Genomic DNA, 196,679 nt, shown 5'->3' on the forward strand with positions numbered 1-196,679 from the left:
GTCGAGGTGCTCGTCCTCGTCGAGGGCGTTGACGGCCAGGTCGAGCAGCCAGGAGCGGATGACGGTGCCCTCCTGCCAGGAGCGGAACACCTCGCGCACGTCGGTGACCGAGTNGACCTTCTCCAGCAGCTCCCAGCCCTCGGCGTAGGCCTGCATCATGGCGTACTCGATGCCGTTGTGGACCATCTTCGCGAAGTGGCCGGCACCGACCTTGCCCGCGTGCACGGAACCGAAGTTCCCCACCGGCTTGAGGGCGTTGAAGACCGGCTGCACCTTCTCGACGTGCTCGGCCTCCCCGCCGTACATCAGCGCGTAGCCGTTCTCCAGGCCCCAGACGCCGCCGGAGACGCCGCAGTCGACGAAGCCGATGCCCTTGGCGGCCAGCTCCTCGGCGTGCTTCTCGTCGTCCGTCCAGCGGGAGTTGCCGCCGTCGACGACGACGTCGCCGGGGGAGAGCAGCTCACCGAGCTCATCGATCGTCGACTGGGTCGCGGCGCCGGCCGGCACCATCACCCACACCACACGCGGGGCCGCGAGCTTGTCCACAAGTTCCTGCAGGCTGTGGACATCGGCGAGATCCGGGTTGCGGTCGTAGCCGATGACGGTGTGACCGGCTTGGCGGATGCGCGTGCGCATGTTCCCGCCCATCTTGCCGAGACCGATGAGACCGAGCTCCATCGTTGATCCTTCGTTCGAAGCCTGCCTGACCTACGTCGAGCCTACGTCGGCTCCCGCAGGGCGACGCGACCGGACAGGCCTCGCGTCAGCCGGACAGCCGGACGGGCATGATCAGGTACTTGTACGCGTCGTCGGCCTCGGCGTCGATGGCCGGACGGCCGCTGAGCAGCGCGGGCTTCGTCGAGGTGGTGAACGACAGCTGCGCCACCGGCGAGTCGATCGCGCTCAGGCCGTCCAGCAGGAACGTCGGGTTGAAGGCGATCGAGATGTCGTCGCCCTCCAGCTTGGCGTCCACCCGCTCCACAGCCTGTGCATCGTCGCTGGAACCGGCCTCCAGGGTCAGCACGCCCTGCTCGAAGCTCAGCCGGACCGGCGTGTTGCGCTCGGCCACCAGGGCCACGCGCTTGACGGCCTCGACGAAGGGGGCGGTCTCGATCACCGCGACGGAGTTGAACTCGGTCGGGAAGAGCGTCCGGTACTTCGGCAGATCGCCCTCGAGCAGGCGGGTGGTGGTGCGGCGGCCCGCGCCCTCGAAGCCGATCAGGCCCTCGCCCGCGCCGGAGCCGGCCAGGGCGATGGCGACCGAGTCGCCGTTGGTGAGGGACTTGGCGGTGTCCAGCAGCGTCTTGGCGGGCACCAGGGCCACCGCGGAGATGTCCGGGGTCTCCGGCTTCCACAGGAACTCGCGGACCGCGAAGCGGTAGCGGTCGGTGGCGGCCAGGGTGACGGTGTCGCCCTCGATCTCGATCCGCACACCGGTGAGCACCGGCAGGGTGTCGTCGCGGCCTGCGGCGATGGCGACCTGGGCGGCGGCCGCGGCGAAGACCTCGCCGGGGACGGTGCCGGAGGCGGTCGGCATCGCGGGCAGTGCCGGGTACTCCTCCACAGGCAGGGTGTGGAGTGTGAATCGCGAACTGCCGCACACGACGGTGACCCGCACGCCGTCGGTGGAGATCTCCACAGGCCTGTTGGGAAGTGCGCGCGAGATGTCGGCGAGCAGCCGGCCGGAGACGAGGACGGTGCCGTCCTCCTCCACGTCCGCCTCGACGGACACCCGGGCCGAGACCTCGTAGTCGAAGCCGGACAGGCTCAGCTGGCCCGACTCGGCCTTCAGCAGCAGGCCCGCCAGGACCGGCACCGGGGGACGGGCCGGGAGACTGCGGGCCGCCCAGGCCACTGCCTCCGCGAGTACATCGCGCTCCACCCGGATCTTCACCGGAACCGCCTCCTGCTGTTGCTGGCTGTCTGTGGCCGACTCTCTTGGCCCTGCTGGCCCTCTTGCCGGGAACAGTCTGACAGCCGCCGCGGACATGCGGTGCGGGTTGGGGTCAAGCCGGGGGGCGGGGAGGCCGGCGGCCCGCGGCTCGGTTGTGCACAGGACCCACTTCGAAGCAGATTCCCCGGTAACTATCCCTGGTCGTAGTAATAGGGGGTGTGGATACCGTGGATAAGTGGTTCCGATGCAGGTCAGGCCCTGTTTTTTGTCCACCGCGCCTGTGGGCGGAGCCCGTGGACAACCAGCCCGATCTGTGGACGGCCGAAAGTTGTGCACACGCGATGCACAGGAGACCCCCGGTTCTCCCCAGCGCTGTCCCCAGGAATACCCGGGTTCTCCCCAGCCCAACCCACCACGTTGGTGTGATGCGGTTCACTCCGACCGGTGAGCGGGTGCGTTCCGTTGCCGAACAGTGGACAGGACTGTGGAGAAGCGGCCCCCGGCTGGGGACAACGTGCCCCATCCTGTGGGCGAGCGGTGGACAACCGGGAGGGCGGCCATGTGGGCGGCCGGAACGTCCACAGTCTGTGGATCCCTGTTGCCCACAAATCCACATGGCCCCCAGCAGCCCGAATGCGTGTCCGCCGGCCTCGCCTGTGGACACGTTCTGGACAACTCGGGCATCCCCAGGCTGTGGACGGGGGAAAACCGCCCCGTCCTGTGGAGAGACGTTCCTGTCCCCAGGTCGCGGCCGGCGCTATCGAACAACGAGAAGCGCCCCGGGAGTTGGCCCGGGGCGCTGTGGACGGACGAGAAGGCGTGCGGGAGGGCTCCGCGTCAGCTCTTGATGCGGTTGGTGAGCTCGGTGACCTGGTTGTAGATGGACCGCCGCTCGGCCATCAGGGAGCGGATCTTGCGGTCCGCGTGCATGACGGTCGTGTGGTCGCGTCCGCCGAACAGGGCGCCGATCTTGGGCAGCGACAGGTCCGTGAGTTCACGGCACAGGTACATGGCGATCTGCCGGGCCGTGACGAGCACCCGGCTGCGGGAGGAGCCGGAGAGGTCCTCCACGTCCAGTCCGAAGTACGAGGCCGTCTCCGCCATGATCGCCTGCCCGCTGATCTCCGGGACGGAGTCCTCCCCGCCCGGGATCAGGTCCTTCAGCACGATCTCGGTGAGCTGCAGGTCCACCGGCTGCCGGTTGAGGCTCGCGAAGGCCGTCACCCGGATCAGCGCGCCCTCCAGCTCGCGGATGTTCCGCGAGATCCGGGAGGCGATGAACTCCAGCACCTCCGGCGGGGCGTTGAGCTGCTCCTGCACCGCCTTCTTGCGCAGGATCGCGATCCGGGTCTCCAGCTCGGGCGGCTGGACGTCGGTGATCAGACCCCACTCGAACCGGTTGCGCAGCCGGTCCTCCAGCGTCACCAGCTGCTTGGGCGGCCGGTCCGAGGAGAGCACGATCTGCTTGTTGGCGTTGTGCAGGGTGTTGAAGGTGTGGAAGAACTCCTCCTGCGTCGACTCCTTGCTCGCGAGGAACTGGATGTCGTCGACGAGCAGGATGTCCATGTCGCGGTAGCGCTTGCGGAACGCGTCCGCCTTGCCGTCGCGGATGGAGTTGATGAACTCGTTGGTGAACTCCTCGGAGCTCACGTAGCGCACCCGCGTGCCCGGGTAGAGGCTGCGCGCGTAGTGCCCGATCGCGTGCAGCAGGTGCGTCTTGCCGAGACCGGACTCCCCGTAGATGAACAGCGGGTTGTACGCCTTGGCCGGGGCCTCGGCGACGGCGACCGCCGCGGCGTGCGCGAAGCGGTTGGAGGCGCCGATGACGAAGGTGTCGAAGAGGTACTTGGGGTTCAGCCGCGCGGTGGGTTCGGCCGGTCCGCCGGACCCGCCCGTCCCCGTCCCGGCGCCCGAGGGGGAACCGGCACCACTGCCGCCGCCGGTGCGCGGCGTCGGCATGGTCGGCATCTGCGGCGGTGCCGGCTCCGGGCGGGCGGGGGCCTGGTGGGCCGGGGGCATCTCGTAGCGGGAGGCGGGCGGCTGGTAGGGCTCGCGCTCCTGGTAGTCGCCGAACCGCTGCTGCTGCCAGCGGTCCTCGGGGTCACGGGACGGCCAGCCGCCGGCACCGGCGCCGGGCCCGGCCGAGTGCTCGGGGTAGGCCGGGCGCATCCGCGGGACCTCGCCGTAGCCGTGCGGCCGCTCGCCGTACCGGGGGGGCTCCACGCCGTACCCGAGGGGCTGCGGCTGGGGCTGCGGTTCGGGGGCGACCGGGGCCGGCGGCGCGGGGGCCGCCTCCGGTTCGGCGCCCGAGGCGACGGCGATGGCGATGCCCACGGGGTGACCGAACTCACGGCTGAGGACATCGGTGATCAGCGGGAGGAGCCGTCCCTCCAGCACGCTCTTGGCGAACTCGTTGGGGGCCGACAGCACCGCCGTGCCCGCGACGAGTGCCAGCGGCTGGGTCCGCTGCAGCCACTCCGCGTCCTTCGGCTTGATGTCGTCGCTCTCGGCGAGCAGTTTCTGCAGGACCCTGGGCCACACTGAGGCAAGATCGGCAGTTACGTCAGCCACAGTGCACGCTCTCTCGGTCGCTGGTTGGTGCCGATGGGTCCCACGAAGGTGTGGTTCTTGGGACGGACGGGAATGTTTCGGAGTTCAGCCACGGTAGTCAGCGCGGCCTGCCTGGTTCAAGTCGTTGTCCACAGGGTGTGCAAAACCACGTCCGGATGGCGGCGCTCCACGTCCGTCGCCGGTGCTGGTTTGACCTGACGGCGCGGCCCCGCGTACCGTAACCAGGTCGAGTTGTCGATGGCTGCTGCCGCCTGCCTACCGATGGGCGAGGATCACTCAGGTGATCGTCAAGCGGTGCACACCTGAATGTTCCGCGAGTTCTCTCGTGGGCGCACGGTGACAGCCAGGCGACGCCCACACACGATTCATCCTGGAGCCCCCGAGTGAGCAAGCGCACCTTCCAGCCGAACAACCGTCGTCGCGCCAAGACCCACGGCTTCCGGCTGCGTATGCGTACGCGTGCCGGCCGCGCCATCCTCGCGACCCGCCGCAGCAAGGGCCGCGCCCGCCTGTCCGCCTGATCGCACCGAAGCGCGAGGTGTGAGTCGTGCTGCCCACCGAGAATCGGCTGAGGCGGCGGCAGGACTTCGCGATCGCGGTGCGTCGAGGACGCCGGGCCGGACGTCCACTCCTGGTCGTCCACCTGCGCACCGACAGTGACACAAGGGACCCGCACGCAGCGGGGGGGACTGCCTCCCCGGCGCGTGCGGGTTTCGTCGTGAGCAAGGCCGTCGGTGGCGCGGTGACCCGGAACCTGGTCAAGCGTCGGCTTCGTCACCTGGTCCGCGAACGTCTGTCCGTGCTGCCCCCCGGTAGCCTGGTAGTCGTACGAGCGCTGCCCGGTGCGGGTGACGCAGACCATTCACAGCTGGCCCGAGACCTGGATGCCGCCCTCGGGAGGCTCCTGGGGGTGGCGCTATGAAGTACCCGTTGCTGGCCTTGATCAAGATTTACCAGTGGACCATCAGCCCGTTGCTCGGTCCGGTCTGCAAGTACTACCCCTCGTGTTCGCACTACGGGTATACGGCGATCGATCGGCACGGCGCGATCAAGGGCACTGCCCTGACCGCGTGGCGGATCCTGCGTTGCAACCCGTGGTCGCTGGGCGGTGTGGACCATGTTCCGCCGCGCAAGCGCCCGCCGTGGCACGCTCGCCTGCGCGAAGCCCTCCGGGGTGACGCACCGGGCGGGTCCGTTACTCCCGAGCCCGTCGAGACGCCTCATGCCCAAGGAGCCTGACCGTGGGGATCTTGAACCCCCTCTACGATGCCGTTTCGTGGATCATTGTCCAGTTCCACTCGCTGTACGGCCTCGTCTTTGACAAGGACGGCGGCCTGGCCTGGGGCCTGTCGATCGTCTCCCTGGTGGTCCTGATCCGGATCTGCCTGATCCCGCTGTTCGTGAAGCAGATCAAGTCGACCCGGAACATGCAGGCGCTCCAGCCCAAGATGAAGGCGATCCAGGAGCGCTACAAGAACGACAAGCAGCGTCAGTCCGAAGAGATGATGAAGCTGTACAAGGAGACGGGCACCAACCCGCTCTCCTCGTGCCTTCCGATCCTGGCGCAGTCCCCCTTCTTCTTCTCGCTGTACCACGTGCTGAGCTACATCGCTCAGGGCAAGCAGGTCGGCGTGATGAGCCAGGACCTGGTCAACAGCGCCCAGAAGGCGCACATCTTCGGTGCCCCGCTCGCCGCGAAGTTCACCGACAGCGCCGACAAGCTCGCCTCGCTGGGCGCCTCGGTCACCGACGTCCGCGTGGTCACGGTCATCATGATCGTCCTGATGTCGGCCTCGCAGTTCTACACGCAGCGCCAGCTGATGACGAAGAACGTCGACATGACGGTGAAGACGCCGTTCATGCAGCAGCAGAAGATGCTGATGTACGTCTTCCCGATCATGTTCGCTGTCTTCGGTATCAACTTCCCCGTCGGTGTCCTCATCTACTGGCTGACCACCAACGTGTGGACCATGGGGCAGCAGATGTTCGTCATCCGCCGGAACCCGACCCCCGGCAGCCTCGCCTTCAAGCAGCGCGAAGAGCGACTGAAGGCCAAGGGCAAGCTGAAGGTCGAGCCTGCCGCCGCCCAGGAGCCGCAGGACGCGGCGCCGGTGAAGCGTTCCCAGCCCAAGCGCCAGACCAAGTCCCAGCGCCAGACGGGCGGCCCCGCGCAGCCGGCCGGTGCCGGTGGCACCAAGCCCAAGCCGGGAGGCGGGGCGGCCGCGAGCACCAAGCCCAAGCCGAGCAGCGGCGCGGACAAGCCGAACCTGTCGAAGAAGAAGTAGCAGAGGAGTCCCGCCGTGACGGACGGCAACACCACGGACGCGCTCACCCGCCTCGAGCAGGAGGGCGAGATCGCGGCCGACTACCTCGAGGGGCTGCTGGACATCGCCGACCTCGACGGTGACATCGACATGGACGTCGAGGGAGACCGGGCCTCGGTCTCCATCGTCGGCGACTCGTCGAGCCGCGACCTGAACAAGCTCGTCGGCCGGGACGGCGAGGTGCTGGAGGCGCTCCAGGAGCTGACCCGGCTCGCGGTCCACCGGGAGACCGGCGACCGCAGCCGGCTGATGCTGGACATCGCCGGCTTCCGGGCGCAGAAGCGGGCCGAGCTGACGGAGCTGGGCGAGAAGGCGGCCGAGGAGGTCAAGGGCTCCGGCGAGCCGGTCAAGCTCAAGCCGATGACGCCCTTCGAGCGCAAGGTCGTCCACGACGCCGTGGCCGCCGCGGGGCTGCGCAGCGAGTCCGAGGGCGAGGAGCCCGAGCGCCGGGTGGTCGTTCTCCCGGCTTCCTGACCTCCCCCGGTCTCAGCGGTACTCACTCGGCCCCGTCTGTTCGCAGGCGGGGCCGAACCTTGTCAGCCTGGTGAAAGCCCGTAACAACGGAAGGACGGTTCTCGTGACGGAGGCAGCGGCGGAGCTTCCCCCGGCGCCGGAGGCGGCACGTGAGGTGTTCGGGGAGCGCTTCGCGGACGCGGTGCGGTACGCGGAACTGCTGGCCGACGCGGGCGTGCGCCGCGGGCTGATCGGTCCGCGGGAGGTGCCCCGGTTGTGGGAGCGCCACCTGCTGAACTGCGCGGTGCTCGCCGAGGTGATCCCCCAGGGCGTCTCGGTCTGCGACGTGGGCTCTGGCGCGGGGCTTCCGGGCATTCCGCTGGCACTGACCCGGCCGGACCTCAGCATCACCCTGCTGGAACCGCTGCTGCGCCGGACGACCTTCCTCGAGGAGGCCGTGCGGTTGCTGGGGCTGTCCAACGTCGTGGTGGTGCGTGGCCGCGCCGAGGAGATGGTCGGCAAGGTGCCGCCGGTGGACGTGGTGACGGCGCGTGCCGTGGCGCCGCTGGAAAGGCTCGCCGGCTGGGGGCTTCCGCTGCTGCGTCCGCACGGGGAGATGACGGTCCTCAAGGGGGACACGGCCGAGGAGGAGCTGAAGGCCGCGCGTGCCGCACTGAGCCGCCTCGGGGCGGTGGAGACCTCAGTGGTGCAGGTCGGCGAGGGGATCGTGGAACCGTTGTCGACCGTGGTGCGGGTGCTCGCGGGGGAGAGCCCCGGAGGTGTGCGAGGGGCGACCCGGCGGGCCAAGGCGGCCCGGGCGAGCCGTCGCCGCCAGCGCTGACCGCGGCCCGCTGTGCTCCATACAAACGGCCATACGTACATAATCCGGAGTGTCGTGTAGGAAACGGTCGCGGCGCTGCGCATCGTGTTTCACGTGAAACGGCGCTTTCTGCTTCCAGGAATCCTTGGCCGGGCCCGTGCCGCGGCCGAATCGCTCTCTCATCGGACCGCCGAGATGACCCATTCGGTGACTCAACCGGTGGATTCATCCACAGGAGAACGGTCCTCACTGGTTCGCGACCCCGAAAGCATGGCAGGCTCTGTTCATTGCGAGCTTGTAGTCGAGGAGAGTGAATCCTTGCGGTCCGACGCCAACATCGCGGGACCGATGACCGATCCGGTCCCCGGTCCCCGTACCGAGCCGTTCGGGGACGATGTTTCACGTGAAACACCGCCCCCGATGGACGACACCCCCATCGGCCGCGCCGCCCAACTGGCCGTGGAGGCACTGGGGCGGGCCGGTGAAGGACTCCCCCGCCCACCCCAGACCCGAGTGGTCGTGGTGGCCAACCAGAAGGGTGGGGTCGGCAAGACCACCACCACGGTCAACATGGCCGCCTCCCTGGCCCTGCACGGGGCCCGGGTGCTGGTCGTCGACCTCGACCCCCAGGGCAACGCCTCCACCGCCCTCGGGATCGACCACCACTCCGAGGTCCCGTCCATCTACGACGTGCTGGTGGAGAGCAAGCCGCTCTCCGATGTCGTCCAGCCGGTGCCGGACGTGGAGGGCCTCTTCTGCGCTCCCGCCACCATCGACCTGGCGGGTGCCGAGATCGAACTGGTCTCCCTGGTGGCCCGGGAGAGCCGGCTGCAGCGGGCCATCGAGGCCTATGAGCAGCCGCTGGACTACATCCTCATCGACTGCCCGCCCTCGCTCGGTCTGCTGACCGTCAACGCCATGGTGGCCGGCGCCGAGGTTCTCATCCCGATCCAGTGCGAGTACTACGCACTGGAGGGCCTGGGACAGCTGCTCCGCAACGTGGAGCTGGTCCGGGGCCACCTCAACCCCAAGCTCCATGTCTCCACCATCCTGCTGACCATGTACGACGGCCGGACCCGGCTCGCCTCGCAGGTCGCCGAGGAGGTCCGCACCCACTTCGGCAAGGAGGTGCTGAGCACGAGCATCCCGCGCTCGGTTCGCATCTCGGAGGCCCCCAGCTACGGTCAGACGGTGCTGACCTACGATCCGGGTTCGAGTGGAGCGTTGTCGTACCTTGAAGCGGCACGCGAGATGGCCATGCGTGGCCTGGGACGCACCCAAGAGCTCAAAGAGCTGAACACCTCGGAGGGGAACCAGTGAGTGAGCGACGCAGAGGACTCGGCCGTGGTCTCGGCGCGCTGATTCCCGCCGCACCGAACGGTGCCGACGCGGCAGCCGCGACCGCGGTGGCGACGGCGGCGACCGCCACGCCGGTCCTGGCGCCGGAACGAGGTGTCGCCGCCGCCAAGGTGGCGGCCCTGGTGGATCAGCAGGGCCGTGAGGGAACCGCGACGATCCCGGTTTCACGTGAAACGCCGGAGGCCATCGCACCCCAGGAGCCGCCCATGGTGGCGGGGGCGTACTTCGCGGAACTGCCGCTGGACGCGATCATCCCCAACCCGCGGCAGCCGCGAGAGGTCTTCGACGAGGACGCGCTGGCCGAGCTGGTCACCTCCATCAAGGAGGTCGGCCTTCTGCAGCCGGTCGTCGTCCGTCAGGTCGGGTCGGAGCGCTACGAGCTCATCATGGGCGAGCGGCGCTGGCGGGCCAGCCGCGAGGCGGGCCTGGAGGCCATCCCCGCGATCGTGCGGGCCACCGACGACGAGAAGCTTCTCCTGGACGCCCTCCTGGAGAACCTGCACCGTGCCCAGCTGAACCCGCTGGAGGAGGCGGCCGCCTACGACCAGCTCCTCAAGGACTTCGCCTGCACCCACGAGCAGCTCGCCGACCGCATCGGCCGGTCTCGCTCCCAGGTCTCCAACACCCTTCGCCTGCTGAAGCTCTCCGCGCCCGTACAGCGGCGTGTGGCGGCCGGTGTGCTCTCCGCCGGGCACGCCCGCTCCCTGCTCGCCCTGGAGGACGTGGAGGACCAGGACCGGCTCGCCAGCCGGATCGTGGCCGAGGGCCTCTCGGTGCGCGCGGTCGAGGAGATCGTGCATGTGATGAACTCCGAGTCCCAGCCTGCCCGGAAGGCGCCCGCGCCCCGGGCCGCCAAGCGGATGTCCCCGGCCCTGACCGATCTCGCGCTGCGGCTCTCGGACCGCTTCGAGACCCGGGTGAAGGTGGACCTGGGACAGAAGCGCGGGAAGATCGTCGTGGAGTTCGCCTCGATAGAAGATCTGGAGCGCATCCTCGGCTCGATGGCACCCGGCGAGGGCACGGTCCTCCAGCGGTCGCTCACCGAGGAGACCGACGAGGAGGAGTGACCGCCGAGCTCCTCACCGTCCTGTGACGGACCACGACTTCGGAGCGGGTCGCATCCCGAGAGGGATGTGACCCGCTTTTTGCTGGGCCGTTCGCGTTGCTCCGGTGTCGGACTTGTCCGCCCGCGGATACGATGCGTACGGGATGGAGCACTACCTCCGAGGAGGGGCTCATGCGATCGGTGCGGCGCGTTGGAGTGGAGCACGATTGGCAAAGGGCCGCCCTTCTCGCAGCGGGGCTCGGGCTGGGCGCCGTGGGTGGCTTCGTCGGCAGTTGGGTCCACGACAGAAACGAGGGTCAGACCTCATGGGCCGTCGGCTCGTTCCGCTCACGCTGGACAACCTCCCGGATCTCCCCAACCGCTGCCGTGCGTGCGTCTTCTGGGAACTCGACCCGGTAAGCGGAGAAGCCGCCGTCCAGGCCGGCAAGCCGGAGCTGGAGAAGGAGGCCTGGATCTCCGCGGTGCTGCTGGAGTGGGGATCCTGCGGCCGTGTCGTCTACGTGGACGAGGTGCCCGCCGGCTTCGTGCTCTACGCTCCGCCGGCCTATGTGCCGCGCTCGACGGCCTTCCCCACGAGCCCCGTCTCCGCCGACGCGGTCCAGCTGATGACCGCCAGGATCCTCCCGGGCTTCCAGGGACAGGGTCTGGGCCGGGTGCTGGTGCAGACGATGGCCAAGGACCTGGTGCGGCGGGGCTTCCGGGCGATCGAGGCTTTCGGTGACGCGCGCTGGGAGGAGCCCGCGTGCGTCCTGCCCGCCGAACACCTGCTGGCCGTCGGCTTCAAGACCGTGCGGCCGCACCCGCGGTTCCCGCGGCTGCGGCTTGAACTGCGGACGACGATCTCCTGGAAGGAGGACGTCGAGATGGCGATCGACCGGCTGCTCGGTGCCGTGCAGAAGGAACCGGCGCTGCGCCCCCTGTGAACGACGAAGGGCCCGCCCCTCACGGGGGCGGGCCCTTTCGCATCCGTCTGCGGTGCTCAGCCGATGAAGTCGGCCAGGTCGCGCTCGATGGCGGCCTTCGGCTTGGCGCCGACGATGGTCTTCACGACCTCACCGCCCTTGTAGACGTTGAGGGTCGGGATCGACATGACGCCGTACTTGGCGGCGGTGACCGGGTTCTCGTCGATGTTCAGCTTGACGATGGTGATCTGCTCGCCGTGCTCCGCGGCGATCGCCTCGAGGGACGGGGCGATCTGGCGGCACGGACCGCACCACTCGGCCCAGAAGTCGACGAGCACGGGCTTGTCGCTCGACAGGACCTCCTCGTCGAAGGTCGCATCGGTCACGGTCTTGGTGTTGCCGGCCACGGCTGTCTCCTCGGTGTGTAGGACGGGTAGTTGATTTTTCGGTGCGGTCAGACGACCGCGGCGGCGGTCTGCTCGGGCTCGCGGGTGTGCTCGCCGCCCGCGTCGCTCAGAGCGGCGAGGTAGCGCTCGGCGTCCAGGGCGGCGGAGCAACCGGTGCCCGCAGCGGTGATCGCCTGGCGGTAGGTGTGGTCCACGACGTCACCCGCGGCGAAGACACCGGGGATCTTCGTACGGGTACTGGGCGACTCGACCTTGAGGTAGCCCTCCTCGTCCAGGTCGAGGACGCCCTTGAACAGCTCGGTCCGGGGGTCGTGGCCGATCGCGATGAACAGTCCGGTGACCGGCAGCTCGGAGGTCTCGCCGGACTTGGTGTTCCGCAGGACCAGGCCGGAGAGCTTGCCGTCACCGTTGATCTCGGCGACCTCGCTGTCCCAGAGGAAGGAGATCTTCGGGTCGGCGAAGGCACGCTCCTGCATGGCCTTGGAGGCGCGCAGGGTGTCCCGGCGGTGAACCACCTTCACGCTCTTGGCGAAGCGCGAGAGGAAGGTCGCCTCCTCCAGGGCGGTGTCGCCACCGCCGATGACGGCGATCTCGTGGTCCTTGAAGAAGAAGCCGTCACAGGTGGCGCACCAGGAGACACCGCGACCGGAGAGTTGGTCCTCGTTGGGGAGCCCGAGCTTGCGGTGCTGGGAACCGGTGGCGACGATGACGGCCCTCGCCCGGTGGACGGTGCCCGCGGAGTCGGTGACGGTCTTGATGTCGCCCTCGAGGTCGACCTCGACGATGTCGTCCGGGATCAGTTCGGCACCGAAGCGCTCGGCCTGGGCCCGCATGTTCTCCATGAGGTCGGGGCCCATGATGCCGTCACGGAAGCCCGGGAAGTTCTCCACCTCGGTCGTGGTCATCAGGGCACCGCCGGCCGTGACCGCACCTTCGAAGACCAGGGGCTTGAGGGAGGCGCGGGCGGTGTAGAGCGCGGCTGTGTATCCCGCCGGCCCGGAACCGATGATGATCACGTTTCGGACGTCGCTCACGGGTTCTTCCTCGTCTCTGCTGTACCGATTCGCCGGGTGCCTCGGCGGCGGGACCATTGTCATCCCGCCTAACGGATCCTACGGTCCGGGCATTCCCGTCGGCGTGGCGCTAGCGAGGGTATGTCTCCTCACGGAGGAGGGTGCCCGTGGCGGGCGGCTGTGCGCTGGTGCACGAGGCGTCCACGACGTAGGCGTCCACCAGTGCGGGGTCGCCCTTGTGCGGCAGCACGACAAGATAGGAGTCCATGCTCTCGTACCTGCCCCGTTGGACGGCGATAGGGGCCTCCCGGCGGTCCACGGCCTCCAGTACACAGGACGGCGTGGCGCTCTCCATACCGACCATCGGGGACTGTTGCGAGGGCTTGCTCTCCGGGCGGCTGCTCGTGCCGCGTGTCAGCAGATCGTGTACCTGCACGCCGAGCGTGTCGGCGTCAGCCTTGGCACCCACGCCGGAGTCCGCCGACGACTGACGGTCGGCCGTTCCCCCGGCGTCCCAGGTGGACTGGGCGAGGAAGGAGCCGAGGCCGACCACGACCGCCGCGGAGGCGGCGACGAGGACCGCCTTCCCCCAGCGGCGGCGGGATCGGGCGCCGGGGCGGCCGGGGCCGCTGGGGCCGGCGCCGCGGCCGGAAGGCCGTCCGGCGACCGGCGCGGATGTTTCACGTGAAACGCGAGGAGGTCCCGCGGCTTCTGTTTCACGTGAAACATCGGCATCGCGGGACGAGGCGAGCAGCGCCTCCGCGGCGAGCGCGGCATCGATCCGGCCGGCGATGTCGGCGGGCATCCGCGGCGGGCCGGGCAGCGTGCCCAGCAGCCCGCGGATCTCGTCCAGTGAGGCACGTACGTCGGCACAGAGCGCGCAGCCGTCGATGTGCCCGCGGACGTCGGCCGAGCGCTCGGGCGGGAGGATGCCCTCGGTGAGTGCCGAGATCTCGGCGACCTCGGGGTGCTCGTCCGTACCCGTCGTCGACGTCATGGGTGTCCACCTCCGCCCTGTGTGAAGCCGTGGCCCGGCCGGGCCTCCGTCTCTGGGACGGATGCGTTCTCCGTCCGGTTCCTTCCCCCTGCCTGATCTCCCCTACTCCCCGGCACGTCCCGCAGGTGGGACAGGAGCGGCAGCAGCCGTGCTCTGCCTCGGGCGCATCTGCTCTTGACCGTCCCCGCCGGCACGTCGAGAACGGCGGCGGCCTCGGCCACGGGGTATCCCTGCATGTCGACCAGAACCAGGGCCGCCCGCTGTTCCACCGGGAGCGTCGCGAGTGCCCGCAGCAGTTCCCGGTGCAGCTCGCCCCGCTCGGCGGGGGCGGCGGCGGACTCGTGCGGTTCGAGCAGTTCCTCGAACTGCTTCTCGTCTGTGACCGCGGCGGTACGGCGCGAGGCGGCCTTGCGGGCCCGGTCGAGGCACGCGTTCACGGTGATGCGGTGCAGCCAGGTCGTGACGGCCGACTGCCCGCGGAAGGTGTGGGCGGAGCGGAAAGCCGAGACGAGCGCGTCCTGCACGGCGTCGGCGGCCTCCTCGCGGTCCCCCAGGGTCCGCAGCGCCACCGCCCAGAGCCGGTCGCGGTGCCGGCGGACGAGTTCCCCGAACGCGTTCGGGTCCCCCGAGACATGGCGGGCGAGGAGGTCGCTGTCGCTGATCTCCCCGCCCGTGCCCTGCGTGGCCACCGTCCCCCTCCCCGCGGGGCTACTGCCCCTCGAACCTCACATTGGTGATGGCTTGCTTGTGGCCGGCGCCGGAGTATCCGTCGGTCTCCGAATAGGGGAGAGCGGTCAGCCAGACCACGACGTAACGCGTCTCCACGGGTGCCTTCAGCGTCAGCTTCGCCGCCTTGCCGTCGGTGCTGACGGTGGCCAGTTTCTTCAGCTGGCCCGGCTCGGCCGTGGAGGCCAGCGAGTCGGCCGCGTAGAGGGTGACCGTCGTGTGGTCGCCGCCGTAGTAGAACTCTATTGACGCCTGGCCGAGCTTCCTCGCCGCTCCCAGGTCGTAGGCGATGCCGACGCCCTTCTTGACGGAGGGGGCGAATTCGGGGCCGTCGGCGAAGCTGTTCGTGCGCCAGTACGTGGACGTCTTGTTGTCGTACGTGGCATCGACGTCGTTCGGGTGTTGGGCCCCGCCGTAGGGCGCGTACTCGGCCGCCCCCTGGACGGGGAGCGGCTTCAGCGTCACCTGGTTCGCGCCGCCGTTGTCGCTGCCCCCGTCGCCGCCCGTGTTGTGGGACGTGGAGGTGCCACCGGACTTCGCCTGGTGCTCGCGGTCCATGAGCGTCTCCGCGAGCTGCCAGCTGCCGAGGCCCAGAGCGACGATGAGGAGGGCCGACACGGACCACTTGAGGGCCTTGCCGGTGCGGCCGGGCAGGGCCGGCGGCGGTGGGGAGGGGAGGACCGTCGTGACGCCGGGGGACGTGGGCCCACCGGAGTTCTGGCGGTAGGAGCCCTGCTGGTACGTGGTGCGCGAGAAGGACGTCATGGTCGGCTCGGGTGGCCGGATCTTTGGGATCGCGGCGACGGCCTTGGCCAGTTCCTCGGGGGTGGTGCAGGGCTCCGGCTCGCGGGAGGCCGTTGCCCCGTCGTTGACGAGGGCGCGCATGGCGACCTCCGACAGCCCGCGGTGGACGCCCGCCCGCACCTGGTCGGGTGCGACGAGGCCGACGTCCTTGGGGAGGCCGGTGAGCCCGTGCTCGTCCTTCGGGTACGGCCAGCGCTGGGTGAGCGAGGCGTACAGGAGGGCCCCGATGGCCTCGGTGTCCTCGCGCTGCGGGCGCTCCGAGGAGATGCCGCGCAGCGCGGCGGCGACCGCCAGACCACGGATGCGGTACTGGCCGGCCTCGGTGCGCAGGACCGCGTCGGGGCCGAGACGGAGATGGGCCAGGCCCTCGCGGTGGGCGGCGGCCATGGCCTGGGAGATCTGGTTGACCATCTGGTGGGCCTCGTGCGGCTCCAGCGGGTCGGCGGCGATCAGAGTGGTGAGTTCCCGCGCGTCCGGGAGCCACTCGTGGATCACGTAGACGAGGTCGTTCTCCTCGACCGCGTCGAGGACCTGCACGAAGCGCGGGTCGCCGAGGAGGGCCGCGGAGCGGGCCGCTGCCAGCACCGAGCGGGCCCGGCTGTGGTCGGCGGGCAGGGTGTGGATGCCCACGGCCCGGCGCAGCTTCTCGTCGACGGCCCTCCAGCTGCTGAAGCCGTCAGCACGGGTGAGGCACTCCTCCAGGCGGTAGCGCCCGGCGAGCTTGTGGCCGCTGTGGAGCTCGGGCGGCTCGGAATTGGTCGGTGCTGTCTCCTCCGGGGGGGTCTGCTGTGGCGCGTCCTGCTCTTCGCTTCGGTCCGTCGCCTCGTCGGCCGTGGCACTTTCCGCTTGGGCGGCGAGCTGCTTGTCGCCGCCCTCGTTGGCCACTCCGACGGCAGCCGTGCTCCGTTCCGCCACCGTCGTTCCTGCCTCCCCATCCGTTGCAAGATCTGACAACACAGCCGAGGACAATTGTGCCAACAGTCCACCGCTATGCACGACACACGACGGCCCCCGAAGGTTGCGCGGTACGCGCCGTCAGCGGCCCAGCCGACCCCTGACCATGCCGACCATGGCCGTCATCTCCTCGACGCGCATGCGCTTGGCGGCGATGAAGAAGATTCCGCCCAGCACAGCGGCGCCGAGCACCAGCGACAGCAACGAGGCGGCAGCGCCGTGACCCAGCGAGTGCCAGACACCGTAGACGACGGCCCCGGCACCCGCTGCGGCGGGGATGCACGCGCCGAAGAGCCTGGCGTAGGTGCGGACGACGCGCTTGCCGTCGATGTCGCCGCCGAGGCGCCTGCGCAGCCGCTTGACCGCCACTCCGACGCCGATCGCGTAGGCCAGTCCGTAGCCGGCTGCCATGCCCACCACCGCCCACCGGGCGGGCAGCAGGAAGTAGCAGGCGGCGGCCGCGGTGGCGTTGCAGATCGCGACGATGACGGTGTTGTAGAAGGGGGTGCGGGTGTCCTCGTACGCGTAGAAGCCGCGCAGGACGATGTACTGCACCGAGAAGGGAATCAGGCCCAGCCCGAAGGCCATCAGCACGAAGCCGATGTTCACCGCGCCCTCGCCGGAGCTGCTGTAGAGCAGGGTGGCGATGGGGAGGCCGAGTGCGAGGAAGGCGAAGGCGGCGGGCACGATGGCCACGCCCGAGGTCCGCAGGCCGTAGGAGAGGTCGTCGCGGACCGCGGCGGCGTCTCCGTCGGCTGCCGCGCGGGAGATCCGCGGGAGCACTGCCGTCATGACGGAGACGGTGATGATGGCCTGCGGCATCTGCCACAGGAGCAGCGCGTAGTTGAAGGCGGTGATGCCGGTGCCCTCGTGGCCGCCCTGCTCGGCCGTCGAACCGGCCGCCGTGGCGAACTGGGTGAGGACGATCAGGCCGATCTGGTTGGCGAGGACGAAGAAGAAGGTCCACTTGGCCAGCTTCGCCGCGTGTCCGAGGCCGTGGCCGCGCCAGTCGAACCGCGGCCTGATCCGGAATCCGGCCTCACGCAGGTAGGGGACCATCGCCAGGGCCTGCACGGTCAGGCCCAGCAGTGTGCCGAGGCCGAGCAGGCGGACGCCCTCGGGGGTGATGGTCTGCGAGGAGACACCGGTGCTGGTGAACGAGCCGAAGGCCCAGACGAAGGCGCCGAAGGTGGCGATGATGACGACGTTGTTGAGGACCGGGGTCCACATCATCGCGCCGAAGCGGCCGCGGGCGTTGAGGATCTGCCCGAGCACGACGTGCACCCCCATGAAGAACATGGTGGGGATGCAGTAGCGGGCGAAGGTGACCGCGACCTCGAACCTGACCGGGTCGGAGGCGATGTCGTGGGACATCGCCCGGATGAAGAGCGGTGCGGCGACCACACAGACGGCGGTGACGGCCGCCAGACCGACGGCGACCAGGGTGAGCAGACGGTTGGCGTACGCCTCCCCGCCGTCCTCGTCGTTCTTCATGGCGCGTACGAGCTGCGGGATGAAGACCGCGTTGATCGCGCCGCCGCCGACCAGGATGTAGATCATCGTGGGCAGGGTGTTGGCGACCTGGTAGCCGTCGTTCAGGGTGCCGACGCCGATCGCGGCCGCCATGACCAGGGTGCGCAGGAATCCGGTGACCCGGGAGACGAGGGTGCCGGCCGCCATGAGGGCGCTGGACTTGAGGATGCTGCCGGCCCGTCCGCCGGACTTCCCGGCCGAGGGCGCCGCCGCGGGCTCGGGCTCCGGGGGGGCGGTCTCCACCGGCTCGTCGCGGAAGAGGTGGGCGTACTCGTCCGGCCGGGCGGGCCTGCCGTCCTCGTCCGGCGCGTTGGAGACCAGCTCGTCGACGCCGACGTACCGCGTGTTGGCGTCGTCGGCGTACGGCATGCGGTACGGCTCCTGGTGAGCGTACGGCGGCCCGTAGGCATGCGGCTGGGCCGGCGGATGCGCGGCGCGGTCGTAGAGCGCCTCGCCCACCGGGTCCTCAACGGTCGGATCCTGCCGCCGGTACGGATCGCGGGCGTAGGTGTCCTGCAGGTACGGGTCGGGCGCGGCAGGGTGCTGCTCGGGGAACCGGTCCCCGGCTTCCCGTTCGCGCTCACCGTCGTACGGTGCGTTCATCTCTGCCCCACCTCATCGGCCATGGCTCGCTGGCTATCGGTCCACCTTCTCACCCGTCCCGGACGGGTCCGTACTTTCCGGGGAGGTGTCCGGCGCCAGGTCACCCGGCTGCTCGTCACGGACGCCGTCCCGGTCACCCATGGTGCCTTCACCGGCGTCGTCCTCGTCCTCGCCCGTTTCCCCGTCGTCCGACGGGTCGGCGTCGTCCCCGGAGGGGTCGGCGTCGTCGTCCCCGCCCCCGGACGCCGCGCGGCGCTTGCGCTGGTGGTACATCCGGGCACCCGCCAGCACGAGCAGCAGGAGCCCGGCGGCGATCACCAGCATGACGGAGGATGTGATGGAGGTGACATCCACCTGGAAGGTGATGGGCGTGCTGAACTTGGCGCCGTCGGCCGTGTAGAGCTGGGCCGTGATCGTGTTCAGGCCGTTGCGGGCGGCGGTGCCCTCGAACTTCAGGGAGCGGGTGTGGCCGCCCTCGACGGTCACGGGCTGCGCGTCGCCCGGGTTGAGGCTGTTGCCCTGGCTGGAGGTGAGACGCAGCTCCAGGCCCTTCACCGTCTGGCCGAGTTCGTTCTTCACGGTGACCGGGATGGTGCCGCTGCGGCCCGAGAGCGTGAGCGTCCCGGTCTTGGGGAGCAGGTACACCAGGCTCATCAGGTCGGACAGGTAGTCGGAGATGGCCGTGCGGTAGGCGGCCGACCTGTGGGAGGAGCCGCGCCACTCGGTGGACATCGAGCGCATCAGCGCGTTGCCGAAGGGGGTCCGCACCCGGTCGGGCTTGCTCAGCAGGGCCATGAAGTCGTCGAGCTCGCCCTGGGTCGCCTGGATCTGGCGGAAGGCCGCGGTGCTCAACTCCTGCTTGCGCAGGCGCTTGGGGTAGGCGCCGGTGCCGGGGACCTTGCGGTTGGCCTTCGGGTCGGGGGTGGCCTTCGCCGCCGCGGAGAAGTCCGCGGTCTCCGCCCAGCCGCTGCCGGCGACCTCCGTGATGGCCTGGGCCATGGCCTGGGCCTGCGAGGCCCTGGCCATCCGCTGCGGGGCGACGACGACGCTGCGCTGCCGGTCGGGCGCCTGCAGCGTGATCATCAGGGTCTGCGCCAGGTACTTCTGGATCGCGAGGGTCGAGGAACCGGCCGACGTCATGTCGCCCCGGAAAGCCTTGGAGAGCCCGGAATCGGCGACGACCGCCGTGGTGCCCCCGCCGATGGGCCGCGCCGAGGTGGGGGTGTAGTTGAGGTCGCCGGGCTCGCCGAGGCTGTCGCTGCTGGCGATCACCTTGTCGGCGCCGGCTGAGGTGGCCACGGCGACGATGGAGCGGTCGACGGCGCCCTCGACGGGCCAGGAGACGTCCGTGTCCGGGATGACCTGGCCGTTGAGGACGACCTCGACGGTGGTCGTCGCGAGTTCCGTGGCGGTCTTGAGGTGGTTGAGGGTGCCGGGGACGCTCTTGCCGCGGTGGGCGATGGAGGCGATGTCGGGGTCGGCGAAGGGCAGCGCGACGACCTCCTTCCCGACCACGGCCTCCTTCAGGCTGCTCAGCCAGCGCTTCGCGTTCTCGGTGCCGGTGCCCGCCGTGGTGTGATCGAGATCACCGCCGGGCCCGGCGACCTGGTACCGGCGCGTCATCGCGTCGACCGTGGAGAGCAGATCCGGGTCGATGACCCAGGTGACGGGCAGATCCCGGCCGAGGGCCACCATCTGCTGCAGACGGCCACCGGGCGCCAGGTCCCCGGCGAGGTCGTCGTCGAGGAAGATCGGGCTCTGCTGGTCGTCGCTCTCGCTGCGCACGGCGAGGTGCGGGCGGTCGATCAGCGGCCACAGGAAGGTGTAGCGGGTCGGCTTGGCATCCCCGTCGGGGTACCAGGGGAGGAAGGTCCGCTCGATGCCGAGGTACTCGTCGTAGCCGCGGTCACGGGTCTGCCCGGTCAGGGAGACCCCGAGCTGGTAGACGCCGTCCGCGCCGAGGCCGAGATCCTTGACCGGCACCTTCAGGGTGAAACTGCGGCTGATGCCGGCGGGCAGGTCGTCGACCGGGACGGTGTGCCCGGCGATCTCCCCGCCGTCGGCCAGGGTGTGGGGCGCACTGGTGGACACGTCGTTGATGGCGCTGCGGCTGTCCAGCGGGCCCTGGGGCGCGATCTCCACACCGACGTGGGCGCCGCTGACGGTGTGCTTGCTCCTGTTGGTGACGGTGCCCGTCACCGTGAGGGTGTCGCCCTTGGCCGGGGCGGTGGGGGACAGCGAGTTCACCGACACGTCCACGGTCCGGCCGCTGGAGGTCTCCGCGTACGCCGCGGGGGCCGTACGGGCCTGGACCAGGCCGGTGAAGAGGGTGGCGCCCACGAGCAGCGCCGTGGCCCGGCGCAGCCTCGAACGGGCCGGAGTTCCTCCGGGGTGCTGTGCCGCCTCGCCCACGCGCTGGCCGTCCCTCGTCGTCATCGGATGTGCGTCCTGGAATGGTAACGATGCTCGATGACCCTAAGTGCTGTGAGTGGGCCACAAGATCGATACAGTCCGGGGGCGAGAAGGCCTCGGCCATGATCACGGGAGCCGGTAAACCGGTCCGCCGCGGGGCGCATGGGCACGTACCCTTTTCTGTTGTGCCGAATGCCAACAACGCCCCCCAGACCCTGAAGTCCGCGCCCGTGATCGCGCCGGTGGCCGAGGACCTCGGTCGCCGCTTCCAGGACGCCGGATTCCGGCTTGCCCTCGTCGGCGGCTCGGTCCGCGACACCCTGCTCGGCAGGCTCGGCAACGACCTCGACTTCACCACCGACGCCCGGCCCGACCAGGTACTGAAGATCATCCGCGGGTGGGCGGAGGCCGTCTGGGAGGTGGGCATCGCCTTCGGCACGGTCGGGTGCCGCAAGGGCGGCTACCAGATCGAGGTGACCACGTACCGGTCCGAGGCCTACGACCGGTCCTCGCGCAAGCCGGAGGTCTCCTACGGGGAGACGATCGAGGAGGACCTGGTCCGCCGGGACTTCACCGTCAACGCGATGGCGGTCTCGCTGCCGGAGGCGGAGTTCGTCGACCCCTACAGCGGGCTCGGCGACCTCGCACAGCGGCTTCTGCGTACTCCGGGCACCCCGGAGGAGTCCTTCTCCGACGATCCGCTGCGGATGATGCGTGCCGCGCGCTTCGCCGCCCAACTGGACTTCGAGGTGGCACCCGAGGTCGTCACGGCGATGACGGAGATGGCCGACCGCATCGAGATCGTCTCCGCCGAGCGCGTCCGGGACGAGCTCAACAAGCTGATCCTCTCCGACCACCCCCGCAAGGGCCTGCAACTGCTGGTGCAGACCGGCCTGGCCGCACGGGTCCTCCCGGAGCTGCCGGCGCTGCGCCTGGAGCGGGACGAGCACCATCGCCACAAGGATGTCTACGACCACACGCTGACCGTCCTGGACCAGGCGGTGGCGCTGGAGACCGAGGGGCCGGACCTCGTCCTTCGCCTTGCCGCCCTGCTGCACGACATCGGCAAGCCGCGCACCCGGCGGTTCGAGTCCGACGGGCGGGTCTCCTTCCACCACCACGAGGTGGTCGGCGCCAAGATGACCAAGGGGCGGCTGACCAAGCTCAAGTACCCCAACGACATCATCAAGGACGTCGCCCGGCTGGTGGAGCTGCATCTGCGCTTCCACGGCTACAGGACCGGGGAGTGGACCGACTCCGCCGTCCGGCGCTACGTCCGGGACGCCGGACCGCTGCTCGACCAGTTGCACAAGCTGACCCGCTCCGACTGCACGACCCGCAACAAGCGCAAGGCCGCGGCCCTGGCGAGAACCTATGACGGGCTCGAGGAGCGGATCGCGCAGCTGAAGGAGCAGGAGGAGCTGGACGCGATCCGGCCGGACCTGGACGGCAACCGGATCATGGAGATCCTGGGTATTTCCCCGGGGCCCGAGGTCGGCAAGGCGTACAACCACCTGCTGGAGCTGCGTCTGGAGAACGGCCCGCTGGGGGAGGAGGCCGCCGTGGCCGCGTTGAAGGAGTGGTGGGCCGCGCAGGTCTGAGGGCACTCCGTCCGGGCGTCGGACGCACCGAGGGGGTCATGTTTCACGTGAAACATGACCCCCTCGGCCATAACGGCGACCCCATTACTTGGTGATGCTCTGCAGGCAGAGCACGACGTTGTTGAAGTCGGTCCCGGACAGGCCATCCGCCGGGGCGGTTGTTTCGTGTGAAACAGGTGGAGTCGGATTTATCTCCATGTTTCACGTGAAACGTCACGGGGTTCTGGCGGTGCCGAACGCCACCGCGGCGTAGATCGCCGAGAGTCCGAGAAGGAGGCCTGCGGAGCGGCCGTCCGGTGGGAGGGCCAGAGCGCAGATGGCCGCGGCGCCGACGAAGGCGACATTGAACAGCACGTCGTAGATGGAGAAGATCCGCCCTCGGTAGGCGTCGTCGATCGAGGACTGGACCACCGTGTCCGTGGCGATTTTGGCCCCCTGGGTGGCCAGCCCCAGAACGAAGGCCGCCGCCAGTACCGGGGCCGGCTCGAAGGGCAGCGCCAGCGCGGGGAGCAGGACGGCCGCCGAACCCGCGCAGACGGTGATCCATCCGAAGGTGCCGAAGCGGCCCGTGGCCCAGGGGGTGACGACGGCCGCCGTGAAGAAGCCGGCACCCGAGACGGCGACCGCCAGGCCGAGGAGCGCGAGGCCGTCCGTCGTGCCGTGATCCGTACCGTCGGACCCCGACCATGCGTAGCGGCACAGCATCAGCACCGTCACCGTGAGCCCGCCGTAGCAGAAGCGCATCGCCGTCATCGCGGCCAGGGCGCGCGCCGCGCGGGGTCGCCGGCGCAGGTGCCTCAGGCCGTGCGCCAAGCCGCGGAAGGTGCTGAGCAGCGCCTCGCCCACCCGCGGCTGGACGCGGGACGGATCCGGCCCCAGCAGGTCCCGCCCCAGGGTGAGCGCGGTCAGCCCGGCACAGAGATAGAGGACGGCGCCCAGCACCACGACCATGACGTCGGAACGGACGCCTTCGGGCACCACCAGGTGCATCAGGAAGGCCGCCCCGCCGCCCGCCGTGGCCGCGAGCGTGCCCGCGGTCGGGGAGAGCGCGTTCGCCATGACCAGACGTTCCCCGTCTACGACGCGGGGCAGAGCGGCCGAAAGGCCGGCGAGCACGAAGCGGTTGATGCCGGTGACCGAGAGGGCGGACAGGTAGAAGAGCCAGTCCGGAACGTGCAGCAGCATCAGCACGGCCGTGCCGAGGGAGAGCGCCGCCCGCAGCAGGTTGCAGTGGAGAAGGACCTGCCGGCGCCGCCAGCGGTCCAGCAGGACGCCCGTGAACGGCCCCAGAAGCGAGTACGGCAGCAGCAGGACCGCCATCGCGGAGGCGATGGCGGCCGGTGAGGCCTGCTTCTCCGGGGAGAAGACCACGTAGGCCGCCAGCGCCACCTGGAAGACCCCGTCGGACAGCTGGGACAGCAACCGCACCGCCAGCAGTCGGCGGAAGTCCCGGAAGCGCAGCAGCACACGGAGGTCACGGACAACGGGCATGCGCACAGCCTCACATGACGCGCAGGCCCCCGGGTGTCATACCCGGGGGCCTGCGCGGTCGCGTCGTACGACGAGTGGTGACGGGGGTTAAGCCGCTGCTCAGCGCTCGACCTCGCCGCGGATGAACTTCTCCACGCTCTCGCGGGCCTCGTCGTCGAAGTACTGCACCGGCGGGGACTTCATGAAGTAGGAGGACGCCGACAGGATCGGGCCGCCGATGCCGCGGTCCTTGGCGATCTTCGCCGCGCGCAGCGCGTCGATGATGACACCAGCGGAGTTCGGGGAGTCCCAGACCTCGAGCTTGTACTCCAGGTTCAGCGGGACGTCGCCGAAGGCACGGCCCTCGAGGCGGACGTACGCCCACTTGCGGTCGTCCAGCCAGGCCACGTAGTCCGAGGGGCCGATGTGGACGTTCTTCTCACCCAGGTCGCGGTCGGGGATCTGGGAGGTGACGGCCTGCGTCTTGGAGATCTTCTTGGACTCCAGGCGATCACGCTCGAGCATGTTCTTGAAGTCCATGTTGCCGCCGACGTTCAGCTGCATGGTGCGCTCGACGATGACACCGCGGTCCTCGAAGAGCTTGGTGAGTACGCGGTGCGTGATGGTGGCGCCGACCTGCGACTTGATGTCGTCACCGACGATCGGCACACCGGCCTCGGTGAACTTGTCCGCCCACTCCTTGGTGCCGGCGATGAAGACCGGGAGGGCGTTGACGAAGGCGACCTTGGCGTCGATGGCGCACTGCGCGTAGAACTTCGCCGCGTCCTCGGAACCCACGGGCAGGTAGCAGACGAGCACGTCGACCTGGCGGTCCTTGAGGACCTGCACGACGTCGACCGGCTCCTCGGCGGACTCCTCGATGGTCTCGCGGTAGTACTTGCCGAGACCGTCCAGGGTGTGGCCGCGCTGGACGGTCACGCCCTTCTGCGGCACGTCGCAGATCTTGATGGTGTTGTTCTCGCTGGCACCGATGGCGTCCGCGAGGTCGAGACCGACCTTCTTCGCGTCGACGTCGAAGGCAGCGACGAACTCGACGTCACGCACGTGGTAGTCGCCGAACTGCACGTGCATGAGGCCAGGCACGCGGCTGGCCGGGTCGGCGTCCTTGTAGTACTCGACACCCTGCACCAGCGAAGCGGCGCAGTTGCCCACGCCAACGATGGCTACGCGAACCGAACCCATTCCGGTTGCTCCCTGTTTGATCGTCACGCGGGTCCCCGGCGCGTGCCGGGTCCGCCGTTTTCCTGTTGGTTGTCCTGCTCGGCATCGGCGGACGGAGCGGCCGGGGGCTGCTTGCCGCGCCCCGCCCGCTCGGTCTCGATCAGCTCGTTCAGCCAGCGGACCTCGCGCTCCACCGACTCCATGCCGTGCCGCTGCAGCTCGAGCGTGTAGTCGTCGAGCCGCTCACGGGTACGCGCGAGGGACGCGCGCATCTTCTCCAGGCGCTCCTCGAGGCGGCTGCGCCGCCCCTCGAGGACACGCATCCGTACGTCCCTGGACGTCTGGCCGAAGAAGGCGAAACGAGCCGCGAAGTGCTCGTCCTCCCACGCGTCAGGCCCGGAGTGGGCGAGGAGCTCTTCGAAGTGCTCCTTGCCGGCCGCCGTCAACCGGTACACGATCTTGGCCCGTCGGCCGGCCAGCGGCGCGGCGAGCGGATCGGGTTCAGGGCCGGTCTCCTCGACCAGATAGCCCTGGGTGACCAGTGTCTTGAGGCAGGGGTAGAGGCTGCCGTAGCTGAACGCGCGGAACACACCGAGCGAGGTGTTGAGCCGCTTGCGCAGCTCGTAACCGTGCATCGGGGATTCGCGCAGCAGGCCCAGGACGGCGAACTCGAGGATGCCGGAGCGTTTGCTCATGCCCTCGTCTCCCTCCCGTCCGTGCCGTCGTCGCCTCTTATCTCGCCGTGATGTATCGACTCGATACATCGAGACGATAGAACGAGTTCCGGAGTACGGCAAGACGGCTCACGGTGACCGGCGTCACATCACGAAATCTGTTCACCGTCAACCGCCCGGAATGTGATGAACATCTGGCTAGAACCTCTTTTGACCATGCGTACTCTGTTCGCCATGCAGAGCACCGGGAACCGTGTGACCTCAGTGAGCGTCCTTGTCCCTGGTGCAGTGCGGGTATCGCACGCCGGGGGGACCGGAAATCAACTGCCGCTTTCAGGCGATTCCGCCTGTCCTAGGAGTAGCTGTTCATGAGCGAGCACCGTCGCAAGCCGCCGCAGTCGCCCGGCGACGGCCGGGCAGCCGCCCGGCGCGGCGCGCAGCAGCAGCCCCCGCCGCCAGGCGGTCGGCGGGCCGCTGGGCCGCCGAGGCCGCAGCCGCATGGAACCGGTTCGGGGCAGGGCTACGGCCCGCGCCAGGGAATGGGACAACCCCCCCGCCAGGATGCGGGGGCGGGTACGGGGGGCCGCGCGAGCACCGGCGGCCGGGCCCGGGGGGCCGAGCCGCCGTACCAGGGGCGTGCCGCCGCACGCCGTGCCGCCCAGTCCTCGCAGAAGGGCGGCCGCCGTCGGTCCGCCACGGACGCGCAGGGCGGGCGTGGCGGGGGCCAGCCCCCGAAGAAGCGCATCGTGGACTACCCCCGTTGGGGGAAGGACGGATGGCGTCGCTGGATGCCGTCCTGGAAGCTCGTCTCCGGACTGTGCCTGTTCTTCTTCGGAAGCCTGGTCGCCGTCGCCGGCGTCGGGTACGCGATGGTGGGCATCCCCAATGAGAACGACGCCGCCAAGTCGCAGAACAACGTCTACTACTGGGCCGACGGCTCCCGCATGGTGGCGACGGGCACCGGCGCCAACCGGCAGAACGTGGGGCTCGCCGAGATCCCCAAGGCGATGCAGAACGCGGTCATCTCGGCGGAGAACAAGACCTTCGAGACGGACTCGGGGGTCGACCCCATGGGTGTCGGCCGCGCTCTGTTCAACATGGCGAGGGGCGGCCAGGCGCAGGGTGGTTCGACGATCACCCAGCAGTACGTCAAGAACACCTTCCTGAGCCAGGACCAGACGGTCACCCGTAAGTTCAAGGAGCTCTTCATCTCCATAAAGGTGGGGACGAAGCTCGAGAAGGACGACATCCTCCAGGGCTACCTGAACACCTCGTACTACGGCCGGAGCGCCTACGGCATCCAGGCGGCGGCGCAGACCTACTACGGCGTCGACGCCTCCAAGCTCACGCCGAGCCAGTGCGCCTTCCTGGCGGCGCTGCTCAAGGGCCCGACGTACTACGACCCGGCCGGGGCCACGAGCATCGACTCCACCGCGACTCCCGAGTCGAACCGGAAGAACTCCGAGCGCCGGTGGAAGTGGATCCTCGGTGAGATGTACAAGGACGGCAAGCTCAGCAAGGACGACTACACCGAGGCCGTCAGCGAGTACCCGGAGCCGCAGGGCCTCAAGGCGACCAAGGGCATGACCGGCCAGATCAGCTACCTGGTCGACACCGCCCAGAACTACGTGCTGGCGCACTCGGACATCAGCCGCGCCGAGCTCGACCGGGGCGGTTACGAGATCCGCACGACCTTCGACAAGAAGAAGGTCGACGCCCTGCAGAAGGCTGTCAAGAAGGTCGAGAAGGCGAACATCAACCCGAAGAAGGAGAAGGACAAGTACGTCCAGTTCGGTGCCGCGTCGGTGAAGCCCGACGACGGAGCGATCGTCGCCATCTACGGTGGCGCGGGCTTCGAGAACAACCACTTCACCAACAACGCCGACACCAAGGGTGTCCCCGTCGGCTCGACCTGGAAGCCCTTCGTCCTGGCCGCGGCCATGGAGTACGGTACGTACCGCTCCGACGGCGAGGGCATCTCACCGCTGAGCCAGTACAACGGCAACGACCACATCAAGATCAAGAACAACGACGGCACGTATGTCCTGAAGAAGGACAACACGCCCTTCTTCCAGGAGAACGAGAGCCCGAAGCCCTGGGGATTCATCACGCTGCGCAAGGCGATGGAGCAGTCCGTCAACTCGCCTTTCGTGCAGCTGGGCATGGACGTCGGTATGGAGAAGGTGGCCGACGTCGCCGAGAAGACCGGCATCCTCAAGGCCTCCATGGCCGGCCGGAACGCCTCGTTCGCCCTCGGTACGTCCACCCCGAGCGCCATCCGCATGGCCGACGCCTACGCGACCTTCGCCGCCTCCGGCAAGCACGTGGATCCCTACTCGGTCGTGTGGGTGAAGAAGAACGGGACCGAGGTGGACGGCTTCGACAAGCCCAAGGTCTCCCGGGTGATGCCGGCGGAGGTGGCCGACAACGTCACCGACGTCCTGGAGAACGTGATCCAGAACGGCACGGGTTTCCGCGCCAAGGAACTCGGCCGCAAGGCGGCCGGCAAGACCGGTACGACCGACAGCAACAAGTCGGCGTGGTTCGTCGGGTACACCCAGCAACTCTCCACGGCCGTGGCGATGTTCCGTGAGAACCCCAAGACCCACGGTCTGATGTCCATGAACGGCACGGCGGGCGTCGAGTCCATCCACGGTGGTGACATCCCGACCGAGATCTGGACCGCCTACATGAAGGGGGCGGTGACGGGCCCCGACACCGGCTTCCCCGACGCCCCGAAGATCGGCGACATCCACAACGGGGAGGGCGCCCCGTCGCCGACCCCCTCGGTCTCGGTCACCCCGAGCGAGACGCCGTCCTCGACGCCGACTCCCACCGTTTCGCGGCCGCAGGCACCGCCGACCCCGACCGAGTCCGGGAACTGCAAGCCCTGGCAGTGGGACTGCCAGGACGGCGGCGGTTCCAACAACGGCGGCACCACGGACGGCGGCACGGGCGGGACCCCGTCGTCGAGCCCGTCGTCCAGTACCACCGGCAAGAGCAACGGAGGCAACGGCAGCAACGGCGGGCTCCTCGGAGGCCCGGGCGGTTGACCGCCCCGCCTTGAGCAGAGCAGTCGGTCCGCGGCCGCGGAGGGCATCGTGCCCTCCGCGGCCGCGGCCGTTCCCGGGCGGCTGGGAGGCGCCGTGGGGATCCGACGCTCCGCGCACAAGGATGTAGGGCAGGATGTGGCCCATGACGATCGTGCGCGAAGACCCCCACCACGAGGCCTCGGAGGCCGAGGCGGTCGTGCCCCCGACCCGCGAGGATCCGGTCGCGGTGGCCGGGAGCGAGGTCATCGGCGGCCCGCTCGGCCGCTTCGCGGCCGTGGGGCGGCGGGGCTGGTGGAACCCCCTGCGCGTCGTCGTGCTGGTCGCGATCGGGATGTTCGCGCTGGGCATGGTGCAGAAGGTGCCGTGCTACGACAGCGGCTGGTTCTTCGGGGCGAACGCCCAGTACAGCCACGCCTGCTACTCCGACATCCCGCACCTGTACTACGGCCGGGGCTTCGCCGACGACCTGGTCCCGTACTTCGACCGCATCCCGGACACGGTCTCCGGCGGCATGGGCTACCTGGAGTACCCGGTCCTGACCGGGCTCTTCATGGAGGTCGCCTCCTGGCTGACCCCGCACGGCGGCACGATCCAGCACCGGGAGCAGGTGTACTGGCTGGTCAACGCCGGAATGCTGCTGGTCTGCACGGCCGTCATCGCGGTCTGCACGGCCCGGACCAGCCGGCGCCGCCCGTGGGACGCGCTGCTGGTCGCGCTGGCGCCCGCGTTCGCGCTGACCGCCACCATCAACTGGGACCTGTTCGCGGTCGCCCTCGCGGCGGCCGGGATGATGCTCTGGTCGCGCAACCGGCCGCTGGCCGCGGGCATCCTGATCGGGCTGGCGACGGCCGCCAAGCTCTACCCGCTGCTGCTGCTGGGGCCGCTGTTCCTGCTGTGCCTCAGGGCCGGGAAGCTGAAGGCCTGGGGCGCGGCCGTGGGCGGTGCCGCCGCGGCCTGGGTCGTGGTGAACCTTCCGGTGATGCTGCTCGCCTGGGACGGCTGGGCGAAGTTCTACACCTTCAGCCAGGAACGGGGCGTCGACTACGGCTCCATCTGGCTGATCATCTCCCAGCAGACCCACAGCAGCATGGACGCCGCGAACACCTACGCCATCGCGCTGATGCTGCTGTTCTGCGCGGGTATGGCCGGACTGGTCCTGTACGCCCCGCGACGCCCGCGCTTCGCGCAGCTGGCCTTCCTCGTCGTGGCCGCCTTCATCCTGACGAACAAGGTCTACTCGCCGCAGTACGTGCTCTGGCTGGTGCCCCTCGCGGCGCTCGCCCGGCCGCGCTGGCGGGACTTCCTGATCTGGCAGGCCGCCGAGGTCATGTACTTCCTCGGGATCTGGTCGTACCTGGCGTACACGACGGGCGGCAACAGCAAGGGCCTGCCGCAGGACGGCTACCACCTGGCCATCGCGGCGCACCTGATCGGGACGCTGTACCTGTGCGCGGTCGTCGTCCGCGACATCGTCCTCCCCGAGCGCGACCCGGTCCGCCAGGACGGCTCGGACGACCCCTCCGGGGGCGTGCTGGACGGGGCTCAGGACGCGTTCGTGCTCGGGCGGCCCTCGCACCAGCCGCGGCACGCCGCGCCGCTGCAGGGCGGGCCTGAGGACGGCTACGGCGAGGGCTACGGCGAGGGCTACGGCGAGGGCTACGGCGAGGCGCGCCCGGTGCAGTGGGGCGTGGACCCGGCGCCGCCGGCCTCGCCCCACTGACCCCGGGAGGGGCTCAGCGGTCGACGACGCGGTCGTACTGCGTCGTCGTGTGCCGCAGGTGCGCCACGAGCTCGTCGCCGACCGCCGGGGGCGCCACGTCGCCCGGCAGGAAGAGGATCGACACCTGCATGTGCGGGGGCTCGGCGAACCAGCGCTGCTTGCCGGCCCACACGAAGGGCGACAGGTTGCGGTTGATGGTGGCCAGGCCGGCCCTGGCGACGCCCTTGGCGCGCGGCATGACGCCGTGCATGGCCTTGGGGGCCTCCAGGCCCACCCCGTGCGACGTGCCGCCCGCCACGACGACCAGGTGGCCGTCCTCGGACGCCTTGTTCTGGCGGTAGCCGAAGCGCTCGCCCTTGGCGATGCGGGTGACGTCCAGGACGGCGCCCCGGTACTCGGTGGCCTCGTGGTCGCCGAGCCACAGCCGGGTGCCGATCCGGGCGCGGAAGCGGGTCTGCGGGAACTGGTTGCGCAGCTGGGTCAGCTCGCCCGCCTTCAGGTGGCTGACGAACATGGTGTGCAGCGGGAGCCGGGCCGCGCGCAGCCGCTCCATCCAGCGGTGGACCTCCTCCACCGCGTCGGAGCCGTCGGTCCGGTCCAGCGGCAGGTGGATGGCGAAGCCCTCCAGGCGGACGTCGTCTATGGCCGAGTGCAGCTTGACCAGGTCGTCCTCGCCGACGCCGTGGCGCTTCATGCTGCTCATGACCTCGATGACGACCCGGGCGCCGACCAGGCCGCGCACGCCCTCCACGGAGGACACGGAGCGGATGGCGCGGTCCGGCAGCGGCACCGGCTCCTCGCCGAGCCGGTACGGGGTCAGCACCAGCAGGTCCCCGCCGAACCAGTCCTTGATCCGGGCGGCCTCGTACGTGGTGCCCACGGCGAGGATGTCCGAGCCGAGCCGGATCGCCTCCTCGGCCAGGCGCTCGTGGCCGAAGCCGTACCCGTTGCCCTTGCAGACGGGTACCAGCCCGGGGAACTGCTCCACCACGGACTGCTGGTGCGCACGCCAGCGCGCGGTGTCGACGTACAGGGTGAGCGCCATGGCCGGAACGGGGACCTTTCTGAGGTGTCTGCGGTCGGTCGGGCACGTGCACGTGGGTCAGCGACGGGACATGTAGATGTCGAGGGCCTTGTGCAGCAGCTTGTTGAGGGGGAAGTCCCACTCGCCCAGGTATTCGGCAGCCTGCCCGCCGGTGCCCACCTTGAACTGGATGAGACCGAAGAGGTGGTCGCTCTCGTCGAGCGAGTCGCTGATGCCGCGCAGGTCGTACACGCTCGCGCCGAGGGCGTAGGCGTCCCGCAGCATCCGCCACTGCATGGCGTTGCTCGGCCGGACCTCGCGCTTGTGGTTGGCCGAGGCCCCGTACGAGTACCAGACGTGCCGGCCGACGACGAGCATCGTCGCGGCGGCGACGGTCTCGCCCTCGTGCTGGGCGAAGTACAGCCGCATGCGGTTGGGGTCCTCCGTGTTGAGGACCTGCCACATGCGCTGGAAGTAGGAGAGGGGACGCGGGCGGAAGCGGTCGCGCTCGGCGGTGACCTCGTAGAGCTGCTGCCACACGGGAAGGTCGTCGTAGCCGCCCTGGACGACCTCGACGCCCGCCTTCTCGGCCTTCTTGATGTTGCGCCGCCACAGCTGGTTGAAGCCCTTCTGGACGTCGTCCAGGCTGCGGTTCTCCAGCGGGACCTGGAAGACGTAGCGGGGCTGCACGTCACCGAAGCCGGCGCCGCCGTCCTCGCCCTGCTGCCAGCCCATGCGGCGCAGCCGGTCGGCCACCTCGAAGGCGCGGGGCTCGATGACCGTCGCCTCGACGTCGCGCAGGCGCTTGACGTCCGGGTCGGCGATGCCGGACTTGATGGCGGCCGCGTCCCAGCGGCGGATGACGACCGGCGGGCCCATCTTCACGGAGAAGGCGCCCTGCTGCTTCAGGTGCGCCAGCATCGGGCGCAGCCACTCCTCCAGGTTGGGGGCGTACCAGTTGATCACCGGGCCCTCGGGGAGGTAGGCGAGGTAGCGCTTCACCTTGGGCAGCTGCCGGTAGAGCACCAGGCCGGCGCCGACCAGCTCGCCGGTACTGTCGTCGAACCAGCCGAGGTTCTCCGAGCGCCACTCGGTCTTGACGTCCGCCCAGGCGGGAACCTGGCAGTGGCTTGCCGAGGGCAGGCTCTGGATGTACGCCAGGTGCTGTTCCCGACTGATGGTCCTCAGGGTCAAGCTCATGCGGGGCGCTCCCCATCGCTGCGGCTACGGCATTGCTGACTGCATTACTTCGCCGAAGCCTACTGCGAACGGTGAACGCCCCCACGAGGGCTGTGGACAACTCGGTCCGCGGCTTCGCCCGGCGGGTGCCGGGTGGACGGCCGGGCGACGGCGGGGCCCGGGCCGGACGCGGCCTACGACACCACGCCGCCGAAGAGGCCGCCGTGGGCCATGCCGAGGTAGAAGCCGATCGCGGCCAGTCCCATGCCGATGATGAAGAAGAAGCGCTCTGCCGTGGTGGCGGAGCGGTACTGGCCGAAGGCGCCCACGAGGATGCCCACCAGCCCCGCCCAGGAGCTGAGCAGGTGGAGGTGGTCCCAGAACGCCGCGATGGCGGCGGCCAGGCCGAGTACGAGGGTCACGACGGCCAGGGTGTTCTCGACCGGGTGGGGCCTGCCGTCGGAGTTGAGGGTGCTGAGGACTCGCTGGTAGAGACGGCTGCCGGTCGTGGGTCGCACTGCCTGTGCCATGAGGCACCTCCGTGATGGAGAGGTGGCGCATCGTAGCGCCGGACACACCCGATGTGTACAGATTGCGGGCTTCCGAGGGCGGATTTCAACCGGAAGCCACGAGGCGGGTAGTGTGTACCGTCTGCACCGGTGTCTGTGCAGGCCCACACGACGGTCCCGCAGGGCCTCCGGGGACCGATCCCCGGAACGCCGCGGGCCTTGTCGGTGGGCCGCGATACCGTTGCGACGCGATGCAAACCCTCCTGCCACGGAAACGCCGTGGCCGTTGAGTCCAAAGGAGGTGGGTTCCACATGCGTCACTACGAGGTGATGGTGATCCTCGACCCCGATCTCGAGGAGCGTGCTGTCTCCCCGCTGATCGAGAACTTCCTCGGCGTCGTCCGCAACGCGGGCGGCAAGGTCGAGAAGGTCGACACCTGGGGCCGTCGTCGTCTTTCGTACGAGATCAAGAAGAAGCCCGAGGGCATCTACTCGGTCATCGACCTCAACGCCACTCCTGAGGTCGTCAAGGAGCTCGACCGTCAGATGAACCTGAACGAGTCGGTCCTCCGGACCAAGGTCCTTCGTCCCGAGACCCACTGAGCCTGACGGCTCAGGCAGTCGGGAAACCGAGAAGCCAAGCAAAGCCGAGAGGTCACTCACCATGGCAGGCGAGACCGTCATCACGGTCGTCGGCAATCTCGTCGACGACCCCGAGCTGCGCTTCACCCCCTCGGGTGCGGCGGTCGCGAAGTTCCGTGTCGCGTCCACTCCCCGCACCTTCGACCGGCAGACCAACGAGTGGAAGGACGGCGAGAGCCTCTTCCTCACGTGTTCGGTCTGGCGGCAGGCGGCGGAGAACGTGGCCGAGTCGCTCCAGAAGGGCATGCGCGTCATCGTGCAGGGCCGTCTGAAGCAGCGCTCGTACGACGACCGCGAGGGCGTCAAGCGGACGGTCTACGAGCTGGACGTCGACGAGGTCGGCGCCAGCCTGCGCAGCGCGACCGCCAAGGTCACCCGCGCCAGCGGTGGCGGCGGCGCCTCGCGCGGCGGTCAGGGCGGCTACGGCGGCGGTGGCGGCCAGGGCGGCAACTGGGGCGGTGGCTCCGGTGGCGGCCAGGGCGGCGCGCCCGACGGCGACCCGTGGGCGACCGGCGCTCCTGCCGGTGGCGGCCAGGGCGGCGGCGGCAACTGGGGCGGTGGCTCCGGTGGCGGCGGCGGTTTCTCGGACGAGCCGCCCTTCTAAGGGCGGCAGCGCACCAAACTTCTTGATCACACTGGAGAGAGACAATGGCGAAGCCGCCTGCTCGCAAGCCTAAGAAGAAGGTTTGCGTGTTCTGCAAGGACAAGATCACGTACGTCGACTACAAGGACACGAACCTGCTGCGGAAGTTCATCTCCGACCGCGGCAAGATCCGTGCCCGCCGGGTCACCGGCAACTGCACCCAGCACCAGCGTGACGTCGCCACGGCCGTGAAGAACAGCCGTGAGATGGCGCTGCTGCCCTACACCTCGACCGCTCGCTAAGGAAGGGTGACCGAGCAATGGCGAAGATCATCCTCACCAACGAGGTCAGCGGCCTCGGTGCCGCCGGCGAAGTCGTCGAGGTCAAGAGCGGTTACGCCCGCAACTACCTGATCCCGCGCGGTTTCGCGATCGCGTGGACCAAGGGTGGCGAGAAGGACGTCGAGCAGATCCGCCGCGCGCGCCGGATCCGTGAGATCGCGACCGTCGAGCAGGCCAACGCGTTCAAGGCGCAGCTCGAGGGCGTCAAGGTCAAGCTGTCGACCCGCGCGGGCGACGCCGGCCGGCTGTTCGGTTCGGTGACCCCGGCCGACATCGCCGCCGCCGTCAAGGCCGCGGGCGGTCCGGACGTGGACAAGCGCCGGATCGAGATCGGTTCCCCGATCAAGACGCTGGGCTCCCACAAGGTGTCGGTGCGTCTGCACCCCGAGGTCGAGGCCGCTCTCGACGTCGAGGTCGTCGCCGCCTGACCCGCACGCACCGCGTGAACGCCGGGCCCGGAACCGCGAGGTTCCGGGCCCGGCGTCCTGCCGTCCGGGGAGGGGCCGCGGTTCAGGCGCGCACGGCGCCGGTGACGGCCCACTTCCCCGAGCGGGCCCGCCAGTGGAGGGCGGCCAGCCGGGTGAGCATCATCAGCCCCATCGCCCACCACAGGGCGGTGAGTCCGCCGCCCAGGGCCGGTACGGCCAGGGCGACCGGGGCGAAGACGGCCAGGGTGACGACCATCGACCAGGCCAGATAGGTGCCGTCGCCCGCGCCGATGAGGATCCCGTCCAGGACGAAGACCACACCGCAGACCGGCTGGGAGAGCGCCGCCACCAGCAGGACGGTCATCAGCTCGGAGCGCACGGCCGGGTCCGAGGTGAACAGCGGGGCGACCAGCGGCCGGGAGACGGCCAGGACGAGACCGATGACGATGCCCGAGGCGATGCCCCACTGCACCATGCGGCGGCAGGCGGCCCGGGCCCCGGCCGTGTCGTCGGCGCCGAGGTAGCGGCCGATGATGGCCTGGCCGGCGATGGCGATGGCGTCGAGGGCGAAGGCGGCCAGCGTCCAGAGGGTGGTGGTGATCTGGTGGGCGGCGATCGAGGCGTCCCCGAGCCCGGCCGCGACGGCGGTGGCGAGCATCAGGACGGCCCGCAGGCTCAGCGTGCGGATCAGCAGGGGTGTCCCGGCCTGGGCGCACGCGCGGATGCCGGCGAGGTCGGGCCGGAGGGAGGCGCCGTGCCGCCGCGCCCCGCGGACCACGACCCCGACGTAGACGGCCGCCATCGCGTTCTGGGCGATCACGGTGCCCCAGGCCGAGCCGGCGATGCCGAGGCCAGCGCCGTACACCAGCGCCACGTTGAGCACGGCGTTCACGGCGAAGCCGCCGACGGCGACGTAGAGCGGGGTACGGGTGTCCTGCAGCCCGCGCAGCACACCGGTGGCCGCCAGGACGACGAGCATCGCGGGGATGCCGAGGGCGCTGATCCGCAGATAGGTGACGGCGTGGGGCGCGGCGGTGCCGGAGGCGCCGAAGAGGTCGGTCAGGGCGGGCGCCGCGGGGATCGCGACCGCGACCGCGGCGACGCTGATGAGGAGGGCGAGCCAGATGCCGTCCATGCCCTGGCGGATCGCCGCGGGCAGGTCGCCCGCGCCGACCCGGCGGGCGACGGCGGCCGTGGTGGCGTACGCGAGGAAGACGAATACGCCGACGAGGGTGGTGAGCAGGGCACCCGCGACGCCGAGGCCGGCGAGCTGCGACGTGCCGAGATGGCCCACGATCGCGCTGTCGGCCAGGAGGAAGAGCGGTTCGGCGACGAGTGCGCCGAAAGCGGGCAGCGCGAGACCGATGATCTCGCGGTCGTGGCGGCGTACGGCCTGCTGGGGTGAGAGTTCGGCGACCTGGGGCACCCGGTCAGGGTAATCATCCACATGTAAGGGATGCAAGATAATACTGCCTCTTACTTTCCGCTGCGCAGGGTGATCTCCTCCGTGCCGTTTGTCGTGATCTTGGGCCGAGCGGGCAAGTTTTTCTTGTCCACAGTGGGTGGATGAAGAAAGCGCAGGTCAGCGGCGTGATCATTGGGTGATTGTGTGCTTGTCCACCGCGCTGTCCCCCGCCCTGTACACAGCTGGAGCGGGCTTCTCCACAGGTAGGGGCGGTTCTTCAACAGGTCATCCCCAGCCCCTGTGGATAACCGTCTTGGCTGTGAGCCCCGCGGACCCCTACCGTGGGGCGTCGCCCGACGCGCCACAGGCGTGTCCGGGCGGCTGAATGTCAGAGCCGTGGCGTAGGAAAAGGGACACGACGCAGCGGTCCGCGCCGGAGGGGAGGAGGTGGCAGGGGGTGAGCCAGCCCGAACCCGCGGACGACCACTGGGGGAGCGAGCCGCCGTTCCCGCCGGACGGTCCCGGCGACCGTCTGCCCGTCTCCCGCTTCCGCCGGAAGGACGAGCGGGACCGCGACCGGGACCGCGACGACGACCGCGGGGCGTCCGGCTTCGAGCGCGTACCGCCGCAGGACCTGGACGCCGAGATGTCGGTGCTCGGCGGCATGCTGCTGTCCAAGGACGCCATCGCCGACGTCGTCGAGGTGCTCAAGGGCGCCGACTTCTACCGGCCCGCCCACGAGACCGTCTACGCCGCGATCCTCGACCTCTACGCCCGCGGTGAGCCCGCCGACCCCATCACCGTGGCGGCCGAGCTGACCAAGCGCGGCGAGCTCGCCCGGGTCGGCGGCGCCCCCTATCTGCACAGCCTCGTCAACGCGGTGCCGACGGCCGCCAACGCCGAGTACTACGCGGAGATCGTGCACGAGCGCGCGGTCCTGCGCCGGCTCGTCGAGGCGGGTACGCGCATCACGCAGATGGGATACGCGGCGGACGGCGACGTCGACGAGATCGTCAACTCCGCGCAGGCCGAGATCTACGCCGTCACCGAGCAGCGCACCAGCGAGGACTACCTCCCGCTCTCCGAGATCATGGAGGGGGCCCTCGACGAGATCGAGGCCATCGGCTCGCGCAGCGGCCAGATGTCCGGTGTGCCGACCGGCTTCGCCGACCTGGACTCCCTCACCAACGGCCTGCACCCGGGTCAGATGATCGTCATCGCCGCCCGTCCCGCGATGGGTAAGTCCACGCTCGCGCTGGACTTCGCCCGTGCCTGCTCGGTCACCAACGGCATGCCCAGCGTCTTCTTCTCCCTCGAGATGGGCCGCAACGAGATCGCGATGCGTCTGCTGTCCGCCGAGGCCCGGGTCGCCCTGCACCACATGCGCTCCGGCAACATGACCGACGACGACTGGACGCGGCTGGCCCGCCGCATGCCCGACGTCTCGGCGGCCCCCCTCTACATCGACGACTCGCCGAACCTGTCGATGATGGAGATCCGCGCCAAGTGCCGCCGGCTCAAGCAGCGCAACGACCTGCGCCTGGTCGTCATCGACTACCTCCAGCTGATGCAGGCGGGCGGCTCGCGCCGGCCCGAGAGCCGTCAGCAGGAGGTCTCGGACATGTCCCGTAACCTCAAGCTCCTGGCGAAGGAGCTCGAGGTGCCGGTCATCGCGCTGTCGCAGCTGAACCGTGGTCCCGAGCAGCGTACGGACAAGAAGCCGATGGTCAGCGACCTGCGTGAGTCGGGCTCCATCGAGCAGGACGCGGACATGGTGATCCTGCTGCACCGCGAGGACGCCTACGAGAAGGAGTCCCCGCGCGCGGGAGAGGCCGACCTGATCGTCGCCAAGCACCGCAACGGCCCGACGGCCACCATCACCGTCGCCTTCCAGGGCCACTACTCGCGCTTCGTGGACATGGCCCAGACCTGATCCGCGACCCCCGCGGGGTCTTCCAACGGCCGCTGCCGCCCCCGGTCGTGCCGGGGTCGAGTCAGCCGGTCCGGAAGAGCGCGACCATCTTCCTGGCGGCGTCCGGCGACGTCGGCGTTTCGTGCGCCGGGAGGTCGTCGAGCGGCGTGCCGAGCGGGCCACCGGGACGGACGAGAAGCGCCGGCAGGCCTCGCTCGGGCCGTACCTGGAGCGGACCTTCGCCACCGGCCGGTTACCCGCGCTCGCCACGGTGGCGCGCGATGCCGCCCCACCTGGACGCTGCCCACCTGGACGCCGACCACACCTTCCGGATCGGCCTCGACTTCCTGTTCGACGGCATCGAGGCCCGCCTCGCGGGGTGACACGCGGCCCAAGGGCCGGACGGCGGGCCCGCGCGGGCCCGCCGGGCTCAGCCCAGGGCCACCATCAGCGGCGCGTGGCGGCGGTGTTCGTCGCCGGGCAGGTCGCGGTCCCCCAGCACCATCAGGGTGTTGGGGAAGACGGGGGCAACGCCGTGTTCCGCGGCCCAGCCGTCGAGGCCGTCGGGGATGCCGGTGCGCAGGTCGAGACGGACCGCGGTGCCGGCGTCCCGGGCGATCGCGGTGATCAGCCGCCGGGCCCCGGCGGCGTCCCCGGCGACGACGGGACCCACGACCAGGGTGTCGGCGTTCAGCCAGGCGGACGCGTAGCCGGTCAGGACACCGTCCTCCTCGGCGACCACGACGCGCTCGGCGAACCGGGGCAGGTCGCGCAGGAGGGGCGAGCGGTCGGCGCCGAACACCTCGGCGTCCAGGGCGAGCAGGGCCGGCAGATCGGCCTCGGTGAAGGGCCGCGGCTCCCCGGCGCCGGGACCGGTGCTCCCGGTGTTCCCGGCCGGAGCCGGCGGGGTGAAGCGGCCGCGGTGCGTGACGACGGTGCCCGTCGCCCGGAAGCCGAGCTTCTCGTAGAGCGGGCGGCCGCGTTCGGTGGCGTGCAGGGTGACGGTGTCGTCGCCCGCCTCGGCCAGGACGTGGCTCATGATGCGCCGTCCCAGGCCCCGCCCTTCGTACCGGGCCGCCACGAGGACCATGCTGACGGCCGCCAGGCCGCCCGCGTAGCGGGTGAGGACCGTGGTGGCGGCCAGGCCGTCGCCGTCGGGGGCGTCGACGCCGTAGCCGGTGCCGTGGGTGAGCAGGAAGCGCCACTTGTGCTCCTCGGCGCCCCAGTCGCGGCTGACGGCCAGCGCGCTGCAGGCGGGGAGGTCGGCGGGGGTGAGGCGGCGCACGGGGGCCGTCGGGGATGTCATACGGGCAGCGTGCCGTGGCGGCGGCGGAGGGCGGCCATAGTTTTCCCCTATGGCCATCGGCCGGTGCCTGGTTATCCTCCCGGGGTGACGCTGACCCTGCCCGGCCTGCGGGCGTTCGTGGCGGTGGCGCGTACGGGCTCGTTCTCGGCGGCCGCGCGGCAACTCGACGTACGGCAGCCGACGGTGAGCGAGTCGGTGCGCCGGCTGGAGGCCGCGGCGGGGCGGCCGCTTCTGGTGCGCAACCGCGAAAGGGCCGAACTGACCGACCTGGGGCGCCGGATCCTGGCCCACGCGGTGGCCGCGGTGGACGCCGCGGACGAGCTGGAGGGGCTGCTGGACGGGGCGTCCCGGCCGTTCACCGTGGGGTTCCTGGGCGAGGCCGCGGCCGGCCGCACCCGGGAACTGCTGGACCTGGTGCAGGCCCGTGTCACCGGCGACGTGCGGCTGCGCCGCTACGACTTCGACGACCCCTCCTGCGGGCTGCTGGACGGGCACTGCGACCTGGCCATCGTGTGGCCCCCGCTGGACGCCCCGGGCCTGGGGATGGTGACCGTCTCCAGCGACCGGCGCTGTGTGGCGCTGCCCGCGACGGACCCGCTGGCCCGCCGTGGCGAGGTCGCGCCCGCCGAACTGGGCGGCAGGATCTGGGTGGTGCCGCGGACCGGGGACGCGGCCTACGCGGGCTTCCGCCACCCGTCGGCCGTGGGCGTCGCCCACGTCGCCGGGACGGTGCCGTCGGGGTCGCTGGAGGAGACGCTCGAACTCGTGGCGGCGGGCCGGGGGTGCGCGCTGGCGAGCACGTCGACCGACGAGCACTACGCGCGGTCGAACGTGGTGATCGTGCCGCTGGCCGGGGACGTGCGCTGCACGGTCGCGCTGGCCTGGCGGACGGCGGACCGCAGACCGGCGGTCCGCGGGGTGGCGGAGGACGCCGCCCGGCTGTTCGGAGGGACGCCGCCGGGGACCGGCCGGGCGGCGGGGGACGAGGGAGGGACCGCATGGGACGGCTGCACATCTTCGACATGGACGGGACGCTGATGCACGGCTCCTCGGCGAGCATGGAACTCGCCCGGGAGCTGGGGCTGGTGGCGGAGTTCCGCGAGCTGGAGCGCGCGCTCGGCAGCGGCCTGCTGGACCCGCCGGGCTACGCGGAGCGGGCGTACGAGCTGTGGCGGGCGCTCACCCCGGCGCAGGTGGCGACGGCGTTCGAGGGCGCCCCGTGGCTGGCCGGGATACGGGAGGTGTGGGCGGACATCGCCGCCCGCGGGGAGCACTGCGCAGTGGTGTCGCTCTCCCCGGACTTCTTCGTGCGCCGGCTGCTGGAGTGGGGGGCGCACGAGGTGCGGGCGTCGGTCTTCCCGGAGTTCCCCTTCGCCCCGGCGGTGGGACTGGACGTGGCGGGCATCCTGCTGCCGGAGACGAAGGTGACGGCCGCGGACGAGCTGTGCGCCCGCTACGGGGTGAGCCGCCGGGAGTGCGTGGCGTACGGGGACTCCCTGTCGGACACCGCGCTCTTCGCCGCGGTGCCGGTGTCGGTCGCGGTCAACGGTGACCACCACGTGAGCGGGCTGGCGAGCCATGCGTACACGGGACGCGATTTGCGTGAAGCATATGCGCTGGTCATGGGCTGAATACGTGACGATTGAACGGTGATGATCGTCACGGAATTGAGTGACGGTTGTGAAAACAGTGACTCGGGGTAGGGTCGACAGGGTTCCGCGACAGCGGGGCTTCACATTCGGCTGAGCTTAACGGGATCGGTCCCGCTGTTTCCCGTACTTCCGGCTATTTGCCCGGGCGGCGTGAAGCCCTGGCAGGCTTTCCGCGCAGGATGTGTGGCCGACGTACGGAAACCGACCGGGAGAAGCTCGAGGCGAAGCTGACCATGGACGCTCTGATCACGAACGCGGCCGAACCGGGCAAGGGAGCCGGGGCCGGCTCCTCCGGATGGTTCGAGCCGCACACACCCCCTGACGGCCAGAGACCCCACCACGAGGGCGACGGCGCGGCCGCGCCGAGCCGCCCCGTACGGCCGATACGGCCGGTGGGCACGGGAGCCGGGCGCAACGGCGACCCGGGGCCCGCGCTGCCGCGGCCCGGCCCCGCGCAGGACGCCGCCGGGGCGCGGCACCATCCGGAGCCGCCGGCCCAGCAACCCCCGCCGAGGGCGGAGGTCCGGCCGCGGTCCCGGCAGCCGAGCGCGGACGCGCAGCTCATCCGGCGGACGATGGAAGAGGTCGCGCCCGTCGCCGACAAGACGACGTCGTATTTCTATGCACTTTTGTTCATACGGCATCCGGAGTTGCGCGAACTCTTTCCCGCCGCGATGGACGCGCAGCGCGATCGATTGCTGAAAGCGCTCCTCACCGCCGCGGAACACATAGACGACGCCGAGATACTCGCCGAATACCTGTCCCACCTGGGCCGCGGCCACCGCAAATACGGCACGCGCCCCGAGCACTATCCGGCCGTGGGGGAATGTCTGATCGGGGCCCTGACCCGGTACGCCTCGGCGGTCTGGAACGACGAGGTCGAGGGCGCCTGGGTGCGCGCCTACACGGCGATCTCGCAGATCATGATCGACGCGGCGGCGGCCGACGAGAAGCACGCGCCGCCCTGGTGGCAGGCCGAGGTCGTCAGCCACGAACCGCGCACGTCCGACATCGCGGTGGTCAGCGTCCGCCCCGACCAGCCCTACCCCTTCCTCGCCGGCCAGTACACGACCCTGGAGACGCCCTGGTGGCCCCGGGTCTGGCGGCACTACTCCTTCGCCAGCGCGCCCCGCTCGGACGGCCTGCTGGTCTTCCATGTGAAGGCCGTCCCTGCCGGCTGGGTCAGCGGGGCGCTGGTCCATCGCGCCCGGCCCGGCGACGTCCTGCGCCTCGGCCCCCCGGGCGGGTCCATGGTCGTGGACCACAGCGCCGACAACGGGCTGCTCTGCCTGGGCGGCGGCACCGGCATCGCCCCCATCAAGGCCCTGGTCGAGGACGTCGCACAGCACGGCCGCCGCCGGGCCATGGACGTCTTCTACGGCGCCCGCAGCGACCACGACCTGTACGACCTGGACACCCTGCTGGGGCTCGCGCGGAGCCACCCCTGGCTCTCGGTGCGCCCCGTGGTCTCCCACGGCCGCGGCGAAGGGGGGCTGCACGGACCGCTCCCCGAGATCGTGCAGCAGTACGGCCCCTGGCCCGAGTACGACGCGTACCTCAGCGGGCCGCCCGGCATGATCCGCAGCGGCGTCGACACCCTCGTACGCGGCGGCATGCCCTCCCAGCGCATCCGGCACGACCTGATCGAGGAACTGGTCGCGGCAGGTCCATGACCCGGCCCCCCACGCCCCAACCCCCCCAACGAGGAGAAACGTTGCCGCAGGAACGTCCCGGCAGTGCGGGAGAGCACCGCGTCCAGGAGGAGATGGGCACGGCCGACCGCGCGGACCGCTTCTACGCCGAGCAGGTGCTGGACCACCTCAACCCGCGGATGCGCGAGTTCACCGAGCGGCAGGAGATGTTCTTCCTGTCCACGGCGGACGCCCGGGGGGAGTGCGACAGCACCTTCAGAGCGGGCCCGCCCGGCTTCCTGACCGTCCTGGACGAGCACACCCTGGTCTACCCCGAGTACCGGGGGAACGGCGTGACGGCCTCACTCGGCAACATGCGCGAGAACCCGCACGTGGGCATCCTGATGATCGACTTCACCCGGGACCGGATCGGGCTGCACGTCAACGGCCGCGCGCGGACCGTCCCCGACGGCGCGATGCGCGCCCTGTACCCCTCGCTCCCGGTGGACGCGGTGCCCGGCCGCAGGCCGCAGTTGTGGGTGCGGGTGACCGTCGAGGAGGCGTACGTCCACTGCTCGAAGCACATCCCGCGGATGGCGAGGGTGCCCCTGCAGGGCGGCCGGGCCTGGGGGACCGACGACGTGCGGCGCAAGGGCGGGGACTACTTCGGGGCGGCCGCCGACGCCGCGCAGGCGCGCACGGGGCGGTCCGGAGGGGCCCGTCCGGGCTGGTTCGGGGCTTGAGGCTGCTTCGGGCCGACCCGGGGCCGGCCCCGGGCCGGCACCGGTGCAGGAGCAGGACCGGGTCAGCCCAGGTCGGCCGAGAGCAGTCCCAGCACCCCTTCGATGTTGCCGTCGAGGTAGTGCCGCAGGGTGAGCGGCACGATCTCCACGGAGGCGAGTCCGACCCGGCTGAAGGGCACACGGACCACGTCGTAGGTGCCCGAGGGCTCGTCCACCTCCGGGCCGTGCCGCCGCGAGGGGTCCATGGAGGCCAGCCGGCACACGAAGAAGTGCTGGACCTTCACCCCGTGCGAGCCGTCCTCGCCGATGTGCTCGACGGTGTCGACGAAGGCCGGGACGACATCGGTGACCTTGGCGCCGAGCTCCTCGTCCAGCTCTCTGTGGAGCGCCTCGACGATGGTGGCGTCCTCGGCCTCGACGCCGCCGCCGGGGGTGACCCAGTACGGGTTGAGCCCGGGCTTGGTGCGCTTGATGAGCACGAGGGAGTCGCCGTCGAGCAGGATGGCACGGGCGGTGCGCTTGACCACCGGCCGGGTGGCCGGGGCGGTCGGTGCACCGGGTGTGGCAGGTCCTTCGATGTCCGGGGGCATGCCTGAGATCTGCCGCGGCGCGGGAGGCGGCAAACGCCTCCGGGACGGCGAATCGGAAGGTCCCGTTCTCGCGGAGGTCACCCGCCGTACGCCGGGCGCGCGGTCACCAGGCGGCGGAGGAGCGCATCAGCTGATCGTGCACCCGCGCGATGTGCGGCAGCGCGAGTGTCCCGGCGCGCACCGAGACGAAGTACGTGCGCAGGGGCGGCACCGCCGGCTCCAGCAGCGCCTTGGCCGCACCCGCCGTGATCGCCTCACAGCACAGATAGCGGGGCAGGACGGCCATGCCGACCCCGGCGACCACGCACTCCAGGACGGCCCTCAGGTCGGGCACGACCACGGCGGGGACGATGGCGGGGGTGGCGTCGAAGACCGCCGACCAGTAGTGGTCGATCAGCGGCATGCCCTCGTCGTAGGAGATCACGGGGATGTCGTCGAGGACCCGTGCGCCGTGGGCGCGCACCGCGAGCGGGCCGCCGATCCGCTCCTGCCAGGCGGGGGCGGCCACGAGTATCTGCTCCTCGTCCCACAGGGCGGTGGCGGTCAGCAGCCGGTCGCGCGGCCTGACGGTGCCGATGGACAGGTCGTGGTGGCCCGCGGCGAGGCCGGCCAGGGCCTCGTCCTCCCCGGCCAGCGCGATGCGCAGCTGCAGGCCCTCGGCCACCAGCGGGGCGAGGGCCGGGAGGGCGCGCAGGGAGGTGAAGGTGGGCGGACCGGCGAGGTGCAGGGTGCGGTTGCCGGACTCCTCGTCGAGGTCCGTCTCGGTTATCTCCAGGAGGGCGTCGAGGTGCGGGGCCACCCGGTGGGCCAGGTCGTCGCCGACGGGGGTCGGGGCGACACCGCGCGGCAGGCGCAGGAACAGGGGGCGGCCGACCTGCCGTTCCAGGCTGCGGATCTGGCTGGTGACGGCCGGCTGGGACAGTCCCAGCAACTGGGCGGCCCTGGTGAAGGAACCGGCCCGGTGCACGGTGACGAACGTGCGCAGCAGCGCCAGATCCATGGAACCGTCCCTCCCACCCACCGGTACTACCGCAACATATAAATATATCGATAGGTCTGTATCGAAACTGTGATTGGACACTGACGCAGAGTCAACTAGCCTTGTTCGGGCGGATCTCCGCGCGTAAAGCCAGGGTGGTCCGAGCCACGAGGGGGGAGGCTCGGGCCACCCATTCTGCGTAGGGCCGTCTACGTAGATATATCTGTTCCAGATGAACGTGTGGGGTCAGCGCGCGGCGGCGTCCAGGGCCTGCGTCACGTCCCGCACGATGTCGGCGGCGTCCTCCACCCCGACGGAGAAGCGGATGAAGCCCTCGGGGACCGCGTCGCCGCCCCAGCGCGCCCTGCGCTCCGCGGTGCTGGTCACGCTCCCGAAGCTGGTGGCCTCGGTCGTCAGCAGCAGCTCGGACAGGAAGCGCTCGGCGTGCTCCTTGTCGGGGAGCGTGAAGGACACCACGCTGCCGAACCGGGTCATCTGCGCGGCCGCGACGGAGTGCGCCGGGTCGTCCGCGAGGCCGGGGTGACGCACGTCGGTCACCTCGGGGCGCTGGAGCAGCGCGGCGGCCAGCTCCAGGGCGTTGGCGGCCTGCCGGTCCACCCGCAGCGCGAGCGTGGACAGCGAACGGTGCGCCAGCCAGGCCTCCATGGGGCCGGGGATCGCCCCGACGGTCTTGCGCCACATCCGCACCCCGGCGGCGAGTTCGGGCCGACGGGTGGTCACATAACCCAGCAGCAGGTCGCCGTGGCCGGACAGCGCCTTGGTGCCGCTCGCCACCGAGAAGTCCGCGCCCAGGTCCAGCGGACGCTGGCCGAGGGGGGTGGCGAGGGTGTTGTCGACCGCGACGAGCGCGCCCGCGGTGTGCGCGGCGTCGGCGAGCCGGCGGATGTCGCACACGTCCAGGCCGGGGTTGGACGGCGTCTCGATCCACAGCAGCCGTGCGCCCTCCAGCGCCTCGATCTGGGCGTCGCCCGCGGTGGGCGCCAGGCGCACCGAGACCCCGTAGTCCTCCAGGCGGCCCTGGAGGGAGCGGGTGGCCTGGTAGCAGTCGGAGGGCAGCACCACGGTGTCGCCGGAACGCACCTGGGAGAACAGCACGGAGGAGATGGCGCCCATGCCGGAGGAGAAGGCCAGCGTCTCGGCGGGGGTGCCGGGCGACTCCAGCGCGGAGATCGCCTCCTCCAGCCGGGTCCAGGTGGGGTTCTCGTCGCGGCCGTAGGTGTACGGGCCGGTGACGTCGCCCGGCAGGTGGAAGTGCGCGGCGAACACGGGTCCGGGCAGCGCCGGCTCGTGGGCCCGGGCCGGCGGGCGGCCCGCGTGCACGCTGCGGGTGCTGTCCCCGGGCCTGCTCTCGTACTCCGTCATCGCCCTCTCCTCGCCTCTCCCCGTCTTCGCGAACGTACAGGCGGAAGATACCGGTGTACGGGCCAACGAACACGGCCGTCCGCTAGGCGGACGCCAGGGCCTCGCGGGCGGCGCGACCGGCGGCGGCCCCGTAACCCGCCCCGAACAGGACGGCGTGCACCAGCAGGGGGTGCAACTGGTGGAGGGGAACCCGCTCCCGGCGGCCGGGCAGCGGCCGGACCTCCTCGTACGCGGCGAGGACCCGCTCCAGATGCGGGCAGCCGAACAGCTCCAGCATCGCCAGGTCGGCCTCGGGGTGCCCGCCCTGTGCCGCCGGGTCGACGACACGGGGGCGGCCGTCGGCGGCGAACAGGACGTTGCCGGACCACAGGTCGCCGTGGATCACCGCGGGCGGCTGGGCGGGGCCGCCGATCCGCGGCAGCAGCTCGCAGACCCGCTCGACCGCGCGGACGTCCTCCGGTGCCATGGCCCCGCTGTCGGCGGCCTGCCGCAGGAAGGGCAGCAGCCGCCGTCCGGCGTGGAAGGCGGGCCAGTCCGCGGGACAGCCGGACGCGTGCCCGGAGCCGGGCGGCGGCAGGGGGAGCGAACCGATGAAGGCCGGGTGCGCCGTCCCGTACCCCGGGGCGGGGACCCGGTGGAGCGCGGCGAGTTCGCGGCCGAGGCGCTCGGCCGCGGCGGGGGTGGCCGGACCGGGCTCGACCCACTCCAGGACGAGCGTGCGGTCGTCGGCGGCCAGCACCTCCGGAACGGCGACCGTCCCGGTGCCGCCCAGCAGCCGCAGGCCCGCGGCCTCGGCGGCGAAGAAGCCCGGCGGCGCGTCCGGGAGGGTCTTGGCGAAGACCGTGCCGCCCGAGCGGCGCAGCAGCCGTACGGCCCGGCAGATGGATCCGCCGCCCACCGGGCCGGCCTCGGTCACCGGCTCGCCCAGCAGGGCGGCGACCCGGTCGGCGAGCCCGGCCGCGGCGGTCACGGCGCGGGCGCGGGCTCGCGCCCGAGGGCGTCGCGTACGGCGTCCAGCAGGCCGTCGGCGGCGGCCTCGCACATCTCCAGGCACTCCTCGAAGCCGCTCAGGTCCCCGTAGTAGGGGTCGGGCACGTCCAGGCCGCGGCCGTCCGCTCCGGCGTCCGCGGCGGGGTCGTAGGAGCGCAGCAGCCGCACCTTGGCGGCGTCCTGCGGGGTGGGCGCCAGCCGGCGCAGGTCCCGCAGGTGGCCCGAGTCGAGAGCGATCACCAGGTCGAGCCCGGCGAACCACTCGGGCTGGAACTGGCGCGCGATGTGCTCGTACCCGTAGCCGCCCGCGCGGAGCACGGCCACGGTGCGGTGGTCGGCGCCGTCGCCCTCGTGCCAGGAGCCCGTTCCCGCGCTGTCGGCGACGACCAGGGCGCCGAGCCCGGCCTCCTCGATCCGGGCGCGGAAGACGGACTCGGCCATCGGCGAACGGCAGATGTTGCCGGTGCAGACGAAGCACACCCGCAGCGGTGTGCGGGAGGACGGAGCGCTCATGGGCTCCATGATGCAGCCCCGGGATCAGTCCTCGTCCGGGAGGACCATGTTCAGGGCCCAGGAGACGATGCTGATGATCAGGCCGCCGAGGAACGCCGCCCAGAAGCCCTCGACGTGGAAGTCGAGGTCGAGCTTGCCGGAGATCCAGGAGGTCAGCAGCAGCATCAGGGCGTTCACGATCAGCGTGAACAACCCGAGGGTGAGCACGAGCAGGGGCAGGGACAGCAGCTTCACCAGCGGCTTCACCAGCCAGTTCACCACGCCGAAGACCAGGGCGACGAGGATGAGGGTGAGGGCCTTGTGCCCGGTGTCGTCACCGGTGAGCGTGATGTTGCCCACGAGCCAGATGGCCACCAGCAGGGCCCCGGCGTTCGCGAGCGTCTTGACGACGAAGTTCATCATGGCTGAGATCGTCGCAGAAGTGATCGCACAGGCACAGAGCTGAGGGAGCGGCCAAGTGAAGGTGTTCCGGCTGGACGATCTGGAGGCCGAGCGGGCCGCCAACGAGGGCGCGTACCTCAGTTTCCTGCGCGAGCGGAACATGTCCGCCGGGCTCTACGCCCTGCGGGCCGGGGAACTCGACCCGCAGAAACCGCACGCACAGGACGAGATCTACCTGGTCGTGAGCGGCCGGGCGCTGATCACCGTGGGGGAGGAGACGACACATGTCGCGCGCGGCAGCGTGGTCTACGTCCCGGCCGGGGCGCCGCACCGCTTCCACCACGTCACCGAGGACCTGAAGGTCCTGGTCGTCTTCTCGCCCCCCGAGGCCTGAGGGCCTTCGCCCCCGGGTTCCCGTAGGGGGCGGGTCAGGGACGGATGGGGACCGCGAGGCCTCCGCAGGGGACCGCCGCGGCCCTAGCCTGGGAGCGGAAGGACGACAAGGAGGAGGAAACGGTGAAGCTCTTCGAGGGCCTGCCCTGGTGGGTCAAGTGGGTCGCGGTGCCGGTGATCGCGATCGTGGTCTTCGGCGGCATGATCGCCAGCGCGATCGGGTTCCTGTTCTGGCTGCTGTTCAAGGTGCTGGTCTTCGTGGCGCTGGTCGGCGGCCTGGTGTACGTGGTCAAGAAGTTCACCTCGTCCTCGTCCGACTCCCGCGACAAGTGGTGACCCCGTGGGGCCCGGTCGCCGGGCCCCACGGGACGTGCGCCGCTCAGTCCTGGAGCCGGACGCGCTCGGGGCTCCGCGGCGCCGCACCGTTCGGTGGGGCGTCGCCGCCGGCGCCGGTCGCGCCGTTCATCTGGGCGAGCAGCTGACGGGCCAGGCCCAGACCGGTGCCGCCCATGGTCAGCGCCTTGGCGAACATCTCCGACATCCCGTCGGCGCCGTTGAGCAGCACCATGTGGTCCACGTTGCCGAAGGCCTCGGCGCCCGCCCGGACGATCTCCGGCCAGTTCTCCGCCAACTGCTGGGCGACGACGGCCTCCTGGTTCTCCGCCAGGGCGGCGGCCCGCGCCTTGATCGACTCCGCCTCGGCCAGGCCCCTGGCCTTCGCGGCCTCGGCCTCCGCCAGACCCCGCGCCTGCGTCGCCGCGGCCTCGGCCTCACCCGTGGCCCGGGTGGCCGCGGCACTCGCCTCACCGCTGACCCTGGTCTGCTCCGCCTGCGCCGCCGCGGCCGTCTTGACGCGGTTCGCCTCGGCGGCGGCGGCCAGTTCGGTCTCCCGGGCCTTCGCCTCGGCCGCCGAGATGCGCGCGTCGCGCTCGGCCTCGGCCAGCGTCCGCTTCTCGTACGCGGAGGCGTCGGCCGGCTTGCGGACGTCCGCCTGCAACTGCTGCTCGCGCCGCTGCGCCTCCAGCTCGGCGACCCGGGTCTCCTGGACGACGACCTCCTGCCGGGCCGCCGCCTCCGCGAGCGGGCCCGCCTGCCGGGAGGACGCGGTGGCCTTGTCCCGCTCGGCCATGTAACCCGCCTGCAGGATCTGGCTGTCCCGGGTCGCCTCCGCCATGCGGGCCGCGGCCTGCTGCTCGGCCTCGGTGGCCAGCCGGTCCGCCTCCGCCTGCGCGATGCGCGCGTCCCGCTGGACGGCCGCGGCGTGCGGCGCGGCCAGGTTGTTGATGTAACCGGTCGGGTCGACGATCTCGTGGATCTGCAGCGAGTCGATGATCAGGCCGAGCTTCTCCATCTCCGAGCCAGAGGCGGCCCGGGTCTCGGCGGTGAGCCGCTCCCGGTCCCGGATCATCTGCTCCACCGTCAGCCCGCCCACGATGGAGCGCAGATGACCGGCGAAGACGTTGTGCACCCGCTCGGGCATGAACTTCTGCTGGTCCAGGAACCGTCGTGCCGCGTTGGCGATGGAGACCATGTCGTCGCCGACCTTGAAGATGACCACGCCGTGCACCTTCAGCGGGATGCCCTGCTGGGTGACGCAGTCCACGTTCAGCTCGGCCTCGTTGAGGTCGAGCGAGAGCCTGCGCACCGCCTGCACGCCGGGCAGGACCAGGGTCCCCCGTCCCGTGACGATGCGGAACCCCATCCCCTCCCCCACACCGTCCGTGCGGTGCTTGGAGCCGGAGATGACCAGTGCCTCGTTGGGCTCGGCGACCCGCCACATCAGTTTGAACAGGCCGACCAGAATGATGACCGCGACGAGCGCCCCGCCCGCCGCAACGCCGATCAGCATCGGCATACGCCCCCTTACGAATGGCCCCGATCGGGGCCGCGTACGGGAGTGTCCGCCTGTGGATGACGGTCCGGTAGGTCCTGACGGATCCTTGTCGTTTTCTTGACGTGGAGCGGACCGCTCCGCTCAGCCGTACGCCGGCGCCACGTACACGGTGCGCGGCGGCAGGTGCTCCACGACCACCACGACCGTGCCCTTCTCGATGCGCTCGCCGGCCGTCGCCGGGTACGCCAGGAACGCCTCGGCACCGCCCCGGACGTGCACGATCACCTCGCCGACCAGCCCTGGCCCGACCGTTCCGGTCACCCGGCCCTGCAGTCCGACCACGTTCCCCTCCCGGCTCACTTGGCGCGGCGCCGGTGACCCCGACCGGTGCCCGCGGGAACAGTGTCGCCGCTGCCGCGGTCCGCCGACACCACCAGGACGGCCAGCGCGGTCGTGAGCGGCACCGCCACCACCAGCCCGATGCTGCCCACCAGGGTCCGCACGATCTCCTCGGCGACCAGTTCGCTGCCCGCCACCGCCAGCACCCCGCGCTCCGCGATGGAGAAGAGCAGCAGCAGCGGCAGCGCCGCGCCCGCGTAGGCGAGCACCAGGGTGTTGACGACCGAGGCGATGTGGTCCCGTCCGATCCGCATGGCCGCCGAGTACAGCCGCCGCCGACTCGTCCCCGGGTCCGCCTCCCGCAGCTCCCACACCGCCGAGGTCTGGGTGACCGTCACGTCGTCGAGTACGCCCAGCGAACCGATGATGATGCCCGCCAGCAGCAGGCCGCGGATCTCGATGCCCGGGTAGAGGGAGTGGATCAGCCCGGTCTCGTCGGATGTGTTGCCGCTCAGCAGCGCCCAGTCGATGAAGACCGAGCCCAGGACGCCGATCAGCAGCAGCGAGCACAGGGTGCCCAGCACCGCGACCGAGGTACGGGCGTTGAGGCCGTGGCACATGTAGAGCGCGATCAGCATGATGGCGCTGCCGCCGATCACCGCCACCAGCAGCGGATTGCTGCCGTGCAGGATCGCCGGGAGGATGAACAGCGTCAGCACCGCGAAGCTGATGACCAGCGCGATCAGCGCCAGCACCCCGCGCAGCCGCCCGACCACGACCACCACCGCGGCGAAGATCCCGGCCAGCAGCCACAGGGGGAAGGCCCGGTCGACGTCGGTCACCGAGTACTGCAGTTCGCGCGGCGCCTGCGGCGCGTACGCCAGCAGCACCTTCTGGCCCTTCGTGTAGTGCCGGGTCTGGGTCGGCTGCACGATCTCGGTGAAGGTGCGGCCCGCGTCCTTGCCCGACGCGACCTCGATGGTCGCGCGCTCGCAGATCGCCGGACCCGACGGCGCCGACGTCGGGCCGGGGGAGGGCGCGGCTCCGGTGCCCGGTTCGGCGTTGACGTCCGAGCACTTGACCTCCTCGACCTTCACCACCCGCCCGGACTGCGTCTGCTGGTCGAAGCCGACGCCGCTGCGCTCGTGCTTCGGCACGCCGCCCGGCCACAGCACCACCAGGCCGGCCACCACGGCGGCGACGAAGGGGATCAGGACGGCGGCGATGACCTTGCGCAGGTGCCGGGAGACCGGCGGCACCGGGCCGTGCCCGTGCCCGTGTCCGTGACCATGGGCTTGCGAGTGCGGGTGAGTGGAGTCCACGGCCCGATCATCGCAACACCCTCTGGTGTGCGTCAGCGAGGACCCGCTAGCGTTGAGGCACCTTTGCAAACGCGGGAGCTCGGAGCACCGGGCTGAGAGGGCGCTGACCGGCCGAAGGGCCACCAGCTGCGCCGACCGCTGAACCTGTTACCGGGTAATGCCGGCGTAGGGAGTGGGTCTCATGACCATGCAGGATGCACACGCGCGCGAAATCGGCTGGCACAAGGGCTACGTGACCGGGTCCCGCCCGGACATCGAGGTCCCCGTCCGCCGGGTGCACCTGACCAACGGCCGGGACGTGACGCTGTACGACACGTCCGGCCCGTACACCGACCCGAACGTGACCACCGACGTCCGCCGCGGTCTCGCGCCGCTGCGCGAGAACTGGATCGTCGCCCGCGGCGACACCGATGAGTACCCCGGCCGCCCCGTCCGCCCCGAGGACGACGGCCTCAAACACACCGCACCGCGCGGCGGCCTGCGCAACCTGGACGCCGTCTTCCCGGGACGCCCCCGCCTCCCCCGGCGCGGCCGGCCCGGACAGCCGGTGACCCAACTGGCGTACGCGCGGCGGGGGGAGACCACCCCGGAGATGGAGTACGTCGCGATCCGCGAGAACGTCTCCCCCGAGGTCGTCCGCGAGGAGATCGCGGCGGGACGCGCCGTCCTGCCGGCGAACGTCAACCACCCGGAGACCGAGCCGATGATCATCGGCAAGCGGTTCCTGGTGAAGGTCAACGCCAACATCGGCAACTCGGCGGTCACCTCCTCCATCGAGGAGGAGGTCGACAAGATGACCTGGGCCACCCGCTGGGGCGCCGACACGGTCATGGACCTGTCCACCGGCCGCAACATCCACACCACACGCGAGTGGGTGCTGCGCAACTCCCCCGTCCCCATCGGCACCGTCCCCCTCTACCAGGCCCTCGAGAAGGTCGACGGCAAGGCCGAGGAGCTGACCTGGGAGATCTACAAGGACACCGTCATCGAGCAGGCCGAACAGGGCGTCGACTACATGACGGTGCACGCCGGCGTGCTGCTGCGGTACGTCCCGCTGACCGCGCGCCGCAAGACCGGCATCGTCTCGCGCGGCGGGTCGATCATGGCCGCCTGGTGCCTCGCGCACCACAAGGAGAGCTTCCTCTACGAGAACTTCGAGGAGCTCTGCGAGATCCTCGCCGCCTACGACGTCACCTACTCCCTGGGCGACGGCCTGCGTCCCGGCTCCATCGCGGACGCCAACGACGAGGCCCAGTTCGCGGAGCTGCGCACGCTCGGCGAACTCAACACCGTCGCCAAGCGGCACGGCGTGCAGACCATGATCGAGGGTCCGGGACACGTCCCCATGCACAAGATCAAGGAGAACGTCGACCTCCAGCAGGAGATCTGCGAGGAGGCGCCGTTCTACACCCTCGGCCCCCTCACCACCGACATCGCGCCCTCCTACGACCACATCACCTCCGGCATCGGTGCCGCGATGATCGCCTGGTGGGGCACGGCCATGCTCTGCTACGTCACCCCCAAGGAGCACCTGGGTCTGCCCGACCGCGACGACGTCAAGACCGGCGTCATCACCTACAAGATCGCCGCCCATGCCGCCGACCTGGCCAAGGGCCACCCCGGCGCCCAGGAATGGGACGACGCGCTCTCCGACGCACGCTTCGAGTTCCGCTGGGAGGACCAGTTCAACCTGGCCCTCGACCCCGACACGGCACGGGCGTTCCACGACGAGACGCTCCCGGCGGAGCCGGCCAAGACCGCGCACTTCTGCTCCATGTGCGGGCCGAAATTCTGTTCGATGAAGATCTCTCAGGACATCCGCCGCCGGCACGGCGGCACACCCGAGGAGATCGAGGCCGGCATGGCGGAGAAGTCCCGCGAGTTCGCGGCCTCGGGCAACCGCGTCTACCTCCCGATCGCCGACTGACCCGTGATCCCGCGGCGGCCCGCCGCGGTATCCGCTACGCGGGCCGTGGCGCGGGCGGAGTCGATCAGCTGCCAGAACCGGTCGGTGTCCATGCCCGCACTGTGGCACCGGGGTACGACAACGCCCCGGGTCCGCCGGGTCCGCCGGGTCCGCCGGGTCAGTCCGGTCTGTGGTCGGGGCCGCCGAAGTCGGGGCTGGAGAAGTCCGGGCTGGTGAAGTCGGGGCTGGTGAAGCGGTCCCCTGGTTCGGGGGAGGACTCGTGGCCGGGGCTGGAGAAGTCGGGGCGGGAGTAACCGAGCCGCGGCATGCGGGGGTTGCCGCCGGTGGTCGCGGAAGGGGCTGCCGGTGCGGTGGGGGCCGCGCCGGCGGCCTTGGCGAGGGCGTCGTCGAGGAAGGGCTGCAGTCCCCGTTCCACCAGGGCCCGGCGCCACAGCTCGCGGGCGAGGGCGACGTCGCGGGGCTCGCCGCCGGGCGGATCGTGGAGGGCGGTCGAGCCGTTGCGCAGCGCGGTGAGCAGCAGTCCGACCATGCCGATGACGATGCCGCAGACGGCGACGGCCGCGAAGAGCCAGCCGGCCTGCCGCAGCGGCTGGGCGATCGCCGGTTCGGGGTGCCCGAAGCGCAGGGCGTACCCGAGCACGAGGAAGATGACGGCGGCCGTGCCCGCCAGGATCGGTGTGAGCACGGCGACGACGGCGAACAGCCCGGCCCCCGAGCCGTCCGCGGCGACCGGGGCCGCCGCGGCCGCGTAGCCGAGGCCCGGCACGGTCGCGGTGCGTGCCTCCCGGCGCTGTTCCGCGAAGGCCTCGCGGACCTTGACGAACTGCTCGTACTCGGGCGCGGCGCAGGCCGAGATGGGCTCGGCCGCGTTGAGCGCCAGGGTGCGCAACTGCTCGGCGTTGAGGCGGTTCCGCGCTTCGGCCAGGGCGGCCCGCGTGCCCTCCGAGTGCAGAGCCGTGTCGAGGGCGCGCTCGAATTCCGGGCGGTCCTCGGTCAGCAGGTGTGGAGCGCTGTTCATGTGCATCCCCCGATGCTCCGTCTCCGGTTCCTCCCGGGGTTCACGAAGGACGAAGGTCCGGTCCGGCTGGGCGGAAGCGGAGGAGAAGCTGCCTACGGATATCCCGATGGTAGAGCGCGGAGGTGACGCGGTGACAGAGTGTTTCCGGAAAATGGGGGTTTCGGGGTCTACAACGGCAGCTGTGCGACCAGGAGTTTGCCGTCCATCGTCACCCCGCCGTCCATGGCCACCGCCAGGTCCTCCGCGTACACGTGCGGTCCCACGACGACCGCGGAGCGGTCCGGCTGCTCGGTGCCGGGTTCCGCGCCGGGCTCGCCGAGCAGGTACGGGATGGGGCTGTGACCGTGCACGACGCGGTGGCCGCCGTAGGTGTCCAGCAGTTCGCGGGCGGCCTGCGGCCCGGACTCGCCGCGGAAGGCGAAGCGCCGGGTGAACTTGCGGAACAGCTCCCAGCACTCGTCGGCGTCGCCGCGCTGCAGGATGCCGGTGACGGCGTCGTTCATCGCGTCGATGGTGGTGCCGTACTCCAGGTACGCGGTGGTGTCGGAGTGCAGCAGCAGATGGCCGTCGGTGAGGGCGGCCGCGTCCAGCCGGGACATCCAGGCGACGTGGTGGTCCTGCAGCCGCTCCATGTCGCTGGTCTGGCCGCCGTTGAGGCGCCAGGCGGCGAGGAAGGAGGCGGTGCCCGCGGCGGAGTTCACCGGGGTGTCGCCGAAGCGGTGGGCGCCGAGCAGCAGCAGTTCGTGGTTGCCCATGAGGGCCCTGGCGTAGCCGCCGGCCGCGGCGGCCTCCGCGGACAGCTGCATGACGAGCTCGATCACGCCGATGCCGTCGGGGCCGCGGTCGGTGAAGTCGCCGAGGAACCACAGGCGGGCGTTGCCCGCCGCCCAGTGGCCCTCGGAGTCGATCAGCCCGGTCGCGTACAGGGCCTCGTGTAGCCGGTCCACGTAGCCGTGGATGTCGCCGACGACGTAGAGCGGGCCGAGCGCCTGGGTGTCGGCCGCGGTGACCACCGGGAGGTCGCGCTGTGTGGGCGTGTACTCCGGTGGCATCATCTGCTCGTCGATCATCGTCTGTTCGTGCTCGGCCGGATGCCCGGGCGGAGCCCCGACGGCGTCGGCGGGGTGCACCGACGGCGTCATGGGCGCGCCGTGCGCCACCGCCTCCGCGAGGTCCTGGGACCAGCCGTACGAGGTACCGGGCATGGGTCCCTGACCTACCCCCTGAGTCATCGACCCCTCCACCGTCGCGCCACCATCCGCCCATCATAGGAATCACGATGTCGTGGCGTGACACACCTGCTGATAGCGATTTCATCCCGCGCGGACAAATCCGCCCGGGGCGGGCTCTTCTCGCCTAGGAAGCGCCCGTTCCTATGTTCCCGCGGGCCCACGGGGCGGGCTGACGGTGGTGCGCGGCGGGCGCCGCTGGGAGGACGTGCGCACGATCAGGTCGGTCGGCATGACCTGCTGCACCGGGCGGCCGGCGTCCACCCCCTCGATGGCGTCGATGAGCAACTGGACGACCGCGGTGCCGATCCGGCCCGGTTTGAGGGAGAGCGTGGTGATCGGCGGCTCGGTCGTCGCGTAGACCATGCTCTCGCTGCAGCAGACCAGCAGGAGGTCCTCGGGTACGCGCAGCCCGTAGCGGCGGGCGGCGGCGAGCAGGTCGGTGCCGTTGGGGTCGAAGAGGCCGTAGACCGCGTCGGGGCGGTCGGGCCGGGCGAGCAGGCGGTCCGCGGCGACGGCGCCGGCGCACGGGTCGTGGGCGGGGTAGGCCTCGACGACGGGCTCCTGGCCGATCTGCTCGCACCAGCGCAGGTAGGCGGAGGTGGACAGCCGGGTGTAGGTGTCGGTGCTGGTGCCGGTGAGCAGTCCGATCCTGCGGGCCCCGGCCTCGGCGAGGTGCTCCAGGATGCCGAGCACGGCGGCCTCGTGGTCGTTGTCGACCCAGGCCCGGACGGGCAGACTGCCGGTCGGGCGGCCGTCGCTGACCACGGGGATGCCCTGCCGCACCAGCTCGGTCACCATCGGGTCGTGATCGGAGGGGTCGATCACGACCGTGCCGTCCAGCGCGACGTTGCTCCACACGTCGTGCCGGGAGGAGGCCGGCAGGATGACCAGGGCGTATCCGCGGGCGAGCGCGGCGGAGGTGGCGGCCCGGGCCATCTCGGCGAAGTAGGCGAACTCGGTGAAGGTGAAGGGCTCTTCCCCGTACGTCGTCACGGTCAGGCCGATCAGCCCCGACCTGCCGGTGCGCAGCGTGCGGGCGGCGGCGGAGGGACGGTACCCCAGCCGGTCGGCGACCTCACGGACGTGACGGCGGGTGGCGTCGGGCAGTCGGCCCTTGCCGTTGAGCGCGTCGGAGACGGTGGTGATCGAGACTCCGGCCGCGGCGGCCACGTCCCTGATGCCGGCCCGCTCCAGCCGGCGTCCGACGGGCCGGCTCGCCTGGTGCTTCCCTGCTGCTGTCATGGCGTGGTGATAGTAGGGGTCGGGTCGTCCTTTCGCGGGGTGCCGGAGAAGCCGTTGACAGATACGTTTCCCCGCCCGCGGCGCCGGGCGCGGCCGGGAAAGCCCAGGTGGTGGCGGGTGTCTACCACGGGTTACCGGCCCGTTACCGGGTGCCGCCCGCCCCGCGCCGCGCGGAGCGCGCGGCCATCAACTCACCCCTACGAGGGATGCGCGCCACCGCGCGCGCCACCGGCGCGCAGTGCGTCGCACCACCTGCCCTGTTCCCCGTGAGCCCCTGCCGCGAGCCCGTGTGCCGCAAGCCCTCCCCCGGCCGGGCGGGCGCTCGTATGGTGTGGGGCATGAGCCCCAAACTGCGCCGCGAACTGGACGGCATCCCCACGTACAAGCCGGGCAGACCCCCGGCCGTGGAAGAGGGAGTGACGGCTTACAAGCTGTCCTCCAACGAGAACCCCTACGCGCCGCTGCCCGGTGTCCTGGAGGCGGCCACCGCCGCCGCGGAGAACTTCAACCGCTACCCGGACATGGCGTGCACGGCGCTCCACGCAGAGCTGGCGCACCGCTTCGGCGTGCCGGAGGAGCACATCGCGACGGGCACCGGTTCGGTGGGCGTCGCGCAGCAGTTGCTGCAGTCGACCGCGGGCCCGGGTGACGAGGTCGTCTACGCCTGGCGGTCTTTCGAGGCCTATCCGATCATCACGCAGATCACCGGCGCGGCCTCGGTACGCGTGCCGCTCGACGCGGGCGAGACGCACGACCTTGACGCGATGGCCGCGGCGATCACGGACCGGACGCGGCTGATCTTCGTCTGCAACCCCAACAACCCCACCGGCACGGTGGTGCGCCGGGACGCGCTGGAGCGTTTCCTGGACCGCGTCCCGCCGGACGTGCTGGTCGTGCTGGACGAGGCGTACCGGGAGTTCATCCGCGACGCCGAGGTCCCGGACGGCGTCGAGGTCTACCGTGACCGTCCCAACGTGGCGGTGCTGCGCACCTTCTCCAAGGCGTACGGGCTCGCCGGGCTGCGCGTGGGGTTCGCGATCGCGCACGAGCCGGTCGCCGCGGCGCTGCGCAAGACGGCCGTCCCCTTCGGGGTGAGCCAGCTCGCCCAGGACGCGGCGGTGGCCTCGCTGCGCGCGGAGGCCGCGCTGCTGGAGCGGGTCGACGCGCTGGTCACCGAGCGCACCCGGGTGTACGACCGGCTGACCGCGCAGGGCTGGACGGTGCCGGAGACGCACGCCAACTTCGTGTGGCTGCGGCTGGGGGAGCGCACGACCGACTTCGCCGCGGCCTGCGAGCGGGCCGGCGTCACGGTCCGCCCGTTCGCGGGGGAGGGCGTGCGGATCACGGTCGGCGAGCAGGCCGCCAACGACGTACTGATCCGTACGGCGGAGGCCTTCCGCAAGGAGCTGTGACCGTTCGCACGCAGCGTCCCGGGTGCCACGGGGCGTCGTAGCACGCCCCCTTTCGCCCCCTTCCACCCCCCGGTGTGAGGGGGCGAAAGTGTGTGCGGCATACTGAGCTTGTGAATGCGTTCACTTTCACAAGCTCGCCAAGTTAGGAGGCGTGACGTGGACCTGGCACTGGACTCCGTCGCCGTCGCGCGGTGGCAATTCGGCATCACGACCGTCTACCACTACCTCTTCGTTCCCCTCACGATCTCCCTGGCCGCCCTGACCGCCGGTCTGCAGACGGCCTGGGTGCGCACGGGCAAGGAGAAGTACCTCCGGGCGACCAAGTTCTGGGGCAAGCTCTTCCTGATCAACATCGCCATGGGCGTGGCCACCGGACTGGTCCAGGAGTTCCAGTTCGGCATGAACTGGTCGGACTACTCGCGCTTCGTCGGCGACGTGTTCGGCGCCCCGCTCGCCTTCGAGTCGCTCATCGCCTTCTTCTTCGAGTCCACCTTCATCGGGCTGTGGATCTTCGGCTGGGACAAGCTCCCGCAGAAGCTCCACCTGGCCTGCATCTGGCTGGTCTCGCTGGGCACGATCCTCTCCGCGTACTTCATCCTCGCCGCCAACTCCTGGATGCAGCACCCGGTCGGCTACCGCTACAACAAGGTCACCGGCCGCGCGGAGCTCACCGACTTCTGGGCGGTGCTCAGCCAGAACACCACCCTCGTGGTGGTCTTCCACACGCTGACGGCGGCCTTCCTGACCGGCGCCGCCTTCATGATCGGCATCTCGGCCTACCACCTGGCCCGGCGCAAGCACGTCGCCGTCATGCGGACCTCGCTGCGCCTCGCCCTGGTCACCGCCGTCGTCGCCGGCCTGCTCACCGCGATCAGCGGCGACCGGCTGGGCAAGGTCATGTACGAGCAGCAGCCGATGAAGATGGCCGCCGCCGAGGCCCTGTGGGACGGCGAGTCCCCGGCCCCCTTCTCGATCTTCGCCTACGGAGACGTCGACAAGGGCCACAACACCGTGGCCGTCGAGGTCCCCGGCCTGCTGTCCTTCCTCGCCCACGACGACTTCGACTCCTACGTCCCCGGCATCAACGACGTCAACAAGGCCGAGCAGGAGAAGTACGGGCCCGGCGACTACCGCCCCAACATCCCGGTCGCCTACTGGGGCTTCCGCTGGATGATCGGCTTCGGCATGACCTCCTTCGCGGTCGGCCTGGCGGGACTCTGGCTCACCCGCCGCAGGTTCTGGCTCGCCGAGGACCGGCGCACCGCCGACGACGAGCCACCGCACCTGATGCTCACCAGGAACAGCGCCCTCTCCCCGGCCCTGTCCCGCTGGTACTGGCGGATCGGCCTGCTCACCATGGGCTTCCCGCTGATCGCCAACTCCTGGGGCTGGATCTTCACCGAGAACGGCCGTCAGCCGTGGGTCGTGTACGGGCTGCTGCGCACCGAGGACGCGGTCTCCCCCGGTGTCTCCACCGCCGAGATGCTGACCTCGCTGATCGTCCTGACGACCCTCTACGCCGTCCTCGCGGTCGTCGAGGTCAAGCTCCTGGTCAAGTACGCCAAGGCCGGGCCGCCCGAGCTCACCGAGGCCGACCTCGATCCCCCCACGAAGATCGGCGGCGACGCCGACCGCCCGATGGCCTTCTCGTACTAGGGAGAGACGGCATGCACCTCCACGACGTCTGGTTCGTCCTCATCGCGGTCCTGTGGACCGGCTACTTCTTCCTCGAGGGCTTCGACTTCGGCATCGGCGTCCTCACCCGGCTGCTCGCCCGCGACCGCCCCGAGCGGCGGGTGCTGATCAACACCATCGGCCCGGTCTGGGACGGCAACGAGGTCTGGCTGATCACCGCGGGCGGCGCCACCTTCGCCGCCTTCCCCGAGTGGTACGCCACCCTCTTCTCCGGCTTCTACCTGCCGCTGCTGGTGATCCTGCTCTGCCTGATCGTCCGGGTCGTCGCGTTCGAGTACCGGGCCAAGCGCAGCAGTGAACGCTGGCAGACCGCCTGGGAGCAGGCGATCTTCTGGACCTCCCTGCTCCCCGCGTTCCTGTGGGGCGTCGCGTTCGCCAACATGGTGCACGGGGTGGCGATCGACGAGTCCGGTGAGTTCACCGGCGGGGTCCAGGACCTGCTCGGGCCCTACGCCCTCCTCGGCGGACTGCTCACCCTCAGCCTCTTCACCTTCCACGGCGCGGTCTTCGCGGCCCTGAAGACCCTCGGCGACATCCGTGTCCGTGCCCGCCGCTTCGCCACCCGCGCCGGAGCCGTCACGGCCGTGCTCGCCGTGGCCTTCCTGGCCTGGACGCAGGGGGACGGCGGGAACGCGGCGAGCCTGACGGCCGCCGCCGTCGCCGTGCTGGCGCTGCTCGCCGCGCTCGGCGCCAATCTGCGGGGCCGCGAGGGCTGGGCGTTCGCCTTCTCCGGGATCACCGTCGTCGCCGCGGTGGCGATGCTCTTCCTGGTGCTCTTCCCGGACGTCATGCCGTCCACGCTGGACCCCGCGTGGAGCCTGACGGTGGAGAACGCCTCCTCGACCCCGTACACGCTGAAGATCATGACCTGGTGCGCCGCGATCGCGGCCCCGCTGGTCGTGCTCTACCAGGCCTGGACGTACTGGGTGTTCCGCAGGCGGATCGGCACCCAGCACATCGCCGAAGCGCACTGAGGAGCTGTTTCACGTGAAACCCGTCGACCCCCGGCTCCTGAGGTACGCCCGCGCGACCCGTGTGTTCCTCGCCGTCTCCGTCCTGCTCGGCCTCGTCGGCGCGGGCCTGGTCATCGCGCAGGCGATGATCGTCGCGGAGATCGTCGTCGGGGGTTTCGAGGACGGTCTCGGCGCCGGGGCGCTGCGCACACCGCTGCTGCTGCTCGCCGGCGTCGCGGCGGGCCGGGCGGCCGTCTCCTGGCTCACCGAGCTGTGCGCCCACCGCGCCTCCGCCGCAGTCAAGTCCCAGCTGCGCACACAGCTCCTGGAGCGGGTCACCGCCCTGGGCCCGGCGGGGCTCACCGAGCGCCGGACCGGTGAGCTCACCACGCTCGCCACCCGGGGCATCGACGCCCTGGACGGCTACTTCGCCCGCTACCTGCCCCAACTGGGCCTGGCCGTCGTGGTGCCCGCGGCCGTCCTGGCCCGCATCGTCACCGAGGACTGGATCTCGGCGCTCACCATCGCGTTGACCCTCCCCCTCATCCCCGTCTTCATGGTCCTGATCGGCTGGGCCACCCAGACCCGCATGGACCGTCAGTGGCAGCTGCTCGCCCGGCTGTCCGGCCACTTCCTCGACGTCGTCGCGGGCCTGCCCACCCTCAAGGTCTTCGGCCGGGCCAAGGCCCAGGCCGAGTCCATCCGCGTCATCACCGCCGACCACCGGCGCGCCACGATGCGGACGCTGCGCATCACCTTCCTCTCCTCCTTCGCACTGGAACTGCTCTCCACCATCTCCGTCGCCCTGGTCGCCGTCGGCGTCGGCATGCGGCTGGTCCACGGTGAACTCGACCTCTACACCGGGCTGGTCATCCTCGTCCTGGCGCCCGAGGCGTACCTGCCGCTGCGCCAGGTGGGAGCCCAGTACCACGCGGCCGCCGAGGGGCTCGCCGCCGCCGACGAGGTCTTCGCCGTCCTGGAGACCGCGCCGCCCCGGCGCGGCACGGCACAGGCCCCCGACCTGCGGACCGCGGTCGTCGCACTGGACGAGGTGGCCGTCGAGGGCCGCCTCGGCCCGGTCTCCCTGCGGGTCTCCCCCGGTGAGACGATCGCCCTCACCGGCCCCAGCGGGATCGGCAAGAGCACGCTGCTCTCCGTACTGCTCGGCTTCACCGAACCGACCTCGGGACGGGTCCTGGCCGACGGCGCCGACCTCGCCGCCCACGACCCGGCCGGCTGGCACCGGCAGATCGCCTGGGTGCCCCAGCGGCCGCACCTGTTCGCCGGGACCATCGCCGACAACGTACGGCTGACCCGGCCGGACGCGAGCCCGGCCGAGGTCCGTGCCGCGCTCCGGGACGCCGGCGCCCCGGACCTCGACCCCGCGACGGCCCTCGGGGAGGGCGGCGCCGGGCTCTCCGCCGGGCAGCGCCAACGCGTCGCGCTGGCCCGGGCGTTCCTCGCCGACCGGCCGCTGCTGCTGCTCGACGAGCCGACGGCGGCACTGGACGGCGAGACCGAGGCGGCCGTGGTCGACGCCGTACGGCGGCTCGCGGCCGGCCGCACGGTGCTGCTCGTCGTGCACCGCCCCGCGCTGCTCGCCGTGGCCGACCGCACGGTGCGGCTCGACGGCCGCCCGCCGCGTGCCGTGCCGGCAGCGGCGCCCCCGGCCCGGGCCGCGGCCGGTACGCCCGCCCCCGAACCCCTCGGTGCGGCCCTCGCCGTGTCCTCCTCGTCCTCCTCGTCCGCCGCGTCGGCCACGGGGTCCGCGCCGCTGACCCGCGTGCGCCGGATCGCCACGCCGCTGCGGCCGCGGTTCGCCCTCGCGCTGCTGCTCGGCGCCCTCGCCCTGCTGAGCGCCGTCGGCCTGATGGCGACCTCGGCCTGGCTGATATCCAGGGCCTCGGAGCAGCCGCCGGTCCTGTACCTGATGGTCGCGGTCACCGCGACCAGGGCCTTCGGCATCGGCCGGGCGGTCTTCCGCTACGCCGAGCGCCTGGTCTCGCACGACGCCGTCCTCCGCGCCCTCGCCGGCCTCAGGGTCACCGTGTACCGGCGGCTGGAGCGGCTCGCGCCCGCCGCGCTGCGCGACACCCGGCGGGGCGACCTGCTCTCCCGCCTCGTCGCCGACGTGGACGGTCTGCAGGACTACTTCCTGCGCTGGCTGCTCCCGGCCGGCGCCGCCGCGCTCTCCGGCACCGCCGCGGCCGCGTTCACCGTGTGGCTGCTGCCCGGTGCCGGAGCCGCCCTGGCGGTGGGACTGCTCACCGCCGGTGTGGCCGTGCCCGCCGCCTCCGCGGCGCTCGCCCGGCGCGCCGAACGCGCTCTCGCCCCCGCCCGCGGCGAACTCGCGGCCCAGGTGGTCGAGGTGCTCACCGGTACCGCCGAACTGACCGTCGCCGGGGCCCTGCCCGGGCGCCGCGCCAAGGCGGCCGAGGCGGACCGGGCGCTCACCCGGATCGCTGCCCGCTCCGCGGCCGGCGCGGCGCTCGGGGCCGGGCTCGGCGCCCTGGTCAGCGGACTCACCGTCACCCTCTGCGCCTGGGCGGGCGTGCGGGCGGTGGCCGACGGCGGCCTGTCCGGGGTCGCGCTCGCGGTGGTCGTGCTCACCCCGCTCGCCGCCTTCGAGGCGGTGACGGCCCTGCCGCTCGCGGCGCAGTACCGGCAGCGCAGCCGGCAGGCGGCGCGGCGCGTGTACGACGTACTCGACACCCCCGAGCCCGTACGGGAGCCCGCGCACCCCGCGGCCGCGCCCGCCGGGCCCCACCCCCTGGTGCTGCGCGGACTCACCGCCCGCCATCCGGGGCAGCCCCGGCCCGCGCTGGACGGCGTCGGCCTGGAGCTGAGCCCCGGCCGCCGGATCGCCGTCGTCGGTCCCTCCGGATCGGGCAAGACGACCCTCGCCCACGTGCTGCTGCGCTTCCTGGACGTCGAGGAGGGCGCGTACACCCTCGCGGGCAGCGATGCCACGGCCCTCGACGGCGACGCGGTGCGCCGGATGGTCGGCCTGTGCGCCCAGGACGCGCACGCCTTCGACAGCACGGTCCGGGAGAACCTGCGCCTGGCCCGCCCCGGCGCGGACGACACGGAACTGCGCAAGGCGCTCGCCGCCGCACGGCTCGACCTGGACCTCGACCTCCCGGTCGGCGAGCACGGCACCCGCCTGTCCGGCGGCCAGCGCCAGCGGCTGGCGCTGGCCCGCGCGCTGCTCGCCGACTTCCCCGTCCTGGTGCTCGACGAGCCGGCCGAACACCTCGACCTGGCCACCGCCGACGCCCTGACCGCCGATCTGCTGGCCGCGACCACGGGCCGGACGACCGTGCTGATCACCCACCGCCTCACCGGTCTGGAGGAGGTCGACGAGATTCTCGTCCTCGACCACGGCCGGGTCGTCCAGCGCGGTACGCACCGTGAGCTGGCCGCCGCCGACGGCCCGTTCCGCCGGAGCCTGGACCGCGAGCGCGCGGCCGACGCACCGAACGCGCCGGAGCCGGAGTCGATCACGGCGTAGGACGCGGCACCGTCCTAGGCTCGCCGTATGGCAGAACCACTGGCCAGGCTGCTGGACGCCGTCGGCTCGGTCACCAGCGCGCTGCTGGCGGACGAGCAACCGGGCGACGACGCGCTCGACGTCGTCGCCCAGCAGGCCCGCGCGCTCGTGGGGGCCGACGCGGGCCTGGTTCTGCTGCCGACCGTCGAGGGCGGTCTCGAAGTGGTCGCCGTCTCGGCCGAACAGCCCGCGGGCCTGGTCGGCACGCTGCTCGAGGCGGACAGCCCGCCCGTGGCGCCGCTGATGGCGGGCGAGCCGGTGTTCGTGGAGGACGCGTCGACCGACGCCCGGATGACCATGGCCATCGCCCCGCGCTTCGGGGCCTGCATGATGCTGCCGCTGCAGAGCAGCGGCCATGTGATGGGGGCGCTCGCGCTGCCCAGGGCCCACGGCGTGCCGGGCTTCACCGAGGACGAGCGGTTCGTCGCCATCCAGTTCGCGGCACAGGCGGCGCTGGCCCTGCTGCTCGCCGGCGCCCAGCGGGACCGCAACCGGCTGGCCGTGTACGAGGAGCGCGACCGGATCGCCCGCGATCTGCACGACCTGGTCATCCAGCGGCTCTTCGCGACGGGCCTGATGCTCCAGTCGGCGCGGCGCAAGGCGCTGCCGCCCGACGCCGAGGAGGGCATCGCGCACGCGGTCGAGGAACTGGACGCCACCATCCAGGAGGTGCGGACGGCGATCTTCGCGCTCCAGCAGGAGCCGCGGGACGACGCCCCCGCGGGACTGCGCGCCCAGGTGCTGCGCGAGACCGGCTCCGCCGCCCGCGGCCTCGGCTTCCCACCGTCCGTCCGCTTCGTCGGACCCGTCGACCACCGGGTCGGCGCGCTCAGCGCCCGCAACCTCGTGGCGGCGCTGCGCGAAGCACTGTCCAACGTGCAGCGGCACGCCGGCGCCACCTGGGTCGAGGTGGTGCTCGACGCCACCGCCGTGCTCTCCGACGGCCGCGAGGGTGTGCGGCTCATCGTCTCCGACGACGGCGTCGGCATCCCCGAGACGGGGCGGCGCAGCGGGCTGCGCAACCTCGCCCGCCGCGCGGAGTCGCTGGGCGGCGAGTCCACCTTCGGGCCGGGACCTGACGGCAAGGGCACCGCGCTCGCCTGGGAGGCGCCCCTGTGAGCCGGCCCGCCGGGGTCAGCGGGCGGCGAGGATCCGCTCGATGACGCGGGCCACGCCGTCCTCCTCGTTCGCCGCGGTGCGGTGCGTCGTGGCGGCCAGCACGTCGGGGTGGGCGTTGGCGACGGCGTACGAGGTGCCCGCCCACGACAGCATGGCGAGGTCGTTGGGCATGTCCCCGAAGGCCACCACCTCCTCGGCGGAGATGCCGAGGTCCGCGCAGCAGCGCGCGAGCGTGGTCGCCTTGCTGACCCCGGTGCCGCTGATCTCGAGCAGCGCCGACGCGCTGGAGCGGGTGATCTCGGCGTGCTCCCCGGCCACCGCGCGCGCGGTGCGCAGGAAGACGTCCGGGTCGATGGAGGGGTGCTTGGCCAGCAGCTTCAGCACGGGCTGGCCCTGCCGCCCGCCGTCGAGCAGATCCTGTACCGGGGCCACGACCGCGTCGGGGGCGGGGGCGTACGGCGGGTAGTCCGGCTCGTACGCGAAGCCGCCGGTCAGCTCGACGGCGAAGGCCGTGCCGGGGACGGCGGTGCGCAGGGCCGCGATGACCGCGAGCGCGTCCCGGGGGTCGAGGGGGTAGGCAGCCAGCAGCCGCCTGCCGCGGTGCAGGTCGTAGACGGCGGCGCCGTTGGCGCATATCGCCATGCCGTGGCCGGCGGTGTGCGCGGCGACGACGTCCATCCACCGTGCGGGCCGCCCCGTTACGAAGAAGACCTCGATGCCCGCGGCCTCCGCGTCCGCCAGGGCGGCGATCGTACGGGCCGAGACGGTCTTGTCGTCGCGCAGGAGCGTGCCGTCCAGGTCGGTGGCGATCAGCCGCGGCGCGGGGGCCGCGAGGGTGGCGTCCGGGGTCCGGGGATGCTGGGTGGCTGAGGTCACCGACCCATGGTCCCCCATGCGGATGCATATGACAGCAGGTGGGTGCGGAGTGCGAGGACCGCCACACTCTCCGTCGCCGTTGTCAGTGCCGGCTGCCACCATCACGCCATGGCCCTTGTGCGTTGTGAAGAGCAGCCCGACCGGGAACCGGTGCTCCTGGCCGACGCTTTGCCGACGGTCGTGGACGGCATCCGCCTGGCGGCTCGCGCCGGGATACCCGTCGCCGATCCGGCGGGCGGCACCGCCACGACCTGCGGCCGGTGCGCCTGCGCCGCGTACCGCCACCGCACCGCCGGCGGCCACTGGATCCTGGTGGAGCCCGGCGAGTGGCCGCTGGGCGCCGTCCCGGCCGGCCGGCGCTGGCGGGTCGCGGGTGACGGCACGGCGGTCAACCTGCGGGCCACCGTCCCCTCCGACACCTGCCGGATCAGCCACTTCGACGTCTGTCCCGCGGGTCCGCCGCCCGCGGCGTCGCCCGTGCTGCTCGGCCAGTGGCGGCGCAACGCCCGCCGCCGGCTCAACTGAGCTGGGCCGGCGCCTCGGTCGCGATGAGCTCGAAGACCTTCTCGTCCGCCGCGTAGACGGAGTCCGGCACCGGCCAGTGGAGCACGATCTCCGTGATGCCGGCTTCCGCGTAGCGGCCCGCGAAGTCGACGAAGGCGTCGAGCGACTCCAGCGGGCGCTCGGCCGTCGACCCGGTCAGCAGGACGCGGTCGAGCTCGCCCGGGTCGCGCTCGATCTCGGCACAGGCGATCTCCAGCTGGTCGTACTGGCGCGAGACGACCTCGGGGCACTTGTCCACCGGCACGTCCGCCGGGCCCTTCGGGTCCCCGTAGGTCACCCAGGCCTGGCCGTAGCGGGCCGCCAGCCGCAGTCCGCGCGGGCCCGTCGCCGCCACCGCGAAGGGCACCCGCGGACGCTGCGCGCAGCCGGGGATGTTCCGCACCTCGTGCGCCGAGTAGAACTCGCCGTCCTGAGTCACCACCGGCTCCGTCAGCAACCGGTCCAGCACGGCGACGAACTCGCCGAAGCGGTCGGCCCGTTCGCGCGGAGTCCACGCCACCTGGCCCAGCGCGGTCGCGTCGTAGCCCACCCCGCCGGCGCCGATGCCGAGTGTCAGCCGCCCGCCGCTGACGTCGTCGAGGGTGATCAGCTCCTTGGCCAGCGTCACCGGGTGCCGGAAGTTCGGTGAGGTGACGAGCGTGCCCAGCCGGATCCGCTCCGTCGCCGCAGCCGCCGCCGTCAGCGTCGGGACCGCCCCGAACCACGGGCCGTCCCGGAAGCTCCGCCACGACAGGTGGTCGTAGGTGTAGGCGGTGTGGAAGCCGAGCTCCTCGGCCCGGCGCCAGACCTTCCGCCCCTGCTCGTGCCAGCGGTAGATCGGCAGAATCACAGTGCTCAGGCGCATGTTCCCCACCCTACGGGGTGGCTTCCGGCCGCCCGGGCCGAAGTGGTGGGGCGATCGGGGCGGCAGCCGCCGTCCGGTGGAAACCCGTCGGCGAGCCGCGCCCGCCCGGCCGGCGCCTCCGCACGCCACGGGACCCTGGGACCTCCCGCGGACGCCGCCGGCCGGGTCTTTGTCGCTCCCTGCGGCGCCGATACCCCCGGTGGTGGGGAGCCGCAACTCGGGGAGCACCCCGGCGAAAGGTCGTCGCCTGAGAGGCCGGCCGGGGCACGGCTCGGCCACCCGGGTGGTGTTGATCGGAATATCGGCATCCCCGGGGTGCGGCACCGAGGATTTCGTGCTCACTTCCGCATCATCGGATTAGTCGCTCCCGACTCACCGAAGGAAGTGAGAGGTCATGGCTGCCAACACCCATGTCAGGACGTTCTGGGACGTCTTCGTGACGCTCCTGCTCAAGATGGTCGCGTACTTCGGGTTCGCCGTCCCGGTGTCGCGTAGCACGGCTCCGGCCGCGCCGCGACCGGAGGCCCTCCCCGGCACCCGGTTCCTGCCCACCGCCGAGGCGGTGCGCCACTGGGCACCGGCTCCGCGAACGGAACCGGCACCACGACCGGTGGCCGTGGGCGCCGCCGCGTCCGGGCCGGGACCGCGTGTCGAACCGGAACTGCGTGTCGAACCGGGGCTTCGCGCCGAACCCGGCGGACGCACACCCGAGGTCCCGTCGTCCCGCAAGGCGTCCCGCAGCTCGTCGCATCGCTCGTCGCATCGCTCGCCGCGTCCGTCGTCCCTCACGCCGTACCGCGACGAGCCCGTCGTGCCCGAGCCGTCCGTTCCCTTCGTCCCGGCGCCCTGCCTCACCGCCGCCGCCGACGCCCACTCCCTGCCGCCGACGATGAAGCAGCGCATCCGCGCCGAAGCCCACGGCGCCTCGCCCGTGGCCCGTGTGCGCACCCGTCCGATCGGCGACGCCGGCCTCGACCCCGCGCTGAGCGACATGACCGAGGCCCCGGCCCGTACCCCGCGCCGCGAGTGGGCGCTCTGCGCATGACCGCCGCGGACGCGCGTGACCAGCCGGTACGGCGTGCCGAACGGACCCCGTTGACGGACCGTCAAGCCGCCTCGACCCCGGATTCCACGCACCACCACGGCGCCGGACACGGCGCCCGCTCCAGCGGGACCGTCCGGACGCCCCGGACGACGGGCGTACTCACGGGCCCGGGCCGGAGCACGGCAGTGAGCACCACCCCCGGCAACACGCCCAGCGCCACCCCCGGTACCACCCCCAGCACCACCCAGAGCACGAGGACGACGATGCCGGAGACGCCCCGCACCCCCGAGGCTGCGACGGTCACCACCGGCCCGACCCGGCCCCACCCGTGGGCCACGGACCGTCCGGTCGCCGGCCCGCCCGTGCTCGACGGCGGCCGTCACCGCCCCGCTCGCGTGTACGGCGAAGCGGGCACCCGCACACGTACACGCCGCCCGCACCGCGCACCGACGCACCCCGCGACCCAGCACCGCACACCCACGCACCCCCCGCGTGAGCGCGGCACCCGCACACCCGTGCACCCGCACGCGCACCCGTACACGCACCCCACGATCCGGCGCAGCGCCACGCGGCACCATCGCGGGGTCCGGCCCGTCGGGGCGGACCGGTGGAGCCGACCGTGCTCCCGGACGACGCCCCGCCGCGGCTGAACCGCGCGACCCGCAGGAGGAATCCCGGCAAGACGGACGCACCGCACCGCCTCCCCTACGGGGAAGTCAACCCGAAGGACTACGCACAACCGCCCCCCAGACTGACGACGGGGTGTGGCCCGCGCCACTAGGTTCGTGGCGTGACTGTGATCGCTACCGAAAGCCTGACGAAGCGGTACCCGAGGGTGACCGCTCTGGACCGGCTCACCGTCGACATCGCTCCCGGCGTGACCGGGTTGGTCGGTGCCAACGGAGCCGGCAAGTCGACCCTGATCAAAATCCTCCTGGGGTTGGCGCCGGCCACAGAAGGCCGGGCCGCCGTCCTGGGCATGGATGTGGCGACAGAGGGCGCGGCGATCCGCGCCCATGTGGGCTACATGCCGGAGCACGACTGCCTGCCCCCGGACGTGTCGGCGACGGAGTTCGTCGTCCACATGGCCCGTATCTCGGGGCTGCCGCCGTCCGCCGCGCGCGAGCGCACCGCGGACACGCTCCGCCACGTCGGCCTGTACGAGGAGCGGTACCGCCCCATGGGCGGGTACTCCACGGGCATGAAACAGCGGGTGAAGCTGGCCCAGGCACTGGTCCACGATCCCCGGCTGGTGCTGCTCGACGAGCCGACGAACGGGCTGGACCCCGTCGGCCGCGACGACATGCTCGAACTCATCCGCCGCGTGCACACCGAGTTCGGCATCTCCGTGCTGGTCACCTCCCACCTGCTCGGTGAACTGGAGCGCACCAGCGACCACATCGTCGTCATCGACGGCGGCTCCCTCCTGCGCTCCTCCTCGACCAGCGACTTCACCCAGGCGACCGCCTCGCTCACCGTCGAGGTCACCGAGCACGAGGACGAGCTGGTCGAGAAGCTGACCGCCGCCGGGCTGAACGCGCACGCGGACGGCCGGCTGGTCATGGTCGACATCGACGGGGACGAGACGTACGACGCGGTCCGCGACGCGGTCGCGGAGCTCGGCACGGGCCTGGTGCGCATGGAGCAGCACCGGCACCGCATCGCCGAGATCTTCCGGGGAGGGGACGAGCATGACGCAGCTTGAGGGCAGGCCGCCCGCCGCCGACGTCATCCACGACATCGGCTACCGGCACTACGACGGCCCGCGGCTGGGCCGTGGCTACGCGCGCAAGTCGCTGTACGTGCAGAGCCTGCGCAGCGCCTACGGGCTCGGCCGGTCGGCGAAGTCCAAGGTGCTGCCGATGATCCTGCTGGCCGTGATGTGCGTGCCGGCCGGGATCATGGTCGCGGTGGCGATCGGCACCAAGGCGACCAAACTGCCGATCGAGTACACCCAGTACGCGATCATCATGCAGGCGGTCATCGGCCTCTACCTGGCGGCCCAGGCCCCGCAGTCCGTCTCCCTGGACCTGCGGTTCAAGACGACCCCGCTGTACTTCTCCCGTCCGATCGAGGCGGTCGACTACGTCGCGTCGAAGTTCGCGGCGCTGACCACGGCGCTGTTCATCCTCACCGGGACGCCGCTGCTGGTCATGTACATCGGGGCGCTGCTGGCCAAGTTCGACGTGAGCGACCAGAGCGCGGGCTTCGCCAAGGCGATGCTCGCCGCGCTGCTGCTGTCGATGCTGTTCTCGGGCATCGGCCTGGTCATCGCGGCGCTGACGCCGCGCCGGGGCTTCGGCGTCGCCGCGGTCATCGCGGTGTTCACGCTCTCGTACGGCGCGGTGACCAGCGTGCAGGGCGTCGCCTCGATCAACGGCAACGCCGACGTGATCGGCTGGCTGGGCCTGTTCTCGCCGATCACGCTGATCGACGGCGCGCAGACCTGGTGGCTGGGCGCGACCTCCAGCTTCCCCGAGGGCGCGGGTCCGAAGGACGCGGTCGTCGGCACGGTCTACCTCCTCGTCCTCCTCGCCGTGATCGCCGGCTCCTTCGGCCTGCTGATGCGCCGCTACCGAAAGGCCGTACTGTCGTGACCACCCTGTCCATCGACCATGTGTCCCGCTGGTTCGGCAACGTCGTCGCCGTCAACGACGTGACGATGACGATCGGCCCCGGCGTCACCGGCCTGCTCGGCCCCAACGGCGCGGGCAAGTCCACCCTGATCAACATGATGGGCGGCTTCCTGGCCCCCTCGGCCGGCACCGTCACCCTCGACGGCGCCACGGTCTGGCGCAACGAGCAGGTGTACCGGCACATCGGCATCGTCCCCGAGCGCGAGGCGATGTACGACTTCCTGACGGCGCGCGAGTTCGTGGTCGCCAACGCCGAGCTGCACGGGCTGGCGGACGCGGGGGCGGCGGCGCAGCGCGCCCTGGCCACGGTCGAGATGGAGTTCGCCCAGGACCGTCCGGTCGCCACGTACAGCAAGGGCATGCGGCAGCGCGCCAAGATGGCCTCCGCGCTGGTGCACGACCCGTCGGTGCTGCTGCTGGACGAGCCCTTCAACGGCATGGACCCCCGGCAGCGGCTGCACCTGATGGACCTGCTGCGGCGGATGGGCGCCGAGGGCCGCACGGTGCTGTTCTCCTCGCACATCCTGGAGGAGGTCGAGCAGCTGGCGAGCCACATCGAGGTGGTCGTCGCCGGCCGGCACGCCGCCTCGGGCGACTTCCGCAAGATCCGCCGGCTCATGACGGACCGGCCGCACCGCTACCTGGTGCGCTCCAGCGACGACCGGGCGCTCGCCGCCGCGCTGATCGCGGACGGGTCCACGGCCGCCATCGAGCTGGACTGGAAGGAGCGGGCGCTGCGCATCCAGGCGATCGACTTCGCCGGCTTCACCGAGCTGCTGCCGCGCGTCGCGCGGGAGCGGGGCATCCGGCTCTACACGGTCTCGCCGTCCGACGAGTCCCTGGAGAGCGTCTTCTCCTACCTGGTCACGGCGTAGGCACACGGCTGTAAGGAGCTCCGATGTTCAATCCCACCGTGGCCAGGCTGACCTACCGGGGGCTGCTGGGCCGCCGCCGGGCCCTGGTCCTGTTCGCCCTGCCCGCGCTGCTGATCCTGATCTCCGTGGCGGTGCGGGTGCTGGTCGGCGCCGACGACTCCATCGCGAGTTCGGTGCTGGGCGGTTTCGCGCTGGCGACGATGGTGCCGCTGGTCGGCGTGATCGCCGGCACCGGCGCCATCGGGCCGGAGATCGACGACGGCTCGATCATCTACCTGCTGGCCAAGCCGGTGCGGCGGCCGACGATCATCGTCACCAAGCTGCTGGTCGCGATCGCGGTGTCGGTGGTCTTCTCGGCCGTGCCGACCCTGATCGCCGGGTTCATCCTCAACGGCAACAGCCAGGGCATCGCGCTGGCGTTCACCGCGGCGGCGGCGGTCGCCTCGGTCACGTACGCGGCGATCTTCCTGCTGCTGGGCGTGGTGACCCGGCAGGCGGTGGTCTTCGGCCTGGTCTACGCGCTGATCTGGGAGTCGCTGATCGGCAGCCTGGTGCCGGGGGCACGCACGCTGAGCGTGCAGCAGTGGGCCCTGGCGCTGGCCCAGAAGATCGCCGGCGAGGGCCTGGTGACCTCCGACGTGGGGCTGCCGCTCGCGGTGGTGCTGCTCGTCGGCGTCACCCTCGCCGCGACCGCTTTCGCGGGGCAGCGGATGCGGTCGCTGACGCTGGCCGGCGAGGAGTGATCGTTCCGGCCTGAGGCCTGTCGTCCCGTAAGCCGCCCGGGTGGACTTCTTCCGCCCGGGCGGCCCTGCTCCCCTGACGTCCACACATCGGATTGTCAGATTTGCGGCGTGATGTCCGAGACTCCGCTGCTCTTCGCCGTGGGCGTGTTCCTGGCCGCCCTCGGCCTGCTCATCGCGCTGTTCAGCCCGGAGCTGGCCCACCGCGTCGACGCGCTCGCCGCGCGTTCCGCCGCCGGGCTCCGCCGCTTGTGGTCCCGTGTGCGGGGCCGGCGGCGCCTCGTCCCCCTCCCCTGGAAGTGGGCCGCGTCACAGGACTCCTTGAAAATTCAAGGGAATGCCGTTACGGTGAAGGAGGTTGAATCGTAAACCAACACGTCCCCAAGGAGTTCATCATGGGTCTCTTCAGCCGCAAGAGCGAAGCCACCGCGACCGCCGCCGTCACCACCGCGCCCTCCGCCGACCTGGCGCACCTGACCGGTGAGTACACGATCGACCCGACCCACAGCGAGGTCGGCTTCTCCGTGCGCCACGCGATGGTCACCACCGTGCGCGGCCAGTTCGCGGAGTACGAGGGCAAGCTGCAGCTGGACGGCAGCAAGCCGGCCAACTCCTCCGCCGAGGTCACGATCAAGGTCGTCAGCATCGACACCAACCAGACCCAGCGCGACGAGCACCTGCGCACCGGTGACTTCTTCGACGCCGCGACCTACCCGGAGATCCGCTTCCGTAGCTCCTCCGCCGAGCAGGTCGACGACGAGACCTACCGCATGCACGGTGACCTGACGATCAAGGACACCACCAAGCCGGTCTCCATCGACTTCACCTACAACGGCTCGGCCACCGACCCCTACGGCAACCTCCGGGTCGGCTTCGAGGGCTCCACGACCGTCAACCGCTCCGACTGGGGCCTCACCTACAACGCGGCCCTCGAGGGTGGCGGCGTCCTGATCAGCGAGAAGGTCAAGCTGACCTTCGACATCTCCGCGATCAAGGCGGCCTGAACCCGCTGAAGCCGCCTTTCCCCTGCCGCACGATGGAGGGGATGGCGGTGGACGAGACGGCCGGCACCGCCGGCACCGGGCGCCGCCGCTCCGCACCGCGCGGCGCGGCGGCCCGGGTCGTCGTCCCCGACGTGCGCGCCTGGGTGCGCTCCACCCCCGGGACGCGCATCTGGCTGCTGGTCCTCGCCGCGACCAGCTGCGTCATGGCGGCCGCCCCGCCGGACCTGGGGTCCTTCCTGCTGCACCAGAACAGCACGAACCTGGCGGAGCTGGGGTCCCGGCCGGTCCGCGCGCTGCTCGGCAGCGCGCTGTGGACCGAGTCGCCGGCGGCCTTCGGGCTGTACGCGCTCTGCTTCGGGGCCGTCCACGCGCCCGCCGAGCGCCGGCTGGGCACCCGGCGCTGGCTCGGCGTCGCCGCCCTGGCCCATGCCGGGGCGAGCGTCCTCAGCCAGCAGGCCGTCCAGCAGGCCGTCCAGCAGGCCGTCCAGCTGGGCATCCACGCCAGCCGGCTGCCGGCCTCACTCGCCCGGACCGTCGACATCGGCGTCAGCTACGGGCTCGCCGGGGTCGTCGGCGTACCCGCCCACCGTGTGCGACCGCCCTGGCGGCTGCCCTACCTGCTCGCCGCCGCGGGCTTCCTCGCGTATCCCCTGGTGACCCCGGGCCGCACCTGCACCGACCTCGGGCACGTCATCGCCCTGCTGATCGGCCTCGCGTGCCGCGGGCTCACGCCCAGGGGAAGAGCCGCTCCAGGACCAGGGCGATCCCGTCCTCGCCGTTGGAGGCCGTGACCTCGTCGGCGGCCGCCTTGAGCAGTGTGTGGGCGTTGCCCATCGCGACGCCGTGGCCGGCCCACTCGAACATCGGCAGGTCGTTGGGCATGTCGCCGAAGGCGATGGTCTCCGCGGCCGTCACGCCCAGCCGGCGGGCGGCCAGCGAGAGCCCCCGGGCCTTGGACAGGCCCAGCGGCAGCAGCTCCACGATGCCCGTACCGGACATCACGGCGCTGACCAGGCCGCCGGCGGCCGCGGTCGCGGCCTGCGCGAGCTCGTCGTCCCCCATCCCCGGGCACTGGATGTAGAGCTTGCTGACGGGCGAGGCCCACAGCCCCGCCACGTCGTCCACCGTGCCGCCCACCGGCAGCTCGGACTCGAACAGCCGGTAGCCGGGGCCGAGCACGATGTCGCCGTCCACGCCGTCGAGCGCGGCCGCCACGGCCAGCCGGCCCGTCTCCGCCTCGATCTTGGCCAGCGCCGCCCGGGCGGTCTGCCGGTCCAGCGTGACAGAGGTCAGCAGCCGGCGCTCGCCGGCGTGGTAGACCTGCGCGCCCTGCATGCAGACGGCCAGGCCCTCGTAGCCGAGGTCATCCAGGACGCGCACCGTACGGGCCACCGGGCGCCCGGTGACGACGATGTGCGCGGCACCCGCCGCGGTGGCCGCGGCGAGCGCCTTGCGGGAACGCTCCGAGACGGTGTGGTCGGGGCCGAGCAGCGTGCCGTCGAGATCCGTCGCGATCAGGCGGTAGGGGAGTGGGGAGGTCACTTGGCGACCGGCTCCAGCACCTCACGGCCGCCCAGGTAGGGGCGCAGCACCTCGGGGACGCGGACCGAGCCGTCGGCCTGCTGGTGGTTCTCCAGGATGGCGACGATCGTGCGCGGGATGGCGCACAGCGTGCCGTTGAGCGTGGCCAGCGGGCGGGTGCCCTTCTCGTCCCGCAGCCGCACCGACAGCCGGCGGGCCTGGAACTCGGTGGTGTTCGAGGTGGAGGTCAGCTCGCGGTACTTGCCCTGCGTGGGGATCCACGCCTCGCAGTCGAACTTGCGCGCCGCGGAGGAGCCCAGGTCGCCCGAGGCCAGCTCGATCACCCGGTAGGGCAGTTCGAGCGAGGTCAGCCACTGCTTCTCCCACTCGAGCAGCCTCGCGTGCTCGGCCTCGGCGTCCTCGGGGCGGGTGAAGACGAACATCTCCACCTTGTCGAACTGGTGGACGCGGATGATGCCGCGGGTGTCCTTGCCGTACGAACCCGCCTCGCGCCGGTAGCAGGGCGAGAAACCCGCGTAGCGCAGCGGCAGCCTGGACGCCTCGATGATCTCGTCCATGTGGTACGCGGCGAGCGGGACCTCGGAGGTGCCGACCAGGTACAGGCCGTCCTTCTCCAGGTAGTACACGTCGTCCTCGACCTGGCCGAGGTAGCCGGTGCCGGCCATGGCCTCCGGCTTGACCAGCGTCGGGGTCAGCATCGGGGTGAAGCCGGCCGCGGTGGCCTGCGCGACGGCCGCGTTGACCAGGGCCAGCTCCAGCAGGGCGCCGACGCCGGTCAGGTAGTAGAAGCGCGAGCCGGAGACCTTGGCGCCGCGGTCGACGTCGATGGCGCCGAGCAGTTCGCCGAGGTCGATGTGGTCCCTGGGCTCGAAGCCCTCGTCGGCGAAGTCGCGGGGGCTGCCGACGACCTCCTTGACGACGAAGTCCTCCTCGCCGCCGACGGGGACGTCCGGGTGGACGATGTTGCCGAGCTGCAGCAGCAGGCGCTGCGCCTCCTCGGCCGCCTCGTGCTGCTCGGCGTCGGCGGCCTTGACGGCGGCCGAGAGCTCGCCGGCCTTCTTGAGCAGCTCGGCCTTCTCCTCGCCCTGCGCCCTGCCGATGAGCTTGCCCAGCGCCTTCTGCTCCGCGCGCAGCTCGTCGAAGCGGGTACTGGACGACCTGCGCCGCTCGTCGGCGGAGAGGAGGGCGTCGACGAGCGCGACGTCCTCTCCACGGGCGCGCTGGGAGGCGCGCACACGGTCGGGGTCCTCACGAAGCAGGCGAAGGTCAATCACGGGAACAGGCTACCGGTGCGCCGGGCGCCGACGCGACAACTTAAGTGCTTTATGGGGCGTTATGTCCGTTTTGAAAGGAGGCTGCGGGAAATGCCGGACGACCGGTAATGGCGGGTCGGTTACCGTCAACCGAATTCTTCGCGTCCCTCCGGGGAGGGCATGTGGCCTGTGGGCAAAGGCAGTTGGGGCAGGTCCGGAGCGGAGGGTTATCCACAGGGGGAGGGGGCTCTCCGTCGCTTGTCCACAGCGGGTGTGGATGGGCTGTGGAAGATGGGCTTGATCATTTCGCGAGGTGGGTGCGGGGGCATGCATTCCCGGTCCAAACCCTCTTAACACTCACTTTCGAGTGAGAACTCTTCCCTCTATCGAGTTGTTCGAATGTATTGGGATGACGAATGATGACCTGTGGTCCTGTGGGTCCACTTGGTATGAGTGTGCCGATTTGTCGATCTGGCGGTTCATTGGGCGACTTGTTCTGTCGACTTATCCCCAGCCTGCGGCAGGGGCCTGTGGATAACGCGGTGGACAACCGAAGGAGCCACCGGTTGTTCACCGGAGGCCCCGTGAAGCGGTGCGCGAACGGCCTCAGACCCGCCCGTCCAGGGCACGGCCCAGCCAGTCCGCCGCGGCCGTGAACTCCTCGTCCGTGGTCCCCTTGCGCTGCTGCGGGGGCACCTCGTCCGCGCGCGGGTACGAGCCGAGGAAACGCACCTGCGGACAGATCCGCTTCAGGCCCATCAACGCCTCACCCACCCGGCGCTCGGTGATGTGCCCCTCGCAGTCCACCGAGAAGCAGTACCGCCCGATCCCCTCACCGGTGGGCCGCGACTCGATGCGGATCAGGTTCACCCCGCGCACCGCGTACTCCTGCAGCAGTTCCAGCAGTGCGCCGGGGTGGTCGTCGCCCAGCCAGAACACCGCCGAGGTCTTGTCCGCGCCGGTCGGCGCGACCGGCCGGGCCGGCCGGCCCACCAGCACGAAGCGGGTCTCGGCGTTCGCCGCGTCGTGGATCTCCGTGGCCAGCGGCTCCAGCCCGTACGTCGGCGCCGCGAACTCACCGGCGAACGCCGCGTCGTACCGGCCCTCCGCCACCAGCCGGGCGCCGTCGGCGTTCGACGCCGCCGACTCCCAGGCGGCGTCCGGCAGGTGCGCCGACAGCCACGTGCGGACCTGGACCTGGGCGGCCGGGTGACCGGTCACCGTCTTGACGTCGCCGAAGCCCGTGCCCGGTCGCACCAGCAGTGCGAACGCGATGCGCAGCAGCACCTCGCGGTAGATCATCAGCGGTGAGCCCGCCGCCAGTTCGTCCAGCGTCGCGGTGATGCCGCCCTCCATCGAGTTCTCGATGGGCACCAGGGCGGCCGCCGCCTCCCCGCAGCGCACCGCGTCGAGCGCCGCCTGCACCGAGACCATCGGCACCAGCTCGCGGGTGGCGGCCTCCGGAAGCGTCCGGAGCGCGGCCTCGGTGAACGTGCCCTCAGGGCCGAGATAGGTGTAACGGCTCGCCGGCGACATGTCTGTCAGCCTAGGCCCTGGGACGGCGCCCTTCCTCAGGACTCCAGCAGCCGCTGGCCGACGTATTCGCCCGGTGCCGCGCCGCCCGGGACCGCGAAGAGCCCGCCGGCCTCGTGGCGCAGGTAGCGCGACAGGCCGTCGCCCCGGTCGAGTTTGCGCTGCACCGGCACGAATCCCTTCAGCGGGTCGGCCTGCCAGGCCACGAAGAGCAGCCCGGCGTCGGGCGCGCCGTCGTCGCGGTAGCCGTCGTGGTACGAGAAGCCCCGCCGCAGCATCGCCGCGCCGCCGTTGGAGGCCGGGGCGGCGACGCGGACGTGCGCGTCGGCCGCGATCGCGAAGGCACGGCCGTCCGGGCCGATCTTGTCGAGGTCGGGCCTGCTCGCCTCGGTGCCCCCGGACAGCGGTGCGCCGTCGGCCTTGCGGCGCCCGATCACCTTCTCCTGGCGCTCCAGGGGGAGGTTGTCCCACGTGTCCAGCAGCATGCGGATACGCCGGACGACCACGTAGGAGCCGCCCGCCATCCACCGGGGGGAACCGCCGGCGGGGACGAAGACGCGCGCGTCGAAGTCGGGGTCGGAGGGGCGGGGGTTGTTGGAGCCGTCGACCTGACCCATCAGGTTGCGGGCGGTACGGGGCTCGGCGGTCGTACCGGGCGTGCGGTTGAAGCCGTTCATCTGCCAGCGCAGGGAGGCCGTGCCCGCGGCCTCCTTCTGCAGCACACGCAGCGCGTGGAAGGCGACCAGGGCGTCGTCCGCGCCGATCTGGATCCACAGGTCGCCGTCGCTGCGCCGGCGGTCGAGCGCGTCGGAGGCGAAGTCCGGCAGGGGGGCGAGGGCCTCCGGCAGCCGTCCGGCCAGCTCGGTCCTGGTGAAGAAGCTGCGGCCGAAGCCGAAGGTGACGGTGAGCGAGGACGGCCCGGCGTCCAGGGCGACCTGGTTGTCGCCCGCGGGCGCCCTGCCCTCCGTCATCGCCTCGGCCGCCGCGGACCAGCGGCGCAGCAGGGCCGCGGCGCCCTTGCGTCCGACCCCCGCGGCCAGGTCGAAGGCGACGAGGTGGCCGCGGGCCTGCAGCGGGGTGGTGATGCCGGCCTGGTGGGTGCCGTGGAAGGGGACGGCCGTGGCGCCGACCGAGGTCAGCGCGGTGGCCTCGTCCCGCGTCGCGTGCGCGGTGACGGCGCCGGAGGCGCCGCCCACGAGCAGTCCCGCGGCGCCCGCCGCGCCCGCGGTGCCGAGCAGCCGGCGCCGCGAGAGGTCCTGAGTGCGGTCGTTCATGAGCCGATCTTCACTACCTTGGTACGGGTGACCTGGTCGATGTCCGAGGTCCGGACGGTGACGGCGATCGTCCACTCCCCGGGGACCGGGATCTGGACGTTCGCGGCACTCCAGTGCCCGGTGTCGACCTTGCCCAGCGTCACCGGGATGGGGCCGATCTTCTTGGACTTCAGGGTGAAGGAGATCTGTACCTCGGGGACGTCGAAGGCCCGGCCGTCGGGGGAGGTGACCAGCAGGTGGAGTTCGTTCTCGGCGATGCCGCCGGGATCCATGGTCACCTCCGCCTCGCCCTTGCCGTCGGTGCCCCCGGTGTCGAAGGGGATCCTCACGTCCAGCGGCTCGGGCACCTCGGCCACCGGTGCCGAGGCCTGCTGCGCGGCGCCCTCCTCGGCGGCCCTGCCCGGCTGGGTGCCGGTCAGCAGCGTCGTGACGGCCAGCACCACGACCGCGACGGCCACCTCCGCCAGCACCGACTTGCGCAGGCCGGTGCGCTCGGCGTCCCCGTCGCGCTCCTTGCGGGCGCGCTCCTTGGCCAGCGCCGCCTCCTGCCGGGCCAGCTGACCGGCGCGCTCGGACGCGTCGCCGCCCCCGCCGCCCGCGCCCTTCCGTCCCGCCGCCACCGGCTGGGCGACGGCGACCGCCCTGCCGCGGACCGCGGCCTCGCCGAGCCGCGCGGTCCAGCGGCGGGACAGCCAGGCCAGCTCCACCAGCACGATGACCAGGCCGACCTTGACGAGCAGCAGTTGCCCGTAGCCGGTGGACACCAGCGCGTCCCAGGAGCCGAGCTGACGCCAGGACTGGTAGACGCCGGTGACGACCAGGGTCACCACCGCCCCGAAGGCGATCTTCGAGAAACGCTGCACCGTGGCCCGCTCCACCCGCTGCCCGCTCCACAGGGCGGCCAGCAGCGCGGTGAGGCCGCCGAGCCAGACGGCCACGGCCAGCAGGTGCACGATGTCGACGGGCATCGCCACCGACGCCTGGATGCCGACCGAGGCGTGCTCGGCCATCGCCCACGTCGCGGCCAGGCCGACCGACACGACCGTGCCGCCGATGGCCAGGCCCCAGGCGAGGTCCTGCCGTTCGACCGGGTCCTCCCGCTTGGCCCAGCTGCCGAAGAGCACCGCGATGAACACCGCGCCCGCCGCGAGCAGCAGCAGCCGGGACAGCAGCGCCGCGCCGGGCCGGGTGTCCAGGACGTCCCGCACGCCGCCGAGGTCGAAGGCGTCGCCCAGCGTGCCCCCGTTGGCGTAGGGGGCGCGCAGCATCAGCAGCAGTATCGTCGCGGCGACCATCGTGGCCCACCCGGTGGCCACCAGCCGCCGCATGGCCCGCGTCCGCGCGCCGTCCGGCCAGCACACGCCGATGAAGAACGCGGCGCCGACCAGCAGCGCGAAGCCGAGGTAGGCGGCGTAGCGGGCGATGTCGTACAGGGCGCCGACGGCGCCCCCGCCCACCTCCTGCGCGGGCAGGGCGACCGAGGTCTTGGAGGGCGCGCCGATGGAGAAGGTGAAGGCGCCCGCCACCGGGTGGCTGTCGGCCGAGACGGCCTTCCACGCGACGGTGTACGTGCCGTTGCCGAGCCCCGGGCGCAGGGCGACGGCCGCGGTGGTGTTCCCCCGGCCGCCGTCGTTCGCGTCGCCGGTCTCCGCGCGCTCGCCGTCCGGGCCGAGGACGCGGATGGCGTCCCTCGACAGCAGCACGCCCTCGGAGAAGGTCAGCCGCACCTGCGCCGGCGCGGTCTTGACGACCGATCCCTGGGCCGGGTCGGAGCCGACCAGCGCGGCGTGCGCGGACGCCGGCGCCGCGGTGCCGAACAGCAGGCCGAGCACGGCGAGCGGCACGGCCAGCAGGCGCAGCGCGGACTTCGTCATCACCCTCATGGCGCTCTCCTCAGTCCCCCGGGCGGTAGCCCGCGGGCTTGACCGGTACCCGTACGTCGATGGTGTCGGCGTCGTCGAAATGCAGCCGCAGCGACACCCGCTCGCCGGCCACGGGTTTGTGCTCCAGGTCCGTCAGCATCAGGTGGCTGCCGCCGAGCGCGAGTGTGAGCCGCCCGCCCGCGGGGACGGTGAAGGACGTCACCCGGCGCATCCGGTTGCCCTCGGTGCTGTGCAGGGTGATGTCGCCTGACAGGTCGCTCGTGACGGAGGTCAGCCGGGCGTCCCGGCCGCCGGTGTTGGCGACGGTGAAGTAGCCGGCGGCCATGTCCGCGAGCGCGGGCTGCGGGATGTAGGCGCCGCTCACCTTCAGTTCGGGACCGGCGGGCGGGCCGGAGCAGGCCGTCGCGCCGAGCAGCACCAGGGCCGCCGCCACGGGGATCCGCCGCAGGGAACGGGTCACGGGGTCCGTCCCGCGATGATCTTCGGCAGGTCGGCGGCGAACTCCTCGGACGTCGTGCCCGACATGTAGAGCGCGTGCGCCTTGTCGTCCTTCGGCGAGTACGCGATCACCTGGGCGCCGTGCGTCACGGTGATACTGCCGTCCTTCTCCTTCACCGGCTTCTCCACGTCCACGCCGAGCGAGCGCGCGCCCGCCTGGATGGTGGCGAAGTCGCCGGTGAGACCGACGAAGGACTTGTCCTGCGCGCCCAGCCACTCGCCGAGCCGCTCGGGGGTGTCGCGCTCGGGGTCGGTGGTGACGAACACGACGACGAGCCGGTCCTGCTCGGCCGCGGGCAGCTTCGACTTGGCGATGGCGATGTCGCTCATCGTCGTCGGGCAGACGTCCGGGCAGTGGGTGTAGCCGAAGAAGAGCAGGGTCGGCCGGCCCTTGGTCCGCTCGGTGAAGTCGTACGTCCCGCCGTGTGTGTCCGTGAGGATCATGTCGGGCTTCTCGAACGGCGTGTCGAGGACGGTGGCGGCCTTCGGTGTCGCGTCGACGGAGACGACGGGCCCGGCACCGGAGGCGTCCGTTCCGCCGTCCGAGCCGCCGCAGGCGGCGAGGGTCAGGGCGAGTGCGGCGACGGCGGCGGCCGAGGCTGCCGCCCTGAGGGTGGTACGCATCAGGGGTTCCCCAGGAATTCGGTACGGCGCCGGGGGGCCGCGGCGCGTACGCGGCGGCCGCCCCGGCGATGGTGCGTCAGGCGGACGGGGTGCCGGTGCCGCGACGGCGGCCGGCCACCACGCCGAAGGCGACGCCGAGCACGCCCACGACGATGCCGGCGATGCCGAGCACCCGGGCCGTGGTGTCACTGGCGTCGGCGGAGGCGGCCTTCTCGGTGGCGGCGTCGCCGGTGGCCGAGACGGGCTCGGCCTTGGCGTCGTCCTTCTTGTCGTCCGAGGTGGAGGCGTCGTGGCCGTGGCCGTCGTCCGCGGCGTTGGCCAGGGTCAGCACGGGCGCCGGGTGCTCCGGCTCCTCCTCACCCTTCTGCTGCTCCTCGATCCAGCGCACGACCTCCTTGTCGTCGTACGTCTGGAGGGCCTTGAAGGCCAACTGGTCGGTGTCCTCGGGCAGCGGGCCCAGGGAGACCGGGAACTGCTGGAACTCGCCGGGCTTGATCTTCCCGCCGCTCCAGGTGATCTTCGTGACCGCCTCGGTGAGGTCGCCGTGACCGGTCTTCAGCGGGGTCTTGAGCTTGGTCTTGGTGATCTGCGCCGTCCAGCCGGGCACCGGCTGGACGGAGACGGAGGCGAGCGGGTGGTCGGCCGGCAGGTTGACCTCGACCTTGATCGTCGACGCCTTGTCGTCCTCGTTGGGGACCTTGAACGCGACCGTGCTGTAGCCGCCCTTGGCGGCGCTGCCGGGCTGGACGCTCACGTGCGCGAAGGCGGGGACGGCGGTGGCGAGCACGGCCGCCCCGGTGACGGCGGCGAGGGCGGTGGCGCGGCGCATGACGGTGTTCATGATGCGGAGACTCCACGGTGACGGAGGAAAAGTGGCGGATGGCACGCGTGCGGCGCGCGCGACCCCGCCCTCGTACGTCGGTGGAGCGGGTCGCGTTCAGGCCGCGAGGGCGTGCGCCGGCGGACCGCGCCGGGCCAGGCTGTGGCGTAGCAGCACCGTGTGCGGCACGGGGGCGGAGCCGTCGGTGCGGCCCGCGCCGGGGACGGCGCAGGGCGCGGCCGGGCTGCCCGTCAGCAGCAGGCGCACGAGCGCGACGGCATGGCGCAGGGCGCCGCCCGACAGCTCGGCCAGCCCCCGGACCGACAGCGCGACCAGCCGCCACAGCGCGGCCTCGCCGCGGCGCAGCAGCCAGCCGGCGGTGACCGCGGCGACCGCGTGCCCGAGCAGCATGGGAAGGCTGTAGGAGAGCATCGTGCTCTCGGCGGTCAGGGGGGACATGCCGGGCATCGCGGCCATCCCGGGCATGCCCGCCATGTGGCCGGCTCCGGCCACGGTGTGCACGTGGGCGGGCAGCTCGGTCGTCCGCTCGTCGCAGAGCAGCCGTCCGGCGATCTCGGCCACCCCGCCGCCGCCGCAGATCCCGCCCAGGTTGAACAGCACGTGCAGCACGAGCTGTCCGCCGGCGAGACCGGTCGCGATGGCGGGCGTCGAGCGCTCCCGCCCGGCGAGCGGGACGGCGAAGGCGAGGACGGCGAGCCAGCCCGCCGCCAGCGTCCAGCCGGGTACCCCGTGCCCCGACGCCAGCATGTGCGCGCCCGCGGACAACACGACGCAGACCGCGGTGAACACCGCGGCCCGCAGCAGTCGCAGATCGGCGCCGGCGCGCACGGGAGAAGACATGACGGGCGTCATCCTCTCACCGCGCACCCGTCTTGCGAACGGCGGGGCCCGGAACACGCCGGTCTGTGCTATGGCGTCGGGTGCCGTTCCTACACCCGCCTGTGGAGCGCGGGCATCCGCCGTATGGCTGGCATCACGTCAACGCCACGCTTACCGACCGTGTTTCGGGGCAATACGTATCGGTATGTCGAGCCGCAGCCAGGAGGCTGAGCATGAGCATCTGGTGGTCCCTCCACTTGCGGCGCGAGGCTGCGAGCGTTCCGCTCGCCCGCCGGCTCCTGCTGGGGACGATGGAGACGGCCGGGGTGGACCCGGACATCTCCTACGACCTGTCCGTCGCCCTCACCGAGGCCTGTGCCAACGCCGTTGAGCACGCCGCCCACGGCGAGTACCGGGTGACGGCCCGCATCGAGGGCGACCGTTGCCGCATCGAGGTGGCGGACTCCGGCCCGGGCTTCGCTCCGGACCTGCGCCGTACGCACCACTCCGTACGCCCGCTGGCGAAGAAGGACCAGCACGCCGAGCACGGGCGCGGACTCTTCCTGATCGAGGCCCTGGTGGACCACGTCCACTTCCACAACCGTCCCGGGCACGGGGCGGTGGTCAGTTTCGACAAGATCCTCAAGTGGCGGGACGACTCGCTGCTCAAGGTCTCCTGACGCACGGAGGCCGGGGCCGCACGGAGGTCCGTGCGGCCCCGGCCGTCCATCTGGTCGGCGGGGTCAGCCCTTGAGGGCCGCCATCCAGCGCTCGACCTCGTCGGAGCGGCGCGGCAGGCCGTCGCTGAGGTTCCGGTTGCCGTCCTCGGTGACGAGGATGTCGTCCTCGATGCGGACGCCGATGCCCCGGTACTCCTCCGGCACGGTCAGGTCGTCGGCCTGGAAGTACAGGCCCGGCTCGACGGTGAGGACCACGCCCGGCTCCAGCGTGCCGTTGACGTAGGTCTCCGTGCGGGCGGCGGCGCAGTCGTGGACGTCCAGGCCCAGCATGTGGCCGGTGCCGTGGAGGGTCCAGCGGCGCTGCAGGCCGAGTTCGAGGACGCGCTCGACCGGGCCTTCCAACAGGCCCCACTCGACGAGCCGCTCGGTGAGCACGCGCTGGGCGGCGTCGTGGAAGTCGCGGTAGGCGGCGCCGGGGCGGACGGCGGCGATGCCGGCCTCCTGGGCGTCGTACACGGCGTCGTAGATCTTCCGCTGGATGTCGGTGTACGTGCCGTTGACGGGCAGCGTGCGGGTGACGTCGGCGGTGTACAGGGTGTGGGTCTCCACGCCGGCGTCGAGCAGCAGCAGGTCGCCGGAGCGGACCGGGCCGTCGTTGCGCACCCAGTGCAGGGTGCAGGCGTGCGGGCCGGCCGCGCAGATGGAGCCGTAGCCGACGTCGTTGCCCTCGACGCGGGCGCGCAGGAAGAACGTTCCCTCGATGTAGCGCTCGGAGGTCGCCTCGGCCTTGTCGAGCACCCGGACGACGTCCTCGAAGCCGCGGGCGGTGGAGTCGCAGGCCTTCTGCAGCTCGCCGATCTCCCACTCGTCCTTGACCAGCCGCAGCTCGGACAGGAACTCCTTCAGCTCGGCGTCGCGCTCGGCGGTGACCTTGTCGGTCAGAGCGGCCTCGATGCCGGCGTCGTACCCGCGGACGACCCGGACCGGTCCGGTGGCCTCGCGCAGGACACCGGCGACCTCGCGGACGTCGGCGCACGGCAGGCCCAGCAGGACCTCGCCCTCGGACAGGCTGTGGCGGCGGCCCGTCCACAGCTCGCCCTGGCCGTCCAGCCAGAACTCGCCGTTCTCCCGGGAGGAGCGGGGGAGCAGGTACGCGGTGGCGTCGTGAGATCCGTCACCGTTGGGCTCCAGGACCAGGACGGCGTCCTGGGTCTGGTCACCGGTGAGGTGCACGTACTCGCTGGCGGCACGGAAGGGGTAGTCCGTGTCGTTGGCGCGGGTGCGCAGGTTGCCGGCCGGGACCACCAGCCGCTCGCCGGGGAAGCGGGCGGACAGCGCCGCGCGCCGCTTGGCGGCGTACGGCGCCTGCTCGATCGGCTGCAGGTCGCGCAGCTCGGTGTCGGCCCAGCCGGACTTCATCACCTCGGTGAGCTCGTCGGAGACGGCCGGGTACAGGCCGTTCTTCCGCTGCTTGATGGGCTCGTCGCCTTCCGGGGTCTCCGGAGCGCGGTCCTCGACCACGTCGTGCCTCCTCGCTGTAGACCACCCCATCGTAAGTGGGCGCGGAAGACGGCCGGCGGCGGTCCCGCCCGGGCTCAGTCGAAGCGGGCGGCGAGCAGGACGACGTCCTCGGTCGGGTGGGGGTCCTCGTGGTCGTCGGGGAGCATGGTGTGCAGGACGTGCTCCACCAGCTGCGCCGGGTCGTCCCGGGCGGTTCGCGGGGCGGACGCCGCGGCCGCGTGCAGGCGGGCGAAGGCGCGGTCGACGGGATCGCCGGTGCGGTGCAGCAGGCCGTCGGTGTAGAGCAGCAGGGTCTCGCCGGCCAGCGCCCGGAACTCGACGCTGGGCGCCTCCCAGCAGCTGAGCATGCCCAGCGGCGCGGACAGCGAGGTCTCCACGTACTCGACCCGGTGCGCGCCGACGACCAGCGGGGGGCAGTGCCCGGCGCCGGCGACCACGACCTTCCGGGCGGCCGGCTCGGCGTAGGCGAACAGCGCCGTCGCCGACCGGGCGGGCTCGGTCAGCCGCAGCAGCAGCTCCAGGTCGGAGAGGACCGCGACCGGGTCCTCGCCCTCCATCACCGCGTACGCCCGCAGCGAGGCCCGCAGCCGTCCCATCGCGGCGACCGCGCTCATGCCGCCGCCGCTCACCCCGCCCACCGACAGCCCCAGTGCCCCCTCGGGCAGCGGGAGGGCGTCGTACCAGTCGCCGCCGCCCCCGGCGGCCGGGCGGTGCCGCACGGCCAGCCGGACCCCCGGCACCCGCGGCAGGCGGGTCGGCAGCAGCTCCTCGCGGAGCGTGGCGACAGTGGCGCGGCTTCGGTCGAGTTCGAGCAGCCGGGCGAGATGCTCGGCGGCGTATTGGCAGTACAGGCCGATGAGGCGGCGCCGGCGCTCGGCGGGCTCGGCGGGCTCGTCGAAGAACCACAGTGCCGAGCCCAGCCGGCCGGTGGAGCCGGCGGACAGGCGCAGGGCGTAGCTGGCGCCGAAGCCGAGGCGCAGGGCGACCTCGCGGTGGCGCCGGCCGATCCCGGGCTCGCGGCACAGGTCGGTGTGGATCTCCTCCGCGGGCACCGCCTCGGGTACGGCGGGCAGCGGGACGGTCTCCAGCGCGCCGAGCTCGGCCGGTCCGAGACCGAGACCGACGACGGTGGCCGGACCCATCCGGTCGACGGGGGAGACGGCGGCCAGACCGCGCCGGGCGCCGACCAAGGCGCCGCCGGCGCGCAGCAGTTCCCGCAGCGCGTCCTGCAGCGTCGCCGTCCCGGCCAGCCGCCCGGTGAGCTCGTGCAGGGTGCTCAGATCGGAGACCCAGGAGGCCAGCCTGTCCTGGGCGGCCGCGGGCCGGTCGGCCGGATCCGGCGTCCCGGGATGCGCGTTCGGGTCACCCGGAGGGCATTGCTGTTCGACCGTGGGGGAGGCAGTGTGCGCCGGTGCCGGAATGGGTGGGTCGATTCCGGCCACTTTCGGTAGGCGCGCCGCGCTCATGGCCGCCGGCTTTCACGCTCTTCGTCGTGACGCGGCGACGCCTCCGCAGAGCAGCGCATTTCCGTCAATAGCATTGCAAACCCCCAAGCTCGTGCTGCGCCGCTGTCAAGGGATTCCCTTCTACCGCCTACTCGTGGGTGTGTCCAGGATTGCCCAGGTAGATGGGCTGGTGTCGGCGAGTCCGAGGAGATGCTGGACTATGGCCGAAAAAGGGCACCGCGTGCCACAATTAGTTGTCGACTGAAGGGGTTCGACAGCGCGTCATATCCGTCGCAGTGGGTACGTACGGGATGGGAGTTGGCGGCCTCAGGAACCCGGCGCCCTGCCAGGGCGTCGTAGATGGAGACGGTCGACCCTCCCTCCCCGTGGCGGGGTTGTTGCACGGCCGGCGGGACCGCACAGAGCAGCAAACGCAAGCACACGCAGCAGTTCCCAGCACTCCGCAGGACGAACAAGCGCCAGTGTGCGCCACCCCCCGCCAGGTTCCACGCTCGGCTCGAGACGTGATGCGCTGCCTTGTAAGCGGTGTGTTCCAGATTACGTTGTGTCATGGGCAGATCCCTGAGCGCTAACGGAAAGGAACGAGCGCAGATGCGCGAGATCCTCGGAAAGCGACGCAAGAGCAGTCCCGAGCTGCTGCGTGCGGCGCTCACATGCGCCGAACGGTGGCACTGGCCCGTGGTACCCGGAGCCGGTACGGACGCGGGCGGCGAATGCGCCTGCCTGCGTCCCGACTGTCCGGTGCCGGGCGCCCATCCGCACGATCCGGGCCTCCTCGCGGCGACCCGCGACCCGCGGATGGTCCGCTGGTGGTGGACGCGGCGGCCGGACCAGCCGCTGGTGCTCGCCACGGGCGACCGGGTCTCGGCGGTGAGCCTGCCGGCCGTCGCGGGGGCACGGGCGCTGGGCGCCTTCGACAAGCTGGGGGTGCGCACCGGCCCGGTCGTGGCCACCCCCACGCGCCTCGCGGTACTGGTGGAGCCGTACTCCCTCGAGGAACTGGGCGAGTTGCTCGACCGCCACGAATGGGTCCCGACCTCGCTGCGGTACCACGGCGAGGGCGGCTACCTGCTCCTGCCGCCCTCCCCCGCCGGATCCGGCGGCACCGCGGGGGCGCGCTGGGTCCGGCGGCCGGTGGTGGACCCGGGTGACCGGGCACCGTGGCTGCCCAGTGTGCGGGTGGTCGTCGACACCCTGGTGCAGGCGGGGCGCACGGCGCCGGACGGCAGCCGGCTCTCGTACTGAGCGGTGCCCCGTGGCGGGGCCCGTAGGAGGTGCGTGACGGCCGTCGCCGCGGTCGGTCGTCACTCGTTCGGGTAAGAGCGGGGGCCGTTGCCCTGGGAACGGGCAACGGCCCCCGCTCCATGTCCGTTTCTCCCGCTATGTTCTGTGCATGATGCGTGCGCCGAAACTGCGGATGGCCGCCCTCGCCACGGTCGTGGCGGTCGCCGCGATGCTGCCCCTGACCGGCGCCACCGCCGGGCCCGTCCTCCCCGCCGTGCCCGTGGACGTGACGACGGCCATCAGCGACGGCAAGCCGCTGTCAAGCGACTCCAGTGTCTTCGACAGCCTGCCGAAGCTGGCCGGATCAGGACGCCAGACCGCATCCTGTGGTCCCCAACTCACCTCACCGCAGGGCCTGGAGGCGCAGACTTGCACCATCGGCGAGGACGGCGACACCTGGGCGCGCACGTACTACAGCAACACCACGGGCCGGCCCCTGGACGGTGTGCTGACCCTCATGCTGCCCGACGGCCGCACGGTGCAGGTGCGGTGCGCCATCACCGCGGACCGGGGGAGCGGGAGCTGCGAGACGCCGCGCGAGCCGACGGTGGAGGGGGCGGCGGAGCCGTACACGGCCGTGGCGGAGATCGCCGAGCGGGACGGGGAACACCCGCTGCTGCGCAGCGGATCCGCGCACTGACCCGGACATGGAAACGTCCGGTCGCTGGCGACGGGGGATGCACCAGCGACCGGACAGTTCAAACGGTAACAAGACTTCGCCCGTACGCAAATCCGGGGTACGGGTTCAGGCCCCGGTTCCGGGCCCGGCCGGCAGCGGCTGTGACCAGGATCACCCGACGGGATCATCCGGCCCGGACCACGGCCCGAACTGCGGCTGCCGGCGCGGGAGGCCGGTCAGCTCAAGGTGATCTGCCGGTTGGTGAGACCGTTGCGCGCCCGCCGCTCGTCCGCCGTGAGCGGGGCCGTCCGCTCCAGCGCCTCGGCCAGCCGCTCGCCGAAGGCCGCCGCGGGCTTCTCCACCTCGTCCGCCGAGACGCCCGTCGGCAGGTCCCACACCGGGACGACCAGCCCGTGCGCCCGGAACGAGCCCACCAGCCGCGTGTCCTCGCCCAGCGACGAGGCACCCGCGGCGTGCAGCCTGGCCAGCGCGTCGAGCAACTGCTCCTCGGGGTGCGGCATGACCCAGCGCAGGTGGTTCTTCTCCGGGGTCTCGCACCAGTACGCCGCGTCGACGCCGGTCAGCCGAACGGTCGGGATCACGGCGGCGTTCGCCCGCTCCAGCGAGGCGGCGACCTCACCGGTGGCGGACTCCGCGTGCTCCAGCCAGAACTCGAAGCCGGTGTGCACCACGGGCTCGAACGCCGCGTCCAGGTCCAGCAGATCCTGCAGCCGCGGACCGTCGGGCGCCGGGCGCTCGCCGCCCACCGGGTTGCCCGGCTCGGCCCGCAGCGAGCGGAGCAGGGTGTCGGCCAGGTCCCGGCTGATGTCCCCGGAGGCGGTGTCGTTCTGCAGGCCCAGCAGCACCGCGCCCGTGTCGCGGCGCAGCCCCGGCCAGGCCATCGGCAGCACGGTCGCCAGCGTGACGGACGGCACGCCCTCGGGCAGCGGGTCCCTGAGCGTCAACTCGGCCGTGGCGGCGGGCACCAGCTCGCGCAGCGCCACCCAGTCGCACTCGCCCGGCAGGCCCTCGAACGGACGCCGCACCAGCTCCGTCACCGCGTGTGCCGCCTCACGGCCGTGGCACGCCTTGTAACGCCGCCCCGAGCCGCACGGGCAGGGCTCCCGGGCACCGACCGCGGGGATCTCCCCGTCGGTGATCTGCGGACGGGCGGGGGCCTTCGTCTTCGTCGGGCGCTTCTTCGCCATGGCTCGATCTCTCCCGGTAACGGCGGTGTTCCGGCCGTGAGCCTAGCGCCACGCCGTCCGCCCTCATCGGAGGTCGCGCCCGTGCGGGCCGGGCAACTGCCCGGTGGGGCCTACGGGAGGTCGTCGAAGGGGTCCGCGAAGTCGATCGGGATGTCGAGCTGGGGAGCGAGGTCGTCGCGTCGCGCGTGCCGGCTGCGTACCGCGAGCATCGCCCACACCGTGACCTCGCCGGGGGCGTCGCGCACGCCCCAGCGCAGCGACAGGTTCCGTACGATGCCCAGCCCGCGGCCGCCGCGGGCGGTGAGCGAGGGACTGGCCGGGAGCGGGCGGGTCGGACCGCCGCCGTCGGTGACCTCCACCGTCAGCAGGCCGTCCTCGTCGATCCGCCAGGCGGCCCTGATGCCGCTGCCGCCCGAGGACGGCGCGTCCTCGCCCAGCGGCCGGGCGTGCCGGCAGGAGTTGCTGAGCAGTTCCGACAGGATGAGCACCGCGTCGTCGACGGCCGGGTCCGCGACCCCGTGCGCGCACAGTTCCTTGCGCAGCCTGCGCCGCGCCTCGGCCACGCCCGCCGGACCATGAGGCAGGGCCATGGTCGAGGACGTCGGCACCTCCTGGGCCACCACCAACGCCACCCCCGAGACCTCCTTCACCCCACGCCACGGGATGGATGCCCTCTGGTTCTGGGCCGGAAACCGGCCAACTGCGATCTCTTGGGGCACACACAACGATCGGACAGGTTCCGAACGCGCCGGTGCACACCGCCCGGGACGGGCGATCGCCCCTATTCCCTTCAGCAGCGCCCGAGTTGGGCCAGTACCTGCCGCGGGCGGTTGGTGATGACGGCGTCGACGCCCAGCCGTACGCACAGTTCGACGTCCTCGGGTTCGTTCACCGTCCACACGTGCACCCGGTGCCCGGCCTCGTGCAGTCGCTCCACGTACCCCGGGTTGGCGCGCAGGATGCGGATGCCCGGGCCGGCGATCCCCACCCCGGCCGGCAGCCGGCCGTCGCGGTGCCGGGGCAGGACGTACTGCATCAGGAACACGGTCGGCAGATCGCGCGAGGCCATCCGGATCCGGCGCAGCGAACGCGAGGAGAAGCTCATGACGCGGACCCGGGACGGCTCGCCCGGCTCGGGCCACAGCATCCCGAACCGGTCCAGCAGTTCCACCAGGCGCTCCTCCACCTGGCCCGCCCAGCGCGTGGGGTGCTTGGTCTCGATCGCCAGCTCCACCCGGCGGCCGGTGTCGGCGACCAGTTCCAGCAGCCGCTCCAGGGTCAGGACGCGGCTGAGCTCGTCCGGGTCGCCGTCGAAGCGGTCGGGGGCCTCGGCGTCCGCGTCGAGGAGGGAGCGCAGCTCCGCGGACGGGCGCCGCCGCGCCCCGCCGGCGCGTCCGGCTCCCGGTTCCGCCTTCCAGCTGCCGAAGTCCAGGGTCCTGAGGTCGGCCAGCTCCAGGGCGGAGACCGCGCCGCGGCCGTTGGAGGTGCGGTTCACCCGGCGGTCGTGCACGCAGACCAGCGTGCCGTCGGCGGTGAGGCGTACGTCGCACTCCAGGGCGTCCGCGCCGTCCTCGATGGCTTTCCGGTAGGCGGCGAGCGTGTGCTCCGGGGCGTCCTCGGACGCTCCCCGGTGAGCCACGACCTGGATCGCGCGGAGATCGGTCACCGGGCTATCGTGCCATCCGCCGGGCCGGGAACGGCCGCTGCTTACGGCGGCCTGACACCCGGTGGGAAAAGCTGTGTCCATCATGACGGTCGTCGTACGTACCGTAGCCGTAACCGTACGCACGGCATACAACGCATATCCGAGGAGAACAGCCGTGAGCACCGAGAACGAGGTCGGCCCGGTCCCGGCGGCGCTGCCGACGCAGCCGCCCGCTGACACTGTGTCCGCCGCTCCCGCTGCGCCTCCCGCGCCCCCCGTCGCCGCGCCCGCCGCTCCCCCGGCCCAGGCGCAGGCGTCGTCCCCGGGCCCGGCCGCCCCCGCGGCGGCCGCGGAGGCTCCCCCGGCCCCCGCGGCGCCGCAGTCCCCGGCGCCCCCGGTGTCCCAGGCGCCCGAGGCCGTTCCCCCGGCCGCCCCCGCGGCGCCGCCCGCCGAGGTGCACACCTCGCCCCTGCCGCCGGTCGCGCCGCCGCCCACCCAGCCGTACGGCGGTCCCACCGGTCCCGCCGGTCCCTTCGGCCCCATGGGTCCGTCCGGTCCCGCGGGCCCGGTCTGGGGCACGCCGGTGCCGGCCGCCCCGGCGCCCAAGAAGCGCGGCACCGGCGGCCTGGTCGCCGCCGTGCTGGTCGCCGCGCTCGTCGCGGGCGGCGTCGGCGGCGGCGTCGGCTTCTGGGCCGCGGACCGCAACGACAACGCCTCGACCACCGTCTCCTCGGTCGGCAACCCCAAGGACCTCAGCCGCGCGGCCGACTCGGTCGCGGGCATCGCCAAGCAGGCCCTTCCCAGCGTCGTGACGATCGAGGCCACCGGCCGCCAGGAGAGCGGCACCGGCACCGGCTTCGTCTACGACAAGGAAGGCCACATCCTCACCAACAACCACGTCGTCGCCCCGGCCGCCGACGGCGGCAAGCTCACGGCCACGTTCTCCGACGGCAAGAAGTACGAGGCCGAGGTCGTCGGCCGCGCCCAGGGTTACGACGTCGCCGTCATCAAGCTCAAGGGGGTCACCCCCGACAAGCTCACCCCGCTCGCCCTCGGCGACTCCGACAAGGTGGCCGTCGGCGACTCCACCATCGCCATCGGCGCCCCCTTCGGGCTCTCCGGCACCGTCACCACCGGCATCGTCAGCGCGCTGCACCGTCCCATCGCCTCCAGCGACGGCGAGGGTTCCAACGCCTCCTACATGAGCGCCATACAGACCGACGCCTCGATCAACCCCGGCAACTCCGGCGGGCCCCTCCTCAACTCCGAGGGCGCGGTCATCGGCATCAACTCCGCCATCCAGTCCACCGGCGGCAACGACGGTGCCGCCCAGTCCGGCAGCGTGGGCCTGGGCTTCGCCATCCCCATCGACCAGGCCCGCCGCGTCGCCGAGGGCCTGATCAAGACCGGCGAGCCCGTCTACGCCGTCATCGGCGTCCACGTGGACTCCAGCTACAACGGCGAGGGCGCCAAGATCGCCACCGGCGCCGACGCCGTCACCGCGGGCGGCCCCGCCGACCAGGCGGGCCTGCGCGCCGGCGACGTCATCACCAAGTTCGACGACACGGTGGTCGACTCCAGCCCCACCCTCATCGGCGAGATCTGGCAGCACCAGCCCGGCGAGAAGGTCGACCTCACGTACACCCGCGGCGGCCAGACCCGCACGGCCACCGTCACCCTCGGCGAACGCAAGGGCGACAGCACCAGCTGAGCCGACCCGTTAGGCTGTCCCCCGCGCCGCCCGGCCCATCACCCGGACCCCGCGGCGCGGGGAGAGTTGCCCGAGCGGCCTAAGGGAACGGTCTTGAAAACCGTCGTGGCAGCGATGTCACCGTGGGTTCAAATCCCACACTCTCCGCAACAGGCCGGCGAAGGCGCTGGACAGAAGGGGTGCCCCAAGACACGGGGGCGCCCCTTCTTCGTCGTCTAGCCGGCTTGAATCGCCGGCCGCTCGGCGATGGCGAGCAGATGCCCGCGGCAGGACAGCGGCTGCCTCCGTCCGTTCAGGACTCGGCGGCCTCGGCCTCCATCTCCTCCTTGAGAGGCTTGTAGACCGCGTCCCACGCACCGGGGCGCTCGTGAAGGTCCGACACCAGGAGGCGGAACACCTTCGCGTCGAAGTTGGCACCGTACAGACCGCCGTCGATGGTATGGCCGTTGACGACGACGGTGGGTGTGCCGGGGCCGATCGGATCGTCGCCGGTCTGCTGGTAGGCCTGCTGGGAGGCGGTGACGAACGAATCGTGCTTCATCGTCCTGACAGCCAGGTCGAATGCCGCGTCGCGGAGCCCCGGAACCTTCTCGGCAAGCTTCAGGAGGCGTTCGGTGGTGAACCCGCCGCTGCTCTCGACGACGGTCTGGTTCTCGAAGAGCACCGCGTGGTACTCGACGAACTTCCCCTTATCCAGCGCGGCGCGCAGCGCGTTCACGGCCCGCTTCGAGCCGTCGCCGCCGAGCCGGTCGTCCTTGAAGGAGGCGAAGGTGTACTCGGCCCTGATCTCCCCCGTGAGCAGCAGCTCCTGGAGTGCTCCGGCGCCCGTCCGCTCGTACTCCTCGACGACGGGGCAGCGTGGGTCCTCGTACACGTGCACCGTCGAACGGGCCGCGGGATTGCCGACCACGATCGTCGTGCCGTCGGGGGCCGACCGTTCCGGCAGCCGCTCGGCGGACGCGTAGCGGTTCGTCTCGGTCCGCGCCGCCAGCCCGGCGTCCCCCGCCCCGGGCGCGCCCGGGGCGCACCCCGCGAAGGCTCCCACGAGACCTGCCGCGACGGCGGCCCGGACCATTCTGCCGATCTTCATCGGACTCCCATCCCTCCCCAGTGAACAGGCGGACTCTACGGGGCCGGTGTGACACACGCATCAGGAATAGGGGCGGGGACCGGGCGTGACGAGCAGCGGCTTTATCGGTCGCCTACACCCTGGGGGAAGGTATGGAGAACCGTCAGTCATCGCAGTGATGTCGCCGTGGGTTCACATCCGAGGCGTTGAACGGAAGGGGTGCCCCAAGACACGGGGGCGCCCCTTCTTCCTGCGCGACGGCACCCTGCTCCCCTGGCCTTCCGGTCTTCACCGGCCGCGGTCGGGGCACGGAACACGGGCTCACACCTGGTGATGTTCCCGATCTTCACACAAGGCGCTCATCGAACATAGGATCGCCCGGCTCGGTTTGTTCGTCGAGGAAACGGTGGCATTTTGGCCGGCACGCGCACGACGCGGTGGTGGGTCGCCCACTGGTCCGGGTTGTTGCTCTTTCTGACCTGCATGGTGTCGGCCGTGTGGTGGCTGGTCACGATGGAGTACGACGCCCAGCCTCGCGCGTGGACCCGGGCGGGACGGATGGTGCAGAGGGCGCGCCCCGAACACATCGCGCCCGCGCTCATCGTCTTGAGCGCGCTTGCCCTGCTGTACTTCGGCCACGAGCTCCACACCGCCCTGCGGGACCGCCGTCGACCGCAGGTGCGGCACGTCGACGCCCAGTGACCGGCAGGTGGAACCGTCGGTCGCGCGTGGCGCGGGCGAACCTGACGGGTGTGGTGGCGGCTGGCCCGGCCCGCCCCGATGAGCCGCTCTTCGAGCCGGAGCCCGATCGTGAGGCCGCCTCGCCGCACCCGTGGTGCAACGGGTGGAACCCCGGTGTCGGTGACCGGGCGGGAGGGGCGCGGCTGGAAGAATACGCTTAACGGTCAAACCGGTCATGGGATCTGCCCGCGCGCCCGCGGGCGGTCGCTGTGCCGGTGCCGGCCGTCGTCCCGAACGGCAAGGGCTGATCACCATGACGGGTGTCGCGCTCCTGGGTCTGCTGCTGGCCGCGGCCGGTGGCCTGGCCTACGGCCGTCAACGGTTCCCGGTCGCGTTCTGGCTGCTGTTCGGGCTGCCGCTGGCCTGGGGGCGGTTCCTGTCGACCTACGGTTCCACGATGGCGGCCTGCGGCCTGGCCGTACCGCCGTCGCGGGCACGGGCGCTGGCGGGGTGGGCGGTGGGGCGCCGGGAGGCGCGGCCGGTGCCGCCGAGGATCCGCCGGCTGGGCGGCTCGATGACCGGCCTGCGGGTGCGGCTGCGGCTGCCGGGCGGGCTGGAGCCGGCCGACGTGGCCGCCGCGTCCAGCCGGCTGCGCCACGCGTGGGGCGTGCACGCGGTGCACGTGGTCGAGCTCGGGCCCGGGGTGGTGGAGTTGCGGATGACCTGCTACGACGTGCTCCGCGACGTGCGGATGCCGCGCCGCCTGCCGTCCGGGCCGATGGTGGTGCCGGTGGCGCTGCGGGACGACGGGACGGCGTTCGTGCGCAACTACCGGGAGATCCCGCACGCGCTCACCCTCGGGGCGAACCAGTCGGGCAAGTCGGTCTACCAGCGCAACCTGATCATGAACCTGGCCAGGCTGCCGGTGGCCCTGGTGGGGATCGACTGCAAGGGCGGGGTGGAGCAGATCCCCTACGCGGCCCGGCTGTCGGCCCTGGCGACCGACCGGGAGCAGGCGGCGGAGCTGCTGGACACGCTGGTGGGGGAGATGGAGCACCGCTTCGCACTGCTCAAGGAGTGCCAGCGCACGGCGCTGGACAGCCCGGACGAGGAGGTGGCCTCCGACATCTGGGGGCTGCCCGCGTACGTGCGGCCGGTGCCCGTCGTGGTGCTGGTCGACGAGATCGCCGAACTCTTCCTCAGCACGACGAAGAAGGACGAGGAACGCCGGGACCGGATGGTGGCGAACCTGATCCGGCTGGCCCAGCGGGCCCGTGCGGTCGGCATCTACCTGGAGATCTGCGGGCAGCGCTTCGGGGTCGAGCTCGGCAAGGGCGCCGCCACGCTCCGGTCCCAGCTCTCCGGGCGCGTCGTGCACCGCGTCAGCAAGCAGACCGCAGAGGTGGGTCTGGGCGACATCTCGTCCGAGGCGACGACCGCCGCGACCGCCATCGCACGGGACCGGGTGGGCGTCGCGGTGGCGGGCGACGCCTCGGGCGGCTGGTCCCACATCCGTACCCCGCTGGTGTCGATCGCCGAGACCGCGGCCGTCTGCCGGGCCCACGCCCACCTGGTGCCCGACCTGCCGGCACTGGACCGCCACCGTCCCTCCGCCCAGGGCGAGGAGGACGGCCCTGAGGAGCCCGGGCCCTTCCCCCGGCCCCGCTCGGGCCCCGAGTGACGCGGGTCCCACGGCGCGGCGCGTGAACGGCTAGCCTCGCGGGGGTCGTTCGCCGGTGCAAAGGAGGGGATCGTCATGGCAGCAGCGGGATTTCCGCCGATCGAGCCGTACGCGTCGGGGCTGCTCGACGTCGGGGACGGGCAGCGCGTCCACTGGGAGACCAGTGGCAACCCGGAGGGCAAACCGGTCCTGTGCGTGCACGGGGGCCCGGGTTCCGGGGGCAAGAGGGGCAGCAGGAAGACCTTCGATCCGCAGGTCTACCGGATCGTGCTCTTCGACCAGCGGGGGTCCGGGCAGAGCCTGCCGCACGCCTCGGACCCGGCGGTCTCGCTCGAGCACAACACCACCGAGCACCTGATCGCCGACATGGAGCGGCTGCGTGAGCACCTCGGTGTCGAGCGGTGGATGCTGTACGGCGGCTCGTGGGGCTCGACGCTGATCCTGGCGTACGCGCAGCGGTACCCGGAGCGGGTGTCGGAGATCGTGATCGTCGGGGTCACCACGACCCGGCGGGAGGAGATCGACTGGCTCTACCGGGGCGTGGCCCGGCTGGTGCCGGGCCCGTGGGAGGCGTTCCGGGACGGGGTGCCGCCCGGGGAACGGGACGGGAACCTCCCGGCCGCGTACGACCGGCTGCTCGGCAGCCCGGACCCCGCGGTGCGGGAGCAGGCCGTACGCGACTGGATCACCTGGGAGGACGCGGTCATCGCCCACGAGACCAACGGCAAGCCGGGGGCCTACGGCGACCGGCCGGACGACGACCTGGTCGCCTTCGTGCGGATCTGCGCGCACTACTTCGCCAACGGCGCCTGGCTGGAGGAGGGACAGCTGCTGCGGGACGCGCACCGCCTCGCGGGCATCCCGGGGGTGCTGATCCACGGGCGGCTGGACCTGGGCAGTCCGCTGACGACCGCGTGGGAGCTGGCGAAGGCGTGGCCCGGGGCGGAGCTCCAGGTGATCGACGACTCCGGTCACACGGGAAGCCCCGCCATGGGGGAGGCGGTCATGGCGGCGGCGCGGCGCTTCGGCGCGCGCTGACCGTGCGCGGGAGGGCGCGGTCGTCCCGCCCCCTCCCGCACGCTCACTCGCTCACTTGCCGCGGTCGCGGGGCGGGACGATGTCGAGGATCGCCATCATCCCCATGTCCTCGTGGTTGAGGATGTGGCAGTGCAGCACCGTCCGTCCGGTGAAGTCGGTGAAGGGGACGCGGATGACGACGTTGCCGCGGGCGGGCACGTTGACCGTGTCGAACCAGCGGTGGTCCGGGTCGCTCGCCTTCCCGTCGGTGCTCATCAGCTGGAACTGGTTGGTGTGGACGTGGAAGGAGTGCTCCTCGTCGGAGTCGTTGCGGACGGTCCACTCCTCGACGGTGCCGAGGACGGAGGTGAAATCCACCCGGTCCGGCGCGTAGGTGCGGCCGTTGACGTAGAACACGTCGCCCGCCGCGTTCTCGGTGAACACCACCGTCTTGCGGTCCGCGATCACGGCGTGCGCCAGGTCCTCGTTGGGCGCGAAGTCCGCCGGGATGCGCGCCGGGGACACCGGGGTGCCGCCGGTCACGACGGTGGCCAGGTCGGTACGGGGGAACCGGTTGCCGGCCTTGCCGGTGTCGTAGGCGAGGGTCTCCAGGGTGGTGGTGCCGGGCCGGCCGGCCGCCTGCACCAGGACGTCGAAGCGCGCGCCCGCGGCGATGACCAGCGTGTCCGCCGCGTAGACCCGCCGGACCGGGTAACCGTCCTGGGCGATCACGTGGAAGCGGCCGCCCTTCAGGTGCAGCCGGTAGTAGATGTTGGCGCCGATGTTGGCCAGCCGCCACAGCTGGGTCTCGCCGGGCCGCAGGGAGATCACCGGGTTCTGCTGCCCGTTGACGGTGCGGTTGGTGCGCGCCCCGATCTTCAGCCCGTGGGTCCTGATCGCGTCCCCGTGGATCTGGAAGTCCTTGAGCGCGACGACGTGTTCGGTGATCCCGCGCAGGGCCGGGGGCAGGTACCGCCGCAGGCCGTCCACCACGATGACGCCCGACTCCCCGCCCGCGACCTGGGCGGCGGACATCATGTCGGCGTGCGAGTGGTACCAGTAGGTGCCGGGCGTGACGGTGCGCGGCAGCCGGTAGGTGTAGTGGTGGCTCCTGCCGTACTTGATGGCGACGAAGATGTCGTCGGCGGGGCTGCGCGGGGACACGTGGAGCCCGTGCACATGGACGTTGGTGTCCTCCCGCACCCGGTTGGTCATGGTGAGGTCGATGCGGTCGCCGGGCCGGACGCGCAGCGTCGGCGGCATGTACCTCCCGTTGTAGGTGAGGGCGTACAGCCGGTGGCCGCCGACCTGCACCTTGCGGCGTTCGACCACGATGGCGGCCTTGAGGACGCCGTCGCGGCTGACCAGTTCCGGGGGGTCCTGCAGCCGTGGGCCGGGAGCCGCCGGGGGTGCCTGCCGGTCCTGCGGGGCGGGCGGCGGCGTGGCGTGGTGGTGCCCGGATGCGGTGTGGCCCGCGCAGCCGGCGAGCCAGGCGGCGGACAGGAGCAGCAGGGCGACCAGCCGGGCCAGTGGGGGTCGGGTACGGGACCGGGTCACATCTCTCCCCAGGGAAGCGGTGCGGCCGGGCGGGGACGTCCGGGCGCGGGACGCGACGGGCGGCGCGGTCCGTCAGCCGGAGCGTAGGAAGCGGACGGCTGCCTTCCGGTGCGCCACGCACCACTGGGGGGCGGCATCCGCTCGAACGGCAGCACGGTGGCCACCCGGGCGGGTCCGGTCCGGGGAGGGCGGGCGCCGGGATTGGCCGAAAGCCGTGCCGGAACGATTCCGCGCCCAGGGGGCCCGGGTCGTTCCGGCCGGGCGGGGGCGGTCGGGTCGCTTGTGGTGGTTGTAGAGGTTTGTCGACAGATCGTCACGCTTGCGAGCGAAAGAGATCAAGGTCCGGCTTGTCCGCCGCGGTGCTGGGCAACTCTGGTTGCGGCGACGTCGCAGAGCCGGCGGAGCGGTCGGCCGGCCGCGCCGCGCACCTCGTATCCACTCCTCGGAGGGAAACACATGGGAAGCATCCGTACCGCCCGAGTCATGGCCGCCCTGGCCGCACTGCCGCTGGCGGCGGCGCTGTTCGCCGGCACGGCGGTGGCCGACAACGGCGCCGTGGCGGGTGGCACCTCCAACGCGACCGTGGTGAGCAACAGCGGCGGCAACGTGGGCCGCGACAACTTCGGGACGGTGACGACCACGCAGCAGGCGGCGACCGGGGCGGGGGCCTCCAACCAGAACAGCACGGCCAGCGTGGTCGGTTCGGCCTTCACCACCATCAACCAGCCCACGCTGAACATCCACTTCGGGCCCATGTGGTGAGCGGGCCGGCCCGCCGCCGGGGTGGCGGGCCGGGGGGCTGAAGGGGTCGACTGCGCGACGGCAGCCTCACTGCCGTCGCGCAGTCGCGTCGGGCGTCGTCCACAGCCTGTGGACAACTTCCTCCGGTCCGGACGTCTTGACGGTGGTGCCGCCGCCACCAATCTGACGACCAGTCAGAATTTGAGCCCCGGTGATGGCGGCCGTGACCACCGACGACGACCTGTGCGAGCGGCTGGCGGCGTACGAAGGACGCCCCGCCGCCGTCGCGGGCGAGGGCGGGGACCCCGTCAACACGCCCATGATCAGGCACTGGTGCGAGGCGCTGGGCCACCCCGTCCCGCCGGACGGCACGGCACCGGCCCCCATGCTCCAGGTGTGGGCCATGCGCGGGCTCGCCGGCCACCCGGGCACCGCCGGGGGTGGCTCCCGGGCCGGCGCCTACGACGAACTCCTCGCGCTGCTCGACGGGACCGGCTGAACCGCGGTCGTCGCCACCGACCGCGAGCAGGAGTGCCTGCGGCCGCTGCGCCCCGGTGAGCGGATCACCTTCGACGCGGTGATCGCATCCGTGTCGCCGCGCAAGACCACCCGGCTCGGCGGCGGCCACTTCGTCACCACGCGGATGGACGTCCGCGCGGACGGCGAACTCGCCGGCCGCCACCGCTTCCGCATCCTCGAGTACGCCCCCGCGCGGGCGCCGGGCGAGCGGCCGCGACGGCCCTGTCCGGTCGTCAACCGCGAGAACGCCGGGTACTGGGAACGCGTCGAGCGGAACGAGTTGCTCATCCAACGCTGCTCCTCCTGCGGCACCCTGAGGCTGCCGTGGCTCCCCGGCTGCCACAGCTGCGGCTCCGACGCCTGGGACACGCTACCGGCCTGCGGGCGCGGCACCGTCTTCAGCCGGGTCGTCGTGCACCACCCGCCGTTCCCCGCCTTCGACCCCCCGTACGCGGTCGCCCTGGTCGAACTGGCCGAAGATGCGTACGGGCTTGAACCGGAGGTTTTCGGCCATGTCGCCGTCGCCGGGCGCCGGCACGCCGCGACCAACCCGGCCGCGTACTCCCACGGCCGCCTTCGCCGCCGACGGCGGTGTGGAGCCGGGCGGGAGGCTGCCCGCCAACACCCATGGCGGCCAGCGCGGCGAGGCGTACCCGCACGGGATGCACGGCATCGCGGAGGCGGTGCGGCAGTTGCGCGGCACCGGCGTCAACCAGGTCCCCGGCGCGGCCCACGTCCTCGTCACGGCCGGTGCGGGGGTGCCGACCTCCGGACCGCTGCTCGGCGCGGCGGACCGAGCGGGTCCCGGCGCCCGGCGGCCCATCCGGGGCCGGGTGTTGCTGCGTACGGCTGACAGCGGGGCGTGGCTCCCCCGGCGGCGGGTAGCCGAACGCGTTCACTCGACCCATGCGCGAACACAAGCCGATCATCCGACACGGGGCGATCGTGGCGATGGTGCTTGCCTGCCTCCTGGCCGGGCCCACCGCTGCCGAGGCCGTCGTGCCGCGTCCCGCGGGGCCGGTCGCCGAGCCCGCCTCGGTGACGGCTTCCACGCCGGCCCCGGCCCGGGCGTACCGGCCGGCCCGGGCGCCCGGCGACGGCGGCGACGACGGTCCGTACGGCTTCGCCGACACCGGCCTCCTCGACGGCCTCGACCTCCCCTACGGCCTCGGCGGCGACCAGCGCGCCCCCTCCGGGGGAGGTCCGACCCGGGTCTACCGCGGCTACGGCTTCGACACCTGCCGCACGCCTCCGCTGTCCACGATGCGCGCCTGGCTGCGCTCCAAGTACCGCGCCGTCGGCGTCTACTACGGCGGCCGCGCCCGCGCGTGCAGCACCCAGCGCCACCTCAACCGCCACTGGGTGCGCTCGGTGCACCGGATGGGCTGGCGCATCCTGCCGATCTACGTGGGCTCGCAGTCGCCCTGCGTGCGCGGCGGACACCTGCGCAGCCACCGGATCAGCACCGACGACCCCTGGGGCCAGGGCGCGAGCGAGGGCTGGGACGCCGTGCGCAGGGCCGCCGCCCTCGGCTTCGAGCCGGGCAGCGCGCTCTACCTCGACATGGAGGCGTACAACGCCAAGCGGTCCCGCTGCGCCGACCAGACCCTCGACTTCATCCGGGCCTGGGACCGCGAGGTCGAGGAGGCCGGCTACCTGCCGGGTCTCTACAGCAGTTCGGAGTCGGGCATCCGGCACATCGAGCGGGCCCGCCGGGAGGGCTACGACGACCTGCCGCGCGCCGTCTGGTTCGCCCGCTGGCAGGGGAAACCGGCGGTACGCAGCGAACCGGTGCTCGACCGGGACGCCTGGCATCCGCACGGCCGCATCCACCAGTACTCCGGCAGCGTGCGCGAGAAGCACGGCGGCCGGCGGCTGGCGATCGACCGCAACCGGCTGGACGGGCCGGTGGCCGTCGTCGGATGACGCGGCGGGCGGCTGTGAGGGCGCCGTCCCTGCGGGGTGACCCGTAGGGGCGGCGGGTGCGGCCTCAGCCCTCCGGAGGTGGGGCGGGCCCCCGTCCTACGACTTCAGGGTGACCCCGCTTCGGCACCTGCGGCGGATCCCCCGTACGCGGACCGGCTCCTAGCGTGGAGCCATGACCACGCCCGTGTGCACAAGCGCCTCGCAGGCCCAGTTCACCCGCTACGTCCGGGCCAAGGGCCCGGCGCTGCTGCGGACCGCGCGCTCGCTCACCGCCAACCCCTGCGACGCCGAGGACCTGTTGCAGACCGCGCTGACCAAGACCTACCTGGCATGGGACCGGATAGACGACCACCGGGCGCTGGACGGCTACGTGCGCCGCACGCTGGTCAACACCCGCACCTCGCAGTGGCGCAGACGCCGGGTCGAGGAGTACGCCACCGACGAACTGCCCGAGCCGTACGGCCACGCAGTCGCGGGCCCCGACGCGGCCGAGCAGCAGGCCCAGCGCGACGCGCTGCTGCGCGCGATCGCCCGGCTGCCCGTCCGCCAGCGGGCGATGGTCGTCCTCAGGTACTACGAGGACATGAGCGAGGTGCAGACCGCCGAGGCGCTCGGGGTCTCGGTGGGCACGGTCAAGAGCGCGGTCTCCCGGGCCCTGGGCAAACTCCGGGAAGACCCCGAATTGCGCCTGGGGTAGTGACATACCGATCGGTATGCCAGCAGAATCTCAGCACCCACCTACCCACGCGTAGCCGCTTCAACGAGGAGGCGCCCGGTGCTGAGCACAATGCAGGACGTTCCCCTGCTGGTGTCCCGGATCCTGACCCACGGCTCGACGGTGCACGGCCGGTCGCAGGTCACGACCTGGACCGGCGAAGGCGAGCCGAAGCGCCGCTCGTTCGCCGAGATCGGTGCTCGCGCCGCCCGGCTGGCGCACGCGCTCCGCGACGAGCTCGGCGTCGAACCGGACGACCGTGTCGCGACGCTGATGTGGAACAACGCGGAACACGTGGAGGCGTACTTCGCGATCCCCTCCATGGGCGCGGTCCTCCACACGCTCAACCTCCGGCTCCCCGCCGACCAGCTGGTCTTCATCGCCAACCACGCGGCCGACCGCGTGATCCTGGTGAACGGCACCCTCATCCCGCTGCTGGCGCCGCTGCTGCCGGCGATGGAGTCCGTCGAGCACATCGTGGTCGTCGGCCCCGGCGACACCTCGCCGCTGGAGGGCTGCCGTCCCGCCCTGCACGCCTACGAGTCCCTCATCGACGGCCGTCCGGACCGTTACGACTGGCCGGAGCTGGACGAACGCTCCGCGGCCGCCATGTGCTACACCTCCGGTACCACCGGCGACCCCAAGGGCGTGCTGTTCTCGCACCGTTCGATCTACCTGCACTCCCTGCAGGTCAACATGGCCGAGTCGATGGGCCTGACCGACAGCGACACCACGCTGGTCGTCGTGCCCCAGTTCCACGTCAACGCCTGGGGACTGCCGCACGCCACCTTCATGACCGGCATCAACATGCTGATGCCCGACCGCTTCCTGCAGCCCGGCCCGCTCGCCGAGATGATCGAGGCCGAGCGTCCCACGCACGCAGCCGCCGTCCCCACCATCTGGCAGGGCCTGCTCGCCGAACTCGCCGCCAAGCCGCGCGACATCGGCAGCATGGGCCACGTCACCATCGGCGGCTCCGCCTGCCCGCCCTCCCTGATGGAGGCGTACGACAAGCTCGGCGTCCGGCTCCTCCACGCCTGGGGCATGACCGAGACCTCCCCGCTGGGCACCATGGCCCACCCGCCGGCCGGCCTCACCGAGGAGGAGCAGTGGCCGTACCGGATCACCCAGGGCCGCTTCCCCGCGTCCGTGGAGGCCCGGCTGGTCGGCCCGTCCGGCGAGGTGCTGCCCTGGGACGGCGAGTCCGCGGGCGAACTGGAGGTCCGCGGGCCGTGGATCGCCGCGGCCTACTACGGCGGCGCCGACGCCGAGGCGCTGCGCCCCGAGGACAAGTTCAGCCCCGACGGCTGGCTGCGCACCGGGGACGTCGGCACCATCACCCGGGACGGCTACCTGACGCTGACCGACCGCGCCAAGGACGTCATCAAGTCGGGCGGTGAGTGGATCTCCTCCGTCGAGCTGGAGAACGCCATCATGGCCCACCCGGACGTCGCCGAGGCGGCGGTGGTGGCCGTGCCCGACGAGCGCTGGGGCGAACGGCCGCTCGCCACGGTCGTCCTCAAGGACGGCAGCGCGGTCGGCTACGAGGAGCTGCGGACCTTCCTCGGCGAGAGCGTCGCCCGCTGGCAGCTGCCCGAGCGCTGGGCCGTCATCCCGTCGGTGCCGAAGACCTCGGTCGGCAAGTTCGACAAGAAGGTGATCCGCCGCCAGTACGCGGCGGGAGAGCTGGACGTCACCAAGCTCGTCTGACCACGCGGAACGTGGCGGCCGGGCCCCGGGGGGACCCCCCTTCGGGGCCCGGCTTGTGTCGTGCGGTGGGCCCTCAGGAGCCGATCTTGCCGAGCATGTCGACGATGCGTCCCTGGACGTCCGCGCTGGTCGAGCGCTCCGCGAGGAAGAGCACCGTCTCGCCGGACGCCAGCCGCGGCAGCTCCGCCGGGTTGATGTCGCCCGCCGTGTAGACGACCATCGGCGTGCGCTCCAGCCGGCCGTTCGTGCGCAGCCAGTCGACGATCCCCTGCCGCCTGCGGCGGATGAGCATCAGGTCCATCACCACGAGGTTCGGGTGCACCTGCGCGGCGAGCGTCATCGCGTCCGCCTCTGACTGGGCGTGCGCGACGTGCATCCCGCGCCGCTCCAGCGTCGCCGTGAAGGCCTGCGCGATCGCGGTGTGGGCCTCGATCAGCAGCACCCGCGGCGGGTGCTGCTCGCTGTCCCGCGGCGCCAGCGCCTTGAGGAGCACGGCGGGGTCGGCCCCGTACGCGGCCTCGCGGGTCGCCTGGCCGAGGCCGGCCGTGACGAGCACCGGCACCTCGGCCTGCGCCGCCGCCTGACGCAGCGACTGCAGGGCGGTCCGGGTGATGGGCCCGGTGAGCGGGTCCACGAACAGCGCGGCGGGCGGCTCGGCGACCTGCGCGTCGACCTCCTCGCGCGAGCGGACGACGACCGGACGGTAGCCGCGGTCGGTCAGCGCCTGGCGGGTGGCGACGTCCGGCTCCGGCCAGACCAGCAGGCGGCGCGGCTCGTCCAGGACGGTCCCGGGCTCCTGGCCGCTCTCCTCCGTGACGTCGACGGCGCCGTTGGGACCGTCGAGCGGCTCGGGGCCCTCGGTGTCCTCCGTGGGAGCGCCTATGGCGTACGCCCGGCCGGGTGTCTCCGTGCCGTTGACGGCCATGGGCGCGGCGGGCTGCGCGGGCCCGGGCTCCGCGGGGGTGGCCAGCTTGCGGCGCCGCCCGGAGCCGCTCGACGGCTGGGCGACCTGCTCGTTGATCTGCTGGGCGAAGGCGACGCCCTGCCCGAGGGTCCGCACGCTGATCGCCCGGCCCTGCGTACCGCCGTCGTTCTGCGGGGCCTGCGCCTCGGGCTGCGGCTGCGGCTGCGGCGGTGCGGGCGGCAGTGCCTGGGGCGGGACCATGGGCTGCGGTTGCGGTTGCGGCGGCGCGACCGGCTGGGGCTGCGCCACGTGCTGTGCCACGGGCTGCGGTTCCGGGCTGCGCTGCGTCTGCTCCGGGATCATCGGCGGCTCGATGGCCAGTGGTTCCGGCTGCGGCGCCGGGGTGGGCGGCGGGAGCCGTCGCGGGTCGACGATCGCCGACGGGCGAGGGGTGCTCTCCACGATGCCGCGCGGCCGGCGGGCCGAACCCTGGGCCTCCGGCCACTCGGTCGCCGGGGTGGCGGGGACGGAAGGGGCCGGGGCGGAGGAGGCGGCCGGCAGCGCGGGGAGTTCCGGTACGGCCGGGGCCTCCGCGACGGTGGTCCGGCGCGCACGGCGTCCGTTGCCCGGTGCGCTCTGCTCGGGCGCCTCCGGCAGCGCGGGCACCAGCCCCGCCTGCGGCTCCTGCGGCCCGCCGCGGCGGGCCCTGCGGCCGGTGGGCTGCTCCTCCGCCTCGACGGGGGCCGGGGGGAGGGCGGGCTGCGCCTGGGGCTGCGGCTCCTCGGGTCGCCGCAGGGCGCGGCGCCGCCCGGTGGGGGTCGGTGCGTCGGTGGTCGGCGCCGCGGGCAGCGCGAGCGCGGCACCGGGGACCGGCGCCGCCGCCACCGGTGCGGCCTGCTGCGGCGGCTGCGGGGCCGGCACGGCCACCGGCGACGGCGCCTGCGGCAGAGCGGCGCGGCCGGTACCGCGCACCGGCTCGGCCGGCACCGGCATGACGGTCGTCTCCGACTCGCGCCGGGGTTCCTTGACCGCCGTCTTCGCCCCGCCCTTGCCGACCGGCACCTCCATCACGTAGGCGCTGCCCTGGCCGGGCACCTCGTGCGTCTGGAGCACGCCGCCGTGCTTCTCGACGATGCCGCGCGCGACCGGCACGTGCACCGGGTTGTCGCCCGCGTGCGGGCCGCGCACCTCGATGCGGACGGAGTCGCCGCGCTGCGCCGCCGCCACCACGATCGTGGAATCGACGCCGCCGACCACGACCGGCATGTTGCCGGCCGCGTCGACGCCCGCCACGTCCGCGATCAGGTGGGACAGCGCCTGGGACATCCGATCGGCGTCCACCGTCGCCTCGATCGGCGGGGCGTGCACCGCGTACTGGGCCCGCCCGGGACCGATCAGCTCGACCGCGGCCTCGACACCGGACGCCACGACCTTGTCCATCGAGGTCGTCTCGCGCTGCAGCTTCTCCTCGCCGCGGTCGAGCCGCTGGAAGGACAGGACGCTGTCGATGAGCGTGGTGATCCGCGCGTAACCCGCGGTCAGGTGGTGCAGGATCTGGTTGGCCTCCGGCCACAGCTGCCCGGCCGGGTCGTTGGCCAGCCCGGCGAGCTCGGCCCGCAGTTCGTCCAGGGGCCCGCGCAGGGCGTCGCCGAGCAGCGACTGCAGTTGCGCGTTGCGGGCGGCGAGCGCGTCGAAGCGCGTGCGGTCGGTGAAGGTCATCACCGCGCCGACCAGCTGCTCACCCTCCCGCACCGGCGCCGTGATCAGGTCGACCGGCACCGAGCGCCCGTCCTTGCGCCATAGCACCTGGCCGCGGACCCGGTGCTTCAGCCCGGAGCGCAGCGTCTCGGAGAGCGGCGTCTCCTCGGCCGGGAGCGGGCTTCCGTCCGGACGGGAGTGGTGCACCAGAGGGTGCAGCTCCTGCCCGCCGAGGTCGGTGGCCCGGAAGCCCAGGATCTGCGCGGCCGAGGGGTTGACCAGGACGATCTTGCCGTCGGTGTCGACGCCGATCACGCCCTCGCTGGCGGCGCGCAGGATCATCTCGGTCTGGCGCTGCTGGCGGGCGAGTTCGGTCTCGGTGTCCAGCGTCCCGGTGAGGTCCCGGACGACCAGCATCAGCAGCTCGTCGCCGGTGTAGCTGTAGGTCTCGGCGAAGGGTGTGCGGGCGTCGTCGAGGTTCGCGCTCGTGACCTCCACCGGAATTTCACTGCCGTCGGTCCGCCGGGCGATCATCCGGGTCGGCTTGGTGCGGCCCACGTCGTCGTCGGGGCGGCGCATCGAACCAGGGATGCGACGCGCGTCGAACGCCGGCAGGAGGTCGAGTAGCCCGCGGCCCACGAGGGCGGTGCCCGGCGACTCGAAGGTCTCCAGGGCGATGGAATTGGCGTTGACGACGGTCCCGTTGGCGTTCACCAGGAGCAGGGCGTCGGGGAGCGCGTCGAGTATTGCCGCGAGGCGAGCAGCGCCTCGGGATGGCCTGCTGCTCACGAGACGCGTCCTCCCTGAAAACCGCACTTGCCGCCGCGCCACCACCCGCGAAGGGGCTTCCACCGGTGCTGGCCCATCTTGCCGCCGACCGGGGGGCATGTCACTAGAGCGAGTGTACGGGCAGAGGTTGGCAGTGAGGCTCCGGATACCCATGTCCCGTACGCGTGAGTAGTGTTCGCGTCCGAGGCGTGCGGATGTGGTGTCGGTCACCCCCGCGGCTCCCACACCCGACTCACACGCCCAGGTCACCGGACCCGTCGCGGACCGCGGGCGCGGGCAGCACCGGGGCCATCCGCCGCCAGCGCGCCGTCTCGCAGCCGTTGCTGCGGTCGTAGCGGGCGTCCACGGGCCGGCCGCGCCAGCTGCCGCGCACCGTCGCCCGCTGCGGGCCGCTGTAGATCATCGTGCACATCGTGCCGTGGGGCGAGGGGCCCACGGGCCCGCCCAGGCGCTCCAGGCGGGCGCACGCCTCCGACGCCTCGGGGTGGGTCCCGCCGACGGGGTCGCAGCGCAGGTCGTACTCCGACAGACGGCCGCCCCCGTCGTCCACGGTCACCCGCAGTACGTCGGGGGGCGCTCCCGGCACCGGAGGGCAGGCCAGGGCCGGCGCGGCCACCGTCAGCGGCAGGCCGAGCGCGAGCGCGGCGGTCATGGGCACACGAGCCAATCGCATGCTCCGTCCCTACCTCCCCGCGGCGGCCCGCGCCTCCCAATCCACCCGATCGTGGGCGCGCCGCCCCGGCGCCCGCCGCAACGCCTTTGCCCTGGCCGCACGAGGCCTAGTAATCTGGTCAGCGATTGGTCCCAGCCCGGTGGGCTGTGCCATCATCTGCACACACCCGCTCGCGCGGGTACACCAGGAGGCGTCGCCTAGTCCGGTCTATGGCGCCGCACTGCTAATGCGGTTTGGGGCTTACCCCCCATCGAGGGTTCAAATCCCTCCGCCTCCGCCTCACAGAAGCCCCGGCCACCCGGCCGGGGCTTCTGCCGTTCCCGGACCCTCCGCTGGACCGCCGTTGCGGCGTTTCCGCAGGTCAGTGTGTGTGTGGCTAATGGATTTCACCTCACGGCGCGGGTCATGTAATGTTGTTCCCGCAACGCCGACCGGCAAGAAAACGCCGGGAAGCACAAGCACTCGTAGCTCAACGGATAGAGCATCTGACTACGGATCAGAAGGTTGCAGGTTCGAATCCTGCCGAGTGCACACAGCTCAAAAGGCCCCCGGGATCATCCCGGGGGCCTTCTGACATCAGCGGCTGACATCAACGTGGTTCGGGCCGACGTCTCAGCCGGCCGCGAGGCTCACCGCGTCGCCATCGTCGCCGTCCTCCTCGTCCAGCCCAAGGGCGTCGTCCATGCGATCGGCTGCGGCCCGCAGGGTCGTGTGCATGACGTGCGCGTAGGTATCGAGCGTCATGGTGATCGTGCTGTGCCCGAGCGTCTCCATGATGGTCCGAGCATCGACCCCCTGAGCCAGCAGCAGCGAAGCGCACGTGTGCCGGAGGTCGTGCACCCGGACCCGGCGGATCTTGGCGTTGCGACAGAGGACCGTGAGCATCCTGTTGAGGCTCCGGGGGTCCGTCGCGCGCCCCGTGGCGGTGGTGAAGATCAGCCCGCTCGGCTGCTGGGGGAGCGGCTGCCACTTGTTGCCGGCTACGGCCCGTTCCTTGGCCTGCGTGCCCTTGTGGGCGCTGAGCGCGGCAACACAGCGCTTCGGGAGAGAGACGGTCCGCACCGAGCGCATCGTCTTCGGCGTTCCGAAGATCAGCTCACGCTTGATGCGCTGGAGGTTGCGCCGGACCCGGAGCTGACCGTTGGTGAGGTCGACGTCGGCCCACGTGAGGCCCAGCACCTCGCCCCGGCGCAGGCCGGTGGAGACCAGCAGTAGCCACAGCGCATAGAGCCGGTGGTCGCGTGCGGCCCTGAGCAGCATCTTGGCTTCGGCGCCGTCCAACGGGCGGACTTCCTGTCGGGTGACCGTGGGGGTTTCCACGATCTTGGCGACGTTGCGGGCGATGAGTTCTTCTCGGACCGCCTGCTGGAGAGCGGAGCGCAGAACGGCGTGGACGTACTGGACCGTCCTCGCGGACGGATGCCGCTTGCAGCACTTTCCGACCGCACAGCACGTCTGGTCGCCCTTCTCCCTGGCGGTGTCGACCCCTCGGAGACAGCAGAGGCACCCGTTTTTGAACTCGGCCAGGAACAGGCGGACATCGGTCGGGGAGAGGCGGTTGAGCCTCTTCTTGCCGAGTGCCGGGGTGATGTAGAGCCGGCTCAGTCCCTCGTAGCTGTTGAGCGTGGCGGGCTTGAGCCGAACAGACGCGATGGTGGCAAGCCAGTACGTGAGGTAGTCGCCGAACGCCATGGCGGAGGTGGCGGCCGGGATGCCCTGCCGGGTCTTCTCCTGGAGTTCGGTGAGCTTGTGGCTTACCTCCTCCCGCGTCTTGCCGTAGACGAACTTCCTCACGCGCGTTCCGTCGGGACGGTAGACGTATGCAGCGGCGTGATAGCGGCCGTCCTTGCGCTTGGTGATGGTGCCTTCGCCGTTGGCGCGGCGCTTGGCCATTACGCGGCCTCCTCAATGCTCTGCTGGATGTAGTTGCGGACGGCGTCGACCGGGATGCGGCGCGAGCGGCCGGCGGTGAAGCTTTGGAGCTGCCGGGAGCGGATGAGGTCGTAGACCTTGCTGCGGCTGAGGCGTAGGGCGGTCATGACTTCGGGGACGGTGAGGGCTTCGGGTGCTGCGGGCATGGCGGTGCGCACGTCGAACCTCCGGGATGCTGTGGGGCCCTCTGACCCCCTTCTGGAAAGTCCGCTACTTCCGCTACCGCCGCTACCTCGCAGGTCAGGGGCCTGTTTGGGGGTAGCGGATGGGGTAGCGGTAGCGGATAGGGCGGGGTCCGGTAGCGGGAAGCGAGGGTGCTTCCCGCTACCGGATTAGTGCAGGTCAGGGTGTGTTTTCGCACCCGGGTAGCGGAGGTAGCGGACTTTCCGGGGGTGGGGGGCAGTAGCGCTGCCATGCGTCGTGCAGATCGGTGGCGTAGTAGCCCTTGAGGACACCCCCGCCGGTCTTGATGTTGCGGGAGGCGACCGGTTCGCCGTCGGCGGTGACGTACTCGCTCAGCATCCGCGACAGTCGCCGGGAGTCGAGCGGGCGTCCGTTGAGGTCGGCCCATGGGGCGTCGTCCAGGGCGTTGAGCCGGTCCAGGATGGCCACGGTGGGCAGGCGGTCGATGCCGCTGAGAACGTGGTCGCGCAGGTCGGTGAGCAGCCGCACGCCGACGCTGCCCTTGTCGTTGCTGCGGGAGGCTTTGACCAGGGTCAGGCACGCTTCCCGTGCCCGGCGCGGCCAGTCGCCGCCGACGGCGTCGGCGATGGCGATCAGGGGTTCCCACACGTCCGCGGGTCGGTCGGTGATGCCGTCGGGCATCTCCGGGAACGCGTCGGTGACCTGTTCCTGTACGGTCTCGGCCCACTTGGCGAGCCGGTCGCGCAGGGCGTTGCCCTCACGGACGTGGATGCGGGTGCGGAATGGTTCGGCCTTCTCGTTCCGGGCCCGTCGGCGCATGCGGATGATGACCGAGCGGGTCAGGATCGTGTCGGGCAGCGAGCCGAGTCCGGCGACCGCGACGGCGCAGAACGAGGGGAAGCCCTGGACTTGCTGGTTGGAGCCGTCGCCCACGCACCGGTACATGACCCGTCCGCGGGTGTGGCCTGCGTTGATGAACCCGCGAAGCTGTTCGTTCTCTCCGGCCTTGGGGCCGAAGATGGTGTCGATCTCATCGAACAGGATCGTGGGCCGGCCGCCGTCGATGCCGGACACCGACCGGAACAGGGCCGATGCGGAGGCGTCCACGGCCGCCATGGCGCGCGGCACCAGCGATTCGACCACTTCCAGCGCCCGCGACTTTCCCGACCCCGGCTCGGGCGACAGGAACGCCAGCCGCGGTGTGGAGTCGAACGCATCCAGCAGGTGCGCGTGCGCGTCCCACAACGTCACCGCTACGTACGCGGCCTCCGTCGGGAAGACGTTGAACCGTCGGTGGAAGGCTTCCACCTCATTCAGCAGTGCTGCGCCGTCGGTCATGGGGGCTGTCCTCCGGTCGGTTTGCTGCGGGTCAGGGAGAAGAGCTGACAGGACGCCCTCACGGGCGGCGACTTTCGGCGCACCACTCGCCGCGGCGGCATCGGCCGGCATGGCGGGGTCGGGGCCGTCGGTGGCGGGGATGCTCTTCAGTGGAGAGCGGGTGGGGGTGGTCATGCCGTATCCCGACGTCGCGGGTTGTGGACGATGGACCAGTTGAGTGCGCTGCGCAGGGTGGAGCGGCACTGTGACGCCGGTAGTCCGGCCGCCTCGCCCGCTTCCTGAAGAGCCTGCTCAACCACATGCCGGGGGAGGTCGCCCCACGCGACGAACCGCCCCATGGCGCGGGCGGCCCGGAACAACGCCGCTTCCCGCGAACCCTGTTGGGCTGCGGCGACGTTCTGCGTCTCGTTGGCGAGCGCTATGTCAGCGTATCGGCGTGATTGTCCCGCTACGGCCACTGAGGGGGCCTGTGCCGGCTTGGGGGCCGGTTCCAGGATGCTTTGCAGCCACCGGGGCAGAGGGGCCGCCACGGAGCTGCCTACGGCCTCATAGCGTCCCGAGGGCGTTTCGGAGCCGGCGGCGACGACGTACCCGCCCCATGCTCGGGTATCGACCAACGGGCCAACGGTGCCTGCGGTGTTGGACAGGCGGGTGCCGGGCGGGGCGGTGAAGTACAGGTGCTCTCCACCGCTCGCAGTCCGCACCCTGTGCGTCGTGGGGACGGCCTGTTCGGCGCGCTCGCAGAGCGCCTTAAAGGTCGCCGCGCCGGTAGGCGCGTCTGCACTGCTGTTGTCCTTGGGCACGTCCAGGTCGACCACCAGCAGCCTGGACGGGCCCGTGGCGATGCCGACGTTGAACGGCCCGTGCGACCAGGTCGCGCGGATACGCTCGGGGTCAGTGGTGGCACGCTGCTCCCACTTCAGGTGCCCCGCCGCGCAGGGCCCGGAGTGGGCGCAGGTGGCTTCCCCGTGCAGGGCCGGCCGCTTACTTCCGGGGCGGAGCGGGAACACTGCCCATCCGCGTTCGGCTGCGGATAACGCTGCCGACAGCAGCGCCGATCGTGCGTCGTGCGTCATGCTGGATGCCCTCCAGTTCTCTTGCTGGGCGCTGGAAACGGGGCGGGCCGCGGTCTTTGGCGAGAGGCGGCCCGCTCTGGCGTGTTGGTCAGTCGTCGGTGTCGACGGGGACCAAGCCACCGCTGATAAGCGCGGCGGCGGTGTCGGTGTCGAACCCTTGGGCTTTGAGCGCCAGCCGGGTACGGCGGGCCTTGTGGCGTTGGCGTTGCCGGGCGGCAATGGCTTTGGCTGCGTTGGCGCGGCGGCGTTGCTCGGGTGGGCGTTGCTCCCACGCGCTGTAGCAGTCCGGGCAGGCGGGCCAACCCTGCGGGCCGTGAGATCGGTGCTCGGTGGGCTTCCCGCAGTGCTGGCACGGCTCTTCTCTCTGGACTGGGCAGAGGGCCTGATGCGCGCCGTGGTCGGTGACCAGACGACCTACGGCGAGGTGTCCGATCGCGGTGCGGTGCAGTCCGCAGCGGCACCACCATTCGGCCCGGGCAGGTTCCGCGGGCCGTACCCAATTGGCGGCACTGGCCGGGGCGGACACCCATAAGCCGGGGCGCTCGGGGGTGGGGCGGAGGCTGCTCACCGGTGCCCCGCCCGTTACCCGTGGAAGTGGTTGCGCTTGAAGACGGCCTTGCGGATGTTCACGGTCGTCCCGCGGTCGGCCTTGTCGCTGCGGAGGACTTGGGCGGCGATCCAGCCGCCGAAGATGACTGCGGCCAGGATGATGAGTTGGTGGACCAGGGCCGCGAGCGCGGCGATGAACGTCGTCAGCAGCACCAGCCCGCCGCACACGGCGGCAAAGCCAACGCCACCGAGCGCGATGTTCACCGCGGTCCGGGAGACGACCGGACGGGCCTGCTCCGGCATCGGGGCGGGGCTGTGCGGGGTGAGGGTGTAGCCGGTGACGACACGGCCGTCGGGCAGGACGACGCTCGCCACGGCCGCCCCGGCGTCCGGCTGGACCGGTATCAGCGGGGCCGCGTAGGGCTGAACGGGGACGAACGGCGCCGGCTGGTGGACGGTCACGGCCTGCTCGACGGCCGCGTGTCCGGAGGTCTCGGGGAACATGCGGAATCCCTTCTCGGCATGGCGCAGGGAGGCTGAGGCACCCCCTGTCGGGGTGCTCCTGGAGGGGGTTTCGGGGGTGCTGACCTGCGGTCCTCCCTGACTCCCTGATGGATCATCTGGGCTGGTCAGGGGCAGGGAGGCGGGTCAGGGAGGGTGTCAGGGAGTTCTCCCTGCCTCCCTGACCCGCCCGGGGTGCAGCTCCCTCTAGTCCGCGGCGGAAGCGGAACCGTCGGCGTCGCGGTTGGCGAGCGCGCGGGCGAGGCGTTCGCGGCCGATGACCATGCGGCCGTCGGACTTGTAGGGCTCGGCTCCGGTGCCGTCCAGGACGCGCTTGAGGTCAATGAACGACCAGCCGCCGTAGGCGTCCGCGTTCAGCGCCGCCAGCCGCTTGAGCACGTCCTGGGTCAGCACCCGCGGCGCGTCCCCGAGGACGCCGGCGATGTCCGCGAGCGGGTCATGATCCTGTCCGCGCTCGATGACGTGCAGCGTGGTCACTCCGTCGCGTAGGGCCTTGGCCCGGGTCGCGATGGTCTCGGCGTCCTCGGTGCTGATGTAGTGCGTCCGCACGGTGATGGACGACTGTCCCTTGGGGATCTCGATCCCGTCGGAGGCGACGACCAGCGTTCCCTTGTCCAACCCCGGACGCAGCAGGTTCGGGGCGGCGCCACCGTCGACGGCCTTGTCCCCCAGCGCCATACGGGCCTGCGACTCCGTCCCCAGCGCCAGCGACGCGCGGGTGTGCGCGCCCTCCCGCACGAGCTTGGGGAGGTTCTGGTCGGTGGGGTCCTGCGTGCCCTGCCACAGCAGCACGTTCACCGCACGGCCCTGGTTGTGGATCTTCCGCGCGGCCATGAAGTACCGGCTGTTGGAGCTGGACCCGCCATAGGGGCGCTTGTCCTCGTCCTTGACCGGACACATGAACGCCACCTGCGCCTCGTCCACGATCACGACCAGCGGCGGGAACACCGTGCCCGGGGGCGCCTGAATGCGGCGGTTCATCTCCTCGACCGCGTCCTCAACCATCTCGGTGACCTGGATGACGTGGTCATCGGTCGGGCCCTGGATCAGCCGGGAGGCAAGGCCGTCGAACATGGCCCAGTCGCCGACGCCCTTGAGGTCGCCCATCCAGAACTCCACCGACCGATCCAGCGCCAGCCACAGCGCCAGCGCCCGCAGGGCCGCGGTCTTGCCCTGGTTGGACAGGCCCGTGATGAGCAGGTGCCGCTGATACACACTCAGCGCGGCGGCATCGCCGCGCAGGTCCTGACCCCACGGGGCCCGGCCCTTGGCGTAGTCGGCCCGAAGCGTCTCGTCAGTGACCAGCGGGGACGGGCCGATCGGCTCGTCCAGTGCGCCGGAGTCGGCGATCCACAGTCGGACCGTGCGGGCCGCGGTCGGGATGGTGATGAACACCTCGTGCTCGTGCCTCGTGAGGTTCTCCGCCAGCTTGCGACGCCGGTTCTGCACCTCGATCGTGGACACCCCCGACGGGAGGGTCACGTCGACCTCGACACCGCAGCCAGCGATCCGGATCGGCCCGAGCATGGAGGCGCCGGCGTCGCCCATCTCTTTGATGGCGTTGCGCAGTGCGGGCACCCCGAGGTCGCGCAGGGCCTTGACCACGATGGACGGGGTGATCGGCTCCCCCTCGCCCGACCGGACGTTGGCGGGCATCGTCCACTGCGGCGCGGCCTGCTGATGCCGACCCACGGCCCACAGCGCGAGCAGGGCGAGGAACGGGCCGATGTGCACCAGCGGGCCCCACACCACCTGCACGATCGTGATCATCAGGTTGATGAACTTGATCACGGCCATGATCGGGGTCACGACGTCGGTGACGTCCTTGGTGGCGATCGCCATCACGATGCCGAGGGCGACCAGGCCACCGATGCCGACACCGGTCCCGACCGCGATGCCCTTGGCCGCGGCGATGGGCGAGTACAGCAGGTCCATGCGCCGGCGGTGCCGGGCGGCGCGGAAGCGCTGCCCGCGCTCCTCCCACTGCATCGCCTCATCGAACTGCCCCGCAGCCTCAGCCGCGCGCAGCATCCGCTCATAGCGGGCCGCAGTGCGGCCCTCCCACGTGCGCCGGACCACGATCCGCGTGCCACCCAGCACGTACATGCCGTGCCGGATCACCGCACGCGCCACAGTCTTCGTCCGCTCGTGCGTCGCAGCCGACTTCACCGCGCGCCCGGACCGGACCCAACGCCGCGTGAGCTGCGGGTGTTCGGGGGTCGGTATGGGCTTGGGGTCGACCGCGGGCGCGGTGTCGGTGGAGTTGTCCTTGAACAGTCGAACGACGTTGTCACTCATGCTTCGGGGTCTCCTGACTGCCCCGCGCGGGGGCGTCGGTCGGGTACGCGCAGGGCACACACATGCCGAGTGATGCGGGGATGACGTAGCCCGCATCGGATCGGCAGGAAGGACAGGTGCGTCGGGCGGTCATCGCTGCGGCGAGCGCGGCCCGTTTCCCGGGGGTCATCGGCCGCACGGGCTTCGCGCGGTCGACGCGGTAGAGGTAGGCGACCAGCACCCCGGACTTCCGTCGGCGGGCCTGTCGCATGAGCTGAGCCGCAACCGGCTGACCACCAGGGCGTAAGCCACGGGCCCGTAGTTGCCGGCGGGTGGCGTAGCCGTCGGGTGCGAGGCGCCACGGGAAGGTGGGTATCCCCCACGTGGCGCCGGACGGGTCGTAGCACTTCCCGAACGCCGGCGACATCAGGCGACCGCGTCAGTGTCGCCGGGGCCGTCGGTGCGCTCGGAGCGCAGGGTCTCGCGCAGGACACGCGCCTTGGCGGGCGAGGTGCGTACAGCTCGGCGGATGCCCTCTGCCGTCAGGTCCTCGATCGGCCAACCGGCGGTCGCCTCGCGGGCCTCGATCAGCAGCTCATCGGCCGTCCGGACCGGTCGGGGCGTGCGGGCTACCTCGGGGACTCGACCGGTCGCCCCACGGGGGCGGGTCGACTCCGCCGCGGCAACCGCGACCGGTGCCGACTCGATCGCCGCCACCAGCTCGACTTCCGCGGGCGGGGTCGGGGCGGGAAGCTCGACCGCGACCGGTGCCGGAACAGGCGCGGGCGGGGTCGACTCTTCCAGGTCAGCGGTAGACCGATTCCTCTTGGTCTCGGTCGATTCTTCCGCATTCGCGTGCGGGGTCGACTGGTGGTGCAGGACCTTGGCCACCAGGTCCGAGCCGAAGTAGATCGACCCGACCGGAAGCGAGGTTGCCAGCAGGACCAGGGCCCAGTTCGCCGGGTCCCAGTCGGCCAGTCGACCCCAGTCGACCGACCCGCCATGCAGCTCGGGAACGAGTCCGTGCACGTAGTTCAGCAGCAGCGAGGCGACCGTGTAGGTGGCCAGGACCTTGAGCGCGAACTTCCGGTCCCGATCGGTCAGGACCAGGGTCGCGATAAGAGCTAAGGCCATCAGGCCGTCGACCACGAACGGATACAGCGTTGCCGCGGTGGCGTCCGCGCCGATCGTGGTCGCAACGTCCCGCAGCGCGTTCCAGGAGACCCGGAAGGCCATACCAACGACGCCGACCAGGGCCAGCACCAAGGCGGCCCGCCCCTTGCGCTTGAGATTCACGCGGCACCGCCCGTCCGGCCCGCGGGGCAGTTGGCCAGGTCCCGACGGGCGGCGAGCACCCGCCGGCGGGCCCGACGCAGACGACGGGCGTCCACCTCGGACGGGATGCGGTCGAGCGTCATGATCTGTGCGTCCAGCAGTTCGACTTCCGCCAGGACGACGGGCATCTCACGCTCGATCGCAGACAGCTCAGCGTCCGACGGTTCACCATCGGACGCGATGCCGGTAACAACCGGCTGACGTGCAGCGATGTTGCCCATGGGTCACAGTTCCTTTCAGGCAGGAACGGCCCGAACAGCACCCCCGGTGTTCCAGCACCGGGGGTGCGCGCCGTTAGAGCAGGGGTCCCGGCTCCCCTCAGCGCTGCTCGTACGAGACGAGCAGCGGAGGCAACCGGCCGCAGCAGCAGAGCCACGGAGAGGTTGGCGTGCGTGTCGCTGTCTCCTTCGGGAGCGCGCTCCCGTTGCAGGCGTGTGGAGACGTGACCTTTCGGTCTCTCAGCCCTCCGGTTGACCAGGGGTCCGGGTCCCTCGGCCCGCTCGGTCCCGGGCCCCTTGACCTCGAATGGGCCCTGAATCAGGGCGCAAAGAGGTCCGGCACCCGCTGACCGGTCATCGACCAGCAGGCACATCCCTAAGGTTCCCTAGGGTTCCCTGCGGTGTCAAGCGGTAAGCTAGGGAACCTCAGGGAAGCGACGACCAGGAGCGAGGCAACATGGCAGGCCAGGCCGACAATCGGGCGCCGTACGCGAAGATTGCCGCCCACTACATGGAGCTGATCACCTCAGGTCAGCTACAGCCAGGAACCCTCTTGCCGAGCATCAAGAACCTCTCGGAAGAGTGGAAGGTGAGCACCGCAACAGTCGAGAAAGCCCTGCGCAAGTTGCGTGCTGAGGGACTTGTCCGAGGCATTCACGGCATCGGGACTGAAGTCTTGGATCAGCCGGCTCCGATGTCTTCCGGGTCCCAGAGGCAGGACCGTGGACGCCGTACGGGGTCGAGTTGGGGAGCAGGCGAGCGGTCTGATTCGCATCAAGCGGCCGTCGTGCCCGCGCCTGCTGACGTGGCACAAGCACTGGAGATCGAACCTGGTTCGGACGTTGTGCGCCGTAGCCGGGTGTACAGGGACCGTCACGGCATCGTTGCTCACAGCACGTCATGGATTCCCGCACGCTACGGAAAGCTGATCCCGCAGCTAGCTGCGAGTGAGCGCCTGACGGGCGGAACCTCGCTTCAGCTCATCGCGCAGGCAACCGGTCACCCGATCAGCCACCGAATCGACACTGCCTCTGCCCGACGACTGACGCCGGAGTACGCAAGACTCCTGGAGTTGGACCCTGACAATCCGCCAGCGGAACCGGTGGTCGTAATGACAGCGAAGTTCGTCGACAGCGAGGGCAACACCGTGGAATACGGCGTGGACCTTGGCGGGCCTGGCCGGACATGGCGCACAGAGTCGGAGGTCACCAGGTGACGGTGGCAGGAGACGCGCTCGTGAACGTTACTCGAAGAGCGACTAGATGCACTGCTTGCGGCCCGCAGGGCTGACACAATCAGGCCCGAAGCCGAAGCAGAGGTGGCCCCCCCAACGATGACGACGACACACCCGCCGTTCTGCGTCCTGATGGCCGGACTCCCCGGCTCTGGCAAAACAACCCTTTCCCGCGCTCTCACCGCTCGCGGATTCGTACGACTGTGCCCGGATGAAGAGATGTACCGCCGGCATGGGGTCTACGGAGTGGACTTCCCTCGAGGGACCTTCCCCACGCTTGAGCGGCCGGTCCTCGAAGACGTAGCGGTCGACCTCCGGGAACAGCTCAAGGCGGGGCGCGATGTCGTCGTTGATCACGGCTTCTGGACCCCAGAGGACCGAGCCAGATGGAGCGCCGTCGCAGCCGACGCTGGCGCGACCCCTCTGCTGGTTTATCTCGCTGCCAGCCATAACGAACTGTGGGAAAGGGTCAGCAAGAGGAACGAGTTCCACGCGGACGATCCGAATTCCATTTACTTTTCCGAGAACGACCTACAGCGGTATCGCAGCCGGTTCGTCCCCCCAGCGGTAGACGAACCACACGTGCTGTACGACGGTGACCCGGTGACTGTGATCGCGGCATTGGAAGCGTCTGGCCGCGCGCGATCAGTCGAAGATGATAGCCGTTAGGGCGTCAGTGGGCCGTTTGGGAGGTCAATGCAATGCGCAGAATGCGCAGCAATTCGCGCCTATTTTCCCTGTAGCGCTTCCTGTCTCTGGAATCCAAATGCAGTACTCTAATTTGCTTAATTCCCGCAAGTACTTGGCCTGCGAGTCCAGCGCGAACTACCCGATGCGCGAGGAGGGGTGCGAACTCTTTACTCGACCTGCTGGTGCTCTCTGTCACCGAATCGTGCAGTAGTACTGCCAGGCTGGGAGCGTCGCAGTGTTCAAAAAGGATATCGAACAGCGCGTTGGCGACACTTCCTTGGGGATTTTGAGTAACCCCATTGAGTCCCACGGCGATGGAAGTCCAACGGGATTTCTCTATGTTCACCTCCAGCCACCTCCGCCCGACCTTCTCGGCAATATCGGCTCGGTCTGCAATTGTGAGAGTTTTTATGTGATCGCGCACACTGAGTCCGGATGAGAGCTTAGTCAGAAACCTGTCAGCGGCGCTTGGGCTAATCTCGGCAATTGCATCATGGAGTTCTACGAGGTGATGCATGTTTTCCCGCCGCATCACCCAGGAGCGCGCTATATCAAAGATGATCTCACTTTCGCCCTCCGGGAGCCCGTTGTGAAGAATTGAGCAAATCTCGATTACCTCTTCAAGGCTGCGATAGTCCCTGATGTCATCGACGATCGCTCGAGTACTGAGGTCGACGAGCCCTTTGAGGCGTGGGGGCATCTTGGCGTATACGTCGATGGTCAACTGCGCCACAAATTGCACAGGGGCTTGACGGGAGTAGTCGGAAAGCAATTGCCGGGCATATCTGTGCCCGTACTCCTCTTTAAGCCACGTGGACAGTTCTGCTACATCGGCACCGGAGCGACTCCTCGCCAACTCGTACATCTCGCGTAGTGCAGCAGATGTTGAACTCTCGAACAGTATCTTTAGGTTTTGCTTGACTGCCCCAAGTGGCGGTTCGGCGCTTTCGATCTCCTCCTCTTCGTCGTAACGGACAGAAATCGAAATCTCGGTGGCCTCGATCTTCTCCTCAAGTTCTGAACACCGGGCTTCTACTTGCATTTTTTGCCTGTGGGTGGCTTCCAGTTCGACTTTCAAGCGCGAAATTTCCCGAAGTAATTCATCCCGCTCGTCCTTCAGGCGTTCATGGTCTCCTTTTAGGGAAAGTAGGGTGGCTTCGGAATTTACCCGATCCATAACCCAGTCGCCTTGCAATTGGCTGAGCTCCAGGCGTATCTCGTTGGCTTCTGCCTGTCGTCGTTCGAGTAGCAACTCCAAGCCCTGCTGGTGCAACGTAAGTCGTCTGATCTCCCTCTGAGACCGATCAACTTCCTGGCGCAGCGTCTCCATCTTGTATAGCTCAGGGTCGAAAGCGCGGAGCGCTTGCCCTCGAAGTTCTACAAGTCGTTGGCGGGTTTCGTCGGTGACTGGCGTTCCTCGCTTTTTGGCGATCTCATCCAGGAGTCGATCCATGAACTCCGAGGAAGCCACTCTGCGACCGTTCAGAAAACGAGATACGTAGCTCTTGTCCACGTTCACGCGAACTGCATACTGCTGCTGTGTTACGTCGAGAAATTTGAACAGGGTCGTCAACTCGGTTGCAAGCGCCGCAACTTCCGGCAACCTGCTCAGCTCCAACTCAGAGCGGGCACCTTCTGACCTGGGCTTATCCAACTGGCACCGCCTCATCGGTTAGGGAGGAGAGTTGCGAGTGATTGGCAAGCGATGTGGTTTCCAGCAACGGCCACCCGTAGTGAACGCTGTTGGTCTAACAGACCCTTCTAGCTCCATGGAGCTTCATCACATGCCGGCCGTAACGCTCCTCTCGCATGCTGCGACTACAGTGCGATGGACTCAACGAGTCCTCCTTGTTGCTCTGTGCCTCCTGCCTCTCCTGTTGGTAACCCTTGCGTGCCTGCCAGCGATCGCGATCCTCCCGTTCACGGACCGAGGTTCACAACGGTCTGTCGAAGTTCTCCGGCGGCTTGAGACATGGACCCGCCAGACTCTCCGTCACAGCAAGTAGACCGTATGTGTGGGGTGGCGATAGTCCGAGCGGCTTCTGATGACATCAGTCTGTGACATCAACGTGGGCGTACATCAGCCGACAGCGGTGTCTACGTTGACCTGTTGGTGAGGGCTTCAACCCTGGCCGCTTGCCGCGGAGTCGTCCCGAGCACCCGCCTACGGATCAGAAGGTTGCAGGTTCGAATCCTGCCGAGTGCACAGCAAGCGAGAGGCCCCCGGGATCACCCGGGGGCCTCTCGCGTTGTCGCCCACGAGCGCGCGGACGTCTCCGCGTTCACCCGGAGTCAGGGGTCGCGGCCCGGACGCGTCATGAGCCGGAGCGGTGGTGGCGCAGTGCGGGGGCGGTCGCCCCGAGGCGTCGGTGAAGGTGCCCGGAGCGCCGCGGGCGGCGGGCCGGCGGCCGCCGTGATCCACCTCCGCCCGCCCGCCGGCGGGGACGTCGCGGCGGCTAGGGTGTGCGCAGTCAGGACGAGTACACACAAGGAGGGGTGGTCACGATGGCGGACATCGAGGCGGCCAAGAAGGCGTTCACACGATTCGATGTCGACGGGGACGGGCTCATCACGGCCGGCGAGTACAAGAGCGTGATGGCGCAGCTCGGGGACTTCAACGTGACCGAGACCGTGGCGCAGAGCGTCATCAGGGCCGTCGACGCCAACGGCGACGGCAAGATCTCGTGGGACGAGTTCTGGGCGGCCCAGCAGGTCTGACACCGGGCCGCGGGTTCAGCTCTCCTCGAGGAGGAGCTGGGGGACCTCGGCCGCGCCGCACAGCCGCAGGGTGCGCGCGTGCAGCCGCGGGCAGCGGATGGTGACGCGGTCGGCGGGGCCGAGGGACGCCGCGTGGCGGATCAGGACGGATGCGCAGCGGGCGTCGATGAAGGACAGCCGGGTGAGGTCGACCTGGGCCGGCGGGCCGGAGGGCGCCGCGAAGGCGTGGCGGACGGCCAGTTCGAAGTCGTCGCGGGTGGCGAGGTCGGCGTCGCCGCGGAGGACGAGGGTGCGGCCGGTGTGCTCCGCGCGCAGGGAGCCGTGGCGCGGGCGGACGCAGACCGGGTGGGCGGCCCGGACCCTGTCGAGGAGCGAGGCCGCGCAGCGCCGCTCGTCGTACTCGCAGATGGTGGTGAGGCCGAGGCCCGCCAGCACCGGGGTCATGGCGGTCTCGTGGCCGAGCAGGCGGTCGCTGTCGAGGCCGGGACCCAGTGCCCAGGACATGTCGCCGGCGGCGCGCAGGCCCGAGAAGCCCTGTCCGTGGGCGGCGTTCGTCAGCGCGGTCCAGGCGGCGGCCGTGTCGTAGCCGGGGACCTCGGGGGTGATGACGAGCGCGCCGTGACGTAACGCGTCGGCGGCCCGGATCCCCCGCGCGGTGAGGCGGGTGACGGCCTCGTCCGGAGGTGTGCCGGGGCCGGTGAGGAGCAGCACGCGTTCGCCGCGGGCCAGGCCGATCGCGGTGAAGGCGGCGCGGATCTCCCAGCGGTCTTCCTCGTCCTGGAAGCCGAGGCAGGCATGGTCGCCGGACGCCATGCGGTCGACCGGGACGGTGCGGGGCACGGTGCCGCTGTCCATGGGGCCGAACATACGCCCGGCCCCATGGGGTGGCCGGGCGCTGAACGCCTTTGAGCGGAGCGTTCCGTTCCTGTTCGGTGGGATGCCGCCGGTTGCCTCCGGGCGGACCGTCAGTGACCGGCGGGCTTCAGCGCCTCCGCCAGCCGGCGCCATTGTTCGCGCGGCAGTCCGGACCCGTCCTCACCCGAGGCCAGTACCTGGACGGCGACGTGGTCGGCGCCCGCGTCGAGGAAGGCGTCGATCCGCTGCCGGACCCGCTCCTCGTCGCCCCAGCCGAAGAGCGCGTCGACCAGCCGGTCGCTGCCCCCGTCGGCGAGGTCGTCCTCGTCGAAGCCCAGGCGCAGCCAGTTGCCGGTGTAGTTGGGGAGCGTCAGGTAGAACGCGAGCATCTCCCTGGCGGTCTCACGGGCCCTCGTCGGGTCGCTCTCCAGGACGACCGTGAACTCCGGCGCCAGCAGCGGTCCTTCGCCCAGCGTGGCGCGGGCCTCGGCCGTGTGCTCGACGGTGACCAGGTACGGGTGGGCGCCCGCCGAGCGGTCGCGGGCGAGTTCCAGCATCCGCGGGCCCAGCGCGGCGAGTACCCGCCGGCCGGCCGGCGCACCGGCGGCGTCCAGCGCGTCGAGATAGGCGGTCATCGCGGCGTACGGGCGCTTGTACTGCTCGACGAGGCGGGCGTGGCTCACGCCGATCCCCAGCAGGAAGCGCCCGGGGTGGGCCGCCTCGAGCGCGGCCTGGCGGGCGGCGGCGTCCCCGGCCTCGTACTGCCAGATGCTGAGGATGCCGGTCGCGACGGTGATCGAGGAGGTGGCCGCGATCAGGGGGGCCGCGTGCTCGACGCCGCTGCTGCCGCCGAGCCACAGGGCGCCGTACCCCAGTTCCTCCAGTTCGGCCGCGGTCTCGGCCAGTTCGGCCGCCCGGGCCGGGTCGGGGTCGCGCAGCCCGGCGCTCCACAGGCCGTATCGTCCGATCGCCGGCGTCCGGCTGTCGCTCATGGGTCTTCTCCCGCCACGAAGTCCGTGTGAAGTCCGAAGAAGTTAGACGTCCTTCGCAGTAAAACGCGGTCCGCGGCCCGCGCATTCCCCGGCCGGCGGCGCGTCAGGGTGGTGTGCCCGCTTCTCGCGGCAGTTTCCGCGACGACAGGCGATTCTGAGGGAAATCACAGACGGCGGAAAGGGTGTTCTCAGGGGCGGCGCACAGGATGCGGGCATGACCGCGTCTCCCTCCCCCGCCGCCGGCCTCACGCGCCCCGACGGCTCACCTGTCCGGGTGCTCGTCGTCGACGACGAGAACGACCTCGCCGACCTGCTCTCCATGGCCCTGCGCTACGAGGGCTGGGACGTCACCACCGAACGCACCGGCTCCGAGGCGCTGCGCACCGCGCGCGAGCTGCGACCGGACGCCGTGGTCCTCGACGTCGTGCTCCCCGACATGGACGGGCCCGCGGTCCTGGCCCGCCTGCGCCGTGAGCTGCCCGGCGTGCCCGCGCTGTTTGTCACCGCCAAGGACGCCGTCGAGGACCGCATCGCGGGCCTCACCGCGGGCGGGGACGACTTCGTCACCAAGCCGTTCGGTCTGGAGGAGGTCGTGGCCCGGCTGCGCGGACTGCTGCGCCGGGCGGGGGCGGCCGCCGTCCGCCAGGACTCACTGCTGGTCGTGGGCGACCTCGTACTCGACGAGGACAGCCACGAGGTCAGCCGCGGCGGCCAGGGCGTCCACCTCACGGCGACCGAGTTCGAGCTGCTGCGGTACCTGATGCGCAATCCGCGCCGGGTGCTGAGCAAGGCGCAGATCCTCGACCGCGTCTGGTCCTACGACTTCGGGGGCCAGGCCAACGTCGTCGAGCTCTACATCTCCTACCTGCGCAAGAAGATCGACGCGGGCCGGCCCCCGATGATCCACACCCGGCGCGGCGCCGGTTACCTGATCAAACCGGGCGAGGCGCTGTGAGCCGCTCGTGCCGGGGCCGTCTCTAGTCCTTGGGGGCCAGTCGCGCCGGGAAGCCGCCCGTGGCGATGGGGCCCCAGTGCTCGGGGGTCACGCGGACCAGGGACTTGCCCTGCCTGACCATGGCCGCGCGGTACTCGTCCCAGTCCGGGTGCTCGCCCGCGATGTTGCGGTAGTACTCCACCAGGGGCTCGACGGAGTCGGGGGAGTCGATGACCTCGGCGGTGCCGTCGACCTGCACCCAGGGGCCGTCCCACTCGTCCGACAGGACGATGACCGAGGCGCGCGGGTCGCGGCGGGCGTTGCGGGCCTTGGCGCGTTCGGGGTACGTCGAGACGACCAGGCGCCCCGCGTCGTCGACCCCGCAGGTGACGGGGGAGCCCTGGGGGCGTCCGTCGGCGCGAGTGGTCAGTAGCAGTGCGCGGTGGCGCGGTCGTACGAATTCCAGCAGCTGATCGAGCTGGACGCTGGTGTTGGTCGCGATGTTGGCAGCCATGGACGGCAGCCTATGCGTCCCGCGGTCATACGGCGGGGAGGGCCGTCCCCTGGACCGCCTGGATGTCGAGGGTGATCCTGAGCGTGGTCCCCATGGTGGCGATGCCGGCCCGGACGACCTGGTTCCAGTTCATCGCGAAGTCCTCGCGGCGCAGTTCCGCCGTGGCGCGGAAGGCGGCGCGCACGCCGCCCCAGGGGTCCGGGCCGGTGCCCAGGCAGGCCAGGTCCAGGTCGACGGGGCGGGTGACCCCGCGCATCGCCAGCTCCCCGTGGACGGTCCACCGGTCGCCGCCGGCCGGCTCCAGCGAGGTGCTGCGGTAGGTGACGGTCGGGTGCTCGCGGACGTCGAGGAAGTCGGCGGAGCGCAGGTGTTCGTCGCGGGTGCCGTTCCCCGTGTCGATCGACGCCGCGTCGATCACGGCCTCGACGGACGAGGCGAGCGGCTGCTCCGCGACGTCGATCCGGCCCGCGAAGGTCCTGAAGCGGCCGTGCACGCTGGACAGGCCCAGGTGCTGGGCGACCGCGCCGACCTCGGAGTGCGCCGGGTCGATCGTCCACGGTCCGGGCGGCGGCAGTTCGAGGCCGCCCGCGCGGTCCAGCAGCAGTGTCCCGAGGTCCGCCGAGCCGGAGGCCGTCACCAGTGCCGTCGCGGCGGCCGGGCGGTAGCCCACGGCCGTCACGATCACGGTGTACGCGCCGGGGGCCAGCGCCGCGGTGCGCACGGCGCCCTGGGCGTCCGCGGGCTCCCGCGCGATCTGCTGCCCGGTCATGTCGGTGACGGTGACCACGGCGTGCGGCACCGCCCAGCCGTCCTTCGTCCGGATCCGCCCGCGCAGCCCGGTTCCTGCCGTCGTGTCCATGTACCTCGCTCGCCTTCGGTGTGTTCCCCCGGCCGGGCCCGGTCCGGACGGTCCTGGCCGTCCCCTGCCCGGCCGTCCCGGCCGGGCCCGTTCGTCCCCCGTCCACCGGCCCGTGCGTCTGCGCGGCGCACGGACCGGCCGATGGTTCACCCCTCGGGGTGGTTCAGCTCGACGTCGAAGCCGGCCTCGGGGCCGGTCGCGGCGCCGTTGCCGACGGTGACCTGGGTGGCCACCGGCGGGTAGCCGCTTGCGACCAGCGAGTACTCGCCGGCGTCCAGGTCGCCGAAGGCGTACGCCCCGTCGGAGCCGGTGGTGGCGGTCGCCACCACGTTCCCGGCCGCGTCGATCAGCGTGACGCGGGCCTCCGGGAGCGGTGTCCGCGCGGTGCCGCCGAGCACGGTGCCCTGCAGGCGGGCTCCGGCGCGGAGCGGGACCTCGACGTGGGTCGGGCCGTTGCCCGCGACCTCGACCGGCAGCGCGGCCGGCCGGTAGCCGGCGGCGTTGACGGCCAGGGTGAAGTCGCCCGCCGGCAGGTCCTCGAAGCCGAAGGCGCCGTCGGCCCCGGTGCCGCCGGTGGCCAGGACCTCGCCGCGCACGTCGGTCACCACGACCATGGCGCCCGCGACGGGTATGCCGGTCGCCTCGGCGACCACCGTGCCGGTGAGCCCGCTGGTGCCGGCCAGGACCACGTCGTACGGGACGGGCTCCTCGCCGACCACCACGGTGGAGGCCTGCGGCTGGTGGCCGTCGGCGGCGGCGATGAGGACGTACGAGCCGGCGCCGGGCGCGATCAGCTCGTAGCCGCCGTCCGCGCGGGTGGAGGCGCGGCCGAGCTGGCGGCCGGTGAGCGAGATCAGGGTGAGCGTGGCCCGTTCGACGCCCGCGCCCTCGGAGCCGCGCACCTGGCCGTGGATCGCGGTGCCCTCGGCCGGCAGGGGGACCACCGGCGCGGCCACGCTGACCGCCTCGGCGGTCTCGGCCGCGGTCTCGGCGAGGGTCTCGGCCGCGGAGGCCTGGGCCGGTACGGCCGGGGTCTGCTCGGCGTGGCCGGGGACACCGGCCGCCTGCTGCAGACCGCTCGCGGTCTTGAGCGGCACTTCCTTGATGAAGATCACCAGCAGTAGCGCGAGGAACGCCACGGGTGCCGCGACCAGGAAGACGTCGCCGGCGCCGTGGCCGTACGCGCTCTCCACGACGTGGCGGATCGGGGCGGGCAGCGTGCCCAGGTCGGGAATGCCGCCGGCGGACTCGCCGCCGGACTTCACGCCCAGGGCGGCCAGGCCGTCCGCGACGTAGTGCGTCACGCGGTTGCCGAGCACCGCGCCCAGCGCGGAGACGCCGATCGCGCCACCGAGGGTGCGGAAGAAGGTGACGACGGAACTGGCGGCACCGAGGTCGGCGGCGCCCACCTGGTTCTGCACGGCCAGCACCAGGTTCTGCAGCATCATGCCGACGCCGAGGCCCAGCAGCGCCATGTAGAGCGCCAGGTGCCAGTACGGGGTGTCGGAGCGCATCGAGCCCAGCAGGGCGAGGCCGCCGGTGAGCAGTACCCCGCCGGAGACCAGGAACGCCTTCCAGCGGCCGGTGCGGGTGATGATCAGGCCGGAGACGGTGGAGGAGAGGAACAGGCCGGCGATCAGCGGGATGGTCATGACGCCGGACATCGTCGGCGACTCGCCCCGCGCCAGCTGGAAGTACTGGCTGAGGAAGACCGTGCTGCCGAACATCCCGGTGCCGACGAACATCGAGGCGGCCGAGGTCAGGCTGATGGTCTTGTTGCGGAACAGCCGCAGCGGCATGATCGGCTCGCTCGCGCGGGACTCGACCAGGACGAAGACCAGGACGAGCAGCAGCGCGCCCGCGGTCATGGCGTAGGTCTGCCAGGAGATCCAGTCGTACTTGTCGCCGGCGAAGGTGACCCAGACCAGCAGCAGGCTGACGGCGGCGGTGACGAAGAAGGCACCCGCCCAGTCGACCTTGACCCGGCGCCTGGCGACCGGCAGGTGCAGGGTCTTCTGCAGCACGATCAGCGCGATGATCGCGAAGGGCACGCCGACGTAGAAGCACCAGCGCCAGCCGAGCCAGTCGGTGTCGACGATGACGCCGCCGAGCAGCGGGCCGCCGACGGTGCCGAGGGCGAAGGCCGCACCGAGGTAGCCGCTGTACCGGCCGCGCTCGCGCGGGGAGATCATCGCGGCCATGATGACCTGGGTCAGCGCGGTCAGACCGCCGGCGCCTATGCCCTGGACGACACGGCAGGCGATGAGCATGCCGGCGTTCTGCGACAGACCCGCGACCAGCGAGCCCACCACGTAGATCACCAGCGCCAGCTGGACCAGCAGCTTCTTGCTGAACAGGTCCGAGAGCTTGCCCCACAGCGGCGTGGTGGCGGTGGTGGAGAGCAGGGCCGCGGTGACGACCCAGGTGTAGGCACTCTGCCCGCCGTGCAGATCGGAGATGATCCTCGGCAGGGCGTTGGAGACGATCGTGGACGACAGGATCGCCACGAACAAGCCGAGGATCAGCCCTGTCAGGGCTCGTACGATCTGCCGGTGCGACATGGGGGCCGCGTGTCCTGCGTGGGCATCGGTCCCCCGCACACCGGTCGGTGGTGCGGTTGTTGCCATCGTCATCCTCTTCACGTCGTGGAGTGTGTACGGGGGCGGCAGTCGGCGGCGAAGTCCCTGCGCAGCCGGTCCAGCAGCCGGGAGAACTCGGTGACGTCCTCGTCCGGCCAGTCCCTCAGGTGGTGGGCCAGCGCCTCGGCGACCCGGTTCTGGGCGGCGCGCAGCATGTCCGCGCCGCCGGGGGTCAGACGCAGCAACCGCGACCGCTTGTCGTGCGGGTCGGGCAGCCGGTCGATCCAGCCGCGCTCGGCGAGGTGGGCCACGTGTCTGCTGGTGACGGACATGTCGACCTCCAGCAGCTCGGCCAGCCGGCTCATCCGCAGCTCGCCGTGTCGGCTGATCACCGAGAGCACGCCGAGCGACGCCGGCGGGCACTGCGGTGGACAGGCCCGGCTGAGTTCGCGGGCGACCACCGGGATCGCGCGCAGCTGGCTCGCGAGCTCCGCGAACTGCTCCTGCGTCGCCATGGCGCCTCGCTTCCCGACTCTTGTTGGTTGCCTCAAGCAACCTTAGAAACGTTTGGTTGCTGCAGGCAAATTCTTTCGGGTAAAAACCTCCAAAAGGAACGACCCGCCTCCGGCCGAGGAGGCGGGTCGTCGGATGAAAGCCGCAGTCCAGATCAGACAGATGCCTTCGTGAGCTGGTCCAGCTCCGCGGCGGTCAGCTCCAGGGCCATCGACGCCAGCAGCGCGGACAGCTGCCCGGGCGTACGGGCGCTGGCGATCGGCGCCACGACGGTCGGCTGCGACCGCAGCCAGGCCAGCGCGACGCTCGCCGGCTCCACGCCGTGCGCGGCCGCGACCTCGTCCAGCGCGGCCAGCACCCGCGGCCCGCGCTCCGACCCCAGGTAGGCGCCCGCGCCCTCCGCCCGGGGGCTGTCCACCGTGACGCCGGGCCGGTACTTGCCGGTGAGGAAGCCCCGGGCCAGACCGAAGTACGGCACGGAGGCGAGACCGTGCGCCTGGACGACCTCGCGCAGCGGACCCTCGTACTGCTCCCGCTCCACCAGGTTGTAGTGCTGCTGCAGCGCAACGTACTTGGTCAGGCCCTCGCGGTCGGCGAACTCCAGCGAGGCCGCCAGCCGCTCGGGGCTGATGTTGGAGGCCGCGACGTGGCGGACCTTGCCCTCGCGGACCAGCCCGTCCAGAGCGGTGACGATCTCCTCGACCGGGGTCTCGGGGTCGTCGTAGTGCGTGTAGTAGAGGTCGATCCGGTCGGTGCCCAGCCTGCGCAGCGACTCCTCCGCGGCGGCCTTGACCGTCGCGGCCTTCAGGCCCTTGAAGTCGGGGTGGGAGCCGACCTTGGTGGCGACGAGGACGTCGTCGCGGCGGCCTCGCTTGGCGAGCCAGGAGCCGATCACGGTCTCGGACTCCCCGCCGCTGTGGCCCGGGACCCACGCCGAGTACACGTCCGCGGTGTCGACGAAGTTGCCGCCCGCCTCCGCGTAGGAGTCCAGCACCTCGAAGGAGGTCGCCTCGTCCGCGGTCCAGCCGAAGACGTTGCCGCCGAGACAGAGGGGGGAGACGTCGAGATCAGAGTTGCCGATGAGTGCCATGTGGACTTGGACGCGGCGGCGGCAAGCGGTATTCCCCGGCTGTTCCCCTCGTCAACGGCGGACCTGGGGTGACCTGCCCGACACGACTTCGCTAGGGTCCTGCCCCATGACTACCCCTGACAACAACTACGACCCGGCCGGCAACACGCAGATGTTCCGCGCCTTCGTCGACGAGGAGCCCGCCCAGGTCCAGGCCGCGGGCGGCAACAAGACCGGGCTGATCGTCGGCGTCATCGCGGCCGTCGTCGTGATCGCCGCCGTGGTCTGGTTCGCGGTCGCCTGACCGGCGCGCCACACCACGTCCACCGACACCGGACGCCGGCGGTCGCCGGCCGTCCGGCGGTCGTCGTGCGCCGGTGCCCGGCGGCCCCGCCCCGCTCAGCGGAACAGCGACGCCAGCTCGACGCGCGAGCGCACCCCGAGTCGGCTGAAGATGTTCCGCAGGTGGTACTCGACCGTCCGCGTGCTGAGCAGCAGCAGATCGGCGATCTCGCGATTGGTGGCGCCCTGCGCCACCAGCTCGCAGATCCTCGTCTGCTGCGCCGTCAGCTCCCGGCGGCCGCCGGGCTCCCGGTCCACCGGGCCCACCCGGTCACCGGCGGCGCGCAGTTCGGCCGCGGCCCGTTCCGCCCAGGGGCGGGCGTCGAACTGCCGGAACACGGACACCGCGTCGCGCAGCAGGCCGCGGGCCTCGCCGGGCCGGCGGGTGCGTCGCAGCCTGGAGGCGTAGAACAGCTCCGTCTTGGCCATCTCCAGGACGGTGTCGTCTCCTTGGTGGAGCCGCAGCGCCTCCCGGAAGTGCGCCACGGCGCTCGCGTCGTCCTCCGCCAGCAGCCCGTGGCAGCGGTGCGCCAGCGCCAGCCGGACGCTGCTGCGGCTCGCCGTCGCCCAGTGCTCGTACGCGCGCAGCGCCCCCGCGGCCTTCGCCCGCTGCCCGCAGCGGACCGCCGCCTCGACGAAGTGGGGCGCCGCCATCCCCCGGACCGCCAGATTCACCTGGCCCGCGCCGCCGCGCATGCGGGCGAAGCGGGACAGCGCGTCGGCGGGCCGGTCCGCGGCGAGGTCCGCGCAGGCGGACACCCAGCAGTTGAAGGCCCCGGGACGGCCCAGCCCCCGTACGGCGACGGCGCGTTCGGCGGCCGCCAACCGCAGCCCGGCGGTGGCGCTGTCGCCCTGCAGCGCGGCGAGCAGCGCCAGCACCGAGAGGTGGTCCACGGCGAGGTTGCGCTGGCCGGTCGCCTCCGAGAGCCGCAGCCCCTCCTCTGCGGCGGCCCCGGCGGCGGCGTACCGGTCGAGCGCCAGAGCGCACAGGGCCTCGTAGACCAGGGCCGCCGGCACCAGCGCGCCCGCACCCTGCCGCCGCGCCCGGTGCACGGCCGAGGCCGCGAGGGCCAGCGCCCTCGGTGCGTCCCCCAGGGTGTACGCGGCCTGGGCGGCCCAGATCGCGGATTCCGGGTCCGTCAGCGTCTCGGCGAGCCGGACCACCCGGCGCAGCGCCCACTGCGCGTGGTCGTGCCGGCCCCGGAAGGTCGCCGCGAGTCCCGCGAAGTGGTCGAAGACCAGTCGCTGTTCCGGTGGGTCGTCGCTGCGGCGCAGGGCGCCGGCACGGTCGGCGAGGCCGAAGAACGCGGCGAAGTCGCCCGTCAGGCACCCCGCCTCGCCGGCCAGCATCAGGGCCCGTACGGCCGGTGCGCGCCGGTCGGCGGGGAAGCCGCCGACCGCGGCGGTCAGGTCGCGGCAGGCCACGGCGGGCACCCCGTCGCGCAGTTCGATCTCGCCCCGGACCAGCGCGCCCGGTGCCCCGCCCGGTGCCGGTCCGCCCTGGGCTCCGGCCCGGCGCATCAGGCCGCGCGCCCGCCGCGTGTCCCCGGCGGCCTGGGCGTCGGCGGCGGCCGCGACCAGCCAGCGGACCCGGGTGCGCGGACGGGCGGCGACCTCGGCGCCCCGCTCCCACGCGGCGGCGGCCGCGGCGTGACCGGCCGACCGGCGGGCGGACCCGGCCGCTGCCTCCAGCTCCCGTTCCGGCCCCGGTGACGGGCCGGCGGAGCGGCCGAGCCGGTGGAGCGCCCGGAACAGCCGGGCGGCCGGGGGGTCGAGCACCGAGGCGAGCGTCCCGTACGCGGCCAGCCGGTCGGCGGGGGAGAGCAGTCCGGTCAGCGAGGCGCGCAGCAGCCGTCCCGGCACGGTCGCCGTCCCGTCGCGCACCTCGACCAGCCCGTGGGCCCGGGCCTCCTCGACAGCGCCGGCGCCCGGCCCGCGGCGGCGGGCCGCGCATTCCAGCACGGGTACGGCCAGCGGCCCGCCGCAGAGCAGCAGCGCCACCACGGCGCGGGCGCCCGGGGTGAGCGCGTGGAAGCGCTCCCGGTGCCGCTCGCGCAGCCTGCTCCCCTCGGGCAGCGCGGGCGGTTCGGGCAGCCGCCCGTCCACGGCCGCCCCGGCGAGTTCCACCAGGGCCAGCGGATTGCCGGCGGCCAGGCCGAGCACCATGACCGCGTCCGAGCCGTGCGGGGGCATCCCGGGGAAGCGGTCGGCGAGCGTGCGGCGCGCGGCGTCCGGTGGCAGCGGTCCCAGGCGCAGGACGTCCAGGCCCTCCAGCGCGGCGGAGACGGGGCAGGCCTCGTCGGCGGCGAACACCACGGCGGCGGCGAGACCGGTGAGGCGGCGCGCCGCCATGCCGAGCGCGCGCAGCGTGGCGGGGTCCAGCCACTGCGCGTCGTCCACGCACCACAGCAGCGGTGCCGGGCGGGCGAGTTCGGCCACCAGGCCGGACAGCGCGGCGCCCAGCGCGAGTTCGCCCCCGAAGGGCTCCCTCCCGGCGAGGACCTCGGCCAGCGCCGCGCCGTACGGTCCCGGCAGGGTCCGGACGCGCGGGGCGACCGGCAGCAGGGTGCGGTGGAGGCCGGCGAGCGGGACCCGTGCCTCGGCCCGTACCCCGTCGGTGCGCAGCACGGTCGCGCCGGCCGCCGCCGCGGTGCGCGCCGCGGCGGCGAGCAGCGCGGTGCGTCCGGTGCCCGGTCCGCCGAGCAGCAGCAGCGCCCGTCCCCCGCCCTGCGGGGCCGGTCCCGGCAGGGCGTCCAGGAGGGTGCGTTCGCGGTCCCGGCCGTACAGCGCCGGCGGCCACGCGGCGGGTTCGCTCCGTCCGGCCTCCATGACGCCAGTGTCTGCTGGCGCCCATCGGGAGGGAAGGGCCGTGCGTCATGTTCCGTTCATGACAGGAACGACACTGGTGATTCCACCGGTCCGCCGCCCGCGGTTCGCTCCGAGACTCCTGTCGACCCCCACGACAAGGAGTTCAGATGCGACGAATATGGGCGATCCTGCTCACCGTGGCGGCTGCCGTCGGCCTCGGCACCTTCGTGGCGCCGGGCACCGCGAACGCCGCGACTCACACCCCGGTCGTCTTCGTGCACGGCTACACCGGCAGCGCGAGCAACTGGGACTACGCGGAGACGGTCTTCGTGGCCGGCGGCTACAGCCGCGGCGAGCTCTTCGCGTACGAGTACAACTGGGCGCAGTCGAACAAGACCAGCGCCGCGGGACTGGCGAGCTATGTGCGCCAGGTGCTGGCCCGCACCGGCGCGGCCAAGGTCGACATCGTCAACCACTCGATGGGCGGCCTGGTCACCCAGTGGTACCTCACACAGCTCGGCGGAACCTCGTCCGTCCGCCGGGTCGCCTCGGTCGCGGGCGCGAACCACGGCACCACCTTCGCCTCGGCGTGCGTGATCTACGCGTCCTGCGTCGAGATGCTCCCGGGCTCGTCCTTCGTCCGCACCATCAGCAGCGGTGACGAGACGCCGGGCAGCACGGTCTACGCGACCTGGTACTCGCCGTGCGACGGAGTGATCATCCCCTACACCAGCACCCCGTTGAGCGGCGCGAACAACCACCTGGTGGCGTGCACGACCCACATCGGGTTCCTCACCGACACCGGCAGCCTCGGCCAGATCCGCTCCTACCTGGCCGGCTGAGCGCACCACCACGCCTTCCCGCGGAAGCGGGGGCCGGTCCCGGGACGGACCGGCCCCCGCCGACGCGTGCCCGGGGCGGGCCGGCGGTCAGGAGTCCGCGACCGAGACGTCCCGGGTCTCGACATGCATGGCGGCACCCGCCAGGCCTCGACGCAGACCTTCCAGGTCGCCTTCGCGCTGCCGCCGCCGGGTACCGGCGCCGGTGCGGCGCGGGTGCTCCGCACCGTGGCCCAGTAGACCCCCGGCAGGTCGATGACGTGCGTGCCGAGGGTGATGGCGCCCGCCGTCGCGGCGCGGTCCCCGGTGTTGGCGAGGGTGACGGTGATTTTCTCGCACCAGCGCTGGGCGCCCGCCGCCCGCTGGAGCGCGCCCACCCCCAGGCGCGCAGGTGCGCCGGGTGCGGGTACGGGGGCGGGTGCGGACGAGGAGGAGGCCGAACCGCCGGGAGCCGGGCGCACCGTGGGGCCGCCGGAGGGAGTCGCGGACGGCGCGGAGCCGCCGCGGCCGTCCGGTGCGCGGGGTGCCTCCGGAGCGGCGGGCGACGTGCGGCCGGGCGCGGACGGCGAAGGCGTACGGCCGTCCAGCGGTACGAGGTCCACGTCACCGGAGGGCGGGGCGTTCATCCCGGGGCCGCCACGCGGTCCCGGGGCGCCGACGGCCATGTAGCCCCGCGCCGTCGCCCTCGCAGTCAGGGCCCAGCGCGGCGAGGGCCCCCAGGCCCAGGCAGACGCCGGCCGCCGAGGCGGCGGCCGACGCGCCCCGGCGGCCCGGCGGTATGTGCACCGTCCCGTCAATGTATTGACGAACCGTCAGGAATGAACCGGCCGGTCCTCCGCCGGCCGGTCCTCGCCCCTACTGCTCGGCGGTCAGGCCCTCGCGCAGCTGCGCCAGGGTCCGGGTCAGCAGCCGGGAGACGTGCATCTGGGAGATGCCGACCTCCTCGCCGATCTGCGACTGCGTCATGTTGGCGAAGAAGCGGAGCATGATGATGCGCCGCTCCCGTGCGGGCAGCTGGGCCAGCAGCGGCTTGAGCGACTCGCGGTACTCCACGCCCTCCAGCGCGGTGTCCTCGTAGCCCAGCCGGTCGGCCAGTGAGCCCTCGCCGCCGTCGTCCTCCGGGGGCGGGGAGTCCAGCGAGCTCGCGGTGTACGCGTTCCCGACCGCGAGGCCGTCGACCACGTCCTCCTCGGAGACGCCGAGCGCCGCCGCGAGTTCGGAGACGGTGGGCGAGCGGTCCAGCCGCTGGGCCAGCTCGTCGCTGGTCTTGGTCAGTGCCAGCCGCAGTTCCTGCAGCCGGCGCGGCACCCGCACCGACCACGAGGTGTCGCGGAAGAAGCGCTTCACCTCGCCGACGATCGTGGGCATCGCGAAGGTGGGGAATTCCACGCCGCGGTTGCAGTCGAAGCGGTCGATCGCCTTGATCAGCCCGATCGTGCCGACCTGGACGATGTCCTCCATCGGCTCGTTGCGGCTGCGGAAGCGGGCCGCCGCGTAACGCACGAGCGGCAGGTTCAGTTCGATGAGCGTGTCCCGTACGTACGCCCGCTCCGGGCTGTCGTCCGGCAGCTCGGCGAGCCGCAGGAACAGCGAGCGGGAGAGCGTGCGGGTGTCGACGCTCGTGTCGATGGCCTCGATCGTGCTGTCGACGGCGGTGGTGTCGGCGACGGCGGTGCCGGCGGTGTCGATGGCCTTGCCGTCAGGAGCATCGTGCGGCGCGTCGGTGTTCAGCACCTTCGGACTGCCCACTTCTACGGACATGCCACCCCCTTGAGGTCGCGGACGGGTGTCGCGGGCGACGGTTCGTTCCTCCACTGGAATACCGGAGGCCGGACCGCGACAAACGCGGTTCCCGCAGAATGTCACATGTCGGCAACGCGCTGTAGCGCCATGTCGACTTATTTCTCAAGGGGTGGGTAGTCCGTAAGGGTTACGATTCGAGCTGGTTTGCGGATCGGAGCCGGGCGAAGCTGCGCGAGAGCAGCCGGGACACATGCATCTGCGAAACCCCGAGTTCGGCACTGATCTGCGATTGCGTCAGATTCCCGAAGTAGCGCAGCAGCAGGATCCGCCGCTCCCGCTCGGGGAGCTGCACCAGCAGGTGCCGCACCAGGTCCCGGTGCTCCACGCCGGTCAGGGCCGGGTCCTCGTAGCCGAGCCGGTCCAGCAGCCCGGGCGCCCCGTCGCCGCCCTCCTGGGCCGCCTCCAGGGACGTGGCGTGGTACGCCCGCCCGGCCTCCAGGCAGGCCAGCACCTCGTCCTCGGAGAGTTTCAGCCGCTCCGCGATCTCCGCGGTGGTGGGGGTGCGCCCGTGGGCCACCGTCAGGTCCTCGATGGCGCCGCTGACCTGGACCCACAGCTCGTGCAGCCGGCGCGGGACGTGGACGGTGCGGACGTTGTCCCTGAAGTAACGTTTGATCTCGCCGACGACGGTCGGCATCGCGAAGGTCGGGAACTGCACCCCGCGTTCGGGGTCGAAGCGGTCGATGGCGTTGATCAGCCCGATCGTGCCGACCTGGACGACGTCCTCCATCGGCTCGTTGCGGCTGCGGAAGCGGGCGGCCGCGTAGCGCACCAGCGGCAGGTTCACCTCGATGAGGGCGGCCCTGACCCGGGAGTGCTCCGGGGTGCCCGGCTCCAGACCCGACAGTTGCTCGAACAGCACCTGCGTCAGCGCCCGCGCCTCCACGGCGTTGCTGTTGGTGCTCCCCCTGCTGCCGCTGCCGCTGCCGCTGGAGCTGGCGCTGCTGCCGTTGCTCGCCGTACCGGTCGCCGTACCGGTCTCGCCGCCGGTCGTCGTGCCGGTCTCGCCGCCGGTCGTCGTGCCGGTCCCGCTGCCGTCTCCGGAGGTCGATGGTGACGCGGGTCGGGCCGACACGGACATGCCACTCCTCATCGGTCCACTATCCGGCAAAAGCGGTCATAGCATCACAATTCATGTGGACTGTGTGCAAGTGAGGCGCGGCCCTCAATGAAAAAGCCCTCCGCCCGGCGGGCGGAGGGCTGTGCGTCAGGAGCGGGGCCCGAGGGGCCGCCGCGGGGCGTCACTCGAACATGTAGTCGGCGACCACCCAGGTGGAGAACTCGCGCCACAGCGCCACCCCGGCCTGGTGCGCGGGGTGCTCCAGATACGTCTTGAGTGCGGTGGCGTCCGCCACCGAGGAGTTGATCGCGAAGTCGTAGGCGATCGGGCGGTCCGAGATGTTCCAGCCCAGTTCCCAGGAGGCCAGCTCGGGGATCTGCCCGCCGAGCCGCTCGAAGGCGTCGACGCCGGCCACGACCCGGGGGTCGTCGCGTTCGACGCCCGCGTCGAGCTTGAAAAGGACCAGATGGCGTATCACGGTGCTGTGCTCCTCACCGGCTCCCGGCCGGTCAGTTGACCAGCGCGGTCATGAACTCCCCGACACCCTTGGCGGCGTCCGATATGCCCTGGAAGCCTATCTGTACGAGATCGGCTGCGCGGGCCGGCGACGTCACGATCGTATAGAGCACGAAAGCCACGATGACGTACATGGTGATTTTCTTCGCCTGCGCCATGGCTGGAGTGTATCCACCGGATGGCGCAATCAGGCGGGTGACGGAAGGCCTCCTTGCGGGTGATCCACGACCCCGTCCCGCTCTGTGTGTGACGCTCGCCACAGCCGGTCCGGAAGGCCGGAAAACGCCGAGAACGCCCGGTCCGGAGGGGTCTTCGGCTTCGTGAGGGCGGGACCCGTGGCCCGACGGTGCGGTCACGGTCCCGCTGTCCGGTGCGGTCACCCTCAGGCAACCCCCGCCCAGAGCGACGGCGGTGGGATCCGGACCCGCCAAGGGGCCGCCTTCCCAAGCGCTTTCCGGAAGCACGGCGATGCCGGGCACTGCCGCAGCGCGGCGCGCGACCGACGTGCCGACCGGACGTCAGCAGTTCTCGTTCCTCATGACCGCTCCGAAGACGATGAGCTGCTCGGGAGTCTGCCTCGCACTGCAGATCTTCCATCCCTCGCCGTCACCGACGGTGCGGTGCTTTCCGCTCGCGTCGAAGAGCCGCACGTCGGCGTCGGGGCCGAGTTGCTCGATCGCTCCCCTGACGCTGCCACCGACGAAGAGGGGCATCGGAACGTCGCCCGGGCCCGGACGTGAGGCGGTCGGCGTGACCGGGGGCCGGGAGGGGGCGGCGTGGCCCCGGGACTGGGGCGGCTGGGGGGAGGCGCTGCAAGCGGTGAGCGAGGCGAGGAGGGCGAGAGCGAGAACCGGTGTGACGGAGCGGGTGGGCATGTCTCCCCCGAGGGTGGCCGTGGTCCGGCGATCATCATCGCCGCCCTGCCGGCCCGTGGGAAGCGGCGGGCGGCGGTACCGGCACGCCGGCCGGAGGCATCGGGACCGGCCACGGGACACACGGACGAGGGGCGGCACCCGGGAAGATCTCCCGGATGCCGCCCCTCACCAGCTCAGAGCGGTAGCGGTGGGATTTGAACCCACGGAGGAGTTGCCCCCTCACACGCTTTCGAGGCGTGCTCCTTAGGCCGCTCGGACACGCTACCGAGAGAGAGCTTAGCGGACGTCCGGGGGTGCTCCGAAATCCTTTGTCCGGAAGAAGCGGGTGAGGAGCTCACCGCACTCCTCGGCGAGCACACCGTGGATCACTTCCGGACGGTGGTTGAGCCGCCGGTCACGGACGAGGTCCCACAGGGAGCCCGCCGCACCGGCCTTCTCGTCGACGGCGCCGTACACGACGCGCTCGAGCCGGGAGGCGACGGCGGCCCCCGCGCACATGGTGCAGGGCTCCAGGGTCACCACCAGCGTGCAGCCCGTCAGCCGCCATTCCCCGAGCGCCTTCGCGGCCTCCCGGACGGCGAGCACCTCCGCGTGTGCGGTCGGGTCGCCGACCGCCTCGCGTTCGTTGCGGCCACGGCCGATGACCGTGCCCTGCGGGGACAGCACCACCGCCCCCACCGGCACATCGCCGGTGCGCGGGGCGAGACGGGCCTCCTCCAGGGCGAGCCGCATCGGGGAGACCCAGGGTTCGCGCAGCGGGTCGGTCCCGGTCAGCGGACCGCCTCCAGCACGTCGGCGCAGCCCAGCGAGTCGGCGATCTCCCCGAGCGCCTCCCCGGTCAGCGCGCCGTCGCCGCTGAGGGCCAGCAGCTCCTTGTCGCTCATGCCGAAGTCCGCGAGGAGCTCGGCGTCCCCGAGCGGGCCCACGGGGACGTGCTCCTCCGTCGGGCCGGGCACCACGTCGTCGTCGAGGTCCTCGGCGTCACCTTCCTCGGTGCCGTCGAGGTCGACGATGTCGTCCAGGTCCTCGGGGTCGCGCCCCAGCAGTTCGTCGGTGAGCAGGATCTCCCCGTACGAGCTCCGCGCCGCCGTGGCGGCGTCGGACACGTAGATCCGCGGGTCCTCCTCACCGTCGACGCGGACGACGCCGAACCAGGCGTCCTCCTGCTCGATGAAGACCAGGACCGTATCCTCCCCGGCTGAAGCAGCCCGGGCCAAGTCGGTCAGGTCGGCGAGGGTTTCCACATCGTCGAGATCGGTCTCGCGCGCTTCCCAACCGTCCTCGGTGCGCGCGAGCAGTGCGGCGAAGTACACCGTGACTCTCCCACAGGTCTCAGGCCGTCCGGACTTACGGGCGGGGGCCGAATGTTCCGGCGCAGCTCCCCGCCCACACTCGGCATCGTGGCAGAAACCTCGGCTTTGCGAAGGGTCTTCCGCGCGTGCCGCGTGCCAGGCCTTCCGGCTTTTTCCGCGCGGCGGCCTGCGGGGACCCCGTCGGCGCCCGCCATGTGGCGGCATTGCGCCGGCCCGGGGACTACCAGCGGAACGTTCGCATCCGCATCTGCTGGCGCGCGCGTGCCGCGCGTGCCCGGCGTGGCTGGACGCGGTCACGGAGTTCCTTGGCCTCGTTCAGTTCGCGCAGGAACATGGCGCGCCGCCGTCGGCGTTCGGCGTCGCGCTCCTGCTGCGTACGGGCCTCGCCCGTGTCGTCCGCGCCGGCGGCGTCGCTGCCGCGCTCCGTCATGGGGCACCACCCCTAGAGATCCACGTGCCCGGCCGGGACAGTCCGGGCGTAAGGGCACGCATTCCCCCTCTCGGGTGGTTCGAAGCCTGACCGGCGGCACGGACCGGGCAGGCCGGTGCACAGGCCGAACGTTAGAGTCGTGGACATGCGGATCCACGTCGTCGACCACCCCCTGGTGGCGCACAAACTCACCACCCTGCGCGACGAGCGCACCGACTCGCCGACCTTCCGTCGGCTGGCCGACGAGCTGGTCACCCTGCTCGCCTACGAGGCGACCCGTGACGTGCGCACCGAGCAGGTGGACATCAGCACGCCCGTCGCGGACACCACGGGCGTGCGCCTGTCCCACCCGCGTCCGCTGGTCGTGCCGATCCTGCGGGCCGGCCTCGGGATGCTGGAGGGCCTGGTGCGCCTCCTGCCGACCGCGGAGGTCGGCTTCCTCGGCATGATCCGCGACGAGGAGACCCTGGAGGCGAAGACCTACGCCACCCGGATGCCGGAGGACCTGTCGGGGCGGCAGGTGTACGTCCTGGACCCGATGCTGGCCACCGGCGGCACGCTGATCGCCGCGATCGACCTGCTGATCGAGCGGGGCGCCGACGACGTGACGGCCGTGGTGCTGCTGGCCTCGCCGGAGGGTGTCGAGGCGATGGAGCTCGCGCTGGCGGGCAAGCCGGTCACCGTGGTCACCGCGGCGGTCGACGACCACCTCAACGAGCAGGGCTACATCGTCCCGGGCCTGGGCGACGCGGGCGACCGCCTCTACGGCACGGCCGGCTGACGCCGCCGTCCCACGACGTACGGAAACCGGCCGCCGGGGCGTCACGCCCCGGCGGCCGGTTCCGTCGTACGGCCGTGCCGCCGGGCTAACAGCTTCCGGCGCTCGGCGCCGCGCTGGGGCGGGCCAGGGCGGCGAGGGCCTTCTCGACGGCCTTGTCGCCGGAGAGCTTGGTGAAGCCCTTGCCGAGCATGACGTCCACCGTGCCGGTGGCGCGCTTGGAGCCGGCGGCCGCGGGCTTGAGCGTGGTGGTGCCCTTGAACTGGGCGGCGACCAGCTTCATCGCGGCCTCGGCCTTGGGGCCGTGGCCACCGATCAGCAGCGCGGCCACCTTCACCTTGCGGTCGTACTCGGGGTCGGCGTTGCCGAAGGTGCCCACCTTGAAGCCGCGCGCGGCGAACTCGTCGGCGGTGTCCTTGGCCAGGCCGCCCTTGGCGGTGGCGTTGTACACGTTGATCGTCACCTCCCCGGGTTCCGGGAAGGCGATGGGTGCCGCGGAGGCGGAGCCCGGGGCGGCCGCGGCCTTGCAGGTGCGCTCCTTGGCGGCGTTCTCGGCCTGGGCGGCCGTGTTCTTCGCCGGCGTGGACTTGCCGCCGAAGACGTCGACCAGTTGGAGCGTGCCCCAGCCGGCCAGGCCGACCACGGCGACGGTCGTCACGACGACCGCGACGATGCGCACCTTGCTCCGGGGGCGGCGCATCCGCGGGTACTGGTTCCCGGTGACCCGGTACTTTCCGCCCATGCCCGGGGGCGTCAGCATGCTCATGTGCGCAGCGTAGTGCGATCGGGCGGCCGGGCCTACTAAACGATCAACCAATCGGGGCCAATGGGGGGGAGTTGAACCCGAAAGGGCGAAGGCGTCCCCCGTGGAGGCGGGCCCGGCCGAGCGGTGCGGAGGTCAGTCCATCTCCAGCACCCGGGCGTGCAGCACCTGGCGTTGCTGGAGCGCCGCGCGCACGGCCCGGTGGAGCCCGTCCTCCAGGTAGAGGTCGCCCCGCCACTTCACGACGTGCGCGAACAGGTCCCCGTAGAAGGTCGAGTCCTCGGCGAGGAGTGTCTCCAGGTCGAGTTGCCCCTTGGTGGTGACCAACTGGTCGAGGCGTACCGGACGTGGGGCGACGTCCGCCCATTCACGGGTGCTTTTCCGGCCGTGGTCGGGGTACGGCCGCCCGTTTCCGATGCGCTTGAAGATCACACGGAAAGCCTACCGGGCAAGGGCGTACGGGCGCAGCAACGGCGCAGGAGTGCGATGGTGGGCAAATACGGTGATAGCGGGAGCAGCGGAGCAGCCCATGACCACGCCGAGCCCACCCGGCACCGCCCGGGCCATCGCCGAGGGGTACGCCTTCACCGGTCCGGCCCTCGAACTCGGCGCCCTGCTCTGGGAGGACCGGGCACTGCCCGAGGCGCCCGTACGCGTCCCGCTGGCGGTGCTCAACCGGCACGGCCTCGTCGCGGGCGCCACCGGGACCGGCAAGACCAAGACGCTCCAACTCGTCGCGGAACAGCTCTCCGCGCATGGCGTGCCGGTCTTCCTCGCCGACGTCAAGGGAGACGTCTGCGGCATCTGTGCCCCGGGCGTGCCCGGCGACCGCGTCGCCCGGCGGGCCGCCGAGGTGGGGCAGGACTGGAGCCCGGCCGGCTGCCCCGCCGAGTTCTACGCCCTCGGCGGCATGGGCCGGGGCATCCCGCTGCGGGCCACGGTGACGAGCTTCGGTCCCGTGCTGCTCTCCAAGGTGCTGGGGCTCAACACCACGCAGGAGCAGTCGCTCGGCCTGATCTTCCACTACGCCGACACCAAGGGCCTGGAGCTGCTGGACCTGAAGGACCTGCGGGCCGTGGTCACCTTCCTCACCTCCGACGAGGGCAGGCCGGAGCTGAAGGGGATCGGCGGGGTCTCGGCGGCGACGGCCGGGGTGATCCTGCGGTCGCTGACGGCCTTCGAGGCACAGGGGGCGGGCGCCTTCTTCGGCGAGCCGGAGTTCGACACCGCCGAACTGCTGCGGAGCGACGGCGACGGGCGGGGCGTGGTCTCCGTTCTGGAACTGCCGGCCGTGCAGGACCGGCCGCAGCTCTTCTCCACCTTCCTCATGTGGCTGCTGGCCGACCTCTTCGAGGAACTGCCCGAGGTCGGCGACCTGGACCGGCCCAAGCTGGTGTTCTTCTTCGACGAGGCGCACCTGCTGTTCACCGGGGCGAGCAAGGCCTTCCTGGAGGCCATCACGCAGACCGTGCGGCTGATCCGGTCCAAGGGCGTCGGCATCTTCTTCGTGACGCAGACCCCGAAGGACGTGCCCTCCGAGGTGCTCGGCCAGCTGGGCAACCGGGTGCAGCACGCGCTGCGCGCCTTCACCCCGGAGGACGCCAAGGCGCTCAAGGCGACGGTGCGCACCTTCCCCACCTCGCCGTACGACCTGGAGGAACTGCTCACCGGGCTCGGCACCGGCGAGGCCGTGGTCACCGTCCTCGACGAGGACGGCGCCCCCACCCCGGTCGCGGCGGTGCGGCTGCGGGCACCGCGGTCGCTGATGGGTCCCGCCGACCCGGCGGCGATGGACGCGGCGATCGCGAACTCGCCGCTGTACGCGCGCTACGCGCAGGCGGTGGACCGGGAATCGGCGTACGAGCGGCTGGCCGGACGGCCGGCGCCGGCTCCCGCGCGGCCGTCCCCGCCGGGCGCTGCCGGCCGCGGGCGCCGGGAGCGGCCGCGGGAGGACACGGGGAAGGGGGAGCAGGTGATGGGCAGCGGGGTCTTCCAGACCCTGGCCCGCTCCATCGGCACCCAGATCGGGCGGGAGATCACCCGGTCCCTGTTCGGTACGTCCAAGCGCCGCCGCCGATAGCGGTCGGTCAGGACCCCTTAGCGGCCTTCGCCTCCTTGGCGGCCCGCTTCTGCTCCTGCTTGAAGGCCCGCACCTTGTCCAGGGACTCCGGCCCGGTGATGTCGGCGACCGAACGGTGGGAGTCCCGGTCCCCGTAGGCGCCCGCCGCCTCGCGCCATCCCTCCGGCGTCACGCCGAGCTGCTTGCCCAGCAGTGCGAGGAAGATCTGCGCCTTCTGCTTCCCGAAGCCGGGCAGCTCGTTGAGCCTGGTCAGCAGCTCGCGGCCGTCGGAGACATCCCTCCAGACCGCCCCGGCGTCGCCGTCGTAGTGCTCGACGAGGTACTGGCACAGCTGCTGGACCCGCTTGGCCATCGACCCCGGGTAGCGGTGGACGGCGGGCTTCTGCGAGAGCAGCTCCGAGAAGGCCTCGGGGTCGTAGGCCGCGATCTCCCCGCAGTCGAGGTCGTCGCGGCCCATGCGCTGCGCGATGGTCCAGGGGCCGGAGAAGGCCCATTCCATGGGGATCTGCTGGTCGAGCAGCATGCCGACCAGGGCCGCCAGCGGGCTGCGGGAGAGCAGGGCGTCGGCCTCGGGCTGCTGGGCGAGGTGGAGTGTCGTTGCCATGCACCGATGATCTCGCCTGCCGGGGTTTGCCGCCCGCGGGTCACCCGGACGGCGCAGCGCGGATGGCCGTACCGGGCGGCCGGGCGGACCGTGTGGAGTGTCCGGGCAGCGTGTCCGGGCACCGAGGGACGGGAGCCATCTCATGAGCCAGCAGACACAGCCGGTCACCGAGCGCCGTCACTCGGGGCCGGCGTCGGGGGGTACCACCTTCGCCGGGGTGCTGCTCATCGTCTCCGGCGTCGTGATGATCTTCGAGGGTATCTCGGCCATCGCCCAGGACGACATCTGGGTCCGGCTCGGCGACTACGTCTTCAAGTTCAACCTGACGGCCTGGGGCTGGATCCACCTCGTGCTCGGTGTGCTGGTCCTCGTGGTCGGCGCCGCCCTGCTGCAGAACGCCCCCGACTGGGCCCGGGTCGTCGGTGTCGCCCTGGCGGCGTTCAACATCATCGTGAACTTCGCGTGGATGCCGTACACGCCGGTGTGGGCGATCATCGTCATCGCCATCGACGTCTTCGTCATCTGGGCGCTGTGCAGGAGCTGGGGGGAGCACCCCAAGCGGGCCTGAGGTCCGCGGACGAGCGGGGCCGGCCCGGGATACGGGCCGGCCCCCGCGCTCGTCCGGGGCTTCTCCCGCGGGTTTTCACCCGTTCGTATGGGTTGCCCGCCGTGCCGGATAGGGCCCGTGGCCCCGGGTAGCGCTGAACGAGTGACGCAGCCATTTGAACTGCCCGACTTCTACCTGCCGCACCCCGCGCGACTCAACCCCCACGTGGAGCAGGCCCGGGAGCACTCCCGAGGGTGGGCGCGGGAGATGGGGATGCTCGAGGGCTCGGGCATCTGGGACACCGGCGACCTCGACTCGCACGACTACGCGCTGCTGTGCGCGTACACGCACCCGGACTGCTCCGGGCCGGCCCTGTCCCTGGTGACGGACTGGTACGTGTGGGTCTTCTTCTTCGACGACCACTTCCTGGAGGCGTTCAAGCGCACGCAGGACCGCGAGGGCGGCAAGGCGTACCTGGACCGGCTGCCGGCCTTCATGCCGATGGACCTGGAGCAGGGCATGCCCGAGCCCCGGAACCCGGTGGAGGCGGGCCTCGCCGACCTGTGGGCGCGCACGGTGCCGGCCATGTCCACGGACTGGCGCAGGCGTTTCGCCGAGAGCACCGAGCACCTGCTCAACGAGTCCCTGTGGGAGCTGTCCAACATCAACGCGGGCCGGGTGCCCAACCCGGTGGAGTACATCGAGATGCGCCGCAAGGTCGGCGGCGCGCCCTGGTCGGCGGGGCTGGTGGAGTACGCCGCCGGAGCGGAGGTGCCAGCCGCCGTCGCCGGGGCGCGGCCGCTGCTCGTGCTGCGGGACGCCTTCTCCGACGCGGTGCACCTGCGCAACGACCTCTTCTCGTACCAGCGGGAGACCGAGGAGGAGGGCGAGCTCAGCAACGGCGTACTGGTCCTGGAGACCTTCCTCGGCTGCTCGACGCAGGAGGCCGCCGAGTCGGTCAACGACCTGCTGACCTCCCGGCTGCAGCAGTTCGAGAACACCGTGCTCACGGAGCTGCCGCCGCTCTTCGCCGAGCACGCGCTCGACCCGGTGCAGTGCGCGCGGGTGCTGGCGTACGTCAAGGGCCTGCAGGACTGGCAGTCCGGCGGCCATGAGTGGCACATGCGCTCCAGCCGCTACATGAACGGCGGCGGAGCGCGGTCCGGAGACGGAGCCGGGGCCGGGGCCGGGGGCGCGGAGGCCGGATGGTCGCCGTTCGCGCTGCCCGGCGGGCTCGGGCTGTCGGCGGGGACCGTACGGACCACCGGCCGCGCCGAGGCGGCACGCGTCCGCGGGTTCACCCATGCGCCACGGAGCACCGGGCCGATCCCGCTGCCCGACTTCCTGATGCCCTTCACGGCCAGGTCCAGCCCGCATCTGGACGCGTCCCGGCGCCATGTCGTCGACTGGGCACACCGGATGGGCCTGCTGCTGCCGCAACCCGGGGTACCGCACTCCCACGTGTGGGACGAACACAAGCTGGTCGCCTTCGACTTCCCGCTGTGCGCGGCCGGCATCCACCCCGACGCGACCCCCGAGGGGCTGGACCTCACCTCGGGCTGGCTCACCTGGGGCACCTACGCCGACGACTACTTCCCCGCCGTGTACGGCCGCACCCGCGATCTGGCTGGCGCCCGCGCGGCCAACGAGCGGCTTTCGGCCTTCATGCCGGTCGACGGCAGCCCGGCTCCGGCCCCGGCCACCGCCCTGGAACGGAGTCTGGCCGACCTGTGGTCGCGGACGGCCGGGGCGATGGAACCGCAGGCGCGGCGCCGCTTCCGCACCGCCGTCGAGAGCATGACCGCGAGTTGGCAGTGGGAACTGGCCAACGCGGCGCAGAACCGCATCCCCGACCCGGTCGACTACCTGGAGATGCGCCGCCACACCTTCGGTTCGGACCTGACGATGAGCCTGTGCCGGCTGGGCCACGGCAGGCGGGTGCCGGAGGAGGTCTACCGCAGCGGGCCGATGCGGTCGCTGGAGAACGCCGCCGCCGACTACGCCTGCCTGATGAACGACGTCTTCTCGTACCGGAAGGAGATCGAGTACGAGGGCGAGATCCACAACGCCCTGCTGGTCGTGCAGAACTTCTTCGACTGCGACGAGCAGGCCTCGCTCGCCGTCGTCCACGACCTGATGACCGGGCGGATGCGTCAGTTCCAGCATGTCGCGGAGAACGAACTCCCCGTGCTGTACGACGACTTCGCCCTCGGCGCTGACGCGCGGGCCGTGCTGGACGGCTATGTGCGCGAGCTGCAGAACTGGCTCGCGGGCATCCTGGTCTGGCACCGCGGCTGCCGCCGCTACGACGAGGCGGAACTGCGCCGCCCGGTGGGGGGCGTCGGCGCCCGGCTGACCACCGGGCCGACCGGGCTGGGCACGTCGGCGGCGCGCCTGGCGGTCCTGGCCGCGCGCTGACCCCGGGGGAGGGGGCGGGGGCCGAGCCGGCGCGGACGAGGCCTTCCGCCCCTTCGCCGCCCGGACGGCGCGCCGCCGTCAGTCAATCCAGGCCTGGTACGACATGACGTCTCCGGCCTTCACCCGGTACTCGGGCCGGTCCTGGGTGAAGGCCCCCGAGAGCACGAGGACCAGGACGGCCGCCACGGCCGCCGCGACCGCGGCCGGGCCCGCGACGAGGCCGCCCGGCCGGCGCGCGGTCCGGCGGGACGCGGGCGCGGCAGCCGCTTCGTGCGGACGGCCGGGTACGGCGAGCCGGTCGGGACCGACGACCCCTGGGGCTGGGGACGTTCCCTGGAGTGGGCGACGAGCTGCCCGCCGCCACGCCACAACTTCCGCTCCCTGCCGCGCATCCGGTCCGAGTCGCCGGCCTTCGACCTGCGCCACCCCACGCCCGCCGTGCCCGCAGTGGTGTCCGGCCCGCTGTCGGGAACGGTATCCAAGCTGCCGGATGCGCCACTCCCGGTGACCCGGTCCGACGCCTAGCGTCGGTGCCATGACGACGTACGAGGCCGCCACCGCCACCCGCTCGCGCACCCACACCTGGGAGCCGCGCCCCGAACCCACCCCCGAAGTGCTGGAGATGACCGGGCGCGAGGTCCTGCAGGGCGCCATCGACGGCCGCTTCCCCGAGGCCTCGATCATGAGCACCCTGGGCTTCCGCCTCGTGGAGGTCGGCGACGGGCGCGCGGTCTTCGAGGGCGATCCCGGGGACCACCTGCTCAACCCGATGGGCACGGTGCACGGCGGCTTCCTCGCCACCCTGCTGGACTCCGCTCGCGGCTCCGCCGTGATGAGCCGGCTCCCGGCCGGATCCGCCTACACCACCGTGCAGTTGGGGTGCACCTGATCCGGCCGGTGCTCCCCGGCGCGGCCGCGCTGCGCCGCGAGGGGGTGGCGCTCCACGTCGGACGGACGACGGCCACCGCCGAGGCGCGGGTGACTGGCGCGGCCGACGGGAAGCGCTACGCCCACGGCACGACGACCTGCGCGGTCCTCCGGACCGGCTGATCCTCAGCCGGCCGCCCGCACCGCGCCCTCGCCGACCGCCAGGGCCAGCGCCATGATGCTGAGCTGCGGGTTCACCTCGGGGCAGCTGGGCAGCGCCGAGGCGTCGGCGATCAGCACCCCGTGGACGCCGCGCAGCCGGCCCGCGGGGTCGGCGGGCGCCACCTGCGGGTCCGCGCCCAGCGCCACCGTCCCCGTGGGGTGGAAGGCCGACAGGTGCAGCTGCCGTGCCGTGACCCCCTCCAGGGCCGCCGCGAACTCCCGCCGCGTACGGGCCCGCGGCGCGGCGGGGACGCCGGTGAGGACCTCCTCGGCCCCGGCCGCGAAGAGCAGGTCGCCCATCGCGCGGACGGCGCGCAGCAGACGGCGGCCGTCGCGGGGGTCGAGGTCGTAGCGGAGCAGAGTGCCCTCGCGGCCGAGTACACGTCCGCCGGGCCGGTCCGCGATCATCGCGCCGAGGGTGGCCAGCCGTCCGGAGTCCTCCAGTTCCGCGCGCAGTTCCCGGCCGACGCCCGGCAGCACGAACGAGCCCATGCCGGGCGGCGGCGCGGTCGCCTCGAGGAGGATGCCGTCCTCGTGCAGCTCCTCCACTCCGACGCTCTGCAGCACCGAGGGCCCGCCGTCCGCGACCGGGTCGGCGAACCGCCCGGCGACGCTGGTGGCGGGGTGCACGGCCAGGTTGCGGCCGGTCCGAGGGTGCCCGCCGAGGCCGGAGCGGCGCAGCAGCGGGGGAGTGCGCAGCGCGCCCGCGGCCACCACGACCAGCGGGCTGAGGATCTCCAGTTCGCTGCCGTCCGGCCGCCGTACCGCCACCCCGCAGGCGCGCGGGCCGCCCGGCCGGTCGGGCTCGGTCAGCACCCGCCGCACATGGGCGCCGGTGACGATCCGGGCACCGGCCGCGCACGCCTGCGGCAGCACCGACAGCTGGACGCTCTGCTTCGCCCCGGACGGGCAGCCCACCACGCACTGGCACGAGCCCCGGCACCCGGGGGCGTTGCGCCGCAGGGGCGCGGCCCGCCAGCCGAGACCGTCCGCGCCGAGCAGGGCGAGGGCGCCGTTGCGGCCGAGCACGTCCCGCGGCTGGCGGGCCACCCGCAGGGTGCGCTCCACCTCGTCCAGGTGCGCGCCGAAGGCCACCGGGTCCGCGAGGTCCCCGAGCCCGTACTCCTCGCGCCAGCGGGCCAGCACCCGGTCCGGAGTGCGGTAGCAGGTGCCGGAGTTGACGACCGTCGTGCCGCCGACGGCGCGCCCGGTCGGCACGACCACCGGGGGGTTGCCGAAGGCGATGGTCGCGCCGCCGTCGCGGTACAGCCCGGCGAACCGGTCGAGCGGGGCCCGGCGTCCGAACTCCGCCGTGGTGTGCCGCCGGCCCTCCTCCAGGACGACCACCCGCAGGCCCGCGCGGGCCAGGGTGCGCGCCGCCATCGCCCCGCCCGCGCCGGAGCCGACGACGACGGCGTCCGCGCGGGAGCGGTCCGGCCACTCGCCGGCGGGCACGCAGTCCAGCGGCGGGTCCTGCGGCGCCGGGGGCGCCGCGGCCCGGGGCGGCTCCGCCATCAGGCGCTCGGTGCCCGCCGCCAGCAGCACCGGCACCTTCACCACGTCGAGCAGGGGCAGCAGCGCGGGGCGAGCCGCGAGCCCCGCAAGCACCCGTTCCCGCTCGCCCGGGCCCAGCCGGTCCAGCCGCCGGCCGGTGCGCGCCGCCGCGTAGGCGTCCACCGCGGCCGCCGCGGCGCGGAAGCCGTGCCGGGTCCGCGCGGGCATCGCCGCCAGCAGGCCGTCCAGCCGGCGCGGCACCCCCGCGGGCCAGCCGCCGTCGCCCGCGTCGGCGAGCAGCGCGGCCACCAGGCCGCGGACGGCCGCGCTCACCGCTCGCCCACTTCGGCGTGGGCGGTGCCGGCGAGCGTCCATTCCGCCTCGGTGCGCCAGCCGCCGCGGCCCCGGCGCTCCAGCAGCACATGGGCGTCGGCGGTCTCGCTGTTGCGGCACAGGGCGGGGGAGCCGTCGGGGTCGGCGTAGTCGAGGGCGAGGGTGCGTTCGTCCGGCTGGTCGACCCGTACGGTGATCCGCCGCCCGCCCGCGCGGCCCCTCACGCTCCAGTGCGGCAGGCCGATGTCGGCGGTGAAGCGGCCGAGACCGGCGCGCCCCAGGGCCGGGCGCAGACCGCCGCGCGGCCAGTCGCGGCCGTCCTTGCGCAGCCTGAGGAAGACCAGCGGCGGCAGCCGGTCCAGGCCCGGGCGGGTGGAGACCGCGGCGACGACCTCCAGCACGTCGCCGTCGCCGAGGTCGGCGTGCAGCCACGCCCAGCGCCGGGCATTGCCGTGGCCGTAGATGCGGGCCGAGGCCCCGGGCGCGGCGCGCAGGGCGATTTCGGACGCGCCGTGGCGGACGGTGCCCGTGTACCGGGCGCGGGGCGACGGAACGATCTGCGCGGCGGGCAGCAGCGGATGCCGCCACGACCAGCGCGGGAAGGTGTACAGCGGCCGCTCGCCGCCGGCGTCCTCGGTGAGGTCCCAGGAGAGCTCGCCCGCCGTGCCCCGCAGCCGGCCGGGCACGGCCTCGACCCCGTCCGCCGTGAAGCCCCCGGGGTCCTTCGCCGGGTCCCAGGGCAGCGGGCCGAAGCGGGCGTGCTCCACGGGGCCCTCGCCCTTCGGGGGGAAGACGGCGGCCCAGCCGTGGGCGAAGGCGGGGGAGCCGCCGGCGGGGGCGACGAGTTCGTGGTGGAACCACAGTCCGGTGCCCGTCGCCGGGTCGGTGGCCGTGGTGTACCAGACCTCGGTGCGGCCCGCCGTGCCGTCCCAGCGTGGCGCCCACTGCGCCCGGGGGTCGTCCCGGCGCGGGAAGCGGAAGCTCGCCAGGAAGGGCGCGAGCGAGGTCACCGTCCGGAAGCGCAGGGTGCCCGTGCCGGCCGGCTCCGGGCCGTCCCCGGCGGTGAGGGTGAAGGGCAGTGTCGTCATCGAGGCCAGCGGCCGTCGCGGGGTGACGGACTTCCAGCCCTCCAGCAGGCAGGGCCCGCCGTCGAGTTCGCACTCCAGCCGGTAGTGGATGCGCCGCCGGGCCAGCGGGGAGACCTCCAGCGTGCCGCTGACGGCGGTGTCGGCGCGGCCCGCGACGCGCAGGCGTCCGGTGACGAGGGCCGCGGTCGTGCGGTGCGGCAGCAGCAGGTCCTCGCTGCGTGCCGTCAACTCCAGCCGCACCGGCCGCTCGCGGTCCTCCCCGCGCAGCCGTACGGTGCCCGTCATGGTCTCGGCGAAGACCGTCCCCCGTGCCGCGCTCACCGCGACCTCAGCCCCTCGCGCATGATCTCCTCGGTCGCCGCCAGATACGCCTCCGCCGCCGCGCGGGCGGCCGCGCCGTCGCCCTCCTCCACCGCGGCGACCACCGGCGCCAGCCGCCCGTACGCCTCCTCCGCGTCCTGGAAGGGGCCCGCGAGGTGCCGGCGCATCGGCAGGTACGCGTTGAAGAGGGTGTTGGTGAGGAGCGCGTAGACACGGTTGCCGGTGGCGCGGGCCAGCGCCCGGTGCACCTCGGCGTCCGCGAGCTGCACCGCGTCCGGGTCCCCGGCCGTGCGTACGGCCTCCACCAGCTCCCGCAGCCGGGTCCGTGCGGCGTCGCCCGCCCGGTCCGCCGCGGCGCCGGCGATCAGGGCGCCCACCCCGCGCCGCACCTCGAAGATCTCGGAGAGCCAGCGGGCGTCGTGCCGGACGAGCATGGGGAGCAGGTCGGCGCCGCCGAGGCGCTCGTAGTCCCGCACCCGGGTGCCGACGCCGTGCCGCGTCTCCAGCAGTCCGGCCTGCACCAGCCGCCCGAAGGCGTGCTTGAGGGTGGTCCGGGTGACGCCGTACCCCTCGGCCAGTGTGCGTTCGGGCGGCAGCAGGCTCCCCGCGGGGTGTCGGCCGGTGAGGATCTCCTCGCGGATGCGGTCCTCCAGGACGTCCACGATCGACGTGCGCGGCAGCGCTTCCATCACACCTCCATGGTTCAGTGGATGAGCCACTCAACCAATGAGCCGACGCACCGTCAAGACCCGCTCCCACGGCGGCCGTCACCCGCCCGGACGCGCGGCACCCGCCGTCCGGTCGCCGCACCGCGGCGGTCGGCTTACGTTCGCGATGGCGTGCCCTCGCCCAGCCCAGCCCAGCCCAGCCCAGCCCAGCCCGGCCCCGCCCCGCTCGATCCCGTCCCGTCCCCACGGCCGAAGGACACCGACATGACGCACCCGTGCGCCCGCCCACCCAGGTTCCGCAGCACCGTGCGGAGGGCCGTCGCGACGGTCCTCGCCGCCGCCGCGCTCCCCACGGCCCTGGCGTGCGGCGGGCCCGCGGACACCACCGGCTCCCCCGAGCGCCCGCGGTCGGCGACGTCCGCGCCGGCCTCGCCGGTGGCGCGGGCCGAGGAGCCGGGCCGGACGGCGGGCCCGTCCTCCGCCTCCCCCGCGTCCGCCTCCCCCGCACAGGCATCCCCCGCACAGGCCTCCCCCAGCGGCTCGCCCGCCGGCGGGAACTTCCCGGCGCTCTCCGGCGAGGTCGTCAGAAAGCTCGACGGCGCGCTCGAGGACACCCTGAAGAGGACCGGAGTGCCCGGCGTGAGCGTCGGGTTGTGGGCCGCGGGCAAGGGCTCCTACGTGCGCGCACTCGGTGTGGCCGACCGGAAGTCGAAGGCGCGCATGTCGCCCGACCTCTACATGCGGATCGGCAGCGAGACCAAGACCTTCACCGTGACGGCGCTGCTGACCCTGGTCGACCAGCGGAAGGTCCGGCTCGACGACCCCGTCTCCCGCTACGTGGACGGCGTGCCCGGCGGTGACGGCATCACCCTGCGGCAACTCGCCGAGATGCGCAGCGGGCTCTACAACTACACCGACGACCCGAACTTCCAGAAGGCCCTCAAGGCCGACCCCGAGCGGGAGTTCGTCCCCGCCGAACTCCTCGCCTACGCCTTCCAGCACCCCTCGCCGTCCGGTCCGGGCTCGCGCTTCCAGTACTCCAACACCAACACCGTCCTGCTGGGCCTGGTGATCGAGAAGGCGAGCGGCCTGCCGTTCGGCGACTACCTGCAGCGCAATGTGCTCGATCCGGCCAAGCTCAAGCACACCGTCCTGCCCGCGGGACGCGCCTTCCCGAACCCGCACGCCCGCGGCTACACCCGCCAGACCAAGGACGGGAAGGAGGCCGACGCCACCAACTGGAACCCCTCCTGGGCCTGGGCGGCCGGCGCCATGATCTCCGACCAGCAGGATCTGCGGGCCTGGGCGCGCATCGTGGCCGACGGCACCCTGCTCGCCAAGGCGACGCAGGCGCAGCGCACGACCTTCCTCCCCACCTCGTACCCGGGCATCGGCTACGGCATCGGCCTCTTCGACAACCACGGCTGGGTCGGGCACAACGGCTCGCTGCCCGGCTACCAGAGCACGGCCGTGTACCTGCCCGCCGCCAAGGCCACCATGGTCGTGCTGCTCAACACCGACACCGCCGTGGGCGGCAGCGAGCCCAGCAGCCTCTTCGCCGAGGCGATCACCAAGATCGTCACCCCGGACCACGTCTACGCGTTCCCGCCCACCAACGGCACCGGCACCAGCCCGAGCAGCAGCTGAGCGCCGGCCGCCCCGGCGGCGGGGAGGGGCTCAGCCCACCGTGAACGGCGGCCTGCGGTCCCGCCACGGGACGGCCTGCTCCAGCTGCGCGGCCACGCCCAGCAGCAGGTCCTCCCGGCCCTGGGCGGCGACCAGTTGCACCCCGACCGGCAGTCCCTCGCGGCTCTGGCCGAGCGGCAGGCTGACCGCCGGATGTCCCGAGACGTTGAAGGCCGCCGTGAACGGCCCGTACGCGAACAGTTCGCGCAGCCACGAGCGCACCGTGTGCCGGGGGTCGTCGTGGTCGAGGGTGCCGTGGGGCGCGGGGAGCGCGCCCAACGTCGGCGTGACGAGCAGGTCGTATCCGGCGAAGAAGCGCCCCACCGCCCGCGTCACCCGGTGCTGCGCGTCCATCGCCGCCATCAGCTTGAGCGCCGTGCACGCCTCGGTCTCGGCGAGCACCGCCCGCGACACCGCCTCCAGCAAGGAGCGGTCCATGCGCGGCGCCGCCCGCAGCAGCGCGCCGCCACTGGCGAACGCGCCCAGCGCGGTGGCCTCCACGAGGTCGTCCGCGTCCAGGCGCGGCGCGTCCTCGGTGACGTGGTGCCCGATCCACTCCAGCACCTTGCCCGCGTCGACGGTGACCGCGGCGACCTGCGCGTCCACGGGTGTGCCCGTCCACGCGGCGGTGGTCACGGCGATCCGCAGCCGCCCCGGGTCGGTGCGCACCACCCGCGCGTACGGCACCGGGGGCGCCGGGAGGGGGTACTTGTCGCCGTACGAGGGCCCGCTCACGGCGTCCAGCAGCGCCGCGGTGTCCCGTACCGTCCTGGTCACGGCGAACTCCACCTGCAGCCCGAACGCCGCCTCGCCCGCGAGCGGCCCGCACGGGGTGCGTCCCCGGCTCGGCTTGAGCCCGACCAGCCCGCAGCAGGAGGCCGGGATGCGGATCGAACCGCCCGCGTCGTTGGCGTGCGCGAGCGGCACGGCCCCCGCGGCGACCAGCGCGGCCGAGCCGCCGCTCGAACCGCCCACCCCACGCGCCGGGTCCCAGGGGCTGCGGGTCGGCCCGTACCGGACCGGCTCGGTGGCGAAGCTCAGCCCGAACTCCGGCGCGGTGCTCTGGCCGAGCGCCACCAGGCCGGCCTCCCGGAACCGGGCCATCAGATCGTGGTCGGCGTCCGCCACGGCACCGCGCAGCGCGCGGCTGCCCAGGGTGAAGGGCACCCCCCGCAGGAACGGCCCGCCGTCCTTGACCACGAAGGGCACCCCGCCGAACGGCCCGCCCTCGCGGTACGCGGGAGCGGGGTCGAACAGCGGCAGCGTCAGCGAGTTGAGCTCGGCCCCCGCCGCCTCCAGTGCCCTGCGGGCGACGGCCTCCACCTCGCCCGCACCGACCTCCCGGGAGCGGATCAGCTCCCGCAACCCGGTCGCGTCCAGCTCCGCGTACTCGTGCAGCTCCAGCGTTCCGCCCTCCCGCGCCCCGTTTCCAGCGCCCAGCGTGGCATGCCTGGCCCGCCCGTCACCACGAGGTTCTGGCCGGTGGGACCGCGGGTCAGACGACCTTCCTGCGGACCAGCGCGCCCAGGACCAGCGCGCCGGGGACGAGGGGGAGCCACACCGTCACGATGCGGTAGCCGAGCACGGCCGAGGTGGCCGCGGCGAGCGGGGCGCCCGTGGCGACCAGGGCCACCACGAGGGCCGCGTCGACGGAGCCGACGCCACCGGGAGTGGGCAGTGCCGCCGCCGCGACGCTGGCCACCAGGTAGGCGAGGGCGACATGGGCGAACGGCACCGGGACGCCCAGGGACATCGTGACCGCGACGAGGCCCGCGGCCTGCAGGGCGGGGAAGGCGAGCGAGCCGCCCCACAGCGCGAGGGCCCTCGACGGCCGGGCGTGCAGCGTGCGCGCGTCGGTGAACGCCGTGGCCAGGAAGGTACGCGCCACCCGCCGCAGCCGCGGCACGGCGACCAGCGCGACCGTGACGACCGCGCAGACCCCGGCCGCCGCCCCCGCCGTCGGGCCGACCGGTACGGAGACGCCGTCCGGCAGCAGCCCGTCGAGTCGCAGCGCGTGCGGGAATACGGCGAGCAGCACCGCCAGCAGCGTCCCGCGGCCCACGCACTCGGCCAGGAAGTACAGCGCGAGGGCCGCCGCCGACCGGGCCGGCGGCAGGCCGCATGCCCGCATGAAGCGCAGGTTGACCGCGCTCGCCCCGATGCCGGCGGGCAGCAGGTGGTTCGCGGTGCCCGCGGCGAACTGCGTCGCCAGCAGCCGTCCCGCCGGCAGCCGTTCCAGGACCGTGCCCTGCCGCATGAAAGACACCGCCACCCAGGCCAGTCCGGTCGCCGCGACGGCGGCCAGCAGCCAGCCGCGATCGGCGTCCAGCAGTCCGCGGCCCCCGTCGGCGATCAGCCGCCAGTGCCGGGCCACCCACCACCCGACCAGCGCGATCGGGGCCAGGCAGGCGATGCGGCGCAGGGTCGCGCCGCTCAGGAGGTGTGGAGTCGTCGTGGTCGTGATGCCCATGGTCCGGTCGCCCCCGCGCGTCGTGCGCCTGTCCGCAGGTGTGGTCGCTTCTTCATGCCCTGCCCGCGCGACCTGCGGGTGTCCTGCGGCTGACGTCGGGCCCGTCCCCGGATGGCGGAACGGCGTCACCGGCCCCCGTCCCCGGGCCCGGTCGCCACCGGATGCCGGCGGGCAATCACCACCGCGCCGCCTTACCGGGTTTGCGCGGTGCCTTCCGGGGCAGGCGATCCCCGTGCTTCGGAACGGAGGCACGCACGCGCGGGGCGCCCCGGCAGGGCCCCCTGAGCGCGGAGCGTGCCCTTCCGTACGGCACGCCCTGCGCGGCGCGTCCCCGGACCCCGCAGGAAGGCGCAGGACGACCATGGCCGCCCGAAAGCCCCGCACCAGGCATCCGCATCCGCACTCCCCGCCGCACCCGCCGCCGGGTGCCCGTACGCGTCCGCACGAGGACGCCCCGGACACCGCGGAGGCCCAGCGGCGGATCGCGGCCCTCCCCGAGGGACCGGAGAAGGAGGCCCTGCGCGAGCAGGTCGTCATCGCCTGGATCCCGATGTCCGAACGGCTCGCCCGCCGCTTCCGGCACCGCGGGGAGTCCGCCGAGGACCTCCGGCAGGTCGCCGCGCTCGGCCTGGTGAAGGCCGTACGGCGCTACGACCCCGCACGCGGCAGCGCCTTCGAGAGCTTCGCCGTCCCCACCATCGTGGGTGAGGTCAAACGCCACTTCCGTGACCACATGTGGGGTGTGCACGTCCCCCGCAGGGTCCAGGAACTGCGCAGCCGGGTCCGTACCGTGCGCCACGAACTCCTCGGGACGCGGGGCCGCACCCCCACCGTCGCCGAGATCGCCGCGCACGCCCGGATGAGCGAGGAGGACGTGCTGGCCGCCATGGAGGCCCTCGACAGCTTCGCCCCCGCCTCCCTGGACTTCGCCGCCCCCGGCGCGGAGGGCCGCACCTTCCTCGACACCCTGGGGTCCGAGGATCCCTGTCTGGACTTCGTCGTGGACCGTGTGGCCGTCGCCCCGCGGCTGCGCGAACTCCCCCCGCGTGAACGGCAGATCCTCTACCTGCGGTTCTTCCGCGACATGACGCAGACCCAGATAGCCGACCAGCTGGGCCTGTCCCAGATGCACGTCTCCCGGCTGATCACCCGCACCTGCCGCCGGCTTCGCGAGGAGGTCGAGGCGGCCGGGCGGACCGGGGACGCCGGGCCCGCACCAGGGCGTGGTGGACGTCCGCCGGCAGCTGCCGGCCCGCCGCACTCGCCACGAGCGCGGCCGCGACGTCGCGGAGCTTGACGTTGCCGTACTGGGAGGCGCGGACGAGGACCGCCCAGGCCGCGTCCCCGGGGCAGGGCGTCAGCGCCATCACCATGCCGACGGCCCGGTCGATGACGGCGCGGCTGTCCAGCGCGCGGCGCAACTGCTCGTTCTCCGCGCGCAGCCGTCCCACCTCGCTGTCCGCGTCGTCCTCGGGACCGGCCGTCAGGGGGACCATCGTCAGCACCTCCTGACGTGCGGGTGCCCCGAATGCGCGTTCCCATACGGGTGCCGGAGGTGACGGCCCGGCAGCCGGAGTCAGCCACGCAGCGCGATCCCGGACGAGGGCGTGACGAGGGTGCCCATGTTGCGCTCCATCATCCGCAGCGCGGCGTCCGCGAGGTCCCGGTGGATGTGCGCGACGGCGTCCGGCGCGACGACGGTCAGCACATGGCGGATGTGCGCGTCGAGGGCGGAGTAGAGCACGCACTGCTCGGTGACCTGCCCGCACAGCACCAGGCGGCCCACGCCCAACTGCCCCAGCAGGTACTCCAGCGGGGTCTGGAAGAAGATCGAGTGCCGGGCCTTCAGGACGAACAGCGAGTCCGCGTCGGGGCGTACGGGCTCCACCAGGTCGGCGTGCGGGCCGTCGAGGGCGATGTCGAGGAGTTCCTGGTGGTGCGAGCGCCAGCGGCCGAAGTTGTCGTTGACGTAGACGACGTCCACGCCCTCCTCCCGCGCGCGGGAGATCAGCCGCCGCACCCCGGGCAGCGCCGCGCGCACCGAGGGGAGCAGCAGTTCGGCGTCCTCGTGCTCATAGGTGTTGATCATGTCGATGACCACGAGCGCGGTGGCGTCGCCGGTGTCGTGCATGCCTGGACGTCCTCTGGTGGGGGAGGGGCCGCCGGGCAGCGTACGCCCGTGACCGGCGCGCGCCGCGGAACCCGCGCCGGTCACGGTGCCCACGTCAGGCGGGCGGCCGGTCCCGTCGGCGGGCCGCGCCAGGGACCCGTTGGGCCGCACGGGCGGCGCGCCGCGGCACGCGCGGCGTCGCGGACCCGGAGGCCGGGGCCCGGCTGATAGCTTCGCCAGCCTCGCGGGTCCGACCAGTGCCGTGTCCCGCGCGCCATTCTTCTCGGGGACGGAGACCTGGGTGACGGAACCGGTGGAAGACCAGGACAACGGGCACGGGACCGCCGTGACCCCGCCGGCGGCCCTCGACCGCCGGGGCTTCGTCAAGTCGGCCGCGCTGGCCGCCGTCAGCCCCGCCGTCCTCGGCACCGCCGCCCAGGCGGCCCCGCTCGCGCCGTCGTTGCAGGCGGCGGCAGCCGCGGCCGCGACCGCCGCGGCCCCCGGGGCGGCCCCCGGCGTCGCGGTGGCCGCCGTCCACGGCCTGGTCGCCCGTCTGCTGGCCGTTCCCGCGCCGTCCCGCGGTACCGACTGGCTGCGGCAGGCCCTGCAGGTGGCCGTGGAGCTGGAACTCGCCACCATCCCGCCGTACCTGTGCGCCTGGTGGTCGGTGCGGGACCGGTCGGACACGGTGGCCACCCTGATCCGCGGCATCGTCACCGACGAGATGTTCCACATGGGCCTGGCCTGCAACATGCTCGTCGCCGTGGGCGGACGGCCTCGGATCGCCGCCGTCAGCCCCGACTACCCCTGCCCGCTGCCCGGCGGCGTGCGCAGCGAGCTGACGGTGCACCTCTCCGGCCTGACCCGCGCGTACGTGCGGGACGTCCTCATGGCCATCGAGACCCCGGAGTCCCCGCTCCCCGAGCCGTCCGCGGGACCGCCGACCATCGGCGACTTCTACAACGGGGTCGTCACCGCCTTCCTCGACCACCGCCCCGAACTCAGCGTCCGCGGCCAGATGGGCCAGCGCATCGGCCCCGACGAACTGCGGCCTATGCGCACGCTGGACGACGTCGTCGCCGCCGTGGAGATCATCAAGGAGCAGGGCGAGGGCACCTCGGACTCCCCCGAGGCGCCGACCGGCGATGCCACCGGGGGCCATCGCGACGTGGCCCACTACTACGCCTTCGCCGAGATCTACCACGGCCGCGCCCTGCAGGAGACCGACGGCCTGTGGGAGTTCAGCGGCCCGCCCGTCCCCTTCCCGGACGTCCGCCCCATGGGTGTGGTCCCCAAGGGCGGCTGGCCCCACCCGCCCCGCGAGGCGGCGACCCTGCTGCGCCGCTTCGACACCGTCTACGGTGAGCTGCTGCGCGACCTGGAGGCCGCCTGGCAGTCCGGGGACCACGGTGCGCTCAACCGTGCGATCAGGACGATGGAACAGCTGGAGGAGCCCGCCCTCGCCCTCATGGAGATCCCGCTCGGCGACGGGCGCCACACCTACGGCCCCCAGTTCCGGCCCTTCTTCCCGGGAGCCGGGCAGCCGCCGGCCGCCGCGGGCGGCGGCACCCCGCCGGGACGCCGGCCGTAGCGACCTCCACCGCGGTCAGGGGCCGCCCGGCCGTTCGGATGTGCCGGCGCCGGGCCGCCCACGCACAGGGGACGGCGGCGCCGTCCGCACCTTCTCGGCGCCAGGCGTGGGATCTTGATGCGGCGCGCGGGTGAGCCCGGCCTGTCATATGCCGGGTGCGCAGTCCAGCGGGGCACCCATGCGGGGCCGCGGCGCCGTCGGGCGCCGCCCCGTCGCGGTCGGACCGGGCCGCCCGTACGAGGGAGTCCCCCCACCTCATGATCCGCCCGGTAGCGCTCGCCGCCGCTGCCGCCCTGGGCGATGTGACCGTCACCGTGGGCGGCACCCCTTCGTCCTCACCCCCGGCCCGGCCACATCCTCGTCGGCACCTACGCCCCGTCGCCCGCCCTCGGCCTCGATCCGGGCGGCACCTTCGGCGTCCCGGTCTCGGTGACCTTCGACAACGGTCCCTACACCGCCGACGACGCCGAACCCGTCGGCACCGCGGGCGGTCCGGGCGGTCAGGGTCACAGGGGCGGCACCCTGACGCTCACGGCCCATCTGCTCGCCCTCGGCTACGAGCCCCTGCAGTTCACCGGGGTCGCGGCCGTCACCACGCTGCGCGGCTGACGCCGCCGGCCGGGACCCCGGCCCCCGCGAGGGCCCCGGTCCCGGCCGCTACGCGTCCCGGAACTCGTGCACGACCTCGATCCGGCCCACGATGTGCCGGTAGAATTCGGGCAGTTCCTCCGCGGGCACCCACAGTTCGAGGATCGTCCGGCCGCCCACCTGGCGCACCGGGTAGCGGGCGGCGAACCCGGCCTCGACCTCGAAGCGCGTCACATAACCGGCACCGGAGGCGGGGACGTTCCAGTCGCGGGCGATGCGGATCGCGTAGTCCTCGTCGAGCACCGGGTAGAAGATCGGCTGCTCGGGCAGCCGCGGCGGCCACTCCCGCCACCCCGAGGCCTCGACCAGGGCCAGCTCCTCCGGCCCGGTGGGGCGCCACAGCGTCATCGTGTCCGTCATCGTCCGTCCTCCCGCCCGGAACACCCGGATCGCCGGTCGGCCCGGCCGGCCCGGTCCGGCCGTCCACCGTACGGGCCGCCGCCTTCCCGGCCCACCGGATTACGGCCGCGCATAGGATCGGGGGTACGGCGTCGCGTGCCGGTCACCGGCCGGGTGAGGCATGGAGGCGCCCGTGAGAATGCCTTACGGAGGCATCCCACTGTGTCAGTCGAGTTGAACCACACCATCGTCCACTCCCGTGACAACCGCGAATCCGCCGACTTCCTCGCGCACATCCTCGGCCTGCGGGCCGGCGAGGCATGGGGCCCGTTCGTCCCCCTCCAGCTGAGCAACGGCGTCACGCTCGACTTCGCCACCGTCCCGGCGGAGACGATCGTCATGCAGCACTACGCCTTCCTCGTCCCCGAGTCCGCGTTCGACGGCATCCTGAGCAGGATCCGGGAGGCCGGCCTCACCTACTGGGCCGATCCGCACGGCAAGCGGCCCGGGGAGATCAACCACAACGACGGCGGCCGCGGCGTCTACTTCATGGACCCGGCGGGCCACGGCATGGAGGTCATCACCCGTCCCTACGGGAGTGGCGGCGGCACCACCGGCGAGAGCTGAGAGGGAGGCGGGGAGGGATCGCAAGATTCCTCCCCGCACCCGATCTTGATGGAGCATCAGATTCGCCCTTACCCTGCCGACAGCGCGCCTCGCGCCCGTCGAGGGGAGTGGTCGTCATGGCCGAGAACCCGTCCGGTACACCGTCCGACGACGAGATGCTCCAGGCCCTGGCACGGCACCTGTCCGTGGACGGCGGCGCCGTCCGCCTCGACTCCTCCGCCGGTGCGGACCTCTCCTGGCACTCCGTGCTCGACTGCCGCATCCGCCGCACCACGGAGACCCGCAAGGAGAGCGCCAGGACCGAGAAGGGCCGCAAGGACCTCTCCGCACTCCCCACTTACTCCCACCTCGCCGACTACCGTCCCGGCCCGCCCGCGGAGCACGGCTCCGTGCACCGGATCGAGCTCGTGCGCGAGGGGTCCGTACGCCACAACACCTGTGAGTGCGGCAACGGCGAATGGGCCTGCAAGCGGTGCGAGGGCCGCGGCCGGCTCCCCTGCGACCCGACGACGGCCTGCCCCGACTGCCGGGGACTTGAGTCCTGCGCCGAATGCGACGGCACCGGCAAACCGCGGCCGCGTGCCAAGGACCGCGACCGCGCCGCGCCGGCGACCGCGTCCCGCGCCGTCCCCCGGCGCGTCCGCTGCGCCAAGTGCCGGCGCCCCGGCGCCGCGTGCCCCACCTGTGCCGGGCGGGGCCGCACGCAGTGCTCGCAGTGCACGGGGACGGGACTCGTCGACTGCCCCAAGTGCACGGGCGGCGGCACCGTCGCGCACGACGCGTGCGGGGGGAGCGGGGTCGTCACCACCTGGGTCGGCGCAGTCATCGAGCAGCGCAGCCGCGAGGAACTGGTGCGGCGCCCCCTGAAACGGCCGCCGTTCCCGGTCCGCCGGCGGACCGCCCGGCTGGGCCGGTGGCGCAAGGCCGTACTGACCGGCGACGAGGCTTTGCCCGACGACCTCGACGCCACGCACGCCCAGGCGCTCGTCCCGCACCTCGTCCCCGCGGGCGAGGTCCACCGCAGGATCGTGCTGCGTCACTTGCCCCTCGCCCGCATCACCGTCCCCACCGACCCCGACCGCGTCTTCTACGCCTTCCCCGGGAGCGACGGCATCGAGGTGCTCGGGCTGCCCTCCGGCCGCCGGGTCGCCCGCGGTCTCGCGATCGCCGCTGCCGCCCTGGTCGTGGTCGTGCTGCTGCTGAGCCTCCTGGGGTAGCCGGGCGGGCACGACGAGGGTCCCGGCCTCGCCGGAGGCCGGGACCCTCGTGCCGCCCGGGGGCGGAACGCGAAGCGCGGTGGATCAGGCCGTCACGGGTTCGCCGCCGATCTGGCAGGCCTGGCAGGGCGGTCGGCCGCAGGTGCACTGGGTGATCGCCTCGAGTACGCCGCGGTCGTGGTACAGGCACTCGTCGCGGCAGGTGTGGCGGGGGATGAACCCGGCCTGGATCTCGCCGGGCCAGGGCTCGTGGCCCTCGCGGCAGCGGGCGAAGCGCTCCGGGTCGGTCGCGTGCAGCTCGTGCATCGCGGAGCGGGCCTCGTCCTCCAGCTTCCGTACCCGGGTCACCATGGCCTTGAGCTCGGCGGCCAGGCCCTCGAAGCGCTCGGCGCCGGTCCGTACGTGGGCGGCCCGCAGGGCCATGGCTGCGTTGCCCAGGAACCTGCCGGCGTCCTGGAGGTCGGTGACGTGGTGCATCTGAAGGCCGTTCACGCCACGGACCCATACGGCGTCCATGCTCACTTCTCCACCTCTCCGGCGTTCGCCCTGTTCCGCGCGAAGCGTCGTGTGCCGTCCGATGAGCGCGGCGCCATTGCCACTGCATTACGGAAAAGGCCGATGTATATGAACGCTAAATCCGCGAGTGGTGTCCGTCCAGGAAAAGCACAGTGAACCGCCTCACAGCGGGCATACCGCCCGCGCCGCGCACCGCTGGTCCAGGACCTGTGGACCTGTGTCCAGGACTTACGTCCCGGACCTGTGTCCCGGTCTGCCCCGCTGCCGGCACGGGCCGGGCAGGCGGGCGGCGGAGGGCTCCGGCCGTCCCCGGGGCCCGGAATGCGGTCGCGCCCACGAGGGTGTATATCCGGCGACCGGTTCGCTGCGGAAAGGGAATCGAATGGGATCCGGTGTTTCCGGGAGTGCGGGAAAGGGAACTCCGGAACTCCCTTCCGGCATGCCCCGGGCGCCTTCCGCCGACCTTGACAACTGTCTTGCGGTGGCGTCTCCTTGATAGAGGGATTGTTCCCCCGGCGTGCGATCGACTTGGTGTGCCGCAGACGTCGAGGTTGACCCGGGTGCGCCGATGACCGGAGGCAACTTCATGGCGACCTATGAATACCTTTGCAGCGACTGCGGGCCTTTCGACGTAAGGCTGGCGATAGGTTCCGCACCCGCGACGCACGACTGCCCCGGCTGCGCGGGCGAGGCCCGGCGGGTGTTCTCCTCGCCGTCCCTCGCCGTCACGCCGCACGGGCTCACCTCCTCCCGCGAACGGGAGGAGAAGTCCCGTGAGGCGCCGGACGTGGTGTCCGCCCCGCCGCCGCGCGAGCGGCCGGCGCCGCGGCCCCATCCGGCGCTGTCCCGGCTGCCCAGGCCCTAGCGCGAGGGCGGTGATCGGCTGGTCGGAGCTGCTCAGGGGGGGTCAGTGCCGGAGCGCGGACGCCGCTCCCGCCGAAGCGGGAACCGGTGGCGCGCCGACGGCAATCCGTCCCCACGCGGACTTAGGAGGTGCGTCCCCGTGGCGAACGTGGGACTGCTCTTCGTCGGTGCGGTGCTGTTCATGAACGGCCTGCTGCTGCTGCAGAAGGTCGACCCCAAGTCGGCGGCGGTGTTCAACCTCTTCGTGGGTGCGCTGCAGGTGCTGACCCCGACGTACCTCATCTTCACGGCGGGCAACGACCAGGACAAGATCCTGGCGGCGTCCGGGCTTTACCTCTTCGGATTCACCTACCTCTACGTGGGTATCGTCCTCCTCGCGGACATCGACAATATCTGCGTCGGCTGGTACTCCCTGTTCGTGGCGATCGTCGCCCTCGGGTACTCGTTCGTGAATTTCCATCTGTTCAAGGACTACCCGTTCGGCGTCATCTGGCTGTACTGGGCGTTCCTGTGGGGTCTGTTCTTCCTCGTGCTGGGTCTCAGAAAAACGGAGCTCGGCACCTATGTCGGCTGGGTGACGGCGATCGAGGGCTGGGTCACCGGCGTGATCCCCGCGGCGCTGCTGCTGTCCGGCTACTGGAAGCACACCACGGAGATCGCCATAGCCCTGGGTGTCTTCGGCGTGGTCGTGTTCGCGGCGCTGTGGCCGCTCACCAGGAAATCGCGGGAACAGGCGCGGGCCACCGCGTCGTCCGGGTCGCCGGGTTAGGCGCCGTGCGCCGGCCCGGCACGGGCCGGCCGCTGTGCCGGCGGCGCGGGACCACCGTCCTGACCGGATCAGAAAAGAGAGGCTGTCATGCCCGAAGTAGTTTTCAGCGTGGATCAGACCAAGTCGATGCGCGATCAGGACACCCCAGGACACAACAGGTGGCACCCTGACATACCCGTCGCCGCCATGGTGAAGCCCGGAGCCGAGTTCCGGATGGAGTGCCGGGACTGGACCGACTGCCAGGTCGGCAACAACGACTCCGCCAACGACGTCCGCGACATCGACCTCACCATCCCCCACATGCTCAGCGGCCCGATCGGCGTGGAGGGCGCGGAGCCCGGCGACCTGCTGGTCGTCGACATCCTCGACCTCGGCCCCGTACCCCAGCAGACCGGGGACTCCGCAGGCCAGGGCTGGGGCTACACCGGCATCTTCGCCAAGGCCAACGGCGGAGGCTTCCTGACCGACTACTTCCCCGACGCCTACAAGGCGGTCTGGGACTTCCACGGTCAGCAGGCGGTCTCCCGGCACCTGCCCGGGATCCGCTTCACCGGCATCACCCACCCGGGACTGTTCGGGACCGCCCCGTCCGCCGAGTTGCTGGGCCGGTGGAACGCGCGTGAGAAGGCGCTCATCGACACGGACCCCGAGCGCGTCCCGCCGCTGGCCGTCCCGCCGGACCCCTCCCACGCGCTCGCCGGCACGGCCACCGGGGACCTCGCCGCGCGCATCTGCGCGGAGGGCGCCCGCACGGTGCCGGCCCGTGAGAACGGAGGCAACCACGACATCAAGAACTTCACGCGCGGCTCCCGGGTCTTCTACCCGGTGCTCGTGAAGGACGCCAAGCTCTCCGGCGGCGACCTGCACTTCAGTCAGGGCGACGGGGAGATCACCTTCTGCGGCGCCATCGAGATGGGCGGGTTCATCGACTTCCACGTCGACCTGATCAAGGGCGGTATGGAGAAGTACGGCATCTCGACCAACCCCGTGTTCATGCCCGGCAACGTGGAGCCGCGCTACTCGGACTTCCTCACCTTCATCGGGATCTCCGTCGACCACGACACGGACACCAACTACTACCTCGACGCGACGCTCGCCTACCGCCGCGCGTGCCTCAACGCCGTCGAGTACTTCAAGAAGTTCGGCTACAGCGGCGAGCAGGCCTACCTGCTGCTCGGCTCGTCCCCCATAGAGGGACGCATCAGCGGCATCGTCGACATCCCCAACGCGTGCTGCTCCCTGTACGTGCCGACCGCCATGTTCGACTTCGACGTGCGGCCGTCGGCCGCCGGACCGACGCGTGCCGACCGCGGCCGGGCCGCGCTGACCTCCTGACCGCCCCGCGCACCCGGGTCCCGGTCCTCCTCGGGCCGGGACCCGTCCGCGGCCGCACACCGCCGCGGGATCAGGAGCGGTAGAGCGACTGGAGCCTGACCACCTCGCCGTTCGGGTCGAAGCTGACGTCGTAGCCCTGCCACCCGCGCTCCGGGGCGGGCAGGGCCCACCACCGGGTGATGAACTGCGCCTGGGAGTAGGTGTGGGGGGCGGAGTCGTCGCCCAGCGGGACCGACAGCAGGACCCGGCCCTCCGGGGCCATGCGCACCGTCGTGTACGGCCCTTTGCCGGGGATGATGTCCCACCCCTCGATCGGTCCCGTGACGGGCTCCTTGCGGGCGGAGCGCACCGACAGGTACGTGCGCCCGTCCCTGATCCACGCGTTCTGGATCTGCACGAACTGCTTGCCGCCCGCCCAGCGCGCGGGGGCCTGCGGCGACGGCGCGTCCGGCGGGCCGTCCGGCGACGGAGCCTGGGAGGAGTGCGTGGGGGAGGGCGCGTCGGAGTGCTCCACCGAGGGCGGCGCCGAGGGCGAGGCGGGGGCCGAAGCCGGCGCCGTGGCGCGAGACGAGGCGGCCGCGTCGGTACGGCCGGTGTCACCGCCGTCCTTGCCCGCCCCGGAACAGGCGCCGAGGGCGAGGGCGGTGACGGTGGTGAGGGCGAGGCCGGCGAGCCGGGCGGCGGCGCGGTGGCGCGGGGAGTGCGAGGCGAACACGGTGAATCCCATCGGGTCGGGTGCGGGCGGTGTGCACAGGCTCTACGCACCGGGCCACCAAGCGGGTTACACCGGGAATGTCATGGACCGGTAACAACTCCCCGCCGCGCTAACCGGCTTCCCGCAGGGACGCGACCCGCCCCTCGTCGTCGTAGTCGATCTCGAACATCCACCGCGGTCCGCCGGCCAGCCGGCCGACCAGCCCGCCCAGTTCGCGGTCCTCGGGACGGCCGCCCGACAGCCGGAGCGTCTCGACCGGCGTCGTGCGGGGCAGGGTCAGCGTGTGCACCACGCCCGTGGGCACCGGAGCGCCGCCCGCGACCGCCCGGAGCTGCCGCACGGTGATCCGCACCCTGTCGCCCTGGGCCACCGCGTCGTGGACGTACCCGAGTTCGCCGGCGTACTCCTCGCCCGGCGCGGGGGCCGGGGGGACGAAGCGGGAGGGCGGCGGCGACGGCGTGGCCGCCCCCGGCTCCGGCACCCGGGCGGTCCCGGCCAGCGCGATGCCCCCTCCCAGCAGCGCGCAGGCGAACACCGCCACGACGGACGCCCGCACCGTACGGGCGCGGCGGCGGCGCTGGTCGCCGCGGGCCCGCACCTGGTGCGCGGCCACCGGAGCGGCCCGCCCCCGGCCGGACTCGGCGAGTTCGCCCAGGAGTCTGCCCAGTTCGGTCCCGTCAGCCATGCCTGCCCTCCGGAAGCCGGTCTGCGCCGGGGTCCAGTTCCGTGTGCGCCAGCAGCCGCGCGAGCGTCGCCCGCCCGCGGCTGAGGTGCACCTTGACGGTGCCGACGGGGGAGCCGGTCTCGGCCGCCACCCGGTCCACCGGAAGATCGCACAGATGGTGCAGGACCACGGCCCGCCGCTGCGCCTCCGGAAGCTGCCGCAGGGCCTCGACGAGCACCACGTGGTGCGGTTCCGGCGGCGGCACGACCGGGGGCGGCCCCTGCCGGCGGGCCAGCGTCAGCGCGGTGCGCACGCGCCGCCACCGGCTCACGGCCAGGCGCCACGCCACGGTGCGCACCCAGGCCTCGGGCGCGCCGTGCAGGTCGAGTTCGGCCCGGTGCTCCCAGGCCCGGGCGAACGCCTCCTGCACCACGTCCTGCGACTCCGCGAGATCGCCCGTCATCGCGTAGAGCTGGCCGACGAGGCGGCCGACGCTCGCACCGTAGAACGCGTCGAACTCACGCTCCCCCATCACGTGCCCCGAAGGCTCCCCGGGCAGTCCCATACCTCATCCCCCGCCGGACGCCCCGCGTCCCGGACCGTCCCGGCACACACGTGGTCGACCTCGCGGGGCCATTCTGTTGCCCGGGGCGACGGTGCTCAAGCGCCGCCGGTCACGGCGCCTTCACGGCGGACCCGGTGCCCGCGGTGTGACGGTCCACGTTGATCGTCAGCCGGCGCAGCAGGTCCTGGGCGGCCGCGATCTCCTCCCGGGTCAGCCCGATGGCGTCCCCGATCGCCAGGGGGACGGTGCGGATCCGCTCCCGCAGCGCGGTCCCCTCCGGGGTCAGCGCCACCTCCACCACCCGCTCGTCGTCCGCCCGGCGCCGCCGCTCGAGCAGGCCGTTCGCCTCCAGGCGCTTGATCAGCGGTGTGAGCGTCCCGTAGTCCAGGTGCAGTGCGGCCACCAGGTCCTTGACGGTCACGGTGCGGTGCTCCCAGAGCACGACCATGACCAGGTACTGGGGGTAGGTCAGGCCCACCGCGTCCAGCAGGGGCCGGTAGACGCCGGTGACCGCGCGCGAGGCCGCGTACAGCGTGAAGCAGAAGTGGTCGTCCAGCAGCAGCGAGGGCTCCGCGGGGTCGCCGTTCCCGGGTGCGCGGGTGTCGTCGTTCACGATTCCCTCCCCTTCCTTGGTCGTCGGCCGGTTCTCAGGCGGCCATTGTCGCATCTCCCGCGCGAGCTATGCACTCGTACGCGATTGACTTGCGCACAACTTAAACGGACGCTAGATTTCTCGTCATCGGCCGGAGCGGACGCCCCGGGACCGACCCCCTGTCCGGCGCACCTGCCGGGCGCCGTACGCCAAGGAGCCACCGTGAACCTCAAGACCGTCTTCCGCCCCACCCGCAAGAGCGTCGCCGTCCTGGGCGCCGCGGCCGGCGTAGCGGCCCTCACGCTGACGGCCACGGCCCCGGCCAACGCCGCCAAGGCCGCGCACCGCCCGCAGGAGAAGAAGCCCACGGTCGTCCTGGTGCACGGCGCCTTCGCGGACTCCTCCAGCTGGAACGGCGTCGTGACCCGCCTGAAGCACGCGGGCTACCCCGTCGTGGCCCCGGCCAACCCGCTGCGCGGCCTGGCGAGCGACTCGGCGTACGTCCACAGCTTCCTGAAGAGCGTGCGGGGCCCGGTCGTGCTCGTCGGCCACTCCTACGGCGGCTCGGTGATCAGCGAGGCCGCCGCCGGCTCCCCCAACGTCAAGGCGCTCGTCTACATAGCCGCCTTCGCCCCGGACAAGGGCGAGACCGTCACGCAGATCTCCGACAAGTTCCCCGGCGGCACCCTCGGCGAGACCCTCAACCCCGTGCCCTTCCCGCTCCCGGGCGGCGGCACCGGTACCGACCTGTACATCAAGGCCGACAAGTTCCGCGCCCAGTTCGCGGCCGACGTGCCGAAGACCGTCGCCGAGCAGATGGCCGCCACCCAGCGCCCCGTGGCCGCCTCGGTCTTCGACGAGAAGGCCGCCGGCGCCGCCTGGCGGACCATCCCGTCCTGGGACCTGGTCACCACCCAGGACAAGAACATCACCCTCGCCGCCCAGCGCTTCATGGCCGGGCGGGCCCACGCCCACACCGTCGAGATCAAGGCCTCCCACGCCGTCTCGGTCTCCCGGCCCGACGCGGTGACCCGCATCATCGAGCAGGCCGCCCGCTCCACCGTCCGCTGACCCCCGCGCACGACCCGAAGGGGCCCGGCCGGGATCCGGCCGGGCCCCTTCGGGTCGTTCTGCGGCGCCGCCGCTCAGCCGCCCAGGACGGAGATCTGCTTCTTCTCCATGGGATTCGCGTCGGCGTACCGCACCAGGTCGAGGAAGCGCCGGTCGCGCACCACCGCCAGCAGTTGCCCCGCGGTGACCGGGGCGGAGGCCTTCGCGTCCGGGTCGGGGTAGACGGCGAGCTCCGCGTCGCTGTGGCCGTAGGCGAAGCGGACCCGGGTGTACGTCCTGCCCGGAGAGCCGTCGATCAGGCGGTACGCCGCCACCTTGGTACCGTCCGGCAGCGTGCCCTGCTCGCAACTGCCGCCTTTGAGGGAGTCGGGGTCCTCGGGGCACGTGTCCCCGTGCCGGGTCGACCGGGGGACACCGCCGGAGGGCCGCACCGACAGGACGACGCTGAACACCTCCCCGTCCGCGGTCTCGCCCTGGTAGCGCCACACCGCGAGGTCCACCGGACGGATCAGGCCGACCCCGTCCGGAAGCAGCTCGTCGAGGAGCGCCGCCGCCCGCTGCTGGAAATCCTCCTGGCGCCCGCGCTCGGCGGGCGGCAGACCGGCCATGGCGTCCTCGGTGTCACTGGTCGGCTCGATGTGGACCGGTGTCCGGTACGGCGCCGGCTCCTCGGACGTCCGCGGCGAGGGCGTGGTGCTCGCGGCGGGACGGACCGTCCTGCCGCCGCCGTCCCCGCCCGGCAGTGCCACGGAGCCGAGTGCCACGGACCCGACCGCGCAGGCGACCGCGGCGGCGACGGCGACCCGGACCCGTGCCCTGCGGCGACGCCCCTGGACCACCGCGGCCGGCACCAGGTCGTGCACCGGCGGCAGTTCGGCCACCGCGTGCTCCATGGCCCCCCTCACCAGCAGGGCGCTTCCGTGTTCGTCCTCGGGCATGTTGTCTCCCATGGCGGTCCCTCAGCTTCCGGTGGCGTAGACGTGGGCCTCGCCCAACTGGGCGCGCAGCTTGGCCAGGGAGCGTGAGCACTGGCTCTTGACGGTGGACTCGCTGCACTTCAGCAGCGTGGCGACGGACTCGACGCTCTGGTCCTCCCAGTAGCGCAGCACGACCATGGCGCGAGCCCTGGGCGGCAGTCCGGCGAGCGCCGACAGCAATGTCACCCGCAGGTCGGCGTGGTCGGGCGAGGGCCCGGGCCCGGGGCGCGAGTGCGCCAGCAGATCCCGCAGCCGCCGCCTGCGCTCGGCCAGGTACGTACGGGTCAGCACGGTCCTGGCGTACGCCTCGATGTGGTCGGCGGCACTCGCCCGCCGCCAGTGCTGGAACAGCTTGGCGAGCGTGGTCTGCGTCAGGTCCCGGGCCGTGTCCGCGTCCCCGCACAGCAGGTACGCGGTCCGGTACAGCCGTTTCTGACTCGCCCGGGCGAAGGCCTCGAAGCTCTCCGGCGCCCGCGGGTCCGCCGCCGCTCCCGGGCCCCGGCCGTTCTCCGGCATCTGTTCTCCTCTCGGGGCCCGCACGGGCCCTGTCCTGTCACCCGTGTTCAGAGCGCCCTCGCCCGCCGGAGGTTGAAAGCGGATTCCGCCGCGGCTGCGCGGAGCCCCCCTGTGCGCGGCGGAGGGACGCCCGGCTGCCGGCGCCCGGCACCATGTGGGCTCGAGAGACCGTGTCCGGTCGTGCGGCCCGGCGGCACATACGCTCCAAAGTGGTCCTCCGCGCCGTTCCCGGCGGGACGTTCCGGATGGGTCCGTCCGACGCGGAACGGGAAGCCGCGCACCCGTTACGACCGACGGCCCCAGGCGCGGCATGCCCCGGCGCTCCCGGTCCGCTCGTCGTCCCGCGAAAAACACGAGCAACTCGTACAACCACCCGGCCTCCTCGCTGGTCCGACCGGGCGGCACGCACGGATGTGCGTACAGCTCGGCTCACCAGGAAGGACTTCCTTGGCCTCCATACGCACGACCCGACGCCGTCTCGGCGCCTGCGTCGCCACCGTTATCGCCGTGACGCTCGGTGCCGGCGCCCTGGCATCGCCCGGCGCCGCGGCCGCTCCCGCGGCGGTGACCGGGGTCACCGCCGCCTCTGCCACCACCGCCGAGACGACTCTGCCTCTCGACGCCGAGATCGTCAGCACCGGTGACACCGGATACCTCACGTCCCGGACGGACGGCTCCGGCAGCAAGGTCCTGGAGTGGCACAAGTACGCCGACGGCTCGGTTCTGCCGATCGTCGACGGCACCATGGGCTACGACAGCGACTCCGACATCGTCGTGACCGGCGACGGCGGCAGCACGGTCTTCCTGCGGGACATGAGTGAAGGCGCCACCTGGTCGGCGTCCTACGACCTCGCGTCCGAGTTCAAGCCCGGCGCGAAGCTCGTCGGCGTCGTCGGCGACGACCTCTTCGTGAAGGTCCCGACGGGCAGCGGGGACTACCACGAGCTGTGGCAGCTCGCCCAGGTCGACGGGGTCGCCAAGAAGACGAAGCGCTCGTCCAACCCCTACAGCATCGACTTCAAGGTCGTCGCCTCCACGAGCGACGTCATGATCGTCCTGAGCAGCAACCGGGTCTTCCCGAGTTCGGCGACCTTCCGGACCGAGTACTGGAGGACGCGCACGACCGTCAACAGCGACGATCCGATCGAGTGGGGCAGTGGGGGGAACATCGCCCCGTGGACCCAGGCGTCGACGGGCGCCTACACCGCCGACTACGAGGCGTCGGTCGAGTACCGGAACGGCGTCACCGAACTCGTCGTGGACGGGACCGGCGTCCACCAGAGGTTCGCCATGGACAGCTCCATGAGCGCTGCCGTCATCGCCGGCATCACCAGGGACTCGCTGCTCTACGGGGTCCCGGGCAAGGCGGCCGACGAGAAGCTGAGCCCGTTGTACGCGCGCAGCGTCAAGGACTCCACCGCCGCGCCGTACAAGCTCCTGGAGCACTTCTCCAGCGTGGCCCACGCGCCGGACGGCGGCCTGCTCGTGCGCGGCGCCACGGCCGAGGCCGACGGGCTGTTCCGGATCTGGGAGGGGGACGACGGCCTTCCGAGCGCCACGCTCGTGGCGAGCACCGGCCGGGTCCTGGCCGTCAAGGTGACCGGGTCGCAGGCCCCCACCGCGGTGAGTCTGGAGAAGCCGGGCACCACGGTCCCGATGGAGTGGACCCTGTCCCGCGCGAACGCCACCGTGGACCTCACGCTCACGCACACGGCCACGGGCAAGAAGCTCACCCAGCGACTGCCGCAGCCGGCCTCCGGCAGCCGTTTCGCCTTCGTCTGGGACGGCGTCCTGGAGGGCATCAGCGCCCCGAACGGCGCCTACACCTGGCAGATCACCGCCACCCCGGCCGACGGCGTCGGCGCTCCGGCGACCGCGCAGGGGAGCCTCCAGGTCTCGCGCCAGGCCAACCCGCACGACGTCAACGACAACGGCTCGACGGACGTCCTCGCGCGGGACGCCTCGGGTGCGCTGTGGCGGGACGACCTCCTCGACTGGCCGTCGGGCAGCCAGGTGGCCACGGCCAAGAGGACGAAGATCGGCAACGGCTGGCAGGTCTACAACCAGATCGAGGCCGCGGGGAACCTCGCCGGCACCTCGACGGGCGACCTTGTCGCGCGCGACACCTCGGGCGTCCTGTGGATGTACCTGGGCAGGGGCGACGGCACCTTCGCGACCCGCGTCAAGGTGGGCAACGGCTGGCAGATCTACAAGAAGATCACCGCCGGCAGCGACCTCGACGGCGACGGCCGATCCGACCTCCTCGGTGCCGATGCCTCCGGCGTCCTGTGGTTCTACAAGGGCACCGGCAGCTCGTCCGCCCCCTTCGCGACCCGCGTCAAGGTCGGCGGCGGCTGGCAGGTCTACAACGAGCTCGCCGCCGTCGGCAACATCGCGGGCACCACGGCCGGCGACCTCGTCGCCCGCGACACCTCGGGCGTCCTGTGGCTCTACCAGGGCAACGGCAAGGGCAACTTCGCCGCCCGCGTCAGGATCGGTTCCGGCTGGAACGCCTTCTCCCACCTCGTCGGGGCAGGCGACGTCACCGCCGACGGTCGCCCCGACCTGGTCGCCTACGGCCCGAACAGCACGTACGTCTACCGCTCGACCGGTTCGACGACGGCCCCGTTCACCCGGCTGACGACCAACCTCTACGCGGGCGAGGGCTCCAAGTTCAACAGCATCGCCTAGCCGGCCGGCCACGTGCCTTCCGACGGGGCGTACGGCGTCCCTGCCGGACATGACCCGTGAGGCAAGGTGCGAGCGGAAGGGGTGCCTCTCGCCGAGAGGCACCCCTTCCGACCGGCACGGACGCCGACTTCGCACGCGGAGAGCGTGAAACCCCTCTGTGGCCGGGGCGGTCGGTTCACCGTTCGGGGTGGCGGAGCCCGTTTCGGTGGAGGACCGGAGACGTACCGATCGCGGCCCGCGCGGCGTCGGGACCCATAGGGCGGAGGTCAGGCCTTGGTGAGAACGAAGAACAGGAAGCACAGGAACGTGCCCGACACCTCTCCGGGTGTTTCCGGGGTGGCTCACGCGGCCGGCACCGCACGGAGCCGCCGCCCGAGCTTGCACACGGTGTCCGGCTTCCCGCCCTCAAACGCCGCCAGGACCTGGCCCGATCATGGCCGCGGCACAGACGCTCGGAAGACAGGGGCGGAGGTGCGGGACGGCCTGGCCGAGCGGGTCAGCCCTGCTTCGGAGGGTCGGTCGAATGTTGCCCTTGGGTACCACGTTGTCCAGCCTCCTTGATCGCCGCGCGGAGGTCTCGGCGGTGACGCCACCACTCGATCACCGAGCCCGTCTCGCTGCGCCGGTGAGGCGGTACCAAGAACTTCGGCCGGTTGAACCACGCGATCGTGGCATGCAGCATCAGCAACGGGAACGAGCCCAGGATGAAGAAGGCGCCGACCCCTTCGACAGCGGGGCCCGCACCGCCGGCGGCAGCGGTAGCGGTAGCGGCGACGATGCCGATCGTCATGGACACCAGCCAGCCCGCGAGGGCAACGATGCCGCGTTGATGTCCCCTGATGACCGACGGGTTCGTCGAGTACCGGTGCGTCGCCGCGTCGGGCGCCCGATCCGAGTCGGCCCAGTGAAGCAAGGCCGCTCGCACGGAGAACAGACTCACCGCAACCATGAAGAGTACGACGAAGATCCCGAAACTGATATCTGCCACAGCCCCTCCCCGGCGTCAGCACTGACGAGACGCCCCAGTATCCGCGCGGACTCCCGAAGGTCCGCTCGAAGTGAACAAGACAAGGACAGTGCCCGTTGGATGCTGGCCCTGGCACTGGGACTGTCAGGGCGGGACTGCGTCAGGGCGAGACGCTCGGCCTGCGGTGGGCCGACGTCAGGGGAGCGCCGGAAGCGGCCCTTGTGGACAAAGATCAGGACAACGAGGGCTGAGAAACCCCGAAGGGCCCCACCGCGAGCGGTGGGGCCCTTCGACAACGTGCCCGGTGAGGCACTGGCGGAGGATACGAGATTCGAACTCGAGAGGGGTTGCCCCCAACACGCTTTCCAGGTCTGTTGATGCGGGTCAGAGCTGTATTCGCAAGCGTCCGCCTGCGTGCAGGCTCGTTCTCCGACCCCAGGAAGCTCGCGGTGCGTACGGCCCTGAACGCCGGCGTACGGAGCTGAATGAGACGGAAACTGAGACGGGCTGCGACCCATCACGTGCGGGGAACGAGGGGCCCAAGGGTGTGACGTTGGCAAAGGCCGGTGTGACGGTGGCAAAGCGTGCGCAAAGCATTCACCTGCCGTACAACCTGTCGCCAGGGTCACAGGTCAGATCACGCGAGTCAACAGACTCCTAGATCACTTGGGCCCCGCGTGACGACTTCTGCACCGCGAGACCCCTTCTCCATATGGGGAACACATGCGCATACGTGCCACCCTGGCCGCCGCGACGGTCTCCGGCGCTCTCGCCCTGACCGCTTTCGCCGTGCCGGCCGCGCAGGCCACCGACGGAACGGGCCTGGCGCAGGCCCACAAGCTCGCGCAGCAGGCCTCGGGCCACCAGTCGGGCATGCAGGCCCGCTCGCTGACGGCCGCCGACTCCGGCGACCCGTACGAGCTGAACGCCACCTTCTCGAACATCAAGGTGAACAGCGGCAAGTCGGCGATCGTCGTCGGCACCACCAACGCGGTCCACGTCTCGTACAGCTTCACCTTCACCCACGGCTCGGACGCGGACCCCACCGCCGACGACTTCGTCTCGGGCATCGACCTCTACCGCAACACGGACGATGGGAACGCCCTGTTCGGCGACGTTCCGGCGACCTGCACGGCCGCCTCGTCGACCGTCGCGAACTGCAAGGGCACCATCGACATCCACCCGCAGGAGGAGCTGACCAACGCCGACGCCGGCGCCCACTGGAGCGGCGAGGCGTTCGCCGCCGCCTACAACGGCCAGGACCCCAGCGACCCGAACGCCGACTGGAGCAAGGTCGGCATTGCGTACCAGGACGCCGTGTCCTCCAACGCCCTCCAGCGCTACTCCAAGCTCACGGTCAACGCGTCGCCGGAGCCGGTGAAGAAGGGCGGCACGCTCACTATCACGGGCGCCCTGACCCGCGCGAACTGGGACACCCACAGGTACGCCGGCTACACCGTCCAGCCGGTGAAGCTGCAGTTCCGCAAGAGCAGCTCGTCGTCGTACCCGACGACCTACCTGAAGACGGTCACGTCGTCCTCCACGGGCTCGCTGAAGACCACGTACACCGCCACCTACTCGGGCTACTGGCGCTACTACTTCCTCGGCACCTCCACCACCCCGGCCGTCAAGGCCACGGGTGACTACGTCGCCGTTCAGTAGCGGTCCCCTGGTACGACAACCCGACCGTGGTCATGCGGCGCGCGGCCGCGGCAAGGGCCGGCCGGAGCTCCCGCCCCGAGGGACGGGGCGGGAGCCCGCCCGCGGTCAGGTGCAGTCGAGCCCGCACCCGGTGCACACCAGAGTCTCGGCGGCGGTGCCCTCGGCGATCCACTCGCCCGGCGAAGCGGAGCGCAGCCGGGCGCCTTGATCGCGCAGAGATAGAGCTTGCCTTCGCCGGTGGCGTGTTCGGTGATGTCGGCGAGCCGCCCGAAGTACGCGCACGGCTGCGGCGGCGACTGCGGCAGGAAAGCCGGGTACTGCCCCCAGCGCGAGCAGGTACGCCGCGAGTACAAGTCGACCAAGTCCCGGGCCGGCCGCCGCACTATCGGTCTGCCGGACCCGCTGATCAAGCTGCTCCGCCGCCACCTGGAGGAACAGGAGCGCGAAAGGATCGCCGCCGGCGACGCTTGGCTAGGCACCGGGTACGTCTTCGCTCAGCCCGACGGCTCGCCGCTGGTGCCGAACACGGACTACCACCACTGGAAGGAACTGCTTCGGCTCGCGGGAGTACGGGACGGCCGGCTGCACGACGCTCGCCACACCGCGGCGACCGTCCTCCTTCTGCTCGGTGTTCCTGATGTCGTCGTGGACGCGATCATGGGCTGGGAGCCTGGCGGTTCGGCCCGGATGCGCTCGCGGTACATGCACGTGACCGGGCCCGTGCTGAAGAACGTGGCTCGCCGGGTCGGCGACGCGCTGTGGAGCTCGCCGGATGCCAACTGAGACGGGAAACTGAGACGGAGAACGTCGAAGGGCCCCACCGCGAGCGGTGGGGCCCTTCGACATCGTGCCCGGTGAGGCACTGGCGGAGGATACGAGATTCGAACTCGTGAGGGGTTGCCCCCAACACGCTTTCCAAGCGTGCGCCCTAGGCCTCTAGGCGAATCCTCCGCGGCAAACATTACTAGACCGGAGGGAGTGCTCGCGAACTCGTTCCCGGGTGATCCGATCATGTAGGCTGGGCGCAGCCCCTCACGTGGCGCTATCTCGCTGAAACCCCCCAGGGCCGGAAGGCAGCAAGGGTAGGTGGGCTCTGGCGGGTGCGTGGGGGGTCTTTTGCTGCCCGCGGGCCTGCGGGAACACGGGCCGGGGCGGCCGGGGGAGGGCGCCGGTGTGGGCGCCGTCACATGGGCGGAGCCCGGGTGTCGGTGGGTGCCGATATCGTCGTAGGCGTGTCCCTCGCTCTGTACCGCCGCTATCGCCCCGAGACCTTCGCCGAGGTCATCGGGCAGGAGCACGTCACAGACCCGCTGCAGCAGGCGCTGCGGAACAACCGGGTCAATCACGCGTACCTGTTCAGCGGGCCGCGCGGCTGTGGCAAGACGACCAGCGCCCGCATCCTGGCGCGCTGCCTGAATTGCGAGAAGGGCCCGACGCCGACGCCGTGCGGGGAGTGCCAGTCGTGCCGCGACCTGGCCCGCAACGGACCGGGGTCGATCGACGTGATCGAGATCGACGCGGCGTCGCACGGTGGTGTGGACGACGCGCGTGACCTGCGGGAGAAGGCCTTCTTCGGGCCGGCGAGCAGCCGTTACAAGATCTACATCATCGACGAGGCGCACATGGTCACCCCGGCGGGCTTCAACGCCCTGCTGAAGGTGGTCGAGGAGCCTCCGGAGCACCTGAAGTTCATCTTCGCGACCACGGAGCCCGAGAAGGTCATCGGCACCATCCGGTCGCGCACCCACCACTACCCGTTCCGGCTGGTGCCGCCCGGCACGCTGCGCGACTACCTGGCGGAGGTCTGCGAGCGGGAGGCGATCCCGGTCGAGGCCGGGGTGTACCCGCTGGTGGTCCGCTCGGGTGCGGGCTCGGTGCGTGACTCGATGTCGGTGATGGACCAGTTGCTCGCCGGTGCGGGCGAGGCCGGTGTGACGTACGCCATGGCGACCTCGCTGCTCGGCTACACCGACGGCGCGCTGCTGGACGACGTCGTGGACGCCTTCGCCGCCGGGGACGGCGCGGCGGCGTTCGAGGTCGTGGACCGCGTGATCGAGGGCGGGAACGACCCGCGGCGCTTCGTGGCCGACCTGCTGGAGCGGCTGCGGGACCTGGTGATCCTCGCGGCGGTGCCGGACGCGGTGGAGAAGAGCCTGATCGACGCCCCGGCCGATGTCGTGGAGCGGATGCGCGCGCAGGCCGGGGTGTTCGGGGCGGCGGAGCTCAGCCGCGCCGCGGACCTGGTCAACGCGGGGCTCACGGAGATGCGCGGGGCGACCTCGCCGCGTCTGCAGCTGGAGTTGATCTGCGCCCGCGTGCTGCTCCCGGCGGCCTACGACGACGAACGGTCGCTGCAGGCCCGCCTGGACCGGCTGGAACGCCGTGCCTCCGCCGGTGGTTTCGCGGCGCCCGCGGGAGGCCCGGCGGCCCCGATCGTGGAGTTCGGGGAGCCGCTCCCGCCCGGCGGCGGCCCCGCGGCGGCGCGCGCGGCGATGGGCGGACCGGCCCGGCCCGCCGAAGCCGCCCCCGTCCCCGCCGCCGCTTCCGCTCCCGCACCTGCCCCGGCTCCCACGGCCGTTCCCGATCCCACGCCGCCGCCCGCCGCCCCGCCCGCACAGCAGCCCCCCGCCGCGCAGCGTCCCGGAGCGTGGCCGAGCGCCACCGCCCCCGGTGGCGGGGCGCGTCCCGGAGCCTGGCCCACCGCGGCATCGGCGGCGCCTGCGGCCGCTTCGCCCGCCCCCGCGGCCCCGCCCGCGCAGGGCCCCGCCCCGACGCAGGCCTCCGCGCCGGCCGCACCGACCGCGCAGCCCATCGGCGACGCGTCACGCGTCCACCAGATGTGGCCGACCGTCCTCGACGCGGTCAAGCGGCTGCGGAAGGTGACCTGGATACTGCTCGACCAGAACGCCCGGCTCGTCGGCTTCGACGGCTCGACGCTGCAGATCGGCTTCGACAACCCCGGCGCCCGCGACAGCTTCGCCAACCGCGGCCACGAGGAAGTGCTCAAGCAGGCGATCAGCGAGGCCCTGGGCGTCCAGTGGCGCATCGAGGCGATCGTCAGCCCGGGCGGCGGCCCCGGAGGCGGCGGCGGTCCCATGGGGCCCGGCGGTGGCTCCGGCGGGCCCCGTCCCGCCCCCGTGTCTCCCGCACCGTCCGAGCAGCAGCAGCAGCACCAGCAGCCGCAGCAACAACCGCACCAGCAGTCCCCGCACCCGGGCCCGCCCCCGGCGCCTCCGTCGCCGCCCGCCGCCGCGGCCCGTGCCGCGGTGAACGCGGCGCCGGCGGCGTCCGCGTACCCTCCCGTCGCCGAAGAGCCCCCGCCCATCGAGTACGACATGCCCGAGGACGACGACCCGGACCTGGACGAGACGGCGCTCAGCGGCCACGACCTCATCGTGCGCGAGCTGGGCGCCACCCTGATCGAGGAGATCGCCAACGAGTAGCCGCGGCGCCCCCGTTCCTCCTGTGGGGAACGGCACGGCCGGGGCGGAACGGGCGACGCGCGCCGCTCGTTCCCTCGTACGGGTAGCGCGAGCGGGCGCCCGAGCACGTAGGCTCGCCCTACCCGCACAACCGACGTCGTGAGGCAGGAGCGAGACCGTGATCCCCGGTGGTGGTCAGCCCAATATGCAGCAGCTGCTCAAGCAGGCACAGAAGATGCAGCAGGACCTCGCGGCGGCCCAGCAGGAGCTCGCCGAGACCGAGATCGAGGGTACGGCCGGCGGTGGCCTGGTGAAGGCGACCGTGACCGGAGCCGGCGAGCTGCGGGGTCTGGTCATCGACCCCAAGGCGGTCGATCCTGAGGACACGGAGACGCTGGCCGACCTGGTCGTCGCCGCCGTGCACAACGCGACCGCGAGCGCGCAGGAGCTGCAGCAGAACAAGCTCGGCCCGCTCGCCCAGGGGCTCGGGGGCATCCCCGGCCTTCCTTTCTAGTCCAGGCGACGAACGAAGAGGGCACAGCGTGTACGAGGGCGTGGTTCAGGACCTGATCGACGAGCTGGGCAGGCTGCCCGGCGTGGGTCCCAAGAGCGCGCAGCGGATCGCCTTCCACATCCTGCAGGCCGATCCCGCCGACGTCCGGCGGCTCGCGCACGCCCTGAGCGAGGTCAAGGCGAAGGTCCGGTTCTGCGCGGTCTGCGGCAACGTCGCGGAGGCCGACCAGTGCCGGGTCTGCCGTGATCCGCGCCGCGACCCGGCCGTCATCTGCGTGGTCGAGGAACCCAAGGACGTGGTCGCGATCGAGCGGACCCGCGAGTTCCGCGGCCGCTACCACGTGCTCGGCGGCGCGATCAGCCCGATCGAGGGGGTCGGCCCGGACGACCTGCGCATACGGGAGCTGCTGGCGCGGCTCGCGGACGGCAGCGTCACCGAGCTGATCCTGGCCACCGACCCCAACCTCGAGGGGGAGGCGACGGCCACGTATCTCGCACGCATGGTCAAACCGATGGGACTGAAGGTCACCCGTCTCGCGAGCGGTCTGCCGGTCGGCGGCGACTTGGAGTACGCCGACGAGGTCACGCTCGGCCGGGCTTTTGAAGGAAGGCGGCTGCTTGATGTCTGACAACGCCCTGGACCCCGACGACTTCGCCTCCTCGATCGTGGACCAGATCGAGAGCTTCATCCTGTCGGTACGGGAGGTCGCCAAGGGCGACGACCCCGACAGCGCGGTGCCCTACCTGCTGCTGGAGGTCTCCCAGCTGCTGCTGGCAGGCGGTCGCCTCGGGGCGCACGAGGACATCGTCCCGGAGGAGCGCTACGAGCCCGACATCGGCCCGGAGCCGGACGCCGACGAGCTGCGCCAGCGGCTCGCGGTGCTGCTGGAGCCGATCGACGTCTACTCCGAGGTCTTCGACCCCTACGTGCCGCGCAGCACGCCGGTGGCCTGCCGGATCTCCGACGATCTCGCGGACGTCGTGACGGACCTCGCGCACGGCCTGGCGCACTTCCGCGAGGGCCGGGTCAGCGAGGCCCTGTGGTGGTGGCAGTTCTCCTACCTGTCCAACTGGGGGCCGACCGCCTCGGCCTCGCTGCGGGCCCTGCAGTCCCTCGTCGCCCACGTGCGGCTGGACAGCCCGCTGGACGCGCTGGACGGTCTGGACACCGACCACGGCGCCGACGACGAGGAGGGACTCGCCGCCGAGGCCGGCCGGGTGATGGCCGCCGAGATCGCCAAGCCCCTGGGGCTGCGCCCCACCCGCTGACCCCGGACCCCGGACCCCGGACACCACCGCGCCCGTCCCCTCCCAAGGGGCGGGCGCGTGTCCGTGTGGGGACGGCCGGGGGCCGTAGTGATCGGGAGCACGCTGCCCGGCGCGCATATCTCGGCGTGTCGCTGGGCAGATGGCTCGCAGAGTGGGCCCGGCGTCTCACCATGTGGTATTGAGGGGTTCGTACCGGCCTGCTCGTTAGACTGAGCCGAACGCAGTACCGGATTTGAGGAGCGCACGTGGGCCTTGTCGTGCAGAAGTACGGCGGCTCCTCCGTTGCGGATGCCGAGGGCATCAAGCGCGTTGCCAAGCGGATCGTCGATGCCAAGAAGAGCGGCCACCAGGTGGTCGTCGTGGTCTCGGCGATGGGCGACACGACGGACGAGTTGATCGAGCTCGCCGAGCAGGTATCTCCGATGCCCGCCGGCCGCGAGTTCGACATGCTGCTGACCGCCGGAGAACGGATCTCCATGGCCCTGCTGGCGATGGCGATCAAAAACCTCGGACACGAGGCGCAGTCCTTCACCGGCAGCCAGGCGGGTGTCATCACCGACTCCGTCCACAACAAAGCGCGCATCATCGACGTCACGCCGGGCCGCATCCGCACCGCGCTCGACCAGGGCAACATCGCGATCGTGGCCGGCTTCCAGGGCGTCTCCCAGGACAGCAAGGACATCACGACGCTGGGCCGGGGCGGCTCCGACACCACCGCGGTGGCGCTGGCGGCGGCCCTGGACGCCGAGGTGTGCGAGATCTACACCGACGTCGACGGCGTGTTCACCGCGGATCCCCGCGTGGTGAAGAAGGCGCAGAAGATCGACTGGATCTCGTCCGAGGACATGCTGGAGCTCGCCAGCTCCGGCTCCAAGGTGCTGCTGCACCGTTGTGTGGAGTACGCCCGCCGTTACAACATCCCGATCCACGTCCGGTCGTCGTTCTCCGGCCTCCAGGGCACTTGGGTCAGCAATGAGCCGCGAGAGGACCAGAAGGGCATGGAGCACGCGATCATCTCCGGTGTCGCGCACGACACATCCGAGGCCAAGGTGACGGTCGTCGGTGTGCCCGACAAGCCCGGCGAGGCCGCCGTGATCTTCCGGGCGATCGCCGACGCCGAGATCAACATCGACATGGTGGTGCAGAACGTGTCGGCCGCGTCCACCGGCCTGACCGACATCTCCTTCACCCTCCCCAAGGCCGACGGCCCGAAGGCGATCGAGGCCCTCAAGCGCGTCCAGGGCGGCATCGGCTTCGAGATGCTGCGCTACGACGACCAGATCGCCAAGATCTCGCTGGTCGGCGCCGGCATGAAGACCAACCCCGGCGTCACGGCGCAGTTCTTCGAGGCGCTGTCCAACGCGGGCGTCAACATCGAACTGATCTCGACCTCCGAGATCCGCATCTCGGTCGTCACCCGCGCCGAGGACGTCAACGAGGCCGTGCGCGCCGTGCACTCCGCGTTCGGCCTGGACAGCGAAACCGACGAAGCGGTCGTCTACGGAGGAACGGGCCGCTGATCACCCCGGTTCCGGTCGAGTGACCCAAATCCCAGGTCTATACCGCTTGATCGGAAGCCTGTAGGCGCCAGACAATTTCAGCTCCCTGTGTGTCGCAACCGCGCGACGCACAGGGAGCGTCCTTGTGTCAGCGCACTGCCCTACTGTGCTGCAGGCCGGGCGCGGCGCAACAGCGCCGGGAACAAGGGGCATTGGGGAAGAGTTGGTACGCATGCGCATATGTGCTACACCGTCAAAAACGGTGCCTCGGGCGTACAACCCTGACGGGGGGACGCGTGTCCAACAGTCGTGGCAGAGGCACTCGGCATCGAAGCACCCCTTGTGGGGCGGAGCAGCGCTCCGGCGCGCCCGCACGTCCGGCGGCCGTCGCGCGCAGTCGGCGGCATCCCGGTGATCGCGCCCTGGCCTGTGGTGCAGGCGCCCTCGGACCGCGGCGACACTGACGGCGCGATGTCAGTCGGGACGACCGTCGACCATCTCACCGAGACCTACCGGGCCCACTACCGCTCGCTGCTCGGCCTCGCCGCACTCCTGCTGGACGACACCGCCTCCTGCGAGGACGTCGTCCAGGAGGCGTTCATCCGCGTCCACTCGGCCCGCAAGCGGGTCCGTGAGCCCGAGAAGACCCTCGCCTACCTGCGGCAGACCGTCGTCAACCTCTCCCGCTCCGCGCTCCGCCGCCGCATCATGGGCATGCGGCTGCTCTCCAAGCCCATGCCCGACATGGCGAGCGCGGAGGAGGGCGCCTACGAGGCGCTGGAGCGCGACGAGCTGAAGGCCGCCCTGCGCAAACTGCAGCGCCGGCAGCGCGAGGTGCTCGTCCTGCGCTACTTCGCCGACATGACCGAAGCCCAAGTGGCCGAGACCCTCGGTATTTCCATAGGCTCGGTGAAGGCGTACGGCTCGCGCGGTCTCGCGGCGCTCCGCGTCGCGATGGAGGCCCCGGCATGACCAACTCGACCCCACCCGGCGGTATGGAACCCGAGAACGACATCAACGGCGGCAGCCCCGAGGAGCAGCTGAGCCCCGACGAACTGGCGCTGCGCCGGCTCATGCGCGACGCGGTGAGCGACATCCAGCCCGGGCACGAGGCGCTGGACCATCTGCGCCGTGCGGTCCCCGCCCGGCGGGCCCACCGCCGGCAGCTGCTGGCCGGAAGCGCGGCCGCATGCCTGCTGGCGCTGGTGGCGGTCCCCGCGGCCCTGCACGCGGCGAACATCTCCGGCTCGGCCAAGACCGGCGCCGCCAACGCGTCGAGCGCCCAGGACAACGGCGGCACCGACGGCGGCCCGGACGGTCCAGCCGCCGGCGCCGGTACGCCCACCCCGACCGCCGGCGACGGCGTTCCCGACGAGGGCCCCACGCGCACCAGCGGCTCGCAGGCCCAGGTCCCGCCCGGGTCCTCGAACTCCGTGGACCCCTCCGACACGCTCGCGGCCAACGCCCCGCTGTGCTCCGGCGACGACCTGGGCGAAGCCTCCGGCTACGCGGGCGCCTCCGACGGCGCGGGCCGGGTCAGCGGCTGGTTCCAGGTGGCGAACACCTCTGATCGCTCGTGCACCGTCGACGGCGGCGGCACGGTGAGCTTCGCCGCCCAGGGCGCGGCCGAATCCGCCCGCATCAAGGTTGTCGACCACACCGCGAACGACGGCACCACGCTGCCCGACTCCCTCGGGACGCTGATCCTCAAGGCCGGGCAGAGCTACCGCGTCGAGTTCACCTGGGTCCCGGCCGCGGGCGGCACGGGCGGCTGCACGCCCCCGTCCACGCCGACGCCCACCGCGACCGCCACCGACAGCCCGACCGGCGAGGCGTCCGCGCCCCCGGCCGGCGACAACGGTGCCTCCCAGGGCGCCCCGGCGGCCATCGTGCTGAGCCACACCCCCGAGGCCGGAGCGCCCGTCGTCAACGCGACGATCGACGGCGCCTGCGCCGGGACGGTGTACAAGACCGGCGCCGTCGCCGCCCAGTAGCGGGGGGCGGTTCCAGGAGACGCCCGGGCGCCCCGTACCGTTGACGGCGTGTACCGGTTCCTGCTGTCCCCCCGCTGGCTGGGCGGGCACCTCTTCATGGTGTGCGCCGTGGTCTTCTGCACGTTCATGGGCAGCTGGCAGCTGAGCCGGTTCGAGGCCCGCGTCGACAGTCACCGCGCCGCCCAGGACACCCCCGCGACCGCCGCCCGCGACGCGGTCCCGCTGGAGCGGCTGCTGCCGCGGGCGACCTCCGTGATCACCACCGAGACGGCCGGCCGCACCGTACGGGCCACCGGGCGCTACGACAGCGCGCACCAGTTCCTCGTACCCGGCCGTGAGCTGGACGGACGCACCGGCTACTACGTGCTCACCCCGCTGCGCACCGGCGACGGCGCGGCCGTCCTGCCCGTCGTCCGCGGCTGGCTGCCCGGCGACGCGAACCGCGCGACCGCCGCCGGCGTGCCCGCGGCGCCCGCCGGCGAGGTCACCGTCACCGGGGCCCTGCAGGCACCCGAGGGCGCCGACACCGACGGCGCGATCGGCCGCGGCGGGCTCCCCGAGGGACAGCTGGGGATCATCAGCGCGGCCTCCCTGGTCAACCTCGTCCCGTACCAGGTGTACGGCGCCTGGATCACCCAGACCGAGGGCGTCCACGCGCCCCTGCGGGCCGTCCCGCCCGTCGCGCCGAGCGGCACCGGCCTGGACCTCAAGGCCTTCCAGAACCTCGGCTACACCGGTGAGTGGTTCGTCTTCGCGGGCTTCGTGGTCTTCATGTGGTTCCGGCTGGTCCGCCGGGAGGCCGAGACCCGGCGCGACGCCGAACTCGGCCTCACCGGGGAGGAGGGGCCGGCCGCGGCCTCAGCCGCCGAGGTGGCGGCGGACGAAGTCCAGCTCCAGTCGTAGCTGCTTGATCCGCTCGTCGACGACGAGCGAGCCGTGCCCGGCGTCGTAGCGGTAGACCTCGTGCGTCTTGCCCAGGCCCGCCAGGCGCTCGACGTAGTTGTCGATCTGCCGGATCGGGCAGCGCGGGTCGTTGAGGCCCGCCGAGATGTAGACCGGGGCCTTGACCCGCGCCACGTACGTGATCGGCGAGGACGCCTCGTAGCGTTCCGGGACCTCCTCGGGGGAACCGCCGAACAGAGTGCGGTCCAGCGCCTTGAGCGCCTCCATCTCGTCGCCGTACGCGGTCACGTAGTCCGCGACCGGTACGGCGGCCAGTCCCACCGTCCACAGCTCGGGCCGGGTGCCCAGCCCCAGCAGCGTCAGGAAGCCGCCCCAGGAGCCGCCGGACAGCACCAGGCGCGCCGGGTCGGCGAAGCCCGACTCCACCGCCCATGCCCGCACCGCCTCGACGTCCTCCAGCTCGATCAGGCCCACGCGGTGCTTGAGCGCGTCCGTCCACTCCCGGCCGTAGCCCGTGGAACCGCGGTAGTTGATCCGCACCACCGCGTAGCCGTGGTCGAGCCAGGCCGCCGGCCCGGCCGCGAAGGAGTCCGAGTCGTGCCAGGTGGGCCCGCCGTGGATCTCGAACACCGTCGGGTACGGGCCCTCGCCCCGCGCGGGCCGCTGGACGAGCGCGTGGATCGGGCCGCCCGGCCCGTCCACCCACACGTCCTCCACCGGCAGCGAGCCCGGCGCCCGCTCACCGGGCGCCTCCAGCACCACCGCGCCGGTCGTCGACCGCACCTCCGAGGGCGCCGCCGCCGACGACCACAGGAACTCCACGGTGCCGTCGGGGCGGGCCGTGGCGCCGCTCACCGAGCCCGCCGGGGTGTCCAGCCGGGTCAGCTCGCCGTCCGCGAGCCCGTAGCGGTAGATCTCGCTGCGGGCCCGGTACGAGTGCACCACCAGCAGCGCGGTGCCGTCCGGGTACCACTCCGCCGCGACGTCGCCGGGCAGGTCGATGGCGAGCGCGGTCTCCGTGCCCGCCGCGACGTCCCAGACCATCGGCTCCCAGCGGCCGCGCCGCTGGTGCGCCACCAGCAGCCGGGCGTCCCCCAGCACCGGGGCGAACCCCAGGCACTCCAGGCCCAGTTCCTTCGTGCCGCCCTCGCTGTCGTCCAGCTCCGCGACCTTCGTGCCGTCCGTCGTGACCACCCGCAGCGCCGAGTGCATCGCGTCGCCGTGCTCGGTGTGCTCGACGACGACCAGCGTGCCGTCCTCCGAGAGCGCGCCGACCCCGCCCGACTCCTCGTGCCGGTAGATCTCCACCGGCTCCGCCCCGGGACGCACGACGTGGACCGTCGTGCCCTCCTCGTCGGTGGAGCGGCCGACCACCGCGAGCCCGTCCCGGCCCAGCGCCAGGCCCGCGGGATACGAGGGCTCCAGCCCGGGCGCGGCCGGCTCGTCCGGGCCGCCCTCGAAGGGCTGCCGCATCCAGACCCCGAACTCGTCCCCGTCGGTGTCCGCGAACCACCACACCCAGGCGCCGTCCGGTGTCAGCGTCCCGTCCGACGTGCCGTTCGGCCGGTCGGTGACCTGCCGCTGCGCCCCGGTCGCCCGGTCCCACGCGTAGAGCTCGTACGTACCCGTCGCATTCGACACGAACAGGCTGCGGTGGGGGGCGTCCTCCGCCCACTCCGGCAGTCCGACGCGTGGCGCCCGGAAGCGCTTCTCCCAATCCGGCATCCCAGCCGTGACGTCGCTCATGCCACCATCAAACCCGATCGCGCCCCTCGGCGGACCGTGGCCGTCGTCACCCGCTGCGATCACGTCCCGCAACGACGATCTGCGCCGTCCCGCGCCCCAGGTCCACCCGCGACCGCGGGGGCGCCCCGTCGCCCTCCTCGTCGCGCAGCATCAGGGTGGCCCGGCGCTCGTCCAACTCGCTGCGCCTGCCCGGGGAGAAGCTCGCGTGCGGCTGCTCGAAACCGGTCGAGGAGACCTGCCCGCTCCGGCCGCCCCACCTGCCCAGGCGCAGCACCTGGTCGACGAAGGCCACCCCGATCAGCAGGATCACCAGGCCGGCAGCGGCATGAGGACCACGAATTCCACACCCATGGCCCTGCCTTCGCACGGCGCCACCGCGACGCGGCGGCCCCGCGGGCGCCCGGCTACCCTCGCGCCATGACCGCCGCAGAACAGCCCCTCGTCCCGCCGGACTTCGACGTCCCGGACCCGCCCGCCACCGACCGCTTCCGACTGGAACCCCTGGGCCCCCGGCACAATGCCGCCGACCACGCCGCCTGGACGTCCAGCATCGACCACATCCGCGCCACCCCGGGCTTCGAGGGCCGCTCCTGGCCGCCGCCGGAGGGGATGACCCTCGAGGCCAACCTCGAGGACCTGCGCAAGCACGCGGAGGACTTCGAGCGGCGCACCGGCTTCACCTACACGGTCCTGTCCGTGCCCGGCGGCGACGTCATCGGCTGCGTGTACGTCTACGGCTCCCGCGCCGAGCCCGGCACCGTGGACGTCCGCTCCTGGGTCAGCGCCCGCAACGCCGCCCTGGACGCGGAACTCCACCGCGTCGTCGGCGACTGGCTCGCCCGTGCCTGGCCCTTCGCGCGCATCGCCTACGCGCCCCGCTGAGCCCCTCCCGGGGCGCCCCGGAGATTCACACGTTCGGCCCATCCGGGGCCGCCGCCACGTACGACGTGTGATGGGCTGGTGACGCAGCGGAGTCGCGGGGGGCGCGTCCGAGCGCTCCGCGACACGACCGGACCAGGACCCCCGGCCCCGCGGCCCGGGCGCCGCGTCCGGCGGTCCCTCCCCCGGTCACACGGGCGCACGAGGAAGGCGTGGCGATGATCGCTGTCCTGGACACCGGCGGGATACCCCGGCGCAGGCTGCACGGTGCGCTCGCGGTGCTGAGCACCTGCGGGCTGCTGCTGACCGCGGCCTGCGCCGCCGCCGTCCCGCCGCGGCCGTCGTCCGCCGCCGGGCCCGCCGCGGACCCCACCGCGGGCGTGCCCCCGGAGCTGCGGCGCTACTACGAGCAGCGCCTCGACTGGAAGGCCTGCCAGGACGTACCGGGCTTCAAGTGCGCCACCGTGACGGTGCCCCTGGACTACGCCCGCCCGGAGGCGGGCGACATCACCCTGACCGCCGCCCGGGTACGGGCCACCGGCGACGCCGCCGCCCGCGTCGGCTCGCTCCAGATCAACCCGGGCGGGCCCGGCGAGTCCGCCGTCGACTACCTGGTCGCCGCCGCCGGCACCTTCTCCCCGGCCGTGCGCTCCGCGTACGACCTGGTCGCCGTCGACCAGCGCGGCGTGCGGTCCAGCACCCCCGTCGACTGCGAGACCGACACCCCGGCCACCCCCATGGGATTCGGCCTGCGGGTCTCCGACGGCGTGGCGGAGATCGCCGACTCATACAAGGCGTTCGAGGAACTCGCCGACGCCTGCGAGAAGCATGCCGGGGAACTGCTGCCCCACCTCGGCACACCCGACGCGGCGCGCGACATGGACGTCGTGCGCGCCCTCCTCGGCGACGAGCGCCTGCACTACCTGGGCTACTCGTACGGCACCTATCTGGGCGCGACGTACGCCGAGCTCTTCCCCTCGCGGGTCGGCCGCTTCGTCCTGGACGGCGCCATCGACCCCGCACTCGACGGCTACCGGGAGAACCTGGACAGCACCGCCGGCTACCAGCTGGCCTGGGAGTCCTTCGCCGCCGACTGCGCCGCCCGCCCCGACTGCCCGGTCGGCCATTCCGTCGCGGAGGCCGGCCGCGTCCTGGACGCCCTGGTGGACAGGCTGGACGCCGGCCCGCTGCGCCAGGGCAAGGACATCACCGTCACGGGGGAGGACCTCCTCACCGCGGTCATCACCGCCCTGCGCGAGGCCTCCTGGGAGGAGCTGCGGACCATGCTGCGCCAGGCACTGGCCGGTGAGACCGCGGAGTTGCAGCAGTTCGCGGGCGCCGACGAGGACGACTCCGGCAACGCCACGGACGCCCTCCTCGCCATCGACTGCCTGAGCTCCACCCTCGGCGCCCGCTTCTCCGACGCCGAGGCGGAGGCCGCCCTGCCCGCCTTCCTGCGCGCCTCACCACAGTTCGGCGCCTCACTGGCCACGTTCCTGGTCCTGTGCACCCACTGGCCGGTCCCGCCGACCCAGGCCCCGCACCGGATCAAGGCCCCCGGCGCCGCCCCGATCCTCGTCGTCGGCACCACCCGGGACCCCGCCACCCCGTACCCCTGGGCCCAGTCCCTCGCCCGCGGGCTCGACTCGGGCCGGCTCCTCACCTACGACGGCGACGGTCACACCGCGTACCACCGCGGCAGCCCCTGCATCGACGACGCCGTCGACCGCTACCTCACCCACGGCGAACTCCCCGCCCCGGGCACGGTCTGCGGCTGACACACGGCGGCCCGGACACGTCCTCCCGGGCCGCCGCGCGCCTCAGCCCCGGCCCGGCCGGATCACCCCCCGGGTGTGCCGCGAAGCCGTCGACCATCAGGACTCAGGGGGAGGCCACTTGGCCGACTCCCCGTCGGCCGGCACCTCATGTCCTGGGAACAGGCCGCTGGCTCGCATCGCCGCGGCGGCTCGCGGGTCCATCAGGAAGACGAGTCCCTCGTTGCCACCCGCGTAGAGGGTGTGAGCACGCGGCGCGCCACACCCGGCAGCGGCGAGCAGCCGGTTGACGACGGCCAGGGGTCGGACGGTCGACAACGCCCAGGGATCCTCGCCCTCCCAGTCCTCGGGACTCCAGACCACGCAGCGGATCCCGTTGATCGACACCACGTAGTCGTCGACATCCGGGACCGTCTCGACCTCCAGCACCACGCCGTAACGCACCAGGGCCGGTGCCAGCGCTCGAAGGAACCCCTCGACCCCGCCCTCGGCGAGTTCCTCTCCGTCCGCGAAGAACCGGACCTGCTCCGAGAGGAAGTCGGAATGCAGCGGATAGCAGCCGGTCGCGACCTCGGCCACCGCGGTCTCACGCAGCTCCGCCGGCAGGTGATCCCACAGCCCGTAGCGGTTCAGCTCCTCGGCCAGCACGCGATGACGCTCGTCACCCCGCCACGGATCATCGCCCGCGTCCCTGGACCGAAACCGTCTGGTCGCCTCGCCGTCCGACGTCACGGGGCGAAGGTAGCGTGATGCGGCTCCTCGTAACGGCTTGCCGAACAGCGAGGACTCGCCATCGCCCGGGCCGGAACGGCCCCGCGGGGCGGCGGGGACGACCCTCCAAGGCTCTGACCCTCGCGCAGATGGTCACGCAACACGAGTCAGGGCCACCCAGGAGAATCTCCTGAGTGGCCCTGATCTGCATCTACGAAGTCGGGGTGGCGGGATTTGAACCCACGGCCTCTTCGTCCCGAAGCAATGGGACCGGCTCTGTGATCTGCGGCAAAACCGCTCGTGACCTGCGCGAACTGTCCGCGAGCGTCCATGGTTGTGCGCCCCAGTACGGGGCCGTTGTAGCGCAGTTAGACACTCAGTTGGACGACTTCGGATCCTGCGCGGCTTGGGCGTCATGGTTACCCATGGGCCACGGAACCGGCAGAGACTCGCGCAGTTGCGCCTCCGGATCCCAGTCGGCCGGCTTGTCTCTGGCGTCCCCGTTCCACGGGTAGCCCTGGGCAATCCAGTCGTTGCGGGCCCTGATCACGCCCGTGTCCGTTGAGTCCTCATAACCAAACTCGATCCCGCAGCACCGACAGATGTCGAAGGTCGCGACGTCCCCGCTCTCGCCCCAGGGCGCGTACCCAAGGTCGAACCCGCAAACAGGGCAATGATCCCCTGGCCTATTGCTTCGCACCCTGCGCACCCTACTGAGCTTCCTTCTCCCGCTGGAGCACCAGTTTGGAAGACTGAGGCTGCGGACCATGCCGCACCTGGGCAGACGCTGAACTGCGACAACAGCGGTTCGGCACTGCTGTTCCCCGTGGCTCCCCGTTCGACACCGCCTCACGTGGCACGGCTGTGGCACGCCAGATCCCTCGATGCAAACTATGGGCGCGACCGTCCGCTGATTTCACCATGCGTCAGCAGTCGTACAGACGGTGCGGATCATAGAGGGCAACGGACGCCGCGATAGTTAGGAGAACCAGCCACCCCTGAGCCTTAAGTGCCGCGGACAACTGTTGCCTTACTGGTGGTTTCGCTGTCGACATCCGATAGGCAAGCATAAGGGAGATCACGCCGACGATGCCCAGGGCCATACAGGAGATCGGCACGACAGGGTCGAAGCTTGCCTGTGAGGTTTCTGGCACTTCGCCGGGGACGATACAGCCGGAAGAAAGCGCCACCAGGAACCAGGCCGGAAGGACCAGAGCGGCGGCAATGCCAGCCACCTCCTTCAGCACGAACCTTAGGACTCTCTTCCAAGTTGGCACTGCTTCTTGCACGGTCTCCGGCACTGCCCACTCCCCCTTGCCTTGTGCGTGCTGAAACCGATCGGGTCCGGCACGGATGAGTTTGCCACGCTCTTCCTCGTGCGGATCAAGGTGGGCGTAGCGGCTTTGGGCTGGAGCTGCCATGGGGCGAG

Annotated in this window: 180 protein-coding genes, 5 tRNA genes, 1 other RNA gene, 7 pseudogenes and 1 riboswitch; of the genes and pseudogenes, 91 read left to right on the forward strand and 102 right to left on the reverse strand. The window is 71.9% G+C overall.

What is annotated here, in order from left to right; all coding sequences use genetic code 11:
* From B085_RS0108460 to dnaA, 3 genes and pseudogenes are all read right to left on the reverse strand, one after another.
* Positions 1-684: pseudogene (locus B085_RS0108460) on the reverse strand (NADP(+)-dependent, decarboxylating phosphogluconate dehydrogenase); the annotation flags it as partial.
* A gap of 79 nt (positions 685-763) precedes the next feature.
* Complete coding sequence (gene dnaN, locus B085_RS0108465) at positions 764-1,894, reverse strand: DNA polymerase III subunit beta (RefSeq protein ID WP_018558143.1); 1,131 nt, start codon at positions 1,892-1,894, stop codon at positions 764-766.
* Positions 1,895-2,731: 837 nt separating this feature from the next.
* A complete protein-coding gene (dnaA, locus tag B085_RS0108470) occupies positions 2,732-4,465 on the reverse strand; it encodes a chromosomal replication initiator protein DnaA (protein WP_078619813.1) in 1,734 nt (577 codons plus the stop codon).
* A gap of 383 nt (positions 4,466-4,848) precedes the next feature.
* Between dnaA and rpmH the strand changes: the two genes are divergently transcribed.
* The 9 genes from rpmH to B085_RS0108505 all read left to right on the forward strand — a co-directional run bounded on the left by rpmH (position 4,849) and on the right by B085_RS0108505 (position 11,410).
* On the forward strand, positions 4,849-4,986 hold the full coding sequence (gene rpmH, locus B085_RS0108475; protein ID WP_003975051.1) for a 50S ribosomal protein L34: 138 nt from the start codon (positions 4,849-4,851) through the stop codon (positions 4,984-4,986).
* Between the two features lie 26 nt (positions 4,987-5,012).
* The gene (gene rnpA / locus B085_RS46715; RefSeq protein WP_078619814.1) at positions 5,013-5,387 is read left to right on the forward strand and encodes a ribonuclease P protein component; all 375 of its coding nucleotides are present in this window, start codon (positions 5,013-5,015) and stop codon (positions 5,385-5,387) included.
* Complete coding sequence (yidD, locus tag B085_RS41760) at positions 5,384-5,704, forward strand: membrane protein insertion efficiency factor YidD (protein WP_037731476.1); 321 nt, start codon at positions 5,384-5,386, stop codon at positions 5,702-5,704. The genes rnpA and yidD overlap by 4 nt, the downstream gene beginning before the upstream one ends.
* Before the next feature lie 2 nt (positions 5,705-5,706).
* Entirely contained in the window at positions 5,707-6,750 is a 1,044-nt protein-coding gene (gene yidC, locus B085_RS0108480) for a membrane protein insertase YidC (RefSeq protein ID WP_018558145.1), read from the forward strand.
* A 15-nt stretch (positions 6,751-6,765) separates the two neighbouring features.
* Positions 6,766-7,263, forward strand: a complete 498-nt coding sequence (locus B085_RS0108485) for a protein jag (RefSeq protein ID WP_018558146.1) — start codon at positions 6,766-6,768, stop codon at positions 7,261-7,263.
* A 103-nt stretch (positions 7,264-7,366) separates the two neighbouring features.
* The gene (gene rsmG / locus B085_RS0108490; RefSeq protein ID WP_018558147.1) at positions 7,367-8,083 is read left to right on the forward strand and encodes a 16S rRNA (guanine(527)-N(7))-methyltransferase RsmG; all 717 of its coding nucleotides are present in this window, start codon (positions 7,367-7,369) and stop codon (positions 8,081-8,083) included.
* 249 nt (positions 8,084-8,332) lie between these two features.
* Positions 8,333-9,382, forward strand: a complete 1,050-nt coding sequence (locus B085_RS0108495; protein ID WP_078619815.1) for a ParA family protein — start codon at positions 8,333-8,335, stop codon at positions 9,380-9,382.
* On the forward strand, positions 9,379-10,488 hold the full coding sequence (locus B085_RS0108500) for a ParB/RepB/Spo0J family partition protein (RefSeq protein WP_026250809.1): 1,110 nt from the start codon (positions 9,379-9,381) through the stop codon (positions 10,486-10,488). The genes B085_RS0108495 and B085_RS0108500 overlap by 4 nt, the downstream gene beginning before the upstream one ends.
* 304 nt (positions 10,489-10,792) lie before the next feature.
* Entirely contained in the window at positions 10,793-11,410 is a 618-nt protein-coding gene (locus B085_RS0108505) for a GNAT family N-acetyltransferase (RefSeq protein ID WP_018558150.1), read from the forward strand.
* A gap of 56 nt (positions 11,411-11,466) precedes the next feature.
* On the opposite strand, the gene trxA is transcribed toward B085_RS0108505, so the two are convergent.
* From trxA to B085_RS0108540, 7 genes are all read right to left on the reverse strand, one after another.
* Entirely contained in the window at positions 11,467-11,796 is a 330-nt protein-coding gene (gene trxA, locus B085_RS0108510; RefSeq protein ID WP_018558151.1) for a thioredoxin, read from the reverse strand.
* 47 nt (positions 11,797-11,843) lie between these two features.
* Positions 11,844-12,830, reverse strand: coding sequence for a thioredoxin-disulfide reductase (gene trxB, locus B085_RS0108515; RefSeq protein ID WP_018558152.1), 987 nt, complete (start codon positions 12,828-12,830; stop codon positions 11,844-11,846).
* 109 nt (positions 12,831-12,939) lie between these two features.
* Positions 12,940-13,806 (reverse strand): hypothetical protein, encoded by an 867-nt coding sequence (locus B085_RS0108520; protein WP_018558153.1) that lies wholly within the window; start codon positions 13,804-13,806, stop codon positions 12,940-12,942.
* Positions 13,803-14,495, reverse strand: a complete 693-nt coding sequence (gene sigM, locus B085_RS0108525; RefSeq protein WP_018558154.1) for an RNA polymerase sigma factor SigM — start codon at positions 14,493-14,495, stop codon at positions 13,803-13,805. Before sigM ends, B085_RS0108520 begins: the two co-directional genes overlap by 4 nt.
* 19 nt (positions 14,496-14,514) lie before the next feature.
* Complete coding sequence (locus B085_RS0108530; RefSeq protein WP_018558155.1) at positions 14,515-16,251, reverse strand: protein kinase family protein; 1,737 nt, start codon at positions 16,249-16,251, stop codon at positions 14,515-14,517.
* Positions 16,252-16,371: 120 nt separating this feature from the next.
* Positions 16,372-18,426: a murein biosynthesis integral membrane protein MurJ gene (murJ, locus tag B085_RS0108535; RefSeq protein ID WP_018558156.1), complete on the reverse strand. Its 2,055-nt coding sequence runs from the start codon at positions 18,424-18,426 to the stop codon at positions 16,372-16,374.
* Between the two features lie 33 nt (positions 18,427-18,459).
* Positions 18,460-20,862 (reverse strand): DUF6049 family protein, encoded by a 2,403-nt coding sequence (locus B085_RS0108540; RefSeq protein ID WP_018558157.1) that lies wholly within the window; start codon positions 20,860-20,862, stop codon positions 18,460-18,462.
* A 161-nt stretch (positions 20,863-21,023) separates the two neighbouring features.
* On the opposite strand from B085_RS0108540, the gene B085_RS0108545 reads away from it, so the two are divergent.
* Positions 21,024-22,439 (forward strand): CCA tRNA nucleotidyltransferase, encoded by a 1,416-nt coding sequence (locus B085_RS0108545; RefSeq protein WP_018558158.1) that lies wholly within the window; start codon positions 21,024-21,026, stop codon positions 22,437-22,439.
* Positions 22,440-22,652: 213 nt separating this feature from the next.
* On the opposite strand, the gene B085_RS0108550 is transcribed toward B085_RS0108545, so the two are convergent.
* From B085_RS0108550 to B085_RS0108560, 3 genes are all read right to left on the reverse strand, one after another.
* Positions 22,653-23,930 (reverse strand): MFS transporter, encoded by a 1,278-nt coding sequence (locus B085_RS0108550; protein WP_018558159.1) that lies wholly within the window; start codon positions 23,928-23,930, stop codon positions 22,653-22,655.
* A 99-nt stretch (positions 23,931-24,029) separates the two neighbouring features.
* Positions 24,030-25,112 (reverse strand): inositol-3-phosphate synthase, encoded by a 1,083-nt coding sequence (locus B085_RS0108555; RefSeq protein WP_026250811.1) that lies wholly within the window; start codon positions 25,110-25,112, stop codon positions 24,030-24,032.
* Between the two features lie 23 nt (positions 25,113-25,135).
* Positions 25,136-25,786, reverse strand: coding sequence for a PadR family transcriptional regulator (locus B085_RS0108560; RefSeq protein WP_018558161.1), 651 nt, complete (start codon positions 25,784-25,786; stop codon positions 25,136-25,138).
* 767 nt (positions 25,787-26,553) lie between these two features.
* On the opposite strand from B085_RS0108560, the gene B085_RS0108565 reads away from it, so the two are divergent.
* The gene (locus tag B085_RS0108565) at positions 26,554-28,818 is read left to right on the forward strand and encodes a transglycosylase domain-containing protein (RefSeq protein ID WP_018558162.1); all 2,265 of its coding nucleotides are present in this window, start codon (positions 26,554-26,556) and stop codon (positions 28,816-28,818) included.
* A gap of 142 nt (positions 28,819-28,960) precedes the next feature.
* Positions 28,961-30,538: a glycosyltransferase family 87 protein gene (locus B085_RS0108570; protein ID WP_018558163.1), complete on the forward strand. Its 1,578-nt coding sequence runs from the start codon at positions 28,961-28,963 to the stop codon at positions 30,536-30,538.
* Between the two features lie 13 nt (positions 30,539-30,551).
* Here the strand turns inward: B085_RS0108570 and B085_RS0108575 are convergent, their stop codons facing one another.
* The 3 genes from B085_RS0108575 to B085_RS0108585 form a co-directional block, all read right to left on the reverse strand.
* Positions 30,552-31,583: an alanine racemase gene (locus B085_RS0108575; RefSeq protein WP_018558164.1), complete on the reverse strand. Its 1,032-nt coding sequence runs from the start codon at positions 31,581-31,583 to the stop codon at positions 30,552-30,554.
* A 57-nt stretch (positions 31,584-31,640) separates the two neighbouring features.
* Complete coding sequence (locus B085_RS0108580) at positions 31,641-32,762, reverse strand: lipid II:glycine glycyltransferase FemX (protein ID WP_018558165.1); 1,122 nt, start codon at positions 32,760-32,762, stop codon at positions 31,641-31,643.
* Positions 32,763-32,935: 173 nt separating this feature from the next.
* Positions 32,936-33,271 (reverse strand): hypothetical protein, encoded by a 336-nt coding sequence (locus B085_RS0108585; RefSeq protein WP_018558166.1) that lies wholly within the window; start codon positions 33,269-33,271, stop codon positions 32,936-32,938.
* Between the two features lie 291 nt (positions 33,272-33,562).
* On the opposite strand from B085_RS0108585, the gene rpsF reads away from it, so the two are divergent.
* The 4 genes from rpsF (at position 33,563) to rplI (ending at position 35,244) form a co-directional block, all read left to right on the forward strand.
* Positions 33,563-33,853: a 30S ribosomal protein S6 gene (gene rpsF, locus B085_RS0108590; RefSeq protein WP_018558167.1), complete on the forward strand. Its 291-nt coding sequence runs from the start codon at positions 33,563-33,565 to the stop codon at positions 33,851-33,853.
* Positions 33,854-33,914: 61 nt separating this feature from the next.
* Positions 33,915-34,496 (forward strand): single-stranded DNA-binding protein, encoded by a 582-nt coding sequence (locus B085_RS0108595; RefSeq protein WP_018558168.1) that lies wholly within the window; start codon positions 33,915-33,917, stop codon positions 34,494-34,496.
* Positions 34,497-34,540: 44 nt separating this feature from the next.
* Entirely contained in the window at positions 34,541-34,777 is a 237-nt protein-coding gene (rpsR, locus tag B085_RS0108600) for a 30S ribosomal protein S18 (protein WP_026250812.1), read from the forward strand.
* A 17-nt stretch (positions 34,778-34,794) separates the two neighbouring features.
* Positions 34,795-35,244, forward strand: coding sequence for a 50S ribosomal protein L9 (gene rplI / locus B085_RS0108605; RefSeq protein ID WP_018558170.1), 450 nt, complete (start codon positions 34,795-34,797; stop codon positions 35,242-35,244).
* Positions 35,245-35,326: 82 nt separating this feature from the next.
* On the opposite strand, the gene B085_RS0108610 is transcribed toward rplI, so the two are convergent.
* Complete coding sequence (locus B085_RS0108610) at positions 35,327-36,670, reverse strand: MATE family efflux transporter (RefSeq protein ID WP_018558171.1); 1,344 nt, start codon at positions 36,668-36,670, stop codon at positions 35,327-35,329.
* Positions 36,671-37,106: 436 nt separating this feature from the next.
* Between B085_RS0108610 and dnaB the strand changes: the two genes are divergently transcribed.
* Positions 37,107-38,582 carry a replicative DNA helicase gene (dnaB, locus tag B085_RS0108615; RefSeq protein ID WP_018558172.1) on the forward strand — a complete coding sequence of 492 codons (1,476 nt, stop codon included), beginning with the start codon at positions 37,107-37,109 and terminating at the stop codon, positions 38,580-38,582.
* Positions 38,583-38,991: 409 nt separating this feature from the next.
* Here the strand turns inward: dnaB and B085_RS0108625 are convergent, their stop codons facing one another.
* Complete coding sequence (locus B085_RS0108625) at positions 38,992-39,867, reverse strand: GNAT family N-acetyltransferase (protein ID WP_026250813.1); 876 nt, start codon at positions 39,865-39,867, stop codon at positions 38,992-38,994.
* Positions 39,868-39,951: 84 nt separating this feature from the next.
* Here B085_RS0108625 and B085_RS0108630 point away from each other — a divergent pair, with 84 nt between their 5' ends.
* From B085_RS0108630 to B085_RS41775, 4 genes are all read left to right on the forward strand, one after another.
* A complete protein-coding gene (locus B085_RS0108630; protein ID WP_018558175.1) occupies positions 39,952-40,905 on the forward strand; it encodes a LysR family transcriptional regulator in 954 nt (317 codons plus the stop codon).
* A complete protein-coding gene (locus tag B085_RS0108635) occupies positions 40,866-41,498 on the forward strand; it encodes an HAD family hydrolase (protein WP_018558176.1) in 633 nt (210 codons plus the stop codon). Before B085_RS0108630 ends, B085_RS0108635 begins: the two co-directional genes overlap by 40 nt.
* A 254-nt stretch (positions 41,499-41,752) precedes the next feature.
* Positions 41,753-43,192, forward strand: a complete 1,440-nt coding sequence (locus tag B085_RS41770) for a globin domain-containing protein (RefSeq protein ID WP_018558177.1) — start codon at positions 41,753-41,755, stop codon at positions 43,190-43,192.
* A 41-nt stretch (positions 43,193-43,233) separates the two neighbouring features.
* Positions 43,234-43,893, forward strand: coding sequence for a pyridoxamine 5'-phosphate oxidase family protein (locus B085_RS41775; RefSeq protein ID WP_234018528.1), 660 nt, complete (start codon positions 43,234-43,236; stop codon positions 43,891-43,893).
* Positions 43,894-43,955: 62 nt separating this feature from the next.
* On the opposite strand, the gene B085_RS0108650 is transcribed toward B085_RS41775, so the two are convergent.
* The 6 genes from B085_RS0108650 to B085_RS0108675 all read right to left on the reverse strand — a co-directional run bounded on the left by B085_RS0108650 (position 43,956) and on the right by B085_RS0108675 (position 48,750).
* On the reverse strand, positions 43,956-44,483 hold the full coding sequence (locus tag B085_RS0108650; protein WP_078619817.1) for an NUDIX domain-containing protein: 528 nt from the start codon (positions 44,481-44,483) through the stop codon (positions 43,956-43,958).
* A 103-nt stretch (positions 44,484-44,586) separates the two neighbouring features.
* Positions 44,587-45,483: a LysR family transcriptional regulator gene (locus B085_RS0108655; protein ID WP_018558180.1), complete on the reverse strand. Its 897-nt coding sequence runs from the start codon at positions 45,481-45,483 to the stop codon at positions 44,587-44,589.
* Between the two features lie 225 nt (positions 45,484-45,708).
* Entirely contained in the window at positions 45,709-46,845 is a 1,137-nt protein-coding gene (locus B085_RS0108660) for a cystathionine gamma-lyase (protein WP_018558181.1), read from the reverse strand.
* A gap of 82 nt (positions 46,846-46,927) precedes the next feature.
* Positions 46,928-47,815: a fructosamine kinase family protein gene (locus B085_RS0108665; RefSeq protein ID WP_018558182.1), complete on the reverse strand. Its 888-nt coding sequence runs from the start codon at positions 47,813-47,815 to the stop codon at positions 46,928-46,930.
* Positions 47,812-48,348, reverse strand: a complete 537-nt coding sequence (locus tag B085_RS0108670) for a low molecular weight protein-tyrosine-phosphatase (RefSeq protein ID WP_018558183.1) — start codon at positions 48,346-48,348, stop codon at positions 47,812-47,814. The genes B085_RS0108665 and B085_RS0108670 overlap by 4 nt, the downstream gene beginning before the upstream one ends.
* 24 nt (positions 48,349-48,372) lie before the next feature.
* A complete protein-coding gene (locus tag B085_RS0108675) occupies positions 48,373-48,750 on the reverse strand; it encodes a phage holin family protein (RefSeq protein WP_018558184.1) in 378 nt (125 codons plus the stop codon).
* A gap of 55 nt (positions 48,751-48,805) precedes the next feature.
* Between B085_RS0108675 and B085_RS0108680 the strand changes: the two genes are divergently transcribed.
* Both B085_RS0108680 and B085_RS0108685 read left to right on the forward strand, forming a co-directional pair.
* Positions 48,806-49,123, forward strand: coding sequence for a cupin domain-containing protein (locus tag B085_RS0108680; protein WP_018558185.1), 318 nt, complete (start codon positions 48,806-48,808; stop codon positions 49,121-49,123).
* 122 nt (positions 49,124-49,245) lie between these two features.
* Positions 49,246-49,458 (forward strand): DUF5326 family protein, encoded by a 213-nt coding sequence (locus B085_RS0108685; RefSeq protein ID WP_018558186.1) that lies wholly within the window; start codon positions 49,246-49,248, stop codon positions 49,456-49,458.
* A gap of 43 nt (positions 49,459-49,501) precedes the next feature.
* Here B085_RS0108685 and B085_RS0108690 read toward each other — a convergent pair whose 3' ends face one another.
* From B085_RS0108690 to B085_RS41780, 3 genes are all read right to left on the reverse strand, one after another.
* Entirely contained in the window at positions 49,502-50,977 is a 1,476-nt protein-coding gene (locus B085_RS0108690) for a flotillin family protein (protein WP_018558187.1), read from the reverse strand.
* Between the two features lie 120 nt (positions 50,978-51,097).
* Complete coding sequence (locus B085_RS0108695; RefSeq protein WP_018558188.1) at positions 51,098-51,298, reverse strand: hypothetical protein; 201 nt, start codon at positions 51,296-51,298, stop codon at positions 51,098-51,100.
* Positions 51,299-51,312: 14 nt separating this feature from the next.
* Positions 51,313-52,617, reverse strand: coding sequence for a YibE/F family protein (locus B085_RS41780; RefSeq protein ID WP_037731477.1), 1,305 nt, complete (start codon positions 52,615-52,617; stop codon positions 51,313-51,315).
* Positions 52,618-52,678: 61 nt separating this feature from the next.
* Positions 52,679-52,806: riboswitch (TPP riboswitch) on the forward strand.
* Between B085_RS41780 and thiC the strand changes: the two genes are divergently transcribed.
* Complete coding sequence (thiC, locus tag B085_RS0108705) at positions 52,799-54,544, forward strand: phosphomethylpyrimidine synthase ThiC (RefSeq protein WP_018558190.1); 1,746 nt, start codon at positions 52,799-52,801, stop codon at positions 54,542-54,544. (Overlaps the previous riboswitch by 8 nt.)
* Positions 54,545-54,701: 157 nt before the next feature.
* On the opposite strand, the gene B085_RS0108715 is transcribed toward thiC, so the two are convergent.
* From B085_RS0108715 to B085_RS0108725, 3 genes are all read right to left on the reverse strand, one after another.
* Complete coding sequence (locus B085_RS0108715) at positions 54,702-55,568, reverse strand: hypothetical protein (protein ID WP_018558192.1); 867 nt, start codon at positions 55,566-55,568, stop codon at positions 54,702-54,704.
* 161 nt (positions 55,569-55,729) lie between these two features.
* Positions 55,730-56,767 carry a metallophosphoesterase gene (locus B085_RS0108720; RefSeq protein WP_018558193.1) on the reverse strand — a complete coding sequence of 346 codons (1,038 nt, stop codon included), beginning with the start codon at positions 56,765-56,767 and terminating at the stop codon, positions 55,730-55,732.
* A 168-nt stretch (positions 56,768-56,935) separates the two neighbouring features.
* Positions 56,936-58,036 (reverse strand): LacI family DNA-binding transcriptional regulator, encoded by a 1,101-nt coding sequence (locus B085_RS0108725; protein WP_018558194.1) that lies wholly within the window; start codon positions 58,034-58,036, stop codon positions 56,936-56,938.
* A 338-nt stretch (positions 58,037-58,374) separates the two neighbouring features.
* On the opposite strand from B085_RS0108725, the gene hisC reads away from it, so the two are divergent.
* From hisC to B085_RS41790, 5 genes and pseudogenes are all read left to right on the forward strand, one after another.
* A complete protein-coding gene (gene hisC, locus B085_RS0108730; RefSeq protein ID WP_018558195.1) occupies positions 58,375-59,448 on the forward strand; it encodes a histidinol-phosphate transaminase in 1,074 nt (357 codons plus the stop codon).
* A 156-nt stretch (positions 59,449-59,604) separates the two neighbouring features.
* The gene (locus B085_RS0108735) at positions 59,605-61,104 is read left to right on the forward strand and encodes a cytochrome ubiquinol oxidase subunit I (RefSeq protein ID WP_018558196.1); all 1,500 of its coding nucleotides are present in this window, start codon (positions 59,605-59,607) and stop codon (positions 61,102-61,104) included.
* A gap of 11 nt (positions 61,105-61,115) precedes the next feature.
* Complete coding sequence (gene cydB / locus B085_RS0108740; protein ID WP_018558197.1) at positions 61,116-62,117, forward strand: cytochrome d ubiquinol oxidase subunit II; 1,002 nt, start codon at positions 61,116-61,118, stop codon at positions 62,115-62,117.
* A 13-nt stretch (positions 62,118-62,130) separates the two neighbouring features.
* Positions 62,131-65,607 (forward strand): thiol reductant ABC exporter subunit CydD, encoded by a 3,477-nt coding sequence (cydD, locus tag B085_RS41785; protein ID WP_018558198.1) that lies wholly within the window; start codon positions 62,131-62,133, stop codon positions 65,605-65,607.
* Between the two features lie 45 nt (positions 65,608-65,652).
* Positions 65,653-66,765: pseudogene (locus B085_RS41790) on the forward strand (GAF domain-containing sensor histidine kinase); the annotation flags it as partial.
* A gap of 15 nt (positions 66,766-66,780) precedes the next feature.
* On the opposite strand, the gene B085_RS0108755 reads toward B085_RS41790, so the two are convergent.
* A complete protein-coding gene (locus B085_RS0108755; protein WP_018558200.1) occupies positions 66,781-67,641 on the reverse strand; it encodes an HAD family hydrolase in 861 nt (286 codons plus the stop codon).
* A gap of 108 nt (positions 67,642-67,749) precedes the next feature.
* On the opposite strand from B085_RS0108755, the gene B085_RS41795 reads away from it, so the two are divergent.
* A complete protein-coding gene (locus tag B085_RS41795) occupies positions 67,750-68,166 on the forward strand; it encodes a DUF6083 domain-containing protein (protein ID WP_158689692.1) in 417 nt (138 codons plus the stop codon).
* Here B085_RS41795 and B085_RS0108765 read toward each other — a convergent pair.
* Positions 68,159-69,049, reverse strand: a complete 891-nt coding sequence (locus tag B085_RS0108765) for an LLM class flavin-dependent oxidoreductase (protein WP_018558202.1) — start codon at positions 69,047-69,049, stop codon at positions 68,159-68,161. The two genes, B085_RS41795 and B085_RS0108765, sit on opposite strands and share 8 nt — an antisense overlap.
* Positions 69,050-69,443: 394 nt before the next feature.
* Between B085_RS0108765 and B085_RS0108770 the strand changes: the two genes are divergently transcribed.
* Positions 69,444-70,094: a DUF6344 domain-containing protein gene (locus tag B085_RS0108770; RefSeq protein WP_026250814.1), complete on the forward strand. Its 651-nt coding sequence runs from the start codon at positions 69,444-69,446 to the stop codon at positions 70,092-70,094.
* A gap of 61 nt (positions 70,095-70,155) precedes the next feature.
* Here the strand turns inward: B085_RS0108770 and B085_RS0108775 are convergent, their stop codons facing one another.
* A complete protein-coding gene (locus B085_RS0108775; protein WP_158689693.1) occupies positions 70,156-70,401 on the reverse strand; it encodes a hypothetical protein in 246 nt (81 codons plus the stop codon).
* Between the two features lie 483 nt (positions 70,402-70,884).
* Between B085_RS0108775 and B085_RS0108780 the strand changes: the two genes are divergently transcribed.
* The 7 genes from B085_RS0108780 to B085_RS0108810 all read left to right on the forward strand — a co-directional run bounded on the left by B085_RS0108780 (position 70,885) and on the right by B085_RS0108810 (position 76,140).
* Entirely contained in the window at positions 70,885-71,799 is a 915-nt protein-coding gene (locus tag B085_RS0108780; RefSeq protein ID WP_026250815.1) for an ABC transporter ATP-binding protein, read from the forward strand.
* Entirely contained in the window at positions 71,786-72,691 is a 906-nt protein-coding gene (locus B085_RS0108785; RefSeq protein WP_018558205.1) for an ABC transporter permease, read from the forward strand. The genes B085_RS0108780 and B085_RS0108785 overlap by 14 nt, the downstream gene beginning before the upstream one ends.
* Positions 72,688-73,605 (forward strand): ABC transporter ATP-binding protein, encoded by a 918-nt coding sequence (locus tag B085_RS0108790; protein WP_018558206.1) that lies wholly within the window; start codon positions 72,688-72,690, stop codon positions 73,603-73,605. Before B085_RS0108785 ends, B085_RS0108790 begins: the two co-directional genes overlap by 4 nt.
* 23 nt (positions 73,606-73,628) lie before the next feature.
* Positions 73,629-74,348 (forward strand): ABC transporter permease subunit, encoded by a 720-nt coding sequence (locus B085_RS0108795; RefSeq protein ID WP_018558207.1) that lies wholly within the window; start codon positions 73,629-73,631, stop codon positions 74,346-74,348.
* A gap of 111 nt (positions 74,349-74,459) precedes the next feature.
* On the forward strand, positions 74,460-74,714 hold the full coding sequence (locus tag B085_RS0108800) for a hypothetical protein (protein ID WP_026250816.1): 255 nt from the start codon (positions 74,460-74,462) through the stop codon (positions 74,712-74,714).
* Between the two features lie 26 nt (positions 74,715-74,740).
* A complete protein-coding gene (locus tag B085_RS0108805; RefSeq protein WP_018558209.1) occupies positions 74,741-75,349 on the forward strand; it encodes a YceI family protein in 609 nt (202 codons plus the stop codon).
* Positions 75,350-75,390: 41 nt separating this feature from the next.
* Positions 75,391-76,140: a rhomboid-like protein gene (locus B085_RS0108810; protein ID WP_018558210.1), complete on the forward strand. Its 750-nt coding sequence runs from the start codon at positions 75,391-75,393 to the stop codon at positions 76,138-76,140.
* Here the strand turns inward: B085_RS0108810 and B085_RS0108815 are convergent.
* The 9 genes from B085_RS0108815 to B085_RS0108855 all read right to left on the reverse strand — a co-directional run bounded on the left by B085_RS0108815 (position 76,076) and on the right by B085_RS0108855 (position 85,637).
* Positions 76,076-76,891 (reverse strand): HAD family hydrolase, encoded by an 816-nt coding sequence (locus tag B085_RS0108815; protein WP_018558211.1) that lies wholly within the window; start codon positions 76,889-76,891, stop codon positions 76,076-76,078. The genes B085_RS0108810 and B085_RS0108815 overlap by 65 nt on opposite strands.
* Positions 76,888-78,165: a serine--tRNA ligase gene (gene serS / locus B085_RS0108820; RefSeq protein ID WP_078619818.1), complete on the reverse strand. Its 1,278-nt coding sequence runs from the start codon at positions 78,163-78,165 to the stop codon at positions 76,888-76,890. Before serS ends, B085_RS0108815 begins: the two co-directional genes overlap by 4 nt.
* A gap of 585 nt (positions 78,166-78,750) precedes the next feature.
* A complete protein-coding gene (gene pheA / locus B085_RS0108825) occupies positions 78,751-79,680 on the reverse strand; it encodes a prephenate dehydratase (RefSeq protein WP_018558213.1) in 930 nt (309 codons plus the stop codon).
* 35 nt (positions 79,681-79,715) lie between these two features.
* The gene (gene efeB, locus B085_RS0108830) at positions 79,716-80,951 is read right to left on the reverse strand and encodes an iron uptake transporter deferrochelatase/peroxidase subunit (RefSeq protein ID WP_018558214.1); all 1,236 of its coding nucleotides are present in this window, start codon (positions 80,949-80,951) and stop codon (positions 79,716-79,718) included.
* Positions 80,948-82,834 (reverse strand): copper resistance CopC/CopD family protein, encoded by a 1,887-nt coding sequence (locus tag B085_RS0108835; RefSeq protein ID WP_018558215.1) that lies wholly within the window; start codon positions 82,832-82,834, stop codon positions 80,948-80,950. The genes efeB and B085_RS0108835 overlap by 4 nt, the downstream gene beginning before the upstream one ends.
* A gap of 10 nt (positions 82,835-82,844) precedes the next feature.
* Positions 82,845-83,294, reverse strand: a complete 450-nt coding sequence (locus B085_RS0108840) for a copper chaperone PCu(A)C (RefSeq protein WP_018558216.1) — start codon at positions 83,292-83,294, stop codon at positions 82,845-82,847.
* Positions 83,291-83,956: an SCO family protein gene (locus tag B085_RS0108845; protein WP_018558217.1), complete on the reverse strand. Its 666-nt coding sequence runs from the start codon at positions 83,954-83,956 to the stop codon at positions 83,291-83,293. Before B085_RS0108845 ends, B085_RS0108840 begins: the two co-directional genes overlap by 4 nt.
* A 76-nt stretch (positions 83,957-84,032) precedes the next feature.
* Positions 84,033-84,797 carry a YcnI family protein gene (locus tag B085_RS0108850; protein WP_018558218.1) on the reverse strand — a complete coding sequence of 255 codons (765 nt, stop codon included), beginning with the start codon at positions 84,795-84,797 and terminating at the stop codon, positions 84,033-84,035.
* Positions 84,798-84,893: 96 nt separating this feature from the next.
* Positions 84,894-85,637 carry a hypothetical protein gene (locus B085_RS0108855; protein ID WP_037731478.1) on the reverse strand — a complete coding sequence of 248 codons (744 nt, stop codon included), beginning with the start codon at positions 85,635-85,637 and terminating at the stop codon, positions 84,894-84,896.
* A gap of 212 nt (positions 85,638-85,849) precedes the next feature.
* On the opposite strand from B085_RS0108855, the gene B085_RS0108860 reads away from it, so the two are divergent.
* Positions 85,850-86,296, forward strand: coding sequence for an ATP-binding protein (locus tag B085_RS0108860; protein WP_018558220.1), 447 nt, complete (start codon positions 85,850-85,852; stop codon positions 86,294-86,296).
* Positions 86,297-86,359: 63 nt separating this feature from the next.
* Here the strand turns inward: B085_RS0108860 and B085_RS0108865 are convergent, their stop codons facing one another.
* On the reverse strand, positions 86,360-87,817 hold the full coding sequence (locus B085_RS0108865; RefSeq protein ID WP_018558221.1) for an aminopeptidase P family protein: 1,458 nt from the start codon (positions 87,815-87,817) through the stop codon (positions 86,360-86,362).
* Between the two features lie 74 nt (positions 87,818-87,891).
* Positions 87,892-89,259 carry a PP2C family protein-serine/threonine phosphatase gene (locus tag B085_RS0108870; protein ID WP_018558222.1) on the reverse strand — a complete coding sequence of 456 codons (1,368 nt, stop codon included), beginning with the start codon at positions 89,257-89,259 and terminating at the stop codon, positions 87,892-87,894.
* A 615-nt stretch (positions 89,260-89,874) separates the two neighbouring features.
* Here B085_RS0108870 and B085_RS0108875 point away from each other — a divergent pair.
* Positions 89,875-90,528, forward strand: coding sequence for a bifunctional DNA primase/polymerase (locus B085_RS0108875; protein WP_018558223.1), 654 nt, complete (start codon positions 89,875-89,877; stop codon positions 90,526-90,528).
* 148 nt (positions 90,529-90,676) lie between these two features.
* Positions 90,677-91,207 carry a hypothetical protein gene (locus B085_RS0108880; protein ID WP_026250818.1) on the forward strand — a complete coding sequence of 177 codons (531 nt, stop codon included), beginning with the start codon at positions 90,677-90,679 and terminating at the stop codon, positions 91,205-91,207.
* Between the two features lie 215 nt (positions 91,208-91,422).
* Here the strand turns inward: B085_RS0108880 and B085_RS0108885 are convergent, their stop codons facing one another.
* The 3 genes from B085_RS0108885 to B085_RS0108895 form a co-directional block, all read right to left on the reverse strand.
* A complete protein-coding gene (locus tag B085_RS0108885) occupies positions 91,423-92,394 on the reverse strand; it encodes a DUF5926 family protein (protein ID WP_018558225.1) in 972 nt (323 codons plus the stop codon).
* Between the two features lie 110 nt (positions 92,395-92,504).
* A complete protein-coding gene (locus B085_RS0108890) occupies positions 92,505-93,026 on the reverse strand; it encodes an ATP-binding protein (RefSeq protein ID WP_018558226.1) in 522 nt (173 codons plus the stop codon).
* 158 nt (positions 93,027-93,184) lie between these two features.
* Positions 93,185-94,060, reverse strand: a complete 876-nt coding sequence (locus B085_RS0108895) for a glycerophosphodiester phosphodiesterase (protein WP_018558227.1) — start codon at positions 94,058-94,060, stop codon at positions 93,185-93,187.
* 154 nt (positions 94,061-94,214) lie between these two features.
* On the opposite strand from B085_RS0108895, the gene B085_RS0108900 reads away from it, so the two are divergent.
* Positions 94,215-95,750, forward strand: a complete 1,536-nt coding sequence (locus B085_RS0108900) for a S1C family serine protease (protein WP_018558228.1) — start codon at positions 94,215-94,217, stop codon at positions 95,748-95,750.
* A 60-nt stretch (positions 95,751-95,810) separates the two neighbouring features.
* A tRNA-Ser gene (locus tag B085_RS0108905) sits at positions 95,811-95,897 on the forward strand.
* 145 nt (positions 95,898-96,042) lie between these two features.
* Here the strand turns inward: B085_RS0108905 and B085_RS0108910 are convergent.
* Entirely contained in the window at positions 96,043-96,840 is a 798-nt protein-coding gene (locus B085_RS0108910) for a DsbA family protein (protein WP_018558229.1), read from the reverse strand.
* 462 nt (positions 96,841-97,302) lie between these two features.
* On the opposite strand from B085_RS0108910, the gene B085_RS0108915 reads away from it, so the two are divergent.
* From B085_RS0108915 to pip, 3 genes are all read left to right on the forward strand, one after another.
* Positions 97,303-97,521: a hypothetical protein gene (locus B085_RS0108915; protein ID WP_158689694.1), complete on the forward strand. Its 219-nt coding sequence runs from the start codon at positions 97,303-97,305 to the stop codon at positions 97,519-97,521.
* 292 nt (positions 97,522-97,813) lie between these two features.
* Positions 97,814-99,181 (forward strand): FtsK/SpoIIIE domain-containing protein, encoded by a 1,368-nt coding sequence (locus B085_RS41800; protein ID WP_018558231.1) that lies wholly within the window; start codon positions 97,814-97,816, stop codon positions 99,179-99,181.
* A 75-nt stretch (positions 99,182-99,256) separates the two neighbouring features.
* Positions 99,257-100,219 (forward strand): prolyl aminopeptidase, encoded by a 963-nt coding sequence (pip, locus tag B085_RS0108925; RefSeq protein WP_018558232.1) that lies wholly within the window; start codon positions 99,257-99,259, stop codon positions 100,217-100,219.
* 51 nt (positions 100,220-100,270) lie between these two features.
* Here the strand turns inward: pip and B085_RS0108930 are convergent, their stop codons facing one another.
* Positions 100,271-101,755: a multicopper oxidase family protein gene (locus tag B085_RS0108930; RefSeq protein WP_018558233.1), complete on the reverse strand. Its 1,485-nt coding sequence runs from the start codon at positions 101,753-101,755 to the stop codon at positions 100,271-100,273.
* A gap of 456 nt (positions 101,756-102,211) precedes the next feature.
* Here B085_RS0108930 and B085_RS0108935 point away from each other — a divergent pair, with 456 nt between their 5' ends.
* The 6 genes and pseudogenes from B085_RS0108935 (at position 102,212) to B085_RS0108965 (ending at position 107,366) form a co-directional block, all read left to right on the forward strand.
* Positions 102,212-102,517 (forward strand): hypothetical protein, encoded by a 306-nt coding sequence (locus B085_RS0108935; RefSeq protein ID WP_026250819.1) that lies wholly within the window; start codon positions 102,212-102,214, stop codon positions 102,515-102,517.
* Positions 102,518-102,710: 193 nt separating this feature from the next.
* A pseudogene (locus tag B085_RS46720) lies at positions 102,711-103,493 on the forward strand (Zn-ribbon domain-containing OB-fold protein); the annotation flags it as partial.
* A gap of 130 nt (positions 103,494-103,623) precedes the next feature.
* Positions 103,624-103,803, forward strand: a pseudogene (locus B085_RS50600) (thiolase C-terminal domain-containing protein); the annotation flags it as partial.
* A 118-nt stretch (positions 103,804-103,921) separates the two neighbouring features.
* Positions 103,922-104,941, forward strand: coding sequence for a DUF1906 domain-containing protein (locus B085_RS41810; protein ID WP_051102011.1), 1,020 nt, complete (start codon positions 103,922-103,924; stop codon positions 104,939-104,941).
* 172 nt (positions 104,942-105,113) lie between these two features.
* Positions 105,114-105,638 carry a SigE family RNA polymerase sigma factor gene (locus tag B085_RS0108960; protein ID WP_018558238.1) on the forward strand — a complete coding sequence of 175 codons (525 nt, stop codon included), beginning with the start codon at positions 105,114-105,116 and terminating at the stop codon, positions 105,636-105,638.
* A gap of 78 nt (positions 105,639-105,716) precedes the next feature.
* Entirely contained in the window at positions 105,717-107,366 is a 1,650-nt protein-coding gene (locus tag B085_RS0108965) for a long-chain fatty acid--CoA ligase (RefSeq protein ID WP_026250820.1), read from the forward strand.
* Between the two features lie 73 nt (positions 107,367-107,439).
* On the opposite strand, the gene B085_RS0108970 is transcribed toward B085_RS0108965, so the two are convergent.
* Positions 107,440-110,757 (reverse strand): PAS domain-containing protein, encoded by a 3,318-nt coding sequence (locus B085_RS0108970; RefSeq protein ID WP_026250821.1) that lies wholly within the window; start codon positions 110,755-110,757, stop codon positions 107,440-107,442.
* Between the two features lie 232 nt (positions 110,758-110,989).
* Positions 110,990-111,430, reverse strand: coding sequence for an SSI family serine proteinase inhibitor (locus B085_RS41815; RefSeq protein ID WP_063741003.1), 441 nt, complete (start codon positions 111,428-111,430; stop codon positions 110,990-110,992).
* 186 nt (positions 111,431-111,616) lie between these two features.
* Between B085_RS41815 and B085_RS0108980 the strand changes: the two genes are divergently transcribed.
* Both B085_RS0108980 and B085_RS0108985 read left to right on the forward strand, forming a co-directional pair.
* Positions 111,617-111,707: transfer RNA gene (locus tag B085_RS0108980), tRNA-Ser, on the forward strand.
* A 181-nt stretch (positions 111,708-111,888) separates the two neighbouring features.
* Positions 111,889-111,961 (forward strand) — tRNA-Arg (locus B085_RS0108985).
* 81 nt (positions 111,962-112,042) lie between these two features.
* Here B085_RS0108985 and B085_RS0108990 read toward each other — a convergent pair.
* From B085_RS0108990 to B085_RS0109025, 9 genes are all read right to left on the reverse strand, one after another.
* Positions 112,043-113,323: a tyrosine-type recombinase/integrase gene (locus B085_RS0108990; protein WP_018558241.1), complete on the reverse strand. Its 1,281-nt coding sequence runs from the start codon at positions 113,321-113,323 to the stop codon at positions 112,043-112,045.
* A complete protein-coding gene (locus tag B085_RS0108995) occupies positions 113,323-113,508 on the reverse strand; it encodes a helix-turn-helix domain-containing protein (RefSeq protein WP_199789175.1) in 186 nt (61 codons plus the stop codon). The genes B085_RS0108990 and B085_RS0108995 overlap by 1 nt, the downstream gene beginning before the upstream one ends.
* Positions 113,509-113,704: 196 nt before the next feature.
* Entirely contained in the window at positions 113,705-114,844 is a 1,140-nt protein-coding gene (locus B085_RS0109000) for a DUF3631 domain-containing protein (RefSeq protein WP_018558243.1), read from the reverse strand.
* A 170-nt stretch (positions 114,845-115,014) separates the two neighbouring features.
* Positions 115,015-115,920, reverse strand: a complete 906-nt coding sequence (locus B085_RS0109005; RefSeq protein ID WP_026250822.1) for a bifunctional DNA primase/polymerase — start codon at positions 115,918-115,920, stop codon at positions 115,015-115,017.
* Positions 115,921-116,502: 582 nt separating this feature from the next.
* Positions 116,503-116,973 (reverse strand): hypothetical protein, encoded by a 471-nt coding sequence (locus B085_RS0109010; RefSeq protein WP_018558245.1) that lies wholly within the window; start codon positions 116,971-116,973, stop codon positions 116,503-116,505.
* A 204-nt stretch (positions 116,974-117,177) separates the two neighbouring features.
* The gene (locus B085_RS0109015) at positions 117,178-119,289 is read right to left on the reverse strand and encodes a cell division protein FtsK (protein ID WP_018558246.1); all 2,112 of its coding nucleotides are present in this window, start codon (positions 119,287-119,289) and stop codon (positions 117,178-117,180) included.
* Entirely contained in the window at positions 119,282-119,695 is a 414-nt protein-coding gene (locus B085_RS50605; protein ID WP_078619821.1) for an RRQRL motif-containing zinc-binding protein, read from the reverse strand. Before B085_RS50605 ends, B085_RS0109015 begins: the two co-directional genes overlap by 8 nt.
* Entirely contained in the window at positions 119,695-120,564 is an 870-nt protein-coding gene (locus B085_RS0109020; protein ID WP_018558247.1) for a DUF2637 domain-containing protein, read from the reverse strand. Before B085_RS0109020 ends, B085_RS50605 begins: the two co-directional genes overlap by 1 nt.
* A complete protein-coding gene (locus B085_RS0109025; protein ID WP_018558248.1) occupies positions 120,561-120,824 on the reverse strand; it encodes a DUF6284 family protein in 264 nt (87 codons plus the stop codon). Before B085_RS0109025 ends, B085_RS0109020 begins: the two co-directional genes overlap by 4 nt.
* 454 nt (positions 120,825-121,278) lie before the next feature.
* On the opposite strand from B085_RS0109025, the gene B085_RS46735 reads away from it, so the two are divergent.
* Positions 121,279-122,037, forward strand: coding sequence for a GntR family transcriptional regulator (locus B085_RS46735; protein ID WP_078619822.1), 759 nt, complete (start codon positions 121,279-121,281; stop codon positions 122,035-122,037).
* 117 nt (positions 122,038-122,154) lie between these two features.
* Positions 122,155-122,724: an AAA family ATPase gene (locus B085_RS41820; RefSeq protein WP_026250823.1), complete on the forward strand. Its 570-nt coding sequence runs from the start codon at positions 122,155-122,157 to the stop codon at positions 122,722-122,724.
* A gap of 4 nt (positions 122,725-122,728) precedes the next feature.
* Here B085_RS41820 and B085_RS49205 read toward each other — a convergent pair whose 3' ends face one another.
* The gene (locus B085_RS49205; RefSeq protein WP_158689695.1) at positions 122,729-124,363 is read right to left on the reverse strand and encodes a hypothetical protein; all 1,635 of its coding nucleotides are present in this window, start codon (positions 124,361-124,363) and stop codon (positions 122,729-122,731) included.
* 887 nt (positions 124,364-125,250) lie between these two features.
* Here B085_RS49205 and B085_RS0109035 point away from each other — a divergent pair.
* Positions 125,251-125,463, forward strand: a complete 213-nt coding sequence (locus B085_RS0109035) for an EF-hand domain-containing protein (protein WP_026250824.1) — start codon at positions 125,251-125,253, stop codon at positions 125,461-125,463.
* A 15-nt stretch (positions 125,464-125,478) separates the two neighbouring features.
* On the opposite strand, the gene B085_RS0109040 is transcribed toward B085_RS0109035, so the two are convergent.
* Together B085_RS0109040 and B085_RS0109045 are read right to left on the reverse strand one after the other, a co-directional pair.
* Positions 125,479-126,318: an MEDS domain-containing protein gene (locus B085_RS0109040; RefSeq protein WP_158689696.1), complete on the reverse strand. Its 840-nt coding sequence runs from the start codon at positions 126,316-126,318 to the stop codon at positions 125,479-125,481.
* 110 nt (positions 126,319-126,428) lie between these two features.
* Positions 126,429-127,310: an LLM class F420-dependent oxidoreductase gene (locus B085_RS0109045; RefSeq protein ID WP_018558252.1), complete on the reverse strand. Its 882-nt coding sequence runs from the start codon at positions 127,308-127,310 to the stop codon at positions 126,429-126,431.
* 214 nt (positions 127,311-127,524) lie between these two features.
* On the opposite strand from B085_RS0109045, the gene B085_RS0109050 reads away from it, so the two are divergent.
* Positions 127,525-128,265, forward strand: coding sequence for a response regulator transcription factor (locus B085_RS0109050; RefSeq protein ID WP_018558253.1), 741 nt, complete (start codon positions 127,525-127,527; stop codon positions 128,263-128,265).
* A gap of 22 nt (positions 128,266-128,287) precedes the next feature.
* Here the strand turns inward: B085_RS0109050 and B085_RS0109055 are convergent, their stop codons facing one another.
* The 5 genes from B085_RS0109055 to B085_RS0109075 all read right to left on the reverse strand — a co-directional run bounded on the left by B085_RS0109055 (position 128,288) and on the right by B085_RS0109075 (position 133,799).
* Positions 128,288-128,758: a PPOX class F420-dependent oxidoreductase gene (locus B085_RS0109055; protein WP_018558254.1), complete on the reverse strand. Its 471-nt coding sequence runs from the start codon at positions 128,756-128,758 to the stop codon at positions 128,288-128,290.
* 25 nt (positions 128,759-128,783) lie between these two features.
* On the reverse strand, positions 128,784-129,617 hold the full coding sequence (locus tag B085_RS0109060) for a YceI family protein (protein ID WP_018558255.1): 834 nt from the start codon (positions 129,615-129,617) through the stop codon (positions 128,784-128,786).
* Positions 129,618-129,763: 146 nt separating this feature from the next.
* The gene (locus B085_RS0109065) at positions 129,764-132,244 is read right to left on the reverse strand and encodes an MFS transporter (RefSeq protein WP_026250825.1); all 2,481 of its coding nucleotides are present in this window, start codon (positions 132,242-132,244) and stop codon (positions 129,764-129,766) included.
* An 11-nt stretch (positions 132,245-132,255) separates the two neighbouring features.
* Positions 132,256-132,711 (reverse strand): MarR family winged helix-turn-helix transcriptional regulator, encoded by a 456-nt coding sequence (locus tag B085_RS0109070; protein WP_018558257.1) that lies wholly within the window; start codon positions 132,709-132,711, stop codon positions 132,256-132,258.
* 152 nt (positions 132,712-132,863) lie between these two features.
* Positions 132,864-133,799 (reverse strand): aldo/keto reductase, encoded by a 936-nt coding sequence (locus tag B085_RS0109075; RefSeq protein WP_018558258.1) that lies wholly within the window; start codon positions 133,797-133,799, stop codon positions 132,864-132,866.
* A gap of 106 nt (positions 133,800-133,905) precedes the next feature.
* Between B085_RS0109075 and B085_RS49955 the strand changes: the two genes are divergently transcribed.
* Entirely contained in the window at positions 133,906-134,082 is a 177-nt protein-coding gene (locus tag B085_RS49955) for a hypothetical protein (RefSeq protein WP_018558259.1), read from the forward strand.
* A 95-nt stretch (positions 134,083-134,177) separates the two neighbouring features.
* Here B085_RS49955 and B085_RS0109085 read toward each other — a convergent pair whose 3' ends face one another.
* Positions 134,178-136,949: a helix-turn-helix transcriptional regulator gene (locus tag B085_RS0109085; RefSeq protein ID WP_018558260.1), complete on the reverse strand. Its 2,772-nt coding sequence runs from the start codon at positions 136,947-136,949 to the stop codon at positions 134,178-134,180.
* 146 nt (positions 136,950-137,095) lie between these two features.
* On the opposite strand from B085_RS0109085, the gene B085_RS0109090 reads away from it, so the two are divergent.
* Positions 137,096-137,770: an esterase/lipase family protein gene (locus B085_RS0109090; protein ID WP_018558261.1), complete on the forward strand. Its 675-nt coding sequence runs from the start codon at positions 137,096-137,098 to the stop codon at positions 137,768-137,770.
* Between the two features lie 852 nt (positions 137,771-138,622).
* Here the strand turns inward: B085_RS0109090 and B085_RS0109100 are convergent.
* From B085_RS0109100 to B085_RS0109140, 9 genes are all read right to left on the reverse strand, one after another.
* Complete coding sequence (locus tag B085_RS0109100) at positions 138,623-139,528, reverse strand: RNA polymerase sigma factor SigF (RefSeq protein WP_026250826.1); 906 nt, start codon at positions 139,526-139,528, stop codon at positions 138,623-138,625.
* 169 nt (positions 139,529-139,697) lie between these two features.
* Positions 139,698-140,651 carry an RNA polymerase sigma factor SigF gene (locus tag B085_RS0109105; RefSeq protein WP_018558264.1) on the reverse strand — a complete coding sequence of 318 codons (954 nt, stop codon included), beginning with the start codon at positions 140,649-140,651 and terminating at the stop codon, positions 139,698-139,700.
* A 160-nt stretch (positions 140,652-140,811) separates the two neighbouring features.
* The gene (locus B085_RS0109110) at positions 140,812-141,108 is read right to left on the reverse strand and encodes a Dabb family protein (RefSeq protein WP_018558265.1); all 297 of its coding nucleotides are present in this window, start codon (positions 141,106-141,108) and stop codon (positions 140,812-140,814) included.
* A 31-nt stretch (positions 141,109-141,139) separates the two neighbouring features.
* Positions 141,140-141,304 carry a hypothetical protein gene (locus tag B085_RS49960; protein ID WP_018558266.1) on the reverse strand — a complete coding sequence of 55 codons (165 nt, stop codon included), beginning with the start codon at positions 141,302-141,304 and terminating at the stop codon, positions 141,140-141,142.
* Positions 141,305-141,664: 360 nt separating this feature from the next.
* On the reverse strand, positions 141,665-142,021 hold the full coding sequence (locus B085_RS0109120; RefSeq protein WP_018558267.1) for a hypothetical protein: 357 nt from the start codon (positions 142,019-142,021) through the stop codon (positions 141,665-141,667).
* 179 nt (positions 142,022-142,200) lie between these two features.
* A tRNA-Ser gene (locus B085_RS0109125) sits at positions 142,201-142,287 on the reverse strand.
* Positions 142,288-142,297: 10 nt separating this feature from the next.
* The gene (gene tadA, locus B085_RS0109130) at positions 142,298-142,753 is read right to left on the reverse strand and encodes a tRNA adenosine(34) deaminase TadA (protein ID WP_018558268.1); all 456 of its coding nucleotides are present in this window, start codon (positions 142,751-142,753) and stop codon (positions 142,298-142,300) included.
* 38 nt (positions 142,754-142,791) lie between these two features.
* The gene (locus B085_RS0109135) at positions 142,792-143,334 is read right to left on the reverse strand and encodes a tRNA adenosine deaminase-associated protein (RefSeq protein ID WP_018558269.1); all 543 of its coding nucleotides are present in this window, start codon (positions 143,332-143,334) and stop codon (positions 142,792-142,794) included.
* A 220-nt stretch (positions 143,335-143,554) separates the two neighbouring features.
* On the reverse strand, positions 143,555-143,764 hold the full coding sequence (locus tag B085_RS0109140) for a hypothetical protein (protein ID WP_018558270.1): 210 nt from the start codon (positions 143,762-143,764) through the stop codon (positions 143,555-143,557).
* Positions 143,765-143,909: 145 nt separating this feature from the next.
* Here B085_RS0109140 and upp point away from each other — a divergent pair, with 145 nt between their 5' ends.
* A complete protein-coding gene (gene upp / locus B085_RS0109145) occupies positions 143,910-144,545 on the forward strand; it encodes a uracil phosphoribosyltransferase (protein WP_026250827.1) in 636 nt (211 codons plus the stop codon).
* Positions 144,546-144,630: 85 nt separating this feature from the next.
* Here the strand turns inward: upp and B085_RS0109150 are convergent, their stop codons facing one another.
* Together B085_RS0109150 and B085_RS0109155 are read right to left on the reverse strand one after the other, a co-directional pair.
* A complete protein-coding gene (locus tag B085_RS0109150; RefSeq protein ID WP_026250828.1) occupies positions 144,631-145,308 on the reverse strand; it encodes a LytR C-terminal domain-containing protein in 678 nt (225 codons plus the stop codon).
* Positions 145,309-145,440: 132 nt separating this feature from the next.
* The gene (locus tag B085_RS0109155) at positions 145,441-145,737 is read right to left on the reverse strand and encodes a type II toxin-antitoxin system VapB family antitoxin (protein WP_018558273.1); all 297 of its coding nucleotides are present in this window, start codon (positions 145,735-145,737) and stop codon (positions 145,441-145,443) included.
* A gap of 97 nt (positions 145,738-145,834) precedes the next feature.
* Between B085_RS0109155 and B085_RS0109160 the strand changes: the two genes are divergently transcribed.
* Complete coding sequence (locus B085_RS0109160; protein WP_018558274.1) at positions 145,835-147,385, forward strand: helicase HerA-like domain-containing protein; 1,551 nt, start codon at positions 145,835-145,837, stop codon at positions 147,383-147,385.
* Positions 147,386-147,392: 7 nt separating this feature from the next.
* Here the strand turns inward: B085_RS0109160 and B085_RS0109165 are convergent, their stop codons facing one another.
* The gene (locus tag B085_RS0109165) at positions 147,393-147,989 is read right to left on the reverse strand and encodes an HhH-GPD-type base excision DNA repair protein (RefSeq protein WP_018558275.1); all 597 of its coding nucleotides are present in this window, start codon (positions 147,987-147,989) and stop codon (positions 147,393-147,395) included.
* 142 nt (positions 147,990-148,131) lie between these two features.
* On the opposite strand from B085_RS0109165, the gene B085_RS0109170 reads away from it, so the two are divergent.
* From B085_RS0109170 to B085_RS49965, 5 genes and pseudogenes are all read left to right on the forward strand, one after another.
* The gene (locus B085_RS0109170; protein WP_018558276.1) at positions 148,132-148,557 is read left to right on the forward strand and encodes a DUF7144 family membrane protein; all 426 of its coding nucleotides are present in this window, start codon (positions 148,132-148,134) and stop codon (positions 148,555-148,557) included.
* 141 nt (positions 148,558-148,698) lie between these two features.
* Positions 148,699-150,954 (forward strand): family 2 encapsulin nanocompartment cargo protein terpene cyclase, encoded by a 2,256-nt coding sequence (locus tag B085_RS0109175; RefSeq protein WP_026250829.1) that lies wholly within the window; start codon positions 148,699-148,701, stop codon positions 150,952-150,954.
* 273 nt (positions 150,955-151,227) lie between these two features.
* A pseudogene (locus tag B085_RS50615) lies at positions 151,228-151,479 on the forward strand (cytochrome c oxidase subunit I); the annotation flags it as partial.
* A gap of 10 nt (positions 151,480-151,489) precedes the next feature.
* A complete protein-coding gene (locus tag B085_RS41825; protein WP_018558280.1) occupies positions 151,490-151,843 on the forward strand; it encodes a PaaI family thioesterase in 354 nt (117 codons plus the stop codon).
* Entirely contained in the window at positions 151,834-152,004 is a 171-nt protein-coding gene (locus tag B085_RS49965) for a hypothetical protein (protein ID WP_018558281.1), read from the forward strand. The genes B085_RS41825 and B085_RS49965 overlap by 10 nt, the downstream gene beginning before the upstream one ends.
* 3 nt (positions 152,005-152,007) lie before the next feature.
* Here the strand turns inward: B085_RS49965 and B085_RS0109195 are convergent, their stop codons facing one another.
* Genes B085_RS0109195 through B085_RS0109205 form a run of 3 tightly spaced genes read right to left on the reverse strand, consistent with a single transcriptional unit; the run spans position 152,008 to position 155,968 of the window.
* Positions 152,008-153,870, reverse strand: coding sequence for a GMC family oxidoreductase (locus B085_RS0109195; RefSeq protein WP_018558282.1), 1,863 nt, complete (start codon positions 153,868-153,870; stop codon positions 152,008-152,010).
* Positions 153,867-155,279: a hypothetical protein gene (locus tag B085_RS41830; protein WP_018558283.1), complete on the reverse strand. Its 1,413-nt coding sequence runs from the start codon at positions 155,277-155,279 to the stop codon at positions 153,867-153,869. Before B085_RS41830 ends, B085_RS0109195 begins: the two co-directional genes overlap by 4 nt.
* Positions 155,276-155,968, reverse strand: coding sequence for a FadR/GntR family transcriptional regulator (locus B085_RS0109205; protein ID WP_018558284.1), 693 nt, complete (start codon positions 155,966-155,968; stop codon positions 155,276-155,278). The genes B085_RS41830 and B085_RS0109205 overlap by 4 nt, the downstream gene beginning before the upstream one ends.
* A 243-nt stretch (positions 155,969-156,211) precedes the next feature.
* On the opposite strand from B085_RS0109205, the gene B085_RS41840 reads away from it, so the two are divergent.
* Positions 156,212-157,594: a serine hydrolase domain-containing protein gene (locus B085_RS41840; RefSeq protein ID WP_078619823.1), complete on the forward strand. Its 1,383-nt coding sequence runs from the start codon at positions 156,212-156,214 to the stop codon at positions 157,592-157,594.
* A gap of 30 nt (positions 157,595-157,624) precedes the next feature.
* Here the strand turns inward: B085_RS41840 and B085_RS0109215 are convergent, their stop codons facing one another.
* Together B085_RS0109215 and B085_RS0109220 are read right to left on the reverse strand one after the other, a co-directional pair.
* Positions 157,625-158,998, reverse strand: coding sequence for an amidase (locus B085_RS0109215; protein WP_018558287.1), 1,374 nt, complete (start codon positions 158,996-158,998; stop codon positions 157,625-157,627).
* A gap of 130 nt (positions 158,999-159,128) precedes the next feature.
* Positions 159,129-160,103: a lysylphosphatidylglycerol synthase transmembrane domain-containing protein gene (locus B085_RS0109220; RefSeq protein WP_018558288.1), complete on the reverse strand. Its 975-nt coding sequence runs from the start codon at positions 160,101-160,103 to the stop codon at positions 159,129-159,131.
* A 361-nt stretch (positions 160,104-160,464) separates the two neighbouring features.
* On the opposite strand from B085_RS0109220, the gene B085_RS41845 reads away from it, so the two are divergent.
* Positions 160,465-161,400, forward strand: coding sequence for an RNA polymerase sigma factor SigF (locus B085_RS41845; protein WP_018558289.1), 936 nt, complete (start codon positions 160,465-160,467; stop codon positions 161,398-161,400).
* A 28-nt stretch (positions 161,401-161,428) separates the two neighbouring features.
* Here the strand turns inward: B085_RS41845 and B085_RS51625 are convergent.
* Both B085_RS51625 and B085_RS0109235 read right to left on the reverse strand, forming a co-directional pair.
* Positions 161,429-161,599 (reverse strand): annotated as a pseudogene (locus B085_RS51625) (ANTAR domain-containing protein); the annotation flags it as partial.
* 80 nt (positions 161,600-161,679) lie between these two features.
* Positions 161,680-162,234 (reverse strand): cysteine hydrolase family protein, encoded by a 555-nt coding sequence (locus B085_RS0109235; RefSeq protein ID WP_018558291.1) that lies wholly within the window; start codon positions 162,232-162,234, stop codon positions 161,680-161,682.
* Between the two features lie 280 nt (positions 162,235-162,514).
* On the opposite strand from B085_RS0109235, the gene B085_RS41850 reads away from it, so the two are divergent.
* Both B085_RS41850 and B085_RS49210 read left to right on the forward strand, forming a co-directional pair.
* Positions 162,515-163,804, forward strand: coding sequence for a ferritin-like domain-containing protein (locus B085_RS41850; protein WP_018558292.1), 1,290 nt, complete (start codon positions 162,515-162,517; stop codon positions 163,802-163,804).
* Between the two features lie 429 nt (positions 163,805-164,233).
* Positions 164,234-164,413: a hypothetical protein gene (locus tag B085_RS49210; protein ID WP_018558293.1), complete on the forward strand. Its 180-nt coding sequence runs from the start codon at positions 164,234-164,236 to the stop codon at positions 164,411-164,413.
* 48 nt (positions 164,414-164,461) lie between these two features.
* Here B085_RS49210 and B085_RS0109250 read toward each other — a convergent pair whose 3' ends face one another.
* Entirely contained in the window at positions 164,462-164,812 is a 351-nt protein-coding gene (locus tag B085_RS0109250) for a hypothetical protein (protein WP_018558294.1), read from the reverse strand.
* Between the two features lie 201 nt (positions 164,813-165,013).
* Here B085_RS0109250 and B085_RS0109255 point away from each other — a divergent pair, with 201 nt between their 5' ends.
* A complete protein-coding gene (locus tag B085_RS0109255; RefSeq protein WP_026250833.1) occupies positions 165,014-165,418 on the forward strand; it encodes a VOC family protein in 405 nt (134 codons plus the stop codon).
* A 116-nt stretch (positions 165,419-165,534) separates the two neighbouring features.
* Positions 165,535-166,635 (forward strand): hypothetical protein, encoded by a 1,101-nt coding sequence (locus B085_RS46750; protein WP_018558296.1) that lies wholly within the window; start codon positions 165,535-165,537, stop codon positions 166,633-166,635.
* An 84-nt stretch (positions 166,636-166,719) separates the two neighbouring features.
* Here the strand turns inward: B085_RS46750 and B085_RS0109265 are convergent, their stop codons facing one another.
* On the reverse strand, positions 166,720-167,151 hold the full coding sequence (locus tag B085_RS0109265) for a hypothetical protein (protein ID WP_018558297.1): 432 nt from the start codon (positions 167,149-167,151) through the stop codon (positions 166,720-166,722).
* A gap of 568 nt (positions 167,152-167,719) precedes the next feature.
* Here B085_RS0109265 and B085_RS0109270 point away from each other — a divergent pair.
* The 3 genes from B085_RS0109270 (at position 167,720) to fmdA (ending at position 170,119) form a co-directional block, all read left to right on the forward strand.
* Positions 167,720-168,016: an FmdB family zinc ribbon protein gene (locus tag B085_RS0109270; protein WP_199789176.1), complete on the forward strand. Its 297-nt coding sequence runs from the start codon at positions 167,720-167,722 to the stop codon at positions 168,014-168,016.
* Between the two features lie 138 nt (positions 168,017-168,154).
* Positions 168,155-168,784: an AmiS/UreI family transporter gene (locus B085_RS0109275; protein ID WP_018558299.1), complete on the forward strand. Its 630-nt coding sequence runs from the start codon at positions 168,155-168,157 to the stop codon at positions 168,782-168,784.
* Between the two features lie 87 nt (positions 168,785-168,871).
* Complete coding sequence (gene fmdA / locus B085_RS0109280; RefSeq protein ID WP_026250836.1) at positions 168,872-170,119, forward strand: formamidase; 1,248 nt, start codon at positions 168,872-168,874, stop codon at positions 170,117-170,119.
* 70 nt (positions 170,120-170,189) lie between these two features.
* On the opposite strand, the gene B085_RS51395 is transcribed toward fmdA, so the two are convergent.
* The 4 genes from B085_RS51395 to B085_RS41855 all read right to left on the reverse strand — a co-directional run bounded on the left by B085_RS51395 (position 170,190) and on the right by B085_RS41855 (position 172,676).
* Positions 170,190-170,846, reverse strand: coding sequence for a hypothetical protein (locus B085_RS51395; protein ID WP_018558301.1), 657 nt, complete (start codon positions 170,844-170,846; stop codon positions 170,190-170,192).
* 97 nt (positions 170,847-170,943) lie between these two features.
* Positions 170,944-171,519: a hypothetical protein gene (locus tag B085_RS49970; protein ID WP_018558302.1), complete on the reverse strand. Its 576-nt coding sequence runs from the start codon at positions 171,517-171,519 to the stop codon at positions 170,944-170,946.
* Positions 171,512-172,063, reverse strand: coding sequence for a SigE family RNA polymerase sigma factor (locus B085_RS0109295; RefSeq protein ID WP_026250838.1), 552 nt, complete (start codon positions 172,061-172,063; stop codon positions 171,512-171,514). Before B085_RS0109295 ends, B085_RS49970 begins: the two co-directional genes overlap by 8 nt.
* 109 nt (positions 172,064-172,172) lie before the next feature.
* Complete coding sequence (locus B085_RS41855) at positions 172,173-172,676, reverse strand: MarR family winged helix-turn-helix transcriptional regulator (RefSeq protein WP_018558304.1); 504 nt, start codon at positions 172,674-172,676, stop codon at positions 172,173-172,175.
* 201 nt (positions 172,677-172,877) lie between these two features.
* On the opposite strand from B085_RS41855, the gene B085_RS0109305 reads away from it, so the two are divergent.
* Positions 172,878-173,726: an alpha/beta hydrolase gene (locus B085_RS0109305; RefSeq protein ID WP_018558305.1), complete on the forward strand. Its 849-nt coding sequence runs from the start codon at positions 172,878-172,880 to the stop codon at positions 173,724-173,726.
* A gap of 74 nt (positions 173,727-173,800) precedes the next feature.
* On the opposite strand, the gene B085_RS0109310 is transcribed toward B085_RS0109305, so the two are convergent.
* Both B085_RS0109310 and B085_RS0109315 read right to left on the reverse strand, forming a co-directional pair.
* Positions 173,801-174,664 (reverse strand): hypothetical protein, encoded by an 864-nt coding sequence (locus B085_RS0109310; RefSeq protein WP_026250839.1) that lies wholly within the window; start codon positions 174,662-174,664, stop codon positions 173,801-173,803.
* Positions 174,665-174,685: 21 nt separating this feature from the next.
* On the reverse strand, positions 174,686-175,219 hold the full coding sequence (locus B085_RS0109315) for a SigE family RNA polymerase sigma factor (protein ID WP_018558307.1): 534 nt from the start codon (positions 175,217-175,219) through the stop codon (positions 174,686-174,688).
* Positions 175,220-175,630: 411 nt separating this feature from the next.
* Between B085_RS0109315 and B085_RS0109320 the strand changes: the two genes are divergently transcribed.
* Positions 175,631-177,910, forward strand: coding sequence for a VCBS repeat-containing protein (locus B085_RS0109320; protein ID WP_237497866.1), 2,280 nt, complete (start codon positions 175,631-175,633; stop codon positions 177,908-177,910).
* Between the two features lie 496 nt (positions 177,911-178,406).
* Here the strand turns inward: B085_RS0109320 and B085_RS0109325 are convergent, their stop codons facing one another.
* Positions 178,407-178,898 carry a hypothetical protein gene (locus B085_RS0109325; RefSeq protein WP_018558309.1) on the reverse strand — a complete coding sequence of 164 codons (492 nt, stop codon included), beginning with the start codon at positions 178,896-178,898 and terminating at the stop codon, positions 178,407-178,409.
* A gap of 702 nt (positions 178,899-179,600) precedes the next feature.
* Between B085_RS0109325 and B085_RS0109330 the strand changes: the two genes are divergently transcribed.
* Positions 179,601-180,539 (forward strand): hypothetical protein, encoded by a 939-nt coding sequence (locus tag B085_RS0109330; protein ID WP_018558310.1) that lies wholly within the window; start codon positions 179,601-179,603, stop codon positions 180,537-180,539.
* Between the two features lie 264 nt (positions 180,540-180,803).
* A pseudogene (locus B085_RS41860) lies at positions 180,804-181,322 on the forward strand (tyrosine-type recombinase/integrase); the annotation flags it as partial.
* An 80-nt stretch (positions 181,323-181,402) separates the two neighbouring features.
* Here B085_RS41860 and B085_RS0109340 read toward each other — a convergent pair.
* Positions 181,403-181,490 (reverse strand) — tRNA-Ser (locus B085_RS0109340).
* Between the two features lie 72 nt (positions 181,491-181,562).
* Here B085_RS0109340 and ffs point away from each other — a divergent pair.
* The 9 genes from ffs (at position 181,563) to B085_RS41865 (ending at position 190,139) form a co-directional block, all read left to right on the forward strand.
* Positions 181,563-181,659, forward strand: an RNA gene (gene ffs, locus B085_RS46205) — signal recognition particle sRNA small type.
* Positions 181,660-181,726: 67 nt separating this feature from the next.
* Positions 181,727-183,982 (forward strand): DNA polymerase III subunit gamma and tau, encoded by a 2,256-nt coding sequence (locus B085_RS0109345; protein ID WP_086020688.1) that lies wholly within the window; start codon positions 181,727-181,729, stop codon positions 183,980-183,982.
* Positions 183,983-184,139: 157 nt separating this feature from the next.
* Positions 184,140-184,475: a YbaB/EbfC family nucleoid-associated protein gene (locus B085_RS0109350; RefSeq protein ID WP_078619825.1), complete on the forward strand. Its 336-nt coding sequence runs from the start codon at positions 184,140-184,142 to the stop codon at positions 184,473-184,475.
* Positions 184,476-184,503: 28 nt separating this feature from the next.
* The gene (gene recR / locus B085_RS0109355; protein WP_018558314.1) at positions 184,504-185,103 is read left to right on the forward strand and encodes a recombination mediator RecR; all 600 of its coding nucleotides are present in this window, start codon (positions 184,504-184,506) and stop codon (positions 185,101-185,103) included.
* Positions 185,096-185,743: a DUF5063 domain-containing protein gene (locus tag B085_RS0109360; protein WP_018558315.1), complete on the forward strand. Its 648-nt coding sequence runs from the start codon at positions 185,096-185,098 to the stop codon at positions 185,741-185,743. Before recR ends, B085_RS0109360 begins: the two co-directional genes overlap by 8 nt.
* A gap of 245 nt (positions 185,744-185,988) precedes the next feature.
* Positions 185,989-187,263, forward strand: coding sequence for an aspartate kinase (locus tag B085_RS0109365; protein ID WP_018558316.1), 1,275 nt, complete (start codon positions 185,989-185,991; stop codon positions 187,261-187,263).
* A 288-nt stretch (positions 187,264-187,551) separates the two neighbouring features.
* Positions 187,552-188,214 carry a SigE family RNA polymerase sigma factor gene (locus tag B085_RS0109370; protein ID WP_375821230.1) on the forward strand — a complete coding sequence of 221 codons (663 nt, stop codon included), beginning with the start codon at positions 187,552-187,554 and terminating at the stop codon, positions 188,212-188,214.
* Positions 188,211-189,236: a DUF4232 domain-containing protein gene (locus tag B085_RS0109375; protein ID WP_018558318.1), complete on the forward strand. Its 1,026-nt coding sequence runs from the start codon at positions 188,211-188,213 to the stop codon at positions 189,234-189,236. Before B085_RS0109370 ends, B085_RS0109375 begins: the two co-directional genes overlap by 4 nt.
* Before the next feature lie 48 nt (positions 189,237-189,284).
* Positions 189,285-190,139, forward strand: a complete 855-nt coding sequence (locus B085_RS41865; protein ID WP_018558319.1) for an SURF1 family protein — start codon at positions 189,285-189,287, stop codon at positions 190,137-190,139.
* Here the strand turns inward: B085_RS41865 and B085_RS0109385 are convergent.
* Together B085_RS0109385 and B085_RS0109390 are read right to left on the reverse strand one after the other, a co-directional pair.
* On the reverse strand, positions 190,095-191,885 hold the full coding sequence (locus tag B085_RS0109385) for a prolyl oligopeptidase family serine peptidase (RefSeq protein WP_026250843.1): 1,791 nt from the start codon (positions 191,883-191,885) through the stop codon (positions 190,095-190,097). The genes B085_RS41865 and B085_RS0109385 overlap by 45 nt on opposite strands.
* Before the next feature lie 46 nt (positions 191,886-191,931).
* Positions 191,932-192,195 carry a DUF6191 domain-containing protein gene (locus tag B085_RS0109390; RefSeq protein ID WP_018558321.1) on the reverse strand — a complete coding sequence of 88 codons (264 nt, stop codon included), beginning with the start codon at positions 192,193-192,195 and terminating at the stop codon, positions 191,932-191,934.
* 107 nt (positions 192,196-192,302) lie between these two features.
* On the opposite strand from B085_RS0109390, the gene B085_RS0109395 reads away from it, so the two are divergent.
* Positions 192,303-192,767 (forward strand): GNAT family N-acetyltransferase, encoded by a 465-nt coding sequence (locus B085_RS0109395; protein ID WP_018558322.1) that lies wholly within the window; start codon positions 192,303-192,305, stop codon positions 192,765-192,767.
* Between the two features lie 215 nt (positions 192,768-192,982).
* Positions 192,983-194,542, forward strand: coding sequence for an alpha/beta hydrolase (locus B085_RS0109400; protein WP_018558323.1), 1,560 nt, complete (start codon positions 192,983-192,985; stop codon positions 194,540-194,542).
* 96 nt (positions 194,543-194,638) lie between these two features.
* On the opposite strand, the gene B085_RS41870 is transcribed toward B085_RS0109400, so the two are convergent.
* Positions 194,639-195,187, reverse strand: coding sequence for a hypothetical protein (locus tag B085_RS41870; RefSeq protein WP_018558324.1), 549 nt, complete (start codon positions 195,185-195,187; stop codon positions 194,639-194,641).
* A gap of 989 nt (positions 195,188-196,176) precedes the next feature.
* On the reverse strand, positions 196,177-196,679 hold a 503-nt coding region (locus B085_RS49215; RefSeq protein WP_234018530.1), incomplete at its 5' end, for a hypothetical protein.

It is taken from the genome of Streptomyces sp. BoleA5, assembly GCF_000373665.1.
GTDB lineage: Bacteria > Actinomycetota > Actinomycetes > Streptomycetales > Streptomycetaceae > Actinacidiphila.

Coding starts and splice junctions, on each gene's coding strand:
- B085_RS0108995 (WP_199789175.1), bottom strand. CDS start 113,508: ATGCCCGCAGCACCCGAAGCCCTCACCGTCCCCGAAGTCATGACCGCC.
- B085_RS0108785 (WP_018558205.1), top strand. CDS start 71,786: ATGACGCAGCTTGAGGGCAGGCCGCCCGCCGCCGACGTCATCCACGAC.
- B085_RS0109295 (WP_026250838.1), bottom strand. CDS start 172,063: ATGGGACTGCCCGGGGAGCCTTCGGGGCACGTGATGGGGGAGCGTGAG.
- B085_RS0109265 (WP_018558297.1), bottom strand. CDS start 167,151: ATGGACGCCGTATGGGTCCGTGGCGTGAACGGCCTTCAGATGCACCAC.
- B085_RS0108625 (WP_026250813.1), bottom strand. CDS start 39,867: ATGACATCCCCGACGGCCCCCGTGCGCCGCCTCACCCCCGCCGACCTC.
- B085_RS0108855 (WP_037731478.1), bottom strand. CDS start 85,637: ATGTCTTCTCCCGTGCGCGCCGGCGCCGATCTGCGACTGCTGCGGGCC.
- B085_RS0108635 (WP_018558176.1), top strand. CDS start 40,866: ATGGGACGGCTGCACATCTTCGACATGGACGGGACGCTGATGCACGGC.
- thiC (WP_018558190.1), top strand. CDS start 52,799: ATGACCATGCAGGATGCACACGCGCGCGAAATCGGCTGGCACAAGGGC.
- B085_RS0108575 (WP_018558164.1), bottom strand. CDS start 31,583: ATGGCGCTCACCCTGTACGTCGACACCGCGCGCTGGCGTGCGCACCAG.
- B085_RS41795 (WP_158689692.1), top strand. CDS start 67,750: ATGGCCCTTGTGCGTTGTGAAGAGCAGCCCGACCGGGAACCGGTGCTC.
- B085_RS0109100 (WP_026250826.1), bottom strand. CDS start 139,528: ATGTCCGTAGAAGTGGGCAGTCCGAAGGTGCTGAACACCGACGCGCCG.
- B085_RS0109165 (WP_018558275.1), bottom strand. CDS start 147,989: ATGGCAACGACACTCCACCTCGCCCAGCAGCCCGAGGCCGACGCCCTG.
- B085_RS41815 (WP_063741003.1), bottom strand. CDS start 111,430: ATGCGATTGGCTCGTGTGCCCATGACCGCCGCGCTCGCGCTCGGCCTG.
- B085_RS0108850 (WP_018558218.1), bottom strand. CDS start 84,797: ATGAACACCGTCATGCGCCGCGCCACCGCCCTCGCCGCCGTCACCGGG.
- B085_RS0108805 (WP_018558209.1), top strand. CDS start 74,741: ATGGGTCTCTTCAGCCGCAAGAGCGAAGCCACCGCGACCGCCGCCGTC.
- B085_RS0109235 (WP_018558291.1), bottom strand. CDS start 162,234: ATGCACGACACCGGCGACGCCACCGCGCTCGTGGTCATCGACATGATC.
- rpsF (WP_018558167.1), top strand. CDS start 33,563: ATGCGTCACTACGAGGTGATGGTGATCCTCGACCCCGATCTCGAGGAG.
- B085_RS41840 (WP_078619823.1), top strand. CDS start 156,212: ATGACGCACCCGTGCGCCCGCCCACCCAGGTTCCGCAGCACCGTGCGG.
- B085_RS0109010 (WP_018558245.1), bottom strand. CDS start 116,973: ATGTTCCCCGAGACCTCCGGACACGCGGCCGTCGAGCAGGCCGTGACC.
- B085_RS0108720 (WP_018558193.1), bottom strand. CDS start 56,767: ATGCCCGGTACCTCGTACGGCTGGTCCCAGGACCTCGCGGAGGCGGTG.
- B085_RS0109310 (WP_026250839.1), bottom strand. CDS start 174,664: ATGCCCGAGGACGAACACGGAAGCGCCCTGCTGGTGAGGGGGGCCATG.
- B085_RS0108585 (WP_018558166.1), bottom strand. CDS start 33,271: ATGGCACAGGCAGTGCGACCCACGACCGGCAGCCGTCTCTACCAGCGA.
- B085_RS0109140 (WP_018558270.1), bottom strand. CDS start 143,764: ATGACGGAGCGCGGCAGCGACGCCGCCGGCGCGGACGACACGGGCGAG.
- B085_RS0108540 (WP_018558157.1), bottom strand. CDS start 20,862: ATGACGACGAGGGACGGCCAGCGCGTGGGCGAGGCGGCACAGCACCCC.
- B085_RS0109015 (WP_018558246.1), bottom strand. CDS start 119,289: ATGAGTGACAACGTCGTTCGACTGTTCAAGGACAACTCCACCGACACC.
- B085_RS0109320 (WP_237497866.1), top strand. CDS start 175,631: ATGTGCGTACAGCTCGGCTCACCAGGAAGGACTTCCTTGGCCTCCATA.
- B085_RS0109045 (WP_018558252.1), bottom strand. CDS start 127,310: ATGAGCGACAGCCGGACGCCGGCGATCGGACGATACGGCCTGTGGAGC.
- B085_RS0108770 (WP_026250814.1), top strand. CDS start 69,444: ATGGCTGCCAACACCCATGTCAGGACGTTCTGGGACGTCTTCGTGACG.
- B085_RS0109360 (WP_018558315.1), top strand. CDS start 185,096: ATGTCTGACAACGCCCTGGACCCCGACGACTTCGCCTCCTCGATCGTG.
- rpsR (WP_026250812.1), top strand. CDS start 34,541: ATGGCGAAGCCGCCTGCTCGCAAGCCTAAGAAGAAGGTTTGCGTGTTC.
- B085_RS0109040 (WP_158689696.1), bottom strand. CDS start 126,318: ATGGACAGCGGCACCGTGCCCCGCACCGTCCCGGTCGACCGCATGGCG.
- B085_RS0108875 (WP_018558223.1), top strand. CDS start 89,875: ATGCGCGAGATCCTCGGAAAGCGACGCAAGAGCAGTCCCGAGCTGCTG.
- B085_RS0108520 (WP_018558153.1), bottom strand. CDS start 13,806: ATGACGTCGACGACGGGTACGGACGAGCACCCCGAGGTCGCCGAGATC.
- B085_RS0109220 (WP_018558288.1), bottom strand. CDS start 160,103: ATGGGCATCACGACCACGACGACTCCACACCTCCTGAGCGGCGCGACC.
- B085_RS0108565 (WP_018558162.1), top strand. CDS start 26,554: ATGCCGTCCTGGAAGCTCGTCTCCGGACTGTGCCTGTTCTTCTTCGGA.
- B085_RS0108725 (WP_018558194.1), bottom strand. CDS start 58,036: ATGACAGCAGCAGGGAAGCACCAGGCGAGCCGGCCCGTCGGACGCCGG.
- B085_RS0109205 (WP_018558284.1), bottom strand. CDS start 155,968: ATGGAAGCGCTGCCGCGCACGTCGATCGTGGACGTCCTGGAGGACCGC.
- B085_RS41810 (WP_051102011.1), top strand. CDS start 103,922: ATGCGCGAACACAAGCCGATCATCCGACACGGGGCGATCGTGGCGATG.
- B085_RS49960 (WP_018558266.1), bottom strand. CDS start 141,304: ATGGCGCAGGCGAAGAAAATCACCATGTACGTCATCGTGGCTTTCGTG.
- B085_RS0108845 (WP_018558217.1), bottom strand. CDS start 83,956: ATGCGTACCACCCTCAGGGCGGCAGCCTCGGCCGCCGCCGTCGCCGCA.
- B085_RS0108880 (WP_026250818.1), top strand. CDS start 90,677: ATGATGCGTGCGCCGAAACTGCGGATGGCCGCCCTCGCCACGGTCGTG.
- pip (WP_018558232.1), top strand. CDS start 99,257: ATGGCAGCAGCGGGATTTCCGCCGATCGAGCCGTACGCGTCGGGGCTG.
- B085_RS0108715 (WP_018558192.1), bottom strand. CDS start 55,568: ATGCACATGAACAGCGCTCCACACCTGCTGACCGAGGACCGCCCGGAA.
- B085_RS0109105 (WP_018558264.1), bottom strand. CDS start 140,651: ATGTCCGTGTCGGCCCGACCCGCGTCACCATCGACCTCCGGAGACGGC.
- B085_RS0109395 (WP_018558322.1), top strand. CDS start 192,303: ATGACCGCCGCAGAACAGCCCCTCGTCCCGCCGGACTTCGACGTCCCG.
- B085_RS0108765 (WP_018558202.1), bottom strand. CDS start 69,049: ATGCGCCTGAGCACTGTGATTCTGCCGATCTACCGCTGGCACGAGCAG.
- B085_RS41820 (WP_026250823.1), top strand. CDS start 122,155: ATGACGACGACACACCCGCCGTTCTGCGTCCTGATGGCCGGACTCCCC.
- B085_RS0109050 (WP_018558253.1), top strand. CDS start 127,525: ATGACCGCGTCTCCCTCCCCCGCCGCCGGCCTCACGCGCCCCGACGGC.
- B085_RS41825 (WP_018558280.1), top strand. CDS start 151,490: ATGACGACGTACGAGGCCGCCACCGCCACCCGCTCGCGCACCCACACC.
- cydB (WP_018558197.1), top strand. CDS start 61,116: ATGCACCTCCACGACGTCTGGTTCGTCCTCATCGCGGTCCTGTGGACC.
- B085_RS0108915 (WP_158689694.1), top strand. CDS start 97,303: ATGGTGTCGGCCGTGTGGTGGCTGGTCACGATGGAGTACGACGCCCAG.
- B085_RS0109160 (WP_018558274.1), top strand. CDS start 145,835: ATGACCACGCCGAGCCCACCCGGCACCGCCCGGGCCATCGCCGAGGGG.
- hisC (WP_018558195.1), top strand. CDS start 58,375: ATGAGCCCCAAACTGCGCCGCGAACTGGACGGCATCCCCACGTACAAG.
- B085_RS0109070 (WP_018558257.1), bottom strand. CDS start 132,711: ATGGCGACGCAGGAGCAGTTCGCGGAGCTCGCGAGCCAGCTGCGCGCG.
- B085_RS0108860 (WP_018558220.1), top strand. CDS start 85,850: ATGAGCATCTGGTGGTCCCTCCACTTGCGGCGCGAGGCTGCGAGCGTT.
- B085_RS0109085 (WP_018558260.1), bottom strand. CDS start 136,949: ATGGAGGCCGGACGGAGCGAACCCGCCGCGTGGCCGCCGGCGCTGTAC.
- B085_RS0109385 (WP_026250843.1), bottom strand. CDS start 191,885: ATGAGCGACGTCACGGCTGGGATGCCGGATTGGGAGAAGCGCTTCCGG.
- B085_RS0108910 (WP_018558229.1), bottom strand. CDS start 96,840: ATGAAGATCGGCAGAATGGTCCGGGCCGCCGTCGCGGCAGGTCTCGTG.
- efeB (WP_018558214.1), bottom strand. CDS start 80,951: ATGAACGACCGCACTCAGGACCTCTCGCGGCGCCGGCTGCTCGGCACC.
- pheA (WP_018558213.1), bottom strand. CDS start 79,680: ATGTCGCCGGCGAGCCGTTACACCTATCTCGGCCCTGAGGGCACGTTC.
- B085_RS0108675 (WP_018558184.1), bottom strand. CDS start 48,750: ATGATGAACTTCGTCGTCAAGACGCTCGCGAACGCCGGGGCCCTGCTG.
- B085_RS0108595 (WP_018558168.1), top strand. CDS start 33,915: ATGGCAGGCGAGACCGTCATCACGGTCGTCGGCAATCTCGTCGACGAC.
- B085_RS0108835 (WP_018558215.1), bottom strand. CDS start 82,834: ATGAGGGTGATGACGAAGTCCGCGCTGCGCCTGCTGGCCGTGCCGCTC.
- B085_RS0109035 (WP_026250824.1), top strand. CDS start 125,251: ATGGCGGACATCGAGGCGGCCAAGAAGGCGTTCACACGATTCGATGTC.
- B085_RS0108800 (WP_026250816.1), top strand. CDS start 74,460: ATGTCCGAGACTCCGCTGCTCTTCGCCGTGGGCGTGTTCCTGGCCGCC.
- B085_RS0109065 (WP_026250825.1), bottom strand. CDS start 132,244: ATGGCAACAACCGCACCACCGACCGGTGTGCGGGGGACCGATGCCCAC.
- B085_RS0108555 (WP_026250811.1), bottom strand. CDS start 25,112: ATGGGTTCGGTTCGCGTAGCCATCGTTGGCGTGGGCAACTGCGCCGCT.
- fmdA (WP_026250836.1), top strand. CDS start 168,872: ATGCCCGAAGTAGTTTTCAGCGTGGATCAGACCAAGTCGATGCGCGAT.
- B085_RS49955 (WP_018558259.1), top strand. CDS start 133,906: ATGACTACCCCTGACAACAACTACGACCCGGCCGGCAACACGCAGATG.
- B085_RS0109170 (WP_018558276.1), top strand. CDS start 148,132: ATGAGCCAGCAGACACAGCCGGTCACCGAGCGCCGTCACTCGGGGCCG.
- B085_RS49970 (WP_018558302.1), bottom strand. CDS start 171,519: ATGGCTGACGGGACCGAACTGGGCAGACTCCTGGGCGAACTCGCCGAG.
- B085_RS0108550 (WP_018558159.1), bottom strand. CDS start 23,930: ATGCCCGTTGTCCGTGACCTCCGTGTGCTGCTGCGCTTCCGGGACTTC.
- B085_RS41845 (WP_018558289.1), top strand. CDS start 160,465: ATGGCCGCCCGAAAGCCCCGCACCAGGCATCCGCATCCGCACTCCCCG.
- tadA (WP_018558268.1), bottom strand. CDS start 142,753: ATGCGGCTCGCCCTGGAGGAGGCCCGTCTCGCCCCGCGCACCGGCGAT.
- B085_RS0108505 (WP_018558150.1), top strand. CDS start 10,793: ATGGGCCGTCGGCTCGTTCCGCTCACGCTGGACAACCTCCCGGATCTC.
- B085_RS0109315 (WP_018558307.1), bottom strand. CDS start 175,219: ATGCCGGAGAACGGCCGGGGCCCGGGAGCGGCGGCGGACCCGCGGGCG.
- B085_RS41800 (WP_018558231.1), top strand. CDS start 97,814: ATGACGGGTGTCGCGCTCCTGGGTCTGCTGCTGGCCGCGGCCGGTGGC.
- B085_RS0108960 (WP_018558238.1), top strand. CDS start 105,114: ATGACCACGCCCGTGTGCACAAGCGCCTCGCAGGCCCAGTTCACCCGC.
- B085_RS0109150 (WP_026250828.1), bottom strand. CDS start 145,308: ATGAGCATGCTGACGCCCCCGGGCATGGGCGGAAAGTACCGGGTCACC.
- B085_RS46750 (WP_018558296.1), top strand. CDS start 165,535: ATGGCCGAGAACCCGTCCGGTACACCGTCCGACGACGAGATGCTCCAG.
- B085_RS0109400 (WP_018558323.1), top strand. CDS start 192,983: ATGATCGCTGTCCTGGACACCGGCGGGATACCCCGGCGCAGGCTGCAC.
- B085_RS0108495 (WP_078619815.1), top strand. CDS start 8,333: ATGGCAGGCTCTGTTCATTGCGAGCTTGTAGTCGAGGAGAGTGAATCC.
- B085_RS0108660 (WP_018558181.1), bottom strand. CDS start 46,845: ATGACGGAGTACGAGAGCAGGCCCGGGGACAGCACCCGCAGCGTGCAC.
- B085_RS0108885 (WP_018558225.1), bottom strand. CDS start 92,394: ATGGCGAAGAAGCGCCCGACGAAGACGAAGGCCCCCGCCCGTCCGCAG.
- yidD (WP_037731476.1), top strand. CDS start 5,384: ATGAAGTACCCGTTGCTGGCCTTGATCAAGATTTACCAGTGGACCATC.
- B085_RS0109375 (WP_018558318.1), top strand. CDS start 188,211: ATGACCAACTCGACCCCACCCGGCGGTATGGAACCCGAGAACGACATC.
- B085_RS0109250 (WP_018558294.1), bottom strand. CDS start 164,812: ATGACGGACACGATGACGCTGTGGCGCCCCACCGGGCCGGAGGAGCTG.
- B085_RS0109120 (WP_018558267.1), bottom strand. CDS start 142,021: ATGCCCACCCGCTCCGTCACACCGGTTCTCGCTCTCGCCCTCCTCGCC.
- rplI (WP_018558170.1), top strand. CDS start 34,795: ATGGCGAAGATCATCCTCACCAACGAGGTCAGCGGCCTCGGTGCCGCC.
- murJ (WP_018558156.1), bottom strand. CDS start 18,426: ATGAACGCACCGTACGACGGTGAGCGCGAACGGGAAGCCGGGGACCGG.
- B085_RS0108935 (WP_026250819.1), top strand. CDS start 102,212: ATGGGAAGCATCCGTACCGCCCGAGTCATGGCCGCCCTGGCCGCACTG.
- B085_RS0108670 (WP_018558183.1), bottom strand. CDS start 48,348: ATGAGCGCTCCGTCCTCCCGCACACCGCTGCGGGTGTGCTTCGTCTGC.
- B085_RS0109075 (WP_018558258.1), bottom strand. CDS start 133,799: ATGGCACTCATCGGCAACTCTGATCTCGACGTCTCCCCCCTCTGTCTC.
- B085_RS0108580 (WP_018558165.1), bottom strand. CDS start 32,762: ATGAGCTTGACCCTGAGGACCATCAGTCGGGAACAGCACCTGGCGTAC.
- B085_RS41770 (WP_018558177.1), top strand. CDS start 41,753: ATGGACGCTCTGATCACGAACGCGGCCGAACCGGGCAAGGGAGCCGGG.
- B085_RS0108560 (WP_018558161.1), bottom strand. CDS start 25,786: ATGAGCAAACGCTCCGGCATCCTCGAGTTCGCCGTCCTGGGCCTGCTG.
- B085_RS51395 (WP_018558301.1), bottom strand. CDS start 170,846: ATGGGATTCACCGTGTTCGCCTCGCACTCCCCGCGCCACCGCGCCGCC.
- B085_RS50605 (WP_078619821.1), bottom strand. CDS start 119,695: ATGTCGCCGGCGTTCGGGAAGTGCTACGACCCGTCCGGCGCCACGTGG.
- B085_RS0108570 (WP_018558163.1), top strand. CDS start 28,961: ATGACGATCGTGCGCGAAGACCCCCACCACGAGGCCTCGGAGGCCGAG.
- B085_RS0109345 (WP_086020688.1), top strand. CDS start 181,727: ATGGGCGGAGCCCGGGTGTCGGTGGGTGCCGATATCGTCGTAGGCGTG.
- B085_RS0108810 (WP_018558210.1), top strand. CDS start 75,391: ATGGCGGTGGACGAGACGGCCGGCACCGCCGGCACCGGGCGCCGCCGC.
- B085_RS0109270 (WP_199789176.1), top strand. CDS start 167,720: ATGACCGGAGGCAACTTCATGGCGACCTATGAATACCTTTGCAGCGAC.
- B085_RS0108655 (WP_018558180.1), bottom strand. CDS start 45,483: ATGGATCTGGCGCTGCTGCGCACGTTCGTCACCGTGCACCGGGCCGGT.
- B085_RS46735 (WP_078619822.1), top strand. CDS start 121,279: ATGGCAGGCCAGGCCGACAATCGGGCGCCGTACGCGAAGATTGCCGCC.
- B085_RS0109090 (WP_018558261.1), top strand. CDS start 137,096: ATGCGACGAATATGGGCGATCCTGCTCACCGTGGCGGCTGCCGTCGGC.
- B085_RS0109330 (WP_018558310.1), top strand. CDS start 179,601: ATGCGCATACGTGCCACCCTGGCCGCCGCGACGGTCTCCGGCGCTCTC.
- B085_RS0109060 (WP_018558255.1), bottom strand. CDS start 129,617: ATGGACACGACGGCAGGAACCGGGCTGCGCGGGCGGATCCGGACGAAG.
- upp (WP_026250827.1), top strand. CDS start 143,910: ATGCGGATCCACGTCGTCGACCACCCCCTGGTGGCGCACAAACTCACC.
- B085_RS0109005 (WP_026250822.1), bottom strand. CDS start 115,920: ATGACGCACGACGCACGATCGGCGCTGCTGTCGGCAGCGTTATCCGCA.
- B085_RS0108990 (WP_018558241.1), bottom strand. CDS start 113,323: ATGGCCAAGCGCCGCGCCAACGGCGAAGGCACCATCACCAAGCGCAAG.
- B085_RS0109000 (WP_018558243.1), bottom strand. CDS start 114,844: ATGACCGACGGCGCAGCACTGCTGAATGAGGTGGAAGCCTTCCACCGA.
- B085_RS0109025 (WP_018558248.1), bottom strand. CDS start 120,824: ATGGGCAACATCGCTGCACGTCAGCCGGTTGTTACCGGCATCGCGTCC.
- B085_RS0108690 (WP_018558187.1), bottom strand. CDS start 50,977: ATGCCGATGCTGATCGGCGTTGCGGCGGGCGGGGCGCTCGTCGCGGTC.
- B085_RS0109055 (WP_018558254.1), bottom strand. CDS start 128,758: ATGGCTGCCAACATCGCGACCAACACCAGCGTCCAGCTCGATCAGCTG.
- B085_RS0108795 (WP_018558207.1), top strand. CDS start 73,629: ATGTTCAATCCCACCGTGGCCAGGCTGACCTACCGGGGGCTGCTGGGC.
- B085_RS0108650 (WP_078619817.1), bottom strand. CDS start 44,483: ATGCCCCCGGACATCGAAGGACCTGCCACACCCGGTGCACCGACCGCC.